We start from the raw sequence: 230686 nt of genomic DNA on the forward strand, positions 1-230686 counted from the left end.
ATTGTTTCAGCCGATGAATGCACCTTGGGACACAGGCTTGATTTGGTGCCGTGGTATGTCACTATGCTAGCTGCGATGGCTTATTTTCATAACGACACCGGGTTTCTTTCTGGCATCGATGGCGCGGACTGCTCTGCGATCATCCAGTCCTTGTCGGACAAGAACGCAACATATCTTCGGCGGCGCAGGCTTTTGGATGGGCCTGACGCGCATGCCAAAGATTTGGTGATCGAATGCGCAGAGGACATCCGGCAAAACAATAGTCAGGCATTTGTTGATCTGCTGCTGACGCAGGTATCGGAGAACGTGTCAGAGCAGACGATTTTCACACTACTCGTGGCCGGTTGGCTGGAACTGCAACGTGGGCAGTGGCAGGCAACGGAAACGTTGGGGCGCGAGGTCGTCAGCCGCGATCATCACGATCTGATGGCGCAGAGGCTTATTGATGCCGCCCGCGAGACATCGCGGGATCTGGAAACGGAAGCTGACCGCTGGCTTCAGACGCGCACCTGCCCCGTACCGTTTCGCGATATGGAAACGCGGGTCAATGGTGAGGTGCATTTTTGTTGCTCGGCATGGCAACCCGTTCCAATCGGGCGCTTGGAAACTGCGGACGAGGGTGGGTTCTGGAATTCCGACCGTGCGCGTGAAATCAGGCGATCGGTCCGTGACGGCGACTTTTCACATTGCAGCCGATGGCATTGTCCACAAATCGCCGGTCGCAGGTTGCCAGCACGCACCCCGGAAACACAAGATGCAAAACTGGAGTTAGAGAAGGGTCCAGATAGGGTCATCCTGTCTCATGACCGGTCCTGTAATATTTCTTGCCCCAGTTGCCGCACCAAGCTGATCAACCTGCCGCATAAAAACACGGAACGTCTGAACAAAGTTTTTGAAGAGCGCCTTCTGCCACTTGTCAGTAAGGCGAAGAAAATCAAAGTGACTGGTTCCGGTGATCCGTTCGGCAGCAGGCATTTCCGTCATGTCCTGGCGCAACTGACCGCAGCGGGTCAGCCTGGCCGACGCATTCAACTGCACACAAACGGTTTGCTGGCCAATGAAAGGGCATGGAACGATCTTGGTCTTTGGGGCCACGTATCATCGGTTTGGGTGTCGATTGACGCGGCGGAACCCGACACCTACAGCGTGCTTCGCCGAGGTGGTGACTTTGCCACGCTCAAGAAGAACCTGCGCTTCCTCGGGAATCTGAACGCGCGTGGAGATATCGATACACTGCGCTTTGATTTCGTTGTTCAGGCCGCAAACTTCAGAGAGATGCCCGCATTTGCTGACCTCGCTCATGAAATGAACGCAGATGGGATTTACTTTCTAAGGCTGCGCAATTGGGGGCATGTCACACCGCAGGAGTTCAAAAATCAAGATGTGTGCTCATCTGATCATCCTGAGCACGAAGACCTGTTGACCGTGCTTTCTGACGAGCGCTTGGCGTGGAGCGGCGTGGACCTTGGCAGCTTGAACTCAATCTAGATTCTACAGTTCCTTTCGAATCAAAATATCGCCAAGACATGAACAATAATCCTTTGTGCATCGAATTGGGTCGCTAGGAAGATCAATGTCTTCACCCAGATACCCGATCACGCCGCCGACGCCACAGACCCCCCGTAAGACCGCGCCATTTCCTCTGACTCGCAGAGACTCTAGCCCGACATTGCAATTATAGTCCCGCCAGCGGTTCATCCCCCTGAGAATGAATTCATTCGGTGGCAGCGTTTCACTGTGTCCTGTCCGGGTGGTTGCACGCATCAATGACCTTGGCTTTTCTCCAACCAGAATTTGCTTTGAGGGCAAACCCTTGGACAGAGCCCGAAGCTGATCTTCGGTATAATCATAAAGTTTCGATCCAAAATCCTGTCGCAATGGCTTCAACGATATCGTCGCTGTCGGTAGTGCAGCGCGCAGTTCCTGCGCATCCTGAAAAATTTTATCAAATCGAGCCGGGTCCATAGTGACATTGATATGAACGCTTATGCGGTTGGCCATCATGGCAGCCACTTGGATAAAGTGGTCGAGTTCCGCAAATTCAGAATGATAAGTCAGGATAACGTTGTTCAAACAACTATTTATCTTTTCCCAGAACCGAAGCGTACGCGATGCATTGCTGATCAGGCTGACTTTGAAATCCATCCCGGACGCGTGGCGCAGCAAATCGATGATGCGGGGATGCATCGTGGGCTCACCACCGGTGAACTGAAGCCAGACAATCTTGTCTCTTTCAGTCACGTAGTGTTCCCTCATCTGATGGTACAGATGAAAAATATCACTGGTCTTCTGCCACTTGATTGATCCGTCATGCAACGATTTTGGACAATAGCTGCATGCATAACTGCAGGAATTGCCCAACATCCAGTCCACCACAACGATCTTTCCATACATGGGATCGGAGTGTTCGATCAGAGTAAAAACGTCACTTTCGTTTTGAATAGCTTCCATAAAAATCCGGTCACTCTTTATGATGTCGCAGCCTCCGACCCAAGCGCGAGCCTGTGGCACTTACCAATGATCTCAGTCTAGCTTGAATTCCGTTCCCGGACAAAATGTTTACCGAGTGGTGCGCGCGACTTTTTTACGGTTGCAACGCATCAGAATTCGGGCCGATGGGGCATGCCTGCGTGATCATAATACGAGGTCAGCGCCGTTGACTTGTTTTCGTATGCACCTCTTTTTATAATCTATATATAAAATTTTTGAATTTATGACATTTAGGCGTATTCAGTTTGCCTAATTTACAACGGCTTAAAGCTTACCAAGGCGGACAGTCGGGGGAAATTTATGACGAAGGCTAACGGCCCAAAAGCTCGACCTGAAGTTGCCAGGAAGAACGCCGGTAAAACGGCGGATATCTACGATTTTGTTCAGTCTCCTGAATGGCAGAAAGTGCTTGAAAAGGCTCGGTTAGAGCAAGAGATAAAGCGCTCGACGGATACTCCGAAAGGTAAAACGCCTCAAACAGCAAAACCGGATCAGGGCAAGGCAGCGCAATCAACCATAGGTGAGCAAGCTAAAGCCGCACAAAAGCCGTGGTCAGAAAGTCTGGAACAAGCCCGGCAACAGCGAAACGCCGAGTTTATTCGGCGAAGAGGTGAGTCGGTAAATCCCGGCCAAAACACCGAATCTGCGGGTGGCGCGACTGGCAAAACCCCGGAAAACGCATCTGCGCCACCGCAAAACAGTGCAGCAGAACCCGACCAGAGCGCAGCTCCGTCTCCCCAACCCAAAGAAGATGCTGCAACCGCAGATGACCTTAACCAACAGGAAAGCGAGCAGCAGGACACTGAATATAGCCTCAGGCTGTCCCCCGAAGAAGTTGACCACCGCATTTCGAAAAAGCTTGCTCAAAGATTGGAAGACCATCAGCGTGCGCGCCGCAAGGTTAAATTCGGTTTGATCGCCTTGGGCTGTGTGATCGGCGCGGCTGTTTCGTCTTCTGTTATCCTTATGATGACCGGGGGGCGCTCGCCAGACGCGCCGGAATTGGCGGGATCGGGGGCAACCGGGTCTGAGCTGGCAGAACCAGTCCCATTGCAGGACGGTCTGCAAACAGGGGCACTGCAATCTGATCTGTTTGCGGGTACGGGTGATCAGGTCGTTTCCGCGGATTTGTTTGACACAGGGCCAACAAGCCCGCCAGCTCTTGAAGACGCATTGGCTGAGTCTGACGATCTGGACAGCCTTGCGGCTCTGGCACCGCCATTGTCGGGTCTGGCAGGGGGGACCGAGGCAACCTTGCCAACGAACCCCGCAAGCGCCGCGCCAAGTGTTCTTTCTTATGTCCCAGCGCTGGAGCAACCGCTGATGCCTGTGGGAGGCCCCGGCTATCTGCCCAGACGAGAAGCAAACCCCAGTTTCCTTCCATATGACTACACGCCGGAGTTTTTCGTCTCAGCACTTGCGCCGACATTTGAAAATTCTACCGATTTTGAGCCAATCACTGTCTCGGTCGTCCCGACTGTTCCCAGACAGCGCGCGCCAAACGTGCTTGCAGAGATTGCTTTGCCGCAATCGCCCGCCCGTTTGAGCAACGCGGCGTTGGCGCCGTTGCAAGTTGGGGTTCGTTCGCCAGACCTGCCTGTGTCGGTCGCACCTGTGACTGGAGAATTGATAGCGGCGGCATCTGATCCTTCGGTCTTGCTTGACGACGTGGCGCTCAGCCCACCGGCCTTTCAGCCGCGCGCACTTACCCTGCGACCAAACCCGTTGGAGCAGGAAGAGAAGCCGTCAGAACCAGCGGCCCTTTCTATTGAAATCGTTGAACCACTCGATAACGCACCTGTCGGTACAAGCGCTGCATTCAGACTGTACGCGCCGAACCAACTGTCAGAAGACGCGGTAGCGGCGGTTGTGGCTGATTTAAAAAACACGGGCCATGAATTGAGCGGCACAGCCCGCGTTGGTTACAGGGTGTCGCAATCCAATGTGCGATTTTACCACCAGCAGGATGCGGCGCAGGCTGCGGCGCTTGCAGAAGCTGCGGGCGCGTTGCTGAGGGATTTCACCGGCTCAAACTCAAAAACACCAAGCGGGCTGGTCGAGTTGTATCTGGCTGGCGAAGGGGCTGGTCCTGCACCGGTTAAACGCACGGCCTCAAGCCCCAGCCGAAGCGCGCCAACAAACGCGTCAGTCACCCGTCTCAGAAGTCAGGTTCTGAAAAAACTCAGGACAACAGCCAACTAAATACGCTATTCTATTTTTGAATGTGATGTTTCGAAGTAAAGTGGAAGTATTGTTAACAAGTATCGATAGGGTTTTTCTATATGACCAATAGCAGGCTCATGGGCATTGTAACTGCTCTGCTGTTTCTGGCGACGACGCACGGTGCGCGAGCTGAAATCACGCTTGAGCAGTTGCTTGTCATAGATCAGTTGCTGTCCGCCAACGACACCCAGGCGCTGCGGTCCTACCTTGAACGAAACCCGGAATTGCTTGCTGGTGAGGATGAGCTGTCGGTCGAGTTGCGAAATTTCTATGATGCCGCGTCCGCGGGGAATTTGAACTTTGGCTACACGGCCAGCCCAGCGGTTAATGCAAGCGATACGGCGGCTGACAACGAGCTGACACACTAGTCCTGATGTCCGTGTTCGACGCCATTACTCGCTCGGCCTTCCCGAAAATTGCCTACGTCATTGAGCCCCGGTTCTCAGGCGGTACGTCTGCCGCCGTCGCGGCCGAACTTCGGGTGGCTGTCGAGTTTGGAATCGTTGAGGTGCATGCAGTCACGTCCAAAACTTTTGGCGAAAACCAAAACGTGGCACCAGTCTTGCGTCGCGTTCTGGATGAATTACGAATTCCCCTGGTTTGGGATGCGCCCCGGATAAGTGCTGATTTCGTAATCCTACACAATCCTGCGTTCCTAAAGTTTCAAGACGCGTTGAACACCAAGATATTCGCTCGGTCACTGATCGTGGTGACGCATGAGAACTTTCTGCGCCCCGGCGGAGCAGAGGGTTTCGACGTCTTGGCCTGCCTGAGCCGTATTGAGGAAGCGACGCTGGCACTTAGAAAATATCTTGCTCCGATATCGCCGTACAACCGCAAGACGGTAAAGGAATGGTTGGCGATGTCACGCATCGCGCGGCAATGGGCGGTGTTGGATGCAGACTGGTTCAATATTTGCCAGACCGAAGTTCAATCCCCCTGCGAAAAGCCAGAGGACCGACGGGGGCGGCACTCTCGGCCCGGGTTTGAAAAGTTTCCGTCTATCGATGATCTCGATAGCTGCTTTCCCAAACACGCCAAAAGCAATGTTATCCTGGGTGCGGATGCCCTGCTGAACGCCAAGGTTCTACGTGCGCATTGGAAAATGCTGCCGTTTGACGGGATCAGCGTGGATGAGTTTTTTTCCATGATCGACTTTTACGTCTATTTCACAGCACCAACCTGGCAAGAGAGTTTTGGCCGCGCCATTGCCGAAGCCCTTGCCGCCGGCAAAGTCGTTCTTTCGAACCCGGAAACCGCGGCTACGTTTGGCGATGCTGTCGTTAGCTGTCATCCAGGTGACGTTGACCAGATCATTTCCGATCTTATCGCGAAACCGGACCGGTATCATGAGCAGGTAACAAGGTCGAAGACATCACTGGCGCAGTACTCCGCTGCAAGCTTCAGGACGATGTTGGCAAGTGTTCTGACGGCACAGAGCGAGGTTCTGAGATGATCTTTGTCGAAGCAGGCACGCGCTCATTACGTTCATTCGATGCGCAATTGATCTTGGCCGAACAGCTTTCCACGCGCGGTTATAGCGCTTGCATCGATGCAGAATACCTGCCGGAAAACGCGGGGCGGGGACGTGTCTATGAGGCTTCAAAGTTTCTTGTCGATCCAGATGAGTACGAGGTTGATACCTTATTCGTTCTGGGTGCCGAGGACATCGGCGATCGGCTTCTTGCCTCCCTCAGGCAAAAACAGCTTGGCGCGGATGTTCCGGTTATTGCCACAGGCCGATTTGCAACCCAGCAAAGTTATGTCGGGGCAAAGTCGCGTTTGGCCTATGCGCTTGGCCGCGAAGCCAACGTGATCGACCTGACGGAACTTCAGCCACGCTCTTTGCTGCCTGCTGCAGCCAGTCCTTTGATGACTGAAATTCAACCAGCGCCCAGGGCGGTGCGCAAGGTGCCGAATGTAACAATCGTGTTGGGTTCGATGGAATTGGACAACCCGGAAATCTTGTCCTGCTTTTCGCGGATGAGTAATCAACTGGTTTACAATCTGCGACTGATCGTGAGCGGGGCGCAAAAAGAGGTGATCCGGTCCTCGCCTTTCCACGATCTGCCAGCCAACCTTTATACGGATCTTTCCCCGCATACTCTGGCAAGGTCCACTGATGTTCTTGTGATGTTCGGCAGCGGCATCGCGGGAGTGCGTATGGCGGACTTCACGATCGAATTGATCGCCAGCGGCGGTGTTGCGATCGACTGCACGGATGACGAGGCCATTGTGTCGTCTGGCGTGCCTGCCTTGCTTGGGCCCAAAACTCCGTTGGCGCTGGCGGGGTATCTGACTGGAAAGGTGCTTGGAAATACCTCTCAGATCGCTGAGCAAGCGACAAGATCGCAGTGGTTGCATTCCGTTGACATATCCCGTTTGGAAGCAGCGGCGGGCCTGCGGCCCAAAACGCGCCAACCAAAAGAAAGGTCGCAACGAACCCTGTTTTACCCGACAAACGGCGTGGGCCTGGGCCATGCGCAGCGTTGCACAGTGATTGCCAAAGCGTTGCCCGGCGACATTTCTCCGATCTTTGCGGCCTTTCCCAGTTGCGTCCCCCTTGTTCGTCGAGAAGGCATCGACTGCATTCCACTGGTTCAGCGCACTGACATGACGGACAATGCCAATGGAAACGACGTTCTGACATACCGACGACTAGGTGCCGCCCTGCAAGCAGGCGATACGTTGGTTTTTGATGGAGGTCACGTCTTTGACTCTGTCTACCGCGTCATACTGGAGCGGAACCTGTCTGCAGTTTGGGTAAGGCGGGGCTTGTTTCCTGACGGACGATCCAGGCACAGAATGGTGCAGCGAGAGAAGGTGTTTGATCGCGTCATAGTGCCGTCCGAGGCTTTTGATGAACTGAATGATACCTACAGCCACGGTAGCCATGTTCACAACGTCGGCCCGATTTTTCGTCAAGTGACGCAAAGCGAAGAAGAAAGCAATCAGCTTAGGTCCAGACTGGCCGAGCGGTTCGGGCGCGAGTTCAAACAGTTGGTCATCAGCATGCTGGGCGGGGGCGTCGCGTCTGACCGGTCAGCGCAGCTTCAGGCAATATCCGGTATGCTGGAAGACCGCGAAGACTGTTTGCACCTTGTTGTCACTTGGCCCGGAAGCAAGGTTCAGCCCGCAACGTTTGGATGGACGAACACGCGCGTCGTCCAGACTTTCGAAGCGACGAGGCTTTGCCTGGCTGCGGACTTGGTTATCTCAGCGGCGGGTTACAACTCGGTGCTTGAGGTTCTGTACAACAAAATCCCGGCAATCCTGATCCCGCAATCCGCGCCCTATCTGGACGATCAGGAACGCCGCGCCCGAGCTTTGGCGGATCGCGATCTGTGCGCAATCATCACGGAAAAAGAATTTATGAAATTGGAACGAACAGTGTCGGATTGTTTGGATCAAGGTGATTTGGAACTCTATCGATCTGCGTTGGAAAAGATCGAACTACCCGAAACCGGCGCGGCCGAGGCAGCCCGGATCATAGCACAGGTCAAAGACGAAAAATGACAGATATCTCTTGGTTCGAAATCCTCAGCAGAACGACACCAAAGCGTCCGGTGCAACTGGACAGCTTGATCACCGATGGTCAAAAGCCCAAACCATCGGGGAAGGTTGTATTCCATGAGATGGATCTAACGCCGTCAGCGTCCCTTTGGGAACGGGATGCCAGCAATCCGACGTATATCGGCGTTCGGATTCTACAACCTCCAAAATCCGCGCATAAAATAGCGAGGGTTCTTGCCGCCGCGGCAATGGAACGCGAAGTGCTTCCTGTCATTTTATGTCGTGTTGATTATAGCGGGCTTGAACAATTCGGGTTCCGAGTTGAGCGCATCCCGGATGACCCTTCGGCAGCGCAGGCCGCTGAAGAGGAAATCAGGAAATTCTGGGATCTGGCCATCATCATAGATGGGGACGAAATCGCGCTTTGGTCCGGCTAGACAGGTTAGGCGCTTGGGCCGTACCGGGGCAAGAAACCACACACGTTTCAAGGCTGATTAGCTGTTTGTGCTTGCCGTAGTCTCTGTACTGCGCCGTATCAGTTGCCCTGGTTCCTGGCTTCTAACCTTTCCAGGTTCACAACAGTCGACAACATAAGGCGGTCATGGCTCCAATCCTCGGTCTGCTGCACTGATGCGGCCGCCAGCCCGAGGATAAGTGCAAAGAGAACCGTTTGTCCGAGCAACATGAACGGCAACTGGCGGTGCATCGATGGCGCATCACCCAGCGCAATCACACGTTGGCGCAGCACTTTTTTGGCTTTGCCTCCGGTCACCAGGGCAACATTCAAAACTCGCGGGCTGCCATGCACGACGGTACGGGCGCAATAGTCGAGCAGACAGGCGGTATAATCTTGGGCATTGATACCCCTGCGGACCACAACCGACTGATCGCAGGCCAATTCGCGCAGCCGATCGAACTGGTACTTCAGCAAAATATATGCAGGGTTCCAGAACAACAGCGGGCGAAGTATCTCAAACCCCAACTCCCACTCAACATCTCCGGCGCGAATATGTTCAAGCTCATGTGCGAGGGCAAAGCGCAACTCTCGGGGTGAATCCAGCAGGTGCGAGGGCAGCACGACATGGCGCCGTCGCAGACCGCGCACCGCGAAGGGCACCGCGATACGGTCAGACAGTCGAATGTCAACCTTGGCAGAGCGGCGCCACAGGAAACTGGCCTTCACCGTTTCGCGGATCGACAGCCCATCACGAACGAGGCGAACGGCGTATACCACAGAGACCATTGCGAGCAGCGCAAGGACAATATCCAGGACCGGATGATCGCCGCTTAATAACAGCTCTACCCAGCGTTGGCGCGTGTTCAATAGCGTTTCGAACTGTGTTGCGGGCATGGCAATGTCACCACGCAGATACGCTGCCACTGCGATATCACCAATGGCCACAGTACCTTTGGCCGGAGTGTGAGACGCCAGTGCAGATACACCCAGTGCCAGAAGAGGGCTGAGGCTCACGCAAAGGCACAACACCTTGAGCGTGCGCAGTTGCGCCACGAATCCGCGGCTGAGGGTAGTTTTGGAAAGAACGACCCGTGCGGCAAGCCAGATAAGCGCAGCCAGGCCAAGGATCAGGTTCCATTCCAGATATGCGTCGAGAACCGGTTTAACCGCTGTCATTTTGCAGTCTCCTCTCTACCAGTGCCCGAATTTCCTCTAGATCAGCTTCGCTTAGACCTACGTCGTCGACCAGCCTTGCAACCAACCTTGCCGGCGTGTCGTCAAACAGTGTCCGCGACAGGTTCTGCAACGACCGCGATTGATATCTGTCTTTTTCCAGAAGCGGCTTATAAATCAGCGTTTTTCCATCCTTGCGGCTTTCCACAAACCCTTTTTCATCAAGAATCCGCAGAATGGTTGCGCCGGAAGTATACGCCAGATTGCGTTCTGGTGGCAGGCGATCAAGCACGTCACGGACCGAACCCTGACCAAGCGCCCAAAGTTCATTCATGAACTCAAGCTCCACTTCAGTCAGAAGGTTTGTCGTCTTTTTCTTACGCATCGGTCGTTCGTGTCGCATCCATTGTTATGCCTGACAGACAAGCATCCTTTCACTGTTTCGCAAAGCTCAAACTTTCCAGAAGACGAAGAATCCCCAGCCGATGGAAAGGAAAAGCGGTGCCCAGACTGGCTGCCCCACCAAACCAAGCCAGGCCAGGAAGATATAGGCGGACCCTAGAAGAGTGATGAACAGCCGATCGCCAAGCGTGGTCGTCAGGCCCAGCACGCCGCGACGCTCAATCCCGTCGCGGTACTTGAACCCTTCCAGTACGCCAATCAGGGCGATGGCGGAAAAGATACCAATGAACAGCGCCAGCGTTGCCGGGGTCCAGGCCATCCAGAAGTCGGGCCAAAGCGGATCGGTCCAAGAGAAACCTTTTTCCTCTTGCTGGCCGACATTGCCCCAACCGGCCTGCGCTTGGGCAAACGCAGCAGAGGGGAGGAAGGGGAGGGTGAGAAGAAGTTTACGCATATCGAACCTCACACACGTCCCATCGCGAAACCACGCGCGATGTAGTTGCGGACAAACCAGATGACGATGGCGCCGGGGATAATGGTAAGTGTGCCGGCAGCGGCCAGAAGACCCAGCTCGTATCCCGCGCTGGAGGCGGTGCGGGTCATGACGGCGGCGATTGGTTTGGCCTCGACTGCTGTCAGGGTCTTGGCCAGCAACATCTCGACCCATGAGAACATGAAGCAGAAGAAGGCCGCGACGCCGACACCGGCTTTGATGTTGGGCAGGAAGATCGTCACGAAAAAGCGGGGGAAGGAGTAGCCATCGACATAGGCTGTCTCGTCCAGTTCCTTCGGGATGCCGCGCATGAAGCCTTCCAAAATCCAAACCGCTAGCGGCACGTTGAATAATGTATGCGCCAGTGCCACGGCCAGATAGGTATCGAAAAGGTGGATCGACGAGTAGAGTTGGAAGAAGGGCAACGCAAACACCGCCGCCGGAGCCATCCGGTTGGTCAGCAGCCAGAAGAACAGCTGCTTGTCACCAAGGAACCGATAGCGCGAGAACGCATAGGCCGCTGGCAGAGCAACACAGACTGAAAGCACCGTGTTGATCGTCACATAGATGATCGAGTTGATGTAGCCCCAGTACCACGTCGGATCGGTGAAGATGGTGATATAGTTCTCCAGCGTAAAGGTCTGAGGGAACAGGGAAAAGCCTGACAGGATCTCATTCGTGGTCTTGAAGGACATCGCCACCAGCCAATAGATCGGCAGCATAAGGAACGCGATATACAGGATCGGGATAAGGGACCGCTTCTTCATTGCGCGTCATCCTTTGTCATCAGTGTGTAGAAGACCCAGCTAACCAGCAGCGTGATGGCGAAGTAGATCAGGCTCATCGCGGCCGCAGGACCAAGGTCGAACTGTCCCAGTGCGATCTTCACAAGGTCGATCGACAACAGGGTGGTTGAGTTGCCGGGGCCGCCGCCGGTCAGGACGAAAGGCTCGGTATAGATATTGAAACTGTCCATGAAGCGCAGCAGAACGGCGATGGTCAGCACGGTCTTCATCTTGGGCAGTTGGATATAGCGAAACACCGACCATGGGCTTGCACCGTCGATTTTGGCCGCCTGATAGTACGCGTCGGGGATCGACACCAGGCCCGCATAGCACAGAAGAACAACCAGTGAGGTCCAGTGCCACACATCCATGACAATCACGGTGATCCAGGCCGAAAGGGGCTGCTGCGTCATGTCATAGTTGATACCCAGAACGTCATTCAGGAAGTATCCCATCAGGCCGATTTTGGGCAGGGTAAAGATGTTCCACATCGATCCGACTACGTTCCATGGGATCAGCATCGGCAAGGCCATCAGCACAAGGCAAACTGGTACCCAGAATCCTTTGCGCGGCATGGACAGGGCCACGATGATGCCTAAGGGAACTTCGATCAGCAAGATCATGAAAGTAAACAGGAATTGACGCCCCAAAGCGGCTTGGAACCGATCAGAGCGCAGGATTTGCTCAAACCATCCAAGCCCTTCCCAGAAGAACTGGTTATTGCCAAAGGTTTCCTGAACCGAGTAGTTGACCACGGTCATCATCGGCACAAGTGCGTTGAACGCAACCAGTGCAAGGACCGGCAAGACAAAGAACCATGCTTTTTGGTTTTCCGTTCTCATTGCGCCCGCTCCTCGGTTGCGATCCAGCCATCACGATAGACGCGGGATTGTTCAGGTTTGAATTGCAGGAAAACCTGCGAGCCGGGCTCAGGGACTGTGTGTTCTGTCACCGCCTTCAGAGCCGTGTTGCCAACCATCGCACTGACGACGTAGTGGCGGCCGATATCCGAAACTTTGGTCACATGCGCCGGAATGCCGGTGTCGCCGAAGCCCACATATTCTGGGCGAATACCCAGATCGGTGCGCCCACCATCGCCATGGGTCGGGCCTTCCAGCACGACTTCATGCCCTTCGAACACCGCCCGGTCGCCTTTGGTTTCACAGGGCAGAACATTCATACCGGGCGAGCCGATGAAGTGGCCGACAAATGTGTGTTGGGGGCGCTCAAACAGCTCAACCGGGGTGCCGATCTGCACCACTTCGCCTTCCTGCATGACCACGACCTCATCCGCGAAGGTCAGCGCCTCGGTCTGGTCGTGGGTTACGTAGATCATCGTGGCTTTGACGCGCTGGTGCAGTTCTTTCAGCTTCGACCGCAGCTTCCATTTCAGATGCGGGTCGATCACCGTCAGCGGTTCATCAAACATCACCGCATTCACATCGTCGCGGACCAGACCACGACCCATCGAGATCTTTTGCTTGTTGTCCGGGCTCAGACCCGAGGCGCGGGTGTTCAGCATATCCGTGACGTCCAGCATCTCGGCAATCTCATCGACGCGGCGCTTGATTGTCGCCGGGTCAACGCCGCGGTTCTTTAGCGGGAAGGCCAAATTTTCACCCACGGTCATCGTGTCGTAGATCACCGGAAACTGGAACACCTGCGCGATGTTGCGCTGGTCGGGGGGCAGGGTGGTGACGTCGCGGTCATCGAACAGAATCTGACCCTCGGATGGTGTCAGCAAGCCTGAGATGATGTTCAAAAGCGTGGACTTGCCGCAACCGGACGGCCCAAGCAGCGCATACGCCCCGCCATCGCGCCAGGTCACGTCGATTTCCTTCAGCGCATAGTCCTCGGGGCCTTGCGGCGCGGGCATATAGCTGTGTCGTAGGTTTGAAAGCTTGATCTGTGCCATGTCAGGCTACCCTTTGGCCGTCTTGGCCGAAATACCGGCAGTGGGCCGGGTTCATGTAGAAACTGTGATCCTCGCCAACCTCATAGGGATGGACACCGGCTGCCAGGGACACCCAATCATCCGCCCCGTGACGGAAATGCGCACTGGAGTCAGAGCCCGAAAGCTCGGTCACAAGCACCCGGCCTGTCAGTTCTACATCCGCGTCTGATGTCCGGTACGGCGTTACGCGGTGCGGGCGGACAGCAACCATGTATTCACCATCCTTCATGTCCGTGACAGTCCAGCCGCCACCACCGGCCAGTTGCGCCTGAGCACCAGACACGGTGATACGCGCAACATTGATCGGCGGGTCAGAGAAAACCCGTGCGGCGGCGATGTTTTCGGGGTTGCGATAGATATCTGCGGTGGGTCCGAATTGCGTGACGCGTCCGTCCTCCATCAGTGCAGTATAGCCGCCCAGCAATAGTGCCTCTTCGGGTTCCGAAGTAGCATAGACCACTACGGCACCGCGCCCAGCGAACAGGTCGGGCAGTTGCTCACGCAGTTCCTCGCGCAGTTTATAGTCAAGGTTCGCCAGCGGTTCATCGAGGAACACCGCGCGGCTTTCTTTGGCGATGGCGCGGGCCAGCGCGGTACGTTGTTGCTGCCCGCCAGACAGTTCATGGGGGCGGCGGTGCAGCATCGGGCGAAGCTGCAGCAGATCGGCAGCTTCTTCGACGCGGCCTTCGATCTCGGATTTCGCCATGCCTGCCACGCGCAGGGGTGAGGCGATATTGTCAAAGACGGTCATGTGCGGATAGTTCACAAAAAACTGGTGCACGAGGCTGATCTGCCGCTTTTGCGTGTTCAGCCGCGTCACGTCCTGCCCATCCATCAAGACTTTGCCTTGGGCAATCGGGTCCAGCCCGGCCATCATCTTGATCAGAGAGGTCTTGCCCGACCCGGTGGCCCCAAGCAGCACATTAAAGTGACCAGTCTGCAAGGTCAGCGAAGTAGGTTTGATATGGATGACGTTACCGACCCGTTTGGTCGCGTCTTGAAGTTCGATCATGTCCGTGGGTTCCGGTCCTTCAGTGCGCCGCACTGGTATTGGGATGGGGATGCCTGAACGGCATCCCCGGTTCTCGTGGGTTTACTGGGCCTGCCAGCGCGCTACCAGTTCGTCATAGTTGACGGTCTGGCCCTGCGGCTTTTCGTTTTCCAGCTTGGCCTTAGGCGAACCCGGCTGTTCCAGCCAGAAGGTTGGATCCTGCGGTTCGTTCAGACGCGGGCCGCAGCCACCGTAGATGCCGGCGCTTTCGTCAGCGGCCTGCATCCGGGACATGGTGATGTCCATCTCTTCAGCCAGACGATCCATCGCCTCTTGCGGGGTGAAGGCGCCCGAGTTCACGTCACCGATCTGCTGCCACCAGATTTGGGCCAGCTTCGGATAGTCCGGCACGTTGATGCCGGTCGGCGACCATGCCACACGGTCGGGCGAGCGGTAGAACTCGACCAGGCCACCCAGCTTGGGTGCGCGTTCGGTGAACGACTCGTGGTTGACCGAGCTGTCGCGAATGAATGTCAGACCCACATGAGACTTCTTCACATCCACGGTCTTGGACGTCACGAACTGAGCATAGAGCCAAGCTGCCTGAGCACGATCCGCAGGGGTCGATTTCAGGAAGGTCCATGACCCCACGTCCTGATAGCCAACCTTCTGGCCTTCTTCCCAATAGGGGCCATGCGGGCTGGGCGCCATACGCCACAGCGGCGTGCCTTCGTCATCCACGGTGTTGTTGCCTTCGGACTTCGGCTTCACCATGTCGGCGGTAAACGCGGTGTACCAGAAGATCTGCTGGGCCACGTTGCCTTGGCTGAGCGCCGGTAGCGACTGGTAGAAGTCGTAAGAAGCCGCACCCGGAGGCGCATAGTTCCGCAGCCATTCATCCCACTTGCGGATCGCGTAGACCGCAGCTGGACCGTTTGCAGCACCACCGCGCGAGACGGACGCACCAACAGGGTTACAGGTGCCCGCTTCCATGCGGATGCCCCATTCGTCAACCGGAACGCCGTTCGGTTCACCAACGTCACCGGCACCAGCCATCGACAGCCAGGCATCGGTCATACGCCAGCCAAGGTCAGGCGCGCGCTTGCCGTAATCCATGTGACCGTAGATCGCGACACCGTCGATTTCCTTCACGTCGTTGGTGAAGAATTCGGCAATGTCTTCGTAAGCGGACCAGTTGACCGGCACACCCAGATCATAGCCGTATTTCTCTTTGAACGCGGCTTTGTACTCTTCGTTGTCGAACCAGTCCTTGCGGAACCAATAGAGGTTCGCAAACTGCTGGTCAGGCAGCTGATACAGGTTGCCGTCCGGGCCGGTGGTGAACTGAATGCCCATGAAGTCATCCAGATCCAGCGTCGGCGAGGTTGATGCCGCCCATTCACCGCCCATCTGCTCGGTCAGGTTATACGCCAGTTGCAGGCGCGAGTGGGTGCCGATCAGGTCACTGTCGTTGACGTAGCCGTCATACAGGTTCCGGCCGGTCTGCATCTGGGTTTGTACGGCCTGAACCACTTCGCCTTCGCCAAGAATCTGGTGGTTGACCTTAATGCCCGTGATTTCCTCGAACGCCTTGGTCAGGACCTCGGATTCATACGAGTGGGTCGGGATGCCTTCGGACAGGACGTTGATTTCCATGCCGGCGTAGGGTTGTGCAGCTTCGATGAACCACTGCATCTCGGCCATCTGTTCGTCTTTCGACAAGGTCGATGGCTGGAATTCGTCGTCTATCCAACGTTGTGCTGCGGCTTCGTCGGCCCAAGCTGGACCGTGCCCCGCAATGACGGCTGCTGCCGCCACAGCGGAAAGTAGATGTCTCCGCATCTGTCTCCTCCCAAAGGTTATGGCTTCCGGTCGAAACCGGATGCCGGACAGCATCAGCGATTTTCTGCGCAAGTGTCAAACTAAATTTTTAGTAAGTGCGAAATTCGCTGGTTTTGGCCCGCAGTTCCGTCCTCAGTTGCTAATTCGTGAATTCGTTGTAAGGTGCAAATAAGATTGCAAAAAGACCGCTGCCGCCCGCAGCGCGGAATAGTAAAAAAACATTTAGACGCATGAGGATAGACCATGTCCCGGAGTCTGTTGAAGTACACGCGCGTTCTGGAAATCGTGGGAGACACGATAAAAGTTAGGGTGCCTCTGGATGGCTCTGCGGACGCAGCGGTTCGATTCAATGATCTGGCGGTGATTGAGACGATCGATGGGCGCAAAACCCTTGCGCAGGCGATCTTCATCGACCGGGATGTGGTAACGCTGCAGGTGTTCTCGGGCACCAAGGGGATTTCGACCGAGGCAACGGCGACCTTTCTTGGCCACCCAATGCAGACGCCTTATTCGGCGAACATACTAGGACGTGTTTTTGACGGTGCCGGGGTGGCGATTGACGGCGGGCCTGACTTGTCCGCTGAGCCCAGAATCGACATTGGCGGCCCTACCGTGAACCCGGCAGAACGCGCGGTTCCCAACAGGATGATTCGCACTGATGCACCAATGATTGACGTATTCAATACGCTGGTCGAAAGTCAGAAAATTCCGATCTTCTCGGTTTCGGGCGAGCCGTTCAACGCGTTTCTCAGCCGGATTGGAATCCAAGCAGATGCCGATATCGTTGTTTTCGGGGGCTTGGGCCTGATCTTTGACGACTATCACACCTTCCGCACGTCTTTCGAGGATGCGGGAGTGTTCTCGCGGACAGTGATGTTTGTCAATCAGGCGATGGACCCATTGGTGGAACGCCTTCTGGTGCCAGACATGGCGCTGGCCGTCGCGGAAAAGTTCGCTGTGGAAGAAGGCAAGCGCGTGCTGGTCCTGCTGACGGACATGACTGCTTTCGCTGACGCGATGAAAGAGGTTGGAATCAGCCAGGAACGTGTCCCATCGCAGCGCGGGTATATGGGCGATCTCTATTCGCAGTTGGCCCGCCGATATGAGAAGGCGTGCGATTATGCCAAAGGTGGATCAGTGACCGTCCTGACTGTGACAACGATGCCAGGCAATGACGTGACCCACCCGGTGCCGGACAATACGGGCTATATCACCGAAGGGCAGTTCTATCTGCATTCCGGTGTGATTGATCCATTCGGAAGCCTGTCGCGCCTCAAGCAGAACGTGATTGGCAAAACCACGCGTGAGGATCATGGGCAGATCATGAACACCATGATCCGGTTCTATTCGGAAAGCCGCGATGCCGCGCAAAAGCAGGCGATGGCGTTCGATCTGTCGGATTACGATCACCAGTTGCTAAAATTTGGCGCTCTGTTTCGGTCGCGTTTTATGGACATCAACGTCTCGATCCCCTTGGAAGAGGCGCTGGATTTGGGCTGGAAAACGCTGGCCGAGTGTTTTGCGCCAGAACAGTTGCTGATGAAGCAAGCCTTGGTCGACAAGTATTTTCCAAAGGATGCAGATGGCGCGGTTGCAGCTGAATAAATCGTCGCTGGCGCGCCAGCAAACGCAGCTGAAAAGCTATGAACGCTTCCTGCCGTCGCTGGATTTGAAGCGCCAGCAATTGATGGCGGAACGCGCCAAGGCGCGCGATGAGGTTGCGCGCCTTGAAGAAGAAGTAAGTGCATTGGCTCAACAGGTTGGGGCGAAACTGCCCATGCTGGCACAACAGGGCGTCGATCTGGACGGGCTGGTCGAGTTGAAGGACTACCGGGTCAAAGAGGTGAACGTCGTAGGTGTCAAAATGCCCGCTTTGGACCGGATTGAAGTTGCCGTGCGGCCCTATTCCCTGCTGGCCAAACCTCATTGGGTCGATGCGGCTGCGCAGTTGCTGCATGACATGATCGAGGCCCGCCTGCGGGTAAAAGTGGCCGAAGAACGCGTAAAAATCTTTGACAAGGCGGTCGCTACGATCACGCAACGTGTGAACCTGTTTGAAAAGGTCCTGATCCCGCGTGCCAAGGCCAACATCAAGAAAATCCGTATCTACCTGAGCGATGAGCAGATGCAGGCGGTTGTACGCTCGAAAATCTCGAAGCGTAAACATGCGCGTGAGGCTCTCTCATGAGTGTCGCACGCCTGAAAAAACTGTCGCTGGTAGGTCGGGCGGCCCAGAAAACCGAGACGCTTGAGGCGTTGCAAGAGTTGGGATGCATGCATGTCTTGCCCTTGGTCCCTCTGCCCGCCGAGCCGGAAAAGGTTAGTGAGCGCGGTGCAAGAAACGCGTATAAGGCCCTGAGATTTCTAACAGATGTGCCTGAACCCCGTCGTCAAATTCAGCGTGACCGGGACTTTGATATGAACAAGTTCGTCAAGGATGTCCTTGATCTGATGCAGCGGTCGCGCGAGGTGACTGACCGGCGCGACTTTCTGGCCCATCGGATTTCGCAGGTGCGACCCTGGGGGGATTTGGACTTTCCACCCGATGATGTTCTGGCAGGCAACCGGCTGTGGTTTTATCAACTGCCGCTGAAGCACCGCGGCACGTTGGAGGCATTGACGCTGCCTTGGGCGATCTTAGAGCAGGATCACCGGTTCATCTACGCTGTACTGATTGCCCCTGATGAGCCCGACGACGATATTCTACCCGTACCGCGCACTCATACCGGCTCGTTGCCGATCCATGAGTTGGAGGCGCAGCTGGAAGAAGCCGAGATCGCCATTGAAGCCCTTGAGGCTGAGCGTGTTGCGCAAACCCGGTACCTGACATTTATGCGGCGCAATCTTTCCGTCGCAGAAAGTGCGGCAGAACTGGCCCATGCGACCCAGAAAGTACGCGATGAAGAGGCTATGTTTGCGCTGCAAGGCTGGGTGCCCGAGGATCGCATTGATGCGCTTCTGGACATGGCTGAGTCAAAAAACGCGGCCGTGCTGATCGAAGATCCTGGCCCTGATGACACCCCTCCCACACTGCTTGAGCAGCCGGAAAAACGAAGCGCTGCCGTAGACTTGGCGCTGTTTTATCAAGTCCCGGGCTACAGGGATTGGGACCCTAGCATCATTGTAGCTGCCTCGTTTGCCTTTTTCTTTGCCATGATCGTGGCCGATGCGGGATACGGGGCTGTAATCCTGCTGGGCTTGCTATTGTTCTGGAAACGCATGGAGGGAACGCCTGCGCTGCAATCGTGGCGCCGGTACGGGTTGATCATCGCGGGAGCGACCATTCTGTACGGCGTTCTGGTCGGAAGCTATTTCGGGGTTGCACCGCGTGAAGGGTCGATACTAGCCGGGCTCAAACTGCTCGATCTGAACAACTTTGCGGCCATGATGATGGTGTCGATCGTCGTGGGTGTTCTGCATTTGGTGCTGGCAAATGCGTTGGCTGCACGCGCGGCATGGGGGCAGCGCAGGGCCATCGCCAATCTGGGCTGGATCGCAGCGCTGATCGGCGGCTTTGTGATGTGGCTGAGCTATATGAAAGGAAGCGCTGCGACACCGGGCGCGATACTTCTAGGCGCAGGCGTTCTGGCTATTCTGTTGTTCTCCAGCGAACGTGAAATGAAACAGCCAATCGACTGGCTATGGCGTCTGATTGATGGCCTGAAAGGGCTGGCCGGGGCGATGGGCGCGTTTGGTGATGTGCTCAGCTATATGCGCCTGTTTGCGCTTGGTCTGGCCTCGGCATCGCTTGCGATTACGTTTAATGATTTGGCTGTTTCGGTGATGCAGGCAATGAAGGGTCCAGGTATCCTGTTTGCGCTGCTGATCCTGATCATCGGTCATATCCTCAACTTCGCCCTCGCGATGATGAGCGGCGTCGTCCACGGGTTACGTCTTAATTACATCGAATTCTTTAAATGGGGTCTGCCGGACGAAGGCATCGTCTTTCGGCCGTTTGCCCGCAAGGAGGTTCAGGAATGAATGAGCTTGTTCTGACATTGGGTTGGCTGGGGATTTATGCGCCGATGGCGCTGGGTGCGGCAGCAAGTGCCGTTGGCTGTGCTATTGCGGGCCAAGCCAGTATCGGCGCCATGACCGAGACCGAGGGCGGCTATGGCCGATTTGTTGGCGTTTCGGCCTTTCCGTCGACGATGGTGATCTATGGCATCGTTATCATGTTCACGCTGAATCGCGATGTGACGCCGGAAAACGCGGGCGGGCTGTTCGGGATCGGTATCCTATCCGGCATCGCGCTTATGTACTGTGGTATCTGGCAGGGAAGGGCATGTGCGGCAGCGATCAATGCGACCAAGGAAAAGCCCGAGATATTTGGCCTTTCGCTGGCGCCTGCCGCGATTATCGAAGGGTTCGGCGTTTTTGCCTTTGTCTTCGCCTTGGTCATTAGCGCGGGGATCAGCTGATGGCACAGGATGGAATAATCTCACACGGTGTCGACGCGCTGATCGACAAACTGCGCAACGATGGTGTGGCTGCGGGGCAGGCAGATGCCGAAAAGCTGCGCGCTGATGCCAGGGCCGAAGCGGCGAAGATATTGGCCGAAGCCAAACGCGAGGCGGACGCCTATCAGAAAAAAGCGCGCAGCGAGTCCGACAATTACCGCTCGGCTGGCGAAGAGGCGCTGAACACTGCGATGCGCGACGCTGTACTGACGATGAAGGCGGGTCTGACAGACCGGTTTCGTGAAGATGTTGAGCGTCTGGTCACCAAGGAAATGGCGGACCCGGACCTGCTAAGACAGATGATCCTAGAAGTCGTGGGTCGCGCCGCAGAGGGGGCTAATCTGGACGGAGAGCTTCACGTCATATTGCCAGCCAAAGTCGCCACGCAGCAGGACATCAAGCAGAATGCCGATGACATTCAGTCCGGTAAGCTGACGAAGTTTGTCTTGGGATTGACCGCGGATATGCTGCGCGAACAGGTCGAGTTGCATGCGTCAGACGATGTGCAGGATGGAATAAGGGTGCGCGCCGATGATCAGGGCGTTGTTCTCGATCTGACCGACAAGGCGGTTGCGGCGCTGTTGATGGAGCATCTGCAACCCCGCTTTCGCGCCGTGTTAGAAGGCGTAATTCGCTGAGATGTCCGACCGCGACGCCTATATCGCGCTGATCAGCAGTTTGCCGGGCTCGGAGCGGTTGTTCATTGCCAAACAGCCGCCCCTGTCGCGGCTGCGGTTAGAGCGGCGCCTGACGGCGCTGACGCCAGAGGATGCGCGCGTTTTAAAGGTGTTGGAGCACGCTCTGAATTGGAGCGACTATGATATGGACGTCACGGATTCGCAGGCAATTCAACGCTGCAAAGATGCGTTGCGTGATATCCCGCAACCGACATTGCGCGAAGTATTCACTGAGCGAATGGATCTGCGCACAGCGGTTGCAGCCTTGCGCCTGCGTCATCAGGGGGGAAGTCCACCGTCAGGGTCGTTTGGCCTCGGGCGTTGGAGCCGCCACATTACCGCCAATTGGAGCGATCCGACTTTCAAGCTGGACGGGCCGATGCCGTGGATGAAAGAGGCCAGGCAGTTGCTTGATGCCAAAGATCCTTTAGGGCTTGAACGATTACTTTTGTCCGTGAGTCACAAGCAGCTAAAGCGACATGCCGCCCGCCATTATTTTGATTTCGAAGCAGTGGCGATTTACGTGCTGATCTGGAACATTTTTGACCGCTGGGCGCAAAGCAACGCGCAGGACGCGGCCAAGAGATTTGAACATCTGGCGCAGCAGGCCATGGCCGGCGCAGCCGAGATCGACTTTGATGGAGCAACCGCATGACAGCCCCAACGAAATCCACGCAGACCGCCACCGCCCGCGTCGTCTCGGTTCAGGAGGGGTTGGTAGAGATACAGGCCAATCAAGACGCGTCGGGGCAGCCGGGGCAACTGGTCAAAAACGAAGTCGTCTATATCCTGCCCACGCGCCCTGGTCCCGGCAACCGGCAAGAGAGGTTGAAAGCCGAGGTCCTGCGCGTGCGCGGTGATACGGCGGATGTTCAGGTGTATGAGAGCACGGACGGAGTGGCCGTGGGCGACCCCGTGGAGCAGTCAGGGCAATTGCTTTCAGTGGAACTGGGTCCGGGCCTTCTTGGGCAGGTGTTCGACGGGCTGCAATCGCCACTGCCCAAAGTGGCCGCAGAGTTTGGTACTTTCCTGCCGCGTGGGGCTGATGTGGCACCGCTGGACGATCAGGCAAAGTGGTCGTTTACACCTGCGGTAAAGGTGGGTGACATGGTGACCGCCGGCGACAGTATCGGCACGGTTCCCGAAGGGCATTTCAATCACAAAATCATGCTGCCCTTCAACTGGGTCGGCGATTACAAAGTGGTTTGGGTTCAGAAAGGTGCCGCCACGATTCACGATATCGTTGCCCGGCTCGAAGATGAGCAGGGCGGAGAGCACACGCTGACCCTCTCGCAGAAATGGCCTGTGCGGCGGCCTCTGCCGGAAAGCATCCTGAAACGCTCGCTGTCAGAACGGTTGTATCCGACTGAACCGGTCCTGACATCTCAGCGTTTGATTGACACGTTCTTTCCGATCGCACGCGGGGGCACGGCCTGTATTCCGGGGCCGTTCGGGGCGGGAAAGACGGTTCTGCAAAACCTGATCGCGCGGAATGCCAAGGTGGATATCGTGATTGTCGTGGCCTGCGGCGAAAGGGCAGGGGAAGTTGTTGAAACGATATCGGAATTTCCCAAGATGACCGATCCCACCACAGGCGGTAGCCTCATGGACCGGACGATCATCATCTGCAACACGTCATCGATGCCCGTCGCTGCCCGCGAGGCGTCGATCTTCACCGGCATCACGCAGGGCGAATACTACCGTCAGATGGGCTATGACGTGCTGTTGATTGCCGACAGCACAAGCCGATGGGCGCAAGCGATGCGCGAAACCTCGGGCAAGTTAGAAGAGATACCGGGTGAAGAGGGGTTCCCGGCCTATCTGGAAAGCTCGATCAAAGGTCTTTATGAACGCGCCGGCGCGGTGAAAACCAATGACGGTGATTTGGGGAGCCTGACGTTGATCGGCACGGTTTCGCCCGCTGGTGGCAACTTTGACGAACCGGTGACTCAGTCGACATTGTCCACGGTCAAATGTTTCCTCGGCCTGTCCTCGGAACGGGCCTACAAACGGTTCTATCCGGCGGTCGATCCGATGCTCAGCTGGTCGCGCTATACGGATCAGTTATCCGATTGGTACGACAAAAACGCCGAGCCGGGCTGGACCGGAAAGGTCCGTGATCTGCTTGAGCTGATCGAAAAGGGCGAGCAGGTTGACCAGATGATGCAGGTCACTGGCGAAGAAGGCGTCACCACCGAAGATTTCGTAACCCAGCAAAAGGCGCTGTTCGTGGATATGGTCTATCTACAGCAGGATGCCTTCGACAAGGTGGATGCAACCGTCCCGCTTGAGCGCCAGAAAATGACATTCAAGCTGGTGTATGACGTGACGCAATCCACAGCCGCCTTTGCCGACAAGACCGAGGTGCGGCAGGTATTCACGCAGCTCACCGGGTTGATGAAAAACTTCCACTATGCTGCAGAAAACACGCCCGAGTTCAAATCGGTTTGGCAACAGATCCAGGGTCTGTGTGGCGACAAATTCGGCATTTGAGAGGAAATCAAATGGCAGCCCGTAGGGGAATCGAACCCCTCTTTCCAGGTTGAAAACCTGGCGTCCTAACCGATAGACGAACGGGCCACTTGAGTCATTTTAGCCAAATGGCAGCCCGTAGGGGAATCGAACCCCTCTTTCCAGGTTGAAAACCTGGCGTCCTAACCGATAGACGAACGGGCCACGCTGGCTTGTGGAGCGCCTTTTACGGTTTCACTGTGACCCCCGCAAGCCGAAAAACGCAAGGTTGTGAAAGTTTTTTGCCGCGCCGGATATCTGGATCAACTGGCCTGTGCCGCGTCTTCAAGCCGGAGTTGAACCGTCTGCCGCCCGCCCCAGCTGTTGACCTCGAGCCGTCCGGCGAAATGGAGCCGCGCGCCGCCATGATTTGACAACTTCTCACCCATCGGGCCATCAAATGCACCAAAGGCGATAGCGTCCAGACCGCCGCCGACACCATCGGACAACGAAAGTTTCAGATGAGATTCTCCGACACGCTTGGCAAACCGAACTTGCAGGTCAGGCAACGCGTATCGTGGGGCAGGGGCGCTGGCCCCAAACGGCCCGGCCTTTTCAATCTGTTCGATCAGGTCGATTGTGGCTGCGCCCGGCATCAGCGTGCCGTCCAGTTTCAGGTCGGCGGGGCCGCCTTCGCCCGCGCCCTGTTTGGCCAGCAGTTCGCTCAACCGTGCCATCGCGGGTTCCAGTTGATCGCGCATCACGGTCAGGCCTGCTGCCATCTTGTGACCGCCGCCTTTGACCAGTAGCCCCTCGGCCGCCAGACGCTGGATCGAAGCACCCAGATCGACACCGGAGACGGATCGGCCCGATCCTTTGCCCTCATCCCCGTCAAAACCGATGACAATCGCAGGGCGGTTCGCATTCTCCTTGAGACGCGATGCCACGATACCGACCACTCCGGGATGCCAGCCATCGCCTGCCGCCCATACCAGCGGCGCATCCAGACCCCGTTCTTCGGCTTGCTCCAAAGCTGCCGCACGCACGGCGTTTTCGATGTCGCGGCGTTCGGTGTTCAACTGATCCAAACGCTGCGAGAGAGCCTCGGCCTCGTGTATCGAGTCAGTGCTGAGCAACCGCGCACCCAGATCAGCCTGACCAATCCGCCCGCCTGCGTTGACACGAGGGCCAAGCAGGAACCCGAGGTGATAGCTGTTGGGCGCCGAATCCATGCGGGCCACATCCGACAGCGCCACCAAACCCGGCCTCTGCCTTTGCGCCATGACCTTCAGCCCCTGCCGTACCAGTGCCCGGTTCGCCCCGATCAGAGGGGCCACATCTGCCACGGTTGCAAGTGCTACAAGATCTAACAGCCCAAGCAGGTCCGGCCCTTTTGCACCTGCCTCGCGCAGCTGGCGCCCGGCCTCAACCAGCATCAGAAAGACGACACTCGCGGCGCAGAGATAGCTCAAATCGCCGCTTTCGTCCTGCCGGTTCGGGTTCACTACGGCGACGCAGTCCGGCAACGTCTCACCGCCCAGATGGTGGTCCAGAACGATCACGTCAGCGCCCTTGGCGGCTGCAATCGGTTCGTGGCTCAAGGTGCCGCAATCGACGCAGAGAATGAGGTCATGCGTCGCGGCCAATTCCTGCATCGCAGGAACGTTGGGGCCATATCCCTCATCAATTCTGTCCGGCACGTACAGGGTCGCTTGCTGGCCCATCTGTCGCAGCCAGACCAGAAGTAAAGCCGCGGAACTACCGCCATCCACGTCATAATCTGCGAACACTGCGATCCGCTGTTTGGCCCTAACCGCCGCGAGGAAGCGGGTCGCTGCTTTTTCCATATCCTTCATGGATCGCGGGTCGGGCAGCAGTTCCTTCAACTTGGGTTCAAGAAACCCCGGCGCCTCCATTGCGGGAACGCCGCGTCGCGCCAGCACCTGACAGACTGCGCGGGGCAAGCCCGCCTGTTGGATCAGCATTTCAGTGGCCCGCTCGGTTTCTGCCGACGGTCCAACCCAACGCCGTCCGGTCAATGACTGCTCAACCCCTAAAAAGCTCATGCCCTGCCTTTCATGTGCCAAGGCCGGACCCTCTCGGACCCGGCCTCGTTGTGTGTATGGATACCCTTGCGCGCGGTTCAGGCGCAAGCGATTAGGCGTTGTCGTGCGACCACATCGGTGTGCGGTACGACATGCGACGAACCGAGCCGGTTTTCGACCGCATCAGCAGAGTGGTGGTTTCAACCCAGCCGGGCTCGCGCTTGATGCGCGGCAGCAGCGAACCACCGGTCACGCCGGTTGCGGCAAAGATCACGTCAGCGGTAACCATCTCATCGCGGGCATACACGCGGTCCAGATCGGTGATGCCAGCCTTGGCGGCGCGGCTGCGTTCGTCATCATTGCGGAACAGCAGGCGTCCAAAAATCTGACCGCCCATGCATTTCAGCGCGGCTGCGGCCAACACACCCTCGGGCGCGCCACCTTGGCCCATGTACATGTCGATCCCGGTCACTTCGCTTTCAGCACAGTGCATCACACCGGCGACGTCTCCGTCGGTGATCAGACGTATTGATGCCCCGGTTTCGCGCACCTCGGCGATCATCGCATCGTGACGTGGGCGTTCCAGGATACAGACGGTAATATCAGACGGTTTACACCCTTTGGCCTGGGCCAGAGCCTCAACACGTTCACGCGGGGTCATGTCGAGAGTCACAATCCCTTCGGGGAAGCCCGGGCCAATCGCCAGCTTGTCCATGTAAACGTCAGGGGCGTGCAGCATCGATCCGCGAGGGCCCATGGCGATCACGGTCAGCGCGTTAGGCATATCCTTGGCGGTCAGGGTTGTGCCTTCAAGCGGGTCCAGCGCGATGTCCACACCGGGGCCATTGCCTGTGCCAACCTCTTCACCGATATACAGCATCGGTGCCTCGTCACGCTCGCCTTCACCGATGACCACGACACCCGCGATGTCCAATAGGTTCAACTGTTCGCGCATGGCGTTCACAGCGGCCTGATCCGCCGCTTTTTCATCGCCGCGTCCAACCAGCGATGCCGAGGCAAGCGCGGCCTGCTCTGCGACACGCGCCAGGCCCAAAGACAGCAGGCGGTCGTTGAAATCAATCTTGGCAGCACTCATTTTTCACTATCCTCAGGTCACTTTCGGTTTTTATCTCGGCATAGCCCGCGTTTTAGGTTTACCGCAAGTGTCAAACCTCTTCGATGCGCAAGGCGACGGGTTCGTCTGCCACCACATCGGCATTGCTGAAGCCTTCCAGCGCGATATCCAACGTCGCCCGTGTGGTTTTGTGGGTGACGATCAGGACCGGGGCTGTGCTCTCGGAATGACCGTACTGGCGCATCCGGTCGATTGAGACGCCTGCATCCCCCAGGATAGCCGCCACTTTGGCCAGCGCGCCGGGTTTGTCGAACAAAGCAAGGCGTACATAATAGGGGGCGGGCAGTCCGGTCACTGCGGCCTGCGCATCCTGCAACGAGGTCGCGGGGCGGCCAAAGGTCGGAATCTGCAATCCGCGCGCCAGATCGCACACATCGCCCATGACGGCGCTGGCAGTTGGTCCCTCACCGGCGCCGGGGCCGCGCAGAACGACCTGTTCGACGGAATCGCCTTCGATCACGACCATGTTTGTGCCGCCTTCAAGTTGCCCCAGGGCCGATGTGCTGGGCACCAAACAGGGTTGCATCCGCTGTTCCAGACCGCGGGCTGATCGCTGGGCGACACCCAGCAGCTTGATGCGATATCCCATATCGTCTGCCTGATGGATGTCTTCTAGGCTGATCTGCTGAATGCCTTCGATCTGAATGCCGTCGAAGTTCGGTTTGGTCCCAAACGCAATCGACGACAGAAGCGCCAGCTTATGCGCCGCATCAATGCCGCCAACGTCAAGGTTTGGGTCAGCCTCAAGGTATCCCAACTCGGCGCATTCTTCGAACAGAGCGTTATAGCCCAGCTCCTGCGACTGCATCCGGGTCAGGATGTAATTGCAGGTTCCGTTCATCACGCCCATGACGCGCTTGATCTCGTTTCCGGCCAGCCCTTCGGTCAGGGATTTGATGACCGGAATGCCACCTGCAACGGCGGCTTCGAACCGGATCACGCGGCCTGCGGCCTCGGCCTTTTCGGCCAATTCCTGACCGTGGATCGCCAGCAACGCCTTGTTGGCGGTGACCACATCCTTGCCGCTGGCCAGTGCTGCCTCGACCGAGGCTTTGGCCGGGCCATTCTCGCCACCAATCAATTCTACGAACACGTCGATATCATCGCGTTTGGCAAGCGCTACAGGGTCTGATTCCCACGCATAGTCTGACAGGTTTACACCGCGATCCTTTTTCGCATTACGTGCGGAAACGGCAGTGATTTCGATCGGCCGACCAGTACGCGCCTGCAGCAGGTCCGCATGGCGGCGGATGATCTTCACGACACCCACGCCAACTGTTCCCAAGCCCGCAATTCCCAGCCGCAGCGCCTGTGTCATCCCGTGGGTTCCTTTCCGCTCGAAGATTTCCGTTGCACCGGGCCTGTCGCCCGTTCAGCGCTGCCTTATCGGGTTCGGCGCTAGGGTGCAATGCGTCGCGGTCCGAACTGGGGTGAATCCCAAGGGGTCAGTTGATTTCAGTGTTTTGAAGGTCCTGCGACTTTTTCTCAAGCGCTTCGCGCCGAGCCTTCAAATCTTCTTCGACATCAGCCGCTTCGTTCGCCGGTTCAACCGGGGGTCCTAGTGCCTCTTGCAGGGGAATAAGCTTGGGATAGCGGGCCGATCTGAGCTCGGGCAGTTCGCTTCCTTCCAGCTCGGGGAAATCTGCGCAGCCAGCGCAAATCAGCACCAAGATCAGCAACGGCAGACGCTTCATACGGAACCCTTTCAAGGTCGATCCCAACCGTGATGCACCTTTTGTCGCGCTGGTTCAAGCGGGCTTCTATTTGAACATACGTTCAGATACTGTGAGGTGATGGCACGCACTCAAGGTTCACATTCCGATATTACCGGCCCGCGTATCCGAAAAGCGGCGTTGGGATTGTTCGCCCGCCACGGCTATGCGGCGGTATCCATGCGCCAGATCGCGGCCGAGGTCGGGGTGCAGGCCGGGGCGCTGTACAACTACACGCCGGATAAGCAGAGTCTTTTGTTCCACCTGATGCATGAGCACATGCAAGAGCTTTTGTCAGCTTACGGCGAACTTACGCAGCCTGAGAATGCCTTTGAGGCGTTACATCAGTTCGTTAGGTTCCACATCCGGTTCCATCTTGAGCGCCCGGATGAAGTATTCATCGCCTATATGGAACTGCGCAATCTCACGCCCGAGAACTTTTCGGAAATCGAAGCCTTGCGCCGTAAATACGAAGACGCTTTGGAAGCCATCCTGCGCAAAGGGCAGGGGGCTGCGCTTTTCGATATTGCGGATACCAAGGTCGCCACCCTTGCCGTTATCGCCATGCTAAACGGGGTGATGACCTGGTATCGCGCAGGTGGTCGTCTGTCTCTGGACGAGGTTGAGCAGAATTATTGGGATATGGTCCGCCGCTCGGTCTCGGCCTGAAAGATCTAGTGTGCCGGCTGGATGAAGGTTCCGTTCCGCAACTCGCGGAAGGCTTTTTCAAGCTCTGCCCGCGTGTTCATGACGATCGGACCGTGCCAGGCGACAGGTTCGGCAATTGGCGCGCCCGAGATCAGCAGGAACCGCACGCCTTCAGGCCCGGCCTGCACGGTTATCTCATCCCCGGTGCCAAACCGGACAAGCGTTCTGTCGCCGGACATGTCGCGGATGTTCACCTCTTGCCCCGCAACTTCTTTTTCCAGAAGGACACCAGTGGGTTGCGAGGCGTCTGCAAAAGCGGCCTGACCTTCAAAGATATATGCGAAAGCGCGACGATAGGTGTCGATACGAAAGGTCTTCTTGACCCCCGCCGGAACGCGAACGTCCAGATATTGCGGATCGGCGGCAATCCCGTCGACAGGGCCGGTCTTGCCCCAGAATTCGCCCACAATCACGCGAACCGTTGTACCGTCATCATCAGTTACTTCGGGGATTTCCTTGCTTTGCACATCCTGATAGCGCGGTGCCGTCATTTTCTGCGCCGAAGGCAAGTTGCCCCACAGTTGGAACCCATGCATCTGACCCGTGGCGTTACCTGTTGGCATCTCTTGGTGCAGGATTCCGGACCCGGCGGTCATCCATTGAACGTCGCCTGCGCCGAGTGTCCCGCTGTTGCCCAGCGAATCCGAATGTTCGACCTCGCCTGCAAGCACATATGTGATCGTCTCGATCCCGCGATGCGGGTGCCAGGGGAAACCGGCCTGATAATCGCGCGGCCGCTCGTTCCGAAAGTCGTCAAACAGCAAAAACGGGTCAAGCTCTGACGGGTCATGAAACCCGAAAGCGCGGTGCAGCTTGACGCCTGCGCCCTCAAGTGCGGGGGTGGCTTTGCGGGTTTCCAAAACTGGTCGTAGGGACATTGTGGCCTCCAATAGCTTTGGTATGCATGTAAGATAAGCATGATGAGGGTCAATCAGCAGAAATAAACGGTCACTGTGCGGGAATCTGCCCCTCTGTCATTTCCGGATCAAAGCGGCTAAACCCTCGGAAAAATCGCAGGGGTTCACATGCAACAAGACGTACTGGCCACTATTCAACCTTCACCTGCAAGACGCTGGCTGGGTGTTGGCATGCTTAGTATTGTCGGCGGATTGGTCCTGTTCGTGGCCGTTACACGACCGCCTGAGCCGATGTGGCTGATTTTCCTCATTGCAGTAGGGGGGGGGACGTTCTGGCTGGCATACCGCATGTGGCAAGCGACCTCTGATTCGATTGAATTGACAGAGACCGAGCTCCGAACCGGGACAGGGCGCCTCATTGCGAAAGTAGAGGATATTGAAGCCGTCGACAGGGGCGTTTTCGCGTTCAAACCGTCAAACGGGTTTCTGCTGAAAACACGAAACAGTGCTGAAAACAGTTGGGATCCTGGCCTGTGGTGGCGTTTGGGGCGCCGTGTTGGCGTCGGCGGTATGACAACGGCCGCCGAAACCAAGTTTTTATCCGAGGTGCTGACAGCCCTGATTACGCAGTACAGCCCTGTTCAGAAAGATTATCCGCGCTAATCTGGTCAGCGATACGCGGCCGGGTGAAGATGAAATTCTCAAATCTATAGTCCGTATTCATCCACGGCGGTTTGATCGTCCACTCATAGTTGTTTACTGTCTCGACAATGATCAAAGGCTCCAGATCTGACAGCGGCGGAAGGCGGTCTCGCAAGGCTTCTATATTAACGTTGGTCCAGGTTTCTGCGAATCCACAGCTTGTTGACCAGTCAACGACCAAACGGTCTTCATCCTCTTTGTACCTGATGAAAGACAGGCGCATTCTCATTTCGGATTCGTTATTCACCATTCGTTGCATCAATAGATGCATGGAGGATACGTATGTGTCGTTTATTCCATCTTTTTCGCGCGAAATCAGATCACTGACCGTGTAAGCCGCCTTCAGATTTGCTGTGCTTTGGCGAAACCCGTCGTAGAAAGTATAAGTAAGCGAGACGGTGTATACAAACAAAGGGAATATCAGCAGAGCTTCCACCGTGAGGGCACCATTTTCACGCCGTAGCCATCTGCCTAGCAATTGACGGGTATTCAAGAAAACACGCAACATATCAAGGCTCCTGGACGAAAGCAGTGGTTGCCGAAAGTGCGATCAGACCGTCATCATTTGCCAATGCACGGCCCATTGATGACGTCGGGAAAACCGGATCGACGATTGCGCAAGCGCGCAGGATCATAAGTTCATTCGGCGGACCATTCGTGAATTCACGGACGGGTTTGGCCTCTTCCGACCGGTCTGTGCAGTCCGGTTCCGCTGGTAGCGTGACGCCGGTAAATGCGCTCTGACGGATCATCTCTAGCTGCAAGTTGTTACTGCAATCATCGATGACCAAAGTCTGTTCACAGATCGCCTCCTTGATTTGGTCATGGGTCGGCCCTGACCCGGTACCAAGACGGATGTCTCGAACGACCAAGTCAACAGACCGTTCAAGCATCGACTGTTTGACCGTCACCAACGCGTACTCCACCGCGCATAAAATGAAGGCGAGGTACAGTGGGAACAGAATGACGAATTCAACCACCAGACTGCCTTCTTCCGAACGTCGGAAGCGGAGTATGTTATCCCAAGCTCGGCGTGTCATTGGGTCAACTTCAAGCGTTTGATCGATGCCGCGATCGATTCGAACACTTCTTCAAGGGTCAGGTTGTTGGAGCCGAGGGTTCCATCGCTGTTGACCTTGTATACCGTGCTGGGTTTGCTGGCGCAGTCTTCGATCGTGGTCACCCCGACCGGAGGTGCCTCGAACGCGATTCCGTATACGATCACGCCTTTGTTCTTGGCAGCGGCGCAGATATCGGATGTCCGTGTGTTTTTGGTCGACGAACCAATAGAGTTATACGCTCGGTTGTAATGATTTCTGATGTTATTGTCTTGCCAAGCATAGTTGTATTCAGCGTTCCAGCGCAGCGAAACGCGGTTGAACAATTGCGGGTAAGTCAGGCGAATGGGATCACCAGCCTGCGAGTCCTTGTCGCCGTAGCGGTGGTTTTTGTATTTTCTCTGCCGCGTCCAGTAGTAACGCGGCGGGTCGCCCGGATCAGATATCCGTACGCTGTATTCACCCTTTTTGCCGTCCCAGTGAACGTAGTCAGCGTTGAACCACACGTCCGAATTTCCGTCGCGCAAAGAGCTTTTGAGCCTGTACTGTGACGTGTTTTCGCCATCGGTGAAGACGATCAGGATCTTCTGAACATCATCCTCATAGTTCTTTGGGCGATCTTTGAAAGTCGCTGGAACAATTGTTTTTGTCGAAGACGGGCTTACCCTTTCTTTCGACAACTGGTTGATGATGCCCTGGAATTCAGGGTCCAGCATAGCCATACCCCATTTCACACCAATATCGATCGAGGTATTGCCGAAAGCAGTCAGGTCGTCGATACGCGCATGCAGATCGGCGACGACGTTTGTATGCGCGGTGATTTCACTGCCGGGACGTGTGGGGCAAGTAGGATAGCGGTTTTCTTCCCATGGACTCCCACGTGATGGTCTGTAGCGATCGAAATGGGCCGTCCGTTGATATGACAACGTCGGATCCAACGTTGCCTGTCGGAAATCTGACCCGCGAAAGTTCAGGCAATGCGAGTAACCATGTTCCGATGTGACGTTGGTAAACTTGCCCAGTATATCCTCTCCAGCGTTCACCTGCGTGGCGTAGGGGATGATTGAGATCGAGATTTTGTCAGGGTTTTCTTTAGAATACATCTCGGTCACGAAGGTCTTGGCCGCCTTGCGCAGAACTTCGATCTTGGTTTTCCCTTCGGTGGCTGAGGCCCTGTTCATCGAGCCGGACATGTCCAGAACCAAAGAAATCTCGACGGAACCAACGGATTCCTCTGCTGTACTGGCAACATTGGCCGTCAGGGTATCAATGCCGGAAAAGCGCATGAAGTGCGTTTGGACTACCGTAGAGGCCGTAGCACTTACCTTCCTGGAGCCGATCCCTTCGACGACCACCGGCTCCCCCGTAAGCTTGTCCTTCAGACCTGACTTTTCCATGTAGGCTTTAACCACAGACGAAGGCGGCTGTTGTTGCTTCAGGTTGGCAGACGCAAGAACTGCACGGTCAAGCGTGCCCTGCAGGTTTGCTCTGTCACGCTCAAAATGCATGATGTCGACACCGATGCCCGTTGTCGCAAACATGACGATCAGCCCGATAATCACGAACAGTGTAAAGACGGCGCCATCTTCCTGCTTGGCGAAGATGCTGGCGAACCGACGCGCTTTTGAGAGGTTATTCTCAACTTTATGTGCGCCACTTTGAAATATGCGCTTTTTCATATTGACGACCTCGCTGAGCAGACATGCGTGCTGCCAAGGAAAAAATAACTTTCAGAAAATTATCGCCGAAACGTGGCGGGATTTTGGCGAAAAACCCGCTGACTTGATCGATTTGCCTGAAAAATCGGGATAATTTGTGGGCATCCTGCGGATCTGTTTTCGAATGGGCGACAATTATGGCTGCGTACCGCAGGACCGGCGACTCAGGGCCAAATGAGAGTTTCTTTCCCGGTTTTCGGGTTTTATTTCTGCTTAATTATTGATCGTTAACGCATTGGGTGCGACAAGACGTCAGAACGCATGTCGTTCGCTGGCACGGAGGACTCAATGACGGCCGTTAAAGAACCCAGTTTTCGCGAGAGTGTGGACCTTATGTTCAACAGGGCGGCGTCCCTGATGGATTTGCCTCCGGGGTTGGAAGAAAAAATCCGGGTCTGCAACGCCACTTATACCGTTCGGTTCGGTGTGCGTCTTCGAGGGCAGATTCACACGTTCACCGGTTATCGCTCGGTTCATTCCGAACATATGGAGCCGGTGAAGGGTGGTATCCGATACGCGATGGCCGTGAACCAGGACGAGGTTGAGGCGCTGGCAGCCCTGATGACCTATAAATGTGCTTTGGTTGAAGCGCCTTTTGGTGGGTCGAAAGGGGGGTTGCGCATTGACCCCAGGCAATACGAAGAGCACGAGTTGGAGCAGATCACGCGGCGGTTTGCCTACGAGCTGGCCAAACGTGACCTGATCAATCCGTCTCAGAACGTTCCTGCGCCTGATATGGGCACAAGCGAGCGTGAGATGGCCTGGATGGCAGATCAGTATACACGCATGAACACCACTGACATCAACGCGCGGGCCTGTGTGACGGGCAAGCCGTTGAATGCGGGTGGTATCTCGGGCCGGGTTGAGGCGACCGGGCGGGGTATTCAGTACGCGCTGCGCGAGTTCTTCCGCCATCCCGAAGATGTTCAGAAGGCAGGTCTGTCGGGGAAATTGGACGGCAAGCGCGTGATCGTTCAAGGCTTGGGTAACGTGGGCTACCACGCCGCCAAGTTCCTGAGCGAAGAGGATGGATCAAGAGTTGTCGGCATCATCGAATGGGATGGGGCGCTTTATAACCCCGAGGGGATCGATGTCGAAGCTGTCCGCCAGTGGATTGTGAAACACGGCGGTGTGAAGGACTATCCCGATGCGACACATTCGGCCGATGGAGCCACGGTTCTTGAGGCGGAATGCGATATTCTCATTCCGGCTGCGCTTGAGGGTGTCATCAACCTAACCAACGCCGAGCGGATCAAGGCGCCTTTGATCATTGAGGCGGCAAATGGTCCCGTGACAGCCGGCGCAGATGAGATTCTGCGTGACAAGGGTACGGTCATCATCCCCGACATGTACGCGAATGCCGGTGGCGTGACGGTGTCTTATTTCGAGTGGGTCAAGAACCTCAGTCATATCCGGTTTGGCCGCATGCAGCGCCGTCAGGAAGAGGCGCGGCACGAGTTGATTGTCAGCGAATTGGAACGGTTGGACCGATATCTTGGCGATGCGTGGTCGATGTCCCCTGATTTCAAGGCAAAATATCTCAAGGGCGCGGATGAGCTGGAATTGGTGCGGTCGGGTCTCGACGACACAATGCGCATTGCCTACCAGTCCATGCGCGAGGTTTGGCACGACCGCGACGATGTGGCGGATTTGCGCACGGCGGCGTATATCGTGGCCATTGACCGCGTTTCTAAAAGCTATCGCGCCAAAGGGCTGTGATCCTTTGGACTGTGGCGGTTGGGTGAAAGCCCAACAGCCTGCAGTGCTGGTCTGCCACGACCGCGGGTTCGTGACGAAAAGGGTGATAGCAGACGGTCACTGGGGCAGGTAAGCTGCCGGGAAAGAAACGATTCCGGGAGACTCTTATGTTGCGCACCGCCCTAGCTGCCTTTGTGCTGCTGGCCACACCTTTGGCTGCTGAAGAAACGAAAGAACAAAGCTGCCAGTATCAGGCCGATGTCGTTGCGGCGATTCAAAAGGCCCGATTGGACAAGGTCAAGGAACGCGACGTGCCACAAGCGGTGGCTGAGACGTCGCCAGCTTGGCCAGAAAACTACAATGCTGCGATCCCACTGATTACCCCTTGGGTGTATGAGCAAAAGATGCGTGATGTGCGCAAAAAAGATTTGGGCGCGGCTTGGCTGGAGCTTTGCCTGCAACAATAGTCCACAGGGCGGCGATTTCTTTGTGGACAACAGCGCGCTGTACTCTTGGCGCGCGTTTACATTTCTGCGAAGCTTGACCCATGTCACTGCCCCCCGGATTTCTTGATGAACTGCGAACCCGGCTCAGCCTGTCTCAGGTCGTTGGTCGCAAGGTTATGTGGGATCAGCGCAAGTCCAATCAGGGCAAAGGTGATATGTGGGCACCGTGCCCGTTCCACCATGAAAAGACCGCGTCCTTCCATGTCGATGACCAAAAGGGGTTTTACTACTGCTTCGGGTGCCACGCCAAAGGCGATGCGATCAGCTTTGTGAAAGAAACTGAGAATGTCTCGTTCATCGAAGCGGTTGAGATTCTGGCGCGCGAGGCAGGAATGCCGATGCCCGCCCGCGACCCGAAGGCGCAGGAAAAGCAGGATCGCCGCTCGCAACTTGCTGACGTGATGGAGCAGGCAGTTCAGTTCTTTCGCTTGCAACTGAAAACTGGGGCAGGGGGTGCCGCGCGCGATTACCTGACTCGCCGCGGGTTGGGCGCGCAGGCGTTGGAACGTTGGGAGATTGGGTTTGCCCCAGACGGCTGGCAAGCCCTTTGGGATCATCTCCGTGGCAAGAGCATCGAGGAAGATCTGATCCTTGCCGCAGGGCTGGCGAAGCCGTCGAACAAGGGCAAGAAACCCTACGATACTTTCCGCAACAGGATCATGTTCCCGATCCGTGACCCGCGCGGTCGCTGTATCGCTTTTGGCGGTCGGGCGATGGACCCCAGTGATAATGCCAAGTACCTGAATTCGCCTGAGACCGAGCTGTTCGACAAGGGTCGCAGTCTTTACAATCATGGTCCCGCACGGCAATCGGCTGGCAAGGGGCAGCCCTTGATCGTTGCGGAAGGCTACATGGACGTGATTGCGCTGGCCGAGGCCGGATTCGGCGCGTCGGTAGCGCCTTTGGGCACCGCGATCACCGAGCATCAGTTGCAACTGCTGTGGCGCATTTCGGATGAGCCGATCATCGCCCTTGACGGTGATACCGCAGGTCTGCGCGCCGCGATGCGCGCTGTTGATCTGGCGCTACCGCTTCTGGAAGCCGGCAAATCTCTGCGCTTTGCTCTGATGCCAGAAGGCAAGGACCCTGATGACCTGCTGCGTGCCGAAGGGGCAGGGGCGGTGCAGGCCGTGTTGGATGGGGCCATTCCGATGGTCAAATTGCTGTGGCAGCGCGAAACCGAAGGCAAGGTGTTTGATAGCCCCGAGCGTAAGGCGGCACTGGATAAGGTGCTGCGCGACAAGATAAAGCTGATCCGCGACCCATCGATCCGGTCTCACTATGGCCAAGAGATCAAGGACCTTCGATGGCAGCTTTTCCGCCCGCAGCGCCAAACTCAGGGCCAGCAATGGCAGCCGCGCGGCAAATGGCAACCACAGAAACAACCCGCAACACCCGGCGCGCGGACCTCATTCCTTGCATCGTCTGAAAATGCGGAAATCCAATTGCGGGAAGCTGCCATTCTGGCCATTTCCATTCTGAATCCGCAGGTTGTGGTGCAGTTCGAAAATCAGTTGGAAGATATGGAATGTCGCGATCCTGATCATGCGGCGCTGCGAAATGCGATCCTGTGCCACGCGGTAGATGATCCAGACAACCTTAAAGACCACATCGCTGCATCTTTGGGGCCCGAAGCCCTTGAAAACCTGCTGGCCCTTCGCCATGTCGCAGTGATCCCCTGTGTGTATAAACCAGGCGACGTTGAAAAGGCCGAGATGACGTTGGCCGAAGAACTCGCAAAGATCAAGGCGCTCCGGGGGTTGGATGCAGAGATTGCCGAAGCCGAAGAGGAGCTGTCTGATCTGGCAGATGAGGCGTTGACATATCGTCTGGCGCAAGCCGCCGAAGAGCGCAACCGCGCAAGCCGGAGCCAGAATGAGGACAGGGCTGTTTTTGACGTCGCGGACAATGGTGCGCGCATTAATCGCGACGAAAAAGACGCGTTCGAGGCGATTATGTCGGGAATCAATTTCGAACGAAAACGCCGTTAAGGTGGTGTTTTCGTAAGGCACTGGAAAAGAAAAACAGGTAAACGGGTAGCCGAATCATTTCTACGCGCTAATGATTCGGTCAAACGAATCACCCATCCCTGCAGGAGCATTGAATGGCCGCCAAGGATACGAACGAAGACCGCAAATCCGACGAGCAGGAACAGGAAATCTCGCTGGATATGAGCCAGGCCCAGGTCAAGAAGATGATCGCTGAGGCCCGCGAGAAAGGGTACATCACCTACGACCAGCTCAATCAGGTTCTACCACCGGATCAGGTCAGCTCGGAACAGATCGAAGACGTCATGTCGATGCTGTCCGAAATGGGCATCAACATCATCGAAGATGAAGAAGCCGAAGAAGAAGAAAACAAAGGCTCGACCGAACTTACCACGACCGAAAGCAACCGTGAGGTTGCGTTGGCTGGTGCTGCCACCGAAAAGCTGGACCGCACCGATGACCCCGTCCGCATGTACCTGCGTGAGATGGGCAGCGTCGAACTGCTGAGCCGTGAGGGCGAGATCGCGATCGCCAAACGGATTGAGGCCGGGCGCAACACCATGATCGCAGGGCTGTGCGAAAGCCCGCTGACCTTCCAGGCGATCACCATCTGGCACGACGAACTTCTTTCCGAAGACATTCTGCTGCGCGACGTCATCGATCTTGAGGCCACGTTTGGCAACCAGATGGACGAAGACGGCGATGTCGAAGAGCCTGTCGTTGACACATCTGTCGTTCAGGCCGCAAAGCCTGCAAAGGAAGAAGGCCCAGAACTGGACGCAGACGGCAATCCGATCGCCAGCGATGATGACGATGATGAGGACGATCAGGCCAATATGTCGCTGGCTGCGATGGAAGCCGCGCTGAAAGATCAGGTTCTGACCACGCTTGAGCGTATTTCGACAGACTTCTCGATGCTGTCGGAAATGCAGGATAGCCGGATTTCTGCCACGTTGAACGAAGATGGTTCGTTCAGTGCAAAGGATGAAGCAACCTATCAAAAGTTGCGGGCCGAAATTGTCGAACTGGTGAATGGTCTGCATCTGCATAACAACCGGATTGAGGCGCTGATCGACCAGCTTTACGGCATTAACCGCCGCGTCATGTCGCTGGACAGTGCGATGGTGAAGCTGGCAGATCAGGCGCGCATTAACCGTCGCGAATTCATTGACGCCTATCGCGGACGCGAACTGGACCCGAACTGGATGGCCGAGATGGCTGAAAAACCGGGCCGGGGCTGGCAGATGTTCATCGAACGCTCGACCGACAAGGTCGAGGAACTGCGTAACGATATGGCCCAGGTGGGTCAGTATGTCGGTCTGGATATCAGCGAATTCCGCCGTATCGTTCAGCAGGTTCAGAAGGGTGAGAAGGAGGCTCGGCAGGCCAAGAAAGAAATGGTCGAAGCCAACCTGCGCCTTGTGATCTCGATTGCTAAAAAATACACCAACCGCGGCCTGCAATTCCTGGATCTTATTCAGGAAGGCAACATAGGCTTGATGAAAGCGGTGGATAAGTTCGAATATCGCCGCGGCTACAAATTCTCGACCTACGCGACGTGGTGGATCCGTCAGGCGATTACACGGTCGATTGCAGATCAGGCTCGTACGATCCGTATCCCGGTTCACATGATCGAGACGATCAACAAACTGGTTCGGACTGGTCGCCAGATGCTGCACGAGATCGGTCGCGAGCCGACGCCCGAGGAGCTTGCCGAAAAGCTGCAGATGCCGCTTGAGAAGGTTCGGAAGGTGATGAAGATCGCCAAAGAGCCGATCAGCCTTGAAACACCAATTGGCGACGAGGAAGACAGCCAACTTGGCGATTTCATCGAGGACAAAAATGCGGTTCTGCCTCTGGACAGCGCCATTCAGGAAAACCTCAAGGAAACGACCACACGGGTTTTGGCGTCACTTACTCCGCGTGAGGAACGTGTCCTGCGGATGCGATTTGGCATTGGTATGAATACCGACCATACGCTTGAGGAGGTCGGCCAACAATTCAGCGTGACCCGCGAACGTATTCGCCAGATTGAAGCGAAAGCGCTGCGTAAGTTGAAACACCCCAGCCGGTCGCGTAAGCTGCGGTCCTTCCTGGATCAATAATATCAAAGGCGCCTCACTCGAGGCGCCTTTTTTCGTTCACAGAAGGTCACGTTGACCGCTTTTCCAGTAAAATTGGCGGCAACTCACAAGGCGAAGTCAATACGCCCCATTATATGCCTGATGTCCACTCACGGGACAGGCCGGGGCGAGGCTGAGTTGCCCATGACCCCCGGTCGCCCGTTTCAAGACCCCCCCGTAAAGTTCAGTCGACTGCGGAACGCACTGGGGACTTGACCAGTCCAGCGTTTAAAGGCCGTTGAAAAGGCCGGCTGGTCGGCATAGCCAAGCGCATAGGCGATTTCGGACAAAGGCATGCCATTGGTGATAAATGTTTGCGCCAGATCGCATTTCAGGTCGTCGACGATACCGCGATAGCTGGTGCCCTCGTGCTTGAGCCGCCGCGCAAAGGTGCGGGGACTCATCCCCAGATCGGCGGCAGCCTCGTCCGCGTTGATGATCTTGCCGGGCATCGATTGGGTGATCAGCCCTTCGACCTGAGCACGAAGCGGCTGCTTGGAAGATTTTCGCTCGGCCAGAACGTGCTCGGCATATTGCAGAAGATGCGCGCGCAGGTTTGAATCGTAGGTGGGAATGGGCAAGTCTAGCGTGGACACGGCCACCACGATTTCCAGCTTTTCTGCGCCAAAAACGATTGGAAATCCTGCAAGCTTTTGAAACTTTTCGCTGTTTTTGCCTACTTCGTGCTGAAACCTGATCTCGATCGGATAGAAATTTGACTGCGTGAGGGTCCGCATACGGGCCAACCCAGCGAAGATCAGGAATTCGGTCCTTCGGTGGTAGCGGGCAAAACTGGCATCCTTCCAATCCGCTTCGATGGTGGCGAAGTTCCCGGCCAATCGCAGGGTGAAGGCGATAGCGGGGTCAATGATTTGGTGAAATCGCGACGTGTTCTCGATGACCTGCCGTAAGTCACGTGAATACTTGCTTATATATGCCGTCAGGCTGGACGAGGCTGAAAACTGCAACCCGGCTTGCGCCGCGAACGTGATATCGCCCACTACATCGCACGCATATCGTGCAAACAGGGCCTCTTGGTGGGCGCTGCACATGGACGTAGAGTCAGAGAGTGCGCTGCGGCTCAGCTTGCATTTTTCGAGAATGCGATCTGACGCTTCAGTACCGTTAGTTTGTTGATCAAGCACGCGGGTCAATAGTTGAAGGCGGGCGATATCAACTTCCATGACCTTCTCCACTGTGCTTTCAATCTGCTTCCCGCCAATTCGGCGGAAAACACGGTGTGATAATAAGTCTAGATCAATTGACTGAAATTCGAATGGTTCTGGCAGTTAAAAACAAGAAAAAAGTACATATTCAGATTTTCATTGCCTTTGGCAAAAAATCTGTTCCGTGTTTGGGTGGGTTTTGGGGCATGCAGATGCAGATTTCGCCTCTTCGTCAGTCCCGGCTGAATTCCTTGTGATTGGGCTTTGTTGGGTTTCAAAGCAAGCTACGTCGTTACATACCTCGAAACAGCAAAAGAGTATGATTATGAAAAAGCTTATGACTTATGTGGTTTTTGCGGCTGTCGTGCTCGGCACTCCGGCTACGGCATTTAACGGCCGTTTGGGCTTTCAGACGGTAGCGGTGAATAACTCGGTTTTCGAAGTGATCCCGCGCGGTCGAACGGATACGGATGGGTATTGGTGCGCGGCAGCAGACTTTGCCCGCAGAACGTTGGGGGCAGGCTGGCAGCAGCGCATCTATGTAAAGCGTGGCTATGGTCCTAGCGAGGCGACAGGCCGCAGAACTGCGGTACAATTTACGCTGGTCGCACCAGAGGGCGCCCCGCAGCAGTCAAGCGGCGTTTTCTCTTCCGGATTTCAGCCGGGATACAGTATGTCTGTTCAGGCTGCCAATGCCCGATGCAGAGGCCGCCCGTTCATCAATTAACAAAGATCAAACAAAGAATGCAGACCGAGTTCGAGTTATCGACGCAGGGTCCGGGGTTGTACGAATTTACCTCGGACGTGCGTGACTGGCTAAAGCCCATCGCGCGCGATGGGCTTCTGACGCTGTTTGTCCGACATACGTCGTGTTCACTGCTTGTCCAGGAAAACGCCGACCCCGACGTACAAACAGATATGCGGGCATTTTTCGAGCGGCTGGTGCCACCGTCCAACCATCCATCCATGGCCTATCTGCGGCACACGTATGAAGGCCCGGACGATATGCCAGCCCATATCAAGGCCGCGCTGTTGCCTGTTTCGCTTGCGATACCCGTGACGTCTGGGCGGCCTGTTCTTGGCACATGGCAGGGGATTTATTTGTTCGAACACCGTAGCGCACCGCATAATCGAAGCGTCGCTGCGCATTTTGCGTGACCCCTTTATTTAGCGGTGGAAAATTCCGACTACCCAAATCCTAGCGGGTGTCCTATAGTTGTGGATAAGTAAGCCGCAGCGCTTACAAAAGAGGCGGAACAAGGGACGAGGAGACGGCGGATGCGCTGCCCGTTTTGCGGAAATATCGACACTCAAGTCAAAGATTCACGCCCGGCAGAGGATCACGTCGCGATCCGCAGGCGTCGGTTTTGTCCCGCTTGCGGGGGGCGCTTTACCACGTATGAACGGGTGCAACTGCGTGACCTTGTGGTTATCAAGACCAACGGTAAACGCGAAGATTTTGACAGGGACAAGCTGGAACGCTCAATCCGGATTTCTATGCAAAAACGTCCTATCGACCCGGAGCGCATCGACCAGATGATTTCCGGGATCGTGCGTCGTCTGGAAAGCATGGGAGATACGGATATCCCGTCCAGAAAGATCGGTGAGATTGTGATGGAAGCTCTGGCGCGGATTGACACCGTGGCCTATGTTCGCTTTGCGAGTGTATACAAGAATTTCCAGGCGGCCGATGACTTCGAGGAGTTCGTCCACGAACTGCGACCGCCGCAGCCTTCGACGGACGAGTGAGCGAAACAGATAAGCGATATATGGCGCTGGCCTTGTCATTGGGTCAGCGCGGTCAAGGAACGTGCTGGCCGAACCCGGCCGTAGGTTGCGTCATTGTGCGCGATGGCCGGGTTGTAGGGCGCGGCTGGACGCAACCCGGTGGTCGGCCACATGGCGAAACACAAGCTTTGGCCCAGGCGGGTGAGGCCGCGCGTGGGGCAACGGCCTATGTCTCGCTTGAGCCTTGTGCGCATCACGGCAAAACACCCCCTTGTGCCGAGGCGTTGATCAAGGCGGGTGTGGCGCGGGTCGTTTCGGCAATCGAAGACAGTGATCCGCGCGTGGCTGGACAGGGCTTTGCGATGTTGCGCGAAGCCGGGATTGAGGTCACTACCGGTGTTCTGGCCGAACAGGCCGCACGCGATCATGCGGGGTTCTTTCTTAAGACAGAACAAGGTCGGCCATTTGTAACGCTCAAGCTGGCCAGCAGTTTCGATGGCCGGATCGCCACTTCAACCGGGCACAGCCAGTGGATTACCGGGCCCAAGGCGCGGCGGGCTGTGCATGCCATGCGGGCCAGTCATGATGCGGTGATGGTCGGAGCGGGTACCGCCAGGGCCGATGATCCGTCTCTGACGGTCCGAGATCTTGGAATTTCGGCGCAGCCGGTTAGGGTTGTCGTCTCCCGCCATCTGGATATTCCCCTGATGAGCCAACTGGCACGAACAGCGTCTGATGTGCCCGTCTGGCTGTGTCATGGCCCGTCCCCCGACCCAGAACGTGCCCGAGCGTGGGAGGGGTTGGGTGCCCGTCTGATCCCCTGTGCGCTTGAAGAACATCACATAGATGCTGCCGATCTGTTGCAGCAATTGGGGCAGGCTGGCCTGACACGGGTATTTTGCGAAGGAGGGTCGGCGCTCGCAGCTTCTTTGTTGGCCGATGACCTTGTGGATGAGCTGGTCGGCTTCACTGCGGGCCTGACCATCGGGGCTGAGGGCTTGCCCGCCATTGGGTCGCTTGGTTTGGAGCGATTAGAGTCGGCCCCTCGCTTTGAGCTGATCGAGGCCCGCGCCATCGGGCCGGACATTTTGCATCGTTGGGCGCGCGCGCTGCGCTAGCGCCGCCACAAACCTGCATGCGTGGCAAACAAACCTTGCAGCTTGGACAACAGGCGAAGTGACAGGCCGCCTTTGCGCTCATATCCCTCGGACAGGCGTTGCAAGGCGACCTCGGCAGGGCAGGGTAGCCCCGTGGCCGGGTCCAGATATCGTGGATAGTCAATCAGTGCGGCATGCGCCAACCCAAGAACAGAGGGCCGTGCGCCCCGTCGTGCAGGCACTGTTCCCAAATCATTCGTTAGCCCCCAGCCGGCATAGAAAGGCGCGCCAAGTGTCGTCACACTGATCCCACGTAGTAGCGCCTCGAACCCAAGCAAGGATGTGATGGTCCAGACCTCTTGTACGTGAGACAACAAGTCAGCCGGATCGGTATTCGATGCAATCACATCGGCAAGACTTGGGTCATCAGGCCTGCCTTCGCGCAGTCCGGCCTCAACATCCGGGTGAGGTTTGTAGATCAGGACGGCGTTTGGATTTGCTTCGCGCGCGGTGCGCAGCAAGTCGGTATTTGTGCGTACTGATGAGCTGCCAAGCAGGATCGAGGCATCGTCTTCGACCTGCCCCGGGACCAGAATACGGTGTCCTTGGGGCAGATTTGGGGTAGCGCCCCCAGTATTGTACTTGCTAATCCCGCCCGCGATGATCTGTGCCACCAACCGTTCAGCCCGCAATTCCTGATCCGGGCGCAAGGTTTCACGTGCGGCTATCCACTCTTCCAACTGGCTCGGTTGCGTCGGATCGTAATAAATACCCAAATCATCTGTCGCCAACGAAACAGGCGGCACCAGTCTGGCACCCAGACCTTTGGATCGCAGGAACCCATCCTCGATCCGAACCGCGCCTTCGGCGTCGCGGGCGTGGCTGGCCCACACCATGTGGGGACGGTCAGACCGATCGGGAAGGGCGTTGGTAAATCGAACTTTCTTCTCGCGGCCGAACATCTGTTGGAGGTGTTTGCGCTTCCACAACCGCATGCCGGACGCGGTCCAGCCCTTGTAATCCTGACGCCATGCGCGCGTCTGCGCCTCGAGCGTATCCAGCACGGTTTCCAACTCGCATAGCCTGTCCCGATAGGGGTCGTACCATGTGGGGTATAGGATCATCGCCGCAGCAAACAATTGCGCGCGAGTCAGGTTGCGCTGTCGGCGTGGAGGGAATGCCTCATCCTGCGTCAGCCCCCAGCCAGCATAGAAGGGTTGGCCAAATATGCGGGGTTTGTGTCCAGCCATGATGGCCTCGAACCCGAGTTGAGAGGAAAGGGTGTAGACGCCAACTGCGCCCTCTAGCAAAGCCCATGGGCTTATGGGCGTCGTGACAAATGAAACGCGATCAGACAAGTCTTGATCCGAGAAGTAACCGCTGCGATGCCCTGCAACGGTTTCGGGGTGCGTCTTTATCAAAATGCGGGCGCCGGGGTTTTCCTCTTGCGCCATGACCAGCATTTCACGAAATCGCGCGTCATCTCCTGCGCTGGCAATGACCGAGGCATCATCCCGTGCCTGGTCGACCACCAGAACATATCCAGGCTTGGGGGGCGGTAACGTCGGATCAACGGCAGAGTATTTGCTTAGATGCAGGTCACGCATCCTTTCAGCCCCGTACCGCGCCCGGTTCAACAATGCGGTATCGTCCAGCGGATGAGTTGCCAGCAGGGTTTCAAGATCCGATGGCTGCGACGGATCAAAATGCGCGCCGGTTCGATCAATCAGCAAGCCCAGAGGGGGCTCTCCTTCCCGCCCCGGATGCAATGAGCGCAAAAAGGCGTCTTCGACCTTTAGAACGGGCACCTTCCGTCGGGCCGCTATTTCCAGGCCACGATGGGCTGTTGGGCTGTTCCCCCAGATGCCAACAACATCGTTTTCCCGGGGCAATCCCAAGCGAATGTCATAGCCTTTGAGGTTGAGTATCCGACGAATGCGGCGGTTCGTCAGAAAGCCGCCGTTATAGACAAACAGCCGGGTTCGCTGTGTCCCGGCTGTTGGCTCACCCTGCATCAGCCACCCGTAAGCGTGGCAACGTTGGCAACCGGCGTCAAACCCCCTGCAATCAGTGAAATTGACTTGCTCCACTGTGCGTACGGGGCTTCGGTCACGTAAATCGTGTCGTCGTCGCGGATAACGAAATCCCTTGCGACAAACAGCCCATTGGGTGCGTTGAGGTTCAGAAGGTAGATCATGCGCTGATCGCCCTGCAATTCCTGACGGCCCATAACGGCGCGGGCAATGTCTTGCCTTTCCTTGCGCAGTACAAAAATCCCCGTGGGGTCCGAGGACAAGGATTGCAGACCGCCGACTTGCGCCAGCGCCTCAAGCGCAGACAGGTCCTGCGTGTCAAACGCCACGCGTGATTGACCGGTTGCCCCAAGTGCGATGTATGTTCGGCTGTCTGCCTCGACCAGAATGCGATCCCCGCCACGCAATGCGACATCCAGTTTGGGGTCGCGGACCAGATCGTCGTACCAGACTGTTCCGCGTTCATTGCCGCGGATCAGGGTAACAAGGGCGATATCCGCGCCCAGCGATACACCTCCGGCCCTTGACAGCATCCCGGACAAGGTGCGGCTGGGTCGCTCAATCGGATAGAGTCCCGGCGCTCCGATTTCCCCGCTCAGTGAAACCGTTGCTCCATCACCTGCAAAACGGCGCACCTCGACTTGTGGGTCCGGTGTTTGATCTTGCAGTTTGTCGGTGATCAGCTGGCGCAGCTGTTCTGGGGTATTGCCAGCGGCCCGAATGCGTCCGGCATAGGGCACGAAGATAAAGCCTTCGCTGTCGACCTGCACCTGCTCTAGCACGGTGGCTGAGCTCAACTCACTTGACAGCAAACCATCATCTACGTTTTCCCAGACCGTCAGGCTTACTACATCGCCTGCGCGTACGGTGTCGGCGGCCAGACTTTGCGCGCTGCGGAAAGTATTCGGGAACCCGAACTGGGGAATAGCCGCGGCCGCTCTTGCGACGCGATCGTCGACCTCAACCACGAAAGCATTGCCGCCATTTTCGGTTGAGCCTGCCAGAATCTCGTTTTTGTTGGGGCCTGCTTTTGGAAGCTGGCACGCGGACAGCAGACCAATAGCCACCACAAGGGATACCCCCCGTATCCATCGGATTGGAAAACGCTTCACTGCCGGTTATCCTCAGTATTTTTTGTTGTATTCTTTTGTTTGCCAAAGTCTAACTCGTTCGCGCACTAACTTCTAGCGCCAACCGTCCAGTTTTACTTAACTATCTGTAACTGTGTCGTCAGCGCCTCTTTCTCGGCCAGTAGGGATTGATAAGGATCGTTTGCATTCAACATCATATCAGCCACGCTACGTGTGAGTTGCCGCCGTCCGCGGCGCGAATAAAAACCGCCCGGAACCTGGCTCGTCTTAAGAAGAAACTGTCGATAGGCTTTATAGGCGTTCTGATCCGGGGGCATCGGATTTGCAAAAAACGCTGCAAGCGGCTGGCGCGATACGAATTCGGGTTTGTCGTAGACAGATCTGCCAAAAATACGCAGTGGGATACCCCGCCACAAGGCCTGTTGTCCGGCGGTGGAATTTATTGTCACCGCAGAACTTGCGCCGTCCAATAGCTTGGCAAGTTTGCCCCCGGGGACATAATGCACGCGATCTGCAACCCCATGGGCACGCGCCAACTCACGCACACGGCGCCTTAAGGGTTCGCGGTGGTTTTCCAGCGGGTGTTCTTTCACCACAAGTCGGTGGTGTGGCGGGGCGCCCTTGGCAAATCCCCCAATCACATCCTCAAGAAAATCGGCCATACTGGTATAGTGGGAATGGGACCGAACGGAACTGTCATGCGCCAGTTGCAGCAACGCCAGATGATAGGGATTCCCGTTCCCAAGCGCGCGCGTTGTGGCCCAGTGACGTTGAAGCCGGTGAAATGGCATCAGCGCCAAACGCTTGAAATACAGTTTGAACTCCTTGGAAACCGGCAGATCACGATGCCGTCGAAAATTGCGGTAACGCTTGTTCAGGAACATTACAAACCAATGATAGAGCGCGCCGTAAAAGATGTGTTGTCGCATGTCGCCCCAATGCGACGGCGGTGGGGGTGATAGCGCCATGAATTGATCCAGCGCGAGTCGCATCTGGTCCACGTTCAGTGACATAAGACGCGAGTTGCCGTTCGAGCCGAAGCGTTCATATGTCACCCACCAAGGGCGCAGATAACCTTCTTCGAAGACGTGAACCGTGACCTGTTTACTGCGTGCGACCTGCACGGCTTCGGCATGAACGGGGCGCGTGTCGCCGTACAGAACGATGTCCGAGATGCCTCGGGCATCAATCAGGTCGGATAGTGTGGCCCGCCATTGATTGGGCGTGTCGACGTAGGGGATATAGGATGACCTATCAAACCAGAACGCCTGATCCCCGGCATTGAACCCAACACGCCAAACCTTGGCTCCTGACGCTTGAAGCACACGCCCAAGCCCGTTGAAAAACGGACCATGCGGCCCCTGCAGAAACAGGAAAACACGGCGTTTGTCGCCTGTGGCTTTGGGTGACATGGGTACTGCTCTTGCCTGTTGTTCAGAAAATATGCCTGTTTCGGCCTTTCACGGCAAGGTTGGGCTTGCCCGCCGCGCTGCATGAGCTTACCTCGGCTGAGAACACTGGACCAGATCAGGAACTAAGGGTTAGCGGAATGTTTACAGGCATCGTCACCGATATCGGCACTGTTACCGAGCTGGATCAGAAGGGCGATCTGCGGGCCCGGATCAAAACGGACTATGACACTGCCGGCATAGATATCGGCGCCTCGATCGCCAGCGACGGTGTGTGTCTGACCGTGATTGCGCTGGGTGATGACTGGTACGACGTTCAAATCAGCGCCGAGACGGTTTCAAAAACCAATCTGGATAGCTGGCAGGTCGGCAAGCGTGTCAATCTGGAGCGCGCTCTGAAGGTTGGTGATGAACTGGGCGGGCACATTGTGTCGGGCCATGTGGATGGTGTGGCCGAGGTGGTGGCGGTGCAGGACGAAGGCGACAGCACCCGCGTCACATTGCGTGCACCCAAGGAACTGGCGCGCTTCATTGCGCCGAAAGGGTCGGTCGCGTTGAACGGAACCTCGCTGACCGTGAACGATGTCGAAGATTGTGATTTCGGAATTAACTTCATCCCACACACCAAAGAGGTCACGACCTGGGGTGACGTTTCGGTGGGTGACAGGGTGAACCTTGAGATCGACACTCTGGCTCGCTACGTCGCGCGTTTGGCCGAGATGTCCTGAAACAACGTCGCATCGGTGTAACCTGATGCCGGATGTGCTCTGGCATTTGGCACTCTGGTAGTCTATCCACCCGATCAAACGTGCCCTGTGAAAGACTGCCTCATGAGCTTTGCAAATCCCGGACCCGTCGAGACCCACCTGCGCGACGCGATCAGCCCGATTGAAGACATCATCGATGAGGCGCGCGCGGGCAGGATGTATATTCTGGTCGACCACGAAGATCGCGAAAACGAAGGCGATCTGGTGATCCCGGCTGAATTCGCCGACGCTGAGGCGATCAACTTTATGGCCACGCACGGGCGCGGTTTGATATGTCTGCCGATGACAGCCGAGCGAATTGAGGCGCTGGGCCTGCCGATGATGGCCGTCAATAACTCGTCCCGGCACGAAACTGCGTTTACCGTGTCTATCGAAGCGCGTGAGGGTGTCAGTACCGGTATTTCGGCCGCTGATCGCGCGTTGACTGTGGCGACGGCAATCAACGAACAGAACACGATGGCGCATATCGCCACCCCCGGTCATGTCTTTCCTTTAAGGGCCAAGCGGGGTGGGGTTCTCGTGCGGGCGGGCCATACTGAGGCCGCAGTAGACATCTCGCGCCTGGCCGGGTTGAACCCTTCGGGCGTGATTTGCGAGATCATGAAACCTGACGGCACTATGGCACGCCTGCCTGATCTGGTGGACTTCGCCAAGAAACACGACATGAAGATCGGTACGATCAGCGATTTGATCTCTTACCGGGCGCGCAACGACAATCTGGTGGTCGAAACCTCGCGCAGCACCGTTACGTCCGAATACGGCGGCGAGTGGGAAATGCGGATTTTCACTGATCAAACCCATGGCATCGAACACGTTGTTATGATCAAGGGCGACATAACAACGCCCGAACCGGTCCTGACCCGCACCCATGCCCTGCACGAAGCGCCCGATATTCTGGGTCTTGGGCCAAAATCGTCGCGCGAATTACCGCGCGCGATGGAAAAGATCGCTGAAGAGGGTCGCGGCGTGGTCTGCCTGTTCCGCCAGCCGCGCAACTCGCTGTATGCGGTCGAGGATGAAGGCCCCCGCACCATCAAACAAACCGGTCTGGGTGCGCAAATCCTGTCTAAGATGGGCATTCAGGAGCTGATATTGCTGACCGACTCGCCGAAAACCGTATATCTGGGGCTTGACGCATTTGGCTTGTCCATCGTCGGCACCCGTTCCATCCTCAAGGAAGACTGATCGTGGCTGAACAAGACAAACACGGCGTATTGCCGACCCCGAGCTTTGATAAACCAGTGAAGCTGTTGCTGGTGGTGGCACCGTTCTACCGCGCAATCGCAGATGACCTGATCGCCGGTGCAAAAGCCGAGATCGAAGCCGCTGGCGGCTCATACGAAGTGGTCGAAGTACCCGGCGCGCTGGAAGTTCCAACCGCCATCGCCATGGCGGATCGCCAGTGCAATTTCGATGGCTATGTCGCGCTGGGCTGTGTCATTCGTGGCGAAACCACACATTATGAAACGGTGTGCAACGACTCGAGCCGCGCTATTCAACTGTTGGGTTTGCAAGGTTTGTGTATCGGCAACGGCATACTGACCGTTGAGAATGACAGTCAGGCCGAAGTGCGCGCGAACCCCAAAAAGATGAATAAAGGTGGCGGTGCAGCCGCTGCGGCCTTGCATCTGATCGCACTCAGCCGTAAGTGGGGCGCTTCGAGAAAGGGCGTAGGTTTCAAACCGCCGTCCGAGTCCATCCTTGTGGCGGGCGACAGCAACGGATCCACGACAGCATGACCCAGACAGACGCGCCGAAACCGGCCAACCAGAAACGCCTGATGAAATCCGCCGCCCGGCTTTATGCCGTGCAGGCACTATTCCAAATGGAGCAATCCGGGCAGACAACTGAACAGGTTGTGAATGAGTTTCTGGATTACCGTTTCGGCGCTGTCTACGAAGGCGAGGAAATGTTGGACGGTGATATCAGCGTCTTCCGAAAACTGGTTGAAGACGCGGTGAACTATCAGGCGTCAATCGACCAGATGACCGACCGGGCGCTGGTTGCGAAATGGCCGATCGCACGCATTGACCCGACCTTGCGCGCAACGTTCCGCGCGGCAGGGGCGGAACTGACCCAAAGCGATACGCCACCCAAAGTCGTCATCACCGAATTCGTTGATGTCGCGCGCGCTTTTTTCCCGGAAGGCAAAGAACCCAAATTTGTCAACGCGGTAGTGGATCACATGGCGCGCGAAGCCAAGCCCGAGGCGTTCTGACACCTTTACCGCAGCAATAGATGCGCTAACCTTGGACTGTGATTTCAAGGAGGCCCGTCATGCCTAAACTTATTCGTCTATACATTACGCAAACCGCCTGGGGCTTTGTTATCTCAGCGATCTTTGTTGGGGTTCTTCTTGCGCTTAACGTTGCGAACCTGCGCAGCCTGATCTCTGGGTCGGATATTGGGATGATCGCGCTGGTCATGATCTGGATCATGAACGGGATCGTGTTCGCTGGTGTACAATTTGCCTATGCGATCATGAATATGGCCGAAAAACCGCAGGGTCCGCGCCGCGGAACGCCTGTGGCTGTCGACTTCAAACCCGCTCCGGTGAAGGTTGAGCAGAGCTGAGGTTTTAACGGACCACCAAAAACTTTCATTGGCTCTTGATCCATGGGCCTTAGTGGCAGCCGTATGGCTTTATGCGCTGCCGCTCACTACGTGTCATGCAACTCTGCCATTGCATCACAACGGTATTGGTGTGCGATAATATTTGGAATGTGGCGGGACCACCAATCAACCGTGCGGTGTGATTCCCGAGGACCTGTATGTACAGGTGGGCGCCAGGTAATCAGGCCAGGACCTGAACAGAGCCAGCCCCCTCGGAATTGCTTAAGGCCACCAGAATGCTACCAGTCACAAGAAGGGCAGAACCCGCCAAGCGACTAGTTAGGGCGTGTGCCGGTCGAGTGCAAGTGGCAGAGGTCAGATCGTGCCCTGAAATCGTCCCAGAGAACTCTGCCTAAGCTGGGGGAATATGTTGGCCTATGGCACAAACTACGGACAGCAATTAGTCCAATGCTTCAAAAAGGTAAATTTAGCTCCTGACCATCGTCCAAATTTTGAGTGCTTGAAGGCAATTATGACCGATCATTCATTCTAGCTATGCACTGCTGCATCGCTTGACGGCGGCATGTTACCTATGGACCGGAGTGGCAACACTCTGTGTGCCCGCGTTGCAACTGCTACACTGCCGAAATTAGGGGCTTGAGATTTGTTCTCTAATTGTTCACAATTTCTGGATGATGCTTGACATGCAACCCGGACAGAAACTGGCACGCGGTGTTGCGCGCCACCTTTGGGCGCACGGTTTTGTTTCGGTTGAGGAATTCGTTCCAGCACGTGGGTTGCGCGTGGACGTGATGGGCTTAGGCCCAAAGGGCGAACTTTGGGTGATTGAGTGCAAGTCAAGTCGGGCGGACTATCAGGCCGATTCCAAGTGGCAGGGGTATCTTGAGTGGTGTGATCGGTTTTTCTGGGCGGTCGATACAGACTTTCCGACGGATCTTCTGCCTGCAGAAACCGGGCTGATCATTGCTGATGCGTATGACGCGGAAATTGTGCGTATGGCGCCCGAGGACAAGGTTGCTCCAGCCAGGCGCAAAAAGATGATGCAGAAATTTGCAACCGATGCTGCACGCAGATTGCAGGCCCTGCGCGATCCCCGGGTTTAAAGGTCAGCCCTTCACAGCCCGGGCGGCTTGCGCGGCTGCGCGGATTTCGTCTGCGATTTCTTCAGCTTCCTCAGGATCGAAATCCATGGGAATTTCAATGCCGTCCGCCTCGATGAAAAGACGTATCATGCCCTGATCCGTTGGGCCGATCTGCAAGTTGGCCTGAATGTCGCGTTCGGTGTTGATACCCATTTTCGCCTCCGGGACTGAGCGTTTTTGCTAACCTTGAAAGGGTTGAGAATCAAGCTGCGTTTGAGGTTTGGTGCAGTATGAAAGACGTTCAGATCAGACCTTTTTACGCGTCCGATGTACCTTGGTTGGTTGAGCGACACGGCACGCTTTACGCGCAGGCCGAAGGGTTCGATGCTTCGTTCGGTACCTTGGTCGGGCAAATCCTCGATGACTTTGCTTCCGGCCATGATCCGACGTGCGAACGGGGTTGGATTGCGGAACACGAAGGGCAAAGGCTTGGCAGCATCTTTTGTGTGAAGCTTGACGAACAAACCGCAAAGCTGCGGCTTTTCCTGTTGGTGCCAGAGGCACGAGGGCAGGGACTGGGAAAGCGGCTGTTGGACGCCTGTACAGGGTTCGCGCGTGGCGCGGGATACGCGGAAATGCAGTTGTGGACCCACGAAAGCCACCGGGAGGCCTGTGCGCTGTACCGCGCGAATGGGTGGCACTTGCTGGGCAGCAAACCGGTACATTCCTTTGGGGTCAATCTTGTTGAACAAAGCTGGAAAATTCGGCTTTAATCCCCTTGCATTCCCCGGGCGCGTTCGGTACATCGCCCCTCACAAGTGCCGCCTTAGCTCAGTTGGTTAGAGCGCTGGATTGTGGATCCAGAGGTCCCCTGTTCAAGCCAGGGAGGCGGTACCAAATCTCTCCAAAAACGCTGAGTAGTACGCGGTTTTCCCACTTGGAACTTGGCCATTTTGCCATTCATTTGGTATCAGGCAAAGTGACGGCTGGCGCGCCTATAATTAGCGCGCCAGATTCAGCCTGAGTCTCATTTTGCTGCGTTTTGCAGCGGGTAGGTGCCGATTCAATCGCTTGTTGACCATTCCGAACCCCCAGATGATCACCAAGGTTAGCAGGATGAAGTAGAAGGCAAGAATCGGATATGGAATGAACGGGTTGAACGTCTTGTCAGCGAAGTAACCCGCGTAGTACAGCGCATCGCCCCGTTGTTGCCAGACAGGGAAGGCCGAGAAGAACACCAGCGTGGTGGCGTGGAACAGAAAGATCGCCTCGTTCGTATAAGCGGGCCACGCCAGGCGCAGCATTGTTGGCCAGATTATGCGGCGGAACCGTGACCAGCCCGTCATACCATAGGCATCTGCGGCCTCGATATCGCCCTTTGGGATTGAGCGCAGCGCGCCATAGAAAATCTCACCCGAGTAGGCCGCAGTGTTAAAGAACAACACGATCAAAGCACCCAGCCATGCAGACGTAAGTGCGTCGAGGAAGGGGAAGCTCTGCTTGAGTGACAGGAAGAAAAAGTAGGCAAAGAAGAACTGAATGAACAGCGGAGAGCCCCGAAACAGGAAAATGAACCACTCCGACGGTTTGCGCAGCCATAAGTTCGTGGATGCCTTGCCAAGAGCAAGGGCAGTGGCCAGAAAAAACCCGGTCGCAAGCGCCATAATCCCGAAATAGATGTTCCAGATCATACCCGAGCCAATAAGGGTGAACTGCTGGCAAAGGGTAAAATCGTTCGCTGGCAAAAGACGTTCGCCAATACCGACTGAGCGCAGAGCGTAGTCCTGGATTGTTTGCAAGCAGCTCATGCGGTTGTCTCCTTGCGCAGCAACTCACCGCCCGAGGTTGCTTGTCCGTGGGATAAGCGCCGCATCAGCTTTTCCAAAGTAATTTCTGAGACGCGGGTCATGCCTAGGTAGAACACAAGCAGGCCTAGGAAGTACCACATGCGCCAGTCGCCATGCGGGTATTGGGTGAACCGCGGGTTTTTGAAGGCACCCAGTTCGCGTGCCCAATAGACGATATCTTCGATCCCAAGCAGGAACAGCAGTGGCGTTGCTTTGATCAACACCATCCACAGGTTCGACAGGCCGGGTAGGGCATAGACCCACATTTGCGGCACGAGAATGCGCCAGAATGTTTGGCGGCGGGTCATGCCGTAAGCCTCGGCCGTTTCCAGCTGTGCATGGGGCACGGCGCGCATACCGCCGAACAGAACATTGGCGGCAAAAGCACCAAAAACGATGGAAAAAGTAATGACGGCCAGAAAGAACCCGTAGGTTTCGTGAACCCATTCCGGTGCGCTGCCTAGTGGCAGTTTCGCGGCTTGGCACACAATGAAGTCATTGCCTTGCCGGATTGGGTCGGTCCATTCGGGGCAGAGAATTTGGTGCCGTGTCCATTCGAACGCTTGATCCAGCGCGATCACGAAGAACATGAAAAAGGCAATATCCGGTACGCCGCGCACGATGGCGATATAACCCTTACCCAGCAGGCTGAGCGGAAGGACATGCGACCGTGCCGCCATTGCGCCCAGGAAACCAAAGCCAAGTGCAACCGGAGCTGTGATCGCCAGAAGCAGCAAAACCTTGAAAAAGGACAGGTAGAACACCCAGTGCACACCATTGGTCAGATAGCATGAAAACCAACGGACCGTGCCGAGAGTATCGGGATCAGTGCAGAACGAAAAAATGGTCGGCCTCCTTGACGGGCAAGGGCTCAGAGGCGGCGCGCCTTGGAAGACAGGCGCGCCGCGACGTGCAAAATTAGAAGGTCGAGGACACTTCCCACTTGGTGATCAGCTCATTCAAGGTGCCGTCGTCCTTCATGGACTGAATGGCTGCGTTGAACTTTTCTTTCAGCTCACCGTCGGATTCACGGATACCCATGCCGACGCCACCGCCCAGCGGTACTTCGTCGCCAACGAAGAGAAGGCCCGAGCCATCTTCGGTGAATGGCACAAGGAAGGATTTGTCGGCCAGAACTGCGTCTGCTTCGCCGTTACGCACGGCTGCGATGGTTTCTTCGGGGCTTGCAAACTCAACCAGAGTTGCACCGGATTCGGCGACATAGCCAGCCTGAATGGTGCCCGTCTGTGCCGCGATCACGCCACCTGACAGGTCAACACCATCGGACATGGCGACATAGGCAGACGGATCTGGCGGCGTGTAGTTCTGAGTGAAGTCGATGACCTCATCACGCTCGTCAGTGATGGACATGCCCGCGATGATCGCGTCGTAGTTGCCCGAAACGAGGTTAGGAATGATCGAATCCCAGTCGTTCTTGACCCATTCGCATTCCAGGTTGGCGCGCTTGCACAGCTCATCGCCCAGTTCACGCTCGAACCCGTCGATCTCGCCCGCGTCGTTGACAAAGTTCCAAGGTGCGTATGCGCCCTCGGTGCCCAGACGGATGGTCTCCGCCATAGCCATACCTGCGCTAAGCGCCAGGGCTGCAGTGGTCAGAATCAGTTTTTTCATTGGATACTCCCCAGTTAGTTTTCTGTCCTGAATTTAAGCCGCCTTTGTGGCGGAGAGAAAGCCCCGAAGTCGCTCGGATTCGGGGGACGTAAAGATATCTTTCGGTGACCCTTCTTCTTCGATCAGGCCATGGTGCAGGAATACGACGTGGCTTGAAATATCAGCCGCCATTTTCATGTCGTGGGTCACAATGATCATCGTACGACCCTCGGCAGCCAAGTCCTTGATCACCTTGATCACTTCCTGTTCCAGCTCAGGGTCCAGCGCCGAGGTTGGCTCGTCGAAAAGCAGGGCTTCGGGCTCCATGCACAGACCACGTGCAATGGCTGCGCGCTGTTGCTGACCGCCGGACAATTGCGCCGGGTAGACGTCGCACTTGTCGCCGATACCGACCTTGTCGAGATATTTACGGGCGCTGTCTTCGACCTCTTTCGGGTCGCGGCCCAGTACGGTCACCGGAGCTTCCATCACGTTTTGCAGAATGGTCATATGGGACCAAAGGTTGAACTGCTGAAACACCATCGACAGGTTGGTGCGGATGCGCATGACCTGCTTTGGGTCGGCTGGACGGCGGTTATGCCGTTCACCTGACCAGCGCACGGGCTCGCCCTTGAACAGTATCTCGCCTTCTTGGCTGTCTTCCAGCAGATTGCAGCAGCGTAAGAGTGTTGATTTTCCGGATCCGGAGGACCCGATCAGCGAAACGACATCCCCGCGTCTGGCCGTAATATCGACCCCTTTCAGCACCTCCAGATTGCCGAAGCTTTTGTGTAGATTTTTGATTTCGATAACTGGAGAGGAATCTGTCACAGGTGGCCCATGTGTTGTCGGTGTTGGTGCGGTACTAGGGCTTAAAAATCGAGGTAATGCAATGCGCAATTGTCATGAATACGTACCGAAAAAGTCAAATCGGCCAATGTTACTCGCCAAATTGATCAGTATTCGCGTTTGGATCGGCTAATCCGGTGTCGGATTGGCGACAGACAGATAGTCGCCCGCTGGAATTTTGATTAGACCGCGAAGATGCAGCATTTTGCGGTCCGAAGCTGACAAATTGTCAATTGCAGAGCGGACAGCGTGGGTGATACCCGGTGCGTCCTGGCCGCAGGCAGTAATGTAGGGCAGGGCGGGTGTCGGTTTTGTCACGTCTACCTCGCGTAAAAAGGTCGAAAGGTCGGAATGCGTTTTGAGCAGTTCCCAGGTTAGCGCATCCAGTGCCGCAAAATCTGCCCGGCCATTCGCCACTGCGTCGGCAGATCGCGCGTGGCCACCGGTTTCAACCGTCGTATTTGGACGGTGTCCGAGCGCAGCCAAATGAACCAACGGCGCTGCCCACCCTGATTGCGAAAGGTGGTCATTGTAGGCAAAAGTTCCAGCCGAAAGCGCGTCCAAATCGCGCGGATCATCCTTTCGCGCCAGGAATATGGATCGGTAGTAGCCGGGCGGGCATCCCTCTAGCCCGTAGTCCGGTGTGCCAACCAGTTGCACCTTGCCATGCAGGCGGGTGCGATATGGCATGCCACAAGTCTGGGTAAAGGTCAGGTCCGGGCTCAGCCAAACGTCCCACATGTCAGCATCACGTGTCAGGTGATCGGGACCGAAGCCCAAGTGAGTCCGAATCAACGCCCAAAAGCGATCGTTGGCGTCTTGCAAAGGGGGCATGTCATACATGCCCAACATCGCGATCACGATTTTGCTGCCTTCTGTCGCGCCAAGGCTGAATCCACGTCACTGACGCCCAGCAAGCTGACGACCAACCGCAACAGCGAGTCCTCTTCGCCGGTACGGTGCCCATCTGCCAGTGCGACCGACCACATTGCCTGCACAACGGCCAGCCGGTCGTCGTATGCTACGGCTTCTTTGATTGCGCGCGTGAAGCGGACAGTATCGGGGGCTTCGGCCTCAAGATCTTCGGCGCGGGCACGTAATGAGGCGGCTTCGAATGGTGAAAGGCCATAGCGTTCGGCGCAAACCCGGTCGATTCGTGCCATTTCGCTGTCGGCATAATCGTTGTCGGATCGGGCGATGCGGACCAGCAGTGCCGTCAGCGCGAGGCGCGCGTCAACTTCGGGAAGAGGGTCGGGGCCGGGCCGCGTGAGCCGGGACAGAAAATCGCTAAACATGGGTAAGATATAAATGGGGCTCAAAGCTCTTCCAAGCGTCTTTGCACCCTTTGGCGTGCAGACTGGCTGTCCATAAAGCTCAACCCCATGGCAATGCGCGCCTCTTCCACGATTTTGATTTCACCTTCGTCCGAGTTTCCATCGGCCAGAACAATCTCCCACAAAGCGTCCAGTGCCGCGAGGCGTTCGTGCAGGTCGGTGGTTTCGCGGATCAATTTGCCGAACGTGTCGGTGTCAGGCGCGGCGGCGTGCAGCTTTTCGCAAGTGGCGCGGACCTTAGCGGCTTCGATCGCGTTATGCTGATAGAGCCGGGCAAGAATCCTGTCGATCAAGCTGATTTCTTCCAACTTATAATCCCGGTCCGCCTGCGCAACGCGAACCATGAGCGCACCCAGAGCAAGCTCTGCATCCGGGTCCGGTAAATTGTCGTGTTGCGGTGGGCGCAGGGCCTGAAAGAACTTCTTTAACATGCCCTGAGGTTATTCCATATTTTGTGGCCCGCCAAGCATCGACTACTCGTCATAGCCTTGAATGATTCCGCCGTTCCTTAAGGTGGCAGAAACACGCTCAGCGCGAACCGCTTGCAGCGGAATCACCCCTGTTGAAGCGCTTCTTTCGCTTGTTCCTGCAGCCAGGCCAACATGTGCCGGTATGGAACGGGACCATAGCTGATCCGGGCTACGCCCAGCGATGCCAGTGTGGTCGTATCAGGGGTTCCGGGCAGGGCGATGATGTTCACGGGCAAGTCCGTTGATTCGCACAAATTGGCAATCATGTCCTTGTCCCTCAGCCCCGGAGCAAAGAAACCGTTGGCACCGGCGTCAGCATAAGCTCGGGCCCTGGCGATTGCGTCGTTTAGCATGGCATCGTTATGGGCATCGGGCTTTGCCTTCAGAAAGATGTCGGTACGGGCATTGATGAACGCCGGTATGCCAGCGGCATCGCATCCTTCGCGCATCGCCCGCACCCGTGCGGCCTGAGTTTCGGTGTCGTAAAGATCACTTGTTCCAATGATTTGGTCTTCGAAGTTAAAGCCGATGACGCCGGACTCCAGCGCACGCTGGGTGTTTTCCGCAACACCCATCTCATCTTCGGCATACGCGCCTTCGAAATCCAGTGTGACCGGCAGGTCAACTGCGGCAACGATCCGGCGGGCATTCTCAAGGGCTGCCTCAATTGGGATGTTCTGACCGTCACCATACCCTTGTGCCATCGCAACAGGGGCACTGCCGGTTGCAATCGCCCTGGCGCCCGCGTCGCGCACGGCACCTGCACTGCCTGCATCCCAGATGTTGTACAAAATAACCGGGTCACCCTTTTTGTGCAGGGCGGCGAAAGTCTCCGCTTGGTTGATCTGTTTGGTCATGGCCGGCCTCCTGTCGCTGTGTTGGCGACAGTTATCCGTGGAAACGGCGGGCACGTATAGTTTCTTTTTACGCTCACCGTCACAATGCAGTGACTTGCCCGCCGTTATACTAGGCGAGAGCTGTCCTTGGCCGCGCGTACGAAATCGCGAAACAGGGGGTGCGGGTCGAACGGTTTTGATTTGAGTTCGGGGTGGTACTGCACACCGATGAACCACGGGTGATCCGACCATTCGACGATCTCTGGCAGACGTCCGTCAGGCGACATGCCTGAGAATTTCAAGCCCGCTTTTTCCAGCTTTTCCCGGTACTTGATATCTACCTCATAGCGGTGCCGGTGGCGTTCTTCGATATTGGTGCCGCCGTAAACTTCGGCCACTTTCGAGCCCTCGGCCAGTACGGCATTGTATGCGCCCAAACGCATGGTGCCGCCTTTGTCGTCTCCAACTTTGCGTTCGACAGTATGGTTTCCCTGTACCCATTCCTTCAAATGGTAAACTACTGGTTCAAAACGCTTCTTTCCGGCCTCGTGATCGAACTCTTCTGACCCGGCTTCGGTGATACCGGCGGCGTTTCTCGCCGCTTCGATTACTGCCATTTGCATACCCAGACAGATACCCATGTAGGGGACCTTGTGTTCGCGCGCATACTGGGCGGCCTTTATCTTGCCCTCCGTGCCGCGCTCACCAAAGCCGCCGGGGACGAGGATCGCGTGGAAACCTTCCAGATGCGGCGCGGCGTCTTCGGTATCAAACACTTCGGCATCGACCCATTCGACCTTGACCTTGACGCGGTTGGCCATACCGCCATGGGTCAAAGCCTCGGCAATCGACTTGTAGGCGTCTTCCAGCTGGGTGTATTTGCCGACGATGGCCACACTCACTTCGCCTTCGGCATTGTGAATACGGTCGCTGACGTCTTCCCACTTCGCCAGATCAGGCTTGGGGGCCGGGCTTATCTGGAAGGCATCCAGTACCGCCTGATCCAGTCCTTCGCGGTGATAGGCCAGCGGGGCGTCGTAGATCGTGCTGAGGTCCTGCGCAGCAATCACACTATCAGGGCGCACATTGCAGAACAGCGCCAGCTTTTCACGCTCTTTCGGTGGGATCGGGCCTTCAGACCGGCAGACCAGAATGTCGGGTGCCAAGCCAATTGAGCGCAGTTCTTTTACTGAGTGCTGCGTCGGCTTGGTTTTCAACTCGCCAGACGCCTTTATATAAGGCAGCAGGGTGAGATGCATAAAGATGCACTGACCACGCGGCTTGTCCTGGCTGAACTGACGGATGGCTTCGAAAAAGGGCAGACCTTCGATATCGCCCACGGTGCCACCAATCTCACACAGCATGAAATCAACCTCATCTTCGCCGATGGCGATGAAATCCTTGATCTCGTTGGTGACGTGGGGGATCACCTGAATGGTTTTACCCAAATAGTCGCCGCGGCGTTCCTTCTCCAGTACATTGGAATAAATCCGCCCTGAACTGACCGAGTCGGTCTTGCGCGCTGCCACACCGGTGAACCGTTCGTAGTGGCCCAGGTCCAGATCAGTTTCGGCCCCATCATCGGTCACGAAAACTTCGCCATGCTCAAACGGTGACATGGTGCCGGGATCCACGTTCAAATAGGGGTCCAGCTTACGCAGACGTACCGAGTATCCCCGGGCCTGCAACAACGCGCCCAGAGCCGCCGAAGCCAGCCCTTTGCCCAAGGACGAAACCACACCACCGGTGATGAAAATAAAACGCGCCATGTTTTTCGGCTGCTCCCGTGAGACGTCAAAATCAGCTGCCCGACGGTTCCGAAAAACCGCTGCATCACGGGACTTCACACATAAAGGATTCGCGCCAAAAGCGCAAGAGAACCGCAAGATGCTGTTGCAGTCCTCTGTAGGGTTTCTAGGTTTTGTGGATCAGTTCGCTTGCGGAATCAAAGGCGCGTTATCGCCTGCTGCCGGCGGCAGAAGATCATTTGCCGGCGGTACTGCAGGGGCGCTTTCTTCCGTCGGGGCCGGGGCGGGGACGCCCAAGCGGTCGATCACCGAGCTGCCCGAAGATTTCTGAGCCGCCAGAATCGTCAGAGTGATTGAGGTTACGATAAAGCAAGCCGCCAAAATCCAGGTCACTTTGCCCAGTGCAGTCGCTGCCGCGCGGCCAGTCATGGCACCACCGCCGCCACCGCCCATACCAAGGCCACCGCCTTCGGACCGCTGCATCAGAACGACGGCGATCAGGCCCAGAGCCAAAAGAAGATGGATGATGAGAACAACGTTTTCCATGGTGGTCCTGTACAGCGTGGCGTGTATCGCGTGGTACTTATGCAAGTTTGCCAGCGGGGGCAAGGGACGAGTTTACATCATAGCACGGGATACCGGGCATCGCATCAAATTGACTGGACAGAGTGGCGGCTGTTAACGCAGGGTGCGGTTCATGCCGCATGATGACCACGATCACCCGCACGCTTTGCTGCCGCCCGAACCCGCCCTGCGCGTAAAAGCGCTTGAGACGATTCTGACCCGAAAGGGGCTTGTTGACCCCGCGGCGCTGGACGAACTCATTGATGCCTATCAGAACAAGATCGGACCGCAAAACGGTGCGCGCGTCGTCGCCAAGGCCTGGTCCGACGAGCAGTTCAAAAAAGACCTGCTGGAAGATGCAACCTCGGTCGTAACCGACTTAGGATTCTATGGCCGACAGGGCGAACATATGGTGGTTGTCGAGAATACGCCCGAGCAGCACAATATGGTCGTTTGCACGCTGTGCAGTTGCTACCCTTGGCCTCTGCTTGGGATTCCGCCGGGCTGGTACAAGTCCGACGCCTACCGCGCCCGTGCCGTGCGTGAGCCGCGCAAAGTTCTGGCAGAGTTTGGTGTCACCTTACCACCGGAGACGGCCGTGCGCGTGTGGGATTCGACGGCGGAAATTCGTTACCTCGTGCTTCCGATGCGGCCAGAAGGCTCAGAGGGGCTCAGCGAAGATGACCTGGTGGCGCTTGTCACCCGCGACAGCATGATCGGCACTGGGCTGCCCAAAGTGCCGACATGACGCGCGTGCACGATATGGGTGGACGGTTTGGGGACGGTCCGGTTCGGCCCGAGGCCGAAGATGCACCGGTTTTCGCCGAAAAATGGCAAGGGCGGGCCTTGGCAGTGACGCTTGCCGCCGGATCATTGGGACAGTGGAACCTTGATGTCACGCGGCACGCACGTGAAAGACTGTCGCCCAAGGATAGTGTTCGGTTCTCCTATTACGAAAGGTGGATTTCCGCACTTGCTGACCTGCTGGTGGAAAAGGGTGTGCTGAGCACGCAAGATTATTCTGACGGAGGCACTGCTGAGCCACATCCACTTTCGTCACGCGCCTTGAAAGCCGAATCTGTTGCCGCGGTCCTTGCCAAGGGTGGGCCGACGGAACGGCCTTTGACTGTGCCGGCACGATTTGAGGCCGGGCAGAGGGTCCGCACGGTGCGCCCAACGGCTAATCGCCTTGTTGATGGTGGCCATACGCGCCTGCCGTCCTATGCATCCGGTGCGGTGGGAAGAATTGTTCGGCTACATGGTGCGCATGTGTTTCCCGATTCAAATGCACACGGTTTGGGTGAGGCGCCGGAACCGCTCTATGCTGTGGCGTTCGCGGCCTCTGAACTGTGGGCGCAACCAGAGCATCCCAACGATGAAGTAGTGCTTGATTTGTGGCAAAGCTATCTGGAGCCGATATGAGCACCTGCGTTACCTATACCGCCCCTGAACCCGCGTTCGCTGAGCCGTGGCACGCGCAGGTGTTTGCTATAACCGTGGCCCTGAACGAGGACGGTCGATTCGATTGGTCCGACTGGGTTGCCCGTTTTTCAGCGACACTCAAACGTCGAGGCCTGGACCGTGAACTGGATGGCGGGGACGACTATTTCAACGCCTGGCTGGAAACGCTGGAACATCTCTTGGCCGAACAAGGCGCGACCGCTCAGGAGGAAATCTCTGATTTCAGGAATGCGTGGGAAGAGGCGTACCTAACAACACCTCATGGTGAACCGGTGAGGTTGGCGCCGCGCGACTAAGGGTGTTGGGTGCATTTTTTGAAAACACACCCTAAGCTATCCGGCCAGGTAGTGACATCTGGGTAAGGGCGGGAACTGCGGCGAATTATCGGTTTCCCTGCCGCTTTGTCCCCGCTATACGAGCCGGGTTTGATAATTCAGCGCAAAAGGACCGGATATGGCCAATGTGGTTGTTGTCGGCGCCCAGTGGGGTGACGAAGGAAAAGGCAAGATCGTCGACTGGCTAAGCGAGCGGGCAGACGTCATCGCGCGTTTCCAAGGTGGACATAACGCCGGTCATACTCTGGTCATTGATGGTGAGGTTTACAAGCTGCACGCATTGCCATCGGGCGTCGTGCGCGGCGGCAAGCTGAGCGTCATCGGAAATGGCGTTGTGCTGGACCCCTGGCACCTGATCAAAGAGATCGAAACGATCCGTTCGCAGGGCGTAGATATCACGCCCGAGACACTGATGATCGCCGAAAACACACCTTTGATTCTGCCATTCCACGGAGAACTGGACAGGGCGCGTGAAAACCAGAACTCGGTTGCGAAGATCGGCACCACCGGGCGCGGTATTGGCCCATGCTACGAAGATAAAGTCGGTCGCCGCGTTATCCGTGTCGCTGATCTTGCCGATGAAGCGACGCTTGCCCTTCGCGTTGATCGCGCGCTGGTCCACCATAACGCGCTCCGCAATGGTTTGGGGCTTGAACCCATCAATCGTGATGAACTGATTGCATCGCTAACCGAGATTGCGCCGCAAATCCTGCAATACGCCGGACCCGTCTGGAAGGTCATGAACGAAAAGCGCAAAGCCGGAAAGCGTATCCTCTTTGAAGGCGCACAAGGCGCACTTTTGGACATCGACTTTGGCACCTATCCGTTCGTGACATCATCCAACGTGATTGCCGGACAGGCCTCGACTGGTGTTGGTATCGGCCCGGGATCGATTGATTTTGTTTTGGGTATCGTGAAAGCCTACACAACCCGCGTGGGTGAGGGTCCGTTCCCAACCGAGCTGGACGATGACGATGGCCAACGCCTGGGTGAGCGTGGGCATGAGTTCGGCACTACGACCGGCCGCAAGCGCCGATGCGGTTGGTTTGACGCCTGCCTTGTGCGCCAGACCTGCGCCACTAGCGGTGTCAACGGTATCTCGCTGACCAAGCTGGACGTGCTGGATGGTTTCGAAACGCTGAAGATCTGCGTGGGATATGAACTGGACGGTGAGCGATTGGACTATCTGCCCACCGCGGCGGATCAACAAGCCCGCTGTACGCCTGTCTATGAGGAAATGCCGGGGTGGAGCGAATCCACCGAAGGCGCGCGCAGCTGGGCAGATTTGCCAGCCAACGCCATCAAATACGTGCGCCGTGTTGAAGAACTGATCGAATGCCCTGTGGCCCTTTTGTCCACCAGCCCGGAGCGGGACGACACCATCCTGGTGACCGACCCGTTTGCTGACTGATGAGCGATAAGGAAAAACCCGGCCTGAGCTACAAGGCGAGGCGGCGATGGTCCCTGGTGTTGCTTCTGATCGGGCTGCCGATCTATATCGTGGCGGTTGTGACGATCGTGAACCGGCTGGACCGGCCTCCGATCTGGCTGGAGCTGCTGGTCTATATCGGGCTGGGCATTCTTTGGGCGCTGCCGTTCAAGTTTGTTTTCAAAGGTGTTGGGAAAGAAGACCCGGATAAGAACGGGGATTGAGTTTCAGGCTTGGGGATTCACAAGCCTCAATTATAAAAATGCAGTCCTTGGCGGGAGCCTGAACAGGCGTAAAACAGTCCGACACTGATGCAGTCAAGTTTGCGGCCGTGTAAAACCACCGGCCAGGTATCTTTGGACTTTTCGTAATCGGCCCGTGCGCGGGACGGGGGCGAGCGGTTTGCGAATGTGCATTCGCGCGCAATCGTTTCTAACGATCCGTTTTTGCATTACATGCTTAAAAAGGCTGTCAGGGGAATCTAGAAGACGCCCCTGTCAGACAACGGCTCGCAAATCGTTGCCATGTATCAATGCGCGCACCCTATAAATATCGTCTTTGAGTTTTTCGTTGCGCCAGTCCTCTTGAAATCGTTCAACCGACAGCAGGCCATCAGCGTCAAATTCGGGATCAACGGTGGCCAAACGGCGCGTTGCGCGCTTCAATCGGACGTCATCATCCAGATGTAATGCGGCAGCAGCCCTGTACGCGGCGGCACGGCGGGTGATACGTGGAAATGCTGTCGCTGCGCTATAGCAGGCCTCCCAGTTGCCCAGGACGTAATGTGCGATCACTCCTACCTCGCGGCAGTACTCAGGAAGAAACGGATCGAGCTCTTGCGCGCGCCGCTGAAATTCAAGCCCCGTTTCACCATCACCCATGTAGTTATGAACATTTCCAGCATGGGCAACTATGTAGGCATGGTTCGGCGTAATCTCGAGCGCGCGGGTGAAATGGTAAAGGGCGCTGTCAAAGTCTTCCTTGTAAAGAGCCAGTGAACCCATGATCCTGTGGACCTCAGCATCGTCGCTGTCCAATTCCAAAGCACGGCGCCCCATCGACCAATAGTGATCCACATCGTTGACACCAAGCCATTCGTCGCGCGTTGCCACAGCGCAGGCCAACCATGCCTGTGCCCGACCGAAATTGGGGTCTTTCTCCAAAGCCTTTTCAAGCCACGCCATCGCTTCTTCGGCATTGTCGCGCGTGACGCCGCCCATTCGATGATGGTGCAGGCCGCGCTTTAGGCAGTCATAGGCTGCCATGTCTTCAGTTGGTTTTGCGCGGGCTGTTTCCTCGGCCTGTCTTTCAACGCGACCGGCCACCGCAGCCGCAATTTTTGCGAGCATGTCATCCTGAACGTCGAAAAGGTCATTCACGTCGCAATCATATTTTTCTGACCAAACCTGTTCTTTGTTGATGCCGTCAATCAGGCTTGCTGAAATTCTCACGCGCGCGCCAAACACGCGCACACCGCCCTCGATACTGTAGCGCACACCGGTTTCCTTACAGACTTGTTCTGATGGAGCATCCCGTTTCGCCAACGAAAAACTGGCGTTGCGTGAAATTACAAAAAGCTCCTTAAAGCGCGACAATTCCGTAATTAAATCTTCGGTAAATCCGTCGGCGAAGTAGTCCTGTTCGGCGTCTGCGCTGCGGTTTTGGAATGGTACGACAACGACGCCGTTGTCACGTTGAGACTGCGCCGTGGGTTGGGTAAGGGTGGTTTCTTGCGCCAGCATGCAACTGTGTATGCCAAGGTCCCCTTCAACCGAATAAAGCTCGACGGGATCATCAATGTTTTTCAACTGACGCGGACCAAGCTTTTTGAACCGGACCTGGGCGCCGCGTTTTGCTTGCTCGAAAACCGTTTGTGAAACCAAAACACCGCCGGGTTCAGCCTCGGCTTCGATACGCGACGCGATGTTCACACCGTCGCCAAGAAGATCTTCGCCATCCGCTATCACATCAGCAAGATGAATTCCGATCCGAAGTTGCAGCCCAATTTGCTGAGCGTTATGGGGGGCGGCCAGTTCGCGCTGTAACTCAAAGGCACCGCGCACGGCCGAAACGGGGCTGGTAAACTCAGCCAAAGCGCCGTCGCCAGCCCAGCTGATTATTCTGGCACCATGACGTTCCGCCTGTTGGCGCACAATTTTGCGCAGCCGTTTCAGGCGCACTATTGTGTCTTCCTCAGAACGCTGCATCAGCGCCGAGTAGCCAACGACATCTGTGGCAAGTACCGTAGAAAGGCGGCGTTCCATTTCGGCCTTCATCTTCGCTCCTCCCACAAGCGACGATTTATACCACAATTGTCTAAATCGACCTAGTTACCCATTTGTTCGTCAGGCCTGATCCGAGTTTTTTGATTTGATGTCCGGATATTTGCAGACGGTCACAAAGCTTCTCAGCCCGTGCGTCGGGCCAATGAAGGCCAGCTAAAGATCGCACGAGCCATTGCGTGATACTCTCCGGAAATCTCTTCTGCCACGCTGAGGGGGGTGGGCCATGGTGCCGTCAGTGTCGCCGCGACCTGCCCGGTGACAAGGCTTAACTCGGCATCGTGCTTGGCCGCAAGGCGTCGCATTTTTTGGTTGGTTGCAAGGCACAGCAAGTGAACCTCTCGAATACCGCGATTGCGGGCCGCAGTGATGATCCGCGACAACAAGGCGTCGCCAATGCCTCGATCCTGCCATTCGGCTTCGACCGTAAAGGCGGCCTCGGCAATCTGGGTTTCTTTACCCGGTACCAGCCGCAGTTCTCCCACGCCTCGCAGACAGGAATCAGGAAATGCGCCGAAAACCAGCGCGGAATTCTCAAAAATCCCGGCAAGATAGTCCTGCACAAAGGCGGTACTGACCTGCGTGCCGAACCGTGCTGCTAGCGTATCGCTGCCCAGACTGTTGAAATGGCTTTCTATCTTTGGGCGATCGTAAATTCTGAGACGTCGTATCGGAAGTTCATACATGGCCTGGCCTTTGCTTGAACAGCGCGTGACAAACCGATCACGGTACGCCCATTCATAACATCTTTCTGCGATGCAGCATAGCACAGGCAGTGTGATCGCTGCAGCAAAATGGGGCAGTGAGGCGTATGTGCAAAAAAAATGAGCCAGGGGTTTTCCCGGCTCATTAATTCGCAAATTATTCAAAAATTAACCGGCTGCGCGCTCGTCATCTGGGCGGAACCCAATCTCGGTCGACGCGGCAAAGCGCCCCCCGCCGGCCTTTTCGATTTTGCCATCACGCAGCAATTGCCCGAAGGAACGCAGGCTTTCTTCGCGATTGAAGTTATCCTGCTTCAACGAGCGGATTTTGTTCATCAGTTGTGGGCGCGAAAACTGCTCCTGTCCTTCGATAAAGGAAAGATAAGCTGCGGCAGCCTCTAACAGGTCGGGCAGGGACTGCGCGCCCTGTTCCTCGGCGAATTGCGCAAAGCCACCTTCTTCGGTTGCCTCGTCTTCGGATTCGGATTTTACGCGACGGGGGGTAACCGGCCCACTTTCACCGGATTGGTTGTCGATCCGCTGTTCCGCGACCAGTTTCAGTGGGGCAGAGGCATCGCTGCTTGGGCGTTTGCTTGTGACCTGAATTTCCGGACGGCGAGGGCTGACGACCGATGACAGGTCACCGCGATACCCCTGTTCATCGCTTTTCTGAACCTTGGTCCCTGCTTCACCTCGCTCAGCCTCGGTTGCTGCCACGGCCGCGCGCAGGTGCGTGTAAGCCTCACGCTGATTGGTGGTGTCGGGATCGTTCAGCTGTTCACCGGCTTTGTCCATAAGGCGTGACACATCCCGATCCAAGTCAGCGTCCTCGGTAGCAGACATGGATGAGCGTTTCGCCAGAACAGCTTCTACACTGGCAATCTCCTCCAATAGGTCAATCTCATCCTCTTCGGTTAGGACACCGTTACTGACTGCGGCTGTGATTTCCTCCTCATGCTCGCTGTCGGTGAGGATATTTGGTTCTTCGTCAGCTTCTGGTTCGTCTTCTTCGGATTCCTCGAGGTCCGAGAACAACGCGTTGGACGCAACGGTTGATTCTTCGGCCTCATCTTCCGTAGCGGTGTCCGCAACCTCGTGTTCCGAGTCTTCGGGTTCGCTTTTCAAAACCGCGGCTTCGGGTTCTTCGGGTTCTTCGGTTTCCTGCGTTTCCAGCTCGGATTCGATTGGTTCTTGCAGTTCGTCCTTCAATTCATCCTGCACATCGCCGTGTGCCGTAACCGGCTCAGTGGTATCGGGTGTGCTGTCCAGATCTGCCGGCTCTAACGAACCAGCCGCAAACGCCGCAGCGACCGCATCCGAGGGACCCGCGCTTTTTACAAGGGTTGTCTCTTCATCCTCGGTGTAAATAACCGAGTTTTCCTCAGAATGCGAAACAACCGCCCGGATACGCTGCAACTTGGCGGCAATGCTGTCGGCGGCTGGTGCAGGGGTGTCATCGACTGCCTCGGCCTCGGGAGAGGTGGGCTGAGACGGCGGTGGTGTGTCGACAACGTTCAGACCCGGTGCGCTGGCGGCAGGTTGCGATGCATCGGGTTTTTCGGAGGCGCGGATCAAAAGGCCGGAATCGTTCTGACTGGCTTCGACCCTGCGGGATATGTCGCGCTGAGCGATCCGTGTCAGCATTTCGGCGTCGGGTTGCGGGGGTTCAGAACCAAAGTAACGATCATCCGCCGCGAGGTCGCGAAAGTACTCGGCAATCGCTTTCATCGTCTCAAAGGAATCATCAAACCCTTCCAAAGTGCACGAGAAGGTTCCATAGGAAACGGTTAAGACCTTGTTATTCTGTACCATCAGACGCACGTCCTTTACAAACTACGAGAGCCACTATAGCCGACAGCGGGCACATTAATGGCTCGGAACTCTCTGCATGAACCTATCATTTTGTGGTCTCAATGTGTCCAAATCCGGGAAAAATGATCAATCTTACGAAAAATAAGCCGATTGTGCGGTCTGACGAGCCAATCGCGCTGATTGGTGGCGGTCAACTGGGACCTGATGACTTAAATCTGACGCTGATTCGCGTCAACACTGTCGTGGCAGCCGATCGTGGCGCGGTGCCGGTGATGGATTCGGGTCTCATGCCGGATGCGGTTATCGGTGATTTTGATTCGCTTGATGGGGCCTATCGTGACCGTATTCCGGCAGACCGCCTGTTTCCGATCTCCGAGCAGGAAAGTACGGATTTTGACAAGACACTGCGCAATGTCGTAGCGCCGTTGGTTCTGGGCGTCGGGTTCTTGGGCGGCCGTTTGGATCATCAGCTTGCGGTGCTGAACTCTCTGGTCCGCCTTCCAGACCGTCCTTGCATTTTGCTTGGTGAACGTGAGGTCGTGTTTCATGCGCCGCCGCGGATAGAGTTGAATCTGACACCGGGTGACGTCGTTTCACTGTTTCCGTTTCAGACTGTGACTGGCCGCAGTCGGGGTCTGGAATGGCCTATTGACGAGTTGGTGCTGGAACCAACTGGCCGCGTTGGTACCTCAAACAGGGCGCTGGCAAAGGTAGAGCTGTCGGTCGATGCGCCCGGGCTTTTGATGATGGTACCGCGCGACGCTCTGGACGAGGTTATGCGGGCGTTTCTGTCGGGGCAGACCGGGCAATGGCCCGCTCGCGCAGAATGACATACAGCCCGGCGGTCACGGTGATTCCAATACCTATAGCGGCGAGCCCGTCGGGCAGGTCGTGAAAGATCAGCCAGCCGAACAGGGTGGCCACGGGGATTTCCAGATACTGCATCGGCGCCAACGTGGCAGAGGGCGCGTAGCGCAGCGACCATGTCATCAGCAGATGTGCTAACGTACCCAGAAGACCAATTGCACACAGTAGGAAATAGCTGTCGGGGTGGGGCGCACTCAGGGATATAGCCCATGTGTCGCTAAACGAGCCAACCAACAAGACCGGCAACATCAGCACGGTTGCAATGACACCTGATACGGCCTGTAAGGCAATCGGGTCGGTCTCTTTTGCGATCTGGCGTGTGACCAGCATGAACAAGGCAAACACAAGCGCAACAACCAACGGTAAAAGGGCTGCAATACCCACCTCTGCAAAGCTGGGCTGGATGACCAGAAGCGTGCCGGAGAATCCTACGACGCAGGCGATCAGACGGCGCAGCCCAACCTCTTCGCCCAAAACGTATTTGCCAAGGATCAGCATTATGAAAGGCATTACGAAGGCGATGGCGATGGCATCGGCCAGCGGCAGGAAAAGCAATGCACTGAACATGGCGGAAATACCGATGATGTGCAGCACGGTACGAATGAAAGTGAGTCGTAATATTCGCCCGCGCATACGCCAATTGCGCCCGGTCAAAGCGACGAGGGGGATTAGTACCAGAGCCTGAACGGCAAAGCGGACGAAAACCAGCATGCCGATAGGAGTCGTCTCGCCCAAAAGCTTTGCCATTGCATCGCCGAGCGGTGCGAGGATGCAGAAGCCAAGCATCAAGGAGATACCAAAAACGGGACGATCCTGTGTCATGGTCGCGACGCTAAGCCTTTTGTCTGTCGGTGGAAAGTGGTCAGACGCTCGCGAGCCCGGGCAGCCTCCATAGGGCAGGGCGTCGCCTGACACCAATCAATTCACCTGTTGCGCAAGCGCCGGATTCAAAATCAGTCACCCCTGCATGCAGCTCGAAACTGGATGAGAATGACTAACATGCGCGGGAAATTCTTCACGAATGCCTTCTAGCGTCAGCAATTGGGTACATTCACCGCAAGACCGCCCAGAGACGTCTCTTTGTACTTCTCATTCATATCTTGCCCGGTTTGCCGCATGGTTTCGATCGCCGCGTCCAGGGGCACAAAATGCTGACCATCGCCACGCAGCGCCAGTGAAGCGGCCGAAACAGCCTTGATTGCGCCCAGCCCGTTACGCTCAATGCACGGCACCTGAACCAATCCGGCAACCGGATCGCAGGTCATTCCCAGATGATGTTCAAGCGCGATCTCTGCGGCATTCTCAACCTGTTCCGGGGTGCCGCCCATCACGGCACAAAGTCCTGCCGCAGCCATGGCCGATGCACTGCCAACCTCGGCCTGACATCCGGCTTCTGCGCCCGAGATTGAAGCATTGAATTTGACCAGCCCACCAATAGCTGCTGCGGTCAGCAAAAAGTCTTCGATATGCGACTCCGACGCCCCCGGCACGTGGTCAAGATAATAGCGCAACACCGCCGGAAGCACGCCTGCCGCGCCATTGGTGGGGGCCGTCACCACCTGGCCGCCGGCTGCGTTTTCCTCGTTCACCGCCATGGCATAAACGCTCATCCAGTCGTTGATCGTGTGCGGCGCGGTCAGGTTCATGCCACGTTCAGCCAGGAGCGCGTCATAGATTTTCTTGGCACGACGACGGACTTTCAAACCTCCGGGCAGGATGCCATCGGTCGTCAGGCCACGCTCGATGCAATCATTCATGACCTGCCACAAACGGACCGAGCCTTTTGCGAAACTCTGGGCGCAGCCACGCGAAATCTCGTTGTCACGTTTCATTTCCGCGATGCTTTTGCCGCTGGATTTCGCCATTTCAAGCATTTCGGCCGCGGACTTGAAAGGAAAAGGAACCGGTGCACCTTCATCGGTGGCGGCACCGTCGTTCAGCTCTTCTTCGGTCAAAACAAACCCGCCGCCGATCGAGTAGTATACCTGACGCAGGATGACGTCACTTTGCGCATCAGTGGCCATCAGGATCATTCCGTTGGCGTGACCGGGCAGGGTGTGTTCGTAGTCGAAGACCAGGTCATCTTTCGGGTTGAACTTCAGGATTGGCAAACCCTCGGGCGCTACTGAGTGCGTTTCGGCAATCTTGGCCAACGCGGCTTCGGCCTTATCGTTGTCATAGGTTTCAGGAACAAAGCCGGCCAACCCAAGGATTGTGGCGCGGTCGGTTGCGTGGCCCACCCCGGTGAACGCCAACGAGCCATGCAGCGACCCGCGCAGCCCCGCAAACTCAAACGGTGACGCGCGCATTAGGTCCAAAAAGCGCGCGGCCGCCACCATCGGTCCCATTGTGTGGGACGAAGACGGGCCAATGCCCACTTTGAACATATCAAAAACTGAAAGAAACATGTCAGGTAGCCGAGCCTTCTACAGGGTTAGCGTAACTTGGAGACGTGAAGGGAGTAACCCCCAACCCTTCGGCTGCAACAGCAGTACGGGTTGCGGGGCGGGTTTCCAACTGCATCAGTATTCTTTGCAGATAGGGTGTGTCGGCCAGTTGAAACCAACTGCGGTCAGATTTGGCCGGATAGAGTGCCATCCAGCGCATTTGACAGGCCAAATAATAGGTCAGGACCGAAGGTTGATCTGCATGCAACCAAAATGGCGTGGTTCTGGCCACGCCATCCAGAACGCGCAGATGTTCGCGCAGACGCGGGCGAATGCCGGTGCGCAAGCTCTCCGCATGCTGGGGGTCGATGTATTTTTCTGCATAAAAAAGGATGCGAAGATCTGCGTGCAAAGTGTTGGATGCAAAGAACAACCATTTGAGAAATGCGGCCCGGTCCGGGCTGTCTGGAGCGGGGGCCAGGCGCGCATGCGTATCTGCCAACCAAAGCAGTATCGCAGCTGTTTCAAAGATCGGCCCTTGCGGGGTCTCCAATACGGGGATCAATCCGTTCGGGTTCAGCGAACGATAGGCCGCGCCGTTCTGTTCGTTCTGGCGGCGATCCACCAGTACGGTTTCATAAGGCAGCCCCAACTCTTCCAATGTCAGTCTGATCACGAGCGAAGCGTTGTCGGGGGCGTAGTGCAGGCGATAGGGCTCTTTCATAGCGACTGTTTATAACGAGGCGATCAGGGCGAAAGTCTTGATTGCGACGTTTCCCATCGGAAACGCGTATTTCTTCGCATGTTTGCGGCCAACGGGGGTGAATTGGCTCTCGCAGTTGGCGGGCGCATTCCCTATAAGTCCGGCAGTAACAGAGGGAAAGGCTGCTATGACCCGGGATCTGTCGCCCATAGACAAAGCCAAATATAACGCCGCACGACGCGCTGCCGACATGGTGCAGGACGGTATGCGGGTCGGCCTCGGCACGGGTTCAACCGCTGCCTGGATGGTACGCCGCATCGGCGAGCGGGTGCAGAATGAAGGGCTGCGTATCAAAGGTGTTCCGACATCGACCCGTACGGCGCAACTGGCCCGTGAGGTCGGGATCGAGGTGGTCTCACTGGATCAGGCTGGTTGGCTGGACCTGACAATCGACGGGGCGGATGAGTTTGACGGCGAACTGAACCTGATCAAAGGCGGCGGCGGTGCGCATCTGCAGGAAAAGATCGTTGCCACAGCCAGCGATCAGATGATTGTCATCGCTGATGCCGGTAAAGAGGTTGAAACGCTGGGTGCGTTCCCCTTGCCGGTCGAGGTTATCCCCTTTGGCTGGCAAACCACCCGCACCCTGATCGAAGAGGCGCTGGACACAATGGATGTTCTTGGTACCTCGGCCAAGCTGCGCATGAATGGCGAAGCGCCGTTCGTGACGGATGAGGGTAACCACATTCTGGACCTGCATTTGCAGCGCATTGGAAATGCGCGTCAGTTGGCGCTTGTGCTCAATCAAGTGCCCGGAGTGGTTGAGAACGGCTTGTTTATCGACATCTGTGACAAAGTTGTGATCGGCCACGGCGATGGTCGGGTCGAATTGCGCGACATTAACGCCGGAACAACGGAAATGGACAAGCTAGGCGACGGTGGGGAAAACCTTTTTTCGGATTTGGCGGACTAAGGAAAAGCCGCGGTGCCAAGCGCTGAAAACGCAAGCATCATCGGCCAGCTATCCCGGATGTAGGGTGCGCGCAGTCCGTCGACACAGAATGAATTGCAACTCTTGAAGTCGACCATATCTAGGGTTGCTGAAATTTACCCCAATCAGAACAATGACGGGAAACACTATGAGTTTTGACTATGATCTGTTCGTCATCGGTGGCGGCTCGGGCGGAGTACGCGCTGCACGTGTGGCGGCTGGTGAAAACGGTGCCAAAGTGGCCTTGGCTGAAGAGGATCGTTACGGCGGCACTTGCGTTATTCGGGGCTGCGTTCCGAAAAAGCTGATGGTTTTCGCCAGTGAATACGCAGGTATGGTCGAAGATGCGCAGGCTTACGGCTGGGATATCAAGCCCGGCGCGTTCGATTGGGATGTGTTCCGAGGTAAGCTTTATGCTGAGTTGGATCGGCTTGAGGGTATTTATCGGAACATTCTGAAAAATAACAGCGTCGAAAGTTTCGATCAACGCGCCCATGTGGTGGATGCGCACACGGTGGAACTGGCAGATGGGACGCGCAAAACGGCCAAGCACATTCTGATCGCCACCGGCGGCCGACCTGTTGTTCCGCAGTTTCCGGGCTCAGACCTGGCAATTACTTCGAATGAGATTTTTCATCTGGATAGGCTGCCTGAAAGCATCCTGATCGTGGGTGGCGGGTACATCGCCAGTGAATTCGCCGGTATCATGAATGGAATGGGTGTAAAGACCACTCAGTTCTATCGCGGGGCGCAAATTCTGCGCGGCTTTGACGAAGAAGCGCGTGGACTCATCTGCGAAGAGATGCGCCAGAACGGTATTGATGTACGTCTGGGTACCAATGTGCTTGAGATGACCAAAGAGGGCGACAAGATCCGGGTCAAAGCGACAGACGGCACAGAAGATCAGTTCGACGTGGTGATGTACGCCACCGGGCGCGCACCGAATGCGGACAACCTGGGCCTTGAGGGTGTCGGGGTTGAACGTGGCCGCAAAGGTGAAATCATCGTTGATGACTATAGCCAAACGGGCGTACCGTCGATTTACGCGATTGGTGACGTGACAGACCGCGTGAACCTTACCCCGGTTGCGATCCGCGAGGGGATGGCTTTTGTTGAGACCGTGTTCAAAGGAAACCCCACACCGGTGGATCATGACCTGATCCCGACAGCAATCTTCACTCAGCCGGAATTCGGTACAGTTGGGCTCAGCGAAGAAGAAGCAGCAGCGCAGGAACCGATCGAGGTTTATGCGACGTCTTTCAAACCGATGCAAACGGCCTTTGCCGGCGGAACGCAGCGCGTATTGATGAAGCTGATCGTCAGCCAGGCCAACCGCAAGGTTCTGGGATGCCATATTGTCGCTCCGGGTGCGGGCGAGATGATCCAATTGGCTGGAATTGCCGTAAAGATGGGCGCGACCAAGGAAGATTTTGATCGCACTGTCGCTGTCCACCCGGTGATGGCCGAAGAACTGGTGACATTGCGGCAACCTGTGCGCACTGCTTGATTTGCAAGCGCGCGCACACAAGTTAAAAGGTAATCCGTGATCACACGGTCCAACATAAGGGAATAGATACACATGGCGGGCAACAGCGGTGGCCCCTGGGGGGGCGGAGGCTCTTCGGGCGGCGGAGGAAATCGGGGAAACAACGGGGGTGGCCGTAAGCCCCCCGAAGGCGATGGCCCGCAAATCCCCGAAATCGACGAGTTGATGAAAAAAGGCCAAGAACAACTGCGCGTCCTAATGGGTGGTCGCGGTGGATCAGGCCGTGGCGGTGGCCAAGGTGCAGGTGGGGGTGGCCCTGTTTTCACCAAAGGCACCGTGCTTATCGGTGTTGTCGTTGCTGCCGTTCTTTGGGGAGCAGCCAGTTTCTACACGGTCAAGCCCGAAGAGCAGTCGGTTGAATTGTTCCTGGGTGAGTTCTCGGCGGTTGGTAATCCGGGTCTGAACTTTGCTCCGTGGCCTTTCGTGACCGCCGAAGTCATCCCCGTCACGCGCGAACAAAACGAAGACATGGGCGGCGCGCGCGGCAGCGATGACGGTCTCATGCTGACCGGCGACGAAAACGTCGTTGATATCGACTACCAGGTGGTCTGGAACATCAATGACCCTGCAAAATTCCTGTTTAACTTGCGCGACCCGCGCCAGACGATCCGTGCGGTGTCAGAATCGGCGATGCGTGAGATTATCGCTCAAAGCGAACTTGCACCCATCCTGAACCGGGATCGTGGTATCATCGCGGACCGTTTGCAGGACCTGATCCAAACTACGATGGACAGCTATGACTCAGGCGTAAACATTGTCCGCGTGAACTTTGACAAGGCCGACCCGCCGCAAGACGTCATCGCCGCATTCCGCGACGTTCAGGCTGCTGCGCAGGAACGCGACCGTTTGCAAAATGTGGCGGATGCCTATGCAAACCGCGTTCTGGCGGAGGCGCGCGGTGAAGCTGCACAGGTTTTGGAAGAAGCCGAAGCTTATCGCGCGCAGCAGATCAACAGCGCTCAGGGTGAGGCCAGTCGTTTCAGCGCTGTTCTCGAAGAATATTCGAAAGCACCGGATGTAACGCGCAAGCGCTTGTATCTTGAGCGGATGGAGCAGGTTCTGGGTGATGTTGACAAGATCATTCTGGACGAAAATTCAACGGGTCAGGGGCAGGGCGTCGTGCCATATCTGCCGCTGAACGAATTGCGCCGCAATCAGGTTCAGGAGAGCAACTGATGCGTAAGTCACCTATTATTCTTATCGCCATCGTGATCCTCGGGCTGCTTGGCCTGTCGTCGATCTTTATCGTGGACGAACGCGAACGCGCACTCGTGCTGCAGTTTGGTCGTGTGGTTGCGGTAAAAGACGAACCCGGTCTGGCGTTCAAAATCCCCGTGATTCAGGAAGTTGTTCGTTATGACGACCGCATCTTGTCGATTGACGTGCAACCGCTTGAGGTTACGCCTTTGGATGATCGCCGTCTTGTGGTCGACGCATTTGCGCGTTACCGAATCTCGGATCTGGAACAGTTCCGCCAAGCGGTTGGTGTCGGTGGTATCCCGCAGGCCGAGGATCGACTGGATCTTATCCTGCGTGCCGAAACGCGTGAGGTTCTCGGTTCGGTGTCGTCACGTGACATTCTAAGCTCTGACCGTGCTGCCCTGATGCTGCGTATTCGCAACAGCGCGATTGCCGAAGCGCAGGCGCTGGGTGTGAGCGTCATCGACGTGCGTCTTAAAGCAACGGACCTGCCGCAAGCAAACCTTGAGGCCACCTTCGAACGGATGAAGGCGGAACGCGAACGTGAGGCGACTGATGAACGCGCCCGTGGTAACGAGGCCGCACAGCGTGTCCGCGCTCAGGCAGACCGGACCGTGGTTGAACTGGTCTCGGACGCGAGACGCGAGTCAGAGATCATTCGCGGTGAGGCTGACGCGGAACGCAACGCGATCTTTGCAGAAGCCTTTGGCAAAGATCCTGAGTTCTTCGAGTTCTACCGCTCACTGTCCGCATATGAGCGGGCACTGGGTGGCGGCAATAGCTCGATGGTTCTGAGTCCGGATTCGGAGTTCTTCAACTACTTGAAATCACCGACCGGGCAGGCAAGCCAGTAATGGGTATGGTTCTTCTGGCCCTCGGGCTGGTACTGATTGTCGAGGGGCTGGCCTATGCGCTGGCCCCTTCGCTTATTGAACGTATGCTCGAGGCGTTGCGGTCCCTGCCTGAACAGGCGCGGCGACTGGCGGGATTGCTGTGTGTGGTCAGTGGTCTGGTGCTTTTGTGGGGCGCGTACCAAGTCGGGTTTTAGCCCGGTGATTTCAATTGCCGGTGAATTCCCCGCGATCCCGAGTTGCGGGCTTGGACAAACTGACTACATTGGTTGTTAAGAGAGGTCGCCGCTGGGCGATCTTACAAGAATTGTCGACAAGGAGTTCCCAAGTGCAGGCACAAGCACGCAGTATTTCCGTCCAGCGGGGCGAGGTTGTTGGTTTCATGCGGCTGATGTGGTTGGCCTTTGCAGGGCTGCTTTTTGTTCTGGCCCAATCCGCAGCCGTGCAGGCGCGCAGCGAAAGCCTTGCGCCCTTGGCTGAAAAGATCAGCCCGGCGGTTGTCAACATCACCACCACGACGTTGGTTGAGGGTCGGACCGGTCCGCAGGGGATCGTGCCCGAGGGCTCACCTTTCGAGGATTTCTTTCGCGAGTTTCAAGACCGAAACGGCGAAGATGACAACCGTCCGCGCCGCAGCAATGCACTGGGTTCGGGCTTTGTGATCTCGGAAGATGGCTACATTGTCACGAATAATCATGTAATCGCAGAAGCTGATGAAATTTTGGTTGAGTTCTTCCCCGGCGACGGTCAGCCCAAGAAAGAACTGCCTGCAAAGGTGATCGGTACTGATGACAAAACCGATATCGCTTTGCTGAAAGTTGAAGCATCCGGCCCCTTGCAGTATGTGCAGTTCGGTGACAGCGACGTTGCGCGGGTTGGTGATTGGGTGATCGCCATGGGCAACCCGCTAGGACAGGGCTTCTCGGTCTCGGCGGGTATTGTGTCGGCACGTAATCGAGCGCTCAGCGGGTCTTACGATGACTATATTCAAACGGATGCGGCTATTAACCGGGGTAACTCGGGTGGACCGCTATTCAATATGAATGGTGAGGTTATTGGCGTAAACACCGCGATCCTTTCGCCAAATGGCGGCTCGATCGGAATCGGATTTTCGATGGCATCCAACGTTGTCGTCAAGGTTGTCGATCAACTGCGCGAGTTCGGTGAAACCCGTCGCGGATGGCTGGGTGTACGAATTCAGGATGTGACTGAAGACATGGCCGAGGCGATGGGGCTGGACAAGCCCGGCGGCGCGCTGATCAGCGATGTACCTAATGGCCCGGCAAAAGACGCCGGTCTGCTGGCGGGTGACGTGATCCTCAGCTTTGACGGGGTAGAGGTTGAAGATACACGCGGGTTGGTGCGCCAGGTGGGTGAAACCACGGTTGGCAAATCCGTACGCGTCGTGGTCCACCGTGATGGCGGCACTCAGACCGTTTTGGTCACCTTGGGACGTCGCGAAGACGCGGAGCGCGCGGATAGTTCTGAGGATGAAGTTCCAGACGCACCGGTCGAGGAAAATGCAGACATTTTGGGCCTCACGATCTCACCGCTGACGGATGCGTTGCGCAAAGATCTTGGTTTGGATGCGGATGCCGAAGGTCTGGTTGTGTCCGAAGTCGACGAAGCGTCCGAAGCCTTCTCCAAAGGGCTGCGCGCGGGCGATTTGATCACCGAGGCTGGCCAGCAGGCAGTCACATCGATTCAGGATTTCGAGGCCCGCATGGAAGAGGCGCGCGAAGCAGGGCGCAAGTCGCTGTTGCTTTTGGTGCGTCGCGGTGGAGAACCCCGCTTTGTTGCGTTGAGCCTCGGCGAATAAGCTAAGGTTCAAGCGAGTTAAAAGGCCAGAGTGGATGCTCTGGCCTTTTTAACGTCGGGTTCCATAGAACTATATACTTTGAAAGAAGTGAGCCACACGCCGAAAAGACGTGTGGCTCTGATACAGGGAGAGGTCAGTGGACAGATATCGGGGATGATTCTCTGACCTCCTACGGTAACAGGTACGAATTTAGACTCAGTGCCTCCTGCGGTCTGTGAAGCAGATCACTGGAATCAGATAAGATCGGAATCAGCGAGTTCGCGCAGGGCTTCGAAATCCTTGATCATCAAGCCACCGCGTGAGGCCTGAACGACATTGTCGCGCTTCCAGGTAGATATTGTCTTGGACACGGCCTCTCTGGTGGCGCCAACGAATTCGGCCAATTCACTTTGCGACAAGGTAATCCGGGTTAAAGGATCATCCTGAAGCTCGGACAAGTGTAACAGCTTGCGAGCTAGTCGGATCGGCATGGGCAGAAACACCTGCTCGTTAAGTTGCGATCCCATCCAGCGCATGCGCTGACCAGCCAGGCGGATCATGTCAACCGCCAGATCTGGGTGCTGCCGTATCTGGTTCATCACGTCACCCTGCCTGACCCGCAAAACACGCGACGGTTCGGCCGCTACGACGGTCGCCGTGCGAGGGCCGCTGTCAAACAAGGCTATCTCCCCAAAAACCTCGCCGGGTCGCATCAGGGTCAGCGACAGTTTACGGCCGCTCATGGCCAGAAAGGAGACCTCAAGCGTGCCTTCGAGGATCGCGTACAGCGCGTCGCCTTCGTCGCCTTGCTCAAACAGCACATCGCCACGGTCCAGTGCGATTTCCGTTGCCTGCGCAGAAAGCATGGCCTTGAGTCTGTCTGACGCGTCGGACAGAAAGCCGCTGTCTGGGAAAGCCGTCATACGTACAGGGTTCTCCGGCTATGAGTGGTGGGTGGTGCCACAACTTTTCACAGCTTCTGCGTTTCGCCAAGGATTTTTATCCACTTTACCGTGCAATCTGATTAGAGCAAGCGGGTAACCATCGAGCGAGCCTTGGGAAACTGGTTCGCCTACTGGTGGTCAGGATCATCCATATAGCTTTGCAGCAGGCTGAATTGCAGCATCAGGAAAACCATCAGCGCAATGGGAAAGCCAAAAGTTTCAATCTTGACCCAAAGGTCGGTCGACATGGTGCGCCAAACGAATTCGTTGGCGACTGCCAGAAATGCGAAACACCCACACAGGCGTCTGGTCAGAATCATCCAACCCTCGTGTCGCATCGGCAGCATCTCGTCCAGAATATAGGCAAGGTAGGACTTGCGCTGAAGAAGGCCGATGCCCAACATGATCGCAAAGAAGCCGTAGACCAGCGTGGTTTTCATTTTGAAAAACCGTTCGTCATTGAACCAGGCGGTCAGGCCGCCGAAGAAAATGACCATGATTGCGGTGAAAACCTGTATCCGGCTCAGCTTGCCCGTGAGATACCAAAGAACGCCCATAGCGGCCAGCATCAGTGGCACAAATAGAAGGGTAGCGACGATGAAACCGGAATACTCGGTGCCGCCAATCAGGAAGCTGTCATCGCGTAGTCGCAGGTAGATGAAGAAGAACGCGATCGGAGGGCCAAGCTCCAGCACCTGTTTCATAAACGGGTTGATCTCTTTTTTGGCTGTCATTGTTTAATCCTGCTGCTTACCCGCCCATTTCAACTATTACGGCGCCCAATGCAATCAATGCCATCAGCGCAATGCGTCGTGGCCCGACGGTTTCTTTCAACACAAGCCATCCGATTAACGCCGCAAAAACAGTAGAGGTTTCTCGTAAAACAGCGGCTTCGCCAACTTTGTCGAGCCTCGTGGCCATCATGATAGCTCCGAAAGACATGGGGGCGATGATCCCGCCTGCAAGGCCGCGCAGCATCAAAGGACCGATAGCCGGACGATTGATCATCGCGCGCCATCTGAGGAACGCGTAGAACGGCATCGCCGCGCCGTCGATCATGAAGAACCACGCCAGGAATGTGAACGGATCGGCAGTGGCGCGGATTCCGTAAGCATCGTAGGTGGTGTAGAGGGCGACAAACAAACCTGTCGCGACGGCCAAAACCAATGCAATGCCAAGAGTTTCGCGGTTGGTTTCCAAAAACCGGAAGTTATATGCGGCCAGCCCGAAAATGCCAGCCAGCAGGACGGCAACGCCAAACCATTGTACGCCGGTAAAGGTTTCTTCGAATAGCAGATACGCTCCGATGACCGTAAACAGTGGTCCGGTGCCACGGACGACCGGATAAACGACCGTGTAAGAGCCCTTGGTATAGGCCATCGCCTGAAGGGTTTTGTAGGCGATATGGATCAGCCAGACGACCGCGAATATCGGCCACATGAACGGCTCTGGCCACGGAACGACGAACAGGGCGAATGGGGCTGCCATCAGACAATAGCTTGCGTCAATGGCCCCGCGCGACAGCCAAGGATCATGGCGGCCCTTTTGCAGAGCGCCGAAGACCGCGTGCAGGAACGCAGCCGACAGGGCGAGCCCAAGGGCGAGTTGATGGCCTGCTTCCGTGCCTTCGAGAGAGATCAGCCAGTCGCTCAAGTGTCGGGTCTTTTCGCTAGTTAGAGAGGCTGGGGGCTGTCTGCCCCCAGACCCCCGAGGATATTTTCAGCCAGATGAAGGGGGGATCAGTTTTGGTCCAAACCAGTAAGCGCGGCGGCGAATTCTTCGGGGTCGAAAGGGGCGAGGTCGTCAATCTGCTCTCCGACTCCGATTGCGTGGATGGGCAAACCGAATTTGTCAGCTAGTGCGACCAGAACGCCGCCTTTGGCCGTGCCGTCCAGCTTGGTCATCACGAGGCCCGAAACGTCGGCCAGCTTGCGGAAGGTTTCCACCTGGCTCAGGGCGTTTTGGCCTGTGGTGGCGTCGAGCACCAGCAGGGTGTTGTGTGGCGCGGTTTCGTCTTTCTTGCGGATGACGCGGACGATCTTGGCAAGTTCTTCCATTAGGTCAGCGCGGTTTTGCAGACGGCCCGCAGTGTCGATCATCAGCAGGTCGGCGCCGTCTTCTTGCGCTTTGGTCAGCGCATCAAAGGCAAGGCTGGCCGGGTCTGATCCCTCAGGCGCAGTCAATACGGGAACACCGGCGCGCTCACCCCAAACTTGCAGTTGCTCAACCGCCGCAGCGCGAAAGGTATCGCCGGCGGCGATCACCACCTTTTTGCCAGCTGCCTTGAACTGGCTGGCCAGCTTGCCGATCGTGGTGGTTTTGCCCGATCCGTTTACCCCAACGACCAGCACCACCTGTGGGCGCTTTGCATAGATGGGCAGGGGCTTTGCCACCGGCTCCATAACGCGGGCGACTTCTTGCGCCAAAAGCTGCTTGATTTCCTGCGTTGAAAGCTTGCGACCATAGCGCCCCTCAGCCATGTTGGCGGTTACGCGAAGGGCAGTATCTACGCCCATATCCGATGCGATAAGCAACTCTTCGAGCTGTTCCAGCATGTCATCATCAAGGGTGCGACGCACGGCAGTTTTGGCTTCACTGCGGCCAAACAATCGGCCCAGCACCCCCTTGGAGGGTGCCGCTTCGGGTGGCGGAGGCGCAGGCGTTGGATCAACCGGTGCAGGGTCGGGGACCTCAACCGGCTCTGGAATCGGCGCGGGCTCCGGACCTTCGGGTACTGGTTGCGGAACCTCCGGCACAGGGTCCGGCTGCGGCTCAGGCTCGGGGATGATCGGATCTGGCGCGGTTGTTTCCTCGCCACCATCCTCGACGATGGCTTCAAGCCCCTGTTCGAGGCGGGACGAGGATTTGAAGAGCTTATCCTTGAGCTTTGAGAAAAACGCCATTTTTGGTCTCCGCAGGTGTTCCCCTCACCTAATGCGGATTTGCGGCAGTTGCAAAGGGTCAGAGGAACGCGATCAGCAAACCGGACTGCGCCCCCCAATACAGCAGCCAGATCATATAGGGCGTGATCCTGTGGGCGCGGTGGTCGGTTGGCAGAAGGAACTTCTCGGTCGCCAGGATAAGGTCGGACGCGATGAATGCCGATGCAGCGGGCAAAGCCCAACGCAAAGCCCCGCTGTCAGGTAAGGCGAGAGCGGTTATGCCCATCCCCAGAATGATCGGGATGTAGAGTAGAACGGGTGCTTTGAGGTCTCCGGAGCGCGGGATGAGCAGTGTGGCAGTAACGATACCAAGGATGATCAGCGACCAGAAATATGCGGGCTTGTTGAAAATCAAAGACGGATCGCTGGCCGGGTGGCTCAGAAACAGGGCGATATATGCCAAGTGACCCCCGGCAAAAGCGCCTATGCCCGCCATGAAACTGTTGTCCGTTTCCCGAGACAGCAAAGCATCACCGGTCGCGCATAGAAGCAATGCAAGCGCCAACAGTAACGGGGCGGCATCCAGCAGCGCAATCACGGCCAGCAAAGCAACTGAGGCGGTCTTTAACACGGATCTCAATAAGCTGGAGGGGCGAGGCGACAATGGCAGGTAGGCCAAGGCGCAGGCGGCTGCCAGCCAGAATAGGACAGTTGTCATGTATACCTCCTACTTTTCAACAGCTTGCGACGCGCAGTTGATTCCCCTCAACCTGTGACGTAGAGGCAAGTGGCTCTGCGGAATTGGTTATTGGCACTGGGCAAATGCTTCTGACACAATGCGTCCATGCTCAGAACTCTTGCGATTCTTTTCCTTTTGCCGGCGTACTCTGCGTCAGCCCAATCCGCGCTGTCGGGTGCGGAATTCGATGACTATACACAAGGCAAGACTTTATTTTATGGCTTCGACGGGCAGGTCTACGGGGTCGAGCGCTATTTGCCCAATCGTCGCGTGATCTGGTCGTTTCTGGACGGCGATTGCAAAGAAGGTGTCTGGTACGAGCAGGGAGACCAAATCTGTTTCATCTATGAAGACCGGCTTGACCCCCAATGCTGGGTTTTCCGGCAGTCAGGAACTGGCCTGGTCGCGCAGTTTGAGGGTGACCCGGAGGACACGGAACTCTACGAGGCCGAAGATATCGACCAGGAGATGATCTGCTACGGGCCTGATGTCGGGGTTTGAGGCGTCGTCAGAACAGCGAACCCTGATCCGGTGCATCCTTTTTGGACGGTTTCTTTTGAGATGGTCGGGGTGCTGCCGGTTGATCAGTGTTCAACACGCCGTCGGCAAACTCAATCTGAAGCGCGCTGTGTTTCACGGCCTCAGCTTTCGTCGTGACGACGCGATCGTCAGCCCTTACCACCGCATATCCCCGCTGCAACGTCGCCTTGTAACTAAGCGTTTCGCGCAGACGGTCGGTTGCATCCAACTGTTGCCGCATCCGATCCAGCCGTGTTGCCTGCGCGGTGCCCAAACGCTCACCCAGACGCGAGAGAGTTTGACGCTGCAGTTTGATTTCACGCTGAATAGGACGCAAAGACAGGCGTGACGACAGGTTGCGCACGGCCTCCTGACGGCTTGTCACAAGATTACGCAGGGTTGACGGGCGCAGATGGGCAGAAAGTTTCACCACTTGAAGGTGGCGGTTCTGGATCCCGCGCTCTAACGCAGGCGTCAGGCGATCTGCAATTAAATCAAGCCGTTGCCGGGGGGTGTTCAACAGGCTGTCTGGGCGTGGCAATGCACGGGACAGATCGCGCAGGCGCTGAGACCGCCTTTGAACCGCATCCGTTGCGGCTCGGGATAGGCGCGCGCCTTGTTCGCCGGTCCAGGCCAGTAATTCCATCCGCACAGGTACGGCCAGTTCGGCAGCGGCTGTCGGGGTGGGCGCGCGGCGGTCCGAGACATAGTCGATCAAGGTCGTGTCGGTCTCATGCCCCACGGCCGAGATCAGTGGGATGTCCGAAGCCGCTGCAGCGCGCGCAACGATTTCTTCGTTGAACCCCCACAAATCCTCGATCGATCCACCGCCGCGGGCGACGATGATCAGATCAGGGCGCGGAAGTGCTCCGCCGGGTGTCAGTTGGTTGAAGCCGTTAATTGCATTGGCGACCTCGGGCGCGCAGTTCGATCCCTGCACAGCCACGGGCCAGATCAGCACCTTGCGCGGAAATCGGTCGCGCAGCCGGTGCAGAATGTCCCGGATCACCGCCCCTGACGGAGAGGTCACGACGCCGATAATCTGCGGCAGATAGGGTAAGGGCTTTTTGCGCTCGGGCGCGAACAGCCCCTCAGCTTCAAGCTGTTTCTTGCGCTTTTCCAGCAGTGCCATCAGCGCGCCTTGCCCGGCAACGGCGACCTCATCGACGTTCAGGTTGTATTTGGACTGTGCTCCAAACGCGGTCAGCCGTCCGGTGACCACAACTTCAAGCCCTTCTTCCGGTACGACGGACAAGCCCGAAATCTGACCTTTCCACGTTGTACAGGCCAGCACGTTCCGATCATCCTTGATGTCATAATACAGATGACCCGACCGCGCCTTGAACACGCGACCAACTTCACCTCGGACGCGGATTCGCCCGAATGCACCTTCGAGCGTCCGTTTCACCTCGCCCGAGATATCGGAAACTGTGTATTCAGGGGTGTTTTGGCCGGGAATGGGGTCGTCTAGCAGGTCGGACATTTCAGCGCCTTGTGTCAAATGTCCGGCCAGCTTAGAACGCCCGAAAGGCGAGGCCAAGCAGATCGGAGTGCATTCATGAATATCCTTATTCTCGGCAGTGGTGGGCGAGAACACAGTCTGGCCTGGGCGGTCATGCAAAACCCCAAATGTGACCGCTTGATCGTTGCGCCGGGCAATGCTGGTATTGCGCAGATTGCGGATTGTGCGGCACTGGATATCGAGAATGGCGGCGCGGTTGTCAGCTTTGCCGAAGAAAACGCGATTGATTTCGTGATTGTCGGCCCCGAGGCACCTCTGGCCGCCGGCGTGGCCGATCGCCTACGTGAAGCGGGTGTGCTGGTGTTTGGCCCGTCAGCCGCGGCGGCGCAGTTGGAAGCCTCTAAAAGCTTTACCAAGGAAATCTGTGACGCGTCGGGTGCACCAACAGCGGCTTATGCGCGCTTCACCGAAGCCGAACCTGCGAAAGCCTATATCCGAAAGCAGGGTGCGCCGATTGTGGTAAAGGCCGATGGTCTGGCCGCTGGCAAGGGTGTGATCGTGGCGATGGACGAAGCAACCGCCTTGGAAGCCATCGACGACATGTTTGGCGGCGCTTTCGGCGGCGCAGGGGCTGAAGTCGTCATTGAGGAATTCATGGAGGGTGAAGAGGCGTCGCTTTTTGTGTTGTGCGACGGCGAGGACATCCTGTCCGTTGGCACCGCACAGGATCATAAACGCGTGGGCGAGGGCGATACGGGTTTGAACACCGGTGGTATGGGCGCTTACTCTCCGGCTCCCGTGCTGAGTGCTGAGATCGAAGAACGCGCGATGGAGGAGATTATTAAGCCCACCGTTGCAGAAATGAAGCGTCGCGGCACGCCGTTTCAGGGTGTTCTATATGCCGGTTTGATGATCAAGGACGGCCAGCCGCGCCTTGTCGAATACAACGTGCGCTTTGGCGATCCTGAGTGCCAGGTTTTGATGATGCGTCTTGGCGCGCAGGTGATGGACTTGATGCACGCTGCGGCTGAAGGTCGGTTGAGCGAAGCGCGGGTGAACTGGGCGGACGATCACGCGCTTACCGTGGTCATGGCAGCGAATGGGTATCCCGGATCGTATCAGAAGGGCAGCGTGATCAAGGGGTTGGACGGTCTGATTGAAGATAGCGGAAACATGGTGTTTCACGCCGGAACCAAAACCTCTGACGGACAAATCGTGGCGTCGGGTGGTCGTGTATTGAACGTCACCGCGCGCGGCAACACTCTGCAGGAGGCGCGGGATCGGGCCTATGCAGCCGTGGACGGGATTGATTGGCCCGATGGGTTCTTTCGGCGCGATATTGGTTGGCGGGCTTTGTGAGCTGAAAGGCTCCCGCGCCCTGACGCTGCATCAAAGATGCATCGCCAAAGGCCTTGGGCCGGGCAGCCCGCTGACGCGGGCTGCGGGCGCTATCAATCTGAGCAGTTCAGGGCTTGTTTCATTGTTTGAGGGTTAAACGAGGTCAGAACCTCGGTGGTCCAGCCCTGAAGATAGCTGACGCTGACGATCTGATGCCAATCGGCGCTGACGACAATCAGTTCGAGGCCACGACCGCAATCCCGGATGCCACCGGTGATGAAGTCTTGGCCGATACGGTGATTGGTAAGGCCGGGCAGGGTGGCAATTTCCGTTAACCCTCCATTCTGAAAACGCCAGATGCGCAGCATCTTGGCTAGATGAGGACGGTCGATGTAAGCGATCTCGATATGTCCGTCGCCGTCCAGGTCGGCGGCTCCGATTGGGGCGAGCCAGCGAAACCGGGTGCCGATATGGGGCGTCGCAGCGATTTTGTCGCCAGTGCTGTCATAGATTGCGAGTTGCGCGCCTGTACTGTCCTGAGACTCGACGACGATGACCTCTGAGGATCCATCTAAGTCCATATCCACCAGTCGCGGCTGAAGGTCTTCAAAGACCCTGTCGTGTGGCAATTGAATACGTAGCGTTTTGCCCTGAATCGTCAGCTCCAGCGCACCGTACTCGATGGTGTCGCCCAACACGCCATGAGCATAACGTGTGGTGGGGTCTGTAAAACGGGCATGAGTAATGCCATCAGCAACGGCAGGTGTTATCCCCGCCAACCAAGTGCACATCACCAGCACGGCGCCGCGGACCTGCACCCGCCGCAAGCGGGTCGGCAGACGCGGCGCTTTGGAGAGCATCAGATTTGCTTTTCAGGCATCTGCACGACCAGACCATCCAGCTCGTCCGTGACCTTGATCTGACAGGTCAGGCGCGAGCGGGCCGGGTCGGGTTCGTAGGCAAAGTCCAACATATCCTCTTCCATGTCATCCTTGGCTGGGATTTTCTCGACCCAGTCGGGATGGATATAGACATGGCAGGTCGAGCAGGCGCAGGCGCCGCCGCAATCGGCCTCGATGCCTGGGATGTTGTTGTCGCGGGCTCCTTCCATGACGGTCAGTCCGTTGGCGACTTCGACTGTGTGTTCGGTACCGCCATGCTCGACATAGGTGATCTTTGCCATTGCGTGCGTCTTCCTTTTTCGTTTGTCGATTTCTTCCTTAGTCAAGGCAAATAGGTCTTTCCAGCCTCATTTGCGACTCATCGCGCCGTGTCTGGACTTTCCTGCCGTTTGTTCTATTTTTGTTCTCATGCTTGTTGTCACTCATCGCCCTGCGGCATCGCACCGGGACTGGCCGCGCCCACCCGCCTGCTTGCCCTCGGATCGGCTGGACGACCCGCCCGAGGGCGCGCGCGTTGCCGTGGCCGGGCTGGTGATCCTAAGACAGAGGCCGGGGACGGCCAAAGGGGTGATCTTCCTTACGCTTGAGGATGAGACCGGCATCGTGAATGTGGTGGTTTGGCGCAAGATTTATGAACGCTTCCGTCGTGCAGTGATCTCGGGGCGGTTGTTGCGGGTTACGGGGCAGATGCAGCGGGCGCATTCGGTGACCCATGTGATCGCGGAAGAGATCGAGGATATCTCGGGGATGCTGGATGTGCTGGTACAGGAAGAGGGTAGGCGGACCTCTGCGGACAATAACAAAACATAATCAAATAGAAGCATAATAATATAAAACAAAACAGTTACTTAAGCTGAAAAAAGAGTGCTGTATAGTGTTAACAGCTCACTTGGTGAGAGCTTCTGTTGTAACTGCGTCTGAGGTCGAAATGGCTACTTATTCCTACATCGGATACTCACCTGATATTATTCTGGGTGTGGGGGGGTTCGAACAAGAGATTATGCTGGATGAGAGCTTTGACCCGGGCGAGGACCGCCGCGTCTTCAATGTTGTGGATCAAGCAGGACCGGTGCCGATTGCGAATGGAGATCCGGACACTGGCACGATCTTCGACGGTAACCGCATCAATTTCGTAGAAGGTGATGACGCAACCCAACAAGGGACAGTGACCGATATTGCCGGGAACAACATTCCAGGGCTGACCCCGGGCGGTGATATCTTCCTTCAAACAAATTTCCAGATCATGAATCCGGAAGGGGACACAATTAATTTCTACAGTGTAGAAGTTGACGGTGTTCTTGCTGGATACGTGACGTCCGAACCTTTGGTTCCGGGGGTCGTTTATACGTACATTTTCAGAGACGTTGGTCCCAATAACGCGCCGGACACCACGGACCCAACTGCGCTTGTCGATGTTCCGTGCTTTGTTCAGGGTACATTGATCCAAACACCCAAAGGTGAAACCGCTGTCGAACGTCTAGAGGTTGGTGATCTGGTCGTAACGGCAGATGGGCAGGCAAAAGAAATCCGTTGGATTGGATCCCGCATCGTTGACGTTTCACGCGCGGATGCACTTCATCTGAGGCCGATACGGATTGCAAAAGGAGCATTGGCTGAAGGTGTGCCTGGCAGCGATCTTTTCGTGTCGCCAAATCACCGCATTCTGATGCCCGCAGCAGATATGCAGTTGCTGTTCGAAGAGGCTGAGGTGCTGGTGCCGGCAAAATTCCTGTTGGGCCTTCACGGCGTCGATGTTGTGGCCGACGCACAGCGGGTGTCTTACTATCACTTCATCTTTGATGAGCACGAGATCGTGATTTCTAACGGAGCTCAAACCGAAAGCCTGTTTCCGGGTGATATCGCCCTAAGCGGAATGGGACACGAGGGCCGCGTAGAGCTGTTGGAACTCTTTCCTGATCTTTCTGATGTGTCACGTCCGGAATACGGCCCAACAGCGGCCAAGGTTTTGTGCAAACACGAGGCCAAGCTGTTGGTATCACGCTACGTCCGGTAGGTATTGGGCGCGTCAGCGTTTAAACAAATTGTCCTGAGCTTGCTTGCTGCTATGGTCGCCGCGCAACTCTGCGTGCAGCGCGCGCCCGGCTTGTACCCCGGGACGGGCACTGACCGTTTCTAACCATCGGGCAAGGTTGGGTTTATCCTCAAGAGTTTGCTGCTGGCCTTCCCACAAGCTCGCCCATCCCCAGATCGACATATCGGCGATGGAATAGAAATCGCCCGCGACATATTCATTCTCGGCCAGCCGCCGGTCGAGTACGCCATAAAGGCGCCCGACCTCGGTGCGGTAGCGGTCCTTGGCGTATGGCAGATCTTGCGGAGGATCCATGTTCGGGGCGTATTTCAGGAAATGATGCGCCTGGCCAGCCATCGGCCCGAGGCCGCCCATCTGCCACATCAACCATTCTTCGACGGCGATACGCTCTCGCTGTGTCTGGCCATAAAAGCGGCCAGTTTTGCGGGCGAGGTACATCAGGATCGCACCGCTTTCAAAGACCGAGATCGGAGCACCGTCCGGGCCATCAGGGTCTACGATGGCAGGCATCCGATTGTTGGGGGCGATCTTCAGAAATTCAGGATCGAACTGATCGCCTTTTCCGATATTGATCAGGTGGGTGGTATAGGGCAGCTCCATCTCTTCCAAAGCGATGGATGCTTTCCAGCCATTCGGCGTGGGCCAGAAGTACAGGTCGATCATGATATCTCCTTGGGGTTGGAGTAGGATCATGAGGCTTTCTGTGCAAACGGCAAGATGTCTTCTGGGCTGGGCAGGGCAAAAAGCCGTGACCAGCGACGGTTGTGGATTGCGGTCAATTCTCTAGGCAAATTGGGCTGACTTAACCGATCTTGATTGCACACCCGCAGCACTCCGGGGTGGGTGTAGCTGAACCAATGACAATCGGGACGCTTCGGTGCCGTTCTGGAGTAGGTCATGCGCGACAGGTGGTTGAGCGTTCGGCTTTCCTATCGCTATGACGCTTTGGTGAAAGGACAGTTACAGAACCGTGACGTTGCCCCTGTCAGGGTTGACGCATTCGCGCATGCGGCGTAATTGCAACATCACTACGTGGCGATTTGTTACCGGATTGCGGGCCACGCTAAACGAAACCGCTAAAAGGTCAGGATGAAAGGCCCCTTTCGCTTGACCGCGTCTGGGGTTTTTTTGATGCCCGTGCCAGACACGGGCCGAGAGGAAAGATATGAGCGAGAGCTGGAACAAACGCACCCAAGCCGTCCATGGTGGCATCCGCCGCAGCCAGTACAACGAGGTCAGCGAGGCGATTTTCCTAACCCAAGGGTTCGTCTATGAAAATGCCGAACAGGCTGAGGCTCGGTTTCTGGAATGTGGCCCGGATGAGTTCATTTATGCCCGCTACGGCAACCCAACAGTATCGATGTTCGAACAGCGCATTGCCATGTTGGAGGGGGCCGAGGATGCCTTTGCAACCGCGTCTGGCATGGCGGCGGTTAACGGCGCGCTGACTTCGATGCTGAAGGCCGGGGACCATATTGTGTCCGCCAAAGCACTGTTTGGGTCGTGCCTTTACATCGTTGAGAATATTCTGACCCGTTTCGGCGTGGATGTGAGTTTTGTCGATGGTACCGACCTTGCGCAGTGGAAGGCAGCGATCCGTCCGGACACGAAGGCGGTTTTCTTTGAGTCCATGTCGAACCCGACGCTTGAAGTGATTGACATCGCTGCGGTTGCGAAACTGGCCCATGAGGTCGGGGCAGTTGTGATTGTGGACAATGTTTTCTCTACTCCGGTCTTCTCCCGTGCGATTGAGCAGGGGGCCGATGTGGTTGTGTACTCAGCGACCAAACATATTGACGGGCAGGGGCGGGCGCTGGGTGGTGTCATTTTGGGCACTCAGGACTTTATCCGCGGCACGGTCGAGCCATACCTTAAGCACACTGGCGGGGCGCTCAGCCCGTTCAACGCCTGGATCATGTTGAAAGGGCTTGAGACAATGGCCCTGCGGGTCAACGCACAGGTCGATACCGCCCAGATCGTTGCTGAGGCACTTGAAGGCCACCCCGCGCTTGAGCGGACGCTGTATCCGGGGCTGAAAACCCATTCGCAGAATGCGCTGGTGCAGACCCAACTGGGTGGCAGGGGCGGCACGGTACTGTCCCTGGATATCAAGGGCGGGAAAAAGGCGGCGTTTGCCTTTCTGAACGCGCTGAGAATTCCGATTATTTCCAACAACCTCGGTGACTCCAAGTCGATAGCGACCCATCCCGCCACAACCACCCATCAGCGCCTGATTGACGACCAGAAAGCTGAGCTGGGCATCACGCCCGGCCTGATCCGCCTGTCCATCGGTTTGGAGGACGCAGGCGATCTGCTGTCCGATATCAAGCAGGCACTGGACGCGTCGCAAAAGTGATATCTGCTGCCCTGAAGCGGTTGAACCGCTTTGGGGCGCCCTGATCAGGTTCGGCCATAAAACCCCATCCATTACCTATCCTAAATGATTACGCTTGGGTTCTCATAGCAAGAGAACACTGTAATCAAGCGCGCGGTATCTCTGAGCACCGTTGTCACCCGGTGTGTGTTGATTTTGACCTTGAAAACGTTCAGTAATCCGGGATTGAGTGCTTGCAAGCCGACGGCCTGTGGCAAACCCATTTGTGATGCGCCCACAAACCGTGTCTCCGGCGTCGATGGTCGGCATGCTACGGGCGATCTATCGGGTGTCGCAGCTTGAATAAATGCGGAACGTCAGGTCGCAGGTGTTTGGAGTGTGACGGTTTTATGCTGGGTTTTTTAAATCCGGACTGATATCCCGCACGTATCGGGCTAAACTAGTAATTGAACCCTCGACATCTATTTTAGTGATCGACCAACCAGGGAACCCCGGCTTATGAACGTCCATCCCCGCAACATTGATGACGCACCTGACACTGACGAGGCCACTGCGGCGCTGAAAACGCTCCGTAAGTGGGCTCAGACCGCGACCGAGGCCGAGATCAGCCAGCTTGATCCAGCCATCGCGCGCCTTGTGCCGGGGTTGGTTCCCATGAACTATCCGACCCTTTCGCGCGACTATCCCGAGGGTTTTCAGGTCGACAAGGCGTATCGCGCGACTCTGCCGGACCTGCAAAATGGTCCGTCCAGCCTGATCCGCGGGGCCAAGCAGCAGATTCAGCATGTGGGGATTTCCAACTTCCGCCTGCCGATCCGGTTTCACCGCAAACATGGTGAGGATCTGACGCTTGAGACATCCGTGACCGGTACGGTCAGTCTCGATGCCGATAAGAAGGGCATCAACATGTCCCGGATCATGCGCTCGTTCTACAAACATGCCGAGCGGACATTTAGTTTTGAGGTCATGGAAGCCGCACTGGATGACTATCTAACCGATCTGGACAGCTTTGACGCGCGTTTGCAGATGCGCTTCTCTTACCCTGATCGGGTGAAAAGCCTGCGGTCGGGGTTAGAAGGATACCAGTATTACGACATTGCCTTGGAACTGGTTGAACAGAATGGTGTACGCCAAAAGATCATGCATCTGGACTACGTCTATTCATCGACCTGTCCGTGTTCTTTGGAATTGAGCGAGCATGCGCGCGCGACGCGGGGACAGCTCGCGACACCGCATTCGCAACGTTCGGTCGCGCGGATTTCGGTCGTTCTGGATTGCGATGCAGACTGCCTTTGGTTCGAAGACTTGATTGCGCTCTGCCGCCGTGCGGTTCCGACGGAAACTCAGGTCATGGTCAAGCGCGAAGACGAGCAAGCCTTTGCCGAGTTGAACGCCGCCAACCCGATCTTTGTCGAAGACGCAGCCCGCCTTTTCTGTGCTGAGCTTCTGGCAGATCATCATGTTGGTGACTTCCGCGTTGTAGCCAGCCATCAGGAAAGCCTTCACAGTCATGACGCGGTATCGGTTCTGACCGAAGGTCTTACCTTTGTCTCAGCCAGTCTCGATCCGCGCCTGTTCTCGACCTTGTTTCACGTCGGGTGATCAATATTGAGGCTCAAAAGCCTCAATACATCTGAATTGGCGAATTTTTGCCGCAGTGCAGCAATATTTCTGCACGCGCAGTGCATTTCGCGATAAACTGGAACGGAATGCTGCCGTGGCGTGCGTGATCACGCCCCACTGAAAGGAAGCCGAGACGTGCGACGCCCCGGAACCTCAGGCCTCTGCACTCCGTCCGAGGGATCGGGACGGGTAACGGTTCTTCTTTCCTTTGATGGCTGCATTTCTTTCACAGGAGAAATGACTAATGAACCCGATCACCCAACCGCTTGAGTTTCAGGCGGCGGCCATCCGTATGGCAGGTTATGCGATTAGCAACCAACTGAAGATCATTCAGATTTTCACGACCTCGGCGATGGAGTTGCCATTCGTGCCGATGCAAGTTCTGAACGCGTCTTCGGCTACACCTGCGCAGGTGGTACCCACGACGAAAGCAAAGCCAAAGGCGGCCGCAGCCAAGCCTGCCGCTAAGTCCAGAAAGGCGGCAACAGCGAAGCCCAAGCCTAGTGTTCGTACCGCATCGCCAAAGGCCGAATCATCAGCGCCTGCAAAAAATGCCGAGCCGAAGCCGGCGACCCGCACGCGGCGCACTGCAACGACCAAAGCCGCAACCGGCCCTAAAACACAACAAAGTAAACCGGTCGCCAAAGCCGCAACTCCCAAGGTAGCGACGCGGCAAGCCCAACCCAAGGCTGCACCGAAGACTCAAGCTGCTAAACCCGCTGTTGCGAAGTCTGCTGCAAAACCGGCTGCCAAGCCCGCAACGCCGAAGGCCGCAACGCAAACCGCAAAACCCAAGGCTGCACCGAAAGCGCAAGCAGCCAAGCCTGCCGCGCCTAAGCCTGCCGCCAAGGCGGTGGCGCCAAAGGCCGCACTGAAGCCTGTTGAGGCGAAATCCGCCCAGAAAGCGGAAACGAAACCAGTCGAGTCGACAATCGCAACGAAGGCTGAAACGCCCAAAGTCAGCGAAATGCCCGCAGCCACCGAGCCTGCGGAAACCAATGTCGCGGTGTCCAAGCCCGCTGCGTCACAATCCGAGAGTGTAGCTGCAGCAAATGCCACAACCTCGAAGACGGCAGCTCTCAAGATGGAAGATGCCAAACCTTCGGAACCTGTGCGCAAGACTCGTGCACCTTCGATGCCGCCCGCTATGCCCACACCTGTCAGTAAAACTGACGGCTAAACGGGACATCCGCTTGACTCGGTCGTGCAGGCGCGCCAACGCTGCGCCTCATGACGGATATGCGCCCGGTTGGATATGTGATTGGCCTGTTGGTCGCCATACTTGGGGCGACCATGACGCTGCCCATGCTTGCAGACCTGATCGAGGGGCGCGGCGAATGGCATGTGTTTTTTGAAAGTGGGGTCATCACCATCCTGGCCGGGGTGGTGCTGTCGATCAGTTGTTCAAACGGGGTAGGTGAAGGTCTGACGATCCGTCAGACCTTTTTGCTGACAACGGGTGTCTGGGTTGCCCTTCCGTTTTTTGGCGCAATTCCATTTCTGTTCGGTGAAACCGAGCTGCGCTTTGTCGACGCGTATTTCGAGGCGATGTCTGGGCTGACCACCACCGGCTCAACCGTCATTTCCAGCCTGGATGATCTGCCGCAGGGTCTGTTGTTGTGGCGTGGCATTCTGCAATGGCTGGGCGGTATCGGCATTATCGTGGTTGCCATGGTATTCTTGCCCGAGCTTCGGGTCGGTGGGATGCAAATCTTCCGTTCGGAAGGGTTTGAGACCATGGGTAAAATCCTGCCGCGCGCGCAGGAGATCGCGGGCCAGATTTCCCTGATCTACGTTTTCCTAACTGTTGTATGTGCTCTGGTTTACGCCGGTCTTGGAATGGGGTTTTTCGACTCCGTCGTGCATGCAATGACAACCATCGCGACTGGAGGATTCTCGAATTATGACTCGTCCTTCGCACAGTTCTCCGGACCGACCGAATATGCGGCATCGGTCTTTATGATATTGGCGGCGTTGCCTTTCGTGCGCTACGTGCAGTTTGCAAACGGCAATACGAACTCCTTGTGGCAGGACAGTCAGATACGGACCTTTCTTGTCACGATCCTGGTGCTGGTTCTGATCATGGCCGTGTTCCTTATATCGGTCTTTCCACGCGGTTGGGAACAAGCATTCCGGGAATCCCTGTTCAACATCACCTCGATCATTTCGGGCACCGGCTATGCCAGTGTCGATTACATGGGATGGGGCAACTTTCCGGTGATGCTGTTCTTTCTTATCGGCTTGATCGGAGGCTGCGCGGGCTCGACTGCCTGCTCGATTAAGATATTCCGGTATCAATTGCTGTTTGCTTCGATCAAAACTCAGATCCGCCGCATCCGCTCGCCACACGGCGTTTTCGCCCCGCGGTATGGCGGACGCACGATCGGGCCGGATGTTCTGACCTCGGTCATGAGTTTTTTCATGTTCTTCGTGCTGTCGTTGGGCGTGCTGGCCTGGGCGCTGGCGCTGACCGGGCTGGATTTCATCACATCGGTTTCGGGTGCTGCAACTGCGCTTGCGAATGTAGGGCCGGGGCTGGGCGATCAAATCGGTCCGGCGGGTAACTTTGCCGGACTGAACGATACCGCAAAGTGGCTGCTGTCTATCGGCATGCTGGTTGGGCGGCTTGAACTGCTGGCTGTCTACGCACTGTTCACCGTCCAATTCTGGAGAGACTAATGAAAAGACCCTTGGGCGCCCAGATTTCGCACATGCTAAAAGATCGGGGCGTTGATGTGATTTTCGGCATCCCTGGCGTGCACAATCAGGAACTGTATCGGGGTATCGAAGAGGCGGGACTTACCCATGTTCTGACGAGGCATGAGCAGGGTGCCGGGTTCATGGCCGATGGTTATGCCCGTGCGACTGGCAAGCCGGGGGTGGCCTATGTGATCACCGGGCCTGGCCTGTGCAATATCATGACGCCGATGGGGCAAGCCTATTCGGACTCGGTGCCGATGCTGGTGGTGTCGTCCTGTTTGGATGAAACGCAAGCCGTGCATGGGCAGCTTCATCAGATGAAGGATCAATGCGGGGCTGCTGATACAGTGGCGGACTGGTCATGTCAGGCAAACACCGCACAGGCGGCCTATGGTCTGATCGAACGCGCATTTGAAGAGTTCGAACTGTCCCGCCCGCGTCCGAAGCATCTCCAGGTGCCGATCTCTCAGCTCGAGGCCGACGCTGATCCGGCGCCGTTTCCCAACCAGCCCGCATTGCGAACTAAGGTATTGCCGCCCGATGTCGCCCCAGTGGTGTCTTTGCTGAATATCGCGCGCAGACCTCTGTTCATATTGGGTGGTGGCGCGCGATCCAACCTCTGGCGGCAGATTCTGACAGAATTGGGCGCGGCGTGTTTCACAACTTATGCCGGACGGGGCTTGGTTGGGTTGGGCTATGAGCTGGATTTTGGCGCCACGTTGCCGCGTCCCGCAAGTGCCGAGGTGATCGGATCAGCCGATCTTGTCGTCGCGGTGGGGGCGGAGCTGGGTGAGGTTGATCTGTGGCGCGATACGCTTGGTCACAGTGCCCAACTGGTTCGGGTCGACCTTGATCCAAAGGTTCTGGGTGACCACCACCACGCGGGTATCAAGCTGCAAGCGGATGGTGAAAGCTTTGCCAAGGCGCTATGGGCCGCGATTGACAGCGTGAAACCCGCCACAGGCTGGACACCCGCAGAAGTGAGCCAGGCACGTTCGCGCTGGAAGGCTGAAGTAGGTGCCGAGCGTCCGGGGATTGTACCGGTACTTGACGCTTTGCGCGATGCCATGCCTGCGGACACGATGATTTATTCGGACATGACCCAAATCGCCTATGTCGCGAAAGAAGTCTGGGACATGGCGTATCCCTATCACTGGCACCACCCGACCGGATTTGGGACGCTGGGATATGCTTTGCCGGCGGCAATTGGCGGCGCAGTTGCACGCAGGGGGAAACCAACGGCCGCCATAGCAGGCGACTACGGGTTTCATTACACGATGATGGAGCTGGGCGTTGCAGTCGAGCTTGGCCTGTCGCTGCCTATTGTTTTGTGGGACAACGGTAAACTGAAAGAAATTGAAGACAGCATGGTTCGTGGTCAGATAGCGCCTAACGCGGTGGTCGCGCGAAACCCCGATTTCTGCAAGTTGGCTGAGGCTTTTGGCGCCTTGTCTGCCGCGCCGTCAAACTTGGCAGAGATGCAGGCTGCTGTGCGTTCGGCCTTTGATGCGCCAGTGCCAACACTGATCCGAGTGACACCGGATATCGTCTAGTCCGGAAAGCCGCCCCTTTAGGGCGGCGTTTCTGAGCCAATCGCGTTAGTCCCAGCAATGAACGAGAACAGTCATTCCATTGGCCCTGCGACTTAGTTCATTTGGTGAGATTCCCGCGCTGGCCTGACCGGGCTGACCTGATACCCCAGCCTGTTCAAGGACCTTGTTCAACCGCTCTGCAGTGGCCGCAAGGCTGACCGAGGCGGGCAGTGTGCGACCGTCGGAAGGCGTTGGTAGCAGCATGCCGACAACTTGTCCCGCGTCATCAAAGACGGGTCCACCCGCGTCGCCCGGTTGGGCAGCCAAAGCCAGACGCTTCACACCGTCCTCTCCGTTCAAACCGCGCACGTCCGTGATCTGGCCATAGGTCAGTGTCGGCGCACCCAGCGCGCCTTCGTACGAAAAGCCTGACACCGCGACCTCGGATTGAATGCGCGGTCGATCCGCGCTGAACTCTGCGATGTTGATGGGTGCCAAGGTGCGACGCGGGCGCAATACGGCAACACCTAAATCAGCGTCGGCCCAGGCAACCTGAACCTCTTGATCGTCGTTAAGGGTGATCCGAGTGCAACTGTCCGTGGCCTCGGAGACTGTGAGGATCGTGCCGTTCGCATCCGTAAAGAACCCCGACCGCGACAAGCGGGGAGTGCGGATTTGCAGGCCCGAAACAAGGTCTATGCGTTGATCCGCATCCGCGCCGGCACCGGAATCAAGGACCGCTCCGTTTGTCGAAAAGCTGGCCTTGATCGCGGCCAGAACTCTTGCGCGACGAGCGTCGTCACCTTCGGGCCAGACCAGTGTAAAGCCTTTGATTTGGCCGTCCTTCAGGGTTGCTTCGGTGTATGACACGATGCCGTTGCCACGACCCTCAAGGGTAAACCGGTCGCCGCGCAGCTCTCGTGGGCCATTCAAAGGAACAATCTTGAGCGATTGCATGACCTCGTACAACGCCCTTAGGGTCGCCCTATCACCTTCCTGGCTGATCAGCAGGGCCGCCGCACCCAGATCGGACGTGCTTTCGAAATGCGCAAAAGGTGCCTCATAGCGGTCGAAGGCCAGAATGCCCAACGGCAAGTCGAGGTCTATGCCCGCCTGCGGATCCGAATATTGCTGCATTCCAACGCTGATTAATGGAGTGTTATAGTCGTCCATCAGCGCTTTACGCTGGGCAGTGGTCAATACGCCGGTCGCCTCATATCCGTTAAACCGTTGCCATTCACCCATCGAACGACGTGTTCCCTGACCGAACGCCCCGTCAATGGTTGCGTTGTAAAACCCAGCCGCTTGAAGGGCAGTCTGCAAGTCCATTCGCTCTTGCGCGGTCAACAGACGCTCAGACTGCAAGGCTTGCGAACGGGTTTCATCTGTCGGTTTTGGGCTAAGGCCCGAAATGGATTGATCGGGTTGCGGGGTTGGGTCAACGGGCGGCGTGACCACGCCACGGTTTAGAATATTCGCCCCGATTGGCCAAAACTGCTGACCCATCGCGCTTGTAAAGGTGATGTAGCTGTCTGCAGGGATCTGACCTTCGGCCCGGTATACCCTCAGAACCTGATCAGCGTCGCTTCGCAAATACGGTCCGATAACAATGGCATACCAGCCAGAGTTCAGGCGGAATCCGTTCACGTCTGGCAAAACGTTCGCGTATGCCTGCGCGCGTTCCTGTGCCTCGCGCAGCGAGGGGTGGGCTTCGACCTGAACCCAGACCCCTGCGTCCTGCTGCGCAGAAACTGCGCGGATGCCGAAGAGAATTAGAAACAGAAGTGCCGAGATTATGCGTGTCATAGTCTGCCTGTGTCCGCAGTGTTTTATCTTTTCCCCAGACTACGCGATTTGAAGGGGTGAACGCTATGCCCGGAATACGGGGAATTTCCAGTGTGGCGGCGCAGTGACAGCGGACCACATTGGCCCGTTGACGGTCCTTGGCCCCTTGCATAGGAAGGACAAAACCCACCGGAACCAGGCGCAGACGCGTCCAAAGGGAATGTCATGACCGAACAGTCCAGCGCACCACGTTCATTTCAGGAAATAATCCTTCGACTGCAGACCTACTGGGCCGCAAAGGGATGCGCCATTCTGCAACCGTATGACATGGAGGTCGGCGCAGGCACGTTTCATCCGGCGACCACGCTGCGCGCGTTGGGGTCAAAGCCTTGGGCCGCCGCTTATGTACAGCCCTCTCGTCGTCCAACCGACGGGCGGTACGGTGAAAACCCAAACCGGTTGCAGCACTATTACCAGTATCAGGTGCTGATCAAACCCAGCCCTCCGGATCTGCAAGAGTTGTATCTGGGCAGTCTGGAAGCCATCGGTATCGATATGGATCTGCATGACATCCGATTTGTCGAAGATGACTGGGAAAGCCCGACCCTTGGCGCCTGGGGGCTTGGTTGGGAGGTCTGGTGCGATGGTATGGAAGTCAGCCAATTCACCTATTTCCAGCAGGTCGGCGGCCACGACTGTACGCCCGTTTCCGGTGAATTAACCTATGGCCTTGAGCGTTTGGCGATGTATGTGCTGGGCATTGATCACGTGATGGACATGCCCTTCAATGACCCTCAGTCGCCAAGCCCGCTGACCTATGGCGACATTTTCAAGCAAACCGAAGAAGAATACGCGCGGTGGAATTTCGACGTCGCGAACACCGAGGTTCTGCTGCGCAATTTCGAAGAGGCCGAAGCGGAATGCGCTGCCATTCTGGGGCAAGAGCATGACGACCCCAAAACCGGCAAGCGCATCGTCATGGCGCACCCCGCTTATGACCAGTGCATCAAGGCGTCGCACATCTTCAATCTTCTGGACGCGCGGGGCGTGATCTCGGTCACCGAACGGCAGGCCTATATCGGGCGGGTCAGGGCGCTGGCCAAGCAATGTGCCGATGCCTTCGTACAGACCGGAGCCGCCGGGTTCGAGGTGTAATGGCGCGCTCAGGCCAATCCCGGCAACAGCACCTTGAGGCCATCGGCAATCATGCCGATCGCGATGGCCGACAGGATCATGCCCATGAACCGGCTCATGATGACGCGGGCATTCTGAGACAGGCGCTTGGACAGGGTCGAGGCGTTCCAGAACGTTATGAAAAGCAGAAACAGAACGATCAGGAAAACACCGGCATAGATCACTGCATCCATAGGTTTCGAGATATGGTGCGCATACAGGATCAGCGTCGTGATCGTTCCGGGGCCAACCAGAATGGGAAAAGCCAACGGATAGAAGGCAACCGTGGCCGGTTCGGGGTAGGCTTGCTTTTCGCCTTCAGTCCCGTGATGCGAGGTGCTTTGGTTGCCGCTGAGCATGTTCAGGCCGATCATCAAGACAACCAATCCGCCTGCGACCCGCAGGTCGTCTACGCTGATCCCGAACAGACCCAGCGTCTGGCTACCGATACCGGCGAATGCTCCGCCGAGGATCAGGCAATAGGTGGCCGTCTTTGCCGCAACCTTGCGTTGGTCGGCGGGGGTCAGGCCGTCGGTGACACTCAGGAAAACGGGCAGGTTGGTGATCGGGTTCATGATCGCAAACAGCGCGCCAAAGAACCCAACGGCAAGGGTCGTGTCCATCGCAAAGACCTCGGTTTAGCCTGTATCGAGTTGGAAACTGGCCTATTTATCCAAAAGTTGAAAGAGGCTGCGTGATCAGGATGTTCAGAAGATGACCGGAAAACTGCTTGCCATCATTCTGCTTGTATCCGCTGTCGCGGCTGGTGCGGGCATGTACTATCTGCAGGTCTATGGGTTTTATTATGACGTCGCCGCCAAACCCGGTGAGGATGTCATGTTGCTTGCAGAAGGTGCAGAGGATTCTCAGTCGATCTCGTATTCCGCGTTTCAGGCTATTGATGCTGACAGCTCTCCGATCCGATACCGGGCGTGCTTTGAAACCGACCTGACCTCCGAGGACCTGTCTGCGTTTCAACCGGTAAAAGACCCCGAGCCGCTGACCGCGCCGGGGTGGTTTGACTGCTACGACGCGGTGGCCATCGCGGATGCATTGAAATCCGGACAGGCGCAAGCCTTTATGGGAACCAAGAATATTCACTACGGCGTTGACCGGATCGTTGTCCTAACTAATGATGGCAAGGGCTATGTCTGGCACGCGCTGAACAATTGCGGTGAAAAAGCCTATGATGGAACAGTCGTAGGTGAGGAATGCCCACCCCGACCCGAAAACTGAGGCAATATGACAGACGCAGCGCTCCACGTTCCCAGTTTTCTAACCGCCACGCTTGGCTTCGCGGTCTATCTGATCGGGGCTGAGATCAACGCTCGGGTCGCGGTGCTGCGTCAGTTCAATATTCCTGAACCCGTGACGGGCGGATTGCTGGCGTCGTTTACCTTGCTGTTTCTTTATCTTGTGGCGGGAATGGAGCTGACTTTTGACCTTGCCTCACGAGATTTCCTGCTGATCGTGTTTTTCGCAGGGATCGGTCTGAACGCCCGGCTGTCTGATTTGATAGCGGGCGGTAAACCGCTTTTCTTACTGCTTATTTTGACGCTGATAACAATCGTTTCCCAGAATGCCATCGGAGCAGTTGGCGCAGTTATTTTTGGATATCCAGCGCAAGCGGGTGTTTTGTTCGGATCGGCTGCTTTGATTGGCGGGCACGGGACAGCCATTGCCTGGGCACCCGAGGTAGGTGCAGTGACCGGGCTTGAGGGCGCAACCGAATTGGGCGTGGCCGTGGCGACCTTGGGCCTTGTGCTGGCCGCGCTGGTCGGCGGGCCGATTGCACGCCTTTTGGTCGAAGGTAAAAACCTGACCCCCGATCGACCGGACGAAGAGCATACTGTCGGTTTGCCGGATGATGGGGACGGGGCCGACACCAAGATAGATCACCTGACGATCATGCGCGTCCTGCTGCATGTGAACCTTGCGATCATCTTTGGGTATCTGCTGAACGAAGTTATCGAAGCAACCGGGCTAAAGCTGCCTTTGTTCGTTCCTTGTCTGATCATGGGGATTGTCATCGCGAACATCCGGGCCGCACTTGCGCCAAACGCTCCGCCGGTTTCGCGAACGCCTTCGCTGGCGCTGATTTCTGAATTCTCACTGGGCGCGTTTCTGGCCATGTCGCTGATGAGCTTGCAGCTCTGGACCATTGCAGAGCTTGGTCTTGCCATCGTGGTTATCATGGGCGCGCAAACCCTGTTTGCCGTCGCTTTTGTGATCTGGGTCCTGTTCCCCGTGATGGGCAGTAATTACCGTGCCGCGGTGCTGTCTGCGGGGTTTGGTGGCTTTGCCTTGGGCGCGACTCCGACCGCGATTGCCAATATGACCGCAGTCACCAAGCGATATGGCCCGTCCCCTATTGCCTTTATTGTGCTGCCCCTTGTATCCGCCTTCTTTGTGGACATCGCCAATGCAATCGTTATCCAGACGATCGTTAATTTCTAAGGACCGAAAATGCCCGACCTGTTGATCGAACTGTTTTCCGAGGAAATCCCCGCCCGCATGCAGACCCGTGCTGGCGAGGATCTGAAAAAGCGGATCACCGATGGTTTGGTCGAGGCTGGTTTGACCTATGCCGGAGCTGCCGCGATGACGACGCCGCGTCGCCTGACCTTGGCGGTTGAGGGGCTGCTGGCAGAAAGCCCCACCACTCGCGAAGAACGCAAAGGCCCCAAGGTTGGTGCACCCGACAAGGCCATCGAAGGGTTCTTGCGCGGCGCAGGTGTGACACGTGATCAGTTGGAAGAGCGTGATACACCCAAAGGTCCCGTCTATTTCGCGACCATCGAAAAACCCGGTCGTCCGGCGGCTGAGATCGTGGCAGAAGTGCTTGAGGCGACCATTCGCAACTTCCCTTGGCCCAAGTCGATGCGCTGGGGCAGTGGCCCGCTGCGCTGGGTACGACCGCTGCAGGCAATCCTCTGTATCCTGTCTGATGAGGCGGGCGCGCAGGTCGTGCCGCTGGAGGTCGAAGGGATCAAAGCGGGTGATATCACCGCAGGTCACCGTTTCATGGCGCCTGATCGTTTTGTTGTGACCTCGTTTGACGACTACGCCGCCAAGCTGAAGCGCGCCTTTGTGGTGCTGAATCCCTCCGACCGGGCCGAGCACATTTGGAACGACGCGCAGAACATGGCTTTTGCTGCCGGTCTGGAGGTGGTAGAGGATAAAGGTCTGCTGGCCGAGGTTGCTGGTCTGGTCGAATGGCCGGTCGTTCTGATGGGGCAAATCGACGACGAATTTCTTGAGTTGCCGCCCGAGGTGCTGCAGACCTCGATGAAAGAACACCAGAAATTCTTTTCGGTCCGCAATCCGAAAACCGGCCGGATTGAGCAGTTCATCACCGTCGCCAACCGCGAAACCGCTGACAATGGGGCGACCATTCTGGCGGGGAACCAAAAGGTGCTGTCGGCGCGTCTGGCCGATGCAAAGTTCTTCTGGGAGAACGACCTGCGCGTCGCCAAATCGGACATCACCCAATGGACCCGCGCTTTGGAGAGTGTGACCTTCCACAACAAGCTGGGCACACAGGCCGAACGGATCGACCGTATCGCTGCTCTGGCCCGCGAATTGGCCCCTGTTGTAGGCGCGGACGCGGATCAGGCCGAGAAAGCCGCGCGTTTGGCCAAGGCGGACTTGAGTTCCGAGATGGTCTATGAATTCCCAGAACTTCAGGGGCTTATGGGCCGCTATTACATCGAGGCTGCGGGTAAAGATGCTGTCGTAGCCGCCGTGGCGCAGGAGCATTACTCACCGCTGGGGCCGTCCGACGATGTACCGACCGCACCGCTGTCAGTCACCGTGGCACTTGCCGACAAACTGGACACGCTGACCGGCTTCTGGGCGATTGAGGAGAAGCCGACTGGTTCCAAAGACCCGTTTGCCCTGCGCCGCGCGGCGCTGGGTGTTATTCGTCTGATCCTTGAGAACAACCTGCGTCTACGACTGGATCGTTTCTTTGATAGCCAGTTGGTCCGCGCAGAAAGCGCTATCAACGATGCACTGCCAGAATCAAACGTTGAGCACCTGTTGGAGGAAATTGCAGATCACGGCGTTTTTGGCGCTGCCTTCCATACCGTCAAAGAAAAGCTTGATGATTCCCCAGCGGCTGCCTTTCTTGAGCTTGAGAAAAAGGTCCCGGATGCATCTGATGACTTGCTCTCTTTCTTCCACGACCGTCTCAAAACGTTCCTCCGCGACGAGGGTATTCGCCACGACATTATCGATGCCTGCATCGCGATGGAGGGGAACGACGACCTCAACCTGCTGGTCAAACGCGCCCGCGCGCTGAACACGGTGATTGCGACCGAGGATGGGGAAAACCTCGTGCAGGGGTTCAAGCGCGCCAACAATATCCTGACGCAGGCCGAGGAAAAGGACGGGGTCGAATACTCCTACGGTGCGGATGTGAAATTTGCCGAAACGGACAGTGAAAAGGCGCTGTTTGCCGCTTTGGAACAGGCTCAAGGCGAAATCAAGCCCGCCCTGAAGGCCGAAGATTTCCCCAAGGCGATGGCGACGATGGCTGCGCTGCGCGGTCCGGTCGATGCATTCTTTGACGAGGTTCAGGTGAACACCGACAACGATATCCTCCGCCGCAACCGCCTGAACCTGCTCAGCCAAATCCGTCAGGTATGTTCCAGCGTGGCGGACCTCAGCAAGATCGAGGGCTGATCCAGAACACCCTTGCGCCAATGGAGCAAGGGCTTATGCTGCAGTTTAAATAAAAGGTGCTGCAGTGCAGAATAATCCGCATACCACTCTGATCACGACCCAAGCGCCCGTATCCGCCAGCACGCATGGCGGGCGGGCGAAATGTCTGCAACGTTTGGTTCGGCTGGATTTACCGGTGCCGCGGACTGTCGCGCTGTCCTTTGACGCCGTGCGTCGAATTGCAGAGGGTCATGTACCCGACGTGACGGCAATTCTCGATCAGTTCGATGAAACGACGCTGCTGTGTGTCCGACCTAGTTCCGAAGACCCCGATTGGGGCGGGCCGGGTGCGATCCTGAATATCGGCATGAATGACGCGCGCTATTCAGAGCTGTCCAAGACGATAGGGTCCGAGGCTGCGGCTGCACTGTATCTGCGCTTTGTCCAAAGCTATGCAGTTCATGTTGCCCGACTGGATGCTGACGTTTTTGATGACATCGACGCAGATGGCCGCGAAGGGCTGCGCATGTCCCTGCGTGCCTATGAGGATGAAACCGACGAAACCTTTCCTTTGGATCGCGGAGAGCAGCTGATCGCCGTTCTGCGGTCTATGGCACGCGCATGGGGCGGCACATCTGCCCGATTGCTGCGTCAGGCCAAAGGGGCACCAGCGGATGCAGGTTTGGGGCTTGTCATTCAAGAGATGATTCCCGGAGTCGGAAACGGAGAATGCGGTTCGGGTGTATTGCAACTTGTTGATCCAACGACCGGAATGCTGCAGGTAAACGGCCGGTACCTGAGCCAAAGTCAGGGCCGTGATGCGTTGGGTGCTGATGTCGCGGCGTTTTATCTGGCCAAGGACCCGCGCGGGAAGTCATTGGAAGAGGTTGCGCCCGAGGCGTTTGCGGAACTCAAGGCCTACGCAGCCTTAATGCGCGCCAAGCTGCGCGAGGAAATGCAGGTAGAATTCGTAATCCAGAACGGAGAAGTGCATATCCTCGACGGTGTGCGCGTACAACGCAGCGCGCGGGCCGCGATGCGAATTGCCGTTCGATTGGCTGAAGATGGGATCATTTCACCGCAAGAGGCGGTTATGCGGATCGATCCGCACTCATTGAACGAAATGCTGCACCGGCAGGTCCATCCCGAGGCGCGCAGAGACGTTTTGACAACGGGTATTGCCGCCAGCCCGGGGGCTGCGACGGGCAAGCTTGTCTTCACCGCTGCCGAAGCCCAGGCCAGTGCCGCGCGGGGCGAACCTTGTGTTCTTGTGCGTCGGGAGACGTCGCCCGAGGATGTGCGTGGAATGCATGCCGCAGTGGCTGTTCTGACCGAAAAAGGCGGCATGACCAGCCATGCAGCCGTGATCGGACGCGGTTTGGGGCTGCCTTGCATCGTTGGCGCGTCCGAGATGCGGTTCCAAACTAGAAAGAACTTGCTGACTGCACCGGATGGCCGTGTCTTTACAACAGGTGATACGCTGACGATTGACGGAACTTCGGGGCAGGTCCTTGCTGGGCAACCAGCCATGTTAGAGGCTGCGCTTGATGATTGTTTTCAGACACTTATGGGGTGGGCCGACAAAGAGCGCGACATCGATATCCGGGCCAATGCCGATACTCCGGCTGATGCGCAGACAGCGCGGAACTTTATGGCGCAGGGGATCGGTCTTTGCAGAACCGAGCATATGTTTTTTGATCCCGGTCGTCTGATCGTAATGCGCGAAATGATCTTCGCGCAGACCTCGTCCGGGCGGGCTGCGGTGCTGGAGCGGCTCTTGCCGATGCAGCGAGAGGATTTCGTGCAACTGTTCCGGATTATGGAAGGCCAGCCGGTCTGTATCCGCCTGTTTGACCCTCCGCTTCACGAGTTCCTGCCGACCACACGCAGCGGTCAACGTGAATTGGCAGAAGCACTGGACTTGCCCGTGTCCGACGTCGAGCGGCGCGTTGCAGAGATGAGTGAATATAACCCGATGTTGGGTCTGCGCGGTGTGCGCCTTGGCGTGACAGTGCCCGAAATCTACGACATGCAGGCGCGCGCGATCTTTGAAGCCACGCTTGAGGCCAGCAAGGACGGCGCTCCCGTGGTGCCTGAGGTGATGATTCCGCTGGTTTCGGCCAAGCGCGAAGTCGAGCTGGTCAAATCCCGCATCGACTCGGTCGCGGCAGCGGTTGAGAGCGAGCAAGGTAAGGAGTTCGAGTATCGCCTTGGCGTCATGGTGGAAACACCGCGCGCCTGTTTGCGGGCGAATGAAATTGCACCGCAGGTTGCATTTCTAAGTTTCGGCACCAACGACCTGACCCAAATGACTTATGGTCTGTCACGCGACGACGCGGGGCGGTTCATGTCCGCATATGTCCGCCAGGGCGTTTTTGTCGAAGACCCGTTCCATGTGCTTGACTCGGACGGGGTAGGGGAATTGCTGAAACTCGGCGCTGAGCGTGGACGGCAGGCCCAGCCGAATGTTACGCTGTCTGTATGTGGTGAACACGGCGGAAACCCCGAATCAATCGCTGTTTGCCGCGAACTGGGGTTTGACTATGTGTCATGTTCGCCGTTCAGGGTGCCTGTCGCTCGGCTGGCTTCCGCTCAACTGGCGATTTCGTCCAGACTTGGGGGTTGACAGGGTGGTGAAGCCCTAGAAATAGTGGTGTTCATGTAACCTCGTGATGGAATTATTTTTCCTCACGGGCGATTTTTCACTTGCTTTTTGCTCGGAACTGGACGTCTGCGCCAGACTGCGCTAAACGGCACGTCGCGCCCGCCGGGGGAGGGTACGGCGCGATATGTGCCTGTGCGAGGTTATCTGATGCTACGCTACATACTGGCTGCTGCCACGATGGCAGCAACCATGCTGCCGAGTGTGTCTTTCGCTGAACGCGAAGCCACCGATACTGCCAAGCGCGAGCTTGTTTCCCGGACCGAAGCGCCCGGACAAAACACGCGCGACTATTTTAAACTGTTCAAGCCGCGCAAGCAGCTTGAGACCACGAAAATATCCTATTCCAAGGCGTGGCTGGACCAACAGCCCAAGGCCACTGGGGACAAACATTTCAAATGCCTGGCGGAAGCGCTGTACTTTGAAGCGCGCGGCGAAAGCGTGCGCGGACAGTTCGCCGTGGCCGAGGTGATCCTAAACCGCGTGGAAAGTGGCCGTTTTCCCGATTCTGTCTGCGGAGTGATCAAGCAGGGAACAGGCAAGAAATACCAATGCCAGTTCACATATACCTGTGATGGCCGCAAGGAAGTGATCCGCGAAAAGAAAGCGTATGAGCGCGTGGCCAAGGTTGCGCGTGCGGCAATCGACGGCATCGCCAAAGAGCTCACCGAAGGGGCCACCCACTACCATACGACCGCAGTACGCCCGTCATGGGCGCGTGTATACAAGGAAACCGCGCGGATCGGTGTGCATATTTTCTACCGGCACAACTATCGAACTGCCAGCAACTGATTGATGCGCGCCGAGTGCTGACGATTTATTGCCAACTGGACCAGTCCAGCAAGCAGCTTGCGGCTGCGTAGGTGTCTTGACGTTCAACCGCCTGACGACGCCGCATTCGAAGACTGGAATGGCGCTTGCTGCGATGCTATACGCCCGCGCATCTCGTAGTGTGGGTCTGTAAGCCCACCAAGTCCGAAAAGGTCCGTCGCATGAGTTCTGAAATCCGTCTTGCCTTTGCGCACCCGTCTGAGCGGTCCGAAGCGACTGCGACGCGTGGTCCGCTGGATCGAATTTCGCTTCGCGATCATATCGTCGAGGTTGAGATCGGCGCCTTTCAGGCCGAACGCGGCACGACACAGCGGATCTGCTTTAATATCGTGGTCGAGGTGCGCCCGCTGACGGATCCGATTGATGATGATGTGGACCGCATACTGTCTTATGACCGTGTGACCGAAGCGATTGCGCATGAATTGGCTGCTGAACGACTAAACCTGTTGGAAACACTGGCTGAGCGTGTGGCCGAACGCATTTTACTTGAGCCGCAGGCTGTACGGTCCTTTGTTCGCATCGAAAAGTTGGATCGTGGTCCGGGGGCATTAGGTGTCGAGATCGTCCGCGGCAAAGACACTTTGCACCATGACGTGATTGAGGAAGAGCGCCCTCATCCGCGCCTTGTGTTCCTATCGAACGAAGCTATTGCCTCTGCCAACCTGACCGGATGGATTGATCAGTTGGAAAACCGCCAACGTCCGTTGATCCTGTGCGTCGGTGCATCTGACCTTGAGGTGCCGCAAACCGGACATGCGATGACGCAGCGCCGGATTGATCTGTTGGCGATCGAACAAAACGCGTGGGTTCTGGCCGCGCGGGACCACCGTTGCGTGGTGGTATCCACTCGGACCGAGCTGGACTGGGCGATGAAAAACGGCCAAATCTGCGTTTGGGCGCCGTCCAAGATCGTGCTGGACGCCGTTGATGGTCCGTCCGCCGCTCCGTCAGACGCTGTTGCGTTGGCGGCATGGTTCGCTGCTACATTCGAGGCGAGCGAGATGATGGTTATCGGCAGTGCATTGCCGAACGCACCCAAAACACCACTGCGCGCCATACCGCTGGATCAGGCGCAATTGTGACTGCTTACTACAGACCCCTGGTGCAACACGGGCCGACCCGCCCGGCTGGCGCGGTTTCTCTTGCGGGGCAGCCACTTTGGTTCACGCATGCCGAAAAGCTATCCCGAACCGAAACCCCGGTGATTGTCACCGCGCAGGATGTTCCTCACGAAGCGTTGGATCTGTTGACCCGACCACGTGCCGACATTGCGGGGCTGGCAATGAATCAGCCGCAGATCATGGGCATCCTCAATACGACGCCCGACAGTTTTTCGGATGGTGGGATGCATAACTCTGTCGAAGCAGCCTTGTCGGCGGCGGAACAAATGGTGGCACATGGCGCGACCATACTGGACATCGGTGGCGAATCGACACGACCCGGCGCTTCGTTTGTACCCGAGGGTGAGGAAATCGCGCGCACCCAGCCTGTGATCGAAGCCATTCGTGCAAACACAACAGCACTTATCTCCATTGATACGCGCAAGGCCAACGTTGCGCGGGCGGCGTGGGATACGGGTGCAGGGCTGATCAACGACGTGTCCGGATTTACCTTTGATCCACAGCTTGCGCCGTTTTGCGCCGAGGTCGACACGCCCGTTTGTGTGATGCACATGCAGGGTGATCCGTCCTCGATGCAGGACGACCCGCAGTATGATGACGTTTTGCTGGATGTTTATGATTTCCTTGCAGGACAAGTCTCCAAGCTAGAGCAGTTGGGGTTGACCCGCGACAGGATCGTGGTTGATCCGGGTATCGGGTTTGGCAAGACATTGGATCACAACTTGACTCTTCTGCGAAATCTTAGCCTGTTTCATGGGTTGGGTTGCTCAATACTGCTGGGGGTGTCGCGCAAGGGCTTCATTGGGCAAATCGGGCAAGAGCCCCGCAAAGACGCCCGTGGCCCGGGATCAATCGCCGTGGCACTGTCAGGGGTGTCGCAAGGCGCGCAAATCGTACGGGTTCATGACGTGGTTGAGACCGCTCAGGCCTTGCGTCTATGGGCTGCCGTCCGGTAATCCCTGTGCAGGCAAGAAATGAACGGAGTAACACGATGCGCAAGCTGTTCGGAACCGATGGGGTGCGGGGCACCGCGAATACCCATCCGATTACGGCCGAGATGGCTTTGCGTATTGGGGCAGCCGTAGGACGTTATTTCCGCCGGGATCAATCCAGCGAGCACCGGGTTGTGATCGGGAAGGATACGCGTTTATCGGGCTATATGCTGGAAAATGCGTTGACGGCGGGGTTGACCTCGACTGGTATGAATGTGCTGCTGCTGGGTCCGGTGCCCACGCCGGCTGTGGGGCTGATGACCCGCTCGATGCGGGCTGATCTTGGTGTCATGATCTCGGCCAGCCATAACCCGGCTGAGGATAACGGCATCAAGTTTTTTGGCCCAGATGGGTACAAGCTTTCTGACCAGGCAGAGTTGGAGATCGAGCGCCTGATCGAAACCGGTGTAAAACCAGCCCAGGCGCAAAACATTGGCCGTGCGCGACGGGTGGACGACGCGCGGTTTCGGTATGGTGAGCGGGTGAAATCCTCTTTGTCCCGCGATGTCCGTCTGGACGGGTTGAAGGTGGTGATCGATTGCGCCAATGGCGCCGCTCACCGTACCGCGCCCGAGGTTTTGTGGGAGCTGGGGGCCGAGGTCATTCCGGTCGGCGTGGTGCCGAATGGTAAGAACATCAATTTGAATTGTGGTTCGACCAATCCGCAACTCGCGGCAGAGACGGTTGTGGCACACGGCGCGGATGTGGGCATTTGCCTGGACGGCGATGCCGACCGTGTTGTGATGATCGATGAAAACGGGCAGGTGGCTGACGGGGATCAACTTATGGCGCTGCTCGCCACCAGTTGGGCAGCGGCAGATCGTTTGGAAGGCGGGGCGTTGGTTGCGACGGTCATGTCGAATCTAGGGCTGGAACGTCACCTTGCGGAGCACGGGTTGCGGCTGGAACGAACGATTGTTGGCGACAGATATGTCGTTGAAAGGATGCGCGAAGGCGGATTCAATCTGGGCGGTGAACAATCAGGCCACATCGTCATGAGCGACTATGCCACCACTGGTGATGGCCTTATGGCTGGCCTGCACTTCTTGGCCGAGATGGTGCATACGGGCCGCAAAGCCTCGGAACTGGCAATTCAATTCGAAACCGTTCCGCAACTGCTGAAAAACGTACGTTATCAAGACGGACAAACCCCGCTGGAGGCAACCAGTGTCAAAGCCGCAATCGCCGATGCCGAGGCGCGCCTGAACGGGCAGGGTCGTTTGCTGATACGCAAGTCGGGGACGGAGCCCTTGATCCGTGTGATGGCGGAATGCGAGGACGACTCGCTGCTGACGCAGATCGTTGACGGAATCGTCGCCGAGGTTGAAGCTGTCGCTGGTTAGCGCCCAATCAACATCTTGCGCAGACTGAACCACTGGCTGATGGCCAGCCCGGTCAGGATCATGGCCAGTGCGATGAAGAACCGCAGCGGCAAAGCCTCGGACAGGATCCACGCGCCGAAGACCATGGACCAAATGGGCACTTGGTAGTTGACCAAGGTCAGAAACACGGACCCCGCGCTTCGTATGATGGAGACGCGCAAGAGGGTCGCAAAAGCTGTCGGTACAAGACCCAGCGCAATGATTGCAAGGCCAGGGCGCGTGCCTTCCCAACGCGGGAGACCTTCGGTCAGCAGCATGATCGGTAGTAAGAGCGTCGCGCCCACAACCAGTGAAAGCGCCGCCAGAACCACGGGATCAATCGGCGGGCAGCGCCGCGTGAATATCGACGCGCAGGAGTAACACAGCGCCGCGCCGATACAGGCCAATTGCGCCAACGGCTCTGCGCCTTGACCAATTTGCGCCAGACCCGGGCCGATCAACACCAGCGCACCGCAGAAGCCAAGCGAGACGCCAACGAACCGCCGGAGGTTCAGGGGTTCGTCGGAAAAGAAATGCGCCAATGGCAGAACCATCAAAGGAATCGCTGCCATCGACAGGCCAGCAAAAGCCGAGGCCACGTATTGCTGCCCCCAGCTCAGCAGCAAAAAGGGTAGTGCGGTCGACAGCACGCCGATGATTGCAATGTACCTCCAAAGCTGTGCTTGGCCGGTTGGTATTGTGCGCCCAGTCAGCACCATCATCGCAAGCAGAGTCAATGCGCCCAAGGTCGTACGCGCGGTGGCAACGGTGACCGGCCCGTATCCTTCAAGCGCCATGGTAACGACCATGAAAGTGCCGCCCCAGATAAGGCCAAGGGCGATGACACCACCCCAGTCGCGCGATGTGGGTTGATCAACCATATGTGTGCTGACTTCGTTATTCTTCGCCTTGGTGAACACGTAAACCGAACATTTACAAGACGTTGCTGCGTGTTATTGACAAAAAAGGCGGCCGGTAGGGCCGCCCTGATGCAAGGCTTTATGTGCCTTAGTTCTTTTCCTGATCCACCAGTTTACCAGCGGAAATCCACGGCATCATAGCGCGCAGTTTCCGGCCAACTTCTTCGATCTGGTGCTCGTCGTTCAGACGACGGGTGCCTTTGAAGAAAGGTTGACCAACTTGGTTTTCCTGCATGAAGTCACGCACGAATTTGCCGGTTTGGATATCGGTCAGGATGGCCTTCATCTCTTTCTTGGTCTGCTCATAGGGCAGAACGCGCGGACCCGAAACATACTCGCCGTATTCGGCGGTGTTCGAGATCGAGTAGTTCATGTTCGCGATGCCGCCTTCGTAGATCAGATCGACAATCAGCTTCACCTCGTGCAGACACTCGAAATAGGCCATCTCAGGCGCATAGCCGGCCTCGACCAGAGTTTCAAAGCCGCAGCGAATCAACTCGACCAAGCCACCGCACAGAACGGCCTGTTCGCCGAAAAGATCTGTTTCACACTCTTCGCGGAAGTTGGTCTCGATGATGCCCGAACGGCCGCCACCAATGGCGGAGCAGTACGACAGACCGATTTCCAGTGCTTTGCCGGTCGCGTCAGTATTGACGGCTACGAGGCAGGGGACGCCGCCGCCTTTGACATATTCACCGCGTACGGTGTGGCCCGGGCCCTTGGGCGCCATCATGATGACGTCTACGCCTTCTTTCGGCTCAATCAGGCCAAAGTGGACGTTCAGGCCGTGCGCGAACGCGATGGCTGCACCGGGTTTGATGTTGTCATGCACGTATTTCTTGTAGGTCTCTGCCTGCAGTTCGTCGGGCATGGTGAACATGATGACGTCGCACCAGGCTGCGGCTTCGGCGATGCCCATGACCTGCAGGCCTTCTGCTTCGGCTTTCTTGGCAGAGGCAGAGCCTTCGCGCAGCGCGACGACCAGGTTCTTCGCACCCGAGTCACGCAGGTTCAGCGCGTGGGCGTGACCCTGCGAGCCATAGCCCAAGATAGCCACTTTCTTGTCTTTGATCAGGTTGATGTCGCAATCGCGATCATAGTAGACGCGCATGTATCCGGTCCTTTCTGTTACGGTTTCTGTGCTTTTAGTGGGGCACGGTGCTGTTGGCGAGTGCTTTACAATCGACTTTTTGCGAATTAGGGGAAAAGTTATTCGCAGAAAGGTGGGGTAACGTAATTATCATGCTAGACGACATGGATCGGCGAATTCTGCGCCACCTTCAAGCCGAACCCACGCTGTCTATGGCTGAGTTGGCCGAGCGGTGCGGCGTGAGCCAGGGTATTTGCTGGCGACGGGTTGAAAAGATGCAGGCCTCTGGCGTCATCCAGGGGCAACAGGTGGTGATAGATTGGGCCGCGTTGGGTTACGCGGTCGAGGTTTCGCTGCGCATAACGTTGGACAAAACGCAACCTCGGGCCTTTGATGAGTTTACAGCAGCTGCCCGCATGGTTTCGGAAGTGATTGAAATACAGACATTTCTGGGGCGTGTTGATGTCCGCTTGTCGGTTCTTGCGCGCGATATGACCCACTATCAGCAACTCTACCGCGACCGTATCCTGACCCTGCCGCATATCGCTGATATCGAGGCGTTGATGCATATCGCGCGGGTCAAGCGAGACGAGGTGTTGCCGGTATGATCGAGCTTGATGAAACTGACCGCCAAATCCTGCGCGCGCTGGTTCAGGACGCCACGCAAAGCGCGGGGGCGCTGGGGCGCAAACTTGGCCTGTCTCAACCCGCAACTTGGCGGCGTATCCGCAGGTTAGAGACGGCAGGGGTCATCAAAGGGCGTCGCTTGCGCTTGAATGCCGAAGCGTTGGGGTTCGGTGTGACCGTATTTCTGGGGGTAAAGCTGGCCCGCAAAGGGCAAGTCAGTCTTGAGGATTTTGAGCGAGCTGTCAGCGCCATCCCCGAGGTGCAAACGGTTGAGCATGTTTTGGGTCTTTATGACTATCGCCTAAGGGTTGTCGCGCGAGACCTTTCTGATTTCGAACGAGTTCTTCGGCGGCGTATCATGACCTTGCCGGGGGCAGGGGATGTTGAAGCTAACGTATTGCTAAGTGAAGAGCGGCTGCCCGGCCCAATTGGCTGAAACGCGTTAGTATTTGGTGCGGATGCAAAAACCGGGGTGATGAGTTTCGCGCGCGAATGTCATTGGAACACCATCTTTCCAGATTGTCCGCTCCATCTGTATCATCGAAGTGCCCGTGGTGGTGCCCATGAACTCAGCCAACCGGCCATCCGCGGATATCGCGCAAAATGAAATCTCGGCCTCGGTAAAAGGCGCGATATTCAGCAACCATTCGTGCGGACCTTGAGAGGTCAGATCGGCATGCTCAACATCGGGGACCGTTTCGATATTGATCCAGCGTTCTTCCAGTTGAAAAGGACGGTTGTCCGCATAGTGCATGCAGATCACGTGTAACACACGCGCGTCGGGCGAAACGCAAAGCTGAGAGGCCAACCAGCCGGGGCTGGGCACAACGCTGCGCTCGACAAGCGCATATCGATAAATAGAGTTCTGCTTTTCTACAGCCTGACGAGCCAATGAGAATTCGACTTTCGCATGCTTGCTGGGTTCCTTTTTGACACGCGTGCCGCTTTTGCGTTTACGCTCAACTATTCCCTGATCGGCAAGCTCTCGAAGGGCTCGGTTCACGGTCGCACGTGCGCAATTGAATTCTTCGGCCAATTGCGTTTCCGTGGGCAGCAAAGATCCCTGTGGCCAAATCCGGCTTTCAATACGCCGTTTAACTTCGTCTCTTACAAACTGAAAACTGGTCCGCTTATGAGCAGTCACGGGCAACAATACCTTTCTTCTACAAAGTGTATGTATCTGTTCAGAAACACCTCTGGGTGTAAAGGGGTGGTGACACTATTTGGCGTCAAGTCACCGTGTGATTTGTGCTTTCGAAGGTTAATTTTCTATTGCGACGGGCGGTTCCGTTACGTCAATTGCCGCCGGGGTGTCGGGGCTTTACCATCGGTAAAAAAGGCTCCAGAAATCCTGTTACGCAGTTTGAAAGGACACAGCATGCCCGCACTATTGGAAGAAATTGATCCGAACGGTCTTGAAGAATTCTCGGTTGTTTTCACAGACCGGTCGTTGAACCATATGTCGGCCCGGTTCCAGACCGTCATGCGAGACATTTCAGAGATGCTGCGTGATGTATACAAGGCTGATGGCGTCGCTGTGGTTCCGGGGGGCGGGACATTTGGGATGGAGGCTGTGGCCCGGCAGTTTGCGCGCAACGCGAATGTTCTTGTCGTTCGCAACGGGTGGTTTTCCTATCGTTGGAGTCAGATCATCGAGTCCGCGACGCTGACCGCATCTGCGACTGTTCTTAAGGCTCGGCAGGCCGGGAACTCCAGCCCGTCACCTTTTGCACCTGCCCCGATTGACGAAGTGGTTTCAACAATTCGTGAAAAGCGGCCGGATGTGGTTTTCGCACCGCATGTCGAGACATCTGCGGGCCTTATTCTACCGGATGAATATGTAACGGCCATGGCCGCAGCGGCGCATGAGGTCGGTGCCCTCATGGTCTTGGATTGCATCGCCTCGGGCTGCGCGTGGGTCGATATGAAATCCACCGGAGTCGATGTGCTGATCTCGGCCCCACAGAAGGGGTGGAGCGCATCGCCCTGTGCCGGGCTGGTCATGTTGTCTGAACGGGCCGAAGCAAAGTTAGCGGAAACAACGTCGGACAGCTTTGCCGTAGATCTGAAAAAATGGCGGCAGATCATGCAGGCCTATGAAAACGGAGGGCACGCTTATCACGCCACAATGCCAACCGATGCGTTACAGGCGTTCCGTGATACGATGGTCGAAACCCGTGACTACGGCTTTGAAAAGTTGCGCGATGCGCAGTGGGCGCTGGGGAATGGCGTTCGGGCTTTGCTGAAAGAGAAAGGCGTTGTTTCGGTTGCAGCTGACGGTTTCGGGGCACCGGGCGTCGTGGTCAGCTACACCTCAGACCCCGAAGTTCAGAACGGCAAGAAATTTGCCGCCCTTGGCATGCAGATCGCGGCAGGCGTACCGTTGCAATGTGATGAGCCCGAAGATTTCAGCACATTCCGCCTTGGCTTGTTCGGCTTGGACAAACTCTATGACGTCGACGGTACGATAGCGCGGCTCAGGCGTGTTCTGGATCAGGTTCTGTGATCTAGGACCTCAGCGTACGCCAAGGCCCATCTGCATTAGTGTTTTGCGCACAGGCGGTAGCGAATAAAGCGCGTTCAGCCCCAACGCGCGTGCATCGCGCAGCGGACGCGCCTCTATCATTGAGGCGCGGTTCAGTAAATCGATACCCTTGACGCGCACTTCAATCTCGGTGTGCCGGGCCTTGTGGTAGGCGTTCAGCATTTGCACGTCACCCAAACCTTCAGGCCGGGCTTTGGCAAGGTCCAGCAGGCTGCGTAAGTCACCCAATGACATGTTCAAACCCTGAGCGCCGATTGGCGGCACGACATGGGCGGCTTCGGCCATCAGAGCTATCCGTTCGCCGGATAGCCGTTCTGCCGATTGGCTGATGATCGGCCAGATCGTCCGGCGCGACGCCAGTTTTAGCGGCCCCAACACCCCACATGAGCGTTCGGTCATCAACGCCTCGAATTCTTCGGGGCCAGCTTTCAGCAGCTCTATGGCCCGTGGACCACGTTCCATCCAAACAATCGCAGATGACGGCTGACCTTGCCAATCTGGCAAAGGAACCAAAGTAAATGGCCCACCCGAACGGTGAATCTCGGTCGAGATATTCTGGTGGGGGTTGGGATGTGTCACCGCGAAGGCCAATGCCTTTTGACCGTAGCGTGTGGTATGGACGTTGATCCCCGCTGCCTCACGCATGGGCGAGGCGCGCCCGTCTGCAGCTACGACCAGCTTGCAGCGAATGCGACTGCCATCGCTGAGGCTTACCCGCGCCTCGGCAGTGCGGGTAAATAGGCCGTTGGTGCCGGTGCCGGGCCGAAAATCGACGTTAGGCAATTCGGCCAAGCGCGCCACCATCTCGCGCCGCAGTAGCCAGTTGGGCAGGTTCCAGCCAAACGGCTGGTCCGAGATATCAGAGGCGTTGAAGTCCCTTATGATGCGGGGTTCTGGTACGTCACCGCCTGCATCGACGATCCGCATGATTTGCAGGGGCGATGCGTGGTCGGCCAGACGTTGCCACAACCCGCATTGTTCCAACAATCCTCGTGCCGGTTGCAGAAAGGCCGTGGTGCGCAAGTCTGACCCGTCCACATCCCGTTCGGTAACTGGCGGGGCAGGGTCGACGCACACAACGTCGAACCCAGCAGTCCCAAACGCTGCTGCAGCGGTTAGCCCAGCGATTCCTCCGCCGGAAATCAGGATGTCACAGCTGTCTTTCATGGCCTTGTTCTCCGAGTGGTTGAGCAGAACCTAGTTCGGTTCCAAGGCCGGTGCCAAGTGACATCCTGTCCCGTCTGTCAGCCGCGTGACACCAGGATGAGAAGAAGGAAAATCAGCGGCACCATCATCACAGCCGGGATGTAAAGGCCAGGCAGACCAAAGATCAGGGTCGAACACCCCCACATGCTGACAAGCGCAGCGGCGGTGTAGCCCCAATCCTCGGGCTTGCCATAGGCTGCATCGCGGGCAATCCAGCCAAACAGGGGGACTGAAAAAAGGATGCGCTGCCAAATGGGCAGGCGCCGAGGCATCTCGATCGCGCTCATGGTTTCTCCGATTCTGTTCGTCGCTGATGGGCATATATGGATGATATTGCACCTGCAGAACGTGCAGATCGTCGCAGTGTGACAGCCTATCGCAGACGGGCCAAAAACGCAGTTAAATCATCGGTATGATGGTGGATATGGTCGGCCTCATGAGGCTCGGGCGCGACGTGCACAGTGCGCATTCCCATCGCGTGCGGAGCAGCCAGATTCCGGGGGTCATCCTCGAACATGGCCGCTTGTTCTGTATCGATTCCATCCTGGGTAAATATCGCCTCGAACGCGGCTTTTTCCGGCTTCGGGCGATAGCCTGCATGCTCGACGCCGTAGATTGCATCGAACAGCCCGGCAAGACCACGCGCCTCAAGCACCCGTTCGGCGTAGGGCGCGCTGCCATTGGTGTAAACGATGCGGCGGCCGGGCAGGGACCGGATATGGTCGGCCAGTTCGGCGTCGGGGTCTAGGTGGCTCATATCCACCTGATGAACCGCGTGCAGATAGGGGTCAGGGTCAAGATCATGCTCGGCCATCAGACCAGCCAGCGTTGTGCCGTATTGCCGCCAATAGTACGAGCGCAGACGGTCCGCTTCGGCCCGCTCAACGCCGATGGCTTGCACGACGTAATCCGTCATCAGTACCTCGATCTGGTCGAACAGGCGCATGTGCGGCGGATACAGTGTATTGTCGAGGTCGAACACCCATTGGGTGACGTGAGAAAAAGCAGGCTTGACCATGGTTTGGGTTTAGGGCGCTGAGACACGGTTTTCAATGCTACACTTGATCCGAAGGGCAAGTGACGGATAGACATGTCCGAACGAGGAGATGAACCACCCCATGCCCCAAGCCAGACAACCGTCCAAAGACGCCTACCGTCTTATTCTCGAAGCGATAGACGTTGGCGTTTACAAACCCGGCGACCGTCTGGTTGAAAGCGAGCTTGCAGAACGGTTCGGTGTCTCCCGGACCCCCATTCGCGAAGCGTTGCAGCGGCTTGAGACGCAATCGCTGCTGGAACGGGACGGTCGGTCGCTGATTGTGGCTTCGCTTGACCACAACCAGATGGCCGAATTGTATGTCGTAAGACGCGAGTTGGAGGGGTTGGCCGCAAAATTGGCGGCCAAGCATGCAACCGAAGAAGAGATCAAGGTGTTGCAGGATATGGTGGCCGCGGATGATCAGCTTGTTAACGATCCGGCGGCATTGTCACGCGCGAACAGGCGCTTTCACGAGCAGATACACCTCGCCTCGCACAACCGTTATCTGGTTCAGCAGCTTGACCTCGTGCATCGCACAATGGCGCTTATGGCCACCACATCCCTGGCCGTGCAGGGGCGCGGTGAAATCGCGCAGAGCGAACACAAAGGAATTGTCGAAGCCATCGCTGCACGCAATGAACAAGCGGCCGAACGTGCGCTGAAAGACCATATATCGGTCGCTTTCATGACCCGCCTGAAACAGGATGCAGTTCTGCGCGAGACCTAATCACTGAGGCAGCATGTCTTCCTCAATGGCTTGGCCATGTTGCGTTTTGTCCCAGAAAAATGGGTTCAGTACCAACTCCCAAAGGGCTTTGTATGCCGCTAAAACACCTAATGGGAAGTAAAGCGGCATTATTGGCACCCATGGCAGCAAGAACCGTCTTTCCCGGGCCGATACAGCAATGAAACCAACTGCTGCGTTGGTGATCTCGGCGATCAGGAACAGGGCCACCAAAGCACCCAGCATGGACCGTGAGAGGATCGGGTCCAAGGGGCTGGGCAAGCCAAAACTCGTCAGCCAAAAAAGCCAGAGAACCGGGGCCAGCAGGAACTGTCCAACGGTTCCAAGAAAAAAGGCCTGAACACCCAGAAACCTAAGGATACCGAGATCCCTGAGCAATTTTAGGGGAGAGCGCATATGAACAAGATACGTCACCATGAAGCCTTTTAGCCAACGAGAACGCTGTTTGACCCACGGCCAGGCGCGAAAGTTTGCCTCTTCATAAGTTGCGGTATCGACAATCTCGGTACGATAGCCTGCGCGTGACAGGCGCACACCCAGATCGGCATCCTCGGTGACATTGTGGGCATCCCAACCACCAAGCTCCAACAGCTTGTCGCGCCTAAAAAAGAATGTTGTGCCACCCAGTGGCACCACAAGCCCTAGCCGCGCGATGCCCTGCAGCACGACCCGAAACCAGCCGTTGTATTCAATGGTAAAGCAGCGCGACCGCCAGTTGGTACGTGGATTGTAGTAGTCAAGAACACCCTGCAGGCAAACGACATTTTCGTCCGCTTGTGCGAAGTGTCGGGCGACGCGTTCGATCTGGTCTGGCTGCGGTGCATCTTCGGCATCCCAGACCCCCAAGATGTCGCCGCGACAGAAGTCCAGGGCAAAGTTCATGGCACGAGGTTTGGTAGTCAGCCCGTTCAGTTCAGGCACTTCAACGCTCCTGATCCAACTGGGCAGATCGACACCGGCAAGAGTGGCGCGTGTCACCTCGTCAGATTCTTCCAGCACCAGAATGACATCCAGCAGTGCCTTGGGGTACGTGAGTCTTTGCAAACGTCGAATGAGCGCACCGGCGATCTCGCGCTCTTTGTAGAGCGGGACCATGATGGACACACGCGGCAACACCCCTGGCGGCCCTGACGAGACCGGGTTGGCTCGGCGCATTGCTGCCTGCCACAAGAACCCGAACAGGCCAAGAAGGCGAAAACACGCAAACAAGATCAAACTGAACACCGCAGCCGCAACCAATATGGCCAGTCCGACCATCGGAAACGCCGCAAAGGACAGCAAAATCCCTGACAATACCGCAGCAGACCCAACGCGTGATTTGGGGGTCCATGAGCGGCAACTCTGGTCCGGATCAACGCGGGTTTCGGCTGCCTTGGCCAATGTCTCAGAGAATAATTGAGCAATAGCTTTGTCGATCTGATCGGGGGCGACAAGTACAGGCATGACGGTAAACCCCGCATCCTGCAAGCCGCCGCGTACGTCAGGAAACAAGTCAGCCCGCGCCGTGGCAACCAGCAAGATGGGACCGATACGTTGCCAGGGAATGACGTTATGGGTCAGCCAGAACTCAACTGGTTTTATCTTGCACAGCTCGGGCGAAGGCGGAAAGCTGTCGAAATCGGCAATTTGAAGACCGGTTTGATCTGATAAGGCATTGAGCACATCCTGACGGTCGACCCAGCCTTCCGACACAAGTATTTCGCCCAACGGGGATCTTTGCCAAGATTGCATGAACAACGCTTCGTCAAGCTGGGATTGAGTGATCAAGCCGCGGTCGACAAGACAAGCCCCTAACGGCTTGCGGATCCGCGCGGGTATCGGCGCAGCCTGCGCGAAATGATGTAGATTTAGTTCGACCATAAAGAAACAACCCTGACGCGAAGCTTGCGCGGCAGGGTTGTTCAATTTGGGTTAACAGCAGGTTAACCATAACCAATCTGGCTGTTAAGCTCGCGATTTTCTTTCCGACATCGCCTCGGCAAAGCGTTCGAACAGGTAAAAACTGTCCTGCGGTCCCGGCGAAGCCTCGGGGTGATGCTGCACGGAATAGACGGGGCGACCCGTCATGCGAATGCCGCAGTTCGACCCGTCAAACAAAGAGCGATGCGTTTCCACCACACCATCCGGCAGCGATTGTGCGTCCACCGCAAAACCGTGGTTCATCGAGGTGATTTCAACCTTTCCGGTTTCCATGTCTTTCACAGGATGGTTGGCACCGTGGTGACCGTGGTTCATCTTGACCGTTTGACCGCCAAGCGCCAGCGCCAGCATCTGATGGCCAAGGCAGATGCCGAAAACCGGAAGGTCAGTGGTATCCAAAACCTCTTTGATCATCGGGACAGCATATTCACCGGTGGCCGCCGGATCACCGGGGCCGTTGGACAGGAAAACACCGTCAGGATTGTGCGCCAGTACTTCGGAGGCCGTCGCTGTGGCTGGCAGCACGGTCACGTCACACCCTGCCGAGGCCAGACACCGCAGGATGTTTCGCTTTGCGCCGTAGTCGATGGCAACGACCTTGTGCGCGGGTGCTTCCTGCCGGGTATAGCCGTCGGGCCACGCCCACCGCATTTCATCCCAGCGATAGCTTTGTGCGCATGTGACTTCTTTGGCCAGATCCATGCCTTCGAGCCCGGCAAATGCGCGCGCCGCTGCGACCAATGCTTCAATGTCGAAATTACCCTCGGGGTCGTGGGCCAGGGCCACATGCGGCGCGCCTTGCTGGCGGATGGCGCGGGTCAGACGCCGGGTGTCGATCCCACCTATGGCGATGCGACCGCGACGGGCAAGCCACGCCTTCAATTCTTCTGCAGACCGCCAATTCGACGGCTCAGTCGGGTCCCATTTCACGACCATCCCGGCGGCAACGGGATCACCGGTTTCGTCGTCTTCGGGATTTACACCGACATTGCCGATATGAGGAAAAGTAAACGTCACGACTTGCCCCGCATAAGACGGATCGGTCATGATCTCCTGATACCCGGTCATTGCGGTGTTGAAGCACAGCTCAGCCACGGTCTGACCGGTTGCGCCGAAGCCCATCCCGTAGAACAGCGTTCCGTCGGCCAAGGCCAGACATGCGGTGGGCTTGGTCGGTGCATTCTGGGCCATCGGGCGACTCTCCTTTTAGGTAAACCGGCGCATACCTAAGGGCGTTATGGCGCTGGGTCAAGCCTGTTCAAATTTTCGGCTATTGAGTGAAATCAATGGGTTAGGTTTATTCGTCCCCTGTTGTGTCGCGCTTTTTGTTTCGATAAGGTCGGGGTTCCTTTTCCATGGGGATGGACAGATCATATGGATATGCGAGCACGGGTGAACACTGCCCTGAAGCAAGCGATGAAAGACAAAGAGACCGAGCGTTTGTCGACGCTACGGCTTATCAATGCTGCGATCAAAGACCGGGACATCGCGTCACGAGCGTCTGAAAATGAAGAGGCCAAGGGCTGTGGTGACGTTGAGGTCCTTGAAATCCTTGGTAAAATGACCAAGCAGCGCAAGGAAAGCGCGCGCGCCTACGAAGAAGGTGGACGCCTTGACCTGGCTGAGCGCGAACTGCGTGAGGTTGAGGTTATTGAGGAGTTTCTACCCAAGCAGTTGGATGACGAAGAGGTCTCAAAAGCTATTCAGACCGCAATCACGGCCACGGGCGCCGGGTCCATCAGGGATATGGGCAAGGTGATGGGCGAATTAAAAACGCGTTACACCGGACGTATGGATTTTGGCAAAGTAGGCCCAATGGTTAAAGATCATCTTTGCGCTGCTTCGGGTAGTTGACAGATCATCCTTAGAACTTGGGGCTGTTACGCGGCTGGTTCGCGAAGTTTCCGTTTCAGATCGTCATAAAGTGCGATTCGTTCGTCTTCGGACAGAAAAGCCCCGATTTCTACTTCGCGCCCGTCTCCTATCAGGGTAACGTAGTGCGGCACAGGCCCACCTTTTTCGTGCATTTCGGGCCGTGCCCAGTATCGGTTGCAAGACCATTCCTGCTGCTGTTTTCCCGGTGTGTGGTGGATCAACCGGGCTTGTGTACCAGTCAGAGTCAGAACTTCGAACATGCTGCGCGCGCGATAGTTTGTCTGGATTGCAAGCCAAAGGCCAAAAACGGTCAGAACGAGAAATGGCAGCAACCCCCACAGAATGACTGACCCCAGCATTGCAAGCAGCGGGATCAATCCAAACAGAAACACGGACAGGATCACAATCATCGCCCCGCGCGGTGGCAACGAGTTATGCGGCCAAAGACGCAATTCCTGCTCGGTCTCAGAGGTTTGATTCCATTGGTATGGCATAGCCGAAACCTAGCGCAAAGCTTGGTTGTGTCGAAGGGGAAATGATCAGGCTACGTGACCCACACGCGCCCAGGACAGCGCATCATCCAGCCGGTCATCTCCCCAGAAAACCTCGCCGTTGACGACAAGGCTAGGGGCGCCAAAAACACCCAGTTTTTTGGCTTGTTCAGTTTCTGCCTCTAGCGCTGAAACCGTATCGGCGCTGCGGGCACGTGCCAGCACCAAACGTGGGTCTTGCTGACACCTGTGCAATGCTTCGGTGATTGCCGCTTCGCTGCCAGCTTCGATATTGTCGTCGAACCAGATGCGATACAGAACCTGGGTAAAGGTCTTGCCCCAGCCGTCACCCATGCCCAGCAAGGCGACCTGATTGGCCAGCGCCAGGTCAGAGATCGGGTAGGGGGCAGGTAAACGCGCGTGTATATGATACTTTGCTGCCCTGCGTTCGATATCCCGCCACATATAGGCAGATTTTACCGGCTTGCCCGCGAAGGGTATGTTGCTTTGCTCTGACATGATCGTTCGCACGTTGAAAGGCCGCCATTTCACGGCAACGTCATTCTCAGCGCACCAATCGTCCAGACGCATAACTGTCAGGAACGTATACGTGCTGCCAATGGAATACCAAAAATCAATGTCAGGCATGAGGATATCCCGGGTTGTCGGTCGAACCGCCAGTCGCATCATAGCCGATTTTCGCGACTCGTGCGACGGTTCAGCAGTCGATGCCCCTGCAAAGAAAAAACCCCGCCGTTAAGGCGGGGTTTCTTTACGTTTGCGGGATTAGTGCGCGTGGCCTTTATCCCAGTCTTCCTGCTTTGGCAGCTGCTCGAACGTGTGCTCGGGCGGCGGTGAGGGCAGGGTCCATTCCAAAGTATCCGCGTATTCGTTCCACGGGTTCGGACGTGTCTCTTTGGCGCCGCGGAACAGGGCGTAGAAGACGATGCCGAAGAACAGCAGGAACGAGGCGAACGAAATGAACGCACCAATCGACGACACGAAGTTCCACTGAGCGAAGGCTTCGGGATAGTCGATGTAGCGGCGCGGCATGCCCTGACGGCCGAGGAAGTGCTGCGGGAAGAAGGTCAGGTTCGCACCGATGAAGAACATCCAGAAGTGCACCTTGCCCCAGAACTCCGAGTACTGACGACCCGTCATCTTCGAGAAGTAGAAGTACACTCCTGCAAAGATGGCGAAGACTGCACCCAAGCTCATCACGTAGTGGAAGTGCGCGACGACATAGTAGGTGTCGTGATAGGCACGGTCGATACCGGCTTGCGACAGAACCACACCAGTCACACCGCCTACGGTGAACAGGAACAGGAAGCCGAAGGCAAACAGCATCGGTGTCTTGAACTCGATCGAGCCGCCCCACATGGTCGCGATCCACGAAAAGACCTTAACCCCCGTTGGAACCGCAATAACCATCGTGGCTAGCATAAAGTAAGCCTGCTGCCGCAGCGACATGCCAACGGTGTACATGTGGTGCGCCCACACGACAAAACCCAGCACCCCGATCGCGATGATCGCCCAGACCATCGGCAGGTACCCAAAGATCGGCTTACGTGAGAAGGTGGCGATCACGTGGCTGATAATACCGAACCCAGGCAGGATCACGATGTATACTTCGGGGTGTCCGAAGAACCACAGGATGTGCTGGTAAAGGATCGGGTCACCACCACCTGCCGGATCGAAGAAGGTGAAACCAAAGTTACGGTCCATCAGCAGCATGGTGATCGCGCCGGCCAAAACTGGCAGAGACAACAGAATCAGCCACGCGGTGACGAAGATCGACCAGCTGAACAGCGGTACCTTGAACAAAGTCATGCCGGGGGCACGCATGTTCAGGAACGTCGTGATCATGTTGATCGCGCCAAGGATCGAAGAGGCTCCCGATACGTGCACGGCAAAGATCGCAAGATCCATGGACATGCCGCCCTCGGTCGTTGAAAGCGGCGGATACAGGACCCACCCAACACCTGAGCCAAGCTGATCGTTCCCTCCGGGGCTCAGCAGCGAAGCCACGCCCAGCGACGTACCCGCGACATAAAGCCAGAAAGACAGGTTGTTCATCCGCGGGAACGCCATATCCGGCGCGCCAATCTGCAACGGCATGAAATAGTTGCCAAATCCGCCGAACAGTGCCGGGATGACCACAAAGAACATCATAAGAACACCGTGATAGGTGATCATTACGTTCCAAAGATGTCCGTTAGGGGTACAAGGATCGGCCATGAAGCCTTCGAGGCACATGTATTGCACACCGGGGTGCATCAGCTCGAGCCGCATGTAGACGGTCATCGCGACCGAGATCAAACCAGCCAGAGCCGAAAAGATCAGGTACAGAATCCCGATGTCTTTGTGGTTGGTCGACATGAACCAGCGGGTAAAGAACCCACGCTGATCTTCATGATCGTGACCATGAATGGCTGCGTCTGCCATTATAGGTGCCTCCTGTTGCATTTGCACCGCGCAGCCGGACCTCTCCAGCGCGCGGGATTCCTGCTGGTTTTAAATTGCGATGAACACACCTTCAATGGCCGAGTTTGATCTGGATCAAGAATAATTGTCGCGGGTAGGAGGAGAACCCGCGAAATCGTTGCCATTGATGCGGGGTATTTGGCGGCTGAGTTAGCGATTTCAAGGGGTCTTTAAGGCCCATGCCTGAGACAGAGCAGAGTTCCACCTTGACCCCCGGTGAACAGGGCCGCAGAACTACGCCAACACTCGAAATCGGAGAAAAACTATGGCCGCCTACGATCACGAAAACATCTTTGCCAAGATCCTGCGCGGGGAAATCCCCTCAACCCGCGTGTATGAGGATGACGAAACGCTGGCTTTCATGGATATCATGCCGCGATCCGACGGGCACCTGCTGGTGATCCCGAAAACGCCCTGCCGCAACCTTCTTGATGCAACACCGGAACAACTTGCTGCAGTCACTGCGACCGTTCAGAAATTGGCAAAGGCCGTGGTCAAAGCGTTTAACGCTGACGGGGTGACCGTCCAGCAATTCAACGAGGCGGCCGGAGGGCAAGAGGTGTTCCACCTGCATTTCCACATCCTGCCGCGTCAGGAAGGTGTCGCGATACGACCACCGGGGAAGATGGGTGATTTCGACCTGATTGCCAAACACGCAGACAAGATCAAGGCCGCTCTGGCCTGATCCTTTGCCATCTATCTCGGGCGGTGGGCCGTGAAGGCCGGACTGGTGCGACGAAGCCGAGGTGGTAATCCCATCGCGTCAGCTGCCGCAGTTGGTCACCAGGCTGCTAATTGTATGGGAACGAATTGCTACGTTTCTGGAAGAAAATTGCCGTTCCGATTGGGGATCGGAACGGCAGACTCGTAACCAAACACTTTTCCGGTAGCTTAAACATTCAGGCTATCCGGTTAACACACCACTCACTCCAGAACGGTTAAATTACATTAGCCGAAACTCGACGTTTTGTATTCGTCAGAGTGTGTATTCCCCGAAATAACCCCAGATTCAGCGATCATAATGCCAAAATTCGGACCCGCATGGAAACAAAGCGAATTTTGCTCGCCCATTGTCAATTGACCTAGGGGAAAACAAGCGATTCGATAGCGCTCAGGCTTCGATCGGTTCGAAAAATTCCGCAAAGGTTTTTTGAAGGGCGGTGTCAACATCGGCCATCGTCACTGGCAAGCCCAGATCGACCAAAGAGGTCACGCCATGTTCTGTGATGCCGCACGGAACGATGCCGGAAAAATGCTCAAGGTCTGGTTCGACATTGATTGAGATCCCGTGAAAACTGACCCATTTGCGCAGACGCAGGCCGATGGCTGCGATCTTGTCCTCGGCGGGCTGTTCGGTTGCGGTTAATGGTTTGTCGTCCCGCCGCACCCAGACGCCGACACGGCCATTGCGGATCTCGCCCTTAACGCTGAATTCCGCCAAGGCCGCGATCACCCAGTTTTCAAGCTTTTTGACAAACTCACGTACGTCTTTGCCACGCGTGTTGAGATCCAGCATGACATAGGCCACACGCTGACCGGGGCCGTGATAGGTGTATTCTCCGCCGCGTTTGGCCTCATAAACTGGAAACCGATGAGGGTCTGTCAAATCCTCGATTCGGGCCGATGTTCCTGCCGTGTAGAGCGGTGGATGCTCCAGCAGCCAGATGCATTCATCCGCTTCACCCGCCGCGATTGCAGCCACGCGCGCCTCCATAAAGGCAACGGCTTCGGTGTAATCGGTCAAACCATCGGTGATCTTCCATTCCATGACGGTTCTTTATCGCGCGGATGCAGCAAGGGAAAGGGGTTAGGCGGCCTCGGCCATACAGCGGTGCAATATCTGGCGGTACGCGTCCACGCCTTGCGCCCCTGTCACCAGGTATTTACCGCCAAACACCATCGACGGTACGCCGGAAATACCGCGGCTGGTCCAAAACTCCTGCTTTTCGCGCACGGAACTGGCCTGTTGGCCGGATTCGAGTACGGATCGCGCAGCCTCGGCATCCAGTCCGGCCTCAGAGACCGCACTCAAGAGGGTATCAATTTCAGAAATGTCTTTCTGGTCGGTGAAGTACGCCTTGAACAAAGCCATTTTCAGCGGGTGTTGACGACCCTGCGTCTCTGCCCAGTCCAGCAATTGATGCGTTGAAAAGGTGTTCATGATCCGGCTGTCATCGTCGAAGTTGAACGCAAAACCCAGTTCGGCCCCCAGTTTCGTCAATTGTTGCCGCGCCTGCTGGCTTTGATCCGGCGTCGATCCGTACTTCTCCATTATATGCTCGCGCAGGTTCTGGCCTTCCGGTGGCATGGCCGGGTTCAGTTCAAAAGGATGCCATCTGATACGCGCCTGTATACCTGTTTGCTGCAAGGCCTGATCAAGTTGCAGAAATCCGACAATACACCAAGGGCAGACAACGTCAGACACGATATCAACTTGAACAGTGGGGTGTGTATCGGCGGCAGACATATTCATGCTCCTTGCGGTGTGTTGCGTTATTCCTTGTCGGTACAGAATACGGCGCCCTAAAGGAATTCAAACCGGCGTGTTATTTGCCTCTTCACATCCTGATCGTCAGGGTCTATACGCCCCTCTACCAAGTCACTGGCAGTGCGGTCGTGGCGGAATTGGTAGACGCGCAGCGTTGAGGTCGCTGTGGGGTAACACCCGTGGAAGTTCGAGTCTTCTCGACCGCACCAAGTACTTGATTTTCAACAGGTTTCTTCGCCGAATGTAACGGTAAATGGAGCCTTTTGAGATGGATGTACGGGTGCCAAAGGGCCTCTTTAAGAGAGGTAAGGGATACGCGGTCAGAGTCGCAGTACCCAACGAATATCAAGCTATAATCGGTAAAAAAGAGATCGTGCGGGGTCTCGGAACGCAGGACTTGGCTGAGGCTTTGGTCAGGCGAAAAGAAGTCTTGTCAGAAATTCTTGCCTCTATTGGTGGGGGTTCAATACCTGAGCCAGTTATTAAACAGGTTGAACGACACACCCCGCAGGAAGGGACAACCGTTAGGGATACAGGGCATCGCTGGTTGGCTGAGTCTGACGGTATCAAGGCGTCCACCAAGGCTAGATATCGGCAACACCTTGAAGGCTTTGAGGCGTTCGCAGGGAACATAGAGGTCACCCAGATCAACCGAACGCTTGCCTTGGCTTTCATGGATCACCTCAAGCGAACACCCTCAGAGCGAACCGGAGAGCCGCTCTCAGCGCGTTCCTTGCAGTCGTACCAATGCTGTCTCGCGTCCTACTGGCGCGTCTTGGATCACTGGGGTCTAGTCGATCCTGATGTTCGCAATCCCTTTTCGTCTCTCTTACGGCGTGTCGCAGGTCAGAAGAAGAAAGCTGACCCACGAGAGAAGAAGCTGAGGCCCGTGACCCGAGAAGAGGCTGAAAGCCTTTTGTCCTACATCGCTGACAATGATGGCCTCAAGTATCAGTTTGAAATGTTCGTTACCGTAAGGTTGCTCTGGGTTACCGGATGCCGACTGAATGAAATCTGTGGGCGCTATTTGTCGGACATAGAGGACAAGGGGGATCACATCCGCATCAACATCCCTGAGGCCAAGACCGAGGCAGGGAAGAGGACGGTTATGATTGTCGGTGATGATGATTGTGCGTTGCTCAGAGAGGCAATCAAGAGGGCAGGTATCGTAGAACCTTCATGCCCCGAGAACGTAGGTCGGTTGTTCCCAAGGATTGCCCTAGGTGGTTACGACAAGCAGCCTAGCCATTACCTCGGGAAAGCCTTGGAGAAGGCGAGAAAGAAATTGGATGGTGATCATTCCAAGTGGGATATGCACTCGTTCAGAAGAACCGCTGTATCGGCTTTGGTGAACGCAGGGGTTGCTAAGGAAGCTAGAAACCTTGCTGTCGGTCACTCGAACAAGGATGACATAGGGGTTAGCGTCTACGCGAAGAGGGCTGAGTTGGATGGTGTAATCAAAGCAACCTTCGAGGCGCTTTATGATGAACTTGGGGGAAGCCTAGTGTCCGAAAAAGTTCCAAGTGAGAAGTTAAATTCCCACTAGACCGAGCGAGCATTGTGATTGGTAATCAGATTGGTTTTCAGTTTAAAAATTAAGTGATAACAGAGGGTAAGTACCCAAAGTTACTAGAGAGTTCTGAATGATCCCTGACTACCAATCGCTAATGCGCCCAGTCCTTGAATGTGCCCGAGTTAAGCCGCGGAATATTTCTGATGTAGTTGAAGAGGTATCAGATAAATTAGGCCTGACGCAGGAAGAGCGTGATCAACTCCTACCAAGCGGAACACAGACAACCATTCGAAACCGCGTTCATTGGGCTCGTTCTTACATGAAACAGGCGGGACTTGTGCGAAACGTCAAGCGTGGTTGGTACGAGTTAACTGATCGCGGCCGGGAAGTTTTAAACAACCCTGAAATTGAGTTAAACACGAAGTTTTTGGAGCAGTTCGATGAATTCCAAGACTTCAAAAACCGAACACGTGAAGATGGTTCAAACTTAGAATTTAACGGAAAAGAAGACAGTAAAACACCTGATGAAAACCTTCAAGCCGCTCATGCTCGGCTCTCAGCGGAAACAGCGGCAAATTTGCTGGACTTAGTGAGAACCGCATCACCTGCATTCTTTGAGACTTTGATTGTCGATTTACTGATTGCAATGGGATACGGAGGAGCCTCAAAAGATGCAGGACGTGCATTAGGACAATCCGGTGACAACGGTGTTGACGGTGTGATTGACCAAGACCCACTGGGGGTCGACCAGATTTATCTTCAAGCCAAGAGATACGCTTCTGGTAATTCTGTTGGTCCAGGAGAGATAAGGGACTTCTACGGTGCGCTCAGCATCAAGAAAGCGACCAAAGGAATTTTTGTTACTACGTCGACGTTTACGAATTCGGCTTCACAGACAGCAAAAGACTTGGGCTCTCGCATCGTGCTTATTGATGGGTTGCAACTTTCTCGCCTTATGCTGCGGTACAATATTGGCTGTAGAGACAAAGAAGTATTGCATATCAAGCAGATTGATGAAGGTTACTTCGAAGAGAACGGCTGATTTTCTACAAAAAATCTGTGTAGGTATATATTGGTGGTCGTGGTCTGGTTACCCCCCGGTCCCCCCAAGCAAACCCTGAGCAACCGACAGTCCACCCGAGCAACGACAGGACAAGGTAGTTAGGTTGCCATTAGGAGAACACACGCGCTCACCTCTGCCCGTGGTCAGGTAATAAAGCTGCATATGGACCACACACGCGCTCACCTCTGCCTGAGGCCAGATAGAAAACCCTCCATTATGAATACACACACCCTCAAGTTTGCAGGGTATGAGTAAGGATACTCACAGTGAACCTTTAGTTTACAATGAGTTAGGCTTTGAGTTGTGTGTGGGTTGTACGGGAATGTAGGGAAAAACCCCTCATTATGAGAATACATACTCTGTCGTTCCGAGGCAGCTTGGGACAATTAAGGCCCCGTATAGAATACAATCGAGTTCCAAGGCGGCTTGGGACAATAGAATTGCCGTATAGAGTACAACCAAGTTCCCATACTCGGGCGCGAACTCAGGTTTTATTTGAACAGTACTCCATGACCTTCTTGCGAGTAGTTCGCAACTAGCGAGTTCTTTGCGCATAATTCCCAAACACTTTTTGGTCGATCAGTTGGTCGATCTCTACCACATATTTTTTATTCAAAAACATAGCACTCAAGAAAGAAGCTAAATGAAACACAACCATAATTTTGACAAACCCAAGTCCACTCAAGTCAGACCTGTAGTAATTATTGATCGACCTTGCGGCACTGGCAAGACAACCGAGATGATCGCAGGTCTTGTAGAGTCCAAGAGATACCTGGTCGTAACGCCGCTCCTATCAGAATGCGAACGTATCATCAGAGATGCTCGCGTTGCTTTCATGCAGCCCGAGGTAATCCAAGATGACCCTGAGATTGACACCAAGAAAGACCATCTGATTGCCCTGCTAGAAGCTAGGCACAATGTCGTCACCACTCATGCAATGTTCAACAACCTCGCAGACGTGGAAAAAATGGGCCTCTTGGATGGTTACGAAATCATCATTGATGAGGTCATGTCTGTTGTTGATGACGGTTACCGAGTTAAGAAAAAGACTTGGGAACAGTTCTACGTGAATGACGGGTACGTTGATATTAATCCAGATACCGGATTGATAACTCCCACTGATCTCTGGGTTGAACATTTAGAAGACGTAGATGATGCCCTAAGCACCTCTCTCTACCATGCTGCCAACGCTGGTCGTCTCTATCATCTTTCTGATGGTATCAATCTCGCGGTAATGCCTGAAGGTCTACTGAAGGCTGGTAACTCCCTGACTGTCTACACCTACAAGGCAGAGGGTTCGATCATGTTTGCTTATCTCAAGCGTCTCGGATTGGACCCAGTGCATGACACTGGTTCACCAGAAATCGAGCAACGCTTTGTAAGACAGGCAAGGGAATTGATAACCGTTAAAGACATTCGAACTCTTCGCGGTATCAACCTGAGTTACACCAGTCAGACTAAGACAAACTCCAAGAAGCTAGACGAGTTGGTACCGAAAGCCCTGAGTGGCCTGAGGCGTAACCGTATGTCCGAGGTATGGTTGCCTGACATTCTGATCACGACACCAAAGAGTAAGTGGTATCGAAAAGGGAAAGACCCTAAAATTGGTGAGTGCGGTGAATTGCTTACACCGTTCAAACCCGGTCCTTATGCGAGTGGTAGTCGTCTCTCACCCGCTGGTCACACTGAGGTCCGCGCTACGTGGGTCCCAAATACAACCCGAGGCACCAACGACTACAAACACTGCACCCATGCAATTTACCTCTATGACCAAAACATCAATCCTTCGATCTTGAATTGGTTCGGTGGACCGAAGGTAATTTCCAATGATGATTATGCCCTGACGGAATTGATCCAATGGCTTTGGAGGACCCAAGTCAGAGATGGGTATCCTATCACTTTGTTTCTACCATCTCAGCGTATGCAGGAGTTGCTCTTGAATTGGCTTTGGGAAGGACAAATCCCACCAAACGAATGGCGTAAAATCAGGGCGTAGAAAGCCTACAGCCAAATGCATCGTGCTGTAGGCCTGAAAAAGCATTTAAAAACAGATACTTAAGAGGCATACCCGTAAAGAAAAAACACTTTAGGGAAGACAATGATAATAATCATTTTTGTCTTCTCCCTAAGTCCACTCTGGCACTGACTCAGGTCAGAACAGACAGCTCACCGCGCTTCCTATCAGCGGTGAGTCACCCAGTTCAACGAAAGAAAACAGAAGGTGAAACCAACAGTACTCAAAGAGTCCAACCCAAAGTATCACAGGGTCCTATACATCCAAGATGATTGGCGAATAATCCTCTGCAAAGACGGTCTTCAATACATCATCCAAAGACAAAAGAACAAAGGGAAACGAGGGCAGGAGTGGGAAGGTCGCAAGTATTGCGTGACTTCCAAAGCCCTAATCAGGGAATGGTCCAAGGTTATGCGATTATCAAATAATCATGATGATCCAATCCCGAACGAGATTTCTTGTCTTCCAAGCTATGCTCATGATCTTGTCTCCAACGGCCCTAGTGAGGCGTTGAGAGCGGGGGTGCAGAGACCCAAGGCCCCTCAAGTAAACTCAGGTCTCCAACAGCCAATACCTCTGTCCACCCCCGGTGAAACCGAGGAAGCCATAGGTTCTCCTTAAGATGGCGGAGTACCTGACCATCATTCTTAGTCACTTCAACGAAGTCATTTTCTATGTCGGTCAACTGGAAAGGTTGACTGACGACAAAACGAAAGAACAACCAATTCAATGAATAATAAATTCAAGACCTTCGCTCTTTGCGAATATTTCCGAGACAAACCAGATGGTGAGTACTACCCATTCACAGTCAGTACCGACCTTGGTCTCTCTAATGCCAACTGGCGGCGCTATGCGTTGACCCATCTATACCCTGAGGGTTCAGAGGCGAGACAAGAACTTGCCAAGGTAGGGGTATCAATCAAGACGCTACCCACGCCCAAGGAAATCCGAGGCAGTAAGATTATCATTTCGACATTCGTGAAAGAGACAACCATCCAAGATGCCTAAGTTACCTTTGTCTACCATCCCCGCGGGGGAGCGTAGCAGAGCGTCACGAGAGGCACTCAGGCAAAGACGACTAGCACAAGAGAGGATCAATAAACTCAACCCATGTGCTGTTGTCGGATGCGACAAGCCTAGGCGCGGCGTCTCTGTCTATTGCCAAGAGCATTACCAACGGAACCGTAGGTACGGACACCCTACAGGACGTCTGCCAACCCAAGGTGAACTGAAAGCCCTCGAAGCCGCTATCAAAGCATGGCTCGAAGAGGACTATCTAACCACCGACTTTGCCAAGCGTTCCTTCAAGTCCTCTTGGGGTTCCGCCCAGCGCACCATTACCCACAACCCAGCCTTTGCTCTGCCGTTCTTTCGGCTTGAGGGGGACATGGGTTACACCCAGAAGGCTAAAGCCTGGGTGATCCTCTCCAACTACGTTCACCGACAAGGGAACTCGCTGTCAGATGCAATGGTCCGGTATATGGCCTGTCGTATGTGGTCAGAGTTCCACTGGCAGATGCCTGAGGGCAAACGAGGGGCGGCTAAGGCCCGTAATTTCTTTGTCGATACATGGGCAGGGAAGTTTGTCTTGGCTCACTCAGGGTTCACCAAGACCAAGACGACAGAGAAGATCATCCGTTGGGCAAAGCCTTGGTACATCTCGGATGATCCTGTCCAGAACGAACCCCGTCCTATCAAGGAAAAGGTGACAAAGAAGGTCACCATCAACCGCTTCAAGGCAGGACCCATTGTCCGTGCCATTGGAAAGGAACTCCAATCCGCTGTCGATCACGCGATGGGCAAAGCTTGGTGTTCCGACCATCGCCTTCTTGAGAAGGCACACGAGGCTCTTGGCCTCTCACTCAAATAATTCTTCAAACGAAAGAGATTAATAAATGACAATTGAAACAATAAACGAAACCAACGCAGTCCCCGGTAGCAACCTCAGCAACAGCAACGAACTTACAACCTCTGTTCGAGATGTGAACGCAGAGAACCGAGCCAAGGGCCACTACCACGAAGCATCGACATTCATCCCTGACAAAGAGTTCAACAACAATCTGGATGTGGTCATCCGTGATGGCTCTAGGGTTCACTCAGGGGGTCAGTATCGACCCAATGATATCGTGATGATCAACGGCACCACGATGGAATACGAGATGGCCCAAAGCCTAGGGCTGTTGACGGGGAACCAATTCACGACACCACAAGAGAGTTTTCAAGAAACCTCTGCCGAGAACAGCGCGGAACCTGAGGCCACCGATGATCGACCATTGGAAACCCGAGTTCTACAGGACCAATTTGAGTTGGCCTTTGGTGAGAACAGCGAGGCCGCTTTGAATACCTTAGGTCAGGATATCGTCATGAATGGCGAACTGAGCGAACACGGGATCAACTTCTTGCATGAGAAGATGGGCGTATCTGAGCAGCGATACCAAGAAACATTTTCAGAGATGCAGGAAGTAGGGGGTCAGGTGTTAAGCCAGTACCTTGAAACGGGTGATGGTCTTTCGTTGGATCGTATCGAGTTTCTTGTTGATCTTGCTGAGACAGGAACAAAAGACCAGCAAGCCACTGTTCGGAATATCTGGTTCAAGGCCGCTACAGGCCAGTTGTCCCGAGACCAAGCCATTGAAGCCTTCGATCACCTTTGGGAGCCTTATGATGGCTGAGGATAGCATCAAGAACGCGACCCAAGGCGAACTTGAGGAACTCAATGGATTGCTCATCCGTGAGTTAATCGGAAAGATCAGGGAAGGTACCGCCAATGGTACCGACCTTTCAACGGCAGCGAAGCTGGTATTGTCGAACAAGGTTGAACCGATCGACCCGAGGGTTCCGACAACGTCCTACCACAACCAGATGCCAAGCGAACACTTGGATTACCCAGTGGATGTGGACGCCATTTAGGAGGTTACGGGATTTGCTGAGACTGTTGCGGATTATTCAGCTTTGTTTTTGGCAATTTTTGTCAGAAGCCCGAGAGCGACGCCGACCACAAGCATTATCATACCATCGTTGATAGCTTCGCCAGAGCTTGCCCTAGCCAAGTATCTCTTCGCCGCGGCAGTATTCTGTTCAGCGGTGAATGCAAAGGCCACATAGAACCCCATTGCAGTTCTTAAACCGCCCAGTGCAATCAGCGCCCAAGCAATAAACGAGCCAAGCTTAACCATTAATTCCATTCCATTTTTGAGTGCTGCTTTGGGATAATATCAAAGTAACGATGAGAGCAATGTGAAAAACCTGAATTCTTGAGAGTTCACATCCAGGCTTACCCTCGTAGCACCCAAGCTTTACGTGAAGGAACCATCAAAGTAGATGCCTATATCTAATTACGACTCACAGAGCCTCTCAGTGGACTCAGAGCCGCCCAAAGCCCTCTCAGAGTCCCAACCTACCAAAAACCCATTAGGCCCACTCAGTGAGTCTCTCAGGGCCTCTCTGGGCGAACTGCCAGACGACGCCTTGTCGATCCTTGGGCCGGAACTCTTCGATCAAGCAAACAAAGAACTGAACCGTACCGCCAAGAGACGAGAAGCCAACTCTCTCAACGGCGTTCTTTACAATGCCATTGATGAACAAATGAGATTCTTCTACCGCGACGAGAAGAGTAGGGCGCGGCACATGTACCAGAACATTGTCGGGTTGGTTTACCCTTGCTCCAAGACAGACACAGAGAAGCGTCGGTTGAACCAAGCATTTGAGGACGGTTGGGAGAGCGGTGACCTAGAGTTTCTTGCAAGTATACCGCGAGCCGACTTGGGGCTCTACATGAGTCAAGTTGACTCAGCCGTTACATGTACGGGTTGACCACCCCGATTCCGTTACAGTAAGGGTCGTACTCGCAGTACTTAACTGTGCGAAGAAACCAAGAAGGTCACGCGGTCAAAGACACCAGGTTTTCAGTGCGTTAGACGGAATGTTTACACGCGGTTTACTTGAGGTCGCTGTGGGGTAACACCCGTGGAAGTTCGAGTCTTCTCGACCGCACCAAGTGATGGACTGTCTCAATCCCTTTCGACAAACTTGAAGGCCACCAAACTGTTTTGGGCTGGATGACCAGATGTCTTGGGGCTTTGCCTTACAGCAGATTAGGTCGAACTGTTTACGTTCCCGACCAGACAGAACATCAGGCAATCATCGGCCGAATGCAGGCCGTGTTAAAGGACGGTCGTCTCGGGCACCCACGTCACAATCACGGATCCGTGCGGCTTAAATTGACTGGTTCAATTCCAGTCTCGCCGCGGTACGTTCGGATGTGTATGACAAGGGGTAACGAAAGTCGGGAAGTATGATGTCGCAGGCCATTACCGTATTCACCACGATGAAGAACGAAGGCCCATACATGTTGGAATGGGTCGCATTCCATAAAACGATCGGGGTGGATCACTTTGTGATCTTTACCAACGATTGTGAGGATGGCACCGACGATATCGCCCGCAGATTGCAGGACCTTGGGCTGGCGACACATGTCGTGAACGAAGTGAAAGAGGGCGGCAACCCGCAGCATCAGATGCTGCGACAATCGCGAAGACAGCCGAAGGTCAAAGAGGCGGATTGGTTGTTGTGCCTTGATGTGGATGAGTTCTGGAATATCCGACACGGAGACAACAGCTTTGGCGCACTTATTGCTGAGGTTGAGAGCCGCGCGGGTCGACCGGTTGATGCAATCTCATTCGCGTGGAAGCTGTTTGGAAGTTCCGGAAACATCAGTTTTGAAGACAAACCAGTGACCGAGGCTTTTGCGATGGGGGATACAGAATTTCCGTATCACTCGGGCCGGGCCTATGGACTTAAGACTCTGTTTCGCAACAACGGTAAGTTTACCCGCTTCGGGCCGCACCGCCCGAAAGGAATCGCGCAAGGCACGGCGGCTGAGGTCGCTTGGTCTGATGCGGGCGGCAAGTTGTTTCCGGCTGACAAAGTGGGGTGGCGGGCCTGGCGTGGGTTCGACCATTCGCTTGGGCGGCTGCATCATTACTCGGTCCGGTCTTTGGATGGCTTTCTGATCAAGCGTGACCGCGGGCGCACCAATCACATCAAGGTGGATCAGGGCCAGTCCTATTGGCAGGACATGAATGCAAACAAAAAGGTCGACCCCTCTATCCAACCCATCGCTCGGCGTGCCGCACCGCTGTTGGAAAAGCTGAAAGCAGACGAAACCCTGGGGGCGCTGCATAAACAGGCCTGTGATTGGCACCGGGCCAAGATCGCCGAAATCAAGATGCGCCCGGATTGGGTGGATTTTCGGTTGTGGCTGGCTGATAATCTTATCTGAGGATCATGGCAGACGACCTATCGAAACAGCAGTTGAAACCTGATCACCCCGACCGAAAAACGGGGTTTGAACGCATTTTGACTGATCCCGCACCACCGTGGTTTGTTGAGCTTTACCCTGGTGGCGATGGCGCAGGTTTCCTGCAAAAGCTTGAACGGCATTCCGTGTTGTTTCATCAACGCTCGGCGTCTCAGTTGGTGGTCAGCTTTGACAATATCGCCAACGCCAACGATCTGTCATTCGCCCGCGAGCCCTGGGGGTGGAAGTTCTTTCGTGATGCGGGCTGGTCTCATATGGGGGTCTTTGCACGCACCAAGGCATGGTACCGTGACCCCGAGATCATCACCTATTTCCAGAACCGCGCGGCAGAAGGCTTTTTCAAACAATTCAATCAGGTTGTTTTTGCCGGGGCTTCGATGGGCGGGTTTGGGGCGCTGGTCTTTTCCGGGCTGGTGCCGGGCGCAAATGTGGTCGCGTTTAACCCGCAAACATCGCTGGACGAACGGCTGGTGCCTTGGGAAACCAGATATCGGTTCGGGCAGGTGCAGGATTGGAACCTGCCCTTGGGAGATGCCGCGCAAACGGTGAAACGCGCCGGTAAGGCCTATGTTTTTTATGATCCGTTCTTCGATCTGGATCGACGGCAGGTTACGCGGTTGCAAGGCGATAATGTCGTGCTCTTAAAAACTTGGTTTTCGAACCATTTTGCGGCCCCGATGCTGCGAAAGCTGGATATCCTGAAGCCCGTGATGTTGAAGGCAATGGATGGTTCGCTTGAACCCGGTGAATTTTATCGAATGATGCGCGCGCGTCGAAACCTTCCGATGGTCATGCGCGCGATCGAGGCGCAGGCGGGTGAGCGCCATCCCAAATTGGTTCGGCAAGCGCGCCAGAGGTTCCGGTTGCTGCGCCGCGCCACTATGGCCAACGGCGAGAGGTCCCAATGACGTCAGCAAAAGGGGTGTTCATTGGACAGCGCAAAGACCGGATGGGTGCGCGCCTGCTGATGATGCTGACCTGCATCCGTCTGGCCGAGGATTTTGACACCGCTTACAAGGTCAATTGGTTCCCGCAAGGGTCTGACGCGCCGGAATTGGATCAGCCGCAGGAGCTGTTTGCGCAGGATTGGATGGATGCGCATTTCCTTGATGCCGAGGAGTTTGACCGGCTCAACTCTCAGGCCCTGCCGATTTGGGCCTTTCAGGGCGACAACTCCGCCGAGCGCCTGATCGCGCACCTGAATGATGGTCGCTCGGTTCTGGTTGAGGAAGGGTTCGAGGTTTTGGCCTTTCCGTGGGAGGATATCGAAACCATTCGCCCAAGGTATCGGGATTTCATCCATCGGATCGGTTTTACCAACGAAATTCGAAAGGTTATGGCGCGCGTCGACGAAAAACTGTCGGGGCAGGGCGTGTCCGCCTACCACATAAGACGAGGCGACATCCTGAATGGCGTGCCATGGAAGCACACGACGTGGCCCGCGAAAATCGAACCCGAAGAGCTGTACGAAGCGCATCTTGAGGCAAACGCCGGGCGAACAGCCATCATGTTCTCCGATCAGCCGGAATTGATCTCCCGGTTTCAAGACCGGTATCCGCAAATGCTGCGGATGTCAGATGTTGCGGATGTGTCGGGCATGACCCGAGCGCAGCGCGACTTTCTTGAGCTTTACACCATGTCCCGGGCCGAGCAGGTGATTGCGCCCTATATCTCGGCGTTTTCAATGGCGGCGGCCAGAATTTCCGGGCGGCAACGCTTGGTGTTCAAAGATGTTCTGACCGAGCAACAAATGTCAGAGGCGAACCTTCGGGTGATTGATCGTGTTGCCAAGGGGCCAGAGGCTTTCTTGAATGTCTCAGAGGCGTCGCATGTTTACGCCAAGGCGGCGCAATATCTGGCGGCGAAGGACCAGTTTGAACACGCATACGCGCTTGCGAAACCCATTCTCGAAGAAAACCCAGACAACGCGTTTATGCCGGTCTTGCAGGCGCTAAACTGTTTTTGCCTTTCCAATTGGAAAGAATGCGAACGTCTGGCCGAGGAAGGATTGAAGAATGCTAATCTTTGGCCCGAGGACTATGCCGTTCTTCTGGCTATTCGGGCGGCCGCGCTGGGGGCGCAAAAGAAACGTTGGTCGGCAAGTCGAAACCTGGCACGTGCTTTTTGGGCCAAACCTCTGCGCCCGGACGTGGTGGTGTTGGGCTCGCGAATGCTATACCGAGATCAGGTGTCCTTCCGGCTGTTTCCGCCCGCAGACTGGCGCCTTCAAAGAGAAGTCCGGCGTCAGCGCTTCCCTCCCTTTAACAACCTCTATCTGGTGCAACACAAGGTACTGGCCAGACAGCCGTGTAACTTTGATCTTGTTTTACTGGATTGGTCTGATCTGACACTGGACCAAAAGGCGCGCAGGCTTCTTGACGACCGTTTCCGACTAGAGCGTCTGCAAGAGAGCTTTGGTAATCTGACAAGCATCGAACACGATGATCCATCCGTATCCGCCGCCCAAGCGATGCTGAGTTGGTACTTGGGCGTGTCCAGTCTTGCACAAACGATAGACGTGATGCGAAAAACCTCAGCGGATTGGCCGGAAAACCCGCTTTATCACAAGAGATTGGCAACACTGTACGAGGCCGACGCGGATCAGGCGCGTGCTCAACTGAAGATGGCCGACGCTTTGGCCTGTGATCCGGGCAACCCTTTTCTGATTTTCGCAATGGGAAAGTTCCTGGAAAGAAAAGGCGCTCAAGACCAAGGGCAAAATCAGATCATTCAGGCCGCTGACATCGACGACAATACCCCAGTCATTCAGGGCGAAGCCGGGCAAATCTACCTGCGGCGGGGGGAAAAGGAAAAAGCGAGGCCCTACTTGCAAAAAGCTCATGACCTGTTCCCGCCATTCAAACGGTTTGCCAACCAGTTGGCGCGCGCGCGATGAGAATGGTAGCGCCTTTCAGAACGACTCCGGGTCGCTCTTGGCTGCTGCGGCCAGTCGGTTTAGGCTGCACCCCGAGCGGATACCGCAGAACATCAATCGCAGGTTCAAAAAGCGGTACAACACGAGGCGAATAAGTGTCTGATCAAGACCCCCGATACATCAGCATCACCCCGATGAAGAATGAAGGCCCGTTTGTGCTGGAATGGGTGGCCCATAACCGTGCGATTGGCGTCGACCAGATGGTCGTGATGACCAATGATTGCACAGACGGCACGGACGCCTTGCTAAAGCGGCTGGAGGCGATGGGTTTTCTAACCCATGTCGACAACAATTCGCGACGCCAGACCAGCCCACAAAAACGCGCGTACAAGAAGTTTCTGAAAATGGACGTCGCACAGCCCCACGATTGGGTGATCGTGATAGATGCCGATGAGCATATAAATGTGAAAACCGGAGACAATACGCTGCGCGCGCTGACTGGCGCCATCCCGGACGCCAAAATGATCTCGATGACATGGCGGCTTTTCGGAAACGCGGGTGTCGAACGGTATGAGGATCGGTTCCTTTCGGATCAGTTTCGATTGGCTGCGCAAGAGCAAAAGCACCGCCCGCCGCAGGCGTGGGGGTTCAAGACTATGTTCCAAAGACAGCTTTGGACTGCGCTGGGCGTCCACCGGCCCAAGCGTCCCGCAGTAGAGACCATGCAGGAGTGCCACTGGTATAACGGATCAGGGCAGTTGATGCCGGATCGTTATTTCACCAGCAGCTGGCGGTCCGCGCGGGATTCCGTCGGATACGATCTGGTGCAGATCAACCATTACGCGCTGAAGTCCTGCGAAAGCTATCTGGTCAAGAAAATGCGCGGGCGGGCCCATCACCTGGGCGATAGCCTTGGTATGGATTACTGGAATATGATGAACCACAACGCGGTGGAAGACGGCTCGATCGATGTCATTCGGGATCGCAAGCGCGACCACTATCATGAGATGTTGTCGGACCCCGAAATCGCACGCCTACACCATATGTCATGTGATCTGCACCGAGAGAAGATCGCCGAACTTCGCGCACAACCGCAAATGCGGGATCTCATGCGGCAAATGACGGCTGATTTTGCGGCAAGTCCCAAGGAATGAGCGGGCTTAAACCTCAAACAGGAGTCCTCTGATGCTGTGGCTGCATATCGGTATGCCCAAGACCGGCACGACGGCGCTTCAGTCTTACGTGCGCCGGAACAAGGCGCAGTTGGCTGATGTCGGTCTGCATTACATGGAGGCTGGCCGCCGCCGCGCGGAGGGGAGCGATCGCCTCGCGATCAGCCACAATCCAATCGCGTTTTATATCAATCAGAGCAACAAGCCGATGGACCCGTTCCGTGAGCTTATGGCGACCGAGTATCAGATGCACGGCGATCATACCTGTCTGGTGTCGTCCGAGATGTTTTACTCGTGTGACCTGACTAGGCTGGCACAGGCGTTTGCCGAAATCCCCGCGCGCGAGATGCGGATCACCTTCTACTGCCGCCGATACTCGGATTTCTTTGAGGCAGATTACAAGCAGCGCGCCAAGAATGGCCGATTGGCTACCATCGGGTCCGCGTTCGTCAGGGACCGGCTGGCAACAATAAAAGCAAACCCGGACAGCTTCAGCTTCTCGGCGAAAGCACAGCAAATTCGGCAGGCTTTTCCCGGTGTTGAAATTGTACCAATGCTGTATAACCGTGCGCAAATGGTACAGGGTCATGTTGTGGATGATTTCCTGTCGCGCATTGGCGTCGCGTTGCCGGATGGCGGGGCGGTTGACCGACCTTCGAACCTGTCTCAATCGCGTGCAGCAAGTGAGGCTTTTGGCATCGTGTCACGGGCAATGGGGCGCAAGCAGAGCCGCCAACTCCGTCGGCAAGTGGCAAGCGACCCGGTCATGATCCGGCGATATGACGTGTTGGAGCCGGATGAACGCGCTTGGTTGGATCAGTACCTGACCACGAAAGACGTCGCGTTTCAGCAAGAGTTCTTCCCTGACCGGCCCGGTTTGTTCGACCCGGTCGAGTTAAGCGAGGAAGACCAGAAGTTTCGTCGCGATACTCCCGAAGAGTATGAAGCGCTGCGTCGCGCATCCGAAATCGTTTTCCGAATGGCGTTGAAAGCCTGAGCATTACGGCTCGACGACAATTTCCTGACGCTGGCGACCCGTTGTCTTGTCAAATATCAGAATGCGATCGTCATCAGTCACAACCGCATACCAGTTGCTGCCGATGGTCACGGCTTGTGCCTTGGCCCCGTCGGGCAGGTCGACCTGATCGGGTAGGGTGGGGGTTCGGTCCGATAGCCGGATGACAATCAGGGCGAATGTCACTAGAACCCCGCCAATCATCACCGCGGTCAGCAACATGACCATTCTCCGCAGCAGGCGAAGCTGCGGCGTTTCCTGCGGTTCTTGGGGTTCGGAAGGGATAGTCATGGGCACCCGTCAGATTGAATTTCAGATCGCGGCCGATCCGCCGTCACGCCTTGATAAGGCGCTTTCGCGCGATGTGCCAGCCGAGGAAAACCTGTCGCGAACCCGACTGGCCAAGCTGATCGACGAAGGTGCCGTGCTGATTGACGGTGTTCCGGCTAGCGACCCAAAGGCCAAGGTGGCTGGCGGCGCAAGTGTCGCGATCACCGTGCCCGAGGCCGAAGACAGCCACATCGGCCCCGAAGACATCCCGCTGGACATAGTATTTGAAGACGATGATTTGATTGTCATTAACAAACCCGCAGGCATGGTTGTTCACCCTGCGCCGGGGTCACCAAGCGGGACTCTGGTGAACGCGCTGCTGCATCATTGCGGCGATCATCTGTCTGGCGTCGGTGGGGTGAAACGGCCCGGAATTGTGCACCGAATCGACAAGGAAACCAGCGGTCTTTTGGTGGTTGCGAAATCAGATGCGGCGCATCACGGTCTGGCCTCTCAGTTCGAGGCGCACTCGGTCGAGCGGTATTACCGCGCTATTTGCTATGGCGTACCCGATGCAAATGATCCGCGTCTGCGCGGTGTTAAAGGTGTCAGCTTTGAGTCCGGAAACATCATGCGCCTTACGACTCAGTTGGCGCGGCACAAGACCGACCGGCAACGACAGGCCGTCCTGTTTCACGGGGGGCGTCACGCGGTTACGCGGGCGCGCGTGGTTGAAACCTTTGGATCGCCAGCAGGGTTGGCGCTGATCGAATGCTGGCTGGAAACCGGCCGCACGCATCAGATTCGCGTTCACATGGCACATGCTGGGCATGGTCTGGTGGGCGATCCGGTTTACGGTGGCAAACGAAAGCTGGCCTCAAAGGCGTTCAGCGCCATTTCGTCCGAGGCTGTTCGGAACTTTCCGAGACAAGCGCTTCATGCGGCTGTTTTAGGGTTTGAGCATCCCGTCACGGGCGAAAATATGCGGTTCGAGGCCGGTTTACCCCACGACATGCAAAAACTAATTGATCAACTTCGCGCACCGCTGACATAAAATGCAAAGTTGCGTGAATAAGACTTTCTTAGGTTTCCTTTATCTAACGTTAATTCCAAACTGGTAATGTGACCTCTTGAACGAGTTGATATGGATGACCATATCCAATGTTAAAGGCTTAAACATTTGTCGGAGGGACATGAAACATGGCAAATTACGCAAATCTCCCCGCGCCGACGCCAGAAGGCGGCCTGAACCGCTATATGCAGGAAATTCGCAAGTTTCCGCTGCTGGAACCGGAAGAAGAGTACATGCTCGCCAAGCGTTGGGTGGAAGAACAAGACACTGAAGCGGCGCATAAAATGGTGACGTCGCACCTGCGTCTGGCGGCCAAGATCGCCATGGGGTATCGCGGCTATGGATTGCCGCAGGCCGAGGTGATTTCCGAGGCCAACGTAGGTCTGATGCAGGCGGTGAAACGTTTTGATCCCGAAAAAGGGTTCCGGTTGGCGACTTACGCCATGTGGTGGATTCGCGCCTCGATTCAGGAATACATCCTGCGGTCGTGGTCGCTGGTAAAGCTGGGTACAACCTCGGCGCAGAAGAAGCTGTTTTTCAACCTTCGCAAGGCCAAAGCGCGCATCGGTGCGTTGGAAGAGGGCGACCTGCGTCCTGAAAACGTCGCGCAGATCGCCAATGATCTGGGCGTGACCGAAGAAGAAGTCATCAGCATGAACCGCCGGATGTCCGGTGGAGATGCCTCGCTGAACGCGACCGTCGGGTCCGAAGGTGAAGGCACGATGCAGTGGCAGGACTGGCTGGAGGACGAAGATGCCGACCAAGCTGGCGATTATGAAGCCCGCGACGAATTGGACGCGCGCCGCGAACTTTTGGCAGCCGCATTGGATGTTCTGAACGACCGGGAAAAAGACATCCTGACGCAACGCCGGTTGATGGACCAACCCGTGACGTTGGAGGAGTTGAGCGTGCAGTACAATGTCAGCCGCGAACGTATTCGTCAGATCGAGGTTCGTGCCTTTGAAAAACTGCAAAAAAAGATGCGAGAGCTGGCACGCGAAAAAGGAATGCTAAACGCGGTCTAAATCGCACTTTGAGGGAAGCCCGCTTATCATGGCGGGCTTTTTTGTTGCCGTCAGCCAACTTGGCTTCGCGTCACGGATCATTCCAGGAAACGCAAAGTACGGGACCCAGGAAACCAGCAAAAGTTGCCTTGCGCAAACATCTGACAAAACAGCGTTTTGTACGTAAACAATCTGTTTCCAGAAATCATACAGGCTTGTGAAATAGAAAAGCCTGACTTGAAGCCTTTTGATTGATAGAAATTCATAAAACCGAACTGTTAGCGTTAACCATCAGATTCGGCCAATGAATAACGAATCTTGGAGGAGAATATGCAAAAACCGGTTCAGTGGGGCGTTCTGGGCGCCGCAAAGTTCGCACGGCAATACATGGCCCCCGCGATTCATGCCGCCAACGGCGCGTGTTTGGCGGGGTTGGCGACGTCCAGTGCGGCAAAGGCTGAACCTTTTCAAGCCTTTTGCCCCGATCTGACGGTCTATGACAGTTACGAGGCTTTGCTGGCAGACCCTCAGATTGAGGCGGTCTACATCCCGCTGCCCAACCACTTGCATGTGGAATGGAGCCTCAAGGCGTTGGAGGCCGGAAAGCACGTGTTGTGCGAAAAGCCGATGACCATGACAGCGAACGAGTTTTCGCCCTTGATCCAGAAACGGGATGAGACGGGTCTGCTGGCCGCCGAAGCATACATGATCGTTCATCATCCGCAGTGGCAGTTTGTGCGAAAGTTGATTGCCGACGGGGCGATAGGCAAACTTGTTCATGTGACTGGGGCGTTCAGCTTTGACAACCGCGCGGACACCGGAAACATACGAAACCGCGCGGAAACAGGCGGGGGCGGGCTGCGGGATATTGGTGTCTATGTGATCGGCAGCGCCCGGTTCGTGACGGGTCAGGAACCCACGAAGGTGCAATCAGCGATCCGCTGGGAGGATGGAATAGACACGTTCACCGAAATTCGGGCGCAGTTCCCGGATTTCACCTATTCAAGCTATGTCTCAATCCGCATGCACCCGCATCAGGAGATGGTGTTCCACGGTGAAGGTGGGGTAATCCGTCTGACCGCTCCGTTCAATGCCCGTGTGTTCGGAGAGGCGCGTGTTGAGCTGCATCGACCGGGGCTTGAGGTTCAGGTCACACGTTTCCCCGGCGACGATCACTATAAACTTCAGGTCGAGGCGTTTTGCCGTTCGGTCCGCGACGGGGTGGAATACCCTTGTCCGCTGGAATTTTCACGCGGGACGCAACAGATGATTGACCTTGTGTTGGACCGGGCTGTTTCCCTCTGACTTGCCGCGCTGCGTTCCGCGGGTTTACTGTGTAAAACAGCAAATCAGGAGGAGAACATGGCTGGCGGCTGGGCGCGGGACGGCGCGGTGAGTGAACAGATAGAAGCGTCGATTTCGGACGAACTGGCGCGGATGCAGGCACGTAAGCGGCCTTCTGGCGATAGCCTCATCTATTGTGCTGAATGCGAAGAGCCGATCCCTGAAAAACGACGGATTGCCTTACCTGGTGTCAAATTGTGCCTCGAGTGTCAGCAAGAACGTGATGCAGCTTTTAGCTCACGTGGCGGAATAAATCGGCGCGGGTCAAAGGACAGTCAGCTAAAATAGTTTGATACGCCGGGATGTGCTGAAGTTTCGAAACGTGCACACGCCCAGCAATCCCTGCGCAGACAATTTATTTGGACATTCGCCACCAGCGAATGAGTAACCGAACATCCATTGCAGCCACCATTACGCCCAACGGGATCATCCAGAAACCCAACACGGGAAGAAACCCGAAAAAACCACCAATAATCATGAGTATGCCTACGACGAACCGCAAACCACGCGGCACGGTTCGTCGGATGCGCGCAAGGACAGGGCGCAGCTTGGCCTTGAGCGTGGCCCAGCGCCCATCCTTCGATGAGGGTGTCACCCCTCCATCGCCTCAAGTTCGTCGATGAAGCCAGATATCATCGAAAGGCCTTTGTCCCAGAATTTGGGATCGCTTGCGTCCAACCCAAACGGGGCGAGCAGCTCCTTGTGGTGCTTGGACCCACCAGCGCGCAGCATTTCGAAATACTTGTCCTCGAACCCTTCGGAACCGCTTTCGTAAACCGAATAGAGCGCGTTCACCAAGCCGTCGCCGAAGGCATAGGCATAGACGTAGAAAGGCGAGTGGACGAAGTGTGGGATATAGGCCCAGAAAGTCTCATACCCGTCCATGAATTCGAATGCCGGGCCAAGGCTTTCGGCCTGAACGCTCATCCATAGGGCGTTGATGTCATCTGGGGTCAGTTCGCCCTCGCGCCGTGCCGCATGAAGCTTGCACTCAAAGTCATAGAACGCGATTTGGCGGACCACGGTATTTATCATGTCCTCGACCTTCCCGGCCAGCAAAACCTTTCGCTGCTCGGGGGTTTCGGCCTGATCCAGCATCTTGCGGAACGTTAGCATTTCACCAAAGACAGATGCAGTTTCGGCCAGCGTCAGGGGGGTCGATGACAGCATTTCGCCCTGGTCGGCGGCCAGAACCTGATGGACACCGTGGCCAAGCTCATGCGCCAGCGTCATCACGTCGCGCGGTTTGCCCAGATAGTTGAGCATCACATAAGGATGCACCTCGGTCACCGTTGGATGGGCAAACGCGCCCGGTGCTTTGCCCGGTTTTACCGCCGCGTCGATCCAACCTTTGCTGAAGAAAGGCGATGCAATCTCACCCATGCGGGGGTCGAAGGCGTTGTAAGCCTCCATCACGGTCTTTTCAGCCTCATCCCAGCCAACAACGCGGGTGTCTTCCATTGGCAGCGGCGCGTTGCGGTCCCAGACCTGCATAACGTCCAGGCCCAGCCATTTGCGTTTCAACTCGTAATAGCGGTGGCTCAGCTTGGGATAGGCGGCAACGACGGCCTCGCGCAGCGCCTCGACCACCTCTGGTTCCACGTCATTCGACAGGTGACGACCGGTCTGAGCCGTTGGCATCTTGCGCCAGCGATCAACGATCTCTTTTTCTTTGGCCTGCGTGTTGTGCACACGGGCAAAGGTTTTGATGTTGTCCTGAAATACACGCGCCAACTCGCGCGACGCCGCTTCGCGTTTGCTGCGGTCTTGCTCGGTCAGCAGGTTCAGGGTGCCCTCGATGTTCAGTTCTTCGCCGTCAACGTCGAATGTCAGCCCGGCGATGGTTTCGTCGAAAAGGCGCTCCCAAGCGTCGCCGACCACGCCTAGATCGTGCAGGAATTTTTCAAGCTCATCCGACAATTGGTAAGGCTTCATCGCGCGGATGCGGCGGAAGACAGGCTCATAGCGGGCCAGATCAGCATTTGCGTCGAAGCGCGCTTTCAAAGCGTCATCGTCGATCCGGTTGATTTCCAACGTGAAAAAAACCAGCGGAGTGGTGAAGATGGTGACTTTTTCCTGCATGTCCGACAGGAATTTGGCGCGTTCGGCATCGGTGGTCAGCTGATAGTAGCGCAGCCCCGCAAAGGACATGATACGCCCGGCAATCGTGTTGATCTTTTCGTTTCGTTGGACGCAGGTCAAAAGCCCATCGGCATCCAGATCGGCAAGCTTGCCTTCGTAATCGGTTGCGAAGGCGGCGCATTCGCCCTCAAGCCAGTTCAAATCGCGGTCCAGTTCCGGTGCTTCATCCGAGCTATAAAGGTCGGTCAAATCCCATTCCGGCAGGTTGCCAAGATCGCCGGTGCCTCCGGCTGCGTTTGCGTCACGGACGGGAAAGGGAAGGTCGCGCATGGATCACCTCGGATTATCTGCTTTGGCAAACATCTAGGCGTGGGCGGCCCGGATCACAAGCCGCCTTCGCGCAAGGGGGCGGTTAGCTGGACAATGTGGTCGCTGACTTGGCACCTGACTGCGTCGCCATGAAATGCGCCGCCATCTGGTCAAACACCGGGCCGCGCACATCGGGCGGCTCCATCAGTACCTCGTGTTCACCATCAGGAATTTCGACCAACGTCCCATTGGGCCAGTTTTCCATCCGCGCGCGGATCGCTTTGCGGTCAACGATTTGCTCGTGACTGCCCAGGAAGGTCAGGCCAGGCGTCGTGGGTGCGGTTTGCGCCATCAGCCAAGCGCATTCATCTAACGCCTCGCGCAGCCAGATCGTCGAGGGCGCTGCCAGCGACAGTTCAGGATGGGCCGCAAGTTGGTCTTTCATCATTTGGTACATCGCTGGATCGCGTGTCAGGATATTTCCCTCGAAAGGCTGTGAGACGACATAGCTTTCCATCGTTGTCGTCGGGGGCGTCTTTTGCCCAAGACCGATCCGCGGGCCCCAATACGCCGTAAGCCGGCTGAGCGGTTTCATGATTGGCGTGAAAAAGATGCCCCACATCGGGCCGGTAAAGGCGCAGGCGGCGAAGCTGTCACCCTCAAGCACTGCACGCAAACCAATCGCACCACCCATCGAATGACCAACCACATACCAAGGCTTTGGTAGGTCAAGCTTTTTCGCGAGGTCCAACGTTGCAAGCACGTCCTGCTGATAGTCAGTGAATTTTTCAACATGCCCGACGCGCGGATCGGGCAGCGGGCGATCTGCCAGCCCCTGACCACGCCAGTCAACCGCGAGAAATGCAAAACCTCTGTCGACGAATTCCGTCGCCGTACCACCGTATTTCTCAATGTATTCTGTCCGGCCGGGGAACATCATCACCGTGCCGTTTGTTTCGTTGTCCGCGCGCCAGTGACCCACACGGATACGGGTGTTGTCTGCGGTCGTGATCCAATGCGCCGCCCCACCGGCGGGTCCGCCGGCCACGTCCGCAAAGAAAGGGGCCGGCGACAACTCGGTCATGCCAGTACCGAGGCGAGTTTCATGGCGACACTCATGTCTCCGTCCACGCTCAGCTTGCCTGACATGAATGCGCCGGTCGGATTCAAATCACCGCTCAGGATTTGCTCGAACGTATCCGCATCTGCGCTCAGCGTCACTTCTGCGTCGTCGTCGCTGACGCGCGCTCCGTTTTCATCCAGAACGATTGCGCCCATGCCGGTGATATCAAACTTGGCGGTCGAGTCGAAATCACCGCCCGAGAGTTTGTCGTTCAGCGCGGCCGCTGCTTTTTCAAGAGTGTCACTCATGGTGTTCCTCATTTTGTTTATGCGCCGTGGATGGACTTCCCCGGTCGCAACGCTACACTGCGCATTGTTATGGGTATTGCAATCGACAATCTCAAACGTACCGTAGCGGCACTTTTTGTCACGGTCATGTTTTCCACCGGTCCGCTTGCGCAACAAGCGGACTCGAGGGATGAAGCCGCATTGCTGAAGCAATTGGCACAATCGACGCCAGAACAGGCGATTGGCATTGATCGTCAGCTCAAGGCGCTTTGGTCTCAATCGGGATCAGCATCCGCAGATTTGCTGCTTGAGCGTGGACGCGAGGCTTTGGACGACGGGGATACGGTGGCCGCTATCGAACACCTGACCGCGCTGACCGACCATGCGCCGGGGTTTGCCGAAGGCTGGCACCTGCGCGCGTCGGTTTTTTTTGGCATGGATCGCTTTGGCATGGCCGCGGCTGACCTGGAACACGCGCTGACGCTGAACCCGTACAATTACGAGGCCATTTTCGGACTGGGCCTAATTTTCGAGATAGTTGAGCAACCTGACAAGGCCCTGAAGGCTTATCAGCGGGCGCTGGCTATACATCCGCATCACGAAGAAGTAACCAATGCGGTGAATCGACTGAAGCCTCAGGTCGAGGGCTCGGCCCTCTGACGAATCGGGGCAGGGGGCAGAATTGAGCGGGTCATCCCGAATAGTGGCCGTACTGGGCCCGACCAATACAGGCAAAACCCATTACGCGGTTGAAAGGATGCTGGGCTACCGAACTGGCGTGATCGGTCTGCCGCTGCGTTTGTTGGCGCGCGAGGTGTACGACAAGATCGTTGCAATCCGTGGTCCGTCCGTTGTGGCCCTGGTTACCGGCGAAGAGCGGATCGTGCCGCCGCGCACGCAGTACTGGGTCTGCACGGTTGAGGCTATGCCCGAAGGGCTGGGTGCGGATTTTGTTGCCATTGATGAGATTCAACTCTGCGCCGATCCCGAACGCGGTCACGTTTTCACAGACCGGTTGTTGCGCGCGCGGGGTACGCATGAAACGCTGTTTCTGGGTGCTGACACGATGCGCGGCCCCATCGCCGCCCTTGTCCCTGATGCTCAGTTCGTGCGCCGAGAACGGATGTCGCAGCTTGTCTATTCCGGTTCCAAGAAGATCAGCCGCATGCCGCCACGCAGCGCCATCGTCGGGTTTTCTGTTGAAAACGTTTATGCCATTGCCGAATTGCTGCGGCGTCAAAAGGGTGGCGCAGCGGTGGTTATGGGCGCGCTCAGCCCGCGTACCCGCAACGCTCAGGTCGAATTGTATCAGAATGGTGAGGTGGACTATCTGGTTGCGACAGACGCAATCGGGATGGGGTTGAACCTTGATGTGAACCACGTGGCGTTCTCCTCGCTGACCAAGTTCGACGGTCGTCGGATGCGCCCATTGGCACCGAATGAGCTGGCTCAGATTGCAGGTCGCGCGGGGCGCGGCATGTCCGACGGCACCTTTGGTGTCACCGGAGAGGCCCCGCCGTTGGATGAAGGTGTGGCACAAGCCATAATGGACAGCCGTTTTACGCCGGTGAAAAAACTCAACTGGCGCAATGCAGCCTTGCGGTTTGGGTCAATCGACGCGTTGATCGACTCGCTTGAGGTCAGCCCGAATGACGAGCACCTTACAAAGGCACGGCCCGCAGATGATTTGAATGCTCTCAAGTCGCTTTCGCAGGTCGCCGAAGTTGCCGCCCGCGCCAGTGATCCGCAATCTGTCCGTCTACTATGGGATGTATGCCGGATTCCGGATTTCCGGGGCATCAGCCATGCGGAACATACCAACCTTCTTGAGGTGATCTATGGCCACCTGCACCAAAGCGGATCGATACCCGATGACTTCTTGATGAGGCAGATTCGTCGGATTGATCGGACGGATGGGGATATTGATGCGTTGTCCAAAAGATTGGCATATATTCGCACTTGGACATATGTTGCGCAGCGAAACGGCTGGGTACGCGACGAATCACATTGGCGTGCGGTAACCCGCGCTGTAGAAGACAGGGTGTCGGACGCGTTGCATGACCGTTTGACGCAAAGATTTGTGGACCGGCGCACGTCCGTGTTGCTGCGCCGGCTCAAACAGAAGGAGGCCCTTTTGGCCGAAGTAAATGACAAGGGTGAAGTGACCGTCGAAGGTGAATTTGTCGGTCGACTAGAAGGGTTCCGGTTCATCCCGGACAAAAGCGCGCAAGGAACCGAAGCAAAAGCTTTGAAATCGGCCTCTCTGCAAGCACTCGCGCCGCAATTCCATCTGCGCGCCGACCGCTTTTACAACGCGCCCGATACCGAAATTGATTTCACTGATCAGGGTGGCCTGATGTGGGGCGAGTATGCGATCGGCAAACTTGTTGCCGGGTCCGAACCTCTCAAACCCATGGTTGAGGTGTTTGTAGATGAATCAGCCGGACCGGATGTTGAGCAAAAGGTTCAACGTCGCCTGCAGCATTTCATCGACCGCAAAATCGCCGCGCTGTTTGAGCCGCTGTTGAACCTGTCACGCGATGAAGAGTTATCAGGACTTGCCAAGGGTTTTGCGTTCCGAATGGTTGAGGCTCTGGGCGTTTTACCGCGCGCGCAGGTCGCGCAGGACGTCAAGGATCTGGATCAGGACGCTCGCGGTGCCTTGCGCAAGCACGGCATCCGTTTTGGTCAGTTCACCATATTTATGCCGCTGCTGCTGAAGCCCGCGCCGACGCGTCTGCGTCTGGTTCTGTGGGCACTGTCCAGCGGTTTGCAGGAATTTCCCGAAGCACCGCCCCCTGGGCTTGTCACTGTACCCGTCGCCAAAGATGCGCCCAAGGGTTACGATACCATGTGCGGTTACCGCGATGCCGGAGATCGCTCGATCAGGATCGATATGCTAGAACGGCTGGCCGATATGCTGCGCGCCGAAGACAGCCGTGGCGGGTTTGAAGCCAAGCCGGATATGTTATCGATTACCGGCATGACTTTGGATCAATTCGCTGATCTGATGCGGGGGCTGGGCTATAACGCTGAGCGGGGCGAGCGGGAAAAGGTAAAACCCGTAGCGGCTGAGCAACTGGTAGAACAGTCGTCAGTCGAAGAAACTCCGGCATCTGAGACGGAAACCGAATTGCCCGAAGCGGCACCCGAAGAAACAGCCGCACCCGCCGAGGCGATAGCCGAGGCCACCGACAGCACCGAGGCGACAGCCGAGGCTCCTGCGGCAGATGAGCCGGAGGTTGAGGTGTTTTATACCTTCACCTGGGGTCGCCAGCGTCAGGCAAACCGTGGTCCGCGTCGGGAACACCGACAGGGGCAGGGCAAAGGAAAACCGCGCGGCAAGCCTCAGGATGGGCGCGGCAAACCGCAAGGCAAGAAAGGTGGCAAGCCGCAAGGGGCCAAAACCTTCTCGTCGCGGCCGCCCAAGAAAGAAAAAGCGATCGACCCAGACAACCCATTTGCGGCTGCGCTTATGGGTTTGAAGGACGGTAACTAAGTAGGGATGGTCAATCCCAGGCTGCGGATCGACAAATGGTTGTGGCAGGCTCGGTTCTTCAAGACCCGTAGCCTGGCCGCCAAACAGGTAAGCGGCGGCCATGTCCGGCTCAACGGAAACCGGGTTCTGAAATCGGCGCAGCCCGTGGGACCCGGGGATGTCTTAACCTTCCCGCAAGGACGTATTGTGCGGGTTGTACGGGTTGAAGAACTGGGTGAACGCCGCGGCCCGGCATCGGAAGCCCAAACACTTTACACGGATTTGACGGAAAAAAGGGACGAAACGCCCAAGAATCCCGGTTTCGGAGGAAAGGGTCGTCCGACAAAGAAGGATCGGCGCGCGCTTGATCTTTCTCGCACCAAAGAGGGGTGATCTGCCCTTGAAGACACTAAAAGACTGGATTAGCTAAACGCCCAAACCGCAAATGGGATTCAAACAATGACCTATGTTGTCACCGAAAACTGCATTGGCTGCAAATATACCGACTGTGTGGAAGTATGTCCGGTCGACTGTTTCTATGAAGGTGAGAACACGTTGGTTATTCACCCCGATGAATGCATTGACTGCGGAGTGTGTGAGCCAGAGTGCCCCGCAGATGCAATCCGCCCTGATACCGAGCCGGGTATGGATCAATGGGTTGAGTTCAACCGAAAGTATTCGGAAATGTGGCCGGTTATCGTCACCAAGAAAGATCCACTGCCCGAGGCGGCGGACCGTGATGGTGAAGAGGGCAAGATGGAGAAATACTTCTCTGAAGCGCCCGGTGAAGGGGGCTGAGCGATTCGCTCTCTGAACTTGTTCGTTTAGGTGCAAAATCGGGCTGTAATGCGCTGGTATAAAAGGGGTTTCACGTCCACGAAAGGGCGTGACCTTTCAGGCGTCGTATTTTTGTGATATACTCTATGCCTGAATGATGAATGAGATGGGGATGTGCTCCGTAAGTATGACTGCTTTGGAGTTCTGATTTTGTGACAAAACGACTGCATGACGGGGCCGAGAGTGGCTCCGGCTGGTTTTTTGTCGTCCACACCTCGCTCTGTAACCAAGGATGATCCTGTATGTCTAAGTCGAAAAAGCTTGAGTTCCGCCCCAACGACTATGTTGTCTATCCTGCGCATGGCGTAGGCCAGATCATATCGATCGAAGAGCAAGAAGTCGCGGGTCATTCGCTCGAGCTATTCGTCATCTCGTTTGAAAAGGACAAGATGACCTTGCGGGTGCCTACAAACAAGATCACTGAATCCGGTTTGCGCTCACTAAGCTCCCCCGATGTTATCAGCCAGGCGATGAAGACACTTAAGGGCAAAGCGAAGGTCAAACGCGCCATGTGGTCGCGTCGGGCGCAGGAGTATGAACAAAAGATCAACTCGGGCGACCTGATCTCAATCGCTGAGGTTGTCCGCGACCTGCATCGCACCGACGACCAGCGCGAGCAGAGCTATTCCGAGCGTCAGCTTTATGAGGCCGCGCTCGAGCGTCTGACTCGCGAAGTGGCCGCCGTATCCGGAGCCGGAGAAGTTTCAGCCGCTAAGCAGGTGGATGAGGTTCTGACTTCGCGCGCTGCCTGATTTCAGCCGTTTCTGACGTTTAGGCCGCTCCGTCACTGGGGCGGCCTTTTTTGTATCTGGCCTTGGTGAATTGTGCCTTTGCGGCTAATTTTCCTGCAAACAGAGGCGGATACATGGATAAAATTAGGCACACCATAAAGTTTCTGTATATCGCGCATGAACCGGTCTCGGTCTGGTTCCGCTACGGGCTGATCCTCTTTGATGCGGCTTCCATCGTCTTCTTCGTGGCCACGGCGAATATTCCGCATGGACCCGGGATAAAGATTGCCAGCCTTTGTGTCGGGCTTGTCATCCTGCTGGATTTTCTCGCCCGGATGTGGATTGCGAAAGACCGCTGGAAACTGCTGCGCAAAATCTACACGCTTGCAGATATCGTCGTGATCGCCTCACTGTTGCTCGAGCCGTTTTTGCCCGGAAACCTGGCCTTCGTGCGGATTTTGCGCGCTTTGCGCCTGATCCACTCTTATCACTTACTGCGGGACCTACGACGCGACAGCCAGTTTTTTCGGACCCACGAAGATGCGGTTATCGCTGCAATAAATCTGATGGTGTTTGTGTTCGCCACCTCAACGGCAGTTCTGGTGTTCTTTATCCCAGAGGATAGTCAGACGCCCTATATTGATGCGCTTTATTTCACCATGGCGACGCTAACAACAACCGGGTTCGGAGATATCACCTTGGTGACCCCTGCTGGAAAGTTGTTTTCAGTATTCATCATGGTTGTCGGCGTGGCTTTGTTCGTGCGACTGGCGCAAGCCATATTCATGCCGCAGAAAGTCCGGCACAAATGCCCTCATTGTGGGCTTTACCGCCATGATCCCGACGCGGTGCATTGCAAACATTGTGGCGAAACTCTGAAGATTGAAACCGGCGGCACGAGTTAAAGCGCAGCAACCGCAACGGTAAGGAACGCCAACTCTGCCAGTTGTTGACTGGCCCCCAGAATGTCGCCGGTTTGACCACCGATCTTGGACCTTGCGACCTGGGCAAAAAAGCCAATCGCCAATCCAACAACAAGCATGGGAAGGGCTGCTGCAGCACCCATCAAAAGCGCCACACATAGTACGGCCAACCCAAGGCCTAATGCGACCGTTCCAGCCCGTGGTGCACCGACCGAATGGCTCAGGCCGCTGGTTCGGGCGTTTGGAAGGGCGGCCATCAGAAATGGCAAGACAGCGCGCGACGTGATGCAGGCGGCAAGGATCGTGGAAAATCCCCCAGAGGCCAAAAGCGTTGTCACCAGCATGATGCGCAGGGTTTGTGAAAAGATCAGGGCCAACACACCATAGGTGCCGATATGGCTGTCTTTCATGATTTCCAATCGACGCTCGGCCGTGAAACCGCCCCATAGGCCATCCGCCGTGTCAGCCAGCCCGTCTTCGTGCATGGCGCCAGTTGTTAAGACCAGCACCGCGATCAGGAAAATCGCACTCACCGGTGCGGGCAGGTTCAGCGCGAGTGCGAACCAAGCGGCTGCATTGGCCAGCAGGCCCACGGCCAGTCCGACCAAGGGAAAAGCCCATGTTGCCTCAGCTTGCCGAATGAAGGAATTTTCCGGCAGGCGCGGCACTGGCAGACGGGTCAGTAAGACCAGCGAAAGTGGAATATCCCACACAGAGATCAGGCTGGTATCGTTTTTATGCACTCCCGCGCCTTTCGGGGTCTTGTTGGGTCGGACACTTCGGTTAAACACTCAGGACCACACCGATGCAACGAGGCTTTGGATGCTGCCTGAACTTATTGATCTGAAAACGTTCCGCAAAGCCTTGTGCCAGGCACCGGGGCCGGATGCCAGCGCGCTAAAAGGCGCGGCTGACCGCAATGGGCAACTGACCAAACCGCCCGGCGCGCTGGGGCGGCTTGAGGATCTGGCGATCTGGTATGCTGGCTGGCGCGCAGATGCACGACCGCAGATTTCGAGGCCACAGGTCATTGTATTCGCAGGAAACCATGGTGTTACAGCGCAGGGCGTGTCTGCCTTTCCACCCGAAGTGACCACGCAGATGGTGATGAATTTCGAACATGGCGGCGCGGCAATCAATCAACTTGCAATGGCCGCAGGGGCCAGGATGGATGTGCATGCCTTGGATTTGGATCAGCCCACGGCAGATTTCACCAAAGAACCCGCCCTGTCCGAAGATGGGCTGCTGAAGGCCCTGCGCGCGGGGTGGAATGCAGTTGACCCCAGCGCCGATCTTTTGGTTGTCGGTGAGATGGGGATCGGCAATACCACACCAGCGGCTGCAATTGCCTGTGCGCTGTTCGGTGGAGATGCGGCCGACTGGACCGGGCGCGGAACGGGTGTTGATAACGTTGGCCTAGCCAACAAAACTCGTGTGGTAGCCGAAGGTGTGGCCCTGTATGCGGATGCAAAAGACGGGTTGGAAATTCTACGCTGCCTCGGTGGGCGCGAGATCGCGGCCATGGCCGGTGCCATCGCAGCTGCGCGTATCTTGCGCATACCGGTAATTCTCGACGGCTTCATCTGCTCGGCAGCGGCGGCCTGTTTGGCAGATGTCGCCGAAGGCGCGCTAGACCACGCCATAGCAGGGCACCAGAGCGCCGAAGGCGCGCATGGCACCCTGTTGCAGAAGCTGGGTAAAAAGCCGTTGTTGGACCTTGGCCTGCGTCTGGGTGAGGGTTCAGGTGGCGCGTTGGCCATCAACATCCTTAAAAGCGCGGTGGCATGCCACTCGGGCATGACAACTTTTGCCGAGGCAGGCGTTTCAGACGCCTGACCCCGTTGGCCTGATCTGCACTTGAGGTTCAGGCAGATTTCTGGGCGTGTTTCTCAGCCAATTCCAGCAGTTCGGTCTCAAGCTCTTTTTCAAATTGCTGGGCGCGCTCAAGGTACTTCTTGTTCTCTGCCGTCGGCATGCCAGGGATCCACAGTTCAGCAAGCTCACGGATCGACTCGCGGTCGTGATGATAAAAGGTCTGTTCGGCCTGCGCGGCCTCGTACTCGCTGAGGCCGATATTTTCCAGCACGTATCGCCCTGCGCGAAGTGAGCTATCGAACATTTCCCGCACGATATCGTCCGCGCCGGCCTGATACAGTTCGTACACATGGGTGCGATCATGCGCGCGCGCGATGATGTGCAAATCAGGGCGCTGACGGCGCGCAAAACTGACCAGGCGGGTCACGTGTTTTGGATCGTCCATTGCCGCGACAAGAACGGCGGCTTTCTCAAGCCCAGCCGCGCGCAGCAGTTCTGGCCGGGTCGGATCACCCAGGAACCCTTTGACACCAAACCGGCGCATGAGTTGGATGGTTTCGATATCGTGGTCAAGAACAATGGTCTTGAACCCGCTGGCGCGGACCAACCGGTTCACAATCTGACCAAAGCGCCCGATCCCCGCGATAATAACTGGACCTTTTTCGTCGATTTCATCGGGTTCCGGCTGGGGCGCACTGTCACCGATCCGGCGCGACAAAAGATCGTAGACGATAAACAGCAACGGCGTTATGAGCATGGTTAAAGCGATGATCATCAGTAGTTTCTGCGACAGGTCTGGCGGGATGACGTTTTGTTGCGTGGAAAAGGCCAGCAGGACAAAACCGAATTCGCCCGCTTGTGCCAAACCGAGCGTAAACAGCCAGTGATCCCTGCCTTTTAGCCGAAACGCCCGCCCGACGAGGAACAGAATGATACCCTTGGTCAGGATGACAAGAAGGGCCAGTCCGATCAGTTCCAATGGATCATTAAAGAAATAGGCAACGTCGATCCCTGCGCCGACGGTGATAAAGAACAAGCCCAAGAACAGACCTTTGAACGGTTCAAGGTCGCTCTCCATCTCGTGCCGGAACTCTGAACTGGCCAGCACAACGCCCGCTAAAAACGCACCGAGAGCCGGGGACAAGCCGACAAGCGTCATGAGGAAGGAAATACCGACGACGATCATCAGGGCCAGTGCGGTATACATTTCGCGCAAGCGCGTGGCGTGAATAAAGCGGAACAGGGGACGGGTAAGGTAGACACCTGCAAGAATGACAAAGGCAATGGCGCCAAGCGTAACCAATGTAACCGCCCATCCCGGAAGACCTTCGACCAGCGAGAGGCTATGGTGCCCGGCGTCATGCAGGTCTTTCACGCCGCGGTCGATGGACCCGTCGCTTTCAAGATGCGGCATCGCAGGCAGTGCCAGCAGTGGCAACAGCGCCAGAATCGGGATCACAGCGATATCCTGGGTCAGCAGCACCGAGAATGTTGCCCGGCCACCATTGGTCTGCATCAGCCCTTTTTCGGAAAGGGTTTGCAGCACGATCGCCGTTGAAGAAAGCGAAAGTGTCAGTCCAACGGCCAGAGCGACCGACCAAGGATGGTTTGCATAGATAGCCACCGCAGCAATCGCAGCGGTCGACAGGCCGACTTGTAAACCACCCAGACCCAAAAGACGGTCACGCATATCCCATAGGGCACGGGGTTCAAGCTCTAACCCGATCAGGAACAGCATCATGACCACACCGAATTCGGCCACGTGCTGCAAGCTCTCAGTCTCGGCCCCCACCAGACCCAGCCACGGGCCGATCACGATCCCTGCGGCCAAGTAGCCCAGAACGGACCCTAAACCCAGACGCGCCGATAAGGGCACGGCGATCACGGCAGCCGCCAGATAGATCGAAGCCTGGTAGAGGAAATCGTCCATAGTCGTCCTTTCGGCGGGTCAGGTGGGTAAAGGGGCGTCGCGTTTAAGCTGGTCCATCACGATTTGGCTCTGGACTCGCGCCACTGCAGGATGCGGCAGTATCACCTGGTGAAGCAAGCGATTGAGCGCGGCTAGATCGTCGCAATAGACATGCAGCAGGTAATCTGCCTCTCCGGTCATCGTCCAGGCGCTGGTAATCTCGGGGCGCGTGTCCACCATGCGGGCAAAGCTGGCGGATTGTTCGGGGCCATGCGTGCCCAGATGTACCTGAACGAATCCCTGGACATGCAATCCAAGCTTTAACGGGTCCAACCGCGCGGCATAGCCGGTAATGTATCCTTCGGCCTCAAGTCGCTGTCGGCGCCGACCGGCCTGACTGGCCGACAGGTTCAGCAACTCCCCCAACTGATGTGCCGTTAGATGGGCATCGGCCTGCAATGCGGATAAAAGGCGCAAATCGGTGGAGTCCAGCATATGCGAAGTTTTCCCTAATCTGTGCGTTATGATGCGTGTTTTGCGCGCTTTTTGCCATTTTACATTAAAACAATGCGCAGAAACAGCGCTACAATAGGTTTATTTTTGACTCAGCTAGGAAACTTCTATTTCAAGGAAATCCATCATGGGTCCGTTCCCTCATAATGCTCCAAAATCCACCATTAGCCCCGAAAACCCTGTCGGTACGGATGGGTTTGAGTTTGTTGAGTTTGCCCATCCCGATCCGCAAGAACTGCGCGACTTGTTCGCAAAGATGGGTTTCGAAAAGGTTGCGCACCACAAGGAAAAGCCTGCGGTCGAGCTTTGGCAGCAAGGTGATGTAACCTACATCCTGAACGCCGACCCCGATAGTTTTGCAGCCCGCTTTGTCGATGAACATGGTCCTTGCGCCCCGGCGATGGGCTGGCGTGTCGCAGACGCGCAGAAAGCGTACGAACATGCGATCGCAAAAGGGGCTGAACCCTATGACGGGGTGGATAAGACAATGGACGTTCCGGCGATCAAGGGGATTGGCGGGTCACTGATCTATTTCATCGACCAATACTACGACACGTCCCCCTATAATGAAGAGTTCAATTGGATCGCACAGTCAAAACCGCGCGGAGACGGCTTTTATTACCTCGATCACCTGACACATAACGTCTATCGCGGAAATATGGACAAGTGGTTTGAGTTCTACGAGCGCCTGTTCAACTTCCGTGAGATCCGGTTTTTCGACATTCAGGGGAAGTATACGGGCTTGTACAGCCGTGCGTTGACCTCACCTTGCGGACGTATCCGTATTCCGATTAACGAAGACCGGGGTGTAACGGGTCAAATCGTGTCGTACCTCAACAAATACAAGGGTGAGGGTATTCAGCACATCGCGGTGGGAAGCGAGGATATCTATTCCTCGACCGATGCGATTGCGGAAAAGGGGCTGAAGTTCATGCCCGGTCCGAATCGAACATACTATGAGCTGTCCAAGGAAAGGGTCGCCGGTCACGATGAACCTCTGGATCAGATGATGAAACACGGAATCCTGATCGATGGCGAAGGCGTGCTGGATGGTGGTGAGACGAAAATCCTGCTCCAGATATTCTCGAAAACTGTAATTGGCCCCATCTTCTTCGAGTTCATTCAGCGCAAGGGTGATGACGGATTCGGAGAAGGGAACTTTCAGGCGCTCTTCGAATCCATTGAGCGTGAGCAAATCGAAAGTGGCGAAATACCAGCGGCTTGAGCCTCAAGGTTAATCAGATGTGGGCGATAACGCCCGCATCACCCCCGCGGCATTTTCAGCGTGACGTTCCGGCCTTTTTTCTGATAGCGCAACTCGCTGTCGCCTATTGCGATGACCTGGCCGCCGTCAATCCTGTCCCCGACCTTTAGCTTTTTGTAGCGACCGCTTGGCAACCGAACCAGGGCCCGGCGGTTTGCGGGCGTACCGTAAACACCTATCAGGTTCAATTTTCGAAGATTCATCGCGTTGTCGATTGTCGCCTGTCTCGCGACCGACGCAGAGGACGGAATTTTTGGTGCAACGGCCTTGGGTTGGAACGTGTCGGCTTCGGGTTGACTAACGGCTGCCGTCGACCCCAAGGTGCTAGGCTGCGGAGTAGCGGCGGCTGGGGCCAGCCCCGCCGGGCGAAGTTTAGGGCGCGGCACACGTACAACGGCCAGCGCGGTTGGCGTTTCGTCCACCTCTGGTTGCTGTTGCAGTGAAGCAGGGCGCAGTTTGGGGCGCAGCACTGCCAACTCTTCTCGGGTGCGGCCACCCAATTGCTGTCGCTCAAACCGGCTGGTCAGGTCCGCGGGGCGAAGTTTTGGCCGCAACCCGGCAAGCCTGCTGTCTGGGGCTTCCTCAAGCGTTGGCTCCTCTTCAAACCGGACAGGTGGCTCGGGCGGCACTTTCGACGGGCGACCAAGATAGACGACAACACCTTCGGGGTTCAGTGTTCCCTCGACGGTGGGCGTAACGAGGCCACTATCATCCAGCTCAAAACGGGTGCCGGCGACGCTGGGCAAAGCAACCCGTTCAAAGGGCGCATCGGTGTCATAGCTCTGGACCGAGGGCAGGGCGATCGCGTCATTTGACAGGTTGGTGCCATCAACAGAAGCCAGATATGGTTCGTCTTGTGACAGAGGGACCGGTGGCTCCAGCGGTTCCGGGGCCGTGATCTTTACACCGGGCAGGGCCTGATCCTCAGGCGGCTCGGGATCGCGGGCGATCTCTTCCACAACCGTCGGCGCGATATTGAGGGCATTACGTATCGCCTCATCCGCCGGGGTAAGGTCGGGCTGCGCGTCGTCAGCGGAGGGCGACGATGACGAGGTTGGTGGGGACGCAATCTCGGCCTCCTCCCTCGGAGGCGTCTCAGTCGGTGCGACAGTCAACGCTTCAAGTATCGCCGCATCCGTGGGCGAGATGTCAGGCGCGTCCTCAGCCACGTCTGGTTGTTCCACTTCCCGGTCGGTTATCTGCGGCTCGACTTGTGCGGTACCGATCGCAGGCGTTTCGGGTGTGGCCTCTGATACGATATCGCCCTGAGGGTCGGGTTCAGGCACAGCCTCTTCGGTTTGCACCGACCCGGTCTGGACGCTTTCGTCCGTGTCTGAACCAATCAACGCCCATGCGCCGAACGACACCGCCAGACCCAGTGCCACCGCTCCTGGAATGACATAGTGTTTTGCTATAACGTTGGTGGTCGATTGTCCGGGCGAGATCGGCGTTGGTACGGACCGGAAAGACTCCGGAGGCGTTTCGTCAGCAATCACATGCACGTTCGCGGGCAGTTTGTCCGTTTCAACCCCCTCGGCCGTTTCTTCGGGAGCAGACGGAATGTCCGGCACCGGGAACATTGGTTTTGCAGGAAAGTCTTCTGGGGCCGATTCTGTTGTGATCTGAACCGGAACAAATCCATGTTCGGTGGCAAAATCCTGCGCTTCGATCAGCGTTTGTCGAGTTACGGCCGCGATATGGGTTGTCGGGCCGATTGTGGCGCTGTCAAAAACCAGCTCATCGACCGAATAGGGCGTCGCGTCCGCCAGCGTATGTTCTGCACTTTCGCTCTGGGATTGAGCGTCAGCTTCCACGGACAGGAACCGAACTTGATCAGCTGGAATTATGACCTGACAGGTCAGGTTGTTTTCCAGGGCGAAGGCCCGGTCCCTCAGCGCAAACAACTGCGCGTTCAAATCCGGCGCGTCCAACGCAACTTCGCCTATACAATACCAATCGCTATCCGATTGGTGATGCACAGATATTCCGGTTGCAGAAAAAGACAGCGCAAAGGCGGGTTTCATATTCCCGAGGAACCATATTTGTCAGCATCAATGCAAACGACTTTTCGTTCGCAAGCAGACATTAAAGCAGGATATTGCCGAGGGGAAGGCAAACCCAAATTCCCCCCTTGTTTGGTCTGACCCCGCAGCCCCATGTATAGCATGAAGAAATTGGAGGGAAGATCTTGAAGAAAAGCGCTTTTCTGGCCGCACTGCTGGCCGTTACGGTCGCGGGCATGACCCATGCGCAAGAACGTCGCATCACGGTGGATGCATCCGGCATTGTGCAAGCTGCACCGGATATGGCGACCATTACTGTGGGCGTAACAAACGAAGACCCGCAGGCCTCAAATGCGATGCAGGCGACATCTGATGCCGTGTCGTTGATCCTGAAACGGCTAGAGGACATGGGGCTTGAAGCGCGCGACGTGCAAACCCGCGACCTGTCGCTGTCTCCGGTCTGGTCCGGGCGCAATACCTCGACCGGTGATCGACCTGAGATTTCCGGTTTTGTAGCCTCTAACACTGTTCAGGTCAGGGTTCGTGATCTGGCTCAGCTGGGCACAATCATGGACGGAGTTATTGAAGACGGTGCCAATGACTTTCGCGGCCTGACCTTTGGTGTTCAGGACCCGACGCCTTTGCAGGCAGAGGCGCGGGCTAAAGCAGTTGCCGAAGCCATGGCAAAGGCTGAACAACTGGCACAAGCGGCGAACGTGTCGCTGGGTCCTGTACAGCAGATTAGTGAGCAGGTAGGCGGTGTCCGCCCCGCACCAATGATGCGCGCAATGGATGTTTCAGAGGCCGGAGGAGTCCCGGTTGCGAGTGGTGAGATTTCAGTCTCGGTCAACGTGTCGATGGAATTTGGCATAGCCGAGTAACCCTTGCCAAAAGCTCAAGCCATCAGCAGACTTGCAGTTGGCTTGACGGGCTACACGTGTTTACGCTCAGCAAGGCCTCGAACGCAGTTTTTCCGCCATGCACTGTCGAACGGCGTCGGTGGCAAACGCCCGGAATGGCCCGGACGTTTGCTTGCCTACGGTTCAGGCTGTCGCTTTGGCCAACGCCTGATCTAGATCGGCGATTAGGTCATCCGCGTCTTCGATGCCAATGGACACACGCACCACACCGGGACCCGCGCCTGCGGCCTCTTGCTGCTCGGGGCTGAGCTGGCGGTGCGTGGTCGAGGCTGAATGAATAATCAGCGACCGCGTGTCGCCCAGGTTGGCCACGTGGCTGAAAATTTCCAGTGCGTTTACCAGTTTGACACAGGCGTCGTAGCCGCCTTTCACCGCAAAGGTAAACAGCGCCCCGGCACCTTTTTTATACTGCGACTTGACGCGGTCGTAATAGGGCGAGGACGGCAGACCTGCATAGGTCACGTACTCAACGCGGTCATCGGCCTCAAGCCAAGCGGCGATCTTCTGCGCATTCTCAATATGTCGTTCCATCCGCAAGGACAGGGTTTCGATCCCCATTAGCGTGTAGTGCGCCGCCTGCGGGTTCATGGTCATGCCCAGATCGCGCAGACCGATGGCGATCCCGTGGAAGGTGAAGGCCAGCGGGCCGAAGGTCTCGTGGAATTTCAACCCGTGGTAAGCTTGTTCCGGTTCGCTGAGCGACGGGAACTTGTCATTTGCAGACCAGTCGAACTTGCCTGAATCCACGATGCAGCCGCCTGTGACGGTGCCGTTTCCGGTCAGGTATTTGGTGGTCGAATGTACCACCAGTGTCGCGCCGTGCTCAATCGGGCGACACAGGTATGGCGTGGCCGAGGTGTTGTCGACGATCAGCGGAATGCCCGCTGCATCGGCCACATCCGCAAGGGCGCGGATATCGGTGACATAGCCGCCGGGGTTGGCGATAGATTCACAGAAAATTGCGCGTGTGTTTTCGTCTACAGCGGCCTTTACCGCGTCAAGATCGTCGGTATCCACGAACGTGGCCGACCAGCCAAAGCGTTTGATCGTTTGGCTGAACTGCGTGACGGTGCCACCATACAGACGAGTCGACGCCACCACGTTGCAGCCCGGTCCCATCAGCGGGAACAGCGCCATGATTTGCGCCGCGTGGCCCGAGGAGCAGCAGACCGCGCCCACGCCACCTTCCAACGTGGCGACACGTTCCTGCAGCACTGCCACGGTTGGATTGGTCAGCCGCGAATAGATGAATCCGACCTCTTGCAGGTTAAAAAGGGCCGCTGCGTGGTCGGCGTCACGGAATACATAAGCGGTGGTCTGGTAAATCGGTGTCTGCCGCGCACCGGTTGCCGGATCGGGGCGAGCGCCCGCATGAATCTGTAGCGTGTCAAAACCGTAGGTAGGGCCGTCTGACATCGTCAAAATCTCCTGTTGGGATGTAGGTTGCAGACTCTCTAGGCGATTGAGCGCGCACGTACAACATTCCTGTCATCGCATCCAAAGGCCGTTATTCTTGATCGAGTTGCGTATGGCCTGCTCGCGCTTGGGCAGGTTGTCTCGGTCGAAGAGGTCGCGGATTTTGTGGCCCTTGCGCTGCAGGACCAGCTTCTTGATTGGGTCATAGCCTTTGAGCACCTTCTTGACCTTGTTGGGCGCAACCACGGTTTCCAGCACCTCGACCACATGGTCGCTCTCGCGCGCGTAGAGCAGGGGAAACAGGCGATAGTGGCAGCTTACCGATCCATCCAGCAGACCTGGGGGGAGGGCGTCTCGTCCCCCTCCGAATGAGTGGATGACCAATGGCAGCGCGACCTGATCCAGCCACGGGTCTAGGGTCTGACCTATCAGTTCGGGGATGTTTTCATCCCGGACGGTGTGGGCATAGCTCAAAAAGCGTTCGCCAAATTGGCGTGGGCAGGAATAATAGAAAAAGCCGGCGTTAAAATACAAATATCGCCGCCAGTGGTCGATTGGTTGACTGGTATCCAGCGAGCTTTGAAAATCCAGTTCAAAACGACGGTAAAGCGCGCGCCAAATACCGTCGATACCAGGGCCATACAGGGTCGGTTTGGGCCATGTCCCCTCCACCTTTTGCGAGGCGCTGGGACGGTTGAAATCGAAGGGAACAGCGGTCAGGTCCCCGGTGATCAGCGTATCGCTGTCGAAGAACACAAAAGGCTCACCTTCGGGAAGGGCCAGCAGCGCCTCGATCTTGTTGCCATAGGGGTAGCTGTCGCCGAACACGGCGCTGTCGAATGGCAGGATTTCGGCTTCCAGCTGGCGCAACGCTTTCAGCACATCCTCATTCTGGATACTCGGATCCTGTCGCCAGCGCGGGCCGGGTTTCGGAACCGCCACGAACAGACGGCCAGAAAAATTCGGTGAGCTGTGGCGCAACGAGGCTGCAAATAGCAGCGCTTCGTATTGAAGGCGATTGTTTTGCCCGATGATGACGATGTTGAAATTCGGTGTACTGGCCTGCATCGGATGACTTTCGGAATTCTTGCCGATGACCGGCGCTGCGCGTTTTGACCTACAATACGCAGCAAGGCCCGTCAAAACCTGATGCAGGGAAAACCTGATACGAAGGCCGCGTTGGCAATCTGCCCCTCAACGTTTTGTCCGAACTGGTTCGTCGGGTGGTCAAAAACTATGCGGTTCATTGGGAATTCGGGGAATTTTGCTGGTTTTTTCTTTTTTTGGTCATTTTGTAAATTTTACCAATTGATAAAAAATTAGAATGTGGCAAGCTGATACAACAACAAACATATCTACAGGGAGTAGAGCGATGGCACAGGGCCAGATGGCCCCCGGCATTGTATCCGGGCGGCTTTCCAGCGATGAGCTGACCTCGAATTTTACGGATCTGCATCCGCCATTGGCCGCGCATGAGGCCGCAGTGGCCGCGGATAGATGCTATTTCTGCTACGATGCGCCGTGCGTGACCGCTTGTCCGACAGACATCGATATTCCGCTGTTCATGCGGCAGATTCAGGCAGGTCAACCCGAAGCGGCGGGAGAGACCATTCTGGCGCAGAACATTCTGGGCGGTATGTGCGCCCGCGTGTGTCCGACCGAAACGCTGTGCGAAGAAGCCTGTGTGCGCGAAGCTGCCGAGGGCGCTCCGGTCGAGATCGGCCGCTTGCAGCGTTACGCGACCGACAGTGTCATGGTGTCGGGCAGTCATCCGTTTAGTCGGGCCGAACCAACTGGCAAAACGATTGCCGTCGTTGGGGCGGGACCCGCTGGTCTTGCCTGCGCGCACCGGCTCGCGATGCTGGGGCATGACGTGGTGATCCATGAACGCAAGCCCAAGCCGGGTGGTCTGAACGAATATGGCATTGCCGCATACAAATCGACCAATGACTTTGCGCAGGCCGAGGTCGACTGGTTGTTAAAAATCGGTGGCATCACCATTGAGACCGGTTCGGTGCTGGGTGAGAGCGTTTCACTGAACGGCCTGATCGAAAACTACGATGCGGTTTTCCTCTCCATTGGTCTGGCAGGCGTGAACGCCTTGCGTGCAGACGGGGCCGAAAAAGACGGTGTTCGGTTTGCGGTCGACTTCATCTCGGATGTTCGTCAGGCCTCTGATTTGGCAGATCTGCCGGTGGGGCGCAATGTTGTGGTGATCGGTGGCGGGATGACCGCAGTCGACGCCTCGGTAAAGTCCAAGTTGTTGGGGGCCGAGAATGTCACCATAGCTTATCGCCGTGGTCGCGATGCCATGGGGGCCAGCCGCTATGAACAAGACCTCGCGGCCTCACACGGTGTGAAGATCATGACCAACGTCCAGCCCGTCGCCATACATGGAAACGGTGCGGCTGTTGAAATCGAATTGGAGTATACTTCCAGTCACGACGGTCAACTCAAAGGTACTGGTGAAACAGTGCGACTGGCCGCAGATCAGGTTCTGAAGGCTATCGGCCAGACGCTGGAGGGCGCACCGGAAGGTTTACAACTGGACGGTAGCAAAATTGCCGTGAAAGGGGCCGGGCGCACCTCGATAGCCGGTGTCTGGGCCGGAGGGGACTGCGCCGCCGGCGGCGAAGACCTGACGGTGACTGCCGTTGCCGAGGGCCGCGATGCCGCGATGGATATCCATGCGAGCCTGACAGCGTGAAACTGACAGACAAAGATGCGAAAATGCATCAGGGAGGCCGGATAAATGGCTGATTTAAAAACAAACTTTCTGGGTATCGAAAGCCCTAACCCGTACTGGCTGGCTTCGGCGCCACCAACCGACAAAGAATACAACGTTCGCCGCGCATTCGAAGCCGGATGGGGCGGTGTCGTCTGGAAAACTCTGGGGTCTGAGGGGCCGCCGGTCGTGAATGTCAACGGGCCGCGCTATGGTGCGATCTATGGGGCTGATCGGCGTTTGCTGGGCCTGAACAACATCGAACTGATCACCGACCGTCCGCTTGAGGTGAACCTTGAAGAGATGGCGCGGGTCAAGGCCGATTACCCGGATCGTGCGCTGATCGCCTCGATCATGGTGCCGTGCGAGGAAGAGGCGTGGAAAGCCATCCTGCCGCGCGTGGCCGAAACCGGTGCCGATGGGATCGAGCTGAATTTTGGCTGCCCGCACGGGATGAGTGAGCGCGGCATGGGTTCAGCCGTTGGGCAGGTCCCAGAATACATCGAGATGGTCACGCGTTGGTGCAAAAAATACTACGACCGTCCGGTGATCGTAAAGCTGACGCCCAACATCACCGATATCCGCAAGCCTGCTGCAGCCGCAAGAAATGGTGGCGCGGATGCGGTGTCACTGATCAACACGATCAATTCAATCACAAGTGTCAATCTGGATACCTTCAGCCCGGAGCCCTCGATCGACGGCAAGGGCAGCCACGGCGGCTATTGCGGACCTGCGGTGAAGCCGATTGCCCTGTCGATGGTGTCGGAAATTTCGCGCGCTGAGGCGACACATGGCTTGCCGATCTCGGGGATTGGTGGCGTGACCACCTGGCGCGATGCGGCCGAGTTCATAGCACTGGGCTGCGGCACGGTTCAGGTCTGCACGGCTGCGATGACCTACGGCTTCAAGATCATCGATGAACTGACGGCTGGCCTGTCTAAATGGATGGACGAAAAAGGATATACGGACGTCTCGCAGGTTGTGGGCCTTGCGGTGCCAAACGTAACTGACTGGCAGTATCTGAACCTGAACTACGTAGCCAAGGCCAAGATCGATCAGGATCAATGCATCAAGTGTGGCCGCTGTTATGCCGCATGCGAAGACACCAGCCACCAGGCGATTTCGATGTCTGCGGACCGCGTGTTCGAGGTCAAGGACGAAGAATGCGTCGCCTGTAACCTGTGTGTGGATGTGTGTCCGGTGGATGGGTGCATCTCGATGGTGCCGATGCAGGCCGGAGAGGTCGATCCGCGCACCGGATTGGAGGTGCAGCCAAACTACGCCAACTGGACAACGCATCCAAACAATCCGATGTCGAAAGCCGCCGAATAACACCAATGACAGACGAAGAAAGGGGCCGGTCAACGGCCCCTTTCTTTATGGCGACAGCAATTTGCGATAGAGCGTGTCTATAAACGGCTCAGCCCCTTCGAACGGGTCCTCCTCGCCCAGAATAGCGCGGACCTGAACATCAAAATCAGCGTAATGCTGGGTCAGCGCCCAGATCGAAAAGATCAGGTGATAGGGATGCAGCCGCGCGATTTTGCCCTGATCCATCCATCCTGTCAGAACCGTGGTTTTTTCGTCGACCAGTGCCTTGAGGTCGTTTGACAAGGCGTCGTGAATGCGGGGCGCACCCTGAACAAGCTCGTTGGCGAACAGACGGCTTTCGCGGGGCAGTTCGCGGCTCATTTGCAGTTTCCGATGGATATAAGACAGAATTTCTTCCATCGGTTCGCCGTCCTCGTCCAGATCGTGCAGCGGTGCCAGCCATGTTTCAAGCAAGCCCGACAGCAGCGCAGTGTGAATCGCTTCTTTTGACGGGAAGTAATACAGAAGGTTCGGTTTGCTCAGCCCGGCCTCTGTCGCGATCTGATCGACTGTCGCCCCGCGAAACCCATGGGCTGAGAACACGTTCAGGGCGGCATTGAGAATCGTGGCGCGATTCTTTTTCTGTATCCGGGTCGGGGCACGATCCTTGGGCATGTTTTCAGCGTGTCTCTTTTTTTGCCATGCGCGGGTAAATAGCGCCGAAACTTCTGGCGGCACCATGCAATTTCTTGACTGACGTCGAACCCGTGATAGCGTGAGTTTGACCATATGGTCAAATCAAGACACCACAAGCGAGCCAAATCGCAAGCAACAGGGAAGACACCAATGGCAGCTCCGGCGCAGAACCTCAGAATCAATGGCGACAGGTTGTGGGATAGCCTGATGGAGATGGCAAAGATTGGCCCGGGTGTTGCAGGCGGCAATAATCGTCAAACGCTGACGGATGAAGACGCCGAAGGACGCGCGCTTTTCCAGAAATGGTGTGAGGATGCGGGCTGCTCCATGGGATTGGACCAGATGGGTAACATGTTTGCGCACCGCGCTGGAACTGATCCAGATGCGCTGCCGGTTTATGTCGGGTCGCATCTGGACACACAGCCAACGGGTGGAAAGTATGATGGCGTGCTGGGCGTGCTGGGCGGATTAGAGATCATACGGACTCTGAACGATCTGGGTATCAAGACCAAGCATCCGATCGTGGCAACCAACTGGACCAATGAAGAGGGCACGCGTTATGCGCCGGCGATGTTGTCATCGGGCGTGTTTGCCGGGATGCACACGCAGGATTGGGCCTACGACCGCGAAGATGCCGAGGGTAAGAAATTCGGTGATGAGCTTCAGCGCATTGGCTGGCGAGGTGATGAAGAGGTTGGTGCACGCAAGATGCACGCCTTCTTTGAGCTTCATATCGAGCAGGGGCCAATCCTTGAGGCAGAGGGCAAAGACATCGGTGTGGTCACGCATGGCCAAGGTCTTAGCTGGACGCAGATCACTGTGACAGGCAAGGATGCCCATACCGGGTCGACCCCAATGCCGATGCGCAAGAACGCTGGCCTTGCGATGGCGCGAATTCTTGAGAAGGTTGATGAAATCGCGTGGTCCCATGCCCCGCATGCAGTGGGGGCTGCGGGACATATCGACGTATATCCGAACTCGCGTAATGTGATTCCGGGTAAGGTGGTCTTCACGGTCGATTTCCGCTCGCCCGAGTTGGACGTGATCACCGATATGGAAAATCGCCTGCGCGTTGCCGCTGAGGATATCGCCGACGAGATGGGTCTGCAGATCGAATTCGAGAAGGTCGGCGGGTTTGATCCTGTGAAATTCGATGAGGGCTGCGTGGCCGCCGTACGTGACGCGGCAGAACGGCTGGGCTATTCGCATACCGACATCATCTCGGGTGCGGGTCATGACGCGTGCTGGATCAACCGCGTGGCACCAACGGCCATGGTCATGTGCCCCTGCGTTGACGGGTTGAGCCACAACGAGGCCGAAGAAATCAGCAAAGACTGGGCTGCAGCCGGGGCGGATGTTCTGTTTCATGCCGTCGTCGAAACTGCGGAAATCATGGAGTAATCTGGACCAGCCATCCTCTGACGGGCGTTACCCATGAGACGGCAGGCTAACAAAACAAGCGGCGAAGACCGCGTTAGGGAGTTTAAAATGAGCACAGTTATCAAAAACGGCACTGTCGTCACTGCGGACTTGTCTTACAAGGCGGACGTGATGGTAGAAGACGGTGTGATCACCGAAATCGGGATAGGACTGAAGGGCGACAGGGAACTGGACGCGACGGGTTGCTATGTGATGCCGGGTGGCATTGACCCGCATACGCACCTTGAGATGCCGTTTATGGGAACGTACTCCAGCGATGATTTCGAAAGCGGAACGCGGGCGGCCTTGGCTGGCGGCACGACGATGGTGGTGGATTTTGCTTTGCCCAACCCTGGGGAAAGCCTGCTGGACGCCTTGAAACGCTGGGATAATAAATCGACACGCGCAAACTGTGACTATTCCTTCCATATGGCTGTGACCTGGTGGGGTGAGCAGGTGTTTGATGACATCAAGACCGTCGTGGAAGAGCGTGGAATCAATACGTTTAAACACTTCATGGCCTATAAAGGCGCGCTTATGGTGAATGACGATGAGCTGTTCGCGTCATTCAAGCGGTTGGCTGAACTGGGCGGGATCGCGATGGTGCATGCCGAGAACGGTGATGTCGTGGCCGAGTTGCAAGCCAAGCTGTTGGCCGAAGGTAATTCTGGCCCCGAGGCGCATGCCTACTCACGCCCGCCACAGGTCGAAGGCGAAGCCACGAACCGCGCCATCATGATCGCTGATATGGCGGGCGTGCCGCTTTACGTGGTGCATACCTCGTGTGAAGAAGCGCATGAGGCCATCCGCCGGGCGAAGATGCTAGGCAAACGCGTGTGGGGAGAGCCGCTGATCCAGCACCTGACGCTGGACGACAGCGAATATGCACATCCGGATTGGGACCATGCGGCGCGGCGTGTTATGAGCCCTCCGTTCCGTAACAAACAGCACCAGGATAGCCTGTGGGCGGGGCTACAGTCAGGCTCGCTGAGCGTCGTGGCCACCGATCATTGTGCGTTCACGACTGAACAGAAGCGCTATGGCGTCGGCGATTTCACCAAGATCCCGAATGGCACTGGCGGTCTGGAAGACCGGATGCCGATGCTTTGGACCCACGGTGTGAATACCGGCCGGTTAACGCCAAACGAATTCGTGGCAGTTACTTCAACAAACATCGCTAAGATATTGAATTGCTATCCGAAAAAAGGTGCAATCCTTGTGGGTGCTGACGCCGACATCGTCGTTTGGGACCCTGAAAAGAGCAAAACGATCACCGCCGAAGCGCAGCAATCTTCCATTGACTACAACGTGTTTGAGGGAAAAGAAGTCAAAGGCCTGCCGCGCTTTACCCTGACCCGCGGACAGGTGGCCGTGCATGACGGCGAGATCAAAACACATGAAGGCCACGGCAAGTTTGTTGCGCGTGAAGCCAACACCACCGTCAACAAGGCACTGAGCACTTGGAAAGAGCTTACTGCCCCAAGGCCAGTTGAACGATCGGGCATCCCGGCGACGGGGGTTTAGTGCAGGCCAGAAAGTACAGGTGCCGCATAAAGATAATATTTTCAAGGCAGTGCAATGAATACTGAAAGTACGACCGAGCCCGTAATTGAGGCAAATCAACTGGATCTGACGTTCCAGACAAATGACGGGCCGGTCCACGCGCTTAAAGACGTCAACCTGTCGATCAACAAGGGTGATTTCGTCAGCTTCATCGGCCCCTCGGGCTGTGGCAAGACCACCTTTCTGCGCTGTATCGCGGCGCTTGAAACGCCAACCGGGGGCACGTTGACTGTCAATGGCATGACACCGGATGAGGCGCGGCGAAACCGGGCCTATGGGTATGTGTTTCAGGCAGCGGGGTTGTACCCGTGGCGGACCATCGCGAAGAACATCAAACTACCACTTGAGATCATGGGATACTCATCAGCCGAACAAGATGAAAGGGTGAGCAAAGTTCTGGATCTTGTTGATCTAAATGGATTTGGCGGCAAGTTCCCTTGGCAGTTGTCAGGCGGCATGCAACAGCGTGCGAGCATAGCGCGGGCGCTGGCGTTTGATGCGGATCTTCTGCTGATGGATGAACCTTTCGGGGCGCTGGATGAGATTGTGCGCGACCACCTGAACGAACAGCTTTTGGCGCTGTGGGCGCGGACAGAAAAGACCATCGGGTTTGTCACTCACTCGATCCCTGAGGCTGTGTACCTCAGCACCAAGATCGTTGTGATGAGCCCGCGGCCGGGACGGATTACGGATGTAATCGACAGCCCTTTGCCGAAGGAGCGACCTTTGGATATTCGGGACAGCCCTGAATTCATCGAAGTTGCGCATCGCGTTCGTGAAGGTCTGAGGGCAGGGCATTCGGATGACTAGTACGGGGGTAAGGTCATTCTGGGCGGTCTTGACCGTTGTCGGCGTCATCATTCTGTTCTGGTATGCGGCGAGCGTGCCGATGAACATCAAGGGTGTGCTGACCGAACTCGAACGGGCCGGAGAATCCGTCGATCCACCCAACGCGGCCGATCGGCGGGACATGAATGAGTTTGGGCTGATCTTGGACAACAGCTTTGCGATTGACGAAACGTGGGAGCAGGACCGCCCGCGTCTACCGGCACCGCATCAGGTGGCCGAAGAGTTGTGGGACAGCACGGTCGAGAAAAAGATTACCTCGAAAAGATCATTGATCTACCACTCCTGGGTGACGCTCAGCGCCACAATGCTTGGATTTGCCATCGGCACTGGGCTAGGCATCCTGCTGGCCGTCGGGATCGTGCATAGCCGCGTTATGGACTTGTCGGTCATGCCTTGGGCCATCGTCAGCCAGACCATACCAATCATCGCACTTGCGCCGATGATCATCGTGGTCCTTTATTCTGTGGGCATTCAGGGGATTATTCCCAAAGCGATCATCTCGGCTTACCTCAGCTTTTTCCCGGTCGTGGTTGGCATGGTAAAAGGGCTGCGCAGCCCCGATGCGATGCAGTTGGACCTTTTGCGCACCTATAACGCCAGCCAATCGCAGGGGTTCTGGAAGCTGCGTCTGCCTGCGTCCATGCCATACCTGTTTACCTCGCTAAAGATTGGTATCGCGGCCTCACTCGTCGGAGCCATTGTTGGCGAACTGCCGACCGGGGCGGTTGCCGGTCTGGGCGCGCGTCTGCTGGCAGGGAGCTATTACGGTCAGACAGTGCAGATCTGGTCGGCGCTGTTTGCGGCAGCGATATTGGCGGCATGTCTTGTTGGTCTGCTGGGCCTGATCGAGCGTTCGGTTCTGAAACGGATGGGGATGGCGCAATGATACTTGTTTTCTGCGCAATCCTTCTGTGGCTGTTCGGCTGGTGGGTAAATAGCCGACTGGCAAGCGGACCCTATGCCGATACGCCGACTGTGCGGTTTCTAGCACCCCTTATCTTTGGTCTTACGATCATAGGGATATGGGAACTGACGGTGCGGGGGCTTGATGTACCCCTAGTCATCCTGCCTGCGCCATCCTTGATTGCAGTGCGTTTTGCAGACAGCCTGCCAATTCTTTGGGCTGACTTTGTTCAGACGATCATCAAAGGGGCGCTCAGCGGTTACATCATCGGGTGCGGATCGGCCTTTTTGGTGGCGATTGCCGTGGACAGGTGGGATTTCTTTCGGCTTGGGCTGCTACCGGTCGGCAACTTCGTCGCAGCCCTGCCCATCGTGGGAACTGCCCCCATTTTGGTTATGTGGTTCGGTTTCGACTGGCACTCCAAGGCGGCGGTGGTTGTAGTGATGGTGTTCTTTCCGATGCTGGTAAACACCGTAGCTGGCCTCCGAGAAGCCACGGCCATGCAGCGCGACCTGATGGAGACTTACGCGGCGACCTATTGGCAGAGCTTTCTTAAACTGCGCCTTCCTGCAGCGATGCCGTTTATTTTCAATGGGCTAAAGATTTCTACCACTCTTGCGCTGATTGGCGCTATCGTGGCCGAGTTCTTTGGTTCGCCGACCTTGGGTATGGGGTTTCGGATTTCAACCAGCGTTGGGCAGCTTTCGCTGGATATGGTCTGGGCCGAGATCGTCGTGGCCGCCTTGGCCGGGACGGCGTTTTACGGCTTGGTGGCCGTGATCGAAAAGGCGGTAACCTTCTGGCACCCGTCGCAACGCGGATAACGAAGATTAAACAGACCTCGAAAACGGGGCACCAACAACAACTAGGAGAGATGAAGATGAATAAGCTACTCAGCGGGGCGATTGCTGCCTTCAGCCTGGCAGCCAGTACGGCCTTGGCGGCGGATGAAGTAACGCTGCAACTAAAGTGGGTCACGCAGGCACAGTTCGCGGGCTATTATGTCGCCAAGGACAAAGGGTTTTATGAGGAAGAAGGGCTGGATGTTACGATCTTGCCGGGCGGTCCGGATATCGCGCCGACGCAGGTGATTGCAGGCGGTGGCGCCGATGTCACCGTTGAGTGGATGCCCGCCGCGCTTGCCGCACGTGAAAAGGGCTTGCCGCTGGTCAATATCGCGCAGCCGTTCAAAAGCTCTGGCATGATGCTGACATGCTGGAAAGATGCTGGAATCTCGTCGCCCGAAGACCTTAAGAACCGCACGCTGGGTGTTTGGTTTTTCGGCAACGAATTCCCGTTCATGAGCTGGATGAGCCAGTTGGGCATCGACACCAGCGGCAAGAGCGAGAACGGTGTTGAGGTCCTGAAGCAGGGCTTTAACGTTGATCCGTTGTTGCAGCGTCAGGCCGATTGCATCAGCACCATGACCTACAACGAATACTGGCAGGTGATTGATGCCGGTGTCAGCCCGGATGAGCTTGTCACCTTTAAATACGAGGAACAGGGCGTCGCCACGCTTGAGGACGGCTTGTACGTTCTGGAGGAAAACCTGAGCGATGAAGCTTTTGTTGACCGCATGGAACGATTTGTTCGCGCCTCGATGAAAGGCTGGAAATACGCCGAGGAAAACCCGGATGAAGCAGCTGAAATCGTCCTGGAGAATGATGCGACCGGTGCGCAGACGGAAGAACATCAAAAGCGCATGATGAGCGAGATTGCCAAGCTGACTGCCGGTTCAAACGGAGCGCTCGAAGAGGCGGACTTTCAGCGCACGGTGGATACTCTGCTGGCCGGCGGATCCGATCCTGTGATCACCAAGCAGCCCGAGGGCGCGTGGACACACACGATTACCGATGCTGCCCTGAACTGATCTTTGGCAAATTCAGAAACTGGCGCGGTCCCAACTGGGGCCGCGTTTCCTTTTGGTGCATAGGAATTGATACTGTACTTGGGTTGAGAAACGAGTAGTATTCTTTTGTAATTTGACGCGTTTTATACGGCTGATCCTAGAAAACAGAAGAACATGCAAAATTTTGCAACAGAATTCAACGCAGCCATGGCTTTGATCCTGAACGGGGATGCAGAGCTTTGGGCGATTGTGCTGTTGTCCCTGAAGGTTTCGCTTTTCGCTGTTCTGATTTCTGCGCTGATCGGCATGCCCTTGGGGGCCGCCTTGGCGGTTGCGCGGTTTCCCGGACGGCGCGTGTTGATCGTTCTGATGAACGCGCTGATGGGTCTTCCTCCTGTCGTTGTGGGGCTTCTGGTGTATCTGATGTTGTCGCGTTCGGGTCCGCTTGGAGTTTTGGAGCTATTGTACACGCCAACCGCCATGATCATCGCACAGGTGGTTCTGGTCACCCCCATCATCGCGGCGTTGACCCGCCAAGTCATCGAGATGCTGGCTGAGGAGTATTCGGAACAGCTCCGCTCGTTGGGTGTGTCACGGCTGTCCTCGGTCCCGGTCTTGTTGTGGGATGCGCGGTTGGCGCTGGTAACGGCGCTCTTGGCTGGTTTCGGGCGCGCCATTGCTGAGGTCGGGGCGGTGATCATCGTGGGCGGGAACATCAACCATGTGACGCGGGTGATGACGACGACAATCGCGCTTGAAACGTCCAAGGGTAACTTGGCGCTGGCGCTGGCGCTTGGTGCGATCCTGATCGGCATCGCGGTTGCTGTGACTGCCATGGTCAGCACACTCAGCTTAAGGGCCGAACAGGAAGGGCTGCGCCATGCGTGACCTGGTTTCAGATATGGCAAGTTGCCTGTCGGTGGGTGGCGTACGGATTACGCGCAAAGGTAAGGCCTTGCTGGACGTACCCAGTTTGAACCTCGACGGGCCGGGCTCAACCTTGATCCTTGGGCCGAACGGAGCGGGTAAAAGCCTTTTGTTGCGGTGTCTGCATGGGTTGATTGTACCGGATCGTGGACAGGTGATGCAGGATGGGGTGCCCCTGAACGCTGAACGCAAAGCACGACAGGGGATGGTGTTTCAACAGCCTGTCTTGCTGCGCCGGTCTGTTGCGGCAAACCTGGATTTTGTCCTTAAACGCCAAGGTTTGCCCCGCAGTGAACGGAAAACCCGCATCCAGAATTTGCTAACCGAGGGTGGGCTGGATGGCAAGGCTCGGCAGTCTGCCCGGTCGTTGTCTGGGGGGGAGGCGCAACGCCTAGCCATTCTGCGCGCCCTCGCGCTTAACCCCGAGACGCTGTTTCTGGATGAACCCACCAGCGCGCTTGACCCGAGCGCCACGCAGATGATCGAACGGATGGTTCAGCGGGCCTCATCCCGAGGCGTGCGTATCGTGATGGTGACGCATGATATCGGTCAGGCCCGACGATTGGCTGCCGACATCGTAATGATGCAGGGCGGTCGGGTGGTTGAACACGGTGCGGCGCAACAGGTGTTGGATGCCCCCGAAAGCGACGCCGCACGCCGATATCTGGCAGGCGGGCTGGTTACCTAATTTGAAATTGGAGTTCTAGATGATCCGGAACATTGTTCAGGCAACCTTGATCGCTGTCGGTTTGACGGCGACAGAGGCGAGTGCCGAAGCGCCGTTTATCGTAGTTCAATCAACAACCTCGACCCAGAATTCGGGCCTTTTGGACTATATCCTTCCGGGGTTTGAGGCTGAAACAGGCATAGATGTCCGGGTGGTTGCTGTTGGCACAGGTCAGGCGATCCGTAACGCGATTAACGGGGATGGGGATGTGCTGCTGGTGCATTCCAAACCAGCCGAGGAGAAATTTGTGGCCGACGGCTGGGGCGTTCAGCGTTTTGACGTGATGTACAACGACTTTGTGTTGGTCGGGCCGAAGTCTGATCCGGCACAGGTGAAGGGCGGCACGGATATTGTGGCTGCACTGACTGCGGTCGCCGAGGCAGAAGCCCCCTTTGCTTCGCGCGGGGATGACAGCGGCACGCACAAGGCAGAGATGCGCCTGTGGGATGCTACGGCTGCCGAACCCACTGCGGCATCAGGGACGTGGTACCGAGAGACAGGCTCGGGCATGGGGGCGACGCTGAATGTGGCAAACGGAATGGGGGCTTATGTGCTGACGGATCGCGCCACATGGCAATCCTTCGGGAACAAGGACAATCTTGAGGTTCTGGTCGAAGGCGATCCGCGTTTGTTCAATCAGTATGGTGTCATTCTTGTGAACGCGGAAAAGCACCCTCATGTTCGCGCCGCTGCAGGTCAGAGGTTCATCGACTGGCTCATCGGTCCGCATGGTCAGGAAGCGATCGCGTCGTACAAGCTGGACGGTCAGCAGTTGTTTTTTCCGAACGCAGATTAAAGCGTCAGCCGCTGGCGCCGTTGTGGTGGATTGTTCCCAATCCGGACAGGTCATAGCCACTGAATTCCGCGGCGCGGATGCTGAAACGTTCTGATTGCAGAAAGCCCAGCAGTTTCAGCATCGGATCCTCGAAATAGGCGCGTCGCCAGATGGCCAGATCCAGACGTTCGGAATGGGTCGGGACGAAATTCAGATCATAGAGCCCAGCCAAGGCACCCAGCCCGAACCCAACCTCGGCCTTGCTGTCGTGCAGGGCAATGGCCAGCTCTTCTTCGGTGCGGGCAGCGGTGGGTAGAGTGTCCAGATCGTCGCGCGTCAGCCCGTGGGCTTCAAGCTGCGTGTCGAATAACCGCTGACTGGCGGCGCTGTCCTGACGCAGGATCACCCGCCTTCCTTTCAAATCGGAAAATCCGGAGATGCCCGTGGCTTTTGGGGACAGAAGCAGCCCGCGCTGTCGCTGCGCGATTTCGTAAAGAACAACCGGAGCCTCACCGAGATTGGCACGCAAGGACTGCGTGTTAAAGCCGTTGTCTTCGTGAATATGCAGCGCCGCGGCTTGTGCGCTGCGATCCTTCAGGCGGTCCAACCCATCGAACGAGCCGTCATAATACGTCGCCAGACCCGATCCACTTTCACGCAGCGCCCAATCTAGCAACGGATCATGACTGCCTGCGACAATCGGGGGTAGCGGAGGTTCTGCCACCTGCGGGCCTGAGCGTGAGGCATTGAGCCATGCGATAACCTCGGCCCTTGGAAACAGAAGCTTACCCATGGCGCGCACACAGGGAACCTCACCAGATGAGGCAAGGTCATAGGCCTTCCGCTCGCCAATGCGCAGCAGGTCAGCCAGCTCTTTCGTCGTCAGGTATTCAGACATTTAGTCGAGGCGCACAGCGGATCCGGATCCCACATCCGCCGCGCTGAATCCCATCTGTTGCAGCGCAAAGGGTGCAGCAGCGGTAATCACGACCATTGCGGCCACAGCGGCAATAAAGGCTTTCATCGGTCTCCTCCGGTTGCGTTCTCCGGTGCCGTTGCGCGGCGCAGAAAGGCGACCAAATCGTCGCGGTCTTGCGCTTGTGTAATCCGTTGCATCGGCATCTTTGACCCCGGAATGTAGTGGTCTGGCCCTTCGTCGAAAAGGGCATCTATCGTATCGTCATTCCAAATGATATCAGAGTCTTGCAGCGTATCCGAGTAAAAATATCCCGGCAGAGTTCCAGCCTTTCGACCAAAGACGCCGTGCAATGTCGGACCCGCCCGCCTTTCCCCATCCGGTGTCAGGCTATGACAGATCGAGCATTTGCGGGCAAACTGGCGTTCACCATTGCTCATCTCTTCCGGGTTTTTAAGGAAACTTGGTTCAATCGAAGCCATTTGCGCCTGATCACCAAGTGCTGACACAGGCCAACTATACATCGCCTCATCAATACCGCCCGCGTGAATATTCCGTCCGTCGGTAGAAAACGCCAAAGCCCAAACCGGCCCACGCAGGGTGGCGCGGAAATCCTGTGCGATACGCCAGTCCTTCGTGTCGATGATCATGATGTAACCTTCACCGTCGCCCACTGCCAGCATTGTGCGATCCGGGCTAAGCGCCAAGGCCAGGATAGGACGGCGGCCAAGGGTAAAATCGCGCTCTTCTCCGGTATTCAGATCCAATATGCGCGTCACACCGTCCACCGCTCCATAGGCAATCCAGTTGTCTTGGGTGTTCAGAACAAGCTCATTTATCCCAAAGCCATGTTCGACCAGACGCCGTGTTTCCTCGCCGCTGGCCACATCCCAAATTCGCAAAGTTCCATCCATACCGGCGGAATACAATGTGGCACCATCGGATGAGAAGGCGACAGCGTTAACCCCGCTACCAATGGTTAGGGTATGTGCGTTTGAACCGTCCTCGGGCCAAAGTCCGATGGTGCCGTCCCAACTTGCCGTTGCCACGTGAGTTTTCGAGGTCGCAAGTCCCACGATCTTTCCCTTGTGACGGCCAACAACCTCGCCACCCGGCCAGCGGCGCAAGGTAAAGTCATCTCCGGCTGAGTAGATCGCACGCCCGTTGAAAGAGACACAGTTTACGGCGGCCTCGTGCCCCTCAAGCCATTCCGGCTTGCCGTCCGACCACAGCCCAACGGAATTATCGAAGCTTGCCGTCGCGATCCGCCCGTCAGGCGCGGTCGCGATCCCCATGATCGGGCCGCCGTGACCTTTGAGCGTAAAGAACTCGGCCAAGGCGGGCAGGGGGATCAGAGCAAGTGCAACGGCCAGCCAGCGCATCTATTCCGCAGGCGAGGCCGCTGCTTTTCCGGCTTCTTTTTCCTGCACCTCTTCCAACCACAGCGAGTGATGTTCGCGCGCCCATTGTTCTTCGACTTCACCCGTGCCCATGGCATCGAACGCGCCTTCCATCCCGACAGAGCCAAGGTAGATATGCGCAATGATGATGGCGATAAAGATATAAGCGACGATCACGTGCCAGAGCTGCGCGTACTGCATCTCTTCCTGCGGGGACATTTGCGTCGGCAGGTTCAGGCCAAGCATCTGAGGAATTCCCGTGGCATTTGCGACCGAGAAGGTTTTGGCGAACATCGGCAGTTCGAACGGGAACAGAAGCGACAGGCCCGACAGGCTGATCGATATCCCCAGCAGGACACAGGCCCAGAAGATCACCTTTTGGCCGGCGTTGAATTTCTTGGCGGGCGGGTGGCTTCCTTTGGTGAATAGCCCCCCTCCGGCGGCCAGCCATTTCAGGTCGGTGCGGTTGGGGATGTTATGCGCGATCCAATTCACGGTGATGATGACCAACCCCAGCATAAAGGCCCAGGCCAGATTGTTGTGCAGCCACTTACAGCCCTGCGCGATAGTCGCGAACCCTTCTTTTCCAAAGATCGGGATAAGGAAGTCGCGGCCATAAAGGGTCAGCAGCCCCGTTATTCCCAGTACCAGGAACGAGCCCGCAAACAACCAGTGGCCGAAACGTTCAAACCCGTTAAAGCGAAGCACGGTCCGGCCTGTTTTTTCCCCGTCTATGCGAATTCTTCCGCGCAGCAGGAAAAACAGCACGAGGATGGCCAGCATTCCAGCAATGATATACGTTCCGTATTCGCGCAGCGGACCGGTGCGAAATGCCATCCACCACATACCACCGTCCTGAATCAGAACGCTGTCGGCGGGTCCGCGCGACGACACTGTTACATCTGCTGACCCGTAGCGCAACGCTCGGTAGACGTCGCTGTCCGAGGCAACCCCGCGTGTCCCGAACTGCCCCAGCAACCCTTCGACATTGCCTTGGCCGGTGTTTTGCGATCGGTAGCTGTCATCCACTTTTTCACCGCGCTGACGGGCCAGGATATCCTCTAACGTGGTTGCGCCGCCTGTAGAGGCGCGCTCATTCGCGGTGGCCGGTGCCTCGGTCTCGTTGGTTTGCGCGATGGTGGCTTGTGCCAGTCCAATGGTAAACAGCAATGCGATGAATAAGCGGAACATCTGAACCTCGGTCAAAATCCCTGATCAGGCGACCCACGCATGCAGGTCGCCTGTTTGGTTTACGGAAAGCGGCCTTAGCCGTCTTTCTGGTCGTAAGCCGTGCCCCAGCCCCAAGCGCCCGAGCCAAACCCGCGCGCGACGACACGCTCACGGTAGATGGCGGACACCACGTCGCCGTCACCGGCGAGCAGGGCTTTCGTGGAACACATCTCGGCGCAGATGGGCAGTTTGCCTTCTGCGATCCGGTTGCGACCGTATTTGGCGAACTCTGCGGTCGAGTGCGTTTCCTCGGGCCCACCGGCGCAGAAGGTACATTTGTCCATCTTGCCGCGTGATCCGAAGTTGCCCGCCTGCGGATACTGCGGCGCGCCGAAGGGGCACGCGTAGAAGCAATAGCCGCAGCCAATGCACAGGTCCTTGGAATGCAGGACGACCCCTTCTTCGTTCTGATAGAAGCAGTCGACCGGGCACACCGCCATGCAAGGCGCGTCCGAGCAATGCATACAGGCCACCGAGATCGAGCGTTCGCCCGGGTCACCGTCATTGATCGTCACCACCCTGCGGCGGTTCACGCCCCACGGCACCTCGTGTTCGTTCTTACACGCGGTGACGCAGGCATTGCACTCGATGCAGCGTTCGGCGTCGCAGAGAAATTTTGCTCTTGCTGCCATGTTCTCTTTTCCTCCCTTACGCTGCCCAGATTTTGCACAGAGTCGCTTTGGTCTCTTGCATCTGGGTCACTGAATCGTAGCCATAGGTCTGGGCGGTGTTGGTGCTTTCACCCAGCACATAGGGATCGGCGCCTTTCGGGTATTTCGCCCGTAGGTCCTCGCCCTGGAAATGGCCACCGAAGTGGAATGGCATGAAGGCCACGCCGGCACCGACCCTGTTGGTCAGCATCGCCATCACCTTGACCTTGCCACCTTCCGGACCTTCCACCCAGACCTGTGATCCGTCGCGAATTCCAAGGTTGTTGGCATCGCGCGGATTGATCTCGACGAACATGTCCTGCTGAAGCTCAGCCAGCCATGGATTTGACCGCGTCTCATCCCCGCCGCCTTCATATTCGACCAGACGACCTGACGTGAGGATTATCGGGTAATCCTTTGAAAAGTCGTTCTTCTGGATAGAAGCATAAAGGGTCGGCAGGCGATAAGCCTGACGGTCTTCGTAGGTCGGATAGTCCTCCACCAGATCGCGCCGGTTGGTATAGAGCGGCTCGCGATGCAGTGGGATCGGATCCGGGAAGGTCCAGACGACCGCGCGGGCCTTGGCGTTCCCGAAGGGCGCGCAGCCATGCTTGATCGCAACCCGCTGGATACCGCCGGAGAGGTCGGTTTTCCAGTTGGTCTCTGGTCCCGCAACGGCGTCGATGGCCGCGCGTTCCTCATCCGTCAGGTCTCCATCCCAGCCAAGGTCCATCAGCATTTGCATCGTGAATTCGGGATATCCATCCTGAATTTCCGACCCAACACTATAAACCCCTTCGGCCAACAGGTTGTCACCATCGCGTTCCACGCCAAAGCGCGCGCGGAAGGTCAGGCCACCTTCGGCCACCGGTTTGGACATATCATAAAGGTTCGGTGTCCCTGTATGACCCATTTCCGGCGTTCCCCAGCAGGGCCAGGGCAGGCCGTAGTATTCGCCGTCATTCGGACCGCCAACAGCCTGCAGCGTGGTTCTGTCGAACGTGTGCTGATTGGCCATGTGACTTTTCAGACGTTCCGGCGATTGGCCTGTATAGCCGATGGTCCAGAGGCCGCGGTTGAACTCACGCGTGATGCTTTCAACATTCGGGGTCTCGGGGTCCTCCATCTCGATATTGCGGAACAGACGATCCGCCCAGCCGAACTTGTTTGCGAACTTGGCCATGATGACCTCGTCCGGCAGGCTTTCGAACAGCGGATCGACCACTTTATCGCGCCACTGTAGCGACCGGTTCGAGGCCGTGACCGAGCCACGGGTTTCGAACTGCGTACAGGCGGGCAAGAGGTAGACGCCATCGGTGCGGTCATGGAGAACAGCCGAGACGGTGGGATACGGATCAATTACGACCAGCATGTCCAGCTTTTCCATTGCCGTCTTCATCTCCGGTCCTCGCGTTTGCGAGTTCGGAGCGTGACCCCACAGAACCATGGCGCGAACGTTGTTGTCCTGATCCATGTTTGCCGGGTCCTCTAGAACACCGTCGATCCAACGAGACACCGGAATGCCGCGTTCGTTCTGAAGCGGCTTGTCCTTGCCGTCCTTGTCTTTGATCGAAGCGAACTGACCAGCCAGCCATTCTGGGTCTTCACCCCAGACGCGTGCCCAATGGGCCCATGCACCTTTTGACAGACCATAGTAGCCGGGCAGGGTGTGAGACAGAACACCAAGGTCCGTCGCGCCCTGCACGTTGTCGTGGCCGCGGAAGATGTTGGTGCCACCGCCAGACGTGCCCATGTTACCAAGTGCAAGTTGCAGAACGCAGTAGGCGCGGGTGTTGTTGTTCCCGTTTGTGTGCTGCGTGCCACCCATGCACCAGATCACTGTTCCGGGGCGATTGTTCACCAAAGTGCGCGCCACGCGCTTCAGCTGTGAACCGGGTACACCCGTCACGCGCTCGGTTTCTTCTGGCGTCCAGTTGGCGACCTCTTCGCGGATCTGGTCCATTCCCCAGACACGGGTGCGGATGAACTCTTTGTCCTCCCAACCGTTGTCGAAGATGTGCCACAGCATTCCCCAGATCAGGGCAACGTCTGTTCCGGGACGGAACCGGACATATTCATCTGCGTGTGCCGCTGTGCGCGTAAAGCGCGGGTCACACACAATCAGCGGTGCGTTGTTCTGCTCTTTCGCGCGCAGAACATGCAGCAGCGAGACGGGGTGCGCCTCGGCCGGGTTGCCGCCGATGATGAAGATCGCCTTTGAGTTATGGATGTCGTTGTAGCTGTTGGTCATGGCGCCGTAGCCCCATGTATTCGCAACACCCGCAACCGTGGTTGAGTGACAAATCCGGGCCTGGTGGTCCACGTTGTTCGTACCCCAATAAGCGGCGAACTTGCGGAACAGATAGGCCTGTTCATTGTTGTGCTTTGCAGACCCCAACCAGTACACGCTGTCTGGTCCGGATTCCTGGCGGATGTTCATCATGCCGTCGCCGATCTCATTGATCGCCTCTTCCCAGCTGATGCGTTTCCACTCTCCGCCTTCTTTTTTCATCGGGTATTTCAGGCGGCGCTCGCCGTGGGCGTGTTCGCGAACCGAGGCCCCCTTGGCGCAGTGCGCACCCAAATTGAACGGGCTATCCCAGCCCGGCTCCTGACCGATCCATACGCCGTTCGATACTTCGGCAACCACGGTGCAACCGACCGAACAATGCGTGCAAACCGATTTCACTAGGTTGACCGCGCCGGTGGCTGTGGCGGCGGCATTGGCCTGTGTCACGGTTCCACCCGTGGCGCTGATCGCGGCAAGGCCGCCAATCGTCAGGCCCGAGCCACGCAGGAATGCGCGGCGATCGACGGTTTTCTCGCCGATTTGGGACAGGATACTTGTCCGCTGGGGGCGTCTCGCAACCCCGTTGGTCTTTTTCCTAAGCATTTTTCTCCTCCCTTGCTGGCCATGACCTGCATGGCTGGCTTGGTGCTGTTGATGCCGACGTCAGGGCCAATCGCAACCGTCTGCCGGGTGTGACAACGTCCGGGTTAGAACCGGGCGCTGTCGAGGTAAGCGCGCGTATGCGCGGTGTCCTGCATCCGGGTTTCGTCCGTTGGCAGCTCGGCTGCTTCGGCCTGTCCGGTCAGGCTGGCGGCGGCAACGGCAGCGGGTGCGGCGGTTCCGGCCAGTTTGAGGAAGTCGCGGCGCGTTGCGCCTTCTTCCTTGGTCTTGCTCATGGGCTTCTCCTTTCCCATTTGCAGTTTGACGCCCCAAAAGGCGCCGGTGAATGACAGCGGTTCAGGCTGTCGTCATTCGAAACGCCTCGCGCTCGATCTCCATGAACACCCGACCGGCCGTGCCGACAGATGCGTAAAGAACCGATGCTTCGGCGGCTTCCAGATCCGCATAGAAATGCGTGGCCCAGGGGCCGATATGCTTGTTCCAGAACGCCTTTTGATCAGCCAGTGTGGCAGGCACACCAAAACGGCCAACGATCATGCCCGCCATCATCTCCATCAACGAGGCAATATTGTCCTCTGGCTCAAACACGTTTTGGGCCCGCGTGATACTGCGTGCGGCCATGTCCTTGCGCAGCTGCGCCAAGGGTTTTTCGTTCAGAAAACCGGTCAGGTAAAAGCTTGCATAGGGCAGCAGCTCGCCACGTCCCAGCCCAATGAACAGCGCGTTGAACTCACGTTCCGCAGCGGCGGGTTTGGTGACTTTTGCCACACGCGCCATGGCCTGAATGGCCTGCCCCAGATCAGTATCGTCACCAGTCAGGCCAGCGACCTGATCCAGCAGCATCTGATCCGGTGGGGCAGCTAACAGAAGCCCAAGAAAGTTATAGAAATCAGCGCGCAGGCGATCCTCGGATGAGACATCAAGTTGTTGCGCGTTGTTTGCGGTCATGAGGCTATCCTTCAAACTCGAATTTCATGCGACGTGGGGTAGGGGCCAGTTCAACCTCTTCGGTGTCCTCAGCCACTGCGACAATAACGGGCGTCGGGCTGGGCTCTTCCAGCAACTCGGGGTCCGCGTCCGGCTCGGCTGTGTCTTCTTCCGGCTGTTCTTCTTCAGCTTGCGCCGCTAGCGCTTCGATATGGGCCAGCATGCCTTTGCCGACCTGATAGGCCGTAGAGATATTTTCGATCACGCACGCAGCGTCGGTATAATCTTCGCCGTAATCGACCAGCCCGTCGACATTGGCCAGAACCGGATTCAGCCGCCACAAACGCCGCAGTGCGCGGCGGCGCAGGCGGTCCGGCACAGCCTTGGCCATAAAGCCCGAGACGTCATCCCCGGCTTGCAACTGATCGGGATCGGGCAGGTTGAACTCAGCCAATATCTCGGCGTCGCTCTTTTCCTGCAACTCGGCCTGTTGTGCGGCAATGGCTTGGTCTTCGGCCGCGATCACTTCGGCTTCGGCCTCAGCCTGAACGGCGGCCTTGCGGCGGGACCAGAAATCGCGGGCTTGTGTCATTGCGCGATCCTCCGCGGAGCGCGGTAAACGTCTGAGGCCTGCCGGATACGGGCGTCCCCCTTGCCATCTTCCACAAGATCGGTCCGCTTTTTGTCACGGCGGCGTTTGACGAAAACTTCGTTACGATGATGCTCCAACGCGAAATCCCTGACCCATGCGATCAGACCATCGGTCATCGGAATTTTCTCGACTATCTCTTCCCCGGTATCGGCATAGTCCTGCCCTTCGAACGGGGATGCCGTGACAAGGACCGCATCCATCGGACGTTCCCCATCAAGCGCATCGCGCAGAACCAGATAGATAGAGGGTTGACCGTCAGAGAGGTTGACCATGTAGGCTTCGGTTTCATCCGCCCAAAGTGTCAGGGGCAGGGTGGCTGCATGGTATTCCACCGCGTCACCTTCACGGCGTAATTCACGCCAGTCTGCCGGTCCGGCACCCGGTAATACGGCAACGGCACGCCAGTTCCATTTGGCCCAGCGGGTAACACCGGGTGTTTTGCGCACGACGACGCCGATTGGCATTTCGATCTGGCTTGCGGCCTTGGCCACTGGCTCCTCCCCGAAAGGCTCTCCCCTGCCTTCCCTCGCGTCCACTATGGTACACAATCCGGCTTTGTGCCAAGCATGAATTCTTTTGAAACATAATATTTTAATGTCTGTTCCTTACTTCAATTGTCGGGAACTGGTTTCGTAATTCACAAATTCATCAATGAATGATGCCAAGCGGATTGCCTGAGTGCCAATACGGTTTAATGTGCGAAGCATAAGGAATGTGTCCGGGGGAGGATATGGGTACCAAACTTTTGCTTTGTGATTGCGCAGGCAGTCAAACCGTAGACGGCGACCGGATTGCAGGTTCCTGCGATGTTGAATGCTCCAAACTTCATACGGCGCTATGCACCGATCAGCTGGGGGTGGTGTCACGAGCCTTGCAAGAGGAAGAGCAGGTTCTTATCGCCTGCGGTCAGGAGCAAGATGTGTTCCGCACCCTTGCCGACGAACTGGAAGTCGACCCGCCAGCCTTCGTGGATCTGCGCGATCGTGCCGGGTGGTCTGAGCAGGGCAGCGCAGCAGCCCCCAAGATGGCCGCCCTGACTGCCGAGGCATTGCTGCCTCAGCCAATCACGCGCAGCGTTGATGTTGTAAGCGAAGGCACCTGTTTTATTGTTGGCCCCGGTGAACCGGCCTTTGATTTGGCCAAGAGGCTGTCTGATACGCTGGCCGTTACAGTGCTGATCACTGACAATGCGCAGCCGATCACGCGCAGCTTTGATGTGGTGCGAGGGCAGTTGCGGTCTGTGTCGGGCGCGTTGGGCGGGTTTTCATTGCGTTTTGACGGACTGCAGCAGCTTGAACCGGGCGGTCGCGGGGCCTTCGGCTGGTCCGAACCGCGCGATGGCGCGCTGTCATCCTGCGACATTGTTCTTGACTTGACCGGTGGCACTCCGTTCGTTCAGGCCCCCGCCAAGCGCGAGGGGTATTTGCGCGCCGATCCCAAAGATTTGGTCGCGGTCGAGCGACTTGCCTTCCTGGCAGTCCAACTCGTCGGTACGTTCGAAAAGCCGCTTTACGTTCGTTTGGAAGAGACACTCTGCGCGCATTCCCGTGCCGAACAAGTTGCCTGTACCAATTGCCTGGATATCTGCCCGACGGGTGCAATCACCCCGGCGGGTGAGCACGTATCGATTGACCCAATGGTGTGCGCCGGATGCGGAGCCTGCGCGGCACTGTGCCCCTCAACTGCCATCACCTACGAAGACCCGCCGGTTTCCGCGCTTCTGTCGCGGATGCATATTTTGGCGCGTACCTATCGGCGCGCAGGGGGCAAAGCGCCTCGGTTGCTGGTGCATGATGCCCACGGGGCAGAGATGATCCGGCTTGCCGCGCGGTTCGGGCGCGGCCTGCCAGCAGACGTTATCCCGTTGGAACTGAGCGTGATCTCGGGCTTTGGCCACGCCGAGATGCTGGCCGCGCTGGCCCATGGCTTTGCACGTGTCGACATTCTGTTGGCCCCGACCACTGAACGCGAGGCGCTGAGCCAAGAGATTGCGCTTGCGCATGCGATTGCCGGGCCGAATGGGATAGGGCTGATTGATGAGGCCGACCCGGATGCAATGTCAGAATTGCTATATACGCAGGACGTACCACTGCCCTTGGCCGATCCGGTCTTGCCGTTGGGCAATCGCCGACAAATTACGCGGTTGTCGGCGCAGGCGCTGAACCCTCAGGCAGATGCGCCCTTGCCGTTGCCCGAAAACGCGCCCTATGGAGCCATTGCGGTAGATACCGATGCCTGCACGCTGTGCCTGAGCTGTGTCTCGCTGTGCCCATCCGGCGCGTTGATCGACAACCCCGACAAGCCGCAACTGAACTTTCAGCAGGATGCCTGTCTGCAATGTGGCTTATGCAAGGGCATCTGTCCCGAGGATGCGATCTCTTTGGTTCCGCAACTGGATCTCAGCGACGCCGCATTGTCGCAGCAGGTTCTGAACGAGGAGGAACCATTTGCCTGCGTGGAATGCGGTGCCCTGTTTGGGGTGAAGTCCACGATCGAGCGGATCATGGAAAAGCTATCGGGCACGCATCCGATGTTCGCCACCTCAGAACAAGCTCGGATGATCCAGATGTGCGACAACTGCCGCGTGAAAGTGCAGTTCCAGCACGACGACAACCCGTTCCAGTCAAAACCGAAGCCCAAGGTCGTCACGACCGAAGACTACTTCTCAGACAGAAAGGATCACTGAAGCTGTAGCGGGGCGCCAAGTTCCGCCGCCTTGATAACCGACACAAAAGCCAGAATCGCCTCAAGCTCTTCCAAGGTCATTTGGACCGGATGGATGGGTGAGGGGCGCTCGGGGTCGAAAGGCGGCGTCAGCCCGTCGATCTGCGTAAAGGCGGGGTGGGGGTTAAGGGCGAAGAAGGCTTCAAACCGTTCGGACCAATCCGGCATCGCGCGCAGCACCGCAAAAGAGGGGGTCGAGCCCAGCCCGTTCATCCGGTTCCGTGGGCCGATCACGTGACACCGTCCGCAATGGGTCATCGACAATTCCTCGCCCCGAAGTGCATCGCCATCGACAGCGGTTTCCTGCTGGGTCGCTGCGGCTTCGAAACTGGCAGAGAAGGGTGCGCCTTGTTCCGGTGCAAAGCTTTCAACCGTATTTTTGCCGATATCGGACAACAGCCAATCGCGGAATCGCTCATGCCTGGCGTCACTTTCGATCCGCAGGTGATAGACCACACCGGCGCGAGCAAAGACCGGATCACCCGGAGGAGCCGTTTCCAACAGCAAAACACCCGCATCATCCGCAATAACGCGTATCCCGGTCTTGAGCGAGAAGCGTGGAAGAATATGTTGCAACAGACCGGACTCTTTCACCTCAGCCGGGGCGGCAAGCCCCAGTGCCTCTTGCGACAAAGAGGGGGTGGCAGAGAGCGTCAGGGTCAGGCACAAAAGGACAAAGCGCATGGCCTAATCTAGCGGCCTGGCCCCAAATGCGTCAATTGAACAGAAAAAGACGGAGACACATGCAATGAAAATCAGCCACAAGGTTGGGCAGACGAACGGGGTGCAGGCATGAGTGTTCGGGACGCGGTTCTGGCAAACCTGAAAAAGATTGCCGATCCTGTCTCTGGTCAGGATATCGTCAGCGCGGGTGTTGTACGTGCGTTGAACGTGGACGGCGGCACCGTGCGGTTTGTGCTGGAGATCGACCCGAAACAGGCCGAGCGTATGGAACCCGTACGGGCCGCTGCGGAACAAGCCGCACAGATGGTTGAAGGCGTTGCCAACGTCTCCGCGATGATGACGGCGCACTCCGACAAGGCGCCGCCGGATCTGAAGCCCAAACCAAAACCGTCGCAAACCGGACCCCAGGCCGTGCCGGGTGTTGATCGGATTATTGCTGTTGCGTCGGGCAAGGGCGGTGTTGGTAAGTCGACAGTCTCGGCCAACCTTGCCTGCGCCTTGGCGGCTGAAGGACGCCGCGTCGGCCTGTTGGACGCGGATGTTTATGGCCCGTCGCAGCCTCGTATGCTTGGGGTCTCGGGTCGTCCCGCCAGCCCCGATGGCAAGACGATCCTGCCACTGCGTAATCATGGCGTGACCATGATGTCGATGGGCCTGATGACCAACGAAGGGCAGGCCGTTGTCTGGCGTGGCCCGATGCTGATGGGTGCGCTGCAACAGATGATGAAGCAGGTACAATGGGGCGCGCTGGATGTGCTGATCGTGGACCTGCCGCCCGGTACTGGTGATGTCCAGTTGACGTTGAGCCAGAAATTCAAGGTGGATGGCGCCATTGTCGTTTCAACCCCGCAGGACGTGGCCCTGATCGACGCCCGTAAAGGGATCGACATGTTCAAACAGCTGAAAACGCCGATTGTTGGAATGATCGAAAATATGTCGACCCATATCTGTTCGAACTGCGGGCATGAAGAGCATATCTTTGGTCATGGCGGTGTCGCATCCGAAGCTGAGGCGCTGGGCGTTCCATTGTTGGGGGAAATTCCGCTGCACTTAGACATTCGTCTGGCCGCCGACGGAGGTGCCCCCATCGTGGTCACAAAGCCCGACAGCCCGCAGGCAGAGGCATTTCGTAAAATCGCCCGCGATCTGATTGCCAAGGGCAACGCATGAACAAACCGGTCTTTCCTCCCTTGTTGATGGGCCATCCCGCGCAGGGTGGAGAGGACCCATTTGAGCGCGCGCAGGCCATGGCGGCGCTTGGTTGCGATGGCGGTACCGTCGTCTATAACATTCAGGCCGACCACCTCCGCGCGGCCATCGTCTTTGCGCCCGAAGTGCCTTTGCAGGACGCCATGGTGATGCTGCCGCTTTGTGCCGTTGGTTTTCAGAACGCACTGGGTGCATTGGCGCCACCCGAGGTTGCCGTACATCTGGGGTGGGATGGTCTGATCTATGTGAACGGCGCGAAATGTGGGATGTTCCATGTCGCCGCGTCGACCACCGATCCCCAGATCGAGCCTGATTGGCTGGTCGTCGGCTGGGAGCTGGCATTGCTGCAAACAGGCGAAGATCCGGGGAAAACGCCCGATGTGACAGCACTTTACGACGAAGGCTGTGCCGATGTCTCTGCCGTGCAGTTGGTCGAAAGCTGGTCGCGTCATATGCTGACTTGGCTCAACCGCTGGCAAGAGGATGGCAATGCCCCTTTGCATGGAGAATGGATGGGGCTGTTGCAGGGTGTGGGTGAACCGTATGAGGGGGGCGTATTCCTCGGCACGGACGAACGGTTCGGAATGTTGATCCGTGACGGTTCACAGACCAGACTGCGGCCACTGACCGAATTGTTGGAGAACTGATGATGAAACTGGCCCGAGCAATCCATTTCGACGAAAGCGATATGAACGTGTTTCACTCTCCGGCGCGAACCGGTGAGTGGTGCATCTCGGGCGGGTTCGAGTTCTCGAATTGGGGGCAGGCCGATCTGGAAGGTAAAGCGCGTCAGGCTTTTTCGAATGGCTGGCTTGGTGTCGAAACCTTCGGACGTGTGACATTTGTCGCGGTTACGCAGATTGAAGAGGCCGAACTGGATCAGGTCACGAAAAACCTTGCCGAGCACTTTGTGCAATTCTACGGCGCGCCCTCAGTTGAAGCAGCGTTAGGAGTGGCACAGGCGGAAGTGGCGCAAATGTGCGATCTGTGCGAGGAACACGCGCCAAACACGCTGTTGACCGTGGCGCGCGAGCTTTCCGAAACCGGCGTTCATGAGGCATTCCGGATCATCACACCTCAAGAAACCCAGCTTGAGGCGCTGGCCGTTCACGGCTCGGCCGATGAGTGAGAGTTAAATCTGGTCCGCGAACCCGCCGAACTGGCCGCGTTTGAAAATCAGGCCTTTGCCCTTGCGGTACATCACGCGTTCCACCTCACCTATGATGATCAGGTGATCGCCGGCCTCATGTTTGGCGTGTAACTTGCAGTCAAACCGCGCCAGGCATTCGGCCAATTGCGGACGTTTTTTGTGATCCAACGCCCAATCCATATGCGAGAAGTCCAGCCCATCGCGGGCGAACTGTAGTGCCTGTTCTTGTTGATCCTCGGCCATCACGTGAATTGAATAGTGCTGACACGCGTTGAATGAGTTGAAGCGATGGGAATCCTTGGCGAGGCACCACAACACCAATGGTGGGTCCAGCGACACCGACGAAAAAGAGTTCACAGTAATCGCACGCGGCCCATTCCCCGTATCCGTCGTAATTACCGTAACGCCGGTTCCAAAGCACCCTAGAGCCTCGCGATAAGAGCTGACTTGATCCGGCGTGGGGGTGAAGTTTTTTTCTGTCATTTTACGCTCTTGCAGTCGTCGTGACTCAGGTGCCACGACCTGCGAAGTTTGTCCATGAAAAGCTGACAACACAACGGAATGTGTCGATGTTTAATTCATGTCTTCCAACAGGCGGCCATGCTGGCGGGTCGCTTCGACGACGGCACCAAAGGTCGCCATGCCGCGGGCTTGCAGCATTGGCAGCATCTTGACCAGGGCTTGCGCCGTCGCAACAGCATCACCCAGCGCCGTATGCCGCAACTCATTCGGAATGGTGATCTCAAGCCGCGCGCATAAGGCATCCAGTGTGTGTTTATCGCTCGCCCCAAAAAGAACCGCAGACAAAAGAACCGTGTCCAGAATAGGGTGATCCCATTCGACCTCCATCCGCTTGGCGTGGCGCCGCAAAAAGGCCATGTCAAATGGTGCGTTATGGGCGACGATCACCGCATCCCGGGCGAACTGATGGAAGGTACGACCTGCCTCGACAATATCCGGCGCACCCTGAACCATATGGTCGCTGACTTTATGTACTTTGGTTGAGGCTGGCGGGATCGGCATACCGGGATCGACCAGCATGTCTAAATGTTCGCCTTCGACAATGCGCCCATTGACGACCCGAACTGCTCCGATCTGGACAATCTCATCCTTGTGCGGCAGTAGCCCTGTGGTTTCGGTGTCGAACACCACAAAACACAGTTCCTGCAGCGCGAGGGATTCGAACTGGCCTCCGTCCGTGCTGTTCAACAGGTCGAAATCATAGACCAGGGGCCGCGCTTCTTCGGGTGAGATATTCACGGCGCTTTCGTCAAAAATCAGTAAGTAACCGGGAGCGTCCCCCAATGGCTTCATCCGCGCTGAATAGGTTTGCGCACCGTCGACGCTGGTGAGAGTACAGTCGACTTCAAACCCGGATTTCGACAGTTTCTTGTGGGCCTGCTCCAAGGGTCCGCGCTGCAGGTATTCGAACAAAGACGCGTTTAGACGAGGATGCGCGATCTGGGCCAGAACTCCGGCGGCCTGCCCGTCATAAAGGACGATCCTATGCGTCGGACTGGCGAGAACCATCGCGACAGGTATCTCGGTCAGCAGCGCCGTAAGCCTCTCTTTTTCGGCTGTCAGATAGGCGGTTTCGGCTGCAACGGCTTGGGCGACATCCAGGGTTTTCCCAGAAAGTTGCTCGGCCAACCCCGCCGCAGCAGGCGCAAGATCGCCCAGATAGCGCGCGGCTTGCGTATCGACATCCGTGCTGACACCAGCATGGGCACGCGCGCGCAATTGTGCTGACAAGCGTTCGATGGGTTTCGCAACATTGTCGTCAAACAGAAGCCAAACAGCGATAATCAGGGCGATGAACCCAAATCCCATCAGGATTTCTGCCATGATGAACGCATTGACAAGGGATGGGTCAGCGACGCGCAGGTAACTGATCCAAAGCGCAACAGAACTAACGGCAAGCGCACCAACGGCCAACAGGCAGAAGAACAGAAAAATGCGTACGCGCAGGCTTAACCGGTTTAGCATGTTACACTCCGCAGGTGACCTCGATGATTGGGTCTTGGGCACTGACATTCAGCCAGTCGGCGTTCAGTATCCCGCCATCGTCGCCGAATTCTGCCCCGTCCGCCAGACTGGCGCGGCTATTTGTGGCGCAGTTAACAGCAATCGGAAGTTTCTCTACAGGCGCCCAGCGACCAAAAAAGTACATGTCCACAAGCCTTTGTTCCGGAACTTGTTCATTTGTCCGAACAGACACCGTGTCGACCGCAGCGAAGCGATTGACGAATGGCATCGCATAGGTCCAGGGGCGATAGAAGGCTTTGCTTTCGACCTCCTGCACGATTTCCATACCTTCGGGCAGGGTCTCGACTGTTCTGTCGTACCATGAATACTCACTGGCGATCGTCACTCCGATCATGCCCAACCCTGCGGCGACAGGCGCTGACCAGCGGGGCAGGCGACCGCCCGTCAGTTTGTTCACCAGCATGGCCACGCCGGCAAAGGCAAAGCCCGCAAAGATTGTGCCGATCAGTTCCAGAAACATATATCTCTCCGAATTCCGGGCGATTGCACCCGTTTATTTTCTTGTCTAGCCCAGCATACCTTTGCCATGGCCCACGGCAGATTGCATCGTTTTTACAACAACGAAAGCGTCGCGTAGATGACTTCGCTCAAAGTCCGACAAAGCGGATGGCGGAAGATAGTTGTTGGGTTTTTCACCGGACTTTACCAGCCTCACCTGATGTTCCAGCCGTGTTTCTGCTATCAGATCATAAGCATCCAGTAGATCGCGCGCACCGGACGGGCTGAGGACATTTGCCGCTTCGGCAGCTTTCAAACGGGCGCGCGTGTTGGCCTCGGTCAGTTGTCCCTGCAGGCTGTAGACGCGGGCCAGATCGACGACAGGCACAACGCCATTGTGCTTAAGGTCCAGCGTGTTGCGATGCTCACCCGACCGAATGGTCGCAAACCCGCGCAGTAAGCCAAGTGGCGGAGTATGTTTCAACGAGTTTGAAATCATGTGCGCCACGAAGATCGAGTTCGCATTGGCCGCCGCCAGCGTGTCGGCCTGAAGGTCTTCGAACAGTTCGAACGCGCCGCCGATTGGGCGCAGATCGAACATCACCGACGCCAGCATTTGTGCTTCGGGGTTTGGTTTCGCGATCCAGCCGCTGAAATAGTCGCGCCAAACGCGCACTGGCTGGCACCAACGCGGATTGGTCGCCATCATGTCTCCGGGACAGTAAAAATATCCGCAAGTGTCCAACCCGTCGGAAACAAACTTAGCCAGATCCGTGAAATAGGCCATGTCGCCCTCGGTCACGCTGTCATCCAGCATCAGGCAGTTGTCCTGATCCGAGACTCCGGTCTGTTCCTGCCGTCCTTGTGAGCCGCAAGCCAGCCAAAGATACGGCACCGGCGGCGGGCCAAGTTTCTGTTCAGCCAAAGCAAGCAGGCGACGGGTGGCGGTATCCGCGATGTCCGTAATCAGGCGAGTGACAATTTCGTGCCGGTTCCCGCCAGCGACCAGTTGTACCAACAGCTGCGGAATCTCTGCAGTAACCTGCGCCATTTCATCCGCCGAATTTGCATGTGCGATCCGGCGCACCAACTCGGCAGAGTTCACAGCTTGGTAATGCGTCAGGTCAGTCTGAGTCACAATCCCAATCAGCTTTCCGCCTTCACAGATCGGTATGTGACCAATCCCACGCTCCATCATCACGTGCAGAACGTCCGAGCCGATATCAGACGGCGACAGCGTGATAGGGTTCGGCGTCATGATTTCCGAAACCGGAGTACCCGCAGGCATCCCATCCGCCACGTATTTACCCGATATGTCACGCAGGGTTGCTATACCCAGCAGGCCATCGCTTTCGGTCACGCATAGTGACGAGATATGGCGGTCTCGCATCAGCCGCGCGGCCTCGTTTACAGGCAAAGAAGGCGGGCAGGTGGCCGGGTTATGCGCCATCAGCACGTCGATCGAGCTGGTTGCAAGGCTTTGCGGGCTGACCCGGTCGCCTCGTGTTCGGTTGAAAAACTTGGCGACGACGTCATGGTCGTCGATTAACCCGCGCACCACATTGGGGGGCAGCACCATCAGCACAGATGGCGTGTGCGCATGTGCGTGGGTGGCGGCTTTGCCGTCTTTCATCAGGCCGCGCTCGCCAAAGGAATTTCGCAGGCCCAGTTGCGAAACAACAGCGCCGTTTTCATCCGTGATCTGCACCTGTCCTTCGTAAATCACAAACAGGCCGGGCAGAGTGTTGCCAAGCTCGTAGACAGGGAAACCTTCGTCGACCTCCCACACCTCGACCTGTTTTGCCAGATCGTCCAGCGTTTCGGGGGGCAGAGCGTCGTACGGGTGTACGGATTTCAGAAACCGGGTGATCTGGTCATGGGACAAAGGCATCAGTCGATCCTTGGCTTCTGGTGGAAAAATCCCGCCCGGTGGAATGCCGGGCGGGAAAAGTTGGTCGAAAAACGCGGCACTTGGAGGTTATCCATATGCCGCATCATGCTCATTTATTCTGAGCTGCACCCGCGCCACGGGGAATACGGACGCTTTCGACCAGTTCCTTGATCTCCTGCGGAGTCTCTTTGGTCATGCCAGCGACAACATATGCGACTGCAAAGTTGATCATCGCACCGATAGCGCCGAACGAGGTCGACTTGATCGGACCCAGCAGCGGGTCAGCATCGGTGAACGAGTTGGTGCCCGGAATGAACAACCAGCCTTTGTGCAGGAAGATGTAGACCAGGGTCACGACCAGACCAGCCAGCATACCGCAGACCGCACCGGTGTTGTTGATGCGGGTCGAGAAGATCCCCATCATCAGCGCCGGGAAGATCGAGGCAGCCGCCAGACCGAAGGCCAAGGCCACTGTTTGCGCCGCAAAGCCCGGTGGGTTCAGACCCAGGTAGGTTGCGACAACGATTGCCACGGCCATTGCGATACGAGCGGCCAGAAGCTCACCCTTTTCCGAGATCTGCGGGTTGATCGCACCTTTTACAAGGTCGTGCGACACGGCCGACGAAATCGCCAGCAACAGGCCCGCAGCGGTTGACAGAGCAGCCGCAAGACCACCAGCAGCGACCAGACCGATCACCCAACCGGGAAGGTTGGCAATCTCGGGGTTGGCAAGAACCAGGATGTCACGGTTGAATTTGGTCAACTCGTTTCCGACCCAGCCTTTTTCCTCAGCGATCGCCTGCAAGTCAGCGTTCTGATCGTTGTAGTACTGGATTTTGCCGTCGCCGTTCTTGTCTTCCCAGTCCAGCAGACCGGTTTTCTGCCACGTCTTCATCCAGTCGTAACGCGGATCGTTGTCGATATCTTCGATAGCAACCGCACCACCTTCAATGCCACCGTTCGGCCACATCATGTCACTGATGTTCAGACGCGCCATTGCGCCAACCGCAGGAGCAGTGAGGTACAGCAGCGCGATGAATACCAGCGTCCAGCCAGCGGACCAGCGGGCGTCAGACACTTTCGGCACGGTGAAGAAGCGCATGATTACGTGCGGCAGACCGGCCGTACCGATCATCAGCGACAGCGTGAACAGAACCATGTTCAGCGTGTTTGCGTGGTGTGCTGTGTATTCCGCAAAGCCCAGCTCGGTCACGATCGCGTCCAGCTTGGTCAGCAAAGGCTCACCACTGGCAGTGTCGCCAAACAGGCCAAGCGCCGGAACGGGCGTACCGGTCAGTTGCAGCGAAATGAAGATCGCCGGGATGGTGTAGGCTGTGATCAGCACGCAGTACTGAGCGACCTGGGTATAGGTCACACCTTTCATCCCGCCGAACACCGCGTAGGCAAACACCACACAGGCACCGATCAGCAGACCGGATGTGTTGGACACCTCAAGGAAGCGGCCAAAGGCCACGCCCACGCCAGTCATCTGACCGATAACGTAAGTCACCGACGCAACGATCAGACAGATCACCGCAACGATACGTGCGGTCTGGCTGTAAAAACGGTCGCCGATGAATTCCGAGACGGTGTATTTGCCGAACTTACGCAGATAAGGCGCAAGCAGCAGTGCCAGCAGCACGTAGCCCCCGGTCCAACCCATCAGGAAGGTTGAGTTGTCATAGCCGGTAAAGGCAATAAGGCCCGCCATCGAGATGAACGAGGCCGCGGACATCCAGTCCGCCGCAGTCGCCATACCGTTTGTAACGGGATGAACGCCGCGACCAGCGGCGTAGAATTCGGATGTGGAACCCGCGCGGGCCCAGATCGCGATGCCGATGTATAACGCAAAGGATGCGCCAACAAACAGCAGGTTGATGGTAAACTGGTCCATTGGGTTTACTCCTCATCCACGCCGTGTTCGGCGTCCAGCTTGTTCATGCGCCAGGCGTAGTTGAAGATCAGCACCAGAAAGACCAGGATTGATCCTTGCTGAGCGAACCAAAAGCCCAGATCAGTACCGCCTATGGCGATGCCCGATAGCAACGGACGCAGCAGGATGCCGAATCCAAACGACACCAGCGCCCAGATCGCGAGGCTGATGTAGATGAGACGCAGGTTGGCCTGCCAATAGCCCTTGTCGGCCTCGGCAGTCTGCGCGGAGTCTGTTGATTGATCCGCCATTGCGGGTTCCTCCTTGTTCTCGTTTGGCAGTCCTTGCCCAACTCCTCCAGTGCGTCGGACCGCTTCTCGAATGTGCCAAACGCCCCGTGACGTCAGGCAAAACTTCTCCGGTCCGCCAAGGCGGGTCCATTGAAGTATTCTGTTGTTGGATCAGAGCCTTGCGGCTCGTCTCCTCCCCTTAGGTCATAACCTCGCGCACAACCCCTTGCAGGTCGCGGGCGATGTCATCGATCTGGCCCATGGCATCAATGCCTTTCAGCACGCCTTGGGTCTTATAGTAGTCAATCAGCGGTGCGGTCTGTGCGTGATATGCGGTCAGTCGGGATGCGACTGTCTCTGCGTTATCATCCGCACGGCGCTTGAATTTAGTGTGGCCGCACTTGTCGCACTTGCCGTCTTCTACCGGCTGCTTGAACTTGTCATGATATCCTTCACCGCAGCCGGCGCAGGTGTAGCGCCCCGAGATGCGGATCACCATTTCCGCATCTTCAACCTCGAGGCTGATGGCAGAGTTGATTTTTTGACCGGACGAAGCCAGCAGGTCGTCCAGCGCCTCGGCCTGTACGGTGGTGCGCGGGAATCCATCCAGAATGACGCCTTTTGCACAATCGGGCTGGGTCATACGGTCGCGCAGGATGGCGATGACGATCTCATCACTGACCAGTTCGCCGGCCTCCATCACGGCCTTGGCGGCTTTGCCAGCTTCGGTCTTTGCAGCGACAGCTTCGCGCAGCAAGTCACCGGTGCTGAGTTGAACCAGTCCGAACTTTTCCTCAAGCATCCGAGCTTGCGTGCCCTTCCCGGCACCCGGAGGGCCGAGAAGGATCAGAACGGCAGGAGATATGGTCGTGGCAGCGTCCATCACATCCTCACTTGTTCGCACGGTTTTCGATAAGGTCTTCGACAACCGAAGGATCGGCCAGTGTCGACGTGTCACCCAGGGCGCCAAAGTCGTTTTCAGCAATCTTGCGCAGAATACGACGCATGATTTTGCCGGAGCGGGTCTTGGGCAGGCCCGGCGCCCATTGGATCACGTCAGGGCTGGCAATCGGTCCGATTTCGGTTCGAACCCAGGTGCGTAGCTCTTTCACAAGGTCGTCCGAAGGTTCACGGTCATTCATCAAGGTGACGTAGCAATATATACCTTGCCCCTTGATTTCGTGCGGGTATCCGACAACGGCGGCCTCGGCCACGGCGGCATGCGCCACAAGTGCGCTTTCCACTTCGGCGGTTCCCATACGGTGGCCTGAGACGTTGATCACGTCATCCACGCGCCCGGTGATCCAATAGTCGCCATCCTCGTCACGGCGGCACCCGTCACCCGTGAAGTAGTAACCTTTATAATCCGAGAAATAGGTCTTTTCGAACCGCTCATGGTCACCCCAGACAGTCCGCATCTGACCGGGCCAACTGTCTTTGATGCACAGAACGCCCTCAACCCCGTTGCCTTCGATTTCGACACCTGATTGCGGGTCAAGAACGACTGGCTCAATGCCAAAGAATGGCTTCATCGCGGCACCCGGCTTCATCGCGTGTGCGCCGGGCAGGGGGGTCATCAGGTGACCGCCGGTTTCTGTTTGCCACCACGTGTCGACGATGGGGCATTTGCCTTTGCCGATAACCTCGTTGTACCAGGTCCAGGCTTCGGGGTTTATCGGCTCACCCACGGTGCCAAGCGTGCGCAGATCGCTCAGATCACACTTCTCGGCATATTCATTGCCCTGACCCATAAGGGCGCGAATTGCCGTCGGCGCAGTGTAGAACTGGTTCACCTTGTGTTTTTCGCAGACCTGCCAGAAGCGCGAGGCATCCGGATATGTCGGGACGCCTTCGAACATCACCGTGGTCGCACCGTTTGCCAGCGGACCATAGACGATGTAGCTGTGTCCAGTAACCCAGCCGACATCCGCAGTACACCAATAAACGTCGCCGTCGTGATAGTCGAAGGTGATCTCGTGCGTCATGGCGGCATACACAAGATACCCGCCTGTGGAATGCACAACGCCCTTCGGTTGACCGGTCGATCCCGAGGTATAAAGAATAAACAGGGGATCTTCGGCGTTCATCTCGGCAGGTGCGCTGTAGTCATCCGCCTCAAGCGCCATTTCGTTGTAGTCGTAGTCACGACCGTCGACCCACGTCGTCTGACCGCCAGTACGCTTGACCACCAAACACTTTACGGTGTCTTTGCAATGCAACAAAGCCGCGTCCGCGTTGGATTTCAGCGGTGTCTTGCGGCCACCGCGCGGAGCTTCATCTGCGGTGATGACAACCTTGGCGTCACAACCATTCACACGAGCGGCCAGCGCATCCGGGGAGAAGCCGGCGAAAACGATGGAGTGAATTGCGCCAATCCGAGCGCAGGCCAACATCGCGTACGCGGCCTCGGGGATCATCGGAAGGTATATGATAACCCGGTCACCTTTACGCACGCCAAGGGACTCAAGGATGTTCGCCATCCGGCAGGTGCGACGGTGAAGCTCGGCATAGGTAATGTGCTGGGCTTCGTCACTTGGGTCATCCGGCTCCCAGATGATCGCGGTCTGATCGCCGCGTGTTTCCAAGTGACGATCCAGGCAGTTGGCGGACACGTTCAGCGTACCATCGGCGTACCAATTGATACCGACCGAACCAAATTCGTAGCTGACATCTTTTACCTGAGTGTAGGGCTTGATCCAATCTACCCGCTTGCCTTGTTCACCCCAGAACGCAATAGGGTCTTCGATTGAGGCCTTGTACATTTCACTGTACTTTTCAGCATCTACATGGGCGCGTGCAGCGGTTTCGGCGGATGGCGGATACACTTTAGAATCTGCCTGGGCAGCGGTTGTCATACTGAGGCTCCTCCCTCTTGACTTCATTTCACTGGGCCGAATCTTGCCCGTGGAACGGGCGATGTCGACCCGTATCCTCCCCGACGAGGATAATAAGCAGTTCTGAAAACAATGAAATAAATTACCGATATCCTTAGTTTTATTTGTAAATAAATTTTATCCTACTGTAAAAAAGTGTAAACTAATTTCTAGATAGGTTTAAAAAAGTATAAAAAACAATTACATAGATGTTATGCTTCCAAGTGCGAATTTGGCAGCTTTCAGTTTGGATTTTTTACATCCCTGACTCATCTTTCGGTTGTTAGCGCTGGTAGACACCCTGCTTGGACATACCAGTCTGGGGTTGGCAGGTTTCGATGTTGGCCCTAGCCTTATCCCAAGCGTTTATGTAAGAAGCGCAAAAAAGGGAGAAATCATGATGAACAAATTGTTCAGCGGTGCTGCTGTCGCCGCCGTAAGCGTTGCATTCGTGTCCGAGGCCGCGGCAACCGAATGGAATGCATCGGTCTGGGGTAAGCGTCGCGCCTTTACCGAGCATGTCGAAAAGCTGGCGGAACTGGTCAGTGAAAAAACCAATGGCGATTTTACAATCAATGTCAGCTATGGCGGCCTGTCAAAGCCGCGCGAGAACCTTGACGGGATTGAGATTGGCGCGTTCGAAATGGCGCAATTCTGCGCTGGGTATCACCGCGACAAGAACCGCGCGATCACCGTGCTTGAACTGCCGTTTCTGGGTGTAAACACGCTGGAAGAAGAAGTAGCAGTCAGCCATGCCGTCTATGATCACCCGGCGGTCAAGGAAGAGATGGCGCAGTGGAATGCGCGCATCATTATGACCTCGCCCATGCCGCAGTATAACTTGGTGGGCACCGGCGAACCCCGTGATGAACTGGCCGAGTTCGAAGGAATGCGGGTTCGTGCCACGGGTGGTCTGGGTCAGGCTTTTGAAGCGGTCGGCGGCGTGCCGACCTCGGTCCCTGCAACCGAAGCCTTCAACGCGATGGAATCGGGCGTCGTCGATACAGTTGCCTTTGCGCAGCACGCTCACCTGTCATTCGGCACCATCAACGAGGCCGATTGGTGGACCGCCAACCTGAACCCCGGCACGGTTAATTGTCCGGTCGTTGTGAATATCGATGCGTATGAGTCGCTACCGGCTGAGCATCGTGAAGCACTTGATAGTTCCATTGACGAAGCGATTGACCACTATCTTGCCAATTATGGTGGCTTGCTTGAACAGTGGGACGGCGTTCTGACCGAAAAAGGCGTGCAGAAGGTGGAAATCGACGAGGCCGTACTGCAAGAGTTCCGGACCAAGGCAGCCGATCCGATCCGCGAGCAGTGGATCGCGGATATGTCCGCACAGGGACTTCCGGCGCAGGATCTTTATGATCTCGTACAAACCACGCTAAAGCAGCAACGCGGCGGAAACTGATAGCCGGCTTCGGGTGCCTGACCGGGCACCCGAACACCAATATAAAATAGGGGATCACCGGAATGGCAGGACAGGCCACGGTGCTTGAAGACGGCAGCCTCCTCAGTCGGCTGGATCGTCACTTGTTGAAGTTAGAGCAGTTTTTGGCATTGATCAGCGGTCTGGCTGTTTTTGGCCTGATGGTGCTTGCCGTTGTTTCCGTTAGCGGGCGTAATGCAATCAATGCACCTTTACCCGGCTATGTGGACTGGATTGAACAGGCCATGCCGTTGATAGCCTTCCTGGGTATTTCTTATGTACAGCGCAGCGGTGGGCATATCCGCATGGACATCATGATCGCGCGTTTGCACGGCCGCGCGCTTTGGCTGTTCGAGCTGATCTCAGTGATCTTGATCCTTGTGCTCATGCTGGCGCTGGTCTGGGGCAGTTGGTCCCACTTTGACCGATCTTTTGACTTCGGCGCTCCACTCTGGAGCCGCGACAGCTCAATCGACATCGGTATTCCGCTCTGGCCTGCCAAGTTGCTGGCGCCGGTGGCGTTTTCGGTTCTGTGCGCGCGGTTGATGCTGCAGGTATGGGGGTATGGCCGCGCCTTTCTGTTGGGGCTGGAACATCCGGTCGCCGTACCCCTGATCCAGGATGCGGCGGCGCAGGCCGCGGCCGAGGCAGAACAATTCGAAGGGCAGGACTAACGCATGGACACGATAGACATTGGCCTGTGGGTCACAGGCGGTCTACTGGTTTTGGTCGTCACAGGCATGCGGGTGGCTTTTGCAGCCGGTCTTGCCGGGCTTGTGGGGCTGGTATGGATTTTCTGGGCCAAGTTCGGATACGAACCGGATCGCTTCGGCAAAGCTCTGACAGTTGCCGTCAAAACGGCGGGGCAGGTGCCGCATTCGAAAGTGGCCGCCCATACGCTCAGCCTCATCCCGACCTTTATCCTGATTGGGTACCTCGCCTACTACGCAGGTCTTACCCGCGCGCTATTCGAGGCCGCAAAACGCTGGGTGGCGTGGGTGCCGGGGGGATTGGCTGTATCGACAGTGTTCGCAACGGCCGGGTTTGCTGCTGTATCCGGCGCGTCGGTGGCAACTTCGGCAGTCTTTGCCCGGATCGCCATCCCGGAAATGCTCAAGGTCGGATACAACAAGCAATTCGCAGCCGGGGTCGTTGCTGCCGGTGGGACGCTGGCCTCGTTAATCCCGCCTTCGGCAATCCTTGTGATCTACGCCATCATTGTTGAGCAGGATGTAGGCAAGCTGTTGTTGGCGGGCTTCATTCCCGGAGCGTTTTCGGCAGTGATTTACGGGCTGCTGATCGTTGGCATCGCGGTCTTTTTCAAAACTGTTGGCCCTCCGGTCACAGGCTTTACATGGAAACAGCGCTTTGCCTCGTTGCCCGGTGCATTGCCGATCGTTGCCGTGATCCTGATCATCATCTGCTTTGTCTACAACCCGTTCGGTGAAAAAGCGTGGGGCACCCCAACCGAGGGGGGCGCAATCGGCGCCTTCATCGTCTTCTGCTTTGCCGTTTTCCACGGAATGCGCTGGACCGAGTTGAAATCCGCCCTGCTGGAAACCGCCAAGCTGACCGCGATGATTTTTTCGATCATCTGGGGCGTGCTGATCTATGTGCGCTTTCTGGGGTTTGCTGATTTGCCGGGGGCGTTCTCGGACTGGATCACGTCATTGGAAATGGCGCCGATGCTGATCCTGATCTGCATACTTCTGGCCTATGCAGTGCTGGGTATGTTCATGGACGCTATCGGTATGCTGCTGCTGACGCTGCCCGTTGTCTATCCGGCAGTTATGGCATTGAACGGGGGAGAGACGGTCAGCGCCGCAGAAAGCACCTTTGGCATGTCCGGCCCGATGTGTGCGATCTGGTTTGGTATACTGGTAGTCAAAATGGCTGAGTTCTGTTTGATCACTCCGCCCATCGGCCTGAATTGCTTCGTAGTCGCCGGCGTTCGCCCTGATCTGAGCGTTCAGGATGTGTTCAAAGGCGTGACACCGTTCTTTATCGCGGATGGTGTCACCATTGCTTTGCTTGTGGCGTTCCCTGGCATCGTTCTTTACCTGCCGTCATTGGCCGGATAGAAAAAGCCCCCGGCGATGGGCCGGCGGCTAAGTACTGCCATTTGCGGGTCTTTTCAGCTTGCCCGCATCAGCATCCCATACAGGTCGCGTGGATCGTCGGGGTCGGCCAGCATGTCCAATGGCTCGTAAAAATCAGTGCCTTCGATTGCGGACTTGATGTAACGCAGGGCCGAAAAATCCTCGATCGCAAAGCCGACGCTGTCGAAAAGGGTGATTTGGCGATCATCGCGACGCCCTTCGGCTTGACCGGTCATGACCTTCCACATTTCGGTCACTGGGTGATCATCATCCAACGCCTGAATCTCACCTTCGATCCGTGTCTGTTCTGGATATTCGACAAAGATGTCTGACCGCAGAAGGATATCCTTGTGCAATTCGGTCTTGCCGGGGCAGTCGCCGCCGATGGCGTTTATGTGCACGCCGGGGCCAACCATGTTGTCGGTCAGGATCGTTGCGTATTTTTTGTCAGCCGTGCAGGTCGAGATGATATGCGCGCCCTCAATCGCCTCTTCCGGGGTTGAGCAGGAGACGACGGTCAGTCCCGTTCCCTGAAGGTTTGCGGCGCATTTCTTGGTCGCGTTGCTGTCAGTGTCATACAGGCGCACCGTTGTGATCCCGCACATTGCTTTGAAGGCGAGACACTGAAACTCTGACTGGGCACCGTTGCCGATCATCGCCATGACTGTAGAGGATTTGGGTGCCAGATAGCTTCCGACCAGCGCCGATGTCGCGGCTGTGCGCAGGGCGGTCAGCATGGTCATTTCGGTCAGAAGGGTGGGATAGCCGGTGTAAACATCCGCCAGCAGGCCAAAAGCGGTCACGGTCTGCAACCCTTCGGACGTGTTCTTCGGATGGCCGTTGACGTATTTGAAACCATAGGCTTCGCCGTCTGACGTGGGCATAAGCTCGATCACGCCGTGCGGCGAATGCGCAGGGATACGCGGAGTTTTGTCAAAGCTTTCCCACCGCTTAAAGTCGGATTCGATCTGGTCGGCGATCTGGGTGATCATCCGCTCGACCCCGACGTGATGCACAAGCCGCATCATGTTATCGACGGATACAAAAGGCACAAGCGCCTTGTCGGAAGGTTGCATCGGGGTCTCCTATCGGCGGGACAGGTGGAGATCAGCAATCATGCAGCGCATGGTTCCACCGTTCGTTTCAAGTGTTGGAACCGCCAGTGGCGGCGGAGCGGGGTGGTCGTGTTTTTCAAAACCTGCATGACGGTTCGCGGGGGGATGCATCAAAAGCTCCGGGTTGGGCGGTCAAAGATGCGGCGACCCAACAATGAGGCCGCAAGATCAACCATCAGCCTTGCGGTGCGACCGCGTTCGTCAAGGAACGGATTCAGCTCCACAAGGTCCAGCGCGCAGACGAGGCCACTTTCGTGCAGCAGCTCCATGACCAGATGCGCCTCACGCTCGGTTGCGCCGCCGGGTACGGTTGTTCCGACGGCGGGGGCGATAGAGGGATCCAGAAAATCGACATCCAGCGAGACATGCAAAAGGCCATTCGCTGCGCGGACACGGTCAAGGAAAGCGATCAGGGGGGCTTTGATACCGTGTTCATCAATGCTGCGCATGTCGGCCAGCATTGCGTGATCTTTCTCTAGCCGCGCACGTTCGGCGGGATCGACCGAACGCAACCCGATCATGCCCACGCGATCAGTCGGGACTGGATTGGTCACCGGGGGAAACGCGTCAAAGCCGGGCTGGCCCGTGAAATAAGCCACCGGGGTTCCGTGAAGGTTGCCGCTGCCGGTACTGTCGGGCGTGTGAAAGTCGCTATGGGCGTCAAGCCACAACACGAATAGCGGGCGGCCCAGCTTTTTGGCGTGGGCGGCCATACCGGAAACAGTACCCATGGATAATGCGTGATCGCCGCCCATGAATATGGGTAGCCCTTTCGCAGCAGAGTCTTGCGCCGCACGGCTCAGCGCGCGGGTCCAGCCGATGACTTCGGGCAGTGCAAACAGATGGTCGTGCAAAGGCACATCTGTTTTGTCGGGAGAAACATTGCCGATGTCTGAAACCTGGTGTCCCAGATCAATCAAGGCCTGATCCAGACCGGCCACCCGATAGGCGTCTGGCCCCATCCGGCAGCCCTGACGGCGCTTTCCCGCATCCATCGGAGCGCCGACCAATATAACGTGTTTGTTGTCCATATGTTTGTTTAACCATTCAGTACGGGTTGCGAAAAGAGGTCAAAGTGTTCAAAAAGAAACCGATGCATTCAAAATGAGAAGGCACCATGGACGGTTTGGACAGTAAGCTGCTAAATGCCTTGCATCGGGATGCGCGGGCATCGCTCTCGGAATTGGCGGATACGCTTGGTGTGACGCGGACAACCGTACGCAGCCGCTTGCAGCGCCTAAAGCAATCTGGCGAGATCGTGGGTTTTACCGTGCTTACCCGGCAGGATGTTGCGGAAAGCCCTGTGCGTGGCCTGATGATGCTTGAGATCGAAGGCCGTGGGACCGAACGAACGATGGCACGCATTGCCGCCCTGCGCCAAGTACGCGCCGTGCATACAACAAACGGCAGTTGGGACCTAATCGCGGAGATCGGCACCGAGACCTTGGCGGAACTCGACGAAGTTCTTTTCCTGATCCGACGGATGGAGGGGATCACCCGGTCCGAGACCAATCTATTGCTATCCACGCGAAAAGGCCGGGTCTGAACCTTCGCAGTGTTTTGAGCTTTAAGGAATTTGTGCAACAGTTGCTCCGCGTCGCCCACCCGCGCGCGGGATCGTTGCAGTGCCTCAGAGCAGAGGAAGACTATGACCACGCAGGAGATTGACAAAGAGCTGTGGGCAGTGCGTCTTGCCGAGCGCGCGGCTGGGTTTCTCGAAAAACCCGCAGTACGGATTGCGGTCCCGATTTTTGTTACACTGATCGCGCTGGTCGTTCTGCATGAACTGTCCGAGCATGTAAAATGGGCCGATGTTAAGGCGGATGTGGCGAATACGCATTGGACAGTCTTGGCAATCGCCCTGGGCTGGACCTGTTTCAGCTTCTTGTCGCTGTCCATGTATGACGTATTCGCCGTGCAGAGCGTAGCAAAGGGAGAGGTGCCTCTGACCGTTGCGGGAATGGCCGGGGCAAGCGGGTATGCCGTGTCCAACTGCCTTGGGTTCTCGTACATCACCGGAACAGCGATCCGCTATCGTATCTATGCCTCGCTTGGGCTGGATCTCAGCCGTGTTGCGGGTGTCATTGCGACGTCATGGATCGCGTTTTGGTCTGGGCTGGTGCTTTTGCTGGGTATTTTGTTCACTTTTCACCCGGACGGAATATCAAAGATTTTGCCGATCAGCGATACGACTGAGACCGTGATCGGGCTGGGCTTGCTTGCCGCACTTGCTGCGCTGTTTCTCTGGCTTGCAAAGGGCGGGCGTAAGCTGGCCTATGGCGGATTCGGATTCAACCTGCCGGGCGGCAAGCTCGCAGGTCTGCTGACCCTGGCAGCAATCGGAGACCTGTTCGGCGCGTCGATGGTGCTGTACACCCTGTTGCCCAATGATCTGGGGGTCGGGTATCCGTATTTCTTTACGATCTTTATAGGCGCGATTGCAGTCGGCATTCTCAGCCACGCGCCCGGCGGAATTGGCGCGTTCGAGGCGACATTGATTGCAGGTCTGGGTGCCTCTGGCCGGTCTGACGTTATCGCGGCCCTGTTGCTGTATCGGTTGGTCTACACGTTTTTACCCTTTGTTGTAGCCAGCCTTGCGATCGCGGTGGCCTCGGCGCTGACACACCGCCATCACATCAGCGGTGCAGCCACGTGGATCTACCGTGCGATACGGCCGATCGTTCCTATGGTGGCCGCAGGTGTGACTGCCGTGGCGGGGATCATTCTGCTGGTTTCGGGGGCTTTGCCGTCCAGTAGCCAGAGCCTTGGCGTGCTGCGTGACGTCCTACCGCTGTCCTTTGTCGAGGCGTCTCATCTGGCGGGCAGCACTGTCGGCGTTTTGCTGATCCTGGTCTCACGCGGGTTGTTCCGCAAACTTTATCGCGCGTGGGTCGTTGCGATGCTGCTGATGGTGGCTGGATGCGTTGCCTCGTTGACCAAGGGGTTGGATACGCATGAAGCCATCGGCATGCTGGTCTCAACTGCCGTGCTCGCCACGTTTCGCGATGCGTTCTATCGCGTCAGCGGTGCTTCGATTTTCCGACTGAACATTCCGTGGCTGGTCAGCGTGATCGCCTTGTTGGCAGTGATCTTCTGGATCGGGTTATTTGCCTATTCGCATGTCGAGTACCAGAACGCATTGTGGTGGGAATTCGCCTGGAGCAGCGACGCCTCGCGCTTCTTGCGCTCTAGCCTGGTGGTCGCGGTGATTGTTGGCGTTGTTGCTGTTAACTCTTTGTTCGGGCGGGAAATACCTCAGCCAGTACGGACTGAAATACCACCAGTGGTGGAACGTTTGGCGTTAGAAAGCGAAGACACCGAGGCGCAGATTTCGCTGACCGGAGACAAACAGTTTCTGATCGCGCCAGACGATAGCGCGTTCCTGGCCTACGCTGACACCGGAAATGCCTTGATCAGCAAGGGCGAACCGGTAGGCGACGAAAAGACAGGTAAGCAGTTGATCTGGCAACTGCGCGAGATGGCGGACAAGGAAGGTAAGCTTTGCGCATTCTACAGCGTTTCCACAAAATACCTGCCGACCTTCCTCGACCTTGGCCTGTCTATTCTGAAAATCGGAGAGGTCGCGCGGGTGCCACTGAAAGACTTTTCGCTTGATGGGAAATCCCGCAAGCGGTTCCGACAGGCAAAGAACCGGGCCGAGCGGGAGGGATATGTTTTTGAAATCATCCCGAAAGAAAAACTGGCCCCGATCCTGCCCGAACTGCGCAAGGTGTCAGACGACTGGCTTGAAAACAAGGCGGGCGCAGAGAAAGGTTTTGCCCTTGGCGGTTTTGATGATGAATACCTGTCGTATTTTGATCATGCTGTGCTGCGCAATGGGGATACGGGTCAGATTGTTGCCTTTGCCAATCTGTTTCAAAGCGGTCATAAATTCGAACTGTCACTGGACCTGATGCGGTATGAGCCTGACAGTCCCAGCTTTGTCATGGATGCTTTGTTTGCTGAAATGATGTCATGGGGGGCCGAGCAGGGGTTTCAGTGGTTTTCACTGGGGGCCGCACCGTTTTCAGGGATTGAGAACCGGCAGCTTGCCTCATTCTGGAACCGCGTCGGCGGTTTTGTTTATGAACATGGCGAGCAGTTCTATCATTTTGAGGGGTTGCGGTCTTTCAAACAGAAATTCGACCCGGAATGGAGCCCGAACTATCTGGCCAGCCCAGGCGGATTGGCAGCGCCCCGGATTTTGTACGAAGTAAATGTCCTGGTCTCAGGCGGTCTGCGCGGTTTGACGAAATAGCAGCTAGTTGAGGCTGGCGCGGGTGGGTGTGGTTTGCGACATGTCCTGTTCCAAGCCGCATTGGTTGCCTCCCATCACAATAATGATGGCCTTCGCGGATCGACTTCGAAACGCTGGGAAATCGCACAACGTCACCGTTATGGCGGTCGGGCGAAAACTCGTCATTATCGCAAATACCCTGTGCAAAAGGCGTCAGAAATGGGAAACGGGGCGGCCGTGTTAGATACAATTGCTAGAAACTCTTGCCCTGGCAGGTATTAATGGCAGCCACCGCATATCCACCGGCAAACCCATGAGGAACAGAAACAGCGCCAGTAACCTCGGGTCGTTATAACAGCCCAGCTACTGACCTAACAACCGCATGGTTAGTCCTCCTTTCGGGAGGGTTGATCCAATCTCAGCCGTTGAAACTGTTTTGAGATTAGGAACACAGCTTTACCTGTGTCTGCCACTCAGTGCATTTCACGGCCAATCCTGCAGGCAGAGGCTGATCTGTGTAGAACATGTCCACCTCAGACAGCGAGGCTATACGTGCGGGCGCGGTACGTTGAAACTTGGTTTGGTCTGCCACCAAGCAGGTCTTGCGGGCTTGCGCGATGATGGTCTGGCTGACACGCACCTCTTGAAAGTCGAAATCCAACAGGTCTCCGGCAGTATCCAGGGCAGAACATCCTATGATCGCAAAGTCAAATTTGAACTGCTCGATGGTTGCGACCGTCAGGTTGCCGACCAATCCCCCATCTGACCGCCGCAAAACACCGCCCGCCACAACGATCTGGCAGTTAGGGTTTTCGACTAATATGTTGGCAACATTCATGTTGTTGGTCACCACCATCAGGTCTTTGTGGCCCAGCAATTGCCGGGCGACGGATTCGGTCGAGGTGCCGATGTTCAGGAAAATCGATGCACCATCGGGAATATCCTGTGCACAGTGCTGCGCGATCAGGGCTTTGGACTCGGCGTTCATTGCGCGGCGGTCTTCGTAACCAATATTGGAAACGCCCGAGCGTAGAACGGCGCCGCCGTGAACGCGGTCGAGTTTCCCCATGTCCGACAGTTCGGACAAGTCGCGGCGGATGGTCTGAACCGTGACATTAAACCGAGCGGCGAGGTCCTCGACCATCACACGGCCGTCTTGCCGGGCAATGTTCAAGATATCCGACTGGCGAAAGGAAAGGGACACGGTTTGCTCCTATTGCTTGGGTTCGTTTATGTTCGTTTTTGCTGGTGGCGCAACATAATCTTCGCCCTTAACCGTAGATTCATGCTCAAATTGCGGCATAACGAACATAAACGAAGAATCGCATTGACCAAACGAGGGCCTATACGGTTAATAAGCGCGCGTTTCGCGTTGAAGTGGGAATCATCCGGTTATGGAACAGACAAACGAACAGGTTTTGGACCTTTTCATCATTGGCGGCGGTATCAACGGCTGCGGTATCGCGCGGGATGCGGCTGGGCGCGGGCTTTCGGTGGCGCTGGCTGAGATGAACGATCTGGCGTCGGCGACCTCTTCGGCGTCGACCAAGCTGTTTCATGGTGGGTTGCGGTATCTTGAGTATTTTGAGTTCCGCCTTGTCCGCGAGGCTTTGATCGAACGCGAAACCCTGCTGCGGGCGATGCCGCATATCAGTTGGCCGATGCGCTTCGTCCTACCGTATCACGCGGATATGCGCTTTGATTCCGAAACGCCAACCTCGCGCTTGCTGGGCACTGTGATGCCCTGGATGAAGGGACGTCGCCCGGCTTGGCTGATCCGGTTGGGATTGTTCATGTATGACCATTTGGGAGGGCGAAAAATCCTTCCCGGAACTGCTTCGTTGGATCTAAAAAGCGCGCCTGAGGGGCGGCCTTTGCAGGACAGGTTCGAAACCGCCTATGAGTATTCGGATTGCTGGATCGAAGACTCACGGCTGGTCGTACTCAATGCCCGCGACGCTGAGGCGCGCGGCGCAAACATCATGGTTCGAACCGAGGTTCTGTCAGCCGAGCGCATGGGCAATCTATGGCAGGTTACGGTTCGCAATCGCGACAGCGAAGAAACGCGGGTGATCAAAGCAAAGATGCTGATCAACGCGGGTGGTCCTTGGGTTGGCGACATTATCCAGACGAAAATCCGTGTTAACTCGCGTGAGGGTGTCCGATTGGTTCGCGGCAGCCATATCGTGACTCGCAGACTATTCGACCACGACAAATGCTATTTCTTTCAGGGTGAGGATGGCCGGATCATTTTTGCCATTCCATATGAGCGTGACTACACCCTGATCGGGACAACAGATCAGGATCATCCGAACCCGTCCGAGCGTCCAGTCTGTACCGAAGCAGAACAAGAGTATCTGTGCGCCTTTGCGACGAAGTACTTCAAAACCCCTGTGACGCGCGATGAGATCGTCTGGACCTATTCCGGGGTGCGGCCGCTCTATGATGACGGTGCCAGCAGCGCGACTGCGGCGACGCGGGACTATACGCTTAAAGTCGATGCGCAGGGTGGGGCGCCCGTGCTGAATGTCTTTGGCGGCAAGATCACAACATACCGGCGATTGGCGGAAAGCGCGCTTGAGAAAGTGGCCGAGCATTTTCCGGATCTGCCCGGCCCGTGGACCGCAGGCGTTGCCTTACCCGGAGGAGACTTTCCGGTTGATGGGGTGCAGGATTTGGTAGCCGGTCTAGAGGAAGATTTTGTCTTTTTGGATCGCGCTTGGGCCGAACGTCTTGTGCGCGCCTATGGGACCGAGGCCCGCGATATTCTGGCAGATGCCAAAACCGCCGGGGATTTGGGAGAAGATTTTGGTGCCACGCTGACCGCGCGCGAATTGCAATGGCTGATGGACAAAGAGTATGCGCGTATGGCCGAAGATGTCGTCTGGCGTCGTAACAAGCTTGGTCTGCGACTAAGTGCAGATCAGGTCGCGCGCATTCAGGATTGGATGGACCAACATAGGCAGGCTGCCGCCTAGAATAAGACCCCGCCCAACAGGCGGGGTTTTTCTTTGGGCTTACGCTGTTTCCTCGGATGGTCCGGGATCGTTCTTTGACCCTTTGATCCATTCCCTGAGGCTTTGCATCAACGCGTATAGAACCGGCACCAGAATGACTCCAACCAGCGTCGCTGCCAGCATTCCACCAAACACGGCCACGCCGATGGCTTTCTGGCTGGCCGCGCCTGCACCGCTGGCCACCAGCAGCGGGACAACACCAAGCAAGAACGACAGGGCGGTCATCATCACCGCGCGGAATCGCTGAAACGCGGCTTCGGCGGCGGCTTCTTTGATCGACAGACCTTGGGCCCGTTGCTCCATCGCGAACTCGACGATCAGGATGCCGTTCTTCGATGCGAGGCCAACAAGCATGATCATCCCGATCTGAGTATACAGGTTGATATCGCTGCCAGCGACAGCAACTGCAGCCACCGCGCCGAATAGGGCAACGATCACCGAAAGCAGGATGGACACCGGCATGCTCCAACTTTCGTATTGGCCAACCAGGAAGAGATATCCGAACATGATCGCGAGACCCAGGATCACAACCACAAGTCCACCCGTCGCCAATTGCTGTTGCGCGGTTCCTGTCCATTCGAATGCGTACCCGGGGGGCAGGGCAGTCGCGGATTCTTCGGTCATCACGGTGATTGCGTCACCCGTTGAAAGCCCCGGCGCAGGAACTGCCGTAACGGTGGCCGAGCGGAATAGGTTGTGCCGTTTCAGTAGGACCGGGCCCAAAACGTTTTCAACATCGACCAAAGTTCCCAGTGGAACCATCTCACCCGTCGTGGAACGAACATAAAGGTTCGAGATATCCTCGACATTGTCGCGATAGCTGCCGTCGGCTTGGATCATCACGCGATAGACCCGTCCGAACAGGTTGAAGTCGTTCACGTAGTAGGACCCAAGCTGCGCCTGCATGGTCTGGAAAACTTCGGCCACCGACACTTGCAGCGTTTTGGCTTTCTCTCGGTCCAGATCAACAAACAGCTGTGGAACATTTGCCCGGAAAGTCGTGTAAGACTGACCGATCTCGGGCCGCTGGTTCGCTGCGTAGACAAACGATCCTACGGCCGAGGCCAAATCCTGCGGCGACCCACCACCTGTTTGCTGAACCTCCATTTCAACACCGGCCGACATGCCCAGACCCTGAATGGGGGGCGGGTTGAAGGCGACGACCGAGGCCGCCGACTCACCGTTAGCAATAGCCAGGATTTTCGCAAGAATCGCGTTGGCGCTCAGGTCTTCCTCCTGACGCTCGTCCCAGTTGATAAGGTTTACAAAGATTGCAGCTCCGTTGGTGATGGTCCCGTTCAGCATCGAGTAGCCGTTAATCAGAACTGTACTTGATACACCGGGGATTTGCTGAATCTGTTCATCCAACCGGGCCGAGACGACCTCGGTCCGTTCCAACGTGGCCGCATCGGGCAGTTGGATGTCGACGAAAAGATAGCCGTTATCCTCAAGCGGCAGGAAGCCACTGGATGTGTTCGACATGATCGTCCCGCCGCCCATTGCCAACGCAACGATGATGCCAAGTCCAATAACAGGCAGTATCAGTAGTTTACGGACAATTGCGACATAGCCGCCCCGAACGGTGCCGATGAAGTTTTCGAAGACGGCCAACAGCCCTTTGGGGGGACCGGAACGTGCCCGCAGCACCAGCCCGCACAAGGCCGGAGACAGCGTCAGCGCGTTGATGGATGAGATCACGACCGCGGTTGAAATCGTCACGGCGAACTGTGAATACAGCCGCCCCGAGATGCCGGGCATAAAGGTCACCGGCACAAACACGGCCAGCAGAACCAATGTGGTTGCGATGACCGGGCCAGTGATCTGCCCCATCGCCTTGCGGGTTGCCTCGGCGGGCGGTAGCCCTTCCTCTGCGATGATCCGCTCCACGTTTTCGACCACAACAATCGCATCGTCCACCACGATCCCGATGGCCAGAACTAGGGCGAACAGCGAGATTGTGTTCAACGACATTCCAAACAGCAGCAGGAATGCGAATGTCCCGATCAGCGAGACCGGGATTGCGACCGCGGGAATAATTGTCGCGCGCCAACTGCCAAGGAAGACGAACACAACGGAAATCACCAAAGTGAAGGTCAAAATCAGGGTTGAGACCACATCATTCAGGGATTGTTCCACAAAGTCCGTGGTGTTGAAGGGGACGTCATATTCCACATCGGATGGGAATGTGCGCGATAGGCGCTCAAGCTCTGCCTCGACGCGTTCGGAAACCGCCAGCGCGTTTGCTCCGGGGGCTTGATAGATGCCAATGACTGTTGCTGGAACGCTGTCGAAAAAACCCGAGGCCGCATAGTATTCTGCGCCCAGTTCCACACGTGCGATATCCCTGACCCGCACGATTGACCCTGCATCGCCGGTGCGAATGACAATCTCTCCGAATTCATCGGCCGAGGTCAGACGGCCCTTGGTCTTGATCGTGTACTGAAAGGTTTGCCCTTCAGGAACCGGAGGCGCCCCAATTGACCCTGCTGATACTTCGACGTTTTGCTCGCGAATGGCGTTGATCACGTCGCCCGGCGTGATCGACAAGGCCGCCATCTGATCCGGGTCCATCCAGATCCGCATGGCATATTCCAGATTGGTCAGAACGTCCGCCTTACCGACACCTTGAACACGCGCCAGCGCGTCTTTGAGGTTGATCGACGCATAGTTCGACAAGAACACACTGTCATAAGTACCATTCGGCGAGGTCAGAGTGACCAGCAACAGCATGTTGGTGGACGCCTTTTGCGTGACCACGCCCGATGATGTCACCTCAGCCGGTAGCGACGACATCGCCTGCGCCACGCGGTTCTGCACGTTGACCGAGGCGATGTCGGGATCGGTTCCCACCTCAAAGGTAATATTCAGCGAATAGCTCCCGTTGTCCGAAGACGTGGACGTCATATAAATCATGTCATCCACACCGTTTACCTGCGCTTCAATGGGCGCGGCGACGGTATTTTCAACAGTTTCGGCGTTTGCACCGGTATACGTTGTGGACACACTCACAACCGGCGGAGTGATGTCGGGGAATTGAGCCACGGGCAAGACCAGATAGCCGATACCGCCCATGATTGTCAGGACAAGCGAAATAACAAGCGCCAGCTTGGGGCGGCTGATGAACAGGGCTGAGAACATCGGTTATTCTCCCGGCTGCTCAGATGCGACGACCGCATCAACGGCAACGCCAGGCCGGACCCTTTGTAAACCTTCAACAATCACGCTTTCGCCCTCGCGAAGACCGTCTTTGACAATGACCGCCGTACCCTCCGTGTTGCCGGTGGTGATGTAACGCTGTTCCACCATCTGCTGATCGTTGACCACAAGCACAAAGTCCCCGCGTTGGTCACGTTGCAGCGCGGCTTGGGGGATCATAACCTCAAGCGTTGGTTCCAGCGCCTCAATCCGCACATTCAGGAAGGCCCCGTCGACGATCAACCGGTCAGCATTTGCGAACTCGGCGCGCATTGCAATTGCGCCGGTCAAGGGGTCGATGCGGTTGTCGACGAATACGATCTTTCCTGTCTCATCCAGTTCTGTGCCGTTTGGCAGGTTTATGCGAACATTCGGGCTTTTTTCATTCTCGGAGAGGGACGAAGGTGTCGCGCTCATGGTCTCAAGGACTGATGTGAATTGTTTTTCGTTTACCGAGAAGTTCACGTAAATCGGAGCTTCGCTGACGATATTGACCAGCGGCGGGTTGGTTGGCCCAACCACGTCACCGACACTGATTGCAACCCGTCCGATGCGACCGTCGAAAGGCGCGTGAATTTCGGTGTAGCTGAGGTCAAGCTCTGCTTGCTGGATCGCAGATTTGGCGGCTTTTACTTCGGCTTCGGCCACCAATTCATTCGCGCGCGCGATGTCGCGTTCAGCTTCGGGGGTGGCATCCCGTTCGAAAAGCTCTTGTTTTCGCGCCAGTTCAACCCGCGCCAGTTCAAGGTTTGCCTCGGCCCGGTCAAGATCGGCGTTTCTCGCTTCGAGTGTTGCTTGGTAGAGATCAGGCTCAATTGTAAACAGCAGGTCGCCTTGTTTGACCAACGCGCCATCTTCGACGTTCTGACTTTCCAGAAAACCGCTGACGCGCGCCACGATGTCAACCTTGTTCAGGGCTTCGGCCCGTCCGATGAACATGGCCTCTTCGGTGATCTCTTCGGTATAGGCTGCTGCGATCGACACTTTCGGCGGGGCGGCGTCACCTTGATCCTGCGCGGAAGCCATTTGCGCAACGGTCAGGCAGGCCAAGGCTGCAAGGGCGCTGCTGGGTCCGGTAAAACGGAAAAAAGTGTTCTTCAATGTAAGGGACATGGCAGGCGCCTCGTTGAAAATGCGATTTATTGCGCCAGAACGGTTGGCCACCCTGACGAGTCGACTGAATTCAAGGTCAGGATGGACGTTTTAAAATCATATCTCAAGCATCTTGAATGCGAGCCAGACGCAGAGAACGAGAAAATTTCGTCGGTGTAAGGCCGACTTAGATCAATCTGCTGATGTAAATGGGGCTAAAAAGCGAAAAACGGGGGCTGGACAACCCCCGCTTTCAAGTTCCGGTTTGCGCCAGATCAGGCGCGTGTGCCTGAAAACCGGCTTTGCCAGTCTTCGCGCTGTTCATCTGTAACCTTGGTGAACAACACATCAGGAACGGTGAAGGAATGGCCCGCAGGCAGGGCGTCAAGCGCAGCCGAGACGTCGTCGGGCCAGCTTGTGTCCAGCGTGTTCATCGCGCTCAGCATCTTGGCTGACGTATCTGGAATAAACGGCGCGCTGAGCACGGCATATAGGCGTATCAGATTCAGGCCCAAACGCACCTGTACCGCGGCTTGGTCCGGGTCCTCTTTAAAGGTCGACCATGGCGCTGCGGCTTGCAGATATTCGTTGCCTGCAACCCAGATCGCCCGCAGTTCTTGAGCGGACTTGCGAACCTCCATTGCCTCCAAATGCCCTTCGTAGGCGCGGATGCGTTTGGTCAGGTCTTCGATCAGAGTTTGTTCACGCGCTCCAAGAGCACCGCCCTCGGGCACCGTTTCGCCAAATTTCGAGCGGCAGAACTTGGTAATCCGACTGACGAAGTTACCCAGAACGTCCGCAAGATCCTTGTTCACCGATTGCTGGAAGTTTTCCCAGGTGAATTCACTATCGCTGCTTTCGGGCGCATGGCTTAGCAGCCACCAGCGCCAGTAATCGGCGGGCAGAATCTCCAGCGCCTGATCCATGAACACGCCACGGCCTTGCGAGGTCGAGAACTGGCCGCCGTCATAGTTCAGGTAGTTGAATGACTTAAGGTGATCGACCATTTTCCATGGCTCACCCGAGCCAAGAATGGTCGCGGGGAAGGACAGCGTGTGGAAAGGGACGTTGTCCTTGCCCATGAACTGCACGTAACGCACGTCTTCGGCACCCTTGTCGGTGCGCCACCAGCGTTCCCAGTCTGCGTCGCTTTTGCCGTTGGCATCGGCCCACTCCTTGGCGCAGGCGATGTATTCGATCGGCGCGTCGAACCAGACGTAGAACACTTTGCCTTCCATGCCGGGCCAGTCCTGTTCGCCTTTCTTGACCGGCACACCCCAGTCCAGATCGCGGGTGATGCCCCGGTCTTGCAGGCCGTCACCATCATGCAGCCATTTCTTGGCAATGGATGTAGTCAGGATTGGCCAATCGGTCTTGGAGTCGATCCACGCATCAAGCTGATCTTTCATTGCGGACTGACGCAGATACAGGTGCTTGGTCTCGCGCACCTCAAGATCGGTCGAACCCGAAATCGCTGAGCGTGGATTGATCAGATCGGTCGGGTCAAGCTGCTTGGTGCAGTTTTCACATTGGTCGCCGCGCGCGCGCTCATACCCGCAGTTGGGGCAGGTGCCTTCAATATAACGGTCGGGCAGGAACCGGCCATCCGCGTTGGAGTAGACCTGCTTCTCGCTCACCTCACGGATCAGACCTGCATCATCCAACTTGCCTGCGAAATGTTGTGTCAGGCGTTTGTTCTGCTCGCTTGATGAACGACCAAAGTGATCAAAGCTCAGACCGAACCGTTTCGCGATATCTGCCTGCACGGCATACATATCGGCGCAGTATTCGGCCACAGGTTTGCCCGCCTTGGCCGCGGCCAATTCCGCCGGGGTGCCGTGTTCATCAGTGGCGCAGAGGAACATGACCTCATTCCCCCGGCCACGCTGATAACGTGCATAAAGATCGGCAGGCAATTGCGAACCGATCAGGTTGCCGAGGTGCTTGATCCCGTTGATGTAAGGGATCGCCGAGGTAATGAGAATCCGAGCCATTTTGTGTGTCCACGTATCTAACTTCGCGCCCGTCTACATGATGTAGGCGATCAGCAAAAGACCGGTTTCTGTCTTGTAGCCCTGCAAAACTGCACAAAGCCCGCAGCTGTCGCTATTCCTCTCGGGATCTTTTGAGCAAGCGGCCGATGGTGAACGATGTACGCGGCGCATAGACATAGTTCGTCCGCTCCTCCGGTGTTGGGCGTGAGCGCATCCGGGCCACACCGAACACGATCAATACGACATGTCCGGCGGCGACGAACGCAAACAGTGCGCCTGGACCATATTGCTGAATCAGAGTCGATGAGACGTAGGGCGATGCAATCGCCCCCAGCGCATACCAGAACATCAACGCCGCAGAAAGTTCGACACGCTCTTCGGTGGTCGCAAAGTCATTTGCGTGGGCTGACGAAACCGAAAAGATCGGGAAAGTTGTGAGGCCAAAGACCGCAGCCGCCAGCATAACGCCCACAGTGCCGGTGTCACTGGCAGCCATCGTCACACCGCAACTGAGCACCGCAGCGACGGACAGCCAGATCAGCACCCATCGCCTGTCATATTTATCTGCAAGCCAACCAAGCGGGTATTGCGCCAAGGCTCCGCCCAGAACAAATGATGCGAGGAAAAAGGCGATCTGATCGACATTCAGTCCAACCTCTTGCCCGTAGACAGGGCCAACCATACGAAATGAGGCAGAACTGAGTGCCGCGACGATCACGCCCGCAACCGCAAGCGGAGAGCTGCGCCACGCCAGCTTGGGCCGAAGGCGCGGAGCATCGGGGGTTTCCGGCTGATTTGCCTTGGTCAGGGTCAATGGCAGCAACGCCGCACAGCACAAAATGGCCAGAAGGTTATATGAAACATAAGATGCAGGGGGCAGAACCGCGATGATAAGCTGCGCGCAAAGCGATGCGCCCATGTCGACGAACCGATAGGTTCCCATCGCCCGCCCGCGTGTTTCGTTAGTGACTTTGGCGTTCAGCCAAGCCTCAATCACTGTATAGCATCCGGCGACGCACGTGCCCGAAGCAATCCTGAGGGCCGCCCAGATATACGGGTTATCGGTCAAGGTGTGTCCAAGCAGCCCCATCGCGCCCAAGGCGGTGCAGACGGCAAACGCACGGGAATGCCCAACATTCCCCATCAGTCGCGGTGCCCACCAGCAGCCGACGAAGAATCCGATGAAGTGAGCCGAACCTAGCAGACCAATCTGACCGGTCGTGAATTCGAGCGTCAGACCCGAAATGGCGTCCAGCGGTCCAACGCCACCTGTTGAAAGCTGCAGCAGAATGACAGATAGGAAAAGGGCGGCAAAGGAAATGATCGTGCGCATAGTGGGGCCACCTTTACGCAATAAGTTTGCGATGCGCGCGTCTTATCGACACTGCGGCGTCGTTTTTTGTCTATTCGGCCCGTTTGATCTCGGCTTTGATATCCAGTCCGACGGTATCCTGTACCAGATCGGTATAGCCCGAGGCCCCAAAGTCGTGACGATTCAGGGCCCCTGTCAGACGGATAGAAAGCATGTCCAGATTGGCGGCGTCACTTCCGGGGGGACGAAACAGGTCCGCTTGCAAGGTGATCGGGCGGGTCACACCGCGCAGGGTAAGATCTCCGGTGATTGTTGCCCCGCGCGAGATTCGTCCACCTTCGCCAAGCTGCACTTCGGTTGAAACGAACTGAATGGTTGGAAATTGTTCCACGTCCAGAACGCCTTGGCCCAGCATTGCGCTTCGAGCAAAAGGCAATCGGGTCCGAGCCTCGGCAGCGTTCAGTGTTACACTTACAGTGCTGTTTGCCAGGTTGCTCAGGTCAATCTGAATATCCGCCGATTGAATTGGCATGGTGCCGGATTGTGCAAGCCCTGAAATATCGAATGTAAAGTCCACGGACGTGCCCTCGGGGACCAATTCGTACCGGGTGGTTGCGGCATGGGTCGGATGCGCCACGGAAAGGCTCGCGAGCCCCGCCAGCAGGATCCGGCGGGTCAACCCGGTCATGCCATTGCCTCTTGCCTGCGGGGGCGTGAGCGGTGAAGCAGTACAAGGAGTATGGCGATGTTCAGCCCGTTCCAGAGTATGCCGTTGATAAAGGCGAGCTGGTAGTTTCCGGTCACGTCGTAAATCCAACCGGACATCCAGCCGCCAAGTGCCATGCCGAGGATGGTCATCATCATGACAAAACCGACGCGTGCTCCGGCCTCTTGCGGGGCCATGTATTCGCGCACGACCAGCGCATAGCTCGGCACGATGCCACCCTGTGCCAAGCCGAACAGCAAGCTGACGATATACAGTGAAACCATCCCGTCATAGGGCAGGAACAGGAAAAGCGCGATGCACTGAAGCACCGATCCGCCCAACAAGGTCATGACACCCCCCAGCTTATCGGCCACGATGCCCGAGATCACCCGACTGACCACTCCGCCCATAAGCATAAGGGACAGCATCTCGGCCCCCACGGCGGGACCGTAGCCCAGCCCGACGCAGTAGGAAACGATGTGTACCTGCGGCATAGACATCGCAACGCAGCACCCGATACCGGCCAGACCCAAAATGTATTGCAGGGCACGTGGCGAGATTCCGACGCTACGCGCGTTGATCTGAGCATTCGCAGCGGCTGTGCTATGCGCCTCAATCGGGACTTGACGACGCAGCAGAAGGGAGAGGGGAATAACAACAACCAATGTGATCACGGCGAGTGTCAAATAGACCTGTTGCCAGCCATCGCGGGCCAGAATACCGGATAGCATCGTTGGCCAGATAGCTCCGGACAAGTAGTTGCCACTCGCCACCAGTGCCACGGCAATCCCACGCCGCCGCATAAACCAATGCGAGATATCAGCGATCAGGGGGCCAAACCCGATCGACGTCCCAAGCCCCAGTAGCAAATGCGCCACTGACAGCAGCAGGATGTTCGGTGCCCATGTCGCCAGTAGATAGCTGACCGCGCTCAGTACCGCTGCACCGATCAACGCTTTGGTCACACCCAACCGGTCGACCATCTGCCCCAGCCACATATTCCCAAGCGCAAAGCCGACCATCGCCAGAACATAGGGCAGTGAAGCCTCGGCCCGTCCGGCGCCAAACTGCGTCTCGATGGCAGGCATCACGACGATCACCGCCCACATGCCGACATTCGCCACCGTCGCAATGGCGAGTGTGATCAGCAGGCGGAGCCAGGAATAGCGGCTGTCATGGATCGGATGACTCATGCAGAGACGCTAGGGCCGGTGTCAAGCTTTTGCCAGTCACAAGTTATTTAACTTTACGAATTTTTTTCACGCTGCAGGATGTCATACCAATTCATCCGTGGTCTCGATCCGGGTCAGGTTCAGACCGGCGCGCGGTTTGGTTTGGGTGGCCTGCCAACTGACCGGGGGCAGGGCGCGGGCGCGGCGGCGGGTCAGGGTCCAGCGCCTTGCGTCGCCCTGATGATCTGCGGCCATGTGCCAGCGCGTCTCAACCCCTTGTGCGCCGCCATCTCCGGGGGTTAGCAGCAACCCCAGCGGTGCCCGCCCCATCAGCCCCCCGTGTTCGGCAGCCAAATGCATCCGCCGCACCGGCGTCAGCCCGGGTGCACCGGGCAGATCGCAGATGATCAGCGGAACCGCCCCGCTGCGCAGCGCCTCTTCCATGCACCACAACAAATCTTCGGCGCGGGTGGGGCGGACGAATAGAAACCGCGCCGGATCGGCAAACGGCATCATCCCGTCGGGGTTCAGTTGCGCAGGCTCCCACGCGGGGGCAATCCATAGTATCGGTCCCTGTGCCTGACCGGCCAGCCACATGGCAAAGCTGCGCCGGGCAGGGCCGCAGGCTTCGTGTACGCGGCCCAGTTGCAGGGTGATCTGTGACTGTAGAACCAGCCCCGGCACGTCGCGCGCGGGTTTACGGCCAAGCAGGTTTGTAGACATGCTGACAGCCTAGCATGTTCTTATTTTGTTCTCAAATTGTAAATGGCGCCATCAAGCCTTTAGCGGGACAAAATCAAACGGCCATCGGTGAACTGGATGTTTGAGAACCGGTGCAGGTAATCCATGCCCAGCAACGATTGACGCAGGTCCCCTTCATTTACCCAGGCCGAGACACCCTTGTCGATGATTGGCCCCAGTTCAAGACTGTCCAGTCGAACGGGTGCTGTCCGCACCTCTCCGTTCGCGGTAAAGGCGCGGCCGAGATAGTTGAGCTGCTCCGGGTCTATGCCGATACGTCTGGCATCCTGCTCGCTTAACACAATCTGGCTGGCACCCGTATCGACAAGGAAGGTGATCGGCTCTCCGTTTACCAGAACCGGCAAGTAATAGTGACCATCATAGGCCCGTGGAACCTCAATCGCCTCGCCCGTGATGGTCATCTGCGGCGTAGGGCCAACGGTCGAGCGGATGTCGTCCCACAGCCCGACAACGGCGATCGCTCCGACAAAGATAAAAACCCAGGCCATGGCCTGCTGCACGGTTTTGTTCAGCGACTGACGGTTTTGTGAGACGAACCAAAACACAACCGCCGCGCCAAGCACGACCAGATAAACCAAGTGTCCTATGTTGTCGCCGTCCATACGAATACCCTTATCAACATCACATCAGATATATGGGTGTTTATGAGGCAAAACCAAAGGCCTTGAGGCCATCCAGAATGAACTGAACCGACAGCGCCGCCAGCAGCATCCCCAACAACCGAGTAATGACGTTCAGCCCCGTTTTACCCAATATACGCGCGATCAGGCCGCCCAACAGAAAGAAAATCAGAACCACGGCCATGACCGCCAGCATCACCAAGGTCGCCTCGGCAATGCCCAGAATGCCCGGATGCTGACCCGCCAGCAGGATGATTGTCGCAATCGAACCCGGCCCGGCCACAAGCGGAATTGCCAGCGGAAACACAGACGGGTCGGGGTGCTCTT

Annotated in this window: 218 protein-coding genes, 4 tRNA genes and 1 riboswitch (1 of these 223 running past the window's edge); of the genes, 114 read left to right on the forward strand and 108 right to left on the reverse strand. The window is 56.6% G+C overall.

The genetic code is table 11. The annotated features are described in order from the left end of the window. The first annotated feature begins 75 nt into the window (after positions 1–75). Positions 76–1488 (forward strand): radical SAM/SPASM domain-containing protein, encoded by a 1413-nt coding sequence (locus AVO44_RS06520; protein WP_157769939.1) that lies wholly within the window; start codon positions 76–78, stop codon positions 1486–1488. Between the two features lie 3 nt (positions 1489–1491). Here the strand turns inward: AVO44_RS06520 and AVO44_RS06525 are convergent, their stop codons facing one another. After that, positions 1492–2451 carry a radical SAM protein gene (locus AVO44_RS06525; RefSeq protein WP_068334311.1) on the reverse strand — a complete coding sequence of 320 codons (960 nt, stop codon included), beginning with the start codon at positions 2449–2451 and terminating at the stop codon, positions 1492–1494. A 339-nt stretch (positions 2452–2790) separates the two neighbouring features. Here AVO44_RS06525 and AVO44_RS06530 point away from each other — a divergent pair, with 339 nt between their 5' ends. The 5 genes from AVO44_RS06530 to AVO44_RS06550 all read left to right on the forward strand — a co-directional run bounded on the left by AVO44_RS06530 (position 2791) and on the right by AVO44_RS06550 (position 8663). Beyond that, positions 2791–4692 (forward strand): hypothetical protein, encoded by a 1902-nt coding sequence (locus tag AVO44_RS06530; protein ID WP_068334316.1) that lies wholly within the window; start codon positions 2791–2793, stop codon positions 4690–4692. 80 nt (positions 4693–4772) lie between these two features. Next, positions 4773–5081, forward strand: a complete 309-nt coding sequence (locus tag AVO44_RS06535) for a hypothetical protein (protein WP_157769940.1) — start codon at positions 4773–4775, stop codon at positions 5079–5081. Positions 5082–5086: 5 nt separating this feature from the next. Next, complete coding sequence (locus tag AVO44_RS06540; RefSeq protein ID WP_068334323.1) at positions 5087–6169, forward strand: glycosyltransferase; 1083 nt, start codon at positions 5087–5089, stop codon at positions 6167–6169. Then, the gene (locus AVO44_RS06545; RefSeq protein WP_068334325.1) at positions 6166–8229 is read left to right on the forward strand and encodes a glycosyltransferase; all 2064 of its coding nucleotides are present in this window, start codon (positions 6166–6168) and stop codon (positions 8227–8229) included. The genes AVO44_RS06540 and AVO44_RS06545 overlap by 4 nt, the downstream gene beginning before the upstream one ends. Beyond that, positions 8226–8663 carry a hypothetical protein gene (locus AVO44_RS06550; protein ID WP_068334327.1) on the forward strand — a complete coding sequence of 146 codons (438 nt, stop codon included), beginning with the start codon at positions 8226–8228 and terminating at the stop codon, positions 8661–8663. Before AVO44_RS06545 ends, AVO44_RS06550 begins: the two co-directional genes overlap by 4 nt. 98 nt (positions 8664–8761) lie before the next feature. On the opposite strand, the gene AVO44_RS06555 is transcribed toward AVO44_RS06550, so the two are convergent. The 8 genes from AVO44_RS06555 to AVO44_RS06590 all read right to left on the reverse strand — a co-directional run bounded on the left by AVO44_RS06555 (position 8762) and on the right by AVO44_RS06590 (position 16323). After that, positions 8762–9859, reverse strand: a complete 1098-nt coding sequence (locus AVO44_RS06555) for a M56 family metallopeptidase (protein ID WP_068334329.1) — start codon at positions 9857–9859, stop codon at positions 8762–8764. Next, positions 9846–10241, reverse strand: coding sequence for a BlaI/MecI/CopY family transcriptional regulator (locus AVO44_RS06560; RefSeq protein ID WP_068335265.1), 396 nt, complete (start codon positions 10239–10241; stop codon positions 9846–9848). The genes AVO44_RS06555 and AVO44_RS06560 overlap by 14 nt, the downstream gene beginning before the upstream one ends. Positions 10242–10307: 66 nt before the next feature. Next, positions 10308–10712 carry a DUF2160 domain-containing protein gene (locus AVO44_RS06565; RefSeq protein ID WP_068334330.1) on the reverse strand — a complete coding sequence of 135 codons (405 nt, stop codon included), beginning with the start codon at positions 10710–10712 and terminating at the stop codon, positions 10308–10310. Between the two features lie 8 nt (positions 10713–10720). Further along, the gene (locus tag AVO44_RS06570) at positions 10721–11518 is read right to left on the reverse strand and encodes a carbohydrate ABC transporter permease (protein WP_058280831.1); all 798 of its coding nucleotides are present in this window, start codon (positions 11516–11518) and stop codon (positions 10721–10723) included. Continuing rightward, positions 11515–12378 carry a carbohydrate ABC transporter permease gene (locus tag AVO44_RS06575; RefSeq protein ID WP_068334332.1) on the reverse strand — a complete coding sequence of 288 codons (864 nt, stop codon included), beginning with the start codon at positions 12376–12378 and terminating at the stop codon, positions 11515–11517. The genes AVO44_RS06570 and AVO44_RS06575 overlap by 4 nt, the downstream gene beginning before the upstream one ends. After that, a complete protein-coding gene (locus tag AVO44_RS06580; protein ID WP_068334333.1) occupies positions 12375–13451 on the reverse strand; it encodes an ABC transporter ATP-binding protein in 1077 nt (358 codons plus the stop codon). Before AVO44_RS06580 ends, AVO44_RS06575 begins: the two co-directional genes overlap by 4 nt. Position 13452: 1 nt before the next feature. Then, positions 13453–14502, reverse strand: coding sequence for an ABC transporter ATP-binding protein (locus tag AVO44_RS06585; RefSeq protein ID WP_068334334.1), 1050 nt, complete (start codon positions 14500–14502; stop codon positions 13453–13455). 81 nt (positions 14503–14583) lie between these two features. Beyond that, positions 14584–16323: an ABC transporter substrate-binding protein gene (locus AVO44_RS06590; protein WP_068334336.1), complete on the reverse strand. Its 1740-nt coding sequence runs from the start codon at positions 16321–16323 to the stop codon at positions 14584–14586. A gap of 243 nt (positions 16324–16566) precedes the next feature. On the opposite strand from AVO44_RS06590, the gene AVO44_RS06595 reads away from it, so the two are divergent. Genes AVO44_RS06595 through AVO44_RS06625 form a run of 7 tightly spaced genes read left to right on the forward strand, consistent with a single transcriptional unit; the run spans position 16567 to position 23953 of the window. Then, positions 16567–17928 (forward strand): V-type ATP synthase subunit B, encoded by a 1362-nt coding sequence (locus tag AVO44_RS06595; RefSeq protein WP_068334337.1) that lies wholly within the window; start codon positions 16567–16569, stop codon positions 17926–17928. Beyond that, complete coding sequence (locus AVO44_RS06600; protein WP_068335272.1) at positions 17906–18511, forward strand: V-type ATP synthase subunit D; 606 nt, start codon at positions 17906–17908, stop codon at positions 18509–18511. Before AVO44_RS06595 ends, AVO44_RS06600 begins: the two co-directional genes overlap by 23 nt. Continuing rightward, on the forward strand, positions 18508–20304 hold the full coding sequence (locus tag AVO44_RS06605; protein ID WP_068334342.1) for a V-type ATP synthase subunit I: 1797 nt from the start codon (positions 18508–18510) through the stop codon (positions 20302–20304). Before AVO44_RS06600 ends, AVO44_RS06605 begins: the two co-directional genes overlap by 4 nt. Then, entirely contained in the window at positions 20301–20744 is a 444-nt protein-coding gene (locus AVO44_RS06610; protein ID WP_068334345.1) for an ATP synthase subunit C, read from the forward strand. Before AVO44_RS06605 ends, AVO44_RS06610 begins: the two co-directional genes overlap by 4 nt. Further along, on the forward strand, positions 20744–21421 hold the full coding sequence (locus tag AVO44_RS06615) for a hypothetical protein (RefSeq protein ID WP_068334348.1): 678 nt from the start codon (positions 20744–20746) through the stop codon (positions 21419–21421). Before AVO44_RS06610 ends, AVO44_RS06615 begins: the two co-directional genes overlap by 1 nt. Position 21422: 1 nt before the next feature. After that, positions 21423–22115: a hypothetical protein gene (locus AVO44_RS06620; protein ID WP_068334354.1), complete on the forward strand. Its 693-nt coding sequence runs from the start codon at positions 21423–21425 to the stop codon at positions 22113–22115. After that, positions 22112–23953: a V-type ATP synthase subunit A gene (locus AVO44_RS06625; RefSeq protein WP_068334356.1), complete on the forward strand. Its 1842-nt coding sequence runs from the start codon at positions 22112–22114 to the stop codon at positions 23951–23953. Before AVO44_RS06620 ends, AVO44_RS06625 begins: the two co-directional genes overlap by 4 nt. A 12-nt stretch (positions 23954–23965) precedes the next feature. On the opposite strand, the gene AVO44_RS06630 is transcribed toward AVO44_RS06625, so the two are convergent. The 6 genes from AVO44_RS06630 to AVO44_RS06655 all read right to left on the reverse strand — a co-directional run bounded on the left by AVO44_RS06630 (position 23966) and on the right by AVO44_RS06655 (position 28800). Beyond that, positions 23966–24040: transfer RNA gene (locus tag AVO44_RS06630), tRNA-Glu, on the reverse strand. A 21-nt stretch (positions 24041–24061) separates the two neighbouring features. Continuing rightward, positions 24062–24136, reverse strand: a tRNA-Glu gene (locus tag AVO44_RS06635). A 98-nt stretch (positions 24137–24234) separates the two neighbouring features. Continuing rightward, the gene (recJ, locus tag AVO44_RS06640; RefSeq protein WP_068334358.1) at positions 24235–25977 is read right to left on the reverse strand and encodes a single-stranded-DNA-specific exonuclease RecJ; all 1743 of its coding nucleotides are present in this window, start codon (positions 25975–25977) and stop codon (positions 24235–24237) included. Between the two features lie 91 nt (positions 25978–26068). Beyond that, positions 26069–27052: a class II fructose-bisphosphatase gene (gene glpX / locus AVO44_RS06645; protein WP_068334360.1), complete on the reverse strand. Its 984-nt coding sequence runs from the start codon at positions 27050–27052 to the stop codon at positions 26069–26071. Positions 27053–27122: 70 nt separating this feature from the next. Then, positions 27123–28409: a homoserine dehydrogenase gene (locus tag AVO44_RS06650; RefSeq protein ID WP_068334361.1), complete on the reverse strand. Its 1287-nt coding sequence runs from the start codon at positions 28407–28409 to the stop codon at positions 27123–27125. 127 nt (positions 28410–28536) lie between these two features. Continuing rightward, positions 28537–28800: a hypothetical protein gene (locus AVO44_RS06655; RefSeq protein WP_233421946.1), complete on the reverse strand. Its 264-nt coding sequence runs from the start codon at positions 28798–28800 to the stop codon at positions 28537–28539. Positions 28801–28884: 84 nt separating this feature from the next. Here AVO44_RS06655 and AVO44_RS06660 point away from each other — a divergent pair, with 84 nt between their 5' ends. Further along, a complete protein-coding gene (locus tag AVO44_RS06660) occupies positions 28885–29472 on the forward strand; it encodes a TetR/AcrR family transcriptional regulator (RefSeq protein WP_068334366.1) in 588 nt (195 codons plus the stop codon). A gap of 5 nt (positions 29473–29477) precedes the next feature. Here AVO44_RS06660 and AVO44_RS06665 read toward each other — a convergent pair whose 3' ends face one another. Next, complete coding sequence (locus AVO44_RS06665) at positions 29478–30389, reverse strand: pirin family protein (RefSeq protein WP_068334373.1); 912 nt, start codon at positions 30387–30389, stop codon at positions 29478–29480. A gap of 147 nt (positions 30390–30536) precedes the next feature. Between AVO44_RS06665 and AVO44_RS06670 the strand changes: the two genes are divergently transcribed. After that, positions 30537–31031, forward strand: coding sequence for a hypothetical protein (locus tag AVO44_RS06670; RefSeq protein WP_068334375.1), 495 nt, complete (start codon positions 30537–30539; stop codon positions 31029–31031). Here the strand turns inward: AVO44_RS06670 and AVO44_RS06675 are convergent. From AVO44_RS06675 to AVO44_RS06685, 3 genes are read right to left on the reverse strand one after another with little or no spacing between them, the layout of a single operon-like run. After that, a complete protein-coding gene (locus AVO44_RS06675) occupies positions 30991–31578 on the reverse strand; it encodes a TadE/TadG family type IV pilus assembly protein (protein WP_068334378.1) in 588 nt (195 codons plus the stop codon). The two genes, AVO44_RS06670 and AVO44_RS06675, sit on opposite strands and share 41 nt — an antisense overlap. Before the next feature lies 1 nt (position 31579). Continuing rightward, positions 31580–32110 carry a TadE/TadG family type IV pilus assembly protein gene (locus AVO44_RS06680; protein ID WP_068334380.1) on the reverse strand — a complete coding sequence of 177 codons (531 nt, stop codon included), beginning with the start codon at positions 32108–32110 and terminating at the stop codon, positions 31580–31582. Next, positions 32107–33807, reverse strand: coding sequence for a pilus assembly protein (locus AVO44_RS06685; RefSeq protein ID WP_068334383.1), 1701 nt, complete (start codon positions 33805–33807; stop codon positions 32107–32109). Before AVO44_RS06685 ends, AVO44_RS06680 begins: the two co-directional genes overlap by 4 nt. A gap of 327 nt (positions 33808–34134) precedes the next feature. Between AVO44_RS06685 and AVO44_RS06690 the strand changes: the two genes are divergently transcribed. From AVO44_RS06690 to rpoD, 4 genes are all read left to right on the forward strand, one after another. Further along, on the forward strand, positions 34135–35565 hold the full coding sequence (locus AVO44_RS06690) for a Glu/Leu/Phe/Val family dehydrogenase (RefSeq protein WP_068335282.1): 1431 nt from the start codon (positions 34135–34137) through the stop codon (positions 35563–35565). Between the two features lie 146 nt (positions 35566–35711). Next, the gene (locus AVO44_RS06695; protein WP_068334384.1) at positions 35712–36011 is read left to right on the forward strand and encodes a hypothetical protein; all 300 of its coding nucleotides are present in this window, start codon (positions 35712–35714) and stop codon (positions 36009–36011) included. Positions 36012–36091: 80 nt separating this feature from the next. Further along, positions 36092–38041, forward strand: coding sequence for a DNA primase (dnaG, locus tag AVO44_RS06700; protein ID WP_068334385.1), 1950 nt, complete (start codon positions 36092–36094; stop codon positions 38039–38041). A 113-nt stretch (positions 38042–38154) separates the two neighbouring features. Then, positions 38155–40143 carry an RNA polymerase sigma factor RpoD gene (gene rpoD, locus AVO44_RS06705; RefSeq protein WP_068334388.1) on the forward strand — a complete coding sequence of 663 codons (1989 nt, stop codon included), beginning with the start codon at positions 38155–38157 and terminating at the stop codon, positions 40141–40143. Positions 40144–40325: 182 nt separating this feature from the next. Here rpoD and AVO44_RS06710 read toward each other — a convergent pair whose 3' ends face one another. Then, complete coding sequence (locus AVO44_RS06710; RefSeq protein WP_068334391.1) at positions 40326–41345, reverse strand: helix-turn-helix domain-containing protein; 1020 nt, start codon at positions 41343–41345, stop codon at positions 40326–40328. Positions 41346–41652: 307 nt separating this feature from the next. Here AVO44_RS06710 and AVO44_RS06715 point away from each other — a divergent pair, with 307 nt between their 5' ends. From AVO44_RS06715 to ribD, 4 genes are all read left to right on the forward strand, one after another. After that, complete coding sequence (locus tag AVO44_RS06715) at positions 41653–42054, forward strand: hypothetical protein (protein ID WP_068335285.1); 402 nt, start codon at positions 41653–41655, stop codon at positions 42052–42054. Between the two features lie 17 nt (positions 42055–42071). Then, a complete protein-coding gene (locus AVO44_RS06720) occupies positions 42072–42485 on the forward strand; it encodes a secondary thiamine-phosphate synthase enzyme YjbQ (RefSeq protein ID WP_068334392.1) in 414 nt (137 codons plus the stop codon). A gap of 120 nt (positions 42486–42605) precedes the next feature. Then, on the forward strand, positions 42606–43076 hold the full coding sequence (gene nrdR / locus AVO44_RS06725) for a transcriptional regulator NrdR (protein ID WP_068334393.1): 471 nt from the start codon (positions 42606–42608) through the stop codon (positions 43074–43076). Beyond that, positions 43073–44173, forward strand: a complete 1101-nt coding sequence (gene ribD, locus AVO44_RS06730; RefSeq protein ID WP_082677420.1) for a bifunctional diaminohydroxyphosphoribosylaminopyrimidine deaminase/5-amino-6-(5-phosphoribosylamino)uracil reductase RibD — start codon at positions 43073–43075, stop codon at positions 44171–44173. Before nrdR ends, ribD begins: the two co-directional genes overlap by 4 nt. Here ribD and AVO44_RS06735 read toward each other — a convergent pair. The 3 genes from AVO44_RS06735 to AVO44_RS06745 all read right to left on the reverse strand — a co-directional run bounded on the left by AVO44_RS06735 (position 44170) and on the right by AVO44_RS06745 (position 48688). Further along, complete coding sequence (locus AVO44_RS06735) at positions 44170–46167, reverse strand: capsular polysaccharide biosynthesis protein (RefSeq protein ID WP_068334395.1); 1998 nt, start codon at positions 46165–46167, stop codon at positions 44170–44172. The two genes, ribD and AVO44_RS06735, sit on opposite strands and share 4 nt — an antisense overlap. Continuing rightward, the gene (locus AVO44_RS06740) at positions 46167–47297 is read right to left on the reverse strand and encodes a polysaccharide biosynthesis/export family protein (protein WP_068334396.1); all 1131 of its coding nucleotides are present in this window, start codon (positions 47295–47297) and stop codon (positions 46167–46169) included. Before AVO44_RS06740 ends, AVO44_RS06735 begins: the two co-directional genes overlap by 1 nt. Before the next feature lie 92 nt (positions 47298–47389). Continuing rightward, positions 47390–48688, reverse strand: coding sequence for a capsule biosynthesis protein (locus AVO44_RS06745; RefSeq protein WP_068334398.1), 1299 nt, complete (start codon positions 48686–48688; stop codon positions 47390–47392). A 137-nt stretch (positions 48689–48825) separates the two neighbouring features. Between AVO44_RS06745 and AVO44_RS06750 the strand changes: the two genes are divergently transcribed. The 6 genes from AVO44_RS06750 to AVO44_RS06775 all read left to right on the forward strand — a co-directional run bounded on the left by AVO44_RS06750 (position 48826) and on the right by AVO44_RS06775 (position 53129). Beyond that, positions 48826–49413 carry a riboflavin synthase gene (locus AVO44_RS06750; RefSeq protein ID WP_068334400.1) on the forward strand — a complete coding sequence of 196 codons (588 nt, stop codon included), beginning with the start codon at positions 48826–48828 and terminating at the stop codon, positions 49411–49413. A 102-nt stretch (positions 49414–49515) separates the two neighbouring features. Then, positions 49516–50637, forward strand: coding sequence for a 3,4-dihydroxy-2-butanone-4-phosphate synthase (gene ribB, locus AVO44_RS06755; RefSeq protein ID WP_068334404.1), 1122 nt, complete (start codon positions 49516–49518; stop codon positions 50635–50637). A gap of 2 nt (positions 50638–50639) precedes the next feature. Further along, positions 50640–51191, forward strand: a complete 552-nt coding sequence (locus tag AVO44_RS06760; protein WP_068334405.1) for a 6,7-dimethyl-8-ribityllumazine synthase — start codon at positions 50640–50642, stop codon at positions 51189–51191. Next, entirely contained in the window at positions 51188–51670 is a 483-nt protein-coding gene (gene nusB / locus AVO44_RS06765; protein WP_068334406.1) for a transcription antitermination factor NusB, read from the forward strand. The genes AVO44_RS06760 and nusB overlap by 4 nt, the downstream gene beginning before the upstream one ends. 59 nt (positions 51671–51729) lie before the next feature. After that, positions 51730–52026 carry a hypothetical protein gene (locus tag AVO44_RS06770; RefSeq protein WP_068334408.1) on the forward strand — a complete coding sequence of 99 codons (297 nt, stop codon included), beginning with the start codon at positions 51730–51732 and terminating at the stop codon, positions 52024–52026. Between the two features lie 671 nt (positions 52027–52697). Then, positions 52698–53129 carry an MmcB family DNA repair protein gene (locus AVO44_RS06775; RefSeq protein WP_068334409.1) on the forward strand — a complete coding sequence of 144 codons (432 nt, stop codon included), beginning with the start codon at positions 52698–52700 and terminating at the stop codon, positions 53127–53129. Between the two features lie 3 nt (positions 53130–53132). On the opposite strand, the gene AVO44_RS06780 is transcribed toward AVO44_RS06775, so the two are convergent. Next, on the reverse strand, positions 53133–53321 hold the full coding sequence (locus tag AVO44_RS06780) for a DUF6324 family protein (protein ID WP_068334412.1): 189 nt from the start codon (positions 53319–53321) through the stop codon (positions 53133–53135). A 77-nt stretch (positions 53322–53398) separates the two neighbouring features. Between AVO44_RS06780 and AVO44_RS06785 the strand changes: the two genes are divergently transcribed. Further along, positions 53399–53881, forward strand: coding sequence for a GNAT family N-acetyltransferase (locus AVO44_RS06785; RefSeq protein WP_068334413.1), 483 nt, complete (start codon positions 53399–53401; stop codon positions 53879–53881). 47 nt (positions 53882–53928) lie between these two features. Then, positions 53929–54005: transfer RNA gene (locus AVO44_RS06790), tRNA-His, on the forward strand. A gap of 104 nt (positions 54006–54109) precedes the next feature. Here AVO44_RS06790 and AVO44_RS06795 read toward each other — a convergent pair. The 10 genes from AVO44_RS06795 to secG all read right to left on the reverse strand — a co-directional run bounded on the left by AVO44_RS06795 (position 54110) and on the right by secG (position 62349). Then, complete coding sequence (locus AVO44_RS06795; protein ID WP_068334415.1) at positions 54110–54916, reverse strand: ABC transporter permease; 807 nt, start codon at positions 54914–54916, stop codon at positions 54110–54112. Next, positions 54913–55800, reverse strand: a complete 888-nt coding sequence (locus AVO44_RS06800) for an ABC transporter permease (RefSeq protein WP_068334419.1) — start codon at positions 55798–55800, stop codon at positions 54913–54915. The genes AVO44_RS06795 and AVO44_RS06800 overlap by 4 nt, the downstream gene beginning before the upstream one ends. Before the next feature lie 73 nt (positions 55801–55873). Next, positions 55874–56587, reverse strand: coding sequence for a transporter substrate-binding domain-containing protein (locus AVO44_RS06805; protein ID WP_068334420.1), 714 nt, complete (start codon positions 56585–56587; stop codon positions 55874–55876). Positions 56588–56620: 33 nt separating this feature from the next. Beyond that, positions 56621–57397 carry an ABC transporter ATP-binding protein gene (locus AVO44_RS06810; RefSeq protein WP_068334421.1) on the reverse strand — a complete coding sequence of 259 codons (777 nt, stop codon included), beginning with the start codon at positions 57395–57397 and terminating at the stop codon, positions 56621–56623. Between the two features lie 147 nt (positions 57398–57544). Then, positions 57545–58276, reverse strand: coding sequence for a phosphate/phosphite/phosphonate ABC transporter substrate-binding protein (locus AVO44_RS06815; RefSeq protein ID WP_068334422.1), 732 nt, complete (start codon positions 58274–58276; stop codon positions 57545–57547). Next, the gene (locus tag AVO44_RS06820; RefSeq protein WP_068334425.1) at positions 58273–58710 is read right to left on the reverse strand and encodes a tellurite resistance TerB family protein; all 438 of its coding nucleotides are present in this window, start codon (positions 58708–58710) and stop codon (positions 58273–58275) included. Before AVO44_RS06820 ends, AVO44_RS06815 begins: the two co-directional genes overlap by 4 nt. Positions 58711–58730: 20 nt before the next feature. Then, positions 58731–59180: a tellurite resistance TerB family protein gene (locus tag AVO44_RS06825; RefSeq protein WP_068334428.1), complete on the reverse strand. Its 450-nt coding sequence runs from the start codon at positions 59178–59180 to the stop codon at positions 58731–58733. A 122-nt stretch (positions 59181–59302) separates the two neighbouring features. Beyond that, on the reverse strand, positions 59303–60076 hold the full coding sequence (locus AVO44_RS06830; RefSeq protein WP_068334431.1) for an isocitrate lyase/PEP mutase family protein: 774 nt from the start codon (positions 60074–60076) through the stop codon (positions 59303–59305). 104 nt (positions 60077–60180) lie between these two features. Then, positions 60181–61824, reverse strand: a complete 1644-nt coding sequence (locus AVO44_RS06835; RefSeq protein ID WP_068334434.1) for a CTP synthase — start codon at positions 61822–61824, stop codon at positions 60181–60183. A gap of 159 nt (positions 61825–61983) precedes the next feature. Continuing rightward, on the reverse strand, positions 61984–62349 hold the full coding sequence (gene secG / locus AVO44_RS06840; RefSeq protein WP_068334438.1) for a preprotein translocase subunit SecG: 366 nt from the start codon (positions 62347–62349) through the stop codon (positions 61984–61986). A 151-nt stretch (positions 62350–62500) separates the two neighbouring features. Between secG and nthA the strand changes: the two genes are divergently transcribed. From nthA to AVO44_RS06865, 5 genes are all read left to right on the forward strand, one after another. After that, on the forward strand, positions 62501–63115 hold the full coding sequence (nthA, locus tag AVO44_RS06845) for a nitrile hydratase subunit alpha (protein WP_068334440.1): 615 nt from the start codon (positions 62501–62503) through the stop codon (positions 63113–63115). Further along, a complete protein-coding gene (nthB, locus tag AVO44_RS06850) occupies positions 63112–63789 on the forward strand; it encodes a nitrile hydratase subunit beta (protein ID WP_068334442.1) in 678 nt (225 codons plus the stop codon). The genes nthA and nthB overlap by 4 nt, the downstream gene beginning before the upstream one ends. Beyond that, the gene (locus AVO44_RS06855; protein WP_068334444.1) at positions 63786–64124 is read left to right on the forward strand and encodes a nitrile hydratase accessory protein; all 339 of its coding nucleotides are present in this window, start codon (positions 63786–63788) and stop codon (positions 64122–64124) included. Before nthB ends, AVO44_RS06855 begins: the two co-directional genes overlap by 4 nt. Positions 64125–64281: 157 nt before the next feature. Next, on the forward strand, positions 64282–65574 hold the full coding sequence (locus tag AVO44_RS06860; protein WP_068334446.1) for an adenylosuccinate synthase: 1293 nt from the start codon (positions 64282–64284) through the stop codon (positions 65572–65574). Then, a complete protein-coding gene (locus AVO44_RS06865; protein ID WP_068334449.1) occupies positions 65574–65816 on the forward strand; it encodes a DUF2842 domain-containing protein in 243 nt (80 codons plus the stop codon). The genes AVO44_RS06860 and AVO44_RS06865 overlap by 1 nt, the downstream gene beginning before the upstream one ends. Before the next feature lie 273 nt (positions 65817–66089). Here AVO44_RS06865 and AVO44_RS06870 read toward each other — a convergent pair whose 3' ends face one another. From AVO44_RS06870 to AVO44_RS06880, 3 genes are all read right to left on the reverse strand, one after another. Beyond that, positions 66090–67868, reverse strand: a complete 1779-nt coding sequence (locus AVO44_RS06870) for an adenylate/guanylate cyclase domain-containing protein (RefSeq protein WP_068334452.1) — start codon at positions 67866–67868, stop codon at positions 66090–66092. A 131-nt stretch (positions 67869–67999) separates the two neighbouring features. Then, on the reverse strand, positions 68000–68560 hold the full coding sequence (locus AVO44_RS06875) for a GNAT family N-acetyltransferase (protein ID WP_068334454.1): 561 nt from the start codon (positions 68558–68560) through the stop codon (positions 68000–68002). Between the two features lie 186 nt (positions 68561–68746). Beyond that, complete coding sequence (locus tag AVO44_RS06880) at positions 68747–70390, reverse strand: hypothetical protein (protein WP_068334456.1); 1644 nt, start codon at positions 70388–70390, stop codon at positions 68747–68749. Between the two features lie 122 nt (positions 70391–70512). On the opposite strand from AVO44_RS06880, the gene AVO44_RS06885 reads away from it, so the two are divergent. Beyond that, on the forward strand, positions 70513–71220 hold the full coding sequence (locus AVO44_RS06885; protein WP_068334459.1) for a thiamine diphosphokinase: 708 nt from the start codon (positions 70513–70515) through the stop codon (positions 71218–71220). On the opposite strand, the gene AVO44_RS06890 is transcribed toward AVO44_RS06885, so the two are convergent. From AVO44_RS06890 to AVO44_RS06900, 3 genes are all read right to left on the reverse strand, one after another. After that, on the reverse strand, positions 71165–72079 hold the full coding sequence (locus AVO44_RS06890) for a DMT family transporter (protein WP_068334465.1): 915 nt from the start codon (positions 72077–72079) through the stop codon (positions 71165–71167). The genes AVO44_RS06885 and AVO44_RS06890 overlap by 56 nt on opposite strands. A gap of 212 nt (positions 72080–72291) precedes the next feature. Next, positions 72292–73665 (reverse strand): L-serine ammonia-lyase, encoded by a 1374-nt coding sequence (locus AVO44_RS06895; RefSeq protein ID WP_068334470.1) that lies wholly within the window; start codon positions 73663–73665, stop codon positions 72292–72294. A 1-nt stretch (position 73666) separates the two neighbouring features. After that, positions 73667–74368 (reverse strand): glutathione S-transferase family protein, encoded by a 702-nt coding sequence (locus AVO44_RS06900; protein WP_068334472.1) that lies wholly within the window; start codon positions 74366–74368, stop codon positions 73667–73669. A 166-nt stretch (positions 74369–74534) separates the two neighbouring features. On the opposite strand from AVO44_RS06900, the gene rpiA reads away from it, so the two are divergent. The 6 genes from rpiA (at position 74535) to AVO44_RS06930 (ending at position 80754) form a co-directional block, all read left to right on the forward strand. Beyond that, positions 74535–75320 (forward strand): ribose-5-phosphate isomerase RpiA, encoded by a 786-nt coding sequence (gene rpiA / locus AVO44_RS06905; RefSeq protein ID WP_068334474.1) that lies wholly within the window; start codon positions 74535–74537, stop codon positions 75318–75320. 166 nt (positions 75321–75486) lie between these two features. Beyond that, positions 75487–76845 carry a glutathione-disulfide reductase gene (gene gor, locus AVO44_RS06910; RefSeq protein WP_068334479.1) on the forward strand — a complete coding sequence of 453 codons (1359 nt, stop codon included), beginning with the start codon at positions 75487–75489 and terminating at the stop codon, positions 76843–76845. 72 nt (positions 76846–76917) lie between these two features. Beyond that, entirely contained in the window at positions 76918–78060 is a 1143-nt protein-coding gene (gene hflK / locus AVO44_RS06915; protein ID WP_068334481.1) for an FtsH protease activity modulator HflK, read from the forward strand. Further along, entirely contained in the window at positions 78060–78938 is an 879-nt protein-coding gene (hflC, locus tag AVO44_RS06920; protein ID WP_068334483.1) for a protease modulator HflC, read from the forward strand. The genes hflK and hflC overlap by 1 nt, the downstream gene beginning before the upstream one ends. Continuing rightward, entirely contained in the window at positions 78938–79132 is a 195-nt protein-coding gene (locus AVO44_RS06925; RefSeq protein ID WP_068334486.1) for a DUF2065 domain-containing protein, read from the forward strand. Before hflC ends, AVO44_RS06925 begins: the two co-directional genes overlap by 1 nt. Positions 79133–79263: 131 nt before the next feature. Beyond that, on the forward strand, positions 79264–80754 hold the full coding sequence (locus tag AVO44_RS06930; protein ID WP_068334489.1) for a DegQ family serine endoprotease: 1491 nt from the start codon (positions 79264–79266) through the stop codon (positions 80752–80754). 233 nt (positions 80755–80987) lie between these two features. Here the strand turns inward: AVO44_RS06930 and AVO44_RS06935 are convergent, their stop codons facing one another. From AVO44_RS06935 to AVO44_RS06955, 5 genes are all read right to left on the reverse strand, one after another. Next, positions 80988–81656, reverse strand: coding sequence for a Crp/Fnr family transcriptional regulator (locus AVO44_RS06935; RefSeq protein WP_068334491.1), 669 nt, complete (start codon positions 81654–81656; stop codon positions 80988–80990). A 149-nt stretch (positions 81657–81805) separates the two neighbouring features. Then, positions 81806–82411 carry an inner membrane-spanning protein YciB gene (locus AVO44_RS06940; protein WP_068334494.1) on the reverse strand — a complete coding sequence of 202 codons (606 nt, stop codon included), beginning with the start codon at positions 82409–82411 and terminating at the stop codon, positions 81806–81808. A gap of 16 nt (positions 82412–82427) precedes the next feature. Then, complete coding sequence (locus AVO44_RS06945) at positions 82428–83330, reverse strand: EamA family transporter (RefSeq protein WP_068334497.1); 903 nt, start codon at positions 83328–83330, stop codon at positions 82428–82430. Between the two features lie 86 nt (positions 83331–83416). Then, entirely contained in the window at positions 83417–84580 is a 1164-nt protein-coding gene (gene ftsY / locus AVO44_RS06950) for a signal recognition particle-docking protein FtsY (protein ID WP_068334500.1), read from the reverse strand. Between the two features lie 58 nt (positions 84581–84638). Further along, positions 84639–85277: a lysoplasmalogenase gene (locus tag AVO44_RS06955; RefSeq protein WP_068334502.1), complete on the reverse strand. Its 639-nt coding sequence runs from the start codon at positions 85275–85277 to the stop codon at positions 84639–84641. A 126-nt stretch (positions 85278–85403) separates the two neighbouring features. Here AVO44_RS06955 and AVO44_RS06960 point away from each other — a divergent pair, with 126 nt between their 5' ends. After that, positions 85404–85799, forward strand: coding sequence for a hypothetical protein (locus tag AVO44_RS06960; protein ID WP_068334505.1), 396 nt, complete (start codon positions 85404–85406; stop codon positions 85797–85799). 7 nt (positions 85800–85806) lie between these two features. On the opposite strand, the gene xseA is transcribed toward AVO44_RS06960, so the two are convergent. Next, the gene (gene xseA / locus AVO44_RS06965; RefSeq protein ID WP_068334507.1) at positions 85807–87300 is read right to left on the reverse strand and encodes an exodeoxyribonuclease VII large subunit; all 1494 of its coding nucleotides are present in this window, start codon (positions 87298–87300) and stop codon (positions 85807–85809) included. Positions 87301–87375: 75 nt separating this feature from the next. Between xseA and purD the strand changes: the two genes are divergently transcribed. Continuing rightward, positions 87376–88638 (forward strand): phosphoribosylamine--glycine ligase, encoded by a 1263-nt coding sequence (gene purD, locus AVO44_RS06970; RefSeq protein WP_068334509.1) that lies wholly within the window; start codon positions 87376–87378, stop codon positions 88636–88638. Positions 88639–88730: 92 nt separating this feature from the next. Here purD and AVO44_RS06975 read toward each other — a convergent pair whose 3' ends face one another. Further along, complete coding sequence (locus AVO44_RS06975) at positions 88731–89477, reverse strand: FG-GAP repeat domain-containing protein (RefSeq protein ID WP_068334512.1); 747 nt, start codon at positions 89475–89477, stop codon at positions 88731–88733. Next, positions 89477–89800 carry a 2Fe-2S iron-sulfur cluster-binding protein gene (locus tag AVO44_RS06980; protein ID WP_068334513.1) on the reverse strand — a complete coding sequence of 108 codons (324 nt, stop codon included), beginning with the start codon at positions 89798–89800 and terminating at the stop codon, positions 89477–89479. Before AVO44_RS06980 ends, AVO44_RS06975 begins: the two co-directional genes overlap by 1 nt. 127 nt (positions 89801–89927) lie before the next feature. Between AVO44_RS06980 and AVO44_RS06985 the strand changes: the two genes are divergently transcribed. Then, complete coding sequence (locus tag AVO44_RS06985; protein ID WP_068334516.1) at positions 89928–90329, forward strand: OB-fold nucleic acid binding domain-containing protein; 402 nt, start codon at positions 89928–89930, stop codon at positions 90327–90329. Positions 90330–90447: 118 nt separating this feature from the next. After that, the gene (locus AVO44_RS06990) at positions 90448–91533 is read left to right on the forward strand and encodes a Hint domain-containing protein (protein WP_068334518.1); all 1086 of its coding nucleotides are present in this window, start codon (positions 90448–90450) and stop codon (positions 91531–91533) included. A 12-nt stretch (positions 91534–91545) separates the two neighbouring features. On the opposite strand, the gene AVO44_RS06995 is transcribed toward AVO44_RS06990, so the two are convergent. Continuing rightward, positions 91546–92235: a glutathione S-transferase N-terminal domain-containing protein gene (locus AVO44_RS06995; RefSeq protein ID WP_068334522.1), complete on the reverse strand. Its 690-nt coding sequence runs from the start codon at positions 92233–92235 to the stop codon at positions 91546–91548. Positions 92236–92594: 359 nt separating this feature from the next. After that, a riboswitch (SAM riboswitch) is annotated at positions 92595–92672 on the forward strand. A 65-nt stretch (positions 92673–92737) separates the two neighbouring features. Between AVO44_RS06995 and metZ the strand changes: the two genes are divergently transcribed. The 5 genes from metZ to AVO44_RS07020 all read left to right on the forward strand — a co-directional run bounded on the left by metZ (position 92738) and on the right by AVO44_RS07020 (position 99783). Further along, entirely contained in the window at positions 92738–93928 is a 1191-nt protein-coding gene (gene metZ / locus AVO44_RS07000) for an O-succinylhomoserine sulfhydrylase (RefSeq protein ID WP_068334525.1), read from the forward strand. Positions 93929–94405: 477 nt separating this feature from the next. Then, positions 94406–95509, forward strand: a complete 1104-nt coding sequence (folE2, locus tag AVO44_RS07005; RefSeq protein WP_068334527.1) for a GTP cyclohydrolase FolE2 — start codon at positions 94406–94408, stop codon at positions 95507–95509. A gap of 265 nt (positions 95510–95774) precedes the next feature. Continuing rightward, complete coding sequence (locus AVO44_RS21000; RefSeq protein ID WP_068334528.1) at positions 95775–96710, forward strand: hypothetical protein; 936 nt, start codon at positions 95775–95777, stop codon at positions 96708–96710. 50 nt (positions 96711–96760) lie between these two features. Continuing rightward, positions 96761–98209: a TrkH family potassium uptake protein gene (locus tag AVO44_RS07015; RefSeq protein WP_068334529.1), complete on the forward strand. Its 1449-nt coding sequence runs from the start codon at positions 96761–96763 to the stop codon at positions 98207–98209. Further along, positions 98209–99783 carry a thiamine pyrophosphate-binding protein gene (locus tag AVO44_RS07020; protein ID WP_068334531.1) on the forward strand — a complete coding sequence of 525 codons (1575 nt, stop codon included), beginning with the start codon at positions 98209–98211 and terminating at the stop codon, positions 99781–99783. The genes AVO44_RS07015 and AVO44_RS07020 overlap by 1 nt, the downstream gene beginning before the upstream one ends. A gap of 45 nt (positions 99784–99828) precedes the next feature. Here the strand turns inward: AVO44_RS07020 and AVO44_RS07025 are convergent, their stop codons facing one another. Continuing rightward, a complete protein-coding gene (locus AVO44_RS07025) occupies positions 99829–101568 on the reverse strand; it encodes a serine protease (RefSeq protein ID WP_068334545.1) in 1740 nt (579 codons plus the stop codon). 204 nt (positions 101569–101772) lie between these two features. Here AVO44_RS07025 and AVO44_RS07030 point away from each other — a divergent pair, with 204 nt between their 5' ends. Further along, complete coding sequence (locus AVO44_RS07030) at positions 101773–102702, forward strand: glycine--tRNA ligase subunit alpha (protein WP_068334546.1); 930 nt, start codon at positions 101773–101775, stop codon at positions 102700–102702. 8 nt (positions 102703–102710) lie between these two features. Here the strand turns inward: AVO44_RS07030 and AVO44_RS07035 are convergent, their stop codons facing one another. Next, the gene (locus AVO44_RS07035) at positions 102711–103343 is read right to left on the reverse strand and encodes a MarC family protein (RefSeq protein ID WP_068334552.1); all 633 of its coding nucleotides are present in this window, start codon (positions 103341–103343) and stop codon (positions 102711–102713) included. A 91-nt stretch (positions 103344–103434) separates the two neighbouring features. On the opposite strand from AVO44_RS07035, the gene AVO44_RS07040 reads away from it, so the two are divergent. From AVO44_RS07040 to glmM, 8 genes are all read left to right on the forward strand, one after another. Next, positions 103435–103956 (forward strand): DUF6446 family protein, encoded by a 522-nt coding sequence (locus AVO44_RS07040; RefSeq protein WP_068334554.1) that lies wholly within the window; start codon positions 103435–103437, stop codon positions 103954–103956. A gap of 6 nt (positions 103957–103962) precedes the next feature. Then, positions 103963–105177: a sodium/glutamate symporter gene (gene gltS / locus AVO44_RS07045; RefSeq protein WP_068334557.1), complete on the forward strand. Its 1215-nt coding sequence runs from the start codon at positions 103963–103965 to the stop codon at positions 105175–105177. 9 nt (positions 105178–105186) lie between these two features. Beyond that, the gene (gene glyS, locus AVO44_RS07050) at positions 105187–107406 is read left to right on the forward strand and encodes a glycine--tRNA ligase subunit beta (RefSeq protein ID WP_068334559.1); all 2220 of its coding nucleotides are present in this window, start codon (positions 105187–105189) and stop codon (positions 107404–107406) included. Between the two features lie 64 nt (positions 107407–107470). Continuing rightward, positions 107471–110011, forward strand: coding sequence for a putative PEP-binding protein (locus tag AVO44_RS07055; RefSeq protein ID WP_068334561.1), 2541 nt, complete (start codon positions 107471–107473; stop codon positions 110009–110011). Positions 110012–110197: 186 nt separating this feature from the next. Further along, entirely contained in the window at positions 110198–110839 is a 642-nt protein-coding gene (locus tag AVO44_RS07060) for a cell wall hydrolase (protein ID WP_068334563.1), read from the forward strand. Between the two features lie 200 nt (positions 110840–111039). Then, complete coding sequence (locus AVO44_RS07065) at positions 111040–111960, forward strand: dihydroneopterin aldolase (RefSeq protein ID WP_068334567.1); 921 nt, start codon at positions 111040–111042, stop codon at positions 111958–111960. Further along, positions 111957–112955, forward strand: a complete 999-nt coding sequence (gene folP, locus AVO44_RS07070) for a dihydropteroate synthase (RefSeq protein ID WP_068334569.1) — start codon at positions 111957–111959, stop codon at positions 112953–112955. The genes AVO44_RS07065 and folP overlap by 4 nt, the downstream gene beginning before the upstream one ends. A gap of 35 nt (positions 112956–112990) precedes the next feature. Then, positions 112991–114334, forward strand: a complete 1344-nt coding sequence (gene glmM, locus AVO44_RS07075; protein ID WP_068334574.1) for a phosphoglucosamine mutase — start codon at positions 112991–112993, stop codon at positions 114332–114334. Here glmM and AVO44_RS07080 read toward each other — a convergent pair. Together AVO44_RS07080 and ilvC are read right to left on the reverse strand one after the other, a co-directional pair. After that, positions 114331–115233, reverse strand: a complete 903-nt coding sequence (locus AVO44_RS07080; RefSeq protein ID WP_068334575.1) for a DMT family transporter — start codon at positions 115231–115233, stop codon at positions 114331–114333. The two genes, glmM and AVO44_RS07080, sit on opposite strands and share 4 nt — an antisense overlap. A 127-nt stretch (positions 115234–115360) precedes the next feature. Beyond that, positions 115361–116383 (reverse strand): ketol-acid reductoisomerase, encoded by a 1023-nt coding sequence (gene ilvC / locus AVO44_RS07085; protein ID WP_068334578.1) that lies wholly within the window; start codon positions 116381–116383, stop codon positions 115361–115363. Between the two features lie 131 nt (positions 116384–116514). Here ilvC and AVO44_RS07090 point away from each other — a divergent pair, with 131 nt between their 5' ends. Both AVO44_RS07090 and AVO44_RS07095 read left to right on the forward strand, forming a co-directional pair. Beyond that, a complete protein-coding gene (locus tag AVO44_RS07090; RefSeq protein WP_068334581.1) occupies positions 116515–116970 on the forward strand; it encodes an Lrp/AsnC family transcriptional regulator in 456 nt (151 codons plus the stop codon). Then, the gene (locus AVO44_RS07095; protein WP_068334582.1) at positions 116967–117425 is read left to right on the forward strand and encodes an Lrp/AsnC family transcriptional regulator; all 459 of its coding nucleotides are present in this window, start codon (positions 116967–116969) and stop codon (positions 117423–117425) included. Before AVO44_RS07090 ends, AVO44_RS07095 begins: the two co-directional genes overlap by 4 nt. 6 nt (positions 117426–117431) lie before the next feature. On the opposite strand, the gene AVO44_RS07100 is transcribed toward AVO44_RS07095, so the two are convergent. Beyond that, positions 117432–118133, reverse strand: a complete 702-nt coding sequence (locus tag AVO44_RS07100) for a GntR family transcriptional regulator (RefSeq protein WP_082677436.1) — start codon at positions 118131–118133, stop codon at positions 117432–117434. 234 nt (positions 118134–118367) lie between these two features. Here AVO44_RS07100 and AVO44_RS07105 point away from each other — a divergent pair, with 234 nt between their 5' ends. Then, positions 118368–119495 (forward strand): aminotransferase class V-fold PLP-dependent enzyme, encoded by a 1128-nt coding sequence (locus AVO44_RS07105; RefSeq protein ID WP_068334587.1) that lies wholly within the window; start codon positions 118368–118370, stop codon positions 119493–119495. A gap of 9 nt (positions 119496–119504) precedes the next feature. Here AVO44_RS07105 and AVO44_RS07110 read toward each other — a convergent pair whose 3' ends face one another. The 3 genes from AVO44_RS07110 to AVO44_RS07120 form a co-directional block, all read right to left on the reverse strand. Then, positions 119505–120701 (reverse strand): UbiH/UbiF family hydroxylase, encoded by a 1197-nt coding sequence (locus AVO44_RS07110; RefSeq protein WP_068334589.1) that lies wholly within the window; start codon positions 120699–120701, stop codon positions 119505–119507. A gap of 77 nt (positions 120702–120778) precedes the next feature. After that, entirely contained in the window at positions 120779–121027 is a 249-nt protein-coding gene (locus AVO44_RS07115) for a hypothetical protein (RefSeq protein WP_068334592.1), read from the reverse strand. 86 nt (positions 121028–121113) lie between these two features. Further along, entirely contained in the window at positions 121114–121758 is a 645-nt protein-coding gene (locus tag AVO44_RS07120; protein ID WP_068334595.1) for a pyrimidine 5'-nucleotidase, read from the reverse strand. Positions 121759–121858: 100 nt separating this feature from the next. Here AVO44_RS07120 and AVO44_RS07125 point away from each other — a divergent pair, with 100 nt between their 5' ends. Beyond that, a complete protein-coding gene (locus tag AVO44_RS07125; protein ID WP_068334598.1) occupies positions 121859–122506 on the forward strand; it encodes a GntR family transcriptional regulator in 648 nt (215 codons plus the stop codon). Here the strand turns inward: AVO44_RS07125 and AVO44_RS07130 are convergent, their stop codons facing one another. Both AVO44_RS07130 and carA read right to left on the reverse strand, forming a co-directional pair. Continuing rightward, complete coding sequence (locus tag AVO44_RS07130) at positions 122507–124384, reverse strand: glycosyltransferase (RefSeq protein WP_068334601.1); 1878 nt, start codon at positions 124382–124384, stop codon at positions 122507–122509. 84 nt (positions 124385–124468) lie between these two features. After that, positions 124469–125635 carry a glutamine-hydrolyzing carbamoyl-phosphate synthase small subunit gene (carA, locus tag AVO44_RS07135; RefSeq protein ID WP_068334604.1) on the reverse strand — a complete coding sequence of 389 codons (1167 nt, stop codon included), beginning with the start codon at positions 125633–125635 and terminating at the stop codon, positions 124469–124471. A 183-nt stretch (positions 125636–125818) separates the two neighbouring features. Between carA and AVO44_RS07140 the strand changes: the two genes are divergently transcribed. Next, complete coding sequence (locus AVO44_RS07140; protein ID WP_068334607.1) at positions 125819–126298, forward strand: GatB/YqeY domain-containing protein; 480 nt, start codon at positions 125819–125821, stop codon at positions 126296–126298. Between the two features lie 26 nt (positions 126299–126324). Here AVO44_RS07140 and AVO44_RS07145 read toward each other — a convergent pair whose 3' ends face one another. From AVO44_RS07145 to ctaD, 3 genes are all read right to left on the reverse strand, one after another. Next, positions 126325–126813, reverse strand: a complete 489-nt coding sequence (locus AVO44_RS07145) for a DUF2244 domain-containing protein (RefSeq protein ID WP_068334610.1) — start codon at positions 126811–126813, stop codon at positions 126325–126327. Between the two features lie 45 nt (positions 126814–126858). Continuing rightward, positions 126859–127458, reverse strand: a complete 600-nt coding sequence (locus AVO44_RS07150; RefSeq protein WP_068335286.1) for a 2-hydroxychromene-2-carboxylate isomerase — start codon at positions 127456–127458, stop codon at positions 126859–126861. Between the two features lie 138 nt (positions 127459–127596). Next, positions 127597–129255, reverse strand: a complete 1659-nt coding sequence (ctaD, locus tag AVO44_RS07155) for a cytochrome c oxidase subunit I (protein WP_068334613.1) — start codon at positions 129253–129255, stop codon at positions 127597–127599. Between the two features lie 304 nt (positions 129256–129559). On the opposite strand from ctaD, the gene AVO44_RS07160 reads away from it, so the two are divergent. Then, entirely contained in the window at positions 129560–129979 is a 420-nt protein-coding gene (locus AVO44_RS07160) for an HIT family protein (protein WP_068334616.1), read from the forward strand. Positions 129980–130405: 426 nt separating this feature from the next. Here AVO44_RS07160 and lipB read toward each other — a convergent pair whose 3' ends face one another. Both lipB and AVO44_RS07170 read right to left on the reverse strand, forming a co-directional pair. Continuing rightward, on the reverse strand, positions 130406–131062 hold the full coding sequence (gene lipB, locus AVO44_RS07165; protein ID WP_068334619.1) for a lipoyl(octanoyl) transferase LipB: 657 nt from the start codon (positions 131060–131062) through the stop codon (positions 130406–130408). A gap of 39 nt (positions 131063–131101) precedes the next feature. Further along, positions 131102–131761 carry a DsbA family oxidoreductase gene (locus AVO44_RS07170; RefSeq protein WP_068334622.1) on the reverse strand — a complete coding sequence of 220 codons (660 nt, stop codon included), beginning with the start codon at positions 131759–131761 and terminating at the stop codon, positions 131102–131104. Positions 131762–131904: 143 nt separating this feature from the next. Here AVO44_RS07170 and AVO44_RS07175 point away from each other — a divergent pair. From AVO44_RS07175 to AVO44_RS07210, 8 genes are all read left to right on the forward strand, one after another. Continuing rightward, positions 131905–131991, forward strand: a tRNA-Leu gene (locus AVO44_RS07175). Positions 131992–132050: 59 nt separating this feature from the next. Next, positions 132051–133328, forward strand: a complete 1278-nt coding sequence (locus tag AVO44_RS07180) for a DUF6538 domain-containing protein (RefSeq protein WP_157769941.1) — start codon at positions 132051–132053, stop codon at positions 133326–133328. 97 nt (positions 133329–133425) lie between these two features. Beyond that, entirely contained in the window at positions 133426–134337 is a 912-nt protein-coding gene (locus tag AVO44_RS07185; protein WP_068334628.1) for a restriction endonuclease, read from the forward strand. 664 nt (positions 134338–135001) lie between these two features. Continuing rightward, the gene (locus tag AVO44_RS07190) at positions 135002–136354 is read left to right on the forward strand and encodes a hypothetical protein (RefSeq protein WP_157769942.1); all 1353 of its coding nucleotides are present in this window, start codon (positions 135002–135004) and stop codon (positions 136352–136354) included. Positions 136355–137101: 747 nt separating this feature from the next. Continuing rightward, positions 137102–137380, forward strand: a complete 279-nt coding sequence (locus tag AVO44_RS21265) for a hypothetical protein (protein WP_068334633.1) — start codon at positions 137102–137104, stop codon at positions 137378–137380. Positions 137381–137759: 379 nt separating this feature from the next. Next, positions 137760–138242, forward strand: coding sequence for a hypothetical protein (locus AVO44_RS21005; protein WP_157769943.1), 483 nt, complete (start codon positions 137760–137762; stop codon positions 138240–138242). Positions 138243–138267: 25 nt separating this feature from the next. Beyond that, the gene (locus tag AVO44_RS07205; RefSeq protein WP_068334639.1) at positions 138268–139044 is read left to right on the forward strand and encodes a hypothetical protein; all 777 of its coding nucleotides are present in this window, start codon (positions 138268–138270) and stop codon (positions 139042–139044) included. After that, on the forward strand, positions 139037–139282 hold the full coding sequence (locus AVO44_RS07210) for a hypothetical protein (RefSeq protein WP_157769944.1): 246 nt from the start codon (positions 139037–139039) through the stop codon (positions 139280–139282). The genes AVO44_RS07205 and AVO44_RS07210 overlap by 8 nt, the downstream gene beginning before the upstream one ends. Before the next feature lie 32 nt (positions 139283–139314). Here AVO44_RS07210 and AVO44_RS07215 read toward each other — a convergent pair whose 3' ends face one another. Further along, on the reverse strand, positions 139315–139557 hold the full coding sequence (locus AVO44_RS07215; RefSeq protein WP_068334645.1) for a hypothetical protein: 243 nt from the start codon (positions 139555–139557) through the stop codon (positions 139315–139317). A gap of 1112 nt (positions 139558–140669) precedes the next feature. On the opposite strand from AVO44_RS07215, the gene AVO44_RS07225 reads away from it, so the two are divergent. The 5 genes from AVO44_RS07225 (at position 140670) to AVO44_RS07245 (ending at position 146736) form a co-directional block, all read left to right on the forward strand. Continuing rightward, entirely contained in the window at positions 140670–141653 is a 984-nt protein-coding gene (locus AVO44_RS07225; RefSeq protein ID WP_068335287.1) for a glycosyltransferase family 2 protein, read from the forward strand. A 5-nt stretch (positions 141654–141658) separates the two neighbouring features. Next, positions 141659–142600, forward strand: a complete 942-nt coding sequence (locus AVO44_RS07230; protein ID WP_068334651.1) for a hypothetical protein — start codon at positions 141659–141661, stop codon at positions 142598–142600. Further along, entirely contained in the window at positions 142597–144588 is a 1992-nt protein-coding gene (locus tag AVO44_RS07235; RefSeq protein ID WP_068334654.1) for a hypothetical protein, read from the forward strand. Before AVO44_RS07230 ends, AVO44_RS07235 begins: the two co-directional genes overlap by 4 nt. A gap of 134 nt (positions 144589–144722) precedes the next feature. Further along, the gene (locus AVO44_RS07240) at positions 144723–145721 is read left to right on the forward strand and encodes a glycosyltransferase family 2 protein (RefSeq protein WP_099045652.1); all 999 of its coding nucleotides are present in this window, start codon (positions 144723–144725) and stop codon (positions 145719–145721) included. A 31-nt stretch (positions 145722–145752) separates the two neighbouring features. Continuing rightward, on the forward strand, positions 145753–146736 hold the full coding sequence (locus tag AVO44_RS07245) for a hypothetical protein (protein ID WP_068334660.1): 984 nt from the start codon (positions 145753–145755) through the stop codon (positions 146734–146736). Positions 146737–146739: 3 nt separating this feature from the next. Here the strand turns inward: AVO44_RS07245 and AVO44_RS07250 are convergent, their stop codons facing one another. Then, entirely contained in the window at positions 146740–147045 is a 306-nt protein-coding gene (locus AVO44_RS07250; RefSeq protein ID WP_068334663.1) for a DUF6476 family protein, read from the reverse strand. Here AVO44_RS07250 and AVO44_RS07255 point away from each other — a divergent pair. From AVO44_RS07255 to AVO44_RS07270, 4 genes are all read left to right on the forward strand, one after another. Further along, entirely contained in the window at positions 147044–148078 is a 1035-nt protein-coding gene (locus AVO44_RS07255; protein ID WP_068334666.1) for an RluA family pseudouridine synthase, read from the forward strand. The genes AVO44_RS07250 and AVO44_RS07255 overlap by 2 nt on opposite strands. 146 nt (positions 148079–148224) lie before the next feature. Further along, positions 148225–149121: an RNA polymerase sigma factor RpoH gene (gene rpoH, locus AVO44_RS07260; protein WP_068334669.1), complete on the forward strand. Its 897-nt coding sequence runs from the start codon at positions 148225–148227 to the stop codon at positions 149119–149121. A gap of 309 nt (positions 149122–149430) precedes the next feature. Continuing rightward, the gene (locus AVO44_RS07265; RefSeq protein WP_068334672.1) at positions 149431–150405 is read left to right on the forward strand and encodes a Gfo/Idh/MocA family protein; all 975 of its coding nucleotides are present in this window, start codon (positions 149431–149433) and stop codon (positions 150403–150405) included. A gap of 57 nt (positions 150406–150462) precedes the next feature. Next, on the forward strand, positions 150463–150732 hold the full coding sequence (locus AVO44_RS07270) for a DksA/TraR family C4-type zinc finger protein (protein WP_068334675.1): 270 nt from the start codon (positions 150463–150465) through the stop codon (positions 150730–150732). A 67-nt stretch (positions 150733–150799) separates the two neighbouring features. Here the strand turns inward: AVO44_RS07270 and AVO44_RS07275 are convergent, their stop codons facing one another. From AVO44_RS07275 to AVO44_RS07290, 4 genes are all read right to left on the reverse strand, one after another. Beyond that, a complete protein-coding gene (locus AVO44_RS07275) occupies positions 150800–151039 on the reverse strand; it encodes a hypothetical protein (protein ID WP_068334678.1) in 240 nt (79 codons plus the stop codon). Continuing rightward, a complete protein-coding gene (locus AVO44_RS07280) occupies positions 151036–152856 on the reverse strand; it encodes a M3 family oligoendopeptidase (RefSeq protein ID WP_068334681.1) in 1821 nt (606 codons plus the stop codon). Before AVO44_RS07280 ends, AVO44_RS07275 begins: the two co-directional genes overlap by 4 nt. An 82-nt stretch (positions 152857–152938) precedes the next feature. Next, positions 152939–153919: an alpha/beta hydrolase gene (locus tag AVO44_RS07285; RefSeq protein WP_068334683.1), complete on the reverse strand. Its 981-nt coding sequence runs from the start codon at positions 153917–153919 to the stop codon at positions 152939–152941. Then, positions 153916–154206 (reverse strand): SCP2 sterol-binding domain-containing protein, encoded by a 291-nt coding sequence (locus AVO44_RS07290; RefSeq protein ID WP_068334686.1) that lies wholly within the window; start codon positions 154204–154206, stop codon positions 153916–153918. The genes AVO44_RS07285 and AVO44_RS07290 overlap by 4 nt, the downstream gene beginning before the upstream one ends. Before the next feature lie 69 nt (positions 154207–154275). Between AVO44_RS07290 and AVO44_RS07295 the strand changes: the two genes are divergently transcribed. From AVO44_RS07295 to AVO44_RS07320, 6 genes are all read left to right on the forward strand, one after another. Beyond that, entirely contained in the window at positions 154276–154845 is a 570-nt protein-coding gene (locus AVO44_RS07295; RefSeq protein WP_420865715.1) for a tetratricopeptide repeat protein, read from the forward strand. A gap of 22 nt (positions 154846–154867) precedes the next feature. Then, complete coding sequence (locus tag AVO44_RS07300) at positions 154868–157684, forward strand: helicase-related protein (protein ID WP_068334690.1); 2817 nt, start codon at positions 154868–154870, stop codon at positions 157682–157684. 6 nt (positions 157685–157690) lie between these two features. Next, complete coding sequence (locus AVO44_RS07305) at positions 157691–158056, forward strand: RNA-binding S4 domain-containing protein (RefSeq protein ID WP_068334693.1); 366 nt, start codon at positions 157691–157693, stop codon at positions 158054–158056. Positions 158057–158122: 66 nt separating this feature from the next. Continuing rightward, positions 158123–158461: a ferredoxin FdxA gene (fdxA, locus tag AVO44_RS07310; protein WP_068334695.1), complete on the forward strand. Its 339-nt coding sequence runs from the start codon at positions 158123–158125 to the stop codon at positions 158459–158461. A gap of 281 nt (positions 158462–158742) precedes the next feature. Further along, positions 158743–159252, forward strand: coding sequence for a CarD family transcriptional regulator (locus AVO44_RS07315; protein ID WP_068334698.1), 510 nt, complete (start codon positions 158743–158745; stop codon positions 159250–159252). Positions 159253–159365: 113 nt separating this feature from the next. Beyond that, positions 159366–160136 carry an ion channel gene (locus AVO44_RS07320; RefSeq protein WP_068334700.1) on the forward strand — a complete coding sequence of 257 codons (771 nt, stop codon included), beginning with the start codon at positions 159366–159368 and terminating at the stop codon, positions 160134–160136. Here the strand turns inward: AVO44_RS07320 and cobS are convergent. Continuing rightward, positions 160133–160897 carry an adenosylcobinamide-GDP ribazoletransferase gene (gene cobS, locus AVO44_RS07325; protein WP_068334703.1) on the reverse strand — a complete coding sequence of 255 codons (765 nt, stop codon included), beginning with the start codon at positions 160895–160897 and terminating at the stop codon, positions 160133–160135. The two genes, AVO44_RS07320 and cobS, sit on opposite strands and share 4 nt — an antisense overlap. Positions 160898–160976: 79 nt before the next feature. Between cobS and cobT the strand changes: the two genes are divergently transcribed. Beyond that, complete coding sequence (cobT, locus tag AVO44_RS07330; protein ID WP_068334706.1) at positions 160977–161990, forward strand: nicotinate-nucleotide--dimethylbenzimidazole phosphoribosyltransferase; 1014 nt, start codon at positions 160977–160979, stop codon at positions 161988–161990. Between the two features lie 28 nt (positions 161991–162018). Here cobT and AVO44_RS07335 read toward each other — a convergent pair whose 3' ends face one another. Together AVO44_RS07335 and AVO44_RS07340 are read right to left on the reverse strand one after the other, a co-directional pair. Further along, a complete protein-coding gene (locus tag AVO44_RS07335; protein WP_068334709.1) occupies positions 162019–163899 on the reverse strand; it encodes a monovalent cation:proton antiporter-2 (CPA2) family protein in 1881 nt (626 codons plus the stop codon). An 18-nt stretch (positions 163900–163917) separates the two neighbouring features. Next, entirely contained in the window at positions 163918–164373 is a 456-nt protein-coding gene (locus AVO44_RS07340) for an Lrp/AsnC family transcriptional regulator (RefSeq protein ID WP_068334712.1), read from the reverse strand. A gap of 145 nt (positions 164374–164518) precedes the next feature. Here AVO44_RS07340 and hppD point away from each other — a divergent pair, with 145 nt between their 5' ends. After that, entirely contained in the window at positions 164519–165616 is a 1098-nt protein-coding gene (gene hppD / locus AVO44_RS07345; RefSeq protein ID WP_068334715.1) for a 4-hydroxyphenylpyruvate dioxygenase, read from the forward strand. Between the two features lie 38 nt (positions 165617–165654). Here the strand turns inward: hppD and AVO44_RS07350 are convergent, their stop codons facing one another. Continuing rightward, positions 165655–167679 (reverse strand): hypothetical protein, encoded by a 2025-nt coding sequence (locus AVO44_RS07350; RefSeq protein ID WP_068334718.1) that lies wholly within the window; start codon positions 167677–167679, stop codon positions 165655–165657. Positions 167680–167843: 164 nt separating this feature from the next. Between AVO44_RS07350 and AVO44_RS07355 the strand changes: the two genes are divergently transcribed. Further along, positions 167844–168539 carry an SIMPL domain-containing protein gene (locus AVO44_RS07355; protein WP_068334721.1) on the forward strand — a complete coding sequence of 232 codons (696 nt, stop codon included), beginning with the start codon at positions 167844–167846 and terminating at the stop codon, positions 168537–168539. Between the two features lie 162 nt (positions 168540–168701). Here AVO44_RS07355 and AVO44_RS07360 read toward each other — a convergent pair whose 3' ends face one another. Together AVO44_RS07360 and AVO44_RS07365 are read right to left on the reverse strand one after the other, a co-directional pair. Beyond that, on the reverse strand, positions 168702–169994 hold the full coding sequence (locus tag AVO44_RS07360; RefSeq protein WP_068334724.1) for an O-acetylhomoserine aminocarboxypropyltransferase/cysteine synthase family protein: 1293 nt from the start codon (positions 169992–169994) through the stop codon (positions 168702–168704). Between the two features lie 72 nt (positions 169995–170066). Beyond that, on the reverse strand, positions 170067–171062 hold the full coding sequence (locus tag AVO44_RS07365) for a hypothetical protein (RefSeq protein ID WP_068334727.1): 996 nt from the start codon (positions 171060–171062) through the stop codon (positions 170067–170069). Between the two features lie 304 nt (positions 171063–171366). Here AVO44_RS07365 and AVO44_RS07370 point away from each other — a divergent pair, with 304 nt between their 5' ends. Both AVO44_RS07370 and preA read left to right on the forward strand, forming a co-directional pair. Beyond that, complete coding sequence (locus tag AVO44_RS07370) at positions 171367–172701, forward strand: NAD(P)-dependent oxidoreductase (protein WP_068334730.1); 1335 nt, start codon at positions 171367–171369, stop codon at positions 172699–172701. A 45-nt stretch (positions 172702–172746) separates the two neighbouring features. Then, positions 172747–174051, forward strand: coding sequence for an NAD-dependent dihydropyrimidine dehydrogenase subunit PreA (gene preA / locus AVO44_RS07375; RefSeq protein ID WP_068334733.1), 1305 nt, complete (start codon positions 172747–172749; stop codon positions 174049–174051). A 45-nt stretch (positions 174052–174096) separates the two neighbouring features. Here preA and AVO44_RS07380 read toward each other — a convergent pair whose 3' ends face one another. Next, positions 174097–174705: a TetR family transcriptional regulator C-terminal domain-containing protein gene (locus AVO44_RS07380; protein WP_068335290.1), complete on the reverse strand. Its 609-nt coding sequence runs from the start codon at positions 174703–174705 to the stop codon at positions 174097–174099. A gap of 171 nt (positions 174706–174876) precedes the next feature. Between AVO44_RS07380 and AVO44_RS07385 the strand changes: the two genes are divergently transcribed. From AVO44_RS07385 to AVO44_RS07425, 9 genes are all read left to right on the forward strand, one after another. Further along, positions 174877–176127 (forward strand): Zn-dependent hydrolase, encoded by a 1251-nt coding sequence (locus AVO44_RS07385; protein ID WP_068334736.1) that lies wholly within the window; start codon positions 174877–174879, stop codon positions 176125–176127. Positions 176128–176214: 87 nt separating this feature from the next. Then, positions 176215–177669 (forward strand): dihydropyrimidinase, encoded by a 1455-nt coding sequence (gene hydA / locus AVO44_RS07390; protein ID WP_068334739.1) that lies wholly within the window; start codon positions 176215–176217, stop codon positions 177667–177669. 54 nt (positions 177670–177723) lie between these two features. Then, positions 177724–178518, forward strand: a complete 795-nt coding sequence (locus AVO44_RS07395; protein ID WP_068334742.1) for an ABC transporter ATP-binding protein — start codon at positions 177724–177726, stop codon at positions 178516–178518. Then, positions 178511–179443: an ABC transporter permease gene (locus AVO44_RS07400; protein WP_068334745.1), complete on the forward strand. Its 933-nt coding sequence runs from the start codon at positions 178511–178513 to the stop codon at positions 179441–179443. Before AVO44_RS07395 ends, AVO44_RS07400 begins: the two co-directional genes overlap by 8 nt. Then, on the forward strand, positions 179440–180285 hold the full coding sequence (locus tag AVO44_RS07405; protein WP_068334750.1) for an ABC transporter permease: 846 nt from the start codon (positions 179440–179442) through the stop codon (positions 180283–180285). Before AVO44_RS07400 ends, AVO44_RS07405 begins: the two co-directional genes overlap by 4 nt. Positions 180286–180341: 56 nt before the next feature. Next, the gene (locus AVO44_RS07410) at positions 180342–181331 is read left to right on the forward strand and encodes an ABC transporter substrate-binding protein (RefSeq protein WP_068335291.1); all 990 of its coding nucleotides are present in this window, start codon (positions 180342–180344) and stop codon (positions 181329–181331) included. A gap of 153 nt (positions 181332–181484) precedes the next feature. Then, a complete protein-coding gene (locus tag AVO44_RS07415) occupies positions 181485–182198 on the forward strand; it encodes an ABC transporter permease (protein WP_068334753.1) in 714 nt (237 codons plus the stop codon). Continuing rightward, a complete protein-coding gene (locus AVO44_RS07420) occupies positions 182191–182925 on the forward strand; it encodes an ATP-binding cassette domain-containing protein (RefSeq protein WP_068334756.1) in 735 nt (244 codons plus the stop codon). Before AVO44_RS07415 ends, AVO44_RS07420 begins: the two co-directional genes overlap by 8 nt. A gap of 19 nt (positions 182926–182944) precedes the next feature. After that, positions 182945–183760, forward strand: coding sequence for an ABC transporter substrate-binding protein (locus AVO44_RS07425; RefSeq protein WP_068334759.1), 816 nt, complete (start codon positions 182945–182947; stop codon positions 183758–183760). A gap of 4 nt (positions 183761–183764) precedes the next feature. Here AVO44_RS07425 and AVO44_RS07430 read toward each other — a convergent pair whose 3' ends face one another. The 10 genes from AVO44_RS07430 to AVO44_RS07470 all read right to left on the reverse strand — a co-directional run bounded on the left by AVO44_RS07430 (position 183765) and on the right by AVO44_RS07470 (position 192916). Further along, positions 183765–184637: a helix-turn-helix transcriptional regulator gene (locus tag AVO44_RS07430; RefSeq protein WP_068334762.1), complete on the reverse strand. Its 873-nt coding sequence runs from the start codon at positions 184635–184637 to the stop codon at positions 183765–183767. Beyond that, complete coding sequence (locus tag AVO44_RS21685; protein ID WP_263618944.1) at positions 184638–184763, reverse strand: hypothetical protein; 126 nt, start codon at positions 184761–184763, stop codon at positions 184638–184640. Continuing rightward, entirely contained in the window at positions 184760–186037 is a 1278-nt protein-coding gene (locus AVO44_RS07435; protein ID WP_068334765.1) for a c-type cytochrome, read from the reverse strand. The genes AVO44_RS21685 and AVO44_RS07435 overlap by 4 nt, the downstream gene beginning before the upstream one ends. Further along, positions 186038–187246, reverse strand: a complete 1209-nt coding sequence (locus tag AVO44_RS07440; RefSeq protein WP_068335292.1) for a formate dehydrogenase subunit gamma — start codon at positions 187244–187246, stop codon at positions 186038–186040. Between the two features lie 74 nt (positions 187247–187320). Next, complete coding sequence (fdh3B, locus tag AVO44_RS07445) at positions 187321–187917, reverse strand: formate dehydrogenase FDH3 subunit beta (protein WP_039530246.1); 597 nt, start codon at positions 187915–187917, stop codon at positions 187321–187323. 16 nt (positions 187918–187933) lie between these two features. Beyond that, a complete protein-coding gene (locus AVO44_RS07450) occupies positions 187934–190828 on the reverse strand; it encodes a formate dehydrogenase subunit alpha (protein ID WP_068334768.1) in 2895 nt (964 codons plus the stop codon). Positions 190829–190932: 104 nt separating this feature from the next. Then, on the reverse strand, positions 190933–191121 hold the full coding sequence (locus tag AVO44_RS07455) for a ubiquinol-cytochrome c reductase iron-sulfur subunit N-terminal domain-containing protein (RefSeq protein WP_068334771.1): 189 nt from the start codon (positions 191119–191121) through the stop codon (positions 190933–190935). A gap of 61 nt (positions 191122–191182) precedes the next feature. Further along, complete coding sequence (locus AVO44_RS07460) at positions 191183–191794, reverse strand: TorD/DmsD family molecular chaperone (protein ID WP_068334774.1); 612 nt, start codon at positions 191792–191794, stop codon at positions 191183–191185. Between the two features lie 4 nt (positions 191795–191798). Further along, positions 191799–192365: a DUF3306 domain-containing protein gene (locus AVO44_RS07465; RefSeq protein ID WP_068334778.1), complete on the reverse strand. Its 567-nt coding sequence runs from the start codon at positions 192363–192365 to the stop codon at positions 191799–191801. Beyond that, on the reverse strand, positions 192362–192916 hold the full coding sequence (locus tag AVO44_RS07470; RefSeq protein WP_082677424.1) for a DUF3305 domain-containing protein: 555 nt from the start codon (positions 192914–192916) through the stop codon (positions 192362–192364). The genes AVO44_RS07465 and AVO44_RS07470 overlap by 4 nt, the downstream gene beginning before the upstream one ends. A gap of 239 nt (positions 192917–193155) precedes the next feature. On the opposite strand from AVO44_RS07470, the gene AVO44_RS07475 reads away from it, so the two are divergent. Further along, positions 193156–195111: a 4Fe-4S binding protein gene (locus AVO44_RS07475; RefSeq protein WP_068334781.1), complete on the forward strand. Its 1956-nt coding sequence runs from the start codon at positions 193156–193158 to the stop codon at positions 195109–195111. Here AVO44_RS07475 and AVO44_RS07480 read toward each other — a convergent pair. Then, on the reverse strand, positions 195105–195833 hold the full coding sequence (locus AVO44_RS07480; protein ID WP_068334785.1) for a c-type cytochrome: 729 nt from the start codon (positions 195831–195833) through the stop codon (positions 195105–195107). The two genes, AVO44_RS07475 and AVO44_RS07480, sit on opposite strands and share 7 nt — an antisense overlap. 108 nt (positions 195834–195941) lie before the next feature. Between AVO44_RS07480 and AVO44_RS07485 the strand changes: the two genes are divergently transcribed. From AVO44_RS07485 to AVO44_RS07495, 3 genes are read left to right on the forward strand one after another with little or no spacing between them, the layout of a single operon-like run. Next, the gene (locus tag AVO44_RS07485) at positions 195942–197003 is read left to right on the forward strand and encodes an Mrp/NBP35 family ATP-binding protein (protein WP_068334788.1); all 1062 of its coding nucleotides are present in this window, start codon (positions 195942–195944) and stop codon (positions 197001–197003) included. After that, on the forward strand, positions 197000–197689 hold the full coding sequence (locus AVO44_RS07490) for a biotin/lipoate--protein ligase family protein (protein WP_068334791.1): 690 nt from the start codon (positions 197000–197002) through the stop codon (positions 197687–197689). The genes AVO44_RS07485 and AVO44_RS07490 overlap by 4 nt, the downstream gene beginning before the upstream one ends. 2 nt (positions 197690–197691) lie before the next feature. After that, on the forward strand, positions 197692–198171 hold the full coding sequence (locus AVO44_RS07495; protein WP_068335296.1) for a DUF6505 family protein: 480 nt from the start codon (positions 197692–197694) through the stop codon (positions 198169–198171). Positions 198172–198174: 3 nt separating this feature from the next. On the opposite strand, the gene AVO44_RS07500 is transcribed toward AVO44_RS07495, so the two are convergent. The 8 genes from AVO44_RS07500 to acs all read right to left on the reverse strand — a co-directional run bounded on the left by AVO44_RS07500 (position 198175) and on the right by acs (position 207585). Continuing rightward, positions 198175–198675 carry a flavin reductase family protein gene (locus AVO44_RS07500; RefSeq protein WP_068334794.1) on the reverse strand — a complete coding sequence of 167 codons (501 nt, stop codon included), beginning with the start codon at positions 198673–198675 and terminating at the stop codon, positions 198175–198177. A gap of 90 nt (positions 198676–198765) precedes the next feature. Next, positions 198766–200178 (reverse strand): 3'-5' exonuclease, encoded by a 1413-nt coding sequence (locus AVO44_RS07505; protein ID WP_068334797.1) that lies wholly within the window; start codon positions 200176–200178, stop codon positions 198766–198768. 1 nt (position 200179) lies between these two features. Next, positions 200180–200698 (reverse strand): hypothetical protein, encoded by a 519-nt coding sequence (locus tag AVO44_RS07510; RefSeq protein WP_068334801.1) that lies wholly within the window; start codon positions 200696–200698, stop codon positions 200180–200182. Positions 200699–200743: 45 nt separating this feature from the next. Continuing rightward, entirely contained in the window at positions 200744–202567 is a 1824-nt protein-coding gene (locus AVO44_RS07515) for a DUF294 nucleotidyltransferase-like domain-containing protein (RefSeq protein WP_068334803.1), read from the reverse strand. 109 nt (positions 202568–202676) lie between these two features. Continuing rightward, positions 202677–204461 (reverse strand): sodium:solute symporter family protein, encoded by a 1785-nt coding sequence (locus AVO44_RS07520; protein ID WP_068334807.1) that lies wholly within the window; start codon positions 204459–204461, stop codon positions 202677–202679. Between the two features lie 5 nt (positions 204462–204466). Beyond that, positions 204467–204751, reverse strand: a complete 285-nt coding sequence (locus AVO44_RS07525) for a DUF4212 domain-containing protein (protein WP_068334810.1) — start codon at positions 204749–204751, stop codon at positions 204467–204469. A 178-nt stretch (positions 204752–204929) separates the two neighbouring features. Further along, a complete protein-coding gene (locus AVO44_RS07530; protein WP_068334813.1) occupies positions 204930–205613 on the reverse strand; it encodes an adenylate kinase in 684 nt (227 codons plus the stop codon). A 7-nt stretch (positions 205614–205620) separates the two neighbouring features. After that, positions 205621–207585, reverse strand: coding sequence for an acetate--CoA ligase (gene acs, locus AVO44_RS07535; protein WP_068334816.1), 1965 nt, complete (start codon positions 207583–207585; stop codon positions 205621–205623). A 418-nt stretch (positions 207586–208003) separates the two neighbouring features. On the opposite strand from acs, the gene AVO44_RS07540 reads away from it, so the two are divergent. The 3 genes from AVO44_RS07540 to AVO44_RS07550 all read left to right on the forward strand — a co-directional run bounded on the left by AVO44_RS07540 (position 208004) and on the right by AVO44_RS07550 (position 211119). Next, positions 208004–209020: a C4-dicarboxylate TRAP transporter substrate-binding protein gene (locus AVO44_RS07540; protein ID WP_068335297.1), complete on the forward strand. Its 1017-nt coding sequence runs from the start codon at positions 208004–208006 to the stop codon at positions 209018–209020. Positions 209021–209082: 62 nt separating this feature from the next. After that, positions 209083–209712, forward strand: a complete 630-nt coding sequence (locus AVO44_RS07545) for a TRAP transporter small permease subunit (RefSeq protein WP_068334818.1) — start codon at positions 209083–209085, stop codon at positions 209710–209712. Between the two features lie 3 nt (positions 209713–209715). Further along, a complete protein-coding gene (locus tag AVO44_RS07550) occupies positions 209716–211119 on the forward strand; it encodes a TRAP transporter large permease (protein WP_068334821.1) in 1404 nt (467 codons plus the stop codon). A 53-nt stretch (positions 211120–211172) separates the two neighbouring features. Here the strand turns inward: AVO44_RS07550 and AVO44_RS07555 are convergent, their stop codons facing one another. Both AVO44_RS07555 and rocF read right to left on the reverse strand, forming a co-directional pair. Next, the gene (locus AVO44_RS07555) at positions 211173–212213 is read right to left on the reverse strand and encodes an ornithine cyclodeaminase (protein WP_068334824.1); all 1041 of its coding nucleotides are present in this window, start codon (positions 212211–212213) and stop codon (positions 211173–211175) included. A 149-nt stretch (positions 212214–212362) separates the two neighbouring features. Then, positions 212363–213283, reverse strand: a complete 921-nt coding sequence (gene rocF, locus AVO44_RS07560; protein ID WP_068334827.1) for an arginase — start codon at positions 213281–213283, stop codon at positions 212363–212365. A gap of 86 nt (positions 213284–213369) precedes the next feature. On the opposite strand from rocF, the gene AVO44_RS07565 reads away from it, so the two are divergent. Next, complete coding sequence (locus tag AVO44_RS07565; protein ID WP_068334830.1) at positions 213370–213798, forward strand: Lrp/AsnC family transcriptional regulator; 429 nt, start codon at positions 213370–213372, stop codon at positions 213796–213798. A gap of 102 nt (positions 213799–213900) precedes the next feature. After that, positions 213901–216510, forward strand: coding sequence for a bifunctional lysylphosphatidylglycerol flippase/synthetase MprF (mprF, locus tag AVO44_RS07570; protein WP_068334833.1), 2610 nt, complete (start codon positions 213901–213903; stop codon positions 216508–216510). Between the two features lie 421 nt (positions 216511–216931). On the opposite strand, the gene AVO44_RS07575 is transcribed toward mprF, so the two are convergent. Continuing rightward, positions 216932–217693 (reverse strand): DeoR/GlpR family DNA-binding transcription regulator, encoded by a 762-nt coding sequence (locus AVO44_RS07575; RefSeq protein ID WP_068334836.1) that lies wholly within the window; start codon positions 217691–217693, stop codon positions 216932–216934. A 190-nt stretch (positions 217694–217883) separates the two neighbouring features. Between AVO44_RS07575 and glpD the strand changes: the two genes are divergently transcribed. After that, entirely contained in the window at positions 217884–219467 is a 1584-nt protein-coding gene (glpD, locus tag AVO44_RS07580; RefSeq protein WP_068334839.1) for a glycerol-3-phosphate dehydrogenase, read from the forward strand. 39 nt (positions 219468–219506) lie between these two features. Here the strand turns inward: glpD and AVO44_RS07585 are convergent, their stop codons facing one another. The 9 genes from AVO44_RS07585 to AVO44_RS07625 form a co-directional block, all read right to left on the reverse strand. Then, complete coding sequence (locus AVO44_RS07585; RefSeq protein WP_068334842.1) at positions 219507–222644, reverse strand: efflux RND transporter permease subunit; 3138 nt, start codon at positions 222642–222644, stop codon at positions 219507–219509. A gap of 3 nt (positions 222645–222647) precedes the next feature. Then, entirely contained in the window at positions 222648–223814 is a 1167-nt protein-coding gene (locus AVO44_RS07590; protein ID WP_068334845.1) for an efflux RND transporter periplasmic adaptor subunit, read from the reverse strand. Between the two features lie 254 nt (positions 223815–224068). Next, positions 224069–225787 (reverse strand): methionine--tRNA ligase, encoded by a 1719-nt coding sequence (gene metG, locus AVO44_RS07595; RefSeq protein WP_068334848.1) that lies wholly within the window; start codon positions 225785–225787, stop codon positions 224069–224071. Between the two features lie 112 nt (positions 225788–225899). Then, positions 225900–227120, reverse strand: coding sequence for an MFS transporter (locus tag AVO44_RS07600; protein ID WP_068334850.1), 1221 nt, complete (start codon positions 227118–227120; stop codon positions 225900–225902). 70 nt (positions 227121–227190) lie between these two features. Next, complete coding sequence (locus AVO44_RS07605) at positions 227191–227787, reverse strand: YceI family protein (protein WP_068334853.1); 597 nt, start codon at positions 227785–227787, stop codon at positions 227191–227193. Beyond that, complete coding sequence (locus tag AVO44_RS07610; RefSeq protein ID WP_068334856.1) at positions 227784–228998, reverse strand: MFS transporter; 1215 nt, start codon at positions 228996–228998, stop codon at positions 227784–227786. Before AVO44_RS07610 ends, AVO44_RS07605 begins: the two co-directional genes overlap by 4 nt. An 81-nt stretch (positions 228999–229079) precedes the next feature. Next, positions 229080–229700 (reverse strand): ImuA family protein, encoded by a 621-nt coding sequence (locus tag AVO44_RS07615; RefSeq protein WP_068334858.1) that lies wholly within the window; start codon positions 229698–229700, stop codon positions 229080–229082. A 59-nt stretch (positions 229701–229759) separates the two neighbouring features. Then, positions 229760–230341, reverse strand: a complete 582-nt coding sequence (locus AVO44_RS07620; RefSeq protein ID WP_068334861.1) for a retropepsin-like aspartic protease family protein — start codon at positions 230339–230341, stop codon at positions 229760–229762. A 40-nt stretch (positions 230342–230381) separates the two neighbouring features. Next, on the reverse strand, positions 230382–230686 hold the 3' end of the coding sequence (locus AVO44_RS07625; protein WP_068334864.1) for a MarC family protein. Its footprint extends 316 nt past the window's final position; only the last 305 of its 621 coding nucleotides appear in the window; the start codon falls outside the window, past its right edge — the gene reads right to left on this strand; it ends in the stop codon at positions 230382–230384.

It is taken from the genome of Ruegeria profundi, assembly GCF_001507545.1.
Taxonomy (GTDB): Bacteria; Pseudomonadota; Alphaproteobacteria; order Rhodobacterales; family Rhodobacteraceae; genus Ruegeria; species Ruegeria profundi.

Bases quoted from the DNA above. Each gene is read 5' to 3' on its own strand.
- AVO44_RS06520 (WP_157769939.1), top strand. From the start codon at position 76: ATGGCTTATTTTCATAACGACACCGGGTTTCTTTCTGGCATCGATGGC.
- AVO44_RS06525 (WP_068334311.1), bottom strand. From the start codon at position 2,451: ATGGAAGCTATTCAAAACGAAAGTGACGTTTTTACTCTGATCGAACAC.
- AVO44_RS06530 (WP_068334316.1), top strand. From the start codon at position 2,791: ATGACGAAGGCTAACGGCCCAAAAGCTCGACCTGAAGTTGCCAGGAAG.
- AVO44_RS06535 (WP_157769940.1), top strand. From the start codon at position 4,773: ATGACCAATAGCAGGCTCATGGGCATTGTAACTGCTCTGCTGTTTCTG.
- AVO44_RS06540 (WP_068334323.1), top strand. From the start codon at position 5,087: ATGTCCGTGTTCGACGCCATTACTCGCTCGGCCTTCCCGAAAATTGCC.
- AVO44_RS06545 (WP_068334325.1), top strand. From the start codon at position 6,166: ATGATCTTTGTCGAAGCAGGCACGCGCTCATTACGTTCATTCGATGCG.
- AVO44_RS06550 (WP_068334327.1), top strand. From the start codon at position 8,226: ATGACAGATATCTCTTGGTTCGAAATCCTCAGCAGAACGACACCAAAG.
- AVO44_RS06555 (WP_068334329.1), bottom strand. From the start codon at position 9,859: ATGACAGCGGTTAAACCGGTTCTCGACGCATATCTGGAATGGAACCTG.
- AVO44_RS06560 (WP_068335265.1), bottom strand. From the start codon at position 10,241: ATGCGTAAGAAAAAGACGACAAACCTTCTGACTGAAGTGGAGCTTGAG.
- AVO44_RS06565 (WP_068334330.1), bottom strand. From the start codon at position 10,712: ATGCGTAAACTTCTTCTCACCCTCCCCTTCCTCCCCTCTGCTGCGTTT.
- AVO44_RS06570 (WP_058280831.1), bottom strand. From the start codon at position 11,518: ATGAAGAAGCGGTCCCTTATCCCGATCCTGTATATCGCGTTCCTTATG.
- AVO44_RS06575 (WP_068334332.1), bottom strand. From the start codon at position 12,378: ATGAGAACGGAAAACCAAAAAGCATGGTTCTTTGTCTTGCCGGTCCTT.
- AVO44_RS06580 (WP_068334333.1), bottom strand. From the start codon at position 13,451: ATGGCACAGATCAAGCTTTCAAACCTACGACACAGCTATATGCCCGCG.
- AVO44_RS06585 (WP_068334334.1), bottom strand. From the start codon at position 14,502: ATGATCGAACTTCAAGACGCGACCAAACGGGTCGGTAACGTCATCCAT.
- AVO44_RS06590 (WP_068334336.1), bottom strand. From the start codon at position 16,323: ATGCGGAGACATCTACTTTCCGCTGTGGCGGCAGCAGCCGTCATTGCG.
- AVO44_RS06595 (WP_068334337.1), top strand. From the start codon at position 16,567: ATGTCCCGGAGTCTGTTGAAGTACACGCGCGTTCTGGAAATCGTGGGA.
- AVO44_RS06600 (WP_068335272.1), top strand. From the start codon at position 17,906: ATGGCGCGGTTGCAGCTGAATAAATCGTCGCTGGCGCGCCAGCAAACG.
- AVO44_RS06605 (WP_068334342.1), top strand. From the start codon at position 18,508: ATGAGTGTCGCACGCCTGAAAAAACTGTCGCTGGTAGGTCGGGCGGCC.
- AVO44_RS06610 (WP_068334345.1), top strand. From the start codon at position 20,301: ATGAATGAGCTTGTTCTGACATTGGGTTGGCTGGGGATTTATGCGCCG.
- AVO44_RS06615 (WP_068334348.1), top strand. From the start codon at position 20,744: ATGGCACAGGATGGAATAATCTCACACGGTGTCGACGCGCTGATCGAC.
- AVO44_RS06620 (WP_068334354.1), top strand. From the start codon at position 21,423: ATGTCCGACCGCGACGCCTATATCGCGCTGATCAGCAGTTTGCCGGGC.
- AVO44_RS06625 (WP_068334356.1), top strand. From the start codon at position 22,112: ATGACAGCCCCAACGAAATCCACGCAGACCGCCACCGCCCGCGTCGTC.
- recJ (WP_068334358.1), bottom strand. From the start codon at position 25,977: ATGAGCTTTTTAGGGGTTGAGCAGTCATTGACCGGACGGCGTTGGGTT.
- glpX (WP_068334360.1), bottom strand. From the start codon at position 27,052: ATGAGTGCTGCCAAGATTGATTTCAACGACCGCCTGCTGTCTTTGGGC.
- AVO44_RS06650 (WP_068334361.1), bottom strand. From the start codon at position 28,409: ATGACACAGGCGCTGCGGCTGGGAATTGCGGGCTTGGGAACAGTTGGC.
- AVO44_RS06660 (WP_068334366.1), top strand. From the start codon at position 28,885: ATGGCACGCACTCAAGGTTCACATTCCGATATTACCGGCCCGCGTATC.
- AVO44_RS06665 (WP_068334373.1), bottom strand. From the start codon at position 30,389: ATGTCCCTACGACCAGTTTTGGAAACCCGCAAAGCCACCCCCGCACTT.
- AVO44_RS06670 (WP_068334375.1), top strand. From the start codon at position 30,537: ATGCAACAAGACGTACTGGCCACTATTCAACCTTCACCTGCAAGACGC.
- AVO44_RS06675 (WP_068334378.1), bottom strand. From the start codon at position 31,578: ATGTTGCGTGTTTTCTTGAATACCCGTCAATTGCTAGGCAGATGGCTA.
- AVO44_RS06680 (WP_068334380.1), bottom strand. From the start codon at position 32,110: ATGACACGCCGAGCTTGGGATAACATACTCCGCTTCCGACGTTCGGAA.
- AVO44_RS06685 (WP_068334383.1), bottom strand. From the start codon at position 33,807: ATGAAAAAGCGCATATTTCAAAGTGGCGCACATAAAGTTGAGAATAAC.
- AVO44_RS06690 (WP_068335282.1), top strand. From the start codon at position 34,135: ATGACGGCCGTTAAAGAACCCAGTTTTCGCGAGAGTGTGGACCTTATG.
- AVO44_RS06695 (WP_068334384.1), top strand. From the start codon at position 35,712: ATGTTGCGCACCGCCCTAGCTGCCTTTGTGCTGCTGGCCACACCTTTG.
- dnaG (WP_068334385.1), top strand. From the start codon at position 36,092: ATGTCACTGCCCCCCGGATTTCTTGATGAACTGCGAACCCGGCTCAGC.
- rpoD (WP_068334388.1), top strand. From the start codon at position 38,155: ATGGCCGCCAAGGATACGAACGAAGACCGCAAATCCGACGAGCAGGAA.
- AVO44_RS06710 (WP_068334391.1), bottom strand. From the start codon at position 41,345: ATGGAAGTTGATATCGCCCGCCTTCAACTATTGACCCGCGTGCTTGAT.
- AVO44_RS06715 (WP_068335285.1), top strand. From the start codon at position 41,653: ATGAAAAAGCTTATGACTTATGTGGTTTTTGCGGCTGTCGTGCTCGGC.
- AVO44_RS06720 (WP_068334392.1), top strand. From the start codon at position 42,072: ATGCAGACCGAGTTCGAGTTATCGACGCAGGGTCCGGGGTTGTACGAA.
- nrdR (WP_068334393.1), top strand. From the start codon at position 42,606: ATGCGCTGCCCGTTTTGCGGAAATATCGACACTCAAGTCAAAGATTCA.
- AVO44_RS06735 (WP_068334395.1), bottom strand. From the start codon at position 46,167: ATGCAGGGTGAGCCAACAGCCGGGACACAGCGAACCCGGCTGTTTGTC.
- AVO44_RS06745 (WP_068334398.1), bottom strand. From the start codon at position 48,688: ATGTCACCCAAAGCCACAGGCGACAAACGCCGTGTTTTCCTGTTTCTG.
- AVO44_RS06750 (WP_068334400.1), top strand. From the start codon at position 48,826: ATGTTTACAGGCATCGTCACCGATATCGGCACTGTTACCGAGCTGGAT.
- ribB (WP_068334404.1), top strand. From the start codon at position 49,516: ATGAGCTTTGCAAATCCCGGACCCGTCGAGACCCACCTGCGCGACGCG.
- nusB (WP_068334406.1), top strand. From the start codon at position 51,188: ATGACCCAGACAGACGCGCCGAAACCGGCCAACCAGAAACGCCTGATG.
- AVO44_RS06770 (WP_068334408.1), top strand. From the start codon at position 51,730: ATGCCTAAACTTATTCGTCTATACATTACGCAAACCGCCTGGGGCTTT.
- AVO44_RS06775 (WP_068334409.1), top strand. From the start codon at position 52,698: ATGATGCTTGACATGCAACCCGGACAGAAACTGGCACGCGGTGTTGCG.
- AVO44_RS06780 (WP_068334412.1), bottom strand. From the start codon at position 53,321: ATGGGTATCAACACCGAACGCGACATTCAGGCCAACTTGCAGATCGGC.
- AVO44_RS06785 (WP_068334413.1), top strand. From the start codon at position 53,399: ATGAAAGACGTTCAGATCAGACCTTTTTACGCGTCCGATGTACCTTGG.
- AVO44_RS06795 (WP_068334415.1), bottom strand. From the start codon at position 54,916: ATGAGCTGCTTGCAAACAATCCAGGACTACGCTCTGCGCTCAGTCGGT.
- AVO44_RS06805 (WP_068334420.1), bottom strand. From the start codon at position 56,587: ATGAAAAAACTGATTCTGACCACTGCAGCCCTGGCGCTTAGCGCAGGT.
- AVO44_RS06820 (WP_068334425.1), bottom strand. From the start codon at position 58,710: ATGTTTAGCGATTTTCTGTCCCGGCTCACGCGGCCCGGCCCCGACCCT.
- AVO44_RS06825 (WP_068334428.1), bottom strand. From the start codon at position 59,180: ATGTTAAAGAAGTTCTTTCAGGCCCTGCGCCCACCGCAACACGACAAT.
- AVO44_RS06830 (WP_068334431.1), bottom strand. From the start codon at position 60,076: ATGACCAAACAGATCAACCAAGCGGAGACTTTCGCCGCCCTGCACAAA.
- AVO44_RS06835 (WP_068334434.1), bottom strand. From the start codon at position 61,824: ATGGCGCGTTTTATTTTCATCACCGGTGGTGTGGTTTCGTCCTTGGGC.
- secG (WP_068334438.1), bottom strand. From the start codon at position 62,349: ATGGAAAACGTTGTTCTCATCATCCATCTTCTTTTGGCTCTGGGCCTG.
- nthA (WP_068334440.1), top strand. From the start codon at position 62,501: ATGCCGCATGATGACCACGATCACCCGCACGCTTTGCTGCCGCCCGAA.
- nthB (WP_068334442.1), top strand. From the start codon at position 63,112: ATGACGCGCGTGCACGATATGGGTGGACGGTTTGGGGACGGTCCGGTT.
- AVO44_RS06855 (WP_068334444.1), top strand. From the start codon at position 63,786: ATGAGCACCTGCGTTACCTATACCGCCCCTGAACCCGCGTTCGCTGAG.
- AVO44_RS06860 (WP_068334446.1), top strand. From the start codon at position 64,282: ATGGCCAATGTGGTTGTTGTCGGCGCCCAGTGGGGTGACGAAGGAAAA.
- AVO44_RS06865 (WP_068334449.1), top strand. From the start codon at position 65,574: ATGAGCGATAAGGAAAAACCCGGCCTGAGCTACAAGGCGAGGCGGCGA.
- AVO44_RS06870 (WP_068334452.1), bottom strand. From the start codon at position 67,868: ATGAAGGCCGAAATGGAACGCCGCCTTTCTACGGTACTTGCCACAGAT.
- AVO44_RS06875 (WP_068334454.1), bottom strand. From the start codon at position 68,560: ATGTATGAACTTCCGATACGACGTCTCAGAATTTACGATCGCCCAAAG.
- AVO44_RS06880 (WP_068334456.1), bottom strand. From the start codon at position 70,390: ATGGTACAGAATAACAAGGTCTTAACCGTTTCCTATGGAACCTTCTCG.
- AVO44_RS06885 (WP_068334459.1), top strand. From the start codon at position 70,513: ATGATCAATCTTACGAAAAATAAGCCGATTGTGCGGTCTGACGAGCCA.
- AVO44_RS06890 (WP_068334465.1), bottom strand. From the start codon at position 72,079: ATGACACAGGATCGTCCCGTTTTTGGTATCTCCTTGATGCTTGGCTTC.
- AVO44_RS06895 (WP_068334470.1), bottom strand. From the start codon at position 73,665: ATGTTTCTTTCAGTTTTTGATATGTTCAAAGTGGGCATTGGCCCGTCT.
- AVO44_RS06900 (WP_068334472.1), bottom strand. From the start codon at position 74,368: ATGAAAGAGCCCTATCGCCTGCACTACGCCCCCGACAACGCTTCGCTC.
- rpiA (WP_068334474.1), top strand. From the start codon at position 74,535: ATGACCCGGGATCTGTCGCCCATAGACAAAGCCAAATATAACGCCGCA.
- gor (WP_068334479.1), top strand. From the start codon at position 75,487: ATGAGTTTTGACTATGATCTGTTCGTCATCGGTGGCGGCTCGGGCGGA.
- hflK (WP_068334481.1), top strand. From the start codon at position 76,918: ATGGCGGGCAACAGCGGTGGCCCCTGGGGGGGCGGAGGCTCTTCGGGC.
- hflC (WP_068334483.1), top strand. From the start codon at position 78,060: ATGCGTAAGTCACCTATTATTCTTATCGCCATCGTGATCCTCGGGCTG.
- AVO44_RS06925 (WP_068334486.1), top strand. From the start codon at position 78,938: ATGGGTATGGTTCTTCTGGCCCTCGGGCTGGTACTGATTGTCGAGGGG.
- AVO44_RS06935 (WP_068334491.1), bottom strand. From the start codon at position 81,656: ATGACGGCTTTCCCAGACAGCGGCTTTCTGTCCGACGCGTCAGACAGA.
- AVO44_RS06940 (WP_068334494.1), bottom strand. From the start codon at position 82,411: ATGACAGCCAAAAAAGAGATCAACCCGTTTATGAAACAGGTGCTGGAG.
- ftsY (WP_068334500.1), bottom strand. From the start codon at position 84,580: ATGGCGTTTTTCTCAAAGCTCAAGGATAAGCTCTTCAAATCCTCGTCC.
- AVO44_RS06955 (WP_068334502.1), bottom strand. From the start codon at position 85,277: ATGACAACTGTCCTATTCTGGCTGGCAGCCGCCTGCGCCTTGGCCTAC.
- AVO44_RS06960 (WP_068334505.1), top strand. From the start codon at position 85,404: ATGCTCAGAACTCTTGCGATTCTTTTCCTTTTGCCGGCGTACTCTGCG.
- xseA (WP_068334507.1), bottom strand. From the start codon at position 87,300: ATGTCCGACCTGCTAGACGACCCCATTCCCGGCCAAAACACCCCTGAA.
- purD (WP_068334509.1), top strand. From the start codon at position 87,376: ATGAATATCCTTATTCTCGGCAGTGGTGGGCGAGAACACAGTCTGGCC.
- AVO44_RS06975 (WP_068334512.1), bottom strand. From the start codon at position 89,477: ATGCTCTCCAAAGCGCCGCGTCTGCCGACCCGCTTGCGGCGGGTGCAG.
- AVO44_RS06980 (WP_068334513.1), bottom strand. From the start codon at position 89,800: ATGGCAAAGATCACCTATGTCGAGCATGGCGGTACCGAACACACAGTC.
- AVO44_RS06985 (WP_068334516.1), top strand. From the start codon at position 89,928: ATGCTTGTTGTCACTCATCGCCCTGCGGCATCGCACCGGGACTGGCCG.
- AVO44_RS06990 (WP_068334518.1), top strand. From the start codon at position 90,448: ATGGCTACTTATTCCTACATCGGATACTCACCTGATATTATTCTGGGT.
- AVO44_RS06995 (WP_068334522.1), bottom strand. From the start codon at position 92,235: ATGATCGACCTGTACTTCTGGCCCACGCCGAATGGCTGGAAAGCATCC.
- metZ (WP_068334525.1), top strand. From the start codon at position 92,738: ATGAGCGAGAGCTGGAACAAACGCACCCAAGCCGTCCATGGTGGCATC.
- folE2 (WP_068334527.1), top strand. From the start codon at position 94,406: ATGAACGTCCATCCCCGCAACATTGATGACGCACCTGACACTGACGAG.
- AVO44_RS21000 (WP_068334528.1), top strand. From the start codon at position 95,775: ATGAACCCGATCACCCAACCGCTTGAGTTTCAGGCGGCGGCCATCCGT.
- AVO44_RS07015 (WP_068334529.1), top strand. From the start codon at position 96,761: ATGACGGATATGCGCCCGGTTGGATATGTGATTGGCCTGTTGGTCGCC.
- AVO44_RS07020 (WP_068334531.1), top strand. From the start codon at position 98,209: ATGAAAAGACCCTTGGGCGCCCAGATTTCGCACATGCTAAAAGATCGG.
- AVO44_RS07025 (WP_068334545.1), bottom strand. From the start codon at position 101,568: ATGACACGCATAATCTCGGCACTTCTGTTTCTAATTCTCTTCGGCATC.
- AVO44_RS07030 (WP_068334546.1), top strand. From the start codon at position 101,773: ATGACCGAACAGTCCAGCGCACCACGTTCATTTCAGGAAATAATCCTT.
- AVO44_RS07035 (WP_068334552.1), bottom strand. From the start codon at position 103,343: ATGGACACGACCCTTGCCGTTGGGTTCTTTGGCGCGCTGTTTGCGATC.
- AVO44_RS07040 (WP_068334554.1), top strand. From the start codon at position 103,435: ATGACCGGAAAACTGCTTGCCATCATTCTGCTTGTATCCGCTGTCGCG.
- gltS (WP_068334557.1), top strand. From the start codon at position 103,963: ATGACAGACGCAGCGCTCCACGTTCCCAGTTTTCTAACCGCCACGCTT.
- glyS (WP_068334559.1), top strand. From the start codon at position 105,187: ATGCCCGACCTGTTGATCGAACTGTTTTCCGAGGAAATCCCCGCCCGC.
- AVO44_RS07060 (WP_068334563.1), top strand. From the start codon at position 110,198: ATGCTACGCTACATACTGGCTGCTGCCACGATGGCAGCAACCATGCTG.
- AVO44_RS07065 (WP_068334567.1), top strand. From the start codon at position 111,040: ATGAGTTCTGAAATCCGTCTTGCCTTTGCGCACCCGTCTGAGCGGTCC.
- glmM (WP_068334574.1), top strand. From the start codon at position 112,991: ATGCGCAAGCTGTTCGGAACCGATGGGGTGCGGGGCACCGCGAATACC.
- AVO44_RS07080 (WP_068334575.1), bottom strand. From the start codon at position 115,233: ATGGTTGATCAACCCACATCGCGCGACTGGGGTGGTGTCATCGCCCTT.
- ilvC (WP_068334578.1), bottom strand. From the start codon at position 116,383: ATGCGCGTCTACTATGATCGCGATTGCGACATCAACCTGATCAAAGAC.
- AVO44_RS07090 (WP_068334581.1), top strand. From the start codon at position 116,515: ATGCTAGACGACATGGATCGGCGAATTCTGCGCCACCTTCAAGCCGAA.
- AVO44_RS07095 (WP_068334582.1), top strand. From the start codon at position 116,967: ATGATCGAGCTTGATGAAACTGACCGCCAAATCCTGCGCGCGCTGGTT.
- AVO44_RS07105 (WP_068334587.1), top strand. From the start codon at position 118,368: ATGCCCGCACTATTGGAAGAAATTGATCCGAACGGTCTTGAAGAATTC.
- AVO44_RS07110 (WP_068334589.1), bottom strand. From the start codon at position 120,701: ATGAAAGACAGCTGTGACATCCTGATTTCCGGCGGAGGAATCGCTGGG.
- AVO44_RS07115 (WP_068334592.1), bottom strand. From the start codon at position 121,027: ATGAGCGCGATCGAGATGCCTCGGCGCCTGCCCATTTGGCAGCGCATC.
- AVO44_RS07120 (WP_068334595.1), bottom strand. From the start codon at position 121,758: ATGGTCAAGCCTGCTTTTTCTCACGTCACCCAATGGGTGTTCGACCTC.
- AVO44_RS07125 (WP_068334598.1), top strand. From the start codon at position 121,859: ATGCCCCAAGCCAGACAACCGTCCAAAGACGCCTACCGTCTTATTCTC.
- AVO44_RS07130 (WP_068334601.1), bottom strand. From the start codon at position 124,384: ATGGTCGAACTAAATCTACATCATTTCGCGCAGGCTGCGCCGATACCC.
- carA (WP_068334604.1), bottom strand. From the start codon at position 125,635: ATGGCCCAGAATGCACCGACCAAGCCCACCGCATGTCTGGCCTTGGCC.
- AVO44_RS07140 (WP_068334607.1), top strand. From the start codon at position 125,819: ATGGATATGCGAGCACGGGTGAACACTGCCCTGAAGCAAGCGATGAAA.
- AVO44_RS07145 (WP_068334610.1), bottom strand. From the start codon at position 126,813: ATGCCATACCAATGGAATCAAACCTCTGAGACCGAGCAGGAATTGCGT.
- AVO44_RS07150 (WP_068335286.1), bottom strand. From the start codon at position 127,458: ATGCCTGACATTGATTTTTGGTATTCCATTGGCAGCACGTATACGTTC.
- ctaD (WP_068334613.1), bottom strand. From the start codon at position 129,255: ATGGCAGACGCAGCCATTCATGGTCACGATCATGAAGATCAGCGTGGG.
- AVO44_RS07160 (WP_068334616.1), top strand. From the start codon at position 129,560: ATGGCCGCCTACGATCACGAAAACATCTTTGCCAAGATCCTGCGCGGG.
- lipB (WP_068334619.1), bottom strand. From the start codon at position 131,062: ATGGAATGGAAGATCACCGATGGTTTGACCGATTACACCGAAGCCGTT.
- AVO44_RS07170 (WP_068334622.1), bottom strand. From the start codon at position 131,761: ATGTCTGCCGCCGATACACACCCCACTGTTCAAGTTGATATCGTGTCT.
- AVO44_RS07180 (WP_157769941.1), top strand. From the start codon at position 132,051: ATGGATGTACGGGTGCCAAAGGGCCTCTTTAAGAGAGGTAAGGGATAC.
- AVO44_RS07185 (WP_068334628.1), top strand. From the start codon at position 133,426: ATGATCCCTGACTACCAATCGCTAATGCGCCCAGTCCTTGAATGTGCC.
- AVO44_RS07190 (WP_157769942.1), top strand. From the start codon at position 135,002: ATGAAACACAACCATAATTTTGACAAACCCAAGTCCACTCAAGTCAGA.
- AVO44_RS21265 (WP_068334633.1), top strand. From the start codon at position 137,102: ATGAATAATAAATTCAAGACCTTCGCTCTTTGCGAATATTTCCGAGAC.
- AVO44_RS21005 (WP_157769943.1), top strand. From the start codon at position 137,760: ATGGGTTACACCCAGAAGGCTAAAGCCTGGGTGATCCTCTCCAACTAC.
- AVO44_RS07205 (WP_068334639.1), top strand. From the start codon at position 138,268: ATGACAATTGAAACAATAAACGAAACCAACGCAGTCCCCGGTAGCAAC.
- AVO44_RS07210 (WP_157769944.1), top strand. From the start codon at position 139,037: ATGGCTGAGGATAGCATCAAGAACGCGACCCAAGGCGAACTTGAGGAA.
- AVO44_RS07215 (WP_068334645.1), bottom strand. From the start codon at position 139,557: ATGGAATTAATGGTTAAGCTTGGCTCGTTTATTGCTTGGGCGCTGATT.
- AVO44_RS07225 (WP_068335287.1), top strand. From the start codon at position 140,670: ATGTCGCAGGCCATTACCGTATTCACCACGATGAAGAACGAAGGCCCA.
- AVO44_RS07230 (WP_068334651.1), top strand. From the start codon at position 141,659: ATGGCAGACGACCTATCGAAACAGCAGTTGAAACCTGATCACCCCGAC.
- AVO44_RS07235 (WP_068334654.1), top strand. From the start codon at position 142,597: ATGACGTCAGCAAAAGGGGTGTTCATTGGACAGCGCAAAGACCGGATG.
- AVO44_RS07245 (WP_068334660.1), top strand. From the start codon at position 145,753: ATGCTGTGGCTGCATATCGGTATGCCCAAGACCGGCACGACGGCGCTT.
- AVO44_RS07255 (WP_068334666.1), top strand. From the start codon at position 147,044: ATGGGCACCCGTCAGATTGAATTTCAGATCGCGGCCGATCCGCCGTCA.
- AVO44_RS07250 (WP_068334663.1), bottom strand. From the start codon at position 147,045: ATGACTATCCCTTCCGAACCCCAAGAACCGCAGGAAACGCCGCAGCTT.
- rpoH (WP_068334669.1), top strand. From the start codon at position 148,225: ATGGCAAATTACGCAAATCTCCCCGCGCCGACGCCAGAAGGCGGCCTG.
- AVO44_RS07265 (WP_068334672.1), top strand. From the start codon at position 149,431: ATGCAAAAACCGGTTCAGTGGGGCGTTCTGGGCGCCGCAAAGTTCGCA.
- AVO44_RS07270 (WP_068334675.1), top strand. From the start codon at position 150,463: ATGGCTGGCGGCTGGGCGCGGGACGGCGCGGTGAGTGAACAGATAGAA.
- AVO44_RS07280 (WP_068334681.1), bottom strand. From the start codon at position 152,856: ATGCGCGACCTTCCCTTTCCCGTCCGTGACGCAAACGCAGCCGGAGGC.
- AVO44_RS07285 (WP_068334683.1), bottom strand. From the start codon at position 153,919: ATGACCGAGTTGTCGCCGGCCCCTTTCTTTGCGGACGTGGCCGGCGGA.
- AVO44_RS07290 (WP_068334686.1), bottom strand. From the start codon at position 154,206: ATGAGTGACACTCTTGAAAAAGCAGCGGCCGCGCTGAACGACAAACTC.
- AVO44_RS07295 (WP_420865715.1), top strand. From the start codon at position 154,276: ATGGGTATTGCAATCGACAATCTCAAACGTACCGTAGCGGCACTTTTT.
- AVO44_RS07305 (WP_068334693.1), top strand. From the start codon at position 157,691: ATGGTCAATCCCAGGCTGCGGATCGACAAATGGTTGTGGCAGGCTCGG.
- fdxA (WP_068334695.1), top strand. From the start codon at position 158,123: ATGACCTATGTTGTCACCGAAAACTGCATTGGCTGCAAATATACCGAC.
- AVO44_RS07315 (WP_068334698.1), top strand. From the start codon at position 158,743: ATGTCTAAGTCGAAAAAGCTTGAGTTCCGCCCCAACGACTATGTTGTC.
- AVO44_RS07320 (WP_068334700.1), top strand. From the start codon at position 159,366: ATGGATAAAATTAGGCACACCATAAAGTTTCTGTATATCGCGCATGAA.
- cobT (WP_068334706.1), top strand. From the start codon at position 160,977: ATGCTGCCTGAACTTATTGATCTGAAAACGTTCCGCAAAGCCTTGTGC.
- AVO44_RS07335 (WP_068334709.1), bottom strand. From the start codon at position 163,899: ATGGACGATTTCCTCTACCAGGCTTCGATCTATCTGGCGGCTGCCGTG.
- AVO44_RS07340 (WP_068334712.1), bottom strand. From the start codon at position 164,373: ATGCTGGACTCCACCGATTTGCGCCTTTTATCCGCATTGCAGGCCGAT.
- hppD (WP_068334715.1), top strand. From the start codon at position 164,519: ATGGGTCCGTTCCCTCATAATGCTCCAAAATCCACCATTAGCCCCGAA.
- AVO44_RS07350 (WP_068334718.1), bottom strand. From the start codon at position 167,679: ATGAAACCCGCCTTTGCGCTGTCTTTTTCTGCAACCGGAATATCTGTG.
- AVO44_RS07360 (WP_068334724.1), bottom strand. From the start codon at position 169,994: ATGTCAGACGGCCCTACCTACGGTTTTGACACGCTACAGATTCATGCG.
- AVO44_RS07365 (WP_068334727.1), bottom strand. From the start codon at position 171,062: ATGCAGGCCAGTACACCGAATTTCAACATCGTCATCATCGGGCAAAAC.
- AVO44_RS07370 (WP_068334730.1), top strand. From the start codon at position 171,367: ATGGCACAGGGCCAGATGGCCCCCGGCATTGTATCCGGGCGGCTTTCC.
- preA (WP_068334733.1), top strand. From the start codon at position 172,747: ATGGCTGATTTAAAAACAAACTTTCTGGGTATCGAAAGCCCTAACCCG.
- AVO44_RS07380 (WP_068335290.1), bottom strand. From the start codon at position 174,705: ATGCCCAAGGATCGTGCCCCGACCCGGATACAGAAAAAGAATCGCGCC.
- AVO44_RS07385 (WP_068334736.1), top strand. From the start codon at position 174,877: ATGGCAGCTCCGGCGCAGAACCTCAGAATCAATGGCGACAGGTTGTGG.
- hydA (WP_068334739.1), top strand. From the start codon at position 176,215: ATGAGCACAGTTATCAAAAACGGCACTGTCGTCACTGCGGACTTGTCT.
- AVO44_RS07395 (WP_068334742.1), top strand. From the start codon at position 177,724: ATGAATACTGAAAGTACGACCGAGCCCGTAATTGAGGCAAATCAACTG.
- AVO44_RS07400 (WP_068334745.1), top strand. From the start codon at position 178,511: ATGACTAGTACGGGGGTAAGGTCATTCTGGGCGGTCTTGACCGTTGTC.
- AVO44_RS07405 (WP_068334750.1), top strand. From the start codon at position 179,440: ATGATACTTGTTTTCTGCGCAATCCTTCTGTGGCTGTTCGGCTGGTGG.
- AVO44_RS07410 (WP_068335291.1), top strand. From the start codon at position 180,342: ATGAATAAGCTACTCAGCGGGGCGATTGCTGCCTTCAGCCTGGCAGCC.
- AVO44_RS07415 (WP_068334753.1), top strand. From the start codon at position 181,485: ATGCAAAATTTTGCAACAGAATTCAACGCAGCCATGGCTTTGATCCTG.
- AVO44_RS07420 (WP_068334756.1), top strand. From the start codon at position 182,191: ATGCGTGACCTGGTTTCAGATATGGCAAGTTGCCTGTCGGTGGGTGGC.
- AVO44_RS07425 (WP_068334759.1), top strand. From the start codon at position 182,945: ATGATCCGGAACATTGTTCAGGCAACCTTGATCGCTGTCGGTTTGACG.
- AVO44_RS07430 (WP_068334762.1), bottom strand. From the start codon at position 184,637: ATGTCTGAATACCTGACGACGAAAGAGCTGGCTGACCTGCTGCGCATT.
- AVO44_RS21685 (WP_263618944.1), bottom strand. From the start codon at position 184,763: ATGAAAGCCTTTATTGCCGCTGTGGCCGCAATGGTCGTGATTACCGCT.
- AVO44_RS07435 (WP_068334765.1), bottom strand. From the start codon at position 186,037: ATGCGCTGGCTGGCCGTTGCACTTGCTCTGATCCCCCTGCCCGCCTTG.
- AVO44_RS07440 (WP_068335292.1), bottom strand. From the start codon at position 187,246: ATGTTCCGCTTATTCATCGCATTGCTGTTTACCATTGGACTGGCACAA.
- fdh3B (WP_039530246.1), bottom strand. From the start codon at position 187,917: ATGGCAGCAAGAGCAAAATTTCTCTGCGACGCCGAACGCTGCATCGAG.
- AVO44_RS07450 (WP_068334768.1), bottom strand. From the start codon at position 190,828: ATGCTTAGGAAAAAGACCAACGGGGTTGCGAGACGCCCCCAGCGGACA.
- AVO44_RS07455 (WP_068334771.1), bottom strand. From the start codon at position 191,121: ATGAGCAAGACCAAGGAAGAAGGCGCAACGCGCCGCGACTTCCTCAAA.
- AVO44_RS07460 (WP_068334774.1), bottom strand. From the start codon at position 191,794: ATGACCGCAAACAACGCGCAACAACTTGATGTCTCATCCGAGGATCGC.
- AVO44_RS07465 (WP_068334778.1), bottom strand. From the start codon at position 192,365: ATGACACAAGCCCGCGATTTCTGGTCCCGCCGCAAGGCCGCCGTTCAG.
- AVO44_RS07475 (WP_068334781.1), top strand. From the start codon at position 193,156: ATGGGTACCAAACTTTTGCTTTGTGATTGCGCAGGCAGTCAAACCGTA.
- AVO44_RS07480 (WP_068334785.1), bottom strand. From the start codon at position 195,833: ATGCGCTTTGTCCTTTTGTGCCTGACCCTGACGCTCTCTGCCACCCCC.
- AVO44_RS07485 (WP_068334788.1), top strand. From the start codon at position 195,942: ATGAGTGTTCGGGACGCGGTTCTGGCAAACCTGAAAAAGATTGCCGAT.
- AVO44_RS07490 (WP_068334791.1), top strand. From the start codon at position 197,000: ATGAACAAACCGGTCTTTCCTCCCTTGTTGATGGGCCATCCCGCGCAG.
- AVO44_RS07495 (WP_068335296.1), top strand. From the start codon at position 197,692: ATGAAACTGGCCCGAGCAATCCATTTCGACGAAAGCGATATGAACGTG.
- AVO44_RS07500 (WP_068334794.1), bottom strand. From the start codon at position 198,675: ATGACAGAAAAAAACTTCACCCCCACGCCGGATCAAGTCAGCTCTTAT.
- AVO44_RS07505 (WP_068334797.1), bottom strand. From the start codon at position 200,178: ATGCTAAACCGGTTAAGCCTGCGCGTACGCATTTTTCTGTTCTTCTGC.
- AVO44_RS07510 (WP_068334801.1), bottom strand. From the start codon at position 200,698: ATGTTTCTGGAACTGATCGGCACAATCTTTGCGGGCTTTGCCTTTGCC.
- AVO44_RS07515 (WP_068334803.1), bottom strand. From the start codon at position 202,567: ATGCCTTTGTCCCATGACCAGATCACCCGGTTTCTGAAATCCGTACAC.
- AVO44_RS07520 (WP_068334807.1), bottom strand. From the start codon at position 204,461: ATGGACCAGTTTACCATCAACCTGCTGTTTGTTGGCGCATCCTTTGCG.
- AVO44_RS07525 (WP_068334810.1), bottom strand. From the start codon at position 204,751: ATGGCGGATCAATCAACAGACTCCGCGCAGACTGCCGAGGCCGACAAG.
- AVO44_RS07530 (WP_068334813.1), bottom strand. From the start codon at position 205,613: ATGGACGCTGCCACGACCATATCTCCTGCCGTTCTGATCCTTCTCGGC.
- acs (WP_068334816.1), bottom strand. From the start codon at position 207,585: ATGACAACCGCTGCCCAGGCAGATTCTAAAGTGTATCCGCCATCCGCC.
- AVO44_RS07540 (WP_068335297.1), top strand. From the start codon at position 208,004: ATGAACAAATTGTTCAGCGGTGCTGCTGTCGCCGCCGTAAGCGTTGCA.
- AVO44_RS07545 (WP_068334818.1), top strand. From the start codon at position 209,083: ATGGCAGGACAGGCCACGGTGCTTGAAGACGGCAGCCTCCTCAGTCGG.
- AVO44_RS07550 (WP_068334821.1), top strand. From the start codon at position 209,716: ATGGACACGATAGACATTGGCCTGTGGGTCACAGGCGGTCTACTGGTT.
- AVO44_RS07555 (WP_068334824.1), bottom strand. From the start codon at position 212,213: ATGCAACCTTCCGACAAGGCGCTTGTGCCTTTTGTATCCGTCGATAAC.
- rocF (WP_068334827.1), bottom strand. From the start codon at position 213,283: ATGGACAACAAACACGTTATATTGGTCGGCGCTCCGATGGATGCGGGA.
- AVO44_RS07565 (WP_068334830.1), top strand. From the start codon at position 213,370: ATGGACGGTTTGGACAGTAAGCTGCTAAATGCCTTGCATCGGGATGCG.
- mprF (WP_068334833.1), top strand. From the start codon at position 213,901: ATGACCACGCAGGAGATTGACAAAGAGCTGTGGGCAGTGCGTCTTGCC.
- glpD (WP_068334839.1), top strand. From the start codon at position 217,884: ATGGAACAGACAAACGAACAGGTTTTGGACCTTTTCATCATTGGCGGC.
- AVO44_RS07585 (WP_068334842.1), bottom strand. From the start codon at position 222,644: ATGTTCTCAGCCCTGTTCATCAGCCGCCCCAAGCTGGCGCTTGTTATT.
- AVO44_RS07590 (WP_068334845.1), bottom strand. From the start codon at position 223,814: ATGTCCCTTACATTGAAGAACACTTTTTTCCGTTTTACCGGACCCAGC.
- metG (WP_068334848.1), bottom strand. From the start codon at position 225,787: ATGGCTCGGATTCTCATTACCTCGGCGATCCCTTACATCAACGGGATC.
- AVO44_RS07600 (WP_068334850.1), bottom strand. From the start codon at position 227,120: ATGCGCACGATCATTTCCTTTGCCGCCCTTTTCCTATCTGTCATTCTG.
- AVO44_RS07605 (WP_068334853.1), bottom strand. From the start codon at position 227,787: ATGACCGGGTTGACCCGCCGGATCCTGCTGGCGGGGCTCGCGAGCCTT.
- AVO44_RS07610 (WP_068334856.1), bottom strand. From the start codon at position 228,998: ATGAGTCATCCGATCCATGACAGCCGCTATTCCTGGCTCCGCCTGCTG.
- AVO44_RS07615 (WP_068334858.1), bottom strand. From the start codon at position 229,700: ATGTCTACAAACCTGCTTGGCCGTAAACCCGCGCGCGACGTGCCGGGG.
- AVO44_RS07620 (WP_068334861.1), bottom strand. From the start codon at position 230,341: ATGGACGGCGACAACATAGGACACTTGGTTTATCTGGTCGTGCTTGGC.